At 62.0% G+C, this 230686-nt stretch carries 201 protein-coding genes, 1 tRNA gene, 1 pseudogene and 1 riboswitch (2 of these 204 only partly in view); of the genes and pseudogenes, 101 read left to right on the forward strand and 102 right to left on the reverse strand.

All coding sequences use genetic code 11. From position 1 onward, the window contains the following. The 5 genes from BUB62_RS01195 to polA form a co-directional block, all read left to right on the forward strand. Positions 1-1523 carry the 3' portion of a TonB-dependent receptor gene (locus BUB62_RS01195; RefSeq protein WP_073105149.1) on the forward strand. Its footprint begins 1249 nt before the window's first position, so only the last 1523 of its 2772 coding nucleotides appear in the window; its start codon lies off the left edge, out of view; it ends in the stop codon at positions 1521-1523. Beyond that, positions 1524-2666 (forward strand): DUF4249 domain-containing protein, encoded by a 1143-nt coding sequence (locus BUB62_RS01200; RefSeq protein WP_073105150.1) that lies wholly within the window; start codon positions 1524-1526, stop codon positions 2664-2666. Positions 2667-2747: 81 nt separating this feature from the next. Beyond that, on the forward strand, positions 2748-3911 hold the full coding sequence (locus BUB62_RS01205) for a DUF4249 domain-containing protein (protein ID WP_084538728.1): 1164 nt from the start codon (positions 2748-2750) through the stop codon (positions 3909-3911). A gap of 36 nt (positions 3912-3947) precedes the next feature. Then, on the forward strand, positions 3948-6371 hold the full coding sequence (locus BUB62_RS01210; RefSeq protein WP_073105942.1) for a hypothetical protein: 2424 nt from the start codon (positions 3948-3950) through the stop codon (positions 6369-6371). Between the two features lie 103 nt (positions 6372-6474). Next, positions 6475-9348: a DNA polymerase I gene (gene polA / locus BUB62_RS01215; protein ID WP_073105153.1), complete on the forward strand. Its 2874-nt coding sequence runs from the start codon at positions 6475-6477 to the stop codon at positions 9346-9348. Between the two features lie 158 nt (positions 9349-9506). Here the strand turns inward: polA and BUB62_RS01220 are convergent, their stop codons facing one another. Beyond that, entirely contained in the window at positions 9507-9983 is a 477-nt protein-coding gene (locus BUB62_RS01220) for a lipocalin-like domain-containing protein (RefSeq protein ID WP_073105155.1), read from the reverse strand. Positions 9984-10151: 168 nt separating this feature from the next. Between BUB62_RS01220 and BUB62_RS01225 the strand changes: the two genes are divergently transcribed. Beyond that, on the forward strand, positions 10152-11174 hold the full coding sequence (locus BUB62_RS01225; protein WP_200799888.1) for a YpdA family putative bacillithiol disulfide reductase: 1023 nt from the start codon (positions 10152-10154) through the stop codon (positions 11172-11174). Positions 11175-11229: 55 nt separating this feature from the next. On the opposite strand, the gene BUB62_RS01230 is transcribed toward BUB62_RS01225, so the two are convergent. The 3 genes from BUB62_RS01230 to BUB62_RS01240 form a co-directional block, all read right to left on the reverse strand. Then, complete coding sequence (locus tag BUB62_RS01230) at positions 11230-12663, reverse strand: SGNH/GDSL hydrolase family protein (protein ID WP_073105157.1); 1434 nt, start codon at positions 12661-12663, stop codon at positions 11230-11232. Between the two features lie 21 nt (positions 12664-12684). Continuing rightward, complete coding sequence (locus BUB62_RS01235) at positions 12685-13962, reverse strand: OmpP1/FadL family transporter (protein ID WP_073105160.1); 1278 nt, start codon at positions 13960-13962, stop codon at positions 12685-12687. Positions 13963-14097: 135 nt separating this feature from the next. Beyond that, positions 14098-14919: a cyanophycinase gene (locus BUB62_RS01240; protein ID WP_073105162.1), complete on the reverse strand. Its 822-nt coding sequence runs from the start codon at positions 14917-14919 to the stop codon at positions 14098-14100. A 163-nt stretch (positions 14920-15082) separates the two neighbouring features. Here BUB62_RS01240 and mgtE point away from each other — a divergent pair, with 163 nt between their 5' ends. Next, the gene (gene mgtE, locus BUB62_RS01245; RefSeq protein ID WP_073105164.1) at positions 15083-16468 is read left to right on the forward strand and encodes a magnesium transporter; all 1386 of its coding nucleotides are present in this window, start codon (positions 15083-15085) and stop codon (positions 16466-16468) included. A gap of 61 nt (positions 16469-16529) precedes the next feature. Here the strand turns inward: mgtE and arfB are convergent, their stop codons facing one another. The 3 genes from arfB to BUB62_RS01260 form a co-directional block, all read right to left on the reverse strand. After that, complete coding sequence (gene arfB / locus BUB62_RS01250) at positions 16530-16937, reverse strand: alternative ribosome rescue aminoacyl-tRNA hydrolase ArfB (protein ID WP_073105166.1); 408 nt, start codon at positions 16935-16937, stop codon at positions 16530-16532. Positions 16938-17076: 139 nt separating this feature from the next. Further along, on the reverse strand, positions 17077-17553 hold the full coding sequence (locus tag BUB62_RS01255; RefSeq protein WP_073105169.1) for a nuclear transport factor 2 family protein: 477 nt from the start codon (positions 17551-17553) through the stop codon (positions 17077-17079). Between the two features lie 112 nt (positions 17554-17665). Then, complete coding sequence (locus tag BUB62_RS01260; RefSeq protein ID WP_073105171.1) at positions 17666-18583, reverse strand: NmrA family NAD(P)-binding protein; 918 nt, start codon at positions 18581-18583, stop codon at positions 17666-17668. Between the two features lie 179 nt (positions 18584-18762). Between BUB62_RS01260 and BUB62_RS01265 the strand changes: the two genes are divergently transcribed. Both BUB62_RS01265 and BUB62_RS01270 read left to right on the forward strand, forming a co-directional pair. Next, entirely contained in the window at positions 18763-19179 is a 417-nt protein-coding gene (locus tag BUB62_RS01265; protein ID WP_084538730.1) for a winged helix-turn-helix transcriptional regulator, read from the forward strand. A gap of 297 nt (positions 19180-19476) precedes the next feature. Further along, positions 19477-20199: a head GIN domain-containing protein gene (locus tag BUB62_RS01270; RefSeq protein WP_073105174.1), complete on the forward strand. Its 723-nt coding sequence runs from the start codon at positions 19477-19479 to the stop codon at positions 20197-20199. Positions 20200-20393: 194 nt separating this feature from the next. Here the strand turns inward: BUB62_RS01270 and BUB62_RS01275 are convergent, their stop codons facing one another. After that, on the reverse strand, positions 20394-20981 hold the full coding sequence (locus tag BUB62_RS01275; protein ID WP_073105176.1) for a hypothetical protein: 588 nt from the start codon (positions 20979-20981) through the stop codon (positions 20394-20396). 162 nt (positions 20982-21143) lie between these two features. On the opposite strand from BUB62_RS01275, the gene BUB62_RS01280 reads away from it, so the two are divergent. Continuing rightward, positions 21144-22091: a 3-oxoacyl-ACP synthase III family protein gene (locus BUB62_RS01280; protein ID WP_073105178.1), complete on the forward strand. Its 948-nt coding sequence runs from the start codon at positions 21144-21146 to the stop codon at positions 22089-22091. A gap of 151 nt (positions 22092-22242) precedes the next feature. Here the strand turns inward: BUB62_RS01280 and BUB62_RS01285 are convergent, their stop codons facing one another. Next, positions 22243-22671, reverse strand: a complete 429-nt coding sequence (locus tag BUB62_RS01285; RefSeq protein ID WP_073105179.1) for a thioesterase family protein — start codon at positions 22669-22671, stop codon at positions 22243-22245. A gap of 90 nt (positions 22672-22761) precedes the next feature. On the opposite strand from BUB62_RS01285, the gene mnmD reads away from it, so the two are divergent. From mnmD to BUB62_RS01305, 4 genes are read left to right on the forward strand one after another with little or no spacing between them, the layout of a single operon-like run. Continuing rightward, entirely contained in the window at positions 22762-23436 is a 675-nt protein-coding gene (mnmD, locus tag BUB62_RS01290; RefSeq protein ID WP_073105182.1) for a tRNA (5-methylaminomethyl-2-thiouridine)(34)-methyltransferase MnmC2, read from the forward strand. A 30-nt stretch (positions 23437-23466) separates the two neighbouring features. Next, positions 23467-24009, forward strand: a complete 543-nt coding sequence (locus BUB62_RS01295) for a hypothetical protein (RefSeq protein WP_073105184.1) — start codon at positions 23467-23469, stop codon at positions 24007-24009. Between the two features lie 46 nt (positions 24010-24055). After that, positions 24056-25270, forward strand: coding sequence for a DUF2157 domain-containing protein (locus tag BUB62_RS01300; protein WP_073105187.1), 1215 nt, complete (start codon positions 24056-24058; stop codon positions 25268-25270). A gap of 6 nt (positions 25271-25276) precedes the next feature. Further along, complete coding sequence (locus BUB62_RS01305; RefSeq protein ID WP_073105188.1) at positions 25277-25807, forward strand: GDYXXLXY domain-containing protein; 531 nt, start codon at positions 25277-25279, stop codon at positions 25805-25807. A 3-nt stretch (positions 25808-25810) separates the two neighbouring features. Here BUB62_RS01305 and BUB62_RS01310 read toward each other — a convergent pair whose 3' ends face one another. From BUB62_RS01310 to BUB62_RS01345, 8 genes are all read right to left on the reverse strand, one after another. Then, positions 25811-26392: a 5-formyltetrahydrofolate cyclo-ligase gene (locus tag BUB62_RS01310; protein WP_073105189.1), complete on the reverse strand. Its 582-nt coding sequence runs from the start codon at positions 26390-26392 to the stop codon at positions 25811-25813. 327 nt (positions 26393-26719) lie between these two features. Continuing rightward, positions 26720-28309, reverse strand: a complete 1590-nt coding sequence (bshC, locus tag BUB62_RS01315) for a bacillithiol biosynthesis cysteine-adding enzyme BshC (RefSeq protein WP_073105191.1) — start codon at positions 28307-28309, stop codon at positions 26720-26722. Between the two features lie 179 nt (positions 28310-28488). Then, complete coding sequence (rimO, locus tag BUB62_RS01320; RefSeq protein ID WP_073105193.1) at positions 28489-29805, reverse strand: 30S ribosomal protein S12 methylthiotransferase RimO; 1317 nt, start codon at positions 29803-29805, stop codon at positions 28489-28491. A 221-nt stretch (positions 29806-30026) separates the two neighbouring features. After that, positions 30027-31004 carry a signal recognition particle-docking protein FtsY gene (gene ftsY, locus BUB62_RS01325; RefSeq protein ID WP_073105195.1) on the reverse strand — a complete coding sequence of 326 codons (978 nt, stop codon included), beginning with the start codon at positions 31002-31004 and terminating at the stop codon, positions 30027-30029. A gap of 241 nt (positions 31005-31245) precedes the next feature. Then, positions 31246-31407 (reverse strand): DUF4295 domain-containing protein, encoded by a 162-nt coding sequence (locus BUB62_RS01330; RefSeq protein WP_073105196.1) that lies wholly within the window; start codon positions 31405-31407, stop codon positions 31246-31248. A 7-nt stretch (positions 31408-31414) separates the two neighbouring features. Further along, positions 31415-31597: a 50S ribosomal protein L33 gene (gene rpmG / locus BUB62_RS01335; RefSeq protein ID WP_073105198.1), complete on the reverse strand. Its 183-nt coding sequence runs from the start codon at positions 31595-31597 to the stop codon at positions 31415-31417. 324 nt (positions 31598-31921) lie between these two features. Further along, on the reverse strand, positions 31922-32161 hold the full coding sequence (gene rpmB / locus BUB62_RS01340) for a 50S ribosomal protein L28 (RefSeq protein WP_073105200.1): 240 nt from the start codon (positions 32159-32161) through the stop codon (positions 31922-31924). 94 nt (positions 32162-32255) lie between these two features. Then, on the reverse strand, positions 32256-32438 hold the full coding sequence (locus tag BUB62_RS01345) for a C1orf53 family protein (RefSeq protein WP_073105202.1): 183 nt from the start codon (positions 32436-32438) through the stop codon (positions 32256-32258). 150 nt (positions 32439-32588) lie between these two features. Between BUB62_RS01345 and BUB62_RS01350 the strand changes: the two genes are divergently transcribed. The 6 genes from BUB62_RS01350 to BUB62_RS01375 all read left to right on the forward strand — a co-directional run bounded on the left by BUB62_RS01350 (position 32589) and on the right by BUB62_RS01375 (position 37481). After that, entirely contained in the window at positions 32589-33092 is a 504-nt protein-coding gene (locus BUB62_RS01350; RefSeq protein ID WP_084538731.1) for a DUF2314 domain-containing protein, read from the forward strand. 117 nt (positions 33093-33209) lie between these two features. Next, positions 33210-34466, forward strand: coding sequence for an ornithine--oxo-acid transaminase (gene rocD / locus BUB62_RS01355; protein ID WP_073105206.1), 1257 nt, complete (start codon positions 33210-33212; stop codon positions 34464-34466). A gap of 242 nt (positions 34467-34708) precedes the next feature. Continuing rightward, positions 34709-34924: a hypothetical protein gene (locus tag BUB62_RS01360; protein ID WP_073105208.1), complete on the forward strand. Its 216-nt coding sequence runs from the start codon at positions 34709-34711 to the stop codon at positions 34922-34924. A 60-nt stretch (positions 34925-34984) separates the two neighbouring features. Further along, complete coding sequence (locus tag BUB62_RS01365; protein WP_073105210.1) at positions 34985-35590, forward strand: hypothetical protein; 606 nt, start codon at positions 34985-34987, stop codon at positions 35588-35590. 314 nt (positions 35591-35904) lie between these two features. Then, complete coding sequence (gene hemB, locus BUB62_RS01370; RefSeq protein ID WP_073105212.1) at positions 35905-36897, forward strand: porphobilinogen synthase; 993 nt, start codon at positions 35905-35907, stop codon at positions 36895-36897. Positions 36898-36974: 77 nt separating this feature from the next. After that, positions 36975-37481 carry a GNAT family N-acetyltransferase gene (locus tag BUB62_RS01375; protein ID WP_073105214.1) on the forward strand — a complete coding sequence of 169 codons (507 nt, stop codon included), beginning with the start codon at positions 36975-36977 and terminating at the stop codon, positions 37479-37481. On the opposite strand, the gene BUB62_RS01380 is transcribed toward BUB62_RS01375, so the two are convergent. Next, the gene (locus tag BUB62_RS01380) at positions 37478-38053 is read right to left on the reverse strand and encodes a hypothetical protein (RefSeq protein WP_073105216.1); all 576 of its coding nucleotides are present in this window, start codon (positions 38051-38053) and stop codon (positions 37478-37480) included. The two genes, BUB62_RS01375 and BUB62_RS01380, sit on opposite strands and share 4 nt — an antisense overlap. A gap of 41 nt (positions 38054-38094) precedes the next feature. Further along, on the reverse strand, positions 38095-39459 hold the full coding sequence (locus tag BUB62_RS01385; RefSeq protein ID WP_073105219.1) for an APC family permease: 1365 nt from the start codon (positions 39457-39459) through the stop codon (positions 38095-38097). 93 nt (positions 39460-39552) lie between these two features. Here BUB62_RS01385 and BUB62_RS01390 point away from each other — a divergent pair, with 93 nt between their 5' ends. From BUB62_RS01390 to BUB62_RS01400, 3 genes are all read left to right on the forward strand, one after another. Next, a complete protein-coding gene (locus BUB62_RS01390; protein ID WP_073105221.1) occupies positions 39553-40518 on the forward strand; it encodes a cation diffusion facilitator family transporter in 966 nt (321 codons plus the stop codon). Between the two features lie 113 nt (positions 40519-40631). After that, positions 40632-41834, forward strand: coding sequence for an amine oxidase (locus BUB62_RS01395; protein ID WP_073105224.1), 1203 nt, complete (start codon positions 40632-40634; stop codon positions 41832-41834). 4 nt (positions 41835-41838) lie between these two features. Then, positions 41839-42570: a phospholipase D-like domain-containing protein gene (locus tag BUB62_RS01400; RefSeq protein WP_084538732.1), complete on the forward strand. Its 732-nt coding sequence runs from the start codon at positions 41839-41841 to the stop codon at positions 42568-42570. Between the two features lie 291 nt (positions 42571-42861). On the opposite strand, the gene BUB62_RS01405 is transcribed toward BUB62_RS01400, so the two are convergent. After that, a complete protein-coding gene (locus BUB62_RS01405; protein WP_143163975.1) occupies positions 42862-44403 on the reverse strand; it encodes a PA14 domain-containing protein in 1542 nt (513 codons plus the stop codon). A 258-nt stretch (positions 44404-44661) separates the two neighbouring features. Here BUB62_RS01405 and BUB62_RS01415 point away from each other — a divergent pair, with 258 nt between their 5' ends. Then, positions 44662-45156 carry a methylated-DNA--[protein]-cysteine S-methyltransferase gene (locus BUB62_RS01415; protein WP_073105231.1) on the forward strand — a complete coding sequence of 165 codons (495 nt, stop codon included), beginning with the start codon at positions 44662-44664 and terminating at the stop codon, positions 45154-45156. Positions 45157-45170: 14 nt separating this feature from the next. On the opposite strand, the gene BUB62_RS01420 is transcribed toward BUB62_RS01415, so the two are convergent. Next, positions 45171-46046: an alpha/beta hydrolase gene (locus BUB62_RS01420; RefSeq protein WP_073105234.1), complete on the reverse strand. Its 876-nt coding sequence runs from the start codon at positions 46044-46046 to the stop codon at positions 45171-45173. 229 nt (positions 46047-46275) lie between these two features. Here BUB62_RS01420 and BUB62_RS01425 point away from each other — a divergent pair, with 229 nt between their 5' ends. Both BUB62_RS01425 and BUB62_RS01430 read left to right on the forward strand, forming a co-directional pair. Further along, positions 46276-46998: a tetratricopeptide repeat protein gene (locus BUB62_RS01425; RefSeq protein WP_073105236.1), complete on the forward strand. Its 723-nt coding sequence runs from the start codon at positions 46276-46278 to the stop codon at positions 46996-46998. An 84-nt stretch (positions 46999-47082) separates the two neighbouring features. After that, the gene (locus BUB62_RS01430) at positions 47083-47829 is read left to right on the forward strand and encodes an outer membrane beta-barrel protein (RefSeq protein WP_073105239.1); all 747 of its coding nucleotides are present in this window, start codon (positions 47083-47085) and stop codon (positions 47827-47829) included. A gap of 103 nt (positions 47830-47932) precedes the next feature. On the opposite strand, the gene BUB62_RS01435 is transcribed toward BUB62_RS01430, so the two are convergent. Next, complete coding sequence (locus BUB62_RS01435; protein WP_073105241.1) at positions 47933-50428, reverse strand: M4 family metallopeptidase; 2496 nt, start codon at positions 50426-50428, stop codon at positions 47933-47935. 407 nt (positions 50429-50835) lie between these two features. Here BUB62_RS01435 and BUB62_RS01440 point away from each other — a divergent pair, with 407 nt between their 5' ends. Further along, positions 50836-51603, forward strand: coding sequence for an SDR family oxidoreductase (locus BUB62_RS01440; protein ID WP_073105243.1), 768 nt, complete (start codon positions 50836-50838; stop codon positions 51601-51603). 175 nt (positions 51604-51778) lie between these two features. Here BUB62_RS01440 and BUB62_RS01445 read toward each other — a convergent pair whose 3' ends face one another. Both BUB62_RS01445 and BUB62_RS01450 read right to left on the reverse strand, forming a co-directional pair. After that, positions 51779-52648, reverse strand: a complete 870-nt coding sequence (locus BUB62_RS01445; protein WP_073105246.1) for an ATP-grasp domain-containing protein — start codon at positions 52646-52648, stop codon at positions 51779-51781. Positions 52649-52798: 150 nt separating this feature from the next. Continuing rightward, positions 52799-54103, reverse strand: a complete 1305-nt coding sequence (locus BUB62_RS01450) for an amidohydrolase (RefSeq protein ID WP_073105948.1) — start codon at positions 54101-54103, stop codon at positions 52799-52801. Between the two features lie 133 nt (positions 54104-54236). Here BUB62_RS01450 and BUB62_RS01455 point away from each other — a divergent pair, with 133 nt between their 5' ends. Beyond that, positions 54237-54878: a phosphatase PAP2-related protein gene (locus BUB62_RS01455; RefSeq protein WP_143163976.1), complete on the forward strand. Its 642-nt coding sequence runs from the start codon at positions 54237-54239 to the stop codon at positions 54876-54878. Positions 54879-55065: 187 nt separating this feature from the next. Here the strand turns inward: BUB62_RS01455 and BUB62_RS01460 are convergent, their stop codons facing one another. After that, entirely contained in the window at positions 55066-55851 is a 786-nt protein-coding gene (locus tag BUB62_RS01460; protein ID WP_073105253.1) for an SDR family NAD(P)-dependent oxidoreductase, read from the reverse strand. 110 nt (positions 55852-55961) lie between these two features. Beyond that, entirely contained in the window at positions 55962-56777 is an 816-nt protein-coding gene (locus tag BUB62_RS01465) for a phytanoyl-CoA dioxygenase family protein (RefSeq protein ID WP_073105256.1), read from the reverse strand. 203 nt (positions 56778-56980) lie between these two features. Between BUB62_RS01465 and BUB62_RS01470 the strand changes: the two genes are divergently transcribed. The 4 genes from BUB62_RS01470 to BUB62_RS01485 all read left to right on the forward strand — a co-directional run bounded on the left by BUB62_RS01470 (position 56981) and on the right by BUB62_RS01485 (position 62113). Next, the gene (locus BUB62_RS01470) at positions 56981-57790 is read left to right on the forward strand and encodes a WG repeat-containing protein (RefSeq protein WP_073105259.1); all 810 of its coding nucleotides are present in this window, start codon (positions 56981-56983) and stop codon (positions 57788-57790) included. Between the two features lie 174 nt (positions 57791-57964). Beyond that, the gene (locus BUB62_RS01475; RefSeq protein WP_073105261.1) at positions 57965-59521 is read left to right on the forward strand and encodes a hydroxymethylglutaryl-CoA reductase; all 1557 of its coding nucleotides are present in this window, start codon (positions 57965-57967) and stop codon (positions 59519-59521) included. 255 nt (positions 59522-59776) lie between these two features. Further along, on the forward strand, positions 59777-60526 hold the full coding sequence (locus tag BUB62_RS01480; protein WP_073105264.1) for a hypothetical protein: 750 nt from the start codon (positions 59777-59779) through the stop codon (positions 60524-60526). Beyond that, the gene (locus BUB62_RS01485) at positions 60527-62113 is read left to right on the forward strand and encodes a T9SS type A sorting domain-containing protein (RefSeq protein WP_073105267.1); all 1587 of its coding nucleotides are present in this window, start codon (positions 60527-60529) and stop codon (positions 62111-62113) included. Between the two features lie 73 nt (positions 62114-62186). Here the strand turns inward: BUB62_RS01485 and BUB62_RS01490 are convergent, their stop codons facing one another. Beyond that, positions 62187-62720, reverse strand: a complete 534-nt coding sequence (locus BUB62_RS01490) for a hypothetical protein (protein ID WP_073105269.1) — start codon at positions 62718-62720, stop codon at positions 62187-62189. Between the two features lie 92 nt (positions 62721-62812). Beyond that, positions 62813-64021, reverse strand: a complete 1209-nt coding sequence (locus BUB62_RS01495) for a homogentisate 1,2-dioxygenase (RefSeq protein ID WP_073105272.1) — start codon at positions 64019-64021, stop codon at positions 62813-62815. Positions 64022-64286: 265 nt separating this feature from the next. Here BUB62_RS01495 and BUB62_RS01500 point away from each other — a divergent pair, with 265 nt between their 5' ends. Next, complete coding sequence (locus tag BUB62_RS01500; protein WP_234988506.1) at positions 64287-65309, forward strand: transglutaminase-like domain-containing protein; 1023 nt, start codon at positions 64287-64289, stop codon at positions 65307-65309. Positions 65310-65706: 397 nt separating this feature from the next. Here BUB62_RS01500 and BUB62_RS01505 read toward each other — a convergent pair whose 3' ends face one another. After that, a complete protein-coding gene (locus BUB62_RS01505) occupies positions 65707-67404 on the reverse strand; it encodes a S41 family peptidase (RefSeq protein ID WP_073105275.1) in 1698 nt (565 codons plus the stop codon). A gap of 421 nt (positions 67405-67825) precedes the next feature. Between BUB62_RS01505 and ruvX the strand changes: the two genes are divergently transcribed. The 3 genes from ruvX (at position 67826) to BUB62_RS01520 (ending at position 70102) form a co-directional block, all read left to right on the forward strand. Next, a complete protein-coding gene (gene ruvX / locus BUB62_RS01510) occupies positions 67826-68236 on the forward strand; it encodes a Holliday junction resolvase RuvX (protein ID WP_073105278.1) in 411 nt (136 codons plus the stop codon). Next, complete coding sequence (def, locus tag BUB62_RS01515) at positions 68233-68850, forward strand: peptide deformylase (protein ID WP_073105280.1); 618 nt, start codon at positions 68233-68235, stop codon at positions 68848-68850. Before ruvX ends, def begins: the two co-directional genes overlap by 4 nt. A gap of 274 nt (positions 68851-69124) precedes the next feature. After that, on the forward strand, positions 69125-70102 hold the full coding sequence (locus tag BUB62_RS01520; RefSeq protein WP_073105283.1) for a zinc dependent phospholipase C family protein: 978 nt from the start codon (positions 69125-69127) through the stop codon (positions 70100-70102). A 195-nt stretch (positions 70103-70297) separates the two neighbouring features. Here BUB62_RS01520 and BUB62_RS01525 read toward each other — a convergent pair whose 3' ends face one another. Next, positions 70298-71239, reverse strand: a complete 942-nt coding sequence (locus tag BUB62_RS01525; RefSeq protein ID WP_073105286.1) for an ion channel — start codon at positions 71237-71239, stop codon at positions 70298-70300. 138 nt (positions 71240-71377) lie between these two features. Between BUB62_RS01525 and BUB62_RS01530 the strand changes: the two genes are divergently transcribed. Beyond that, positions 71378-71749 carry a DMT family protein gene (locus tag BUB62_RS01530; RefSeq protein ID WP_073105289.1) on the forward strand — a complete coding sequence of 124 codons (372 nt, stop codon included), beginning with the start codon at positions 71378-71380 and terminating at the stop codon, positions 71747-71749. Positions 71750-71964: 215 nt separating this feature from the next. Next, a complete protein-coding gene (locus BUB62_RS01535; protein WP_073105292.1) occupies positions 71965-74349 on the forward strand; it encodes a patatin-like phospholipase family protein in 2385 nt (794 codons plus the stop codon). Between the two features lie 100 nt (positions 74350-74449). Here the strand turns inward: BUB62_RS01535 and pulA are convergent, their stop codons facing one another. The 9 genes from pulA to BUB62_RS01580 form a co-directional block, all read right to left on the reverse strand. After that, complete coding sequence (gene pulA, locus BUB62_RS01540; protein ID WP_084538734.1) at positions 74450-76456, reverse strand: type I pullulanase; 2007 nt, start codon at positions 76454-76456, stop codon at positions 74450-74452. Positions 76457-76589: 133 nt separating this feature from the next. Next, positions 76590-77330 carry an alpha/beta fold hydrolase gene (locus BUB62_RS01545; RefSeq protein WP_073105295.1) on the reverse strand — a complete coding sequence of 247 codons (741 nt, stop codon included), beginning with the start codon at positions 77328-77330 and terminating at the stop codon, positions 76590-76592. A gap of 180 nt (positions 77331-77510) precedes the next feature. Then, entirely contained in the window at positions 77511-78968 is a 1458-nt protein-coding gene (locus tag BUB62_RS01550) for a M16 family metallopeptidase (RefSeq protein ID WP_073105298.1), read from the reverse strand. 12 nt (positions 78969-78980) lie between these two features. Then, positions 78981-80420, reverse strand: a complete 1440-nt coding sequence (locus BUB62_RS01555; RefSeq protein WP_234988508.1) for a M16 family metallopeptidase — start codon at positions 80418-80420, stop codon at positions 78981-78983. Between the two features lie 175 nt (positions 80421-80595). Beyond that, entirely contained in the window at positions 80596-81930 is a 1335-nt protein-coding gene (locus tag BUB62_RS01560) for a family 1 glycosylhydrolase (RefSeq protein WP_073105300.1), read from the reverse strand. Beyond that, positions 81927-83612, reverse strand: a complete 1686-nt coding sequence (locus BUB62_RS01565) for a GMC family oxidoreductase (RefSeq protein WP_084538735.1) — start codon at positions 83610-83612, stop codon at positions 81927-81929. Before BUB62_RS01565 ends, BUB62_RS01560 begins: the two co-directional genes overlap by 4 nt. Positions 83613-83816: 204 nt before the next feature. Further along, positions 83817-84404, reverse strand: coding sequence for a gluconate 2-dehydrogenase subunit 3 family protein (locus BUB62_RS01570; RefSeq protein WP_073105303.1), 588 nt, complete (start codon positions 84402-84404; stop codon positions 83817-83819). 279 nt (positions 84405-84683) lie between these two features. After that, a complete protein-coding gene (locus tag BUB62_RS01575; RefSeq protein ID WP_073105957.1) occupies positions 84684-85529 on the reverse strand; it encodes an SDR family oxidoreductase in 846 nt (281 codons plus the stop codon). Between the two features lie 439 nt (positions 85530-85968). Continuing rightward, the gene (locus BUB62_RS01580; RefSeq protein WP_073105306.1) at positions 85969-87075 is read right to left on the reverse strand and encodes an alkene reductase; all 1107 of its coding nucleotides are present in this window, start codon (positions 87073-87075) and stop codon (positions 85969-85971) included. Positions 87076-87280: 205 nt separating this feature from the next. On the opposite strand from BUB62_RS01580, the gene BUB62_RS01585 reads away from it, so the two are divergent. Beyond that, on the forward strand, positions 87281-88969 hold the full coding sequence (locus BUB62_RS01585; protein ID WP_073105309.1) for a hypothetical protein: 1689 nt from the start codon (positions 87281-87283) through the stop codon (positions 88967-88969). A 5-nt stretch (positions 88970-88974) separates the two neighbouring features. Here BUB62_RS01585 and BUB62_RS01590 read toward each other — a convergent pair whose 3' ends face one another. After that, positions 88975-90126: a PA14 domain-containing protein gene (locus tag BUB62_RS01590; protein WP_159437381.1), complete on the reverse strand. Its 1152-nt coding sequence runs from the start codon at positions 90124-90126 to the stop codon at positions 88975-88977. Positions 90127-90248: 122 nt separating this feature from the next. Then, positions 90249-90355, forward strand: a riboswitch (SAM riboswitch). 72 nt (positions 90356-90427) lie between these two features. On the opposite strand from BUB62_RS01590, the gene metH reads away from it, so the two are divergent. The 3 genes from metH (at position 90428) to metF (ending at position 95874) form a co-directional block, all read left to right on the forward strand. Next, entirely contained in the window at positions 90428-94270 is a 3843-nt protein-coding gene (gene metH, locus BUB62_RS01595) for a methionine synthase (protein ID WP_073105311.1), read from the forward strand. A 249-nt stretch (positions 94271-94519) separates the two neighbouring features. After that, positions 94520-94837 carry an endonuclease domain-containing protein gene (locus BUB62_RS19470; protein WP_234988514.1) on the forward strand — a complete coding sequence of 106 codons (318 nt, stop codon included), beginning with the start codon at positions 94520-94522 and terminating at the stop codon, positions 94835-94837. A gap of 80 nt (positions 94838-94917) precedes the next feature. After that, the gene (gene metF / locus BUB62_RS01605) at positions 94918-95874 is read left to right on the forward strand and encodes a methylenetetrahydrofolate reductase [NAD(P)H] (protein ID WP_073105314.1); all 957 of its coding nucleotides are present in this window, start codon (positions 94918-94920) and stop codon (positions 95872-95874) included. Positions 95875-95885: 11 nt separating this feature from the next. Here metF and BUB62_RS01610 read toward each other — a convergent pair whose 3' ends face one another. Further along, a complete protein-coding gene (locus BUB62_RS01610) occupies positions 95886-97373 on the reverse strand; it encodes a sensor histidine kinase (RefSeq protein WP_073105316.1) in 1488 nt (495 codons plus the stop codon). A gap of 313 nt (positions 97374-97686) precedes the next feature. Between BUB62_RS01610 and BUB62_RS19475 the strand changes: the two genes are divergently transcribed. From BUB62_RS19475 to BUB62_RS01645, 7 genes are all read left to right on the forward strand, one after another. Then, entirely contained in the window at positions 97687-99921 is a 2235-nt protein-coding gene (locus BUB62_RS19475) for a sensor histidine kinase (protein ID WP_234988522.1), read from the forward strand. After that, entirely contained in the window at positions 99918-100307 is a 390-nt protein-coding gene (locus tag BUB62_RS01620; RefSeq protein ID WP_073105319.1) for a response regulator, read from the forward strand. Before BUB62_RS19475 ends, BUB62_RS01620 begins: the two co-directional genes overlap by 4 nt. A gap of 105 nt (positions 100308-100412) precedes the next feature. Continuing rightward, positions 100413-100892, forward strand: a complete 480-nt coding sequence (locus BUB62_RS01625; RefSeq protein ID WP_073105322.1) for a tetratricopeptide repeat protein — start codon at positions 100413-100415, stop codon at positions 100890-100892. A gap of 269 nt (positions 100893-101161) precedes the next feature. Further along, complete coding sequence (locus BUB62_RS01630) at positions 101162-101752, forward strand: energy transducer TonB (protein ID WP_073105324.1); 591 nt, start codon at positions 101162-101164, stop codon at positions 101750-101752. 53 nt (positions 101753-101805) lie between these two features. Beyond that, a complete protein-coding gene (locus tag BUB62_RS01635) occupies positions 101806-102342 on the forward strand; it encodes a hypothetical protein (RefSeq protein ID WP_073105327.1) in 537 nt (178 codons plus the stop codon). A gap of 2 nt (positions 102343-102344) precedes the next feature. Beyond that, positions 102345-103886, forward strand: a complete 1542-nt coding sequence (locus BUB62_RS01640; RefSeq protein WP_143163977.1) for an N-acetylmuramoyl-L-alanine amidase — start codon at positions 102345-102347, stop codon at positions 103884-103886. Positions 103887-104118: 232 nt separating this feature from the next. Beyond that, positions 104119-104574 carry a putative signal transducing protein gene (locus BUB62_RS01645; RefSeq protein ID WP_073105329.1) on the forward strand — a complete coding sequence of 152 codons (456 nt, stop codon included), beginning with the start codon at positions 104119-104121 and terminating at the stop codon, positions 104572-104574. Between the two features lie 111 nt (positions 104575-104685). Here BUB62_RS01645 and BUB62_RS01650 read toward each other — a convergent pair whose 3' ends face one another. Then, positions 104686-105903 (reverse strand): molybdopterin molybdotransferase MoeA, encoded by a 1218-nt coding sequence (locus tag BUB62_RS01650; RefSeq protein ID WP_073105332.1) that lies wholly within the window; start codon positions 105901-105903, stop codon positions 104686-104688. A 251-nt stretch (positions 105904-106154) separates the two neighbouring features. Between BUB62_RS01650 and moaC the strand changes: the two genes are divergently transcribed. Beyond that, positions 106155-106646 carry a cyclic pyranopterin monophosphate synthase MoaC gene (moaC, locus tag BUB62_RS01655; protein WP_073105335.1) on the forward strand — a complete coding sequence of 164 codons (492 nt, stop codon included), beginning with the start codon at positions 106155-106157 and terminating at the stop codon, positions 106644-106646. Then, entirely contained in the window at positions 106636-107823 is a 1188-nt protein-coding gene (locus tag BUB62_RS18685; RefSeq protein WP_084538740.1) for an NTP transferase domain-containing protein, read from the forward strand. The genes moaC and BUB62_RS18685 overlap by 11 nt, the downstream gene beginning before the upstream one ends. A gap of 198 nt (positions 107824-108021) precedes the next feature. Here the strand turns inward: BUB62_RS18685 and BUB62_RS01665 are convergent, their stop codons facing one another. Both BUB62_RS01665 and BUB62_RS01670 read right to left on the reverse strand, forming a co-directional pair. Beyond that, on the reverse strand, positions 108022-108438 hold the full coding sequence (locus BUB62_RS01665) for a molybdenum cofactor biosynthesis protein MoaE (protein WP_073105337.1): 417 nt from the start codon (positions 108436-108438) through the stop codon (positions 108022-108024). A 134-nt stretch (positions 108439-108572) separates the two neighbouring features. Continuing rightward, positions 108573-108815, reverse strand: a complete 243-nt coding sequence (locus BUB62_RS01670; RefSeq protein WP_073105339.1) for a MoaD/ThiS family protein — start codon at positions 108813-108815, stop codon at positions 108573-108575. Between the two features lie 148 nt (positions 108816-108963). On the opposite strand from BUB62_RS01670, the gene moaA reads away from it, so the two are divergent. The 4 genes from moaA (at position 108964) to BUB62_RS01690 (ending at position 111702) form a co-directional block, all read left to right on the forward strand. After that, positions 108964-109953, forward strand: coding sequence for a GTP 3',8-cyclase MoaA (gene moaA / locus BUB62_RS01675; protein ID WP_073105972.1), 990 nt, complete (start codon positions 108964-108966; stop codon positions 109951-109953). Between the two features lie 98 nt (positions 109954-110051). Continuing rightward, a complete protein-coding gene (locus BUB62_RS01680; protein ID WP_073105342.1) occupies positions 110052-110612 on the forward strand; it encodes an RNA polymerase sigma factor in 561 nt (186 codons plus the stop codon). Further along, complete coding sequence (locus BUB62_RS01685) at positions 110599-110916, forward strand: hypothetical protein (RefSeq protein ID WP_143163978.1); 318 nt, start codon at positions 110599-110601, stop codon at positions 110914-110916. Before BUB62_RS01680 ends, BUB62_RS01685 begins: the two co-directional genes overlap by 14 nt. An 87-nt stretch (positions 110917-111003) precedes the next feature. Further along, positions 111004-111702, forward strand: a complete 699-nt coding sequence (locus BUB62_RS01690; protein ID WP_084538741.1) for a ClpP family protease — start codon at positions 111004-111006, stop codon at positions 111700-111702. 2 nt (positions 111703-111704) lie between these two features. On the opposite strand, the gene BUB62_RS01695 is transcribed toward BUB62_RS01690, so the two are convergent. After that, positions 111705-112877 carry a putative sulfate/molybdate transporter gene (locus tag BUB62_RS01695; protein WP_073105351.1) on the reverse strand — a complete coding sequence of 391 codons (1173 nt, stop codon included), beginning with the start codon at positions 112875-112877 and terminating at the stop codon, positions 111705-111707. A 157-nt stretch (positions 112878-113034) separates the two neighbouring features. Between BUB62_RS01695 and BUB62_RS01700 the strand changes: the two genes are divergently transcribed. Then, a complete protein-coding gene (locus BUB62_RS01700; RefSeq protein WP_234988536.1) occupies positions 113035-113847 on the forward strand; it encodes a carbonic anhydrase in 813 nt (270 codons plus the stop codon). Beyond that, positions 113847-114671 carry a DUF2490 domain-containing protein gene (locus BUB62_RS01705; RefSeq protein ID WP_234988537.1) on the forward strand — a complete coding sequence of 275 codons (825 nt, stop codon included), beginning with the start codon at positions 113847-113849 and terminating at the stop codon, positions 114669-114671. Before BUB62_RS01700 ends, BUB62_RS01705 begins: the two co-directional genes overlap by 1 nt. A 25-nt stretch (positions 114672-114696) precedes the next feature. On the opposite strand, the gene moeB is transcribed toward BUB62_RS01705, so the two are convergent. Next, positions 114697-115815, reverse strand: coding sequence for a HesA/MoeB/ThiF family protein (moeB, locus tag BUB62_RS01710; RefSeq protein WP_073105353.1), 1119 nt, complete (start codon positions 115813-115815; stop codon positions 114697-114699). Between the two features lie 230 nt (positions 115816-116045). On the opposite strand from moeB, the gene fdhD reads away from it, so the two are divergent. The 4 genes from fdhD (at position 116046) to BUB62_RS01730 (ending at position 120789) form a co-directional block, all read left to right on the forward strand. After that, positions 116046-116918, forward strand: a complete 873-nt coding sequence (gene fdhD / locus BUB62_RS01715) for a formate dehydrogenase accessory sulfurtransferase FdhD (RefSeq protein ID WP_073105356.1) — start codon at positions 116046-116048, stop codon at positions 116916-116918. A 105-nt stretch (positions 116919-117023) separates the two neighbouring features. Then, a complete protein-coding gene (locus tag BUB62_RS01720) occupies positions 117024-117347 on the forward strand; it encodes a DUF7009 family protein (RefSeq protein ID WP_073105359.1) in 324 nt (107 codons plus the stop codon). Between the two features lie 67 nt (positions 117348-117414). Continuing rightward, positions 117415-120006, forward strand: a complete 2592-nt coding sequence (locus BUB62_RS01725) for an FdhF/YdeP family oxidoreductase (RefSeq protein ID WP_073105361.1) — start codon at positions 117415-117417, stop codon at positions 120004-120006. Positions 120007-120225: 219 nt separating this feature from the next. Then, positions 120226-120789 (forward strand): hypothetical protein, encoded by a 564-nt coding sequence (locus tag BUB62_RS01730; protein ID WP_073105362.1) that lies wholly within the window; start codon positions 120226-120228, stop codon positions 120787-120789. 156 nt (positions 120790-120945) lie between these two features. On the opposite strand, the gene tamL is transcribed toward BUB62_RS01730, so the two are convergent. Next, positions 120946-123441: a translocation and assembly module lipoprotein TamL gene (tamL, locus tag BUB62_RS01735; RefSeq protein ID WP_084538742.1), complete on the reverse strand. Its 2496-nt coding sequence runs from the start codon at positions 123439-123441 to the stop codon at positions 120946-120948. Positions 123442-123469: 28 nt separating this feature from the next. Next, on the reverse strand, positions 123470-128602 hold the full coding sequence (locus tag BUB62_RS01740; protein WP_143163979.1) for a translocation/assembly module TamB domain-containing protein: 5133 nt from the start codon (positions 128600-128602) through the stop codon (positions 123470-123472). Between the two features lie 419 nt (positions 128603-129021). On the opposite strand from BUB62_RS01740, the gene BUB62_RS01745 reads away from it, so the two are divergent. The 5 genes from BUB62_RS01745 to aspA all read left to right on the forward strand — a co-directional run bounded on the left by BUB62_RS01745 (position 129022) and on the right by aspA (position 141349). Further along, positions 129022-131754, forward strand: coding sequence for a 4-alpha-glucanotransferase (locus BUB62_RS01745; RefSeq protein WP_073105369.1), 2733 nt, complete (start codon positions 129022-129024; stop codon positions 131752-131754). A 626-nt stretch (positions 131755-132380) separates the two neighbouring features. Then, the gene (locus BUB62_RS01750; RefSeq protein ID WP_073105371.1) at positions 132381-135632 is read left to right on the forward strand and encodes a T9SS type A sorting domain-containing protein; all 3252 of its coding nucleotides are present in this window, start codon (positions 132381-132383) and stop codon (positions 135630-135632) included. Positions 135633-135787: 155 nt separating this feature from the next. Next, a complete protein-coding gene (locus tag BUB62_RS01755; RefSeq protein WP_073105373.1) occupies positions 135788-136753 on the forward strand; it encodes an NAD(P)/FAD-dependent oxidoreductase in 966 nt (321 codons plus the stop codon). A 390-nt stretch (positions 136754-137143) separates the two neighbouring features. Further along, a complete protein-coding gene (locus BUB62_RS01760) occupies positions 137144-139624 on the forward strand; it encodes a DUF5686 and carboxypeptidase-like regulatory domain-containing protein (protein ID WP_159437382.1) in 2481 nt (826 codons plus the stop codon). 318 nt (positions 139625-139942) lie between these two features. Then, the gene (aspA, locus tag BUB62_RS01765) at positions 139943-141349 is read left to right on the forward strand and encodes an aspartate ammonia-lyase (RefSeq protein ID WP_073105377.1); all 1407 of its coding nucleotides are present in this window, start codon (positions 139943-139945) and stop codon (positions 141347-141349) included. Between the two features lie 216 nt (positions 141350-141565). Here aspA and BUB62_RS01770 read toward each other — a convergent pair whose 3' ends face one another. The 5 genes from BUB62_RS01770 to BUB62_RS01790 form a co-directional block, all read right to left on the reverse strand. Then, the gene (locus BUB62_RS01770; RefSeq protein WP_073105379.1) at positions 141566-142126 is read right to left on the reverse strand and encodes a GNAT family N-acetyltransferase; all 561 of its coding nucleotides are present in this window, start codon (positions 142124-142126) and stop codon (positions 141566-141568) included. A gap of 120 nt (positions 142127-142246) precedes the next feature. Continuing rightward, entirely contained in the window at positions 142247-143542 is a 1296-nt protein-coding gene (locus BUB62_RS01775) for a TPM domain-containing protein (protein WP_073105381.1), read from the reverse strand. Between the two features lie 80 nt (positions 143543-143622). Then, entirely contained in the window at positions 143623-144291 is a 669-nt protein-coding gene (locus BUB62_RS01780; protein ID WP_073105383.1) for a DUF1345 domain-containing protein, read from the reverse strand. Between the two features lie 126 nt (positions 144292-144417). Further along, the gene (locus BUB62_RS01785) at positions 144418-145008 is read right to left on the reverse strand and encodes a hypothetical protein (protein ID WP_143163980.1); all 591 of its coding nucleotides are present in this window, start codon (positions 145006-145008) and stop codon (positions 144418-144420) included. After that, complete coding sequence (locus BUB62_RS01790) at positions 144992-145825, reverse strand: metallophosphoesterase family protein (protein WP_073105389.1); 834 nt, start codon at positions 145823-145825, stop codon at positions 144992-144994. Before BUB62_RS01790 ends, BUB62_RS01785 begins: the two co-directional genes overlap by 17 nt. 224 nt (positions 145826-146049) lie before the next feature. On the opposite strand from BUB62_RS01790, the gene BUB62_RS01795 reads away from it, so the two are divergent. Then, positions 146050-146304 (forward strand): hypothetical protein, encoded by a 255-nt coding sequence (locus BUB62_RS01795; protein ID WP_073105392.1) that lies wholly within the window; start codon positions 146050-146052, stop codon positions 146302-146304. Between the two features lie 360 nt (positions 146305-146664). Continuing rightward, on the forward strand, positions 146665-147087 hold the full coding sequence (locus BUB62_RS01800; RefSeq protein ID WP_073105394.1) for a hypothetical protein: 423 nt from the start codon (positions 146665-146667) through the stop codon (positions 147085-147087). Positions 147088-147333: 246 nt separating this feature from the next. Here the strand turns inward: BUB62_RS01800 and BUB62_RS18875 are convergent, their stop codons facing one another. The 3 genes from BUB62_RS18875 to BUB62_RS01820 form a co-directional block, all read right to left on the reverse strand. Continuing rightward, complete coding sequence (locus BUB62_RS18875) at positions 147334-148152, reverse strand: hypothetical protein (RefSeq protein ID WP_143163981.1); 819 nt, start codon at positions 148150-148152, stop codon at positions 147334-147336. Positions 148153-148311: 159 nt separating this feature from the next. Continuing rightward, positions 148312-148566 carry a hypothetical protein gene (locus BUB62_RS01810; RefSeq protein WP_073105398.1) on the reverse strand — a complete coding sequence of 85 codons (255 nt, stop codon included), beginning with the start codon at positions 148564-148566 and terminating at the stop codon, positions 148312-148314. 490 nt (positions 148567-149056) lie between these two features. Next, positions 149057-151435 carry a ribonucleoside-diphosphate reductase subunit alpha gene (locus BUB62_RS01820; protein WP_073105402.1) on the reverse strand — a complete coding sequence of 793 codons (2379 nt, stop codon included), beginning with the start codon at positions 151433-151435 and terminating at the stop codon, positions 149057-149059. A gap of 387 nt (positions 151436-151822) precedes the next feature. On the opposite strand from BUB62_RS01820, the gene BUB62_RS01825 reads away from it, so the two are divergent. Next, entirely contained in the window at positions 151823-152251 is a 429-nt protein-coding gene (locus tag BUB62_RS01825) for an endonuclease domain-containing protein (RefSeq protein WP_073105405.1), read from the forward strand. Between the two features lie 79 nt (positions 152252-152330). Here the strand turns inward: BUB62_RS01825 and BUB62_RS01830 are convergent, their stop codons facing one another. After that, entirely contained in the window at positions 152331-153290 is a 960-nt protein-coding gene (locus BUB62_RS01830; RefSeq protein ID WP_073105406.1) for a ribonucleoside-diphosphate reductase small subunit, read from the reverse strand. 495 nt (positions 153291-153785) lie between these two features. On the opposite strand from BUB62_RS01830, the gene rplU reads away from it, so the two are divergent. Both rplU and rpmA read left to right on the forward strand, forming a co-directional pair. Next, on the forward strand, positions 153786-154091 hold the full coding sequence (gene rplU / locus BUB62_RS01835) for a 50S ribosomal protein L21 (protein WP_073105408.1): 306 nt from the start codon (positions 153786-153788) through the stop codon (positions 154089-154091). 99 nt (positions 154092-154190) lie between these two features. Next, positions 154191-154463 (forward strand): 50S ribosomal protein L27, encoded by a 273-nt coding sequence (gene rpmA, locus BUB62_RS01840; protein ID WP_073105409.1) that lies wholly within the window; start codon positions 154191-154193, stop codon positions 154461-154463. 172 nt (positions 154464-154635) lie between these two features. Here the strand turns inward: rpmA and BUB62_RS01845 are convergent, their stop codons facing one another. The 3 genes from BUB62_RS01845 to hemW all read right to left on the reverse strand — a co-directional run bounded on the left by BUB62_RS01845 (position 154636) and on the right by hemW (position 157283). Then, entirely contained in the window at positions 154636-155394 is a 759-nt protein-coding gene (locus BUB62_RS01845; protein WP_073105411.1) for a cyclase family protein, read from the reverse strand. Positions 155395-155606: 212 nt separating this feature from the next. Continuing rightward, the gene (locus tag BUB62_RS01850; RefSeq protein WP_073105412.1) at positions 155607-156095 is read right to left on the reverse strand and encodes a hypothetical protein; all 489 of its coding nucleotides are present in this window, start codon (positions 156093-156095) and stop codon (positions 155607-155609) included. A gap of 51 nt (positions 156096-156146) precedes the next feature. After that, complete coding sequence (hemW, locus tag BUB62_RS01855; protein WP_073105414.1) at positions 156147-157283, reverse strand: radical SAM family heme chaperone HemW; 1137 nt, start codon at positions 157281-157283, stop codon at positions 156147-156149. 127 nt (positions 157284-157410) lie between these two features. On the opposite strand from hemW, the gene BUB62_RS01860 reads away from it, so the two are divergent. Next, the gene (locus BUB62_RS01860) at positions 157411-159267 is read left to right on the forward strand and encodes a POTRA domain-containing protein (protein WP_073105416.1); all 1857 of its coding nucleotides are present in this window, start codon (positions 157411-157413) and stop codon (positions 159265-159267) included. Positions 159268-159537: 270 nt separating this feature from the next. Here the strand turns inward: BUB62_RS01860 and BUB62_RS01865 are convergent, their stop codons facing one another. Then, the gene (locus BUB62_RS01865) at positions 159538-160710 is read right to left on the reverse strand and encodes an alpha/beta hydrolase (RefSeq protein WP_084538746.1); all 1173 of its coding nucleotides are present in this window, start codon (positions 160708-160710) and stop codon (positions 159538-159540) included. Positions 160711-160949: 239 nt separating this feature from the next. Between BUB62_RS01865 and BUB62_RS01870 the strand changes: the two genes are divergently transcribed. Both BUB62_RS01870 and BUB62_RS01875 read left to right on the forward strand, forming a co-directional pair. After that, positions 160950-161022 (forward strand) — tRNA-Met (locus BUB62_RS01870). Between the two features lie 216 nt (positions 161023-161238). Continuing rightward, complete coding sequence (locus BUB62_RS01875) at positions 161239-162033, forward strand: creatininase family protein (protein ID WP_073105418.1); 795 nt, start codon at positions 161239-161241, stop codon at positions 162031-162033. 116 nt (positions 162034-162149) lie between these two features. Here the strand turns inward: BUB62_RS01875 and BUB62_RS01880 are convergent, their stop codons facing one another. Then, positions 162150-162464: a hypothetical protein gene (locus BUB62_RS01880; protein ID WP_073105420.1), complete on the reverse strand. Its 315-nt coding sequence runs from the start codon at positions 162462-162464 to the stop codon at positions 162150-162152. 289 nt (positions 162465-162753) lie between these two features. After that, entirely contained in the window at positions 162754-163161 is a 408-nt protein-coding gene (locus BUB62_RS19240; RefSeq protein ID WP_073105423.1) for a nuclear transport factor 2 family protein, read from the reverse strand. Here BUB62_RS19240 and BUB62_RS19245 point away from each other — a divergent pair. Further along, positions 163160-163486, forward strand: a complete 327-nt coding sequence (locus BUB62_RS19245) for a hypothetical protein (protein WP_159437383.1) — start codon at positions 163160-163162, stop codon at positions 163484-163486. The genes BUB62_RS19240 and BUB62_RS19245 overlap by 2 nt on opposite strands. A gap of 244 nt (positions 163487-163730) precedes the next feature. Here BUB62_RS19245 and BUB62_RS01895 read toward each other — a convergent pair whose 3' ends face one another. Then, complete coding sequence (locus BUB62_RS01895; RefSeq protein WP_143163982.1) at positions 163731-164000, reverse strand: hypothetical protein; 270 nt, start codon at positions 163998-164000, stop codon at positions 163731-163733. 426 nt (positions 164001-164426) lie between these two features. On the opposite strand from BUB62_RS01895, the gene BUB62_RS01900 reads away from it, so the two are divergent. Further along, positions 164427-165281 carry a pirin family protein gene (locus BUB62_RS01900; RefSeq protein ID WP_073105432.1) on the forward strand — a complete coding sequence of 285 codons (855 nt, stop codon included), beginning with the start codon at positions 164427-164429 and terminating at the stop codon, positions 165279-165281. A 12-nt stretch (positions 165282-165293) separates the two neighbouring features. On the opposite strand, the gene BUB62_RS01905 is transcribed toward BUB62_RS01900, so the two are convergent. The 5 genes from BUB62_RS01905 to BUB62_RS01925 form a co-directional block, all read right to left on the reverse strand. Then, positions 165294-165902 carry a pentapeptide repeat-containing protein gene (locus BUB62_RS01905; RefSeq protein ID WP_159437384.1) on the reverse strand — a complete coding sequence of 203 codons (609 nt, stop codon included), beginning with the start codon at positions 165900-165902 and terminating at the stop codon, positions 165294-165296. A 171-nt stretch (positions 165903-166073) separates the two neighbouring features. Further along, positions 166074-167471 (reverse strand): M56 family metallopeptidase, encoded by a 1398-nt coding sequence (locus tag BUB62_RS01910; RefSeq protein WP_073105435.1) that lies wholly within the window; start codon positions 167469-167471, stop codon positions 166074-166076. Between the two features lie 2 nt (positions 167472-167473). Further along, positions 167474-167839: a BlaI/MecI/CopY family transcriptional regulator gene (locus BUB62_RS01915; protein ID WP_073105983.1), complete on the reverse strand. Its 366-nt coding sequence runs from the start codon at positions 167837-167839 to the stop codon at positions 167474-167476. 343 nt (positions 167840-168182) lie between these two features. Continuing rightward, a complete protein-coding gene (locus BUB62_RS01920) occupies positions 168183-170297 on the reverse strand; it encodes a M13 family metallopeptidase (protein ID WP_073105438.1) in 2115 nt (704 codons plus the stop codon). Positions 170298-170433: 136 nt separating this feature from the next. Next, the gene (locus tag BUB62_RS01925; protein WP_073105985.1) at positions 170434-171501 is read right to left on the reverse strand and encodes an NADH:flavin oxidoreductase/NADH oxidase; all 1068 of its coding nucleotides are present in this window, start codon (positions 171499-171501) and stop codon (positions 170434-170436) included. Between the two features lie 40 nt (positions 171502-171541). Between BUB62_RS01925 and BUB62_RS01930 the strand changes: the two genes are divergently transcribed. From BUB62_RS01930 to BUB62_RS01940, 3 genes are read left to right on the forward strand one after another with little or no spacing between them, the layout of a single operon-like run. Then, positions 171542-172054, forward strand: coding sequence for an NUDIX hydrolase (locus BUB62_RS01930; protein ID WP_234988540.1), 513 nt, complete (start codon positions 171542-171544; stop codon positions 172052-172054). 55 nt (positions 172055-172109) lie between these two features. Next, the gene (locus BUB62_RS01935; protein ID WP_073105443.1) at positions 172110-172700 is read left to right on the forward strand and encodes a porin family protein; all 591 of its coding nucleotides are present in this window, start codon (positions 172110-172112) and stop codon (positions 172698-172700) included. 41 nt (positions 172701-172741) lie between these two features. Then, a complete protein-coding gene (locus BUB62_RS01940) occupies positions 172742-173773 on the forward strand; it encodes a Gfo/Idh/MocA family oxidoreductase (RefSeq protein WP_073105446.1) in 1032 nt (343 codons plus the stop codon). A 27-nt stretch (positions 173774-173800) separates the two neighbouring features. Here the strand turns inward: BUB62_RS01940 and BUB62_RS01945 are convergent, their stop codons facing one another. Then, positions 173801-174238 (reverse strand): hypothetical protein, encoded by a 438-nt coding sequence (locus BUB62_RS01945; protein WP_143163983.1) that lies wholly within the window; start codon positions 174236-174238, stop codon positions 173801-173803. A 314-nt stretch (positions 174239-174552) separates the two neighbouring features. Between BUB62_RS01945 and BUB62_RS01950 the strand changes: the two genes are divergently transcribed. Further along, entirely contained in the window at positions 174553-174936 is a 384-nt protein-coding gene (locus BUB62_RS01950) for an Hsp20/alpha crystallin family protein (RefSeq protein ID WP_159437385.1), read from the forward strand. Positions 174937-175020: 84 nt separating this feature from the next. Here the strand turns inward: BUB62_RS01950 and BUB62_RS18880 are convergent, their stop codons facing one another. Both BUB62_RS18880 and BUB62_RS01960 read right to left on the reverse strand, forming a co-directional pair. Further along, entirely contained in the window at positions 175021-175344 is a 324-nt protein-coding gene (locus BUB62_RS18880; RefSeq protein ID WP_143163984.1) for a hypothetical protein, read from the reverse strand. Between the two features lie 113 nt (positions 175345-175457). Next, positions 175458-175718: a VF530 family protein gene (locus BUB62_RS01960; RefSeq protein ID WP_073105457.1), complete on the reverse strand. Its 261-nt coding sequence runs from the start codon at positions 175716-175718 to the stop codon at positions 175458-175460. 146 nt (positions 175719-175864) lie between these two features. Between BUB62_RS01960 and BUB62_RS01965 the strand changes: the two genes are divergently transcribed. From BUB62_RS01965 to BUB62_RS01975, 3 genes are read left to right on the forward strand one after another with little or no spacing between them, the layout of a single operon-like run. After that, complete coding sequence (locus BUB62_RS01965; RefSeq protein ID WP_159437386.1) at positions 175865-176701, forward strand: glycoside hydrolase family 25 protein; 837 nt, start codon at positions 175865-175867, stop codon at positions 176699-176701. Between the two features lie 27 nt (positions 176702-176728). Beyond that, a complete protein-coding gene (locus tag BUB62_RS01970; protein ID WP_073105459.1) occupies positions 176729-177118 on the forward strand; it encodes a septal ring lytic transglycosylase RlpA family protein in 390 nt (129 codons plus the stop codon). Positions 177119-177169: 51 nt separating this feature from the next. Next, positions 177170-177364 (forward strand): hypothetical protein, encoded by a 195-nt coding sequence (locus BUB62_RS01975; RefSeq protein WP_073105989.1) that lies wholly within the window; start codon positions 177170-177172, stop codon positions 177362-177364. Positions 177365-177427: 63 nt separating this feature from the next. On the opposite strand, the gene BUB62_RS01980 is transcribed toward BUB62_RS01975, so the two are convergent. Beyond that, entirely contained in the window at positions 177428-177844 is a 417-nt protein-coding gene (locus BUB62_RS01980; protein ID WP_073105461.1) for a DUF6799 domain-containing protein, read from the reverse strand. Positions 177845-178063: 219 nt separating this feature from the next. On the opposite strand from BUB62_RS01980, the gene BUB62_RS01985 reads away from it, so the two are divergent. Beyond that, positions 178064-178990: a DnaJ C-terminal domain-containing protein gene (locus BUB62_RS01985; protein ID WP_073105463.1), complete on the forward strand. Its 927-nt coding sequence runs from the start codon at positions 178064-178066 to the stop codon at positions 178988-178990. Positions 178991-179035: 45 nt separating this feature from the next. Here BUB62_RS01985 and BUB62_RS01990 read toward each other — a convergent pair whose 3' ends face one another. From BUB62_RS01990 to BUB62_RS02015, 6 genes are all read right to left on the reverse strand, one after another. Further along, on the reverse strand, positions 179036-179773 hold the full coding sequence (locus BUB62_RS01990) for a ZIP family metal transporter (protein ID WP_073105466.1): 738 nt from the start codon (positions 179771-179773) through the stop codon (positions 179036-179038). Between the two features lie 173 nt (positions 179774-179946). After that, positions 179947-180684 (reverse strand): SAM-dependent methyltransferase, encoded by a 738-nt coding sequence (locus tag BUB62_RS01995; protein ID WP_073105469.1) that lies wholly within the window; start codon positions 180682-180684, stop codon positions 179947-179949. Positions 180685-180794: 110 nt separating this feature from the next. Then, on the reverse strand, positions 180795-181184 hold the full coding sequence (locus BUB62_RS02000; RefSeq protein WP_143163985.1) for a hypothetical protein: 390 nt from the start codon (positions 181182-181184) through the stop codon (positions 180795-180797). 147 nt (positions 181185-181331) lie between these two features. Beyond that, a complete protein-coding gene (locus BUB62_RS02005) occupies positions 181332-181967 on the reverse strand; it encodes a hypothetical protein (protein WP_084538752.1) in 636 nt (211 codons plus the stop codon). Between the two features lie 180 nt (positions 181968-182147). Further along, entirely contained in the window at positions 182148-183008 is an 861-nt protein-coding gene (nadC, locus tag BUB62_RS02010) for a carboxylating nicotinate-nucleotide diphosphorylase (RefSeq protein ID WP_073105475.1), read from the reverse strand. Between the two features lie 144 nt (positions 183009-183152). Continuing rightward, on the reverse strand, positions 183153-183551 hold the full coding sequence (locus BUB62_RS02015; RefSeq protein ID WP_073105478.1) for a DUF4783 domain-containing protein: 399 nt from the start codon (positions 183549-183551) through the stop codon (positions 183153-183155). 161 nt (positions 183552-183712) lie between these two features. Between BUB62_RS02015 and gpmI the strand changes: the two genes are divergently transcribed. Both gpmI and BUB62_RS02025 read left to right on the forward strand, forming a co-directional pair. Next, positions 183713-185275 carry a 2,3-bisphosphoglycerate-independent phosphoglycerate mutase gene (gene gpmI, locus BUB62_RS02020; protein ID WP_073105481.1) on the forward strand — a complete coding sequence of 521 codons (1563 nt, stop codon included), beginning with the start codon at positions 183713-183715 and terminating at the stop codon, positions 185273-185275. Continuing rightward, entirely contained in the window at positions 185268-185840 is a 573-nt protein-coding gene (locus BUB62_RS02025; protein WP_073105484.1) for a hypothetical protein, read from the forward strand. Before gpmI ends, BUB62_RS02025 begins: the two co-directional genes overlap by 8 nt. A 90-nt stretch (positions 185841-185930) precedes the next feature. On the opposite strand, the gene BUB62_RS02030 is transcribed toward BUB62_RS02025, so the two are convergent. The 3 genes from BUB62_RS02030 to prfA all read right to left on the reverse strand — a co-directional run bounded on the left by BUB62_RS02030 (position 185931) and on the right by prfA (position 189058). Then, positions 185931-186353, reverse strand: a complete 423-nt coding sequence (locus tag BUB62_RS02030) for a secondary thiamine-phosphate synthase enzyme YjbQ (protein ID WP_073105486.1) — start codon at positions 186351-186353, stop codon at positions 185931-185933. A 2-nt stretch (positions 186354-186355) separates the two neighbouring features. Further along, positions 186356-187843 (reverse strand): hypothetical protein, encoded by a 1488-nt coding sequence (locus BUB62_RS02035; protein WP_073105489.1) that lies wholly within the window; start codon positions 187841-187843, stop codon positions 186356-186358. 144 nt (positions 187844-187987) lie between these two features. Next, positions 187988-189058 (reverse strand): peptide chain release factor 1, encoded by a 1071-nt coding sequence (gene prfA / locus BUB62_RS02040; RefSeq protein WP_073105492.1) that lies wholly within the window; start codon positions 189056-189058, stop codon positions 187988-187990. A gap of 367 nt (positions 189059-189425) precedes the next feature. On the opposite strand from prfA, the pseudogene thrA reads away from it, so the two are divergent. The 5 genes and pseudogenes from thrA (at position 189426) to BUB62_RS02065 (ending at position 196688) form a co-directional block, all read left to right on the forward strand. Then, a pseudogene (gene thrA / locus BUB62_RS02045) lies at positions 189426-191870 on the forward strand (bifunctional aspartate kinase/homoserine dehydrogenase I). A 166-nt stretch (positions 191871-192036) separates the two neighbouring features. Continuing rightward, a complete protein-coding gene (locus BUB62_RS02050; RefSeq protein ID WP_073105494.1) occupies positions 192037-193005 on the forward strand; it encodes a homoserine kinase in 969 nt (322 codons plus the stop codon). A gap of 108 nt (positions 193006-193113) precedes the next feature. Continuing rightward, positions 193114-194409: a threonine synthase gene (gene thrC / locus BUB62_RS02055; RefSeq protein ID WP_073105497.1), complete on the forward strand. Its 1296-nt coding sequence runs from the start codon at positions 193114-193116 to the stop codon at positions 194407-194409. 78 nt (positions 194410-194487) lie between these two features. Next, complete coding sequence (locus BUB62_RS02060; protein ID WP_143163986.1) at positions 194488-195180, forward strand: c-type heme family protein; 693 nt, start codon at positions 194488-194490, stop codon at positions 195178-195180. 224 nt (positions 195181-195404) lie between these two features. Continuing rightward, positions 195405-196688 carry a protoporphyrinogen/coproporphyrinogen oxidase gene (locus BUB62_RS02065; RefSeq protein WP_073105503.1) on the forward strand — a complete coding sequence of 428 codons (1284 nt, stop codon included), beginning with the start codon at positions 195405-195407 and terminating at the stop codon, positions 196686-196688. A 114-nt stretch (positions 196689-196802) separates the two neighbouring features. On the opposite strand, the gene BUB62_RS02070 is transcribed toward BUB62_RS02065, so the two are convergent. From BUB62_RS02070 to BUB62_RS02080, 3 genes are all read right to left on the reverse strand, one after another. After that, entirely contained in the window at positions 196803-197570 is a 768-nt protein-coding gene (locus BUB62_RS02070; RefSeq protein ID WP_073105506.1) for an exodeoxyribonuclease III, read from the reverse strand. Positions 197571-197654: 84 nt separating this feature from the next. Continuing rightward, a complete protein-coding gene (locus BUB62_RS02075) occupies positions 197655-198023 on the reverse strand; it encodes a hypothetical protein (protein WP_073105508.1) in 369 nt (122 codons plus the stop codon). Then, a complete protein-coding gene (locus BUB62_RS02080; protein WP_073105511.1) occupies positions 198020-198397 on the reverse strand; it encodes a carboxymuconolactone decarboxylase family protein in 378 nt (125 codons plus the stop codon). The genes BUB62_RS02075 and BUB62_RS02080 overlap by 4 nt, the downstream gene beginning before the upstream one ends. A 222-nt stretch (positions 198398-198619) precedes the next feature. On the opposite strand from BUB62_RS02080, the gene BUB62_RS02085 reads away from it, so the two are divergent. Then, a complete protein-coding gene (locus tag BUB62_RS02085; protein ID WP_073105513.1) occupies positions 198620-199321 on the forward strand; it encodes a ComF family protein in 702 nt (233 codons plus the stop codon). Positions 199322-199511: 190 nt separating this feature from the next. Here the strand turns inward: BUB62_RS02085 and BUB62_RS02090 are convergent, their stop codons facing one another. From BUB62_RS02090 to BUB62_RS02100, 3 genes are all read right to left on the reverse strand, one after another. Continuing rightward, complete coding sequence (locus BUB62_RS02090) at positions 199512-200771, reverse strand: SUMF1/EgtB/PvdO family nonheme iron enzyme (protein WP_073105516.1); 1260 nt, start codon at positions 200769-200771, stop codon at positions 199512-199514. A gap of 68 nt (positions 200772-200839) precedes the next feature. Continuing rightward, on the reverse strand, positions 200840-201913 hold the full coding sequence (locus tag BUB62_RS02095) for a PorP/SprF family type IX secretion system membrane protein (protein ID WP_073105518.1): 1074 nt from the start codon (positions 201911-201913) through the stop codon (positions 200840-200842). A 500-nt stretch (positions 201914-202413) separates the two neighbouring features. Then, positions 202414-205890 carry an Ig-like domain-containing protein gene (locus tag BUB62_RS02100; RefSeq protein ID WP_073105520.1) on the reverse strand — a complete coding sequence of 1159 codons (3477 nt, stop codon included), beginning with the start codon at positions 205888-205890 and terminating at the stop codon, positions 202414-202416. Between the two features lie 600 nt (positions 205891-206490). Here BUB62_RS02100 and BUB62_RS02105 point away from each other — a divergent pair. Continuing rightward, positions 206491-209574, forward strand: a complete 3084-nt coding sequence (locus tag BUB62_RS02105; RefSeq protein WP_073105523.1) for an AsmA-like C-terminal region-containing protein — start codon at positions 206491-206493, stop codon at positions 209572-209574. Positions 209575-209685: 111 nt separating this feature from the next. After that, positions 209686-210522, forward strand: coding sequence for a DUF4382 domain-containing protein (locus tag BUB62_RS02110; protein WP_073105525.1), 837 nt, complete (start codon positions 209686-209688; stop codon positions 210520-210522). Positions 210523-210714: 192 nt separating this feature from the next. Here the strand turns inward: BUB62_RS02110 and BUB62_RS02115 are convergent, their stop codons facing one another. From BUB62_RS02115 to fumC, 8 genes are all read right to left on the reverse strand, one after another. Next, a complete protein-coding gene (locus BUB62_RS02115) occupies positions 210715-211335 on the reverse strand; it encodes a thioredoxin family protein (RefSeq protein ID WP_073105528.1) in 621 nt (206 codons plus the stop codon). A 106-nt stretch (positions 211336-211441) separates the two neighbouring features. Then, positions 211442-211939 carry a DinB family protein gene (locus tag BUB62_RS02120; RefSeq protein WP_073105531.1) on the reverse strand — a complete coding sequence of 166 codons (498 nt, stop codon included), beginning with the start codon at positions 211937-211939 and terminating at the stop codon, positions 211442-211444. 110 nt (positions 211940-212049) lie between these two features. Beyond that, on the reverse strand, positions 212050-212517 hold the full coding sequence (locus BUB62_RS18695; RefSeq protein WP_143163987.1) for a DUF6970 domain-containing protein: 468 nt from the start codon (positions 212515-212517) through the stop codon (positions 212050-212052). Positions 212518-212665: 148 nt separating this feature from the next. Further along, positions 212666-213067: a diacylglycerol kinase family protein gene (locus BUB62_RS02130; RefSeq protein WP_073105533.1), complete on the reverse strand. Its 402-nt coding sequence runs from the start codon at positions 213065-213067 to the stop codon at positions 212666-212668. Further along, entirely contained in the window at positions 213054-213650 is a 597-nt protein-coding gene (locus BUB62_RS02135; protein WP_073105536.1) for a GNAT family N-acetyltransferase, read from the reverse strand. The genes BUB62_RS02130 and BUB62_RS02135 overlap by 14 nt, the downstream gene beginning before the upstream one ends. A 90-nt stretch (positions 213651-213740) precedes the next feature. Continuing rightward, positions 213741-213929, reverse strand: a complete 189-nt coding sequence (locus BUB62_RS18885) for a hypothetical protein (protein WP_143163988.1) — start codon at positions 213927-213929, stop codon at positions 213741-213743. Further along, on the reverse strand, positions 213901-214428 hold the full coding sequence (locus BUB62_RS02140; protein ID WP_073105538.1) for a hypothetical protein: 528 nt from the start codon (positions 214426-214428) through the stop codon (positions 213901-213903). Before BUB62_RS02140 ends, BUB62_RS18885 begins: the two co-directional genes overlap by 29 nt. Positions 214429-214601: 173 nt before the next feature. After that, on the reverse strand, positions 214602-216008 hold the full coding sequence (gene fumC / locus BUB62_RS02145) for a class II fumarate hydratase (RefSeq protein WP_073105541.1): 1407 nt from the start codon (positions 216006-216008) through the stop codon (positions 214602-214604). 168 nt (positions 216009-216176) lie between these two features. Between fumC and BUB62_RS02150 the strand changes: the two genes are divergently transcribed. After that, positions 216177-216416 carry a hypothetical protein gene (locus BUB62_RS02150; protein WP_073105544.1) on the forward strand — a complete coding sequence of 80 codons (240 nt, stop codon included), beginning with the start codon at positions 216177-216179 and terminating at the stop codon, positions 216414-216416. A gap of 194 nt (positions 216417-216610) precedes the next feature. Here BUB62_RS02150 and BUB62_RS02155 read toward each other — a convergent pair whose 3' ends face one another. After that, positions 216611-217750 (reverse strand): energy transducer TonB, encoded by a 1140-nt coding sequence (locus BUB62_RS02155; protein WP_159437387.1) that lies wholly within the window; start codon positions 217748-217750, stop codon positions 216611-216613. A gap of 10 nt (positions 217751-217760) precedes the next feature. Further along, positions 217761-218396 (reverse strand): RNA polymerase sigma factor, encoded by a 636-nt coding sequence (locus tag BUB62_RS02160; RefSeq protein WP_073105549.1) that lies wholly within the window; start codon positions 218394-218396, stop codon positions 217761-217763. Between the two features lie 366 nt (positions 218397-218762). On the opposite strand from BUB62_RS02160, the gene BUB62_RS02165 reads away from it, so the two are divergent. From BUB62_RS02165 to BUB62_RS02185, 5 genes are all read left to right on the forward strand, one after another. Beyond that, positions 218763-219569 carry a carboxypeptidase-like regulatory domain-containing protein gene (locus tag BUB62_RS02165; RefSeq protein ID WP_073105552.1) on the forward strand — a complete coding sequence of 269 codons (807 nt, stop codon included), beginning with the start codon at positions 218763-218765 and terminating at the stop codon, positions 219567-219569. Between the two features lie 452 nt (positions 219570-220021). After that, complete coding sequence (locus tag BUB62_RS02170) at positions 220022-221200, forward strand: pyridoxal phosphate-dependent aminotransferase (RefSeq protein WP_073105555.1); 1179 nt, start codon at positions 220022-220024, stop codon at positions 221198-221200. Between the two features lie 71 nt (positions 221201-221271). Then, positions 221272-222114 (forward strand): prephenate dehydrogenase, encoded by an 843-nt coding sequence (locus tag BUB62_RS02175; protein WP_073105558.1) that lies wholly within the window; start codon positions 221272-221274, stop codon positions 222112-222114. Positions 222115-222359: 245 nt separating this feature from the next. Then, positions 222360-223430, forward strand: coding sequence for a chorismate mutase (locus BUB62_RS02180; protein ID WP_073105560.1), 1071 nt, complete (start codon positions 222360-222362; stop codon positions 223428-223430). Positions 223431-223680: 250 nt separating this feature from the next. Next, on the forward strand, positions 223681-225057 hold the full coding sequence (locus BUB62_RS02185; RefSeq protein ID WP_073105562.1) for a 1-acyl-sn-glycerol-3-phosphate acyltransferase: 1377 nt from the start codon (positions 223681-223683) through the stop codon (positions 225055-225057). Positions 225058-225293: 236 nt separating this feature from the next. Here BUB62_RS02185 and BUB62_RS02190 read toward each other — a convergent pair whose 3' ends face one another. From BUB62_RS02190 to BUB62_RS19645, 4 genes are all read right to left on the reverse strand, one after another. Further along, complete coding sequence (locus BUB62_RS02190) at positions 225294-225926, reverse strand: hypothetical protein (protein WP_159437388.1); 633 nt, start codon at positions 225924-225926, stop codon at positions 225294-225296. Between the two features lie 2 nt (positions 225927-225928). Further along, positions 225929-226759, reverse strand: coding sequence for a metallophosphoesterase family protein (locus tag BUB62_RS02195; RefSeq protein ID WP_073105566.1), 831 nt, complete (start codon positions 226757-226759; stop codon positions 225929-225931). Positions 226760-226859: 100 nt separating this feature from the next. Continuing rightward, on the reverse strand, positions 226860-228512 hold the full coding sequence (locus BUB62_RS02200) for an NAD(P)/FAD-dependent oxidoreductase (protein ID WP_073105567.1): 1653 nt from the start codon (positions 228510-228512) through the stop codon (positions 226860-226862). A gap of 356 nt (positions 228513-228868) precedes the next feature. Continuing rightward, positions 228869-230260, reverse strand: coding sequence for a sensor histidine kinase (locus tag BUB62_RS19645; RefSeq protein ID WP_073105568.1), 1392 nt, complete (start codon positions 230258-230260; stop codon positions 228869-228871). A gap of 192 nt (positions 230261-230452) precedes the next feature. Here BUB62_RS19645 and radA point away from each other — a divergent pair, with 192 nt between their 5' ends. Continuing rightward, positions 230453-230686 carry the start of a DNA repair protein RadA gene (gene radA, locus BUB62_RS02210; protein WP_073105570.1) on the forward strand. The gene runs 1152 nt beyond the window's last position, so 234 of the gene's 1386 nt are visible here — the first part of the coding sequence; its start codon is at positions 230453-230455; its stop codon lies beyond the right edge, outside the window.

Here is a 230686-nt window from a genome sequence, read left to right on the forward strand (position 1 = left end):
CGAACAGCAGCTTCCGCCAAAGCTCGGCCTCTTTCTACGACCTGAGCGGCCACGTGAGCAGCGAAATCAACGAGAAAAACTCGCTCTATGCCACGGGCTACCTCAGCACCGACCGGTTCCGACTGGCCAGCGACACCACGTATCAGTACCTGAACCAGAATGCCAGCCTGAAGTGGCAGTATAATTTCACCAATCAGCTCTACGGCGTATTTACGGGCGCTTACAGCCACTATGCCTACGACATTGTGAGTGAGAAAAACCCGGTGAATTCTTCCCGCCTGCAGTATGGCATCAAACAATCCAATCTGCAGGCCGATTTCAGCTACTTTCCCAATTCCCGCCACACCATAGACTTTGGCTTTAGCTCGCTGCTCTACAACATCTCGCCGGGCAGCCTGACCCCAAACGGAGAAAAATCCCTGATTCGGCCCGACGTGCTGGGCCAGGAAAAAGCGCTGGAAAGTGCCGTGTATGCCTCCGACCGGATTGACCTGACCCCGCGCCTGTCGGTTTCAGTAGGGCTGCGCTATTCTTTGTTCAACGCCTTGGGCCCGCGCGATGTGTATCGGTATGCGTCGGACGTGGCTAAAACCGAAAACTCGATTCTGGATACCGTGCGCTACGCCAGCGGCAAAGTACTGGCTACCTATCACGGCCCGGAATACCGGCTTTCGGCCCGCTATTCCCTCACGGAAAACACTTCGGTGAAAGCCAGCTACAACCGCACCCGCCAGTATATTCATCAACTCACAAACACGGCTTCCGTGTCGCCGGCCGATACGTGGAAGCTCAGCGATGCCAACATCCGCCCCCAGGTGGGCGACCAGGTGTCGGTAGGCTACTACCGCAACTTCAAATCGAATACCGTTGAGGCTTCGGTGGAAACGTACTACAAGTCGCTGCGCGATTTTGTGGACTACAAGAGCGGCGCTACACTGCTGCTGAACCACCACATTGAAACCGACATTGTGAATGCACTAGGCAAGGCTTATGGCGTGGAGCTGATGGTGAAAAAGCTGACCGGCAAAATAAATGGCTGGGTGAGCTACACGTATTCCCGCTCGCTGGTGCAGGTGAATGCTGGCACTACCGCTGAGATGGTGAACGGTGGCCGCTTCTATCCTAGCAACTTCGACAAGCCGCACGATGTCACGCTGATTGGCAACTACCGTTTCAGCCGGCGCATCAGCACCTCCCTGAATTTCACGTACAGCACGGGGCGGCCCATTACGCTGCCGCTGGCCAAATACTACGTAGCCAACTCCCTGCGCGTGTACTACTCCGACCGCAACGCCTACCGCGTGCCAGACTACTACCGGGCCGATGTGGCCATCAACCTGGAGGGCAGCCACAAGATCAAGAAGCTGGCGCACAGCTCCTGGACGCTGGGCGTGTACAACCTGACAGGGCGCAGAAACCCGTACTCTATTTATTTCAAGTCGGAAAATGGGCTGATTAAAGGCTACAAGCTTTCTATTTTCGGGCAGCCGATTCCGACGATTACCTATAATTTCAAATTCTAGATGCGTCGCTCCTTGGTTATTGCTCGCAGTATCTTCTGCTGGTGCATCGCCACGCTGCTGCTGCCCGGCTGCATCGATGCTTATATGCCCGATGTACTGAGCGACCCCAAAGGCCATCTGGTCGTCGACGGCTTCATCAACAGCCGCGGCGTGACTACCATCACCCTGACGCGTACCTACAACATCCAGGCTGCTGCGCCGCCGCCCGCTGAAACTCAGGCTACCGTCCGCATTATCGACGATACGGGCCGCTTGTATCCCTTGGTGGAAAGCTCTAAAGGTATCTACCGTTCGGGCTTGCTCACGCTAAATCTGGCCCGCTCCTATCGGTTGCGCATTACCACGGCCGCCGGTCAAGAATATGAGTCGGCTTCGGTGTTGGCCAAAACCACCCCGGTTATCGACAACGTGCGCGGGCACACCAACAGCGACGGACTCACCATTGTCGTCAATGCCCACGACGACAGCAATGGCACGCGCTACTACCGTTGGGACTATGAGGAAACCTGGGAGATTATCCCCGCTTTCCGCCCTCAAGTGGAATACGTCAAACAGGAGCGGCGCTTCCAGCCGATTGCAGTGCCTTACCCCATCATCTGCTGGGGCAATCAGAAAGCCCCGGACATTCACTTAAGTAAGACGACAACTCTGGCGCAGGATGTCGTGGCGGACTACGTGCTACGCTCCTACCCGACTACCTCCGACCGGCTGCGCTACAAGTATAGTATCTTGGTCAAGCAGTACGCCCTGACGAAGGAGGAATACGACTATTGGACCGAACTAAGGAAGAATACCGAAGATATCGGGACGCTGTTTGACCCGCTGCCCTCCCAACTCACCGGCAACGTGCGCTGCCTCAGTGATGCATCGGAGCTGGTTTTTGGCTACGTCGGGGCGCATACGGAGGAAGCGAAGCGCATCTTCATCAGTCGGGCCGACCTGCCCAATGAGTGGCGGACTGCCACCGGCTACGAGGCCTGCTTCCCGCCCGTGTTAATTGGACGCGACTACGCCTCCTTTTTCAGCGGCTTTCTGAGCTACGTGCCAATTTATGAAACACCCGAAGGCTATATCTCATCAAGCAAAGAATGCGTGGACTGCCGCCTGCGGGGCTCCGCGGTGAAGCCATCCTTCTGGCCCTGAAGTTTTTTCTAGTTCCGCCACTGCCCGGTGATTTCCTTTGCTTGGTCGGCTTGCTCAGCCATTTACCGCTTTTCTTCCCCAATGAAATTTACACTATATGCTTCCGGCCGCCAAATGACGTTATGGGGCCTGCTGCTGGTCATGCTTTCGGGCTGTATCGACGAATACATGCCGGATGCCATCAGCACAGCCAAAAGCCATTTGGTGGTAGATGGCTTCATTAACCCTACCGGCATTACTACCATCACCTTGTCGCGCACTTATCCGGTGGGCCTCAATAGCCCGCCGCCGCCCGAAACCAAGGCCACCGTGTACATCGAGCAGGAAGGCGGCAACCGATACGCAATGCCGGAAACGGCTACCAAGGGCACGTACCAATCGGCCAGCCTGAAGCTGGATATGAGTAAGCCCTACCACTTACGCCTGACCACCGCGGCGGGCAAGCAGTATGCTTCCGAATACGTGGCGGCCAAACTCACGCCGCCCATCGACAATGTGCGCTGGCAGGCCGCGGCCGACGGCCTGAACATTTATGTGAACAGCCACGACGCGAAAAACACCACGCAGTACTACCGTTGGGAGTATGAGGAAACCTGGGAAATTATGCCGCCCTTCCGGCCGCTGTACGAATACAACCGCTTCACGCGGCAGATGGTCCCGAATACGGCCGGATACCCGAGTATCTGCTGGGGCACCGCTAAATCCAGCGCCGTTGCTCTGACCAAAACCACTTCCTTGAGCCAGGATATTGTAGCGGATTTTCCGCTGCGCTCCCTGGCCAGTACCGAAAGCCCATTGCGCTACAGATACAGCATTCTGGTGAAGCAGTACGCGCACACGCCGGAGGAATACGCCTACTGGAGCCAGTTGAAAAAAACCACTGAGGATATCGGGACGCTATTTGACCCGTTGCCTTCGCAGATTACCGGCAATGTGCGCTGCCTGAACGATACCGAAGAGCTTGCCTTCGGCTACGTAGGGGCACACTCAGCCGCCGAGAAACGGATTTTCATTAGCCGAAGCCAGCTGCCCGGCACGTGGTTTATTAATACGGGCTACGAGAAATGCGTGCCGCCCGACACCATTGAGATGAAGTACGTCGATGCCACTTTCAAGAGCGGCCTCGTGGTGCCCATCGCGGATGTGTATTCCAAATCGGGGGGGCTGCGGGGCTACACGGCCGCGGGCCTAGACTGCATCGACTGCCGCAAGCGGGGCTCCGCCGTGCGGCCGGTTTTCTGGTAGTAGCTTTTTATTCGATCCTGGTCTTTGTTCTATACCATGCGCCCTTATTCTAAGCTTTACGCTGGTGGTACTCGCCTTTTAGTACTGGTCCTTCCGCTCTGGCTGACGCTGGCCGGCACCGCCGCCGGCCAGACCGCGGACTCGCTAAGCAGCCTCCGCCGCCGGCTGGACCGCTATCAGCAGACTGCCCCCACGGAAAAGCTGTTTCTGCACCTCGACCGGCCGCTTTACCTGAGCGGCGAAACAATGTGGTTCAAGGTGTACGCCGTTGATGGAACCCACGCGCGGCCCCTGCCCCTGAGCACGGTGGCTTACGTGGAAGTGCTGGACAAAGAGCAGCGCCCCGTGCTGCAGGGCAAAATTCCGCTCCGGCAGGCCACGGGCCAGGGCTCCTTCGTGCTGCCGACGGCACTACCCTCCGGGGCCTACACAGTGCGGGCCTACACTAGCTGGATGAAAAACTTTGCTCCCGATTACTATTTTCATAGTACGGTGACGGTGGTCAACACCTTCACCGCCTCGGGCACCGCGACTTCCAAAGATTCGGCGGCTTACGCAGTGGAGTTTTTTCCGGAAGGTGGCCACCTGGTGCAGGGGCTTAGCAGCCAAGTGGCCTTCAAAGTGACGGACCGAGCGGGAGTGGGCATGGCCGCAGAAGGCCGGGTGCTCGACCAGCAGGGCAACGTGGCCGGCACCTTTCAGACGCTTCGCTTCGGCATGGGCAGCTTCCGCTTCACCCCGAAGGCGGGCAATACTTATACGGCCGTGGTTGCGCTGGGCCGCAAGCCAGTGCTGCGCCATAAGCTACCGGCGGCCCAGCCCCAGGGCTACGTGCTGCATCTGGATGACCAAGCGACTCAGGTGCTGCTCACGGTGACCAGCACCAGCCTGCAGCCGGAAACCGTTTTTCTGCTGGCGCACGCCCGCCAACACGCCGCCACGGCGCTGCAGGCCCAGCTTATCAACGGCCACGCTGTCTTCAGCCTGAGCAAATCTCAGCTGGCCGAAGGCATTTCGCATTTCACCCTATTCAATGCGGCCCGGCAGCCCCTGTGCGAGCGGCTTTACTTTCAACGCCCCCAGGCGGCGCTCAGCATCGTAGCCGCACTGGACAAAAAGCAATACGTCAGCCGCGACCGGGTGAGCGTGCAGCTTGCTACCACTTCCATAGCCGGCACTCCTGCCCCTGAGCCGCTTGCAGCCAGCCTCTCGATGGCGGTATACCGGCTCGATTCGCTGACTACGGCGCCTACGCCGGACATACTCAGCTACCTCTGGCTGCAGGCCGACCTGAAAGGCCATGTGGAAAACCCGGCTTACTATCTTACGCCGGACCCAGCTGCCGCCGCTGCCGCCGACAATCTGATGCTGACGCAGGGCTGGAGCCGGTTTCGGTGGGAGCAGGTTTTTGCCCCCACCCCCTTCGAGTACTTGCCGGAACTGAATGGCCCGCTGCTCCGCGCCCGGCTCACGCAGCCGGGCACAGGTAGGCCGCTACCCGGCATCACCACCTATCTGACCAGTCCCAGCCGCATTATCCGGCTGAATCCCGCTACTAGCACCGCAAATGGGCTGCTTTATTTTGAATTGGGCGACGTGAGCGGCTCCCATGACCTTGTGGTGCAGACCGACCCGAAGCAGGATACGACGGGTCGCGTTGAGCTGTTGTCAGCTTTCTCCACCCGATTTGCCCCAACGGCCGGAACGTATACTGCGCCTGCCATCCGTTTCCGGTCCGATATCACCCGTCGCCACTTTCAGGCCCAGGTGCAGAAGCTGTACTCGGGCAAATTTACTAACCACTACCGCGTGCCCGCCGCCGATAGCACTGCCTTCTACGGTAAGCCCGATGAGGTATATCTGCTCGACAAGTACACGCGCTTCAAGGTGCTGGAAGAAGTGATGCGCGAATACGTGCCCGGTGTGGTGGTGCGCATTCACAAGGATGGATTTCACTTTCTGGTGCTTGATAAGGTAAACAAGACGGTGCTTTCCGAAAACCCGATGGTTTTGCTAGATGGCGTACCGATCTTCAACCTCAACAAGATGATGGCCATGGATCCGCTCAAGATTCAGAAGCTGGAAGTAGTAGACAGCCGCTACTTTCATGGGCCTTCTATCTACGATGGTATTGTGAGCTACACCACCTACAAAGGCGACCTGGAAGGCTTTCCGCTTGATCCGCGGGTGCTGGTGCAGCAATATGAGGGCCTCCAGCATCAGCGCGAATTTTACGCGCCGCGCTATGACACGCCGGCGCAACAACAAAGCCGGTTGCCCGACCTGCGCAATCTGCTCTACTGGAATCCAAACCTCGCCACTACCGGGGCCGGGGCCGCCAAGCTGGACTTCTACACCGGCGACCAAGCCGGGCGTTACCTTGTGCTGGTGCAGGGCCTAGCGGCCAACGGGCTGGCGGGCAGCACCAGTGTTATACTGGAAGTGAAGCCGACGTTGTAGCGGTAGAGCAGCAATCAACCTTCTGGGCAGTATTCCTAAAAAAGGCTCTCCTGCGAGGGCCTTTTTTGTTACCTCCCCCGCCCGCCTTCCGTACCTTCGCCTTATGACCACCGACACTGCCGCCGCCCCTCGCAAGCTGTTCCTGCTCGACGCTTTCGCCCTGATTTACCGCTCGCACTTTGCGTTCAGCAAAAACCCGCGCATCAACTCCAAGGGCATGAACACCGGGGCCATTCTGGGCTTTACCAACACGCTGGTGGAGGTGCTGCAGAAGGAAAAGCCCACCCACATCGGCGTGGCCTTCGATGGGCCCAAGAAAACCTTCCGCCACGAGCAGTTTGCTGCCTACAAGGCCCAGCGCCAAGCCATGCCCGAAGACATCGGCACGGCCATTCCCTACATCAAGCAGATCATCGAGGCCTTCGACATTCCCATTCTCATTCTGGAAGGCTACGAGGCCGACGACGTGATTGGTACGCTGGCCCAGCGGGCTGAAGCCCATGGCTTCGAGGAAATCTACATGATGACGCCCGACAAGGACTACTGCCAGCTCGTCACGGACCGCATCAAAATCTACCGGCCGGCCTTTATGGGCAATGCGGCCGAAATTCTGGATCTGGACCACGTGCTGAAGCGCTTCGAGGTGGAGCGGGCTGAACAGGTGATTGACATCTTGGGCCTGCAGGGCGATGCTTCCGACAACATACCCGGCATTCCGGGCATCGGCGAGAAGACGGCCAAAACGCTGATTCAGAAGTATGGCTCAGTCGAAAACCTGATTGCGCATGTGGACGAGCTGAAGGGCAAGCAGCAGGAAAACGTGCGCAACTTCGCCGAGCAGGGCCTGATGAGCAAGGAGCTGGCCACTATTCATGTAAACGTGCCTCTGCCCTTCGAGCCCGAACAGCTGTGCTGCTCGGCTCCTAACGAGGAAAAGCTCACGGCCTTGTTCGACGAGTTGGAGTTTCGCCAGCTGGCCGCGCGGGTGCTCAAAACCGGCCCCGTGCGCACTTCCGCCACGCCCATTGGGCCAGTAAAGGGCACCAAGAGCTTGGTGCCCACCGGGGCCGGCCACCAGGCTTCGCTGTTTGCGCCCGCGCCCGGCCTCACCGAGTTTATCGAGGAAGACGAGCACAGCGCCGCTCCCACCGGCCCGCGCCGCACGCTGGCCGAGGTGCCCCACCAGTACCACCTCATCGACACGCCCGAGCTGCGCCGGGAGCTGCTGAAGTTTCTGCTGCTCCAGACCGAAGTCAGCTTCGATACGGAGACGACTGGACTTGATACCATGACCTCGCGGCTGGTGGGCCTCTCGTTCTGCTGGTTGCCCGGCGAGGCCTACTATGTGCCCGTGCCGCAGAACGACGACGCGGCGGCCCAGGCGCTGGTAGATGAGTTTCGGCCGTTTCTGGAGCACGTCGGCATCACCAAAGTAGGCCAAAACATAAAGTACGACCTCACCATCCTGAAGCACTACGGTATCCGCATCGGCGGGCCGCTGTTTGATACCATGCTGGCCCACTACCTGCTGGAGCCCGACATGCGCCACAACATGGACGTGCTGGCCGAAACCTACCTGCACTACACGCCCGTTTCCATCACCGAGTTGATTGGCCCGAAAGGCAAGAACCAAAAAACGATGGCCGACCTGCCGCCAGCGGAAGTTTCGGACTACGCCTGTGAGGATGCCGACGTGACGCTGCAGCTCAAGCACGTCTTCGAGCCTAAGCTGCGGGAGTTGAACCTGCTGAAGCTGCTGAATGAGGTGGAAAACCCGCTGGTGCCGGTGCTGGCCGACGTGGAATACGAGGGGGTGCGCATCGACTCGGGGGCGATGGGCGAGTATTCGGCCGAGCTGCAGGGCTACATCACGGAGCTGGAGCAGCAGATTTACGCCGCCGCGGGCCAAGAGTTCAACATCGGCTCGCCCAAACAGCTGGGTGAAGTGCTGTTTGACAAAATGGGCCTGGGCGGGGGCAAAATCAAGAAAACCAAGACCGGGCAATACGCCACCGGCGAGGAAATCTTGAGTGTGCTGGCCCTCGACAACCCTATTGCCGGCCTCATCCTCGAATACCGCCAGCTCACCAAGCTGCGCAGCACCTACGTGGAGGCCCTGCCCCAACTGGTGTGCCAGCTCGATGGCCGCGTGCATACCAGCTTCAACCAGGCCGTAACGGCCACCGGCCGCCTCAGCAGCACCAATCCCAACCTGCAGAACATCCCCATCCGGACCGAAAAAGGCCGCGAAATCCGCAAGGCCTTCGTGCCCCGCGACGCCGACCACGTGCTCATCGCCGCCGACTATTCCCAGATCGAGCTGCGCATCATGGCTGATTTTTCGCAGGATGCCACCATGATCGAGGCCTTCCGCAACCACATCGACATTCATAGCAGCACGGCCAGCAAGGTATTCAAAGTGCCGCTGAGCGAGGTAGATGGCGAAATGCGCCGCAAGGCCAAAACCGTCAACTTCGGCATCATCTACGGCATCTCGGCCTTCGGGCTCGCCCAGCGCCTCGGCATCGGCCGCAAGGAGGCCGTGGATATTATCGAGGCCTATTTCCAGGAGTTTCCGGCCGTGAAAACCTTCATGGACGCCAGCATCAACAAGGCCCGGGAGCTGGAATACGCCGAAACCCTGCTCGGCCGCCGCCGCTACCTGCGCGACATCAACTCGCGCAACGCCACGCTGCGCGGCTTCACCGAGCGCAACGCCATCAACGCCCCCATCCAGGGCACCGCAGCCGACATCATCAAAATCGCCATGATCCGCATCCATGAGTGGCTGGACAAGGAAAACCTGGGCACCAAAATGATTCTGCAGGTCCACGATGAACTTGTGTTCGACGCCCCCAAATCGGAAGTGGACTACGTGATTCCACGCATCCAGGAACTGATGATCGGGGCGCTGCCGCTGAGCGTGCCGATGGAGGTGGAAGTAGGCACGGGCCAGAACTGGCTGCAGGCGCACTAGATGGAGGCCCGAAAAATGGCGCTGCGCATCATCTGTGCGGTCAGCTGGATAGCTGCTATGCGGCTGTTTCTTCGTCTCGATTTCCACTTATAAACAAGCCGGCCGGCCGCTTACGAATAAGCAGCCGGCCGGCTTGTTTATAAGAACTACAGGCAAGCTTAGAGCGCCTTGAACGTCAGGTTGTAAGTGGCCGTGGCACCGTCCTCCACCACCACGCTTTTCAGCACCAGCTTCGAGTCCGACAGCTCTACGATGTCCATTTGCGCGGCCAGGCTGCCGCCCATGCTGGCGTTGTTTAGGTACAGCTTGGTCTGGTCGGCGTTGATGTCCCAGGAGCCGGACTGCACCTGCGGGTCGCTGGTCTGGCACTTGGTTTTGCCCTCGTTGAGTTCGAGCACTTTGTTCGAGTTGAACTTCATAAAGTTATCCTTCTCGCAATCATCCAGTGCTTTGTAGGCATCTTCCGTGGTCGTGGGGCTGCCCGGCTCTACAATAGTGATGGTCGAAGCCGTCAGCTGCCAGCTTTTGGCCGTCAGCGTGTCGGCTTTGGATGGCGCCTTGTCGTCGTCTTTTTTGCACGCCGTGAACGGGACTGCCAGCAGGAGCGCACCTAGCAGGAGGGAGGAATTCTTCATTAGGAACGAAGTAAAAATGAATTGAGGGAAAGTATGTAACCGGCTAACGATATCCGGCGGCCAAAATTACATCAATCGACTGGAGTAGAAAAGTATAGTTCTCCCGCAGCCGGGCCGGGCCGGCCGCGGCCGAAACCCCAGCGCCCTGCCCGGAGTTTAGCAGCTACTATGCCCGCTACCTTCGCTGAATCTGCTTTTCCGGCTGCGCCCGCCGCGCTGTTCGATGTTGTCGTTATCGGGGCCGGGCCGGTGGGGCTGGCCTGCGCCCTGGAAGCGCAGCGCCGGGGCCTCCGGGTGTGCGTGGTCGAGAAGGGCGCGCTGGTAAACTCGCTGGTGGGCTACCCCACCAACATGGAGTTCTTCTCTACCCCCGAGCTGCTCGAAATCGGCAATTACCCCTTCCCTACCGCGCACTATAAGCCCCTGCGCGAAGATGCCTTGGACTACTACCGGCGCGTAGCCGCGGGCGAAAACCTTACCCTGCGCCTCTACGAGCGGGTGCTGGCTCTCGAAGGCGAGCCGGGCGCCTACGAAGTCGTGACCGAAAAAGGCCGCCTCGGTACGCGCTACGTCATTGTGGCCACCGGCTTTTTCGACGTGCCCAACCGCCTGGGCGTGCCCGGCGAAGACCTGCCTCACCTGAGCTACTACTACAAGGAGCCCTACGCCCACGCAGGGCAAAGCGTGGTAGTGATTGGGGCCAAAAACTCGGCCGCCAAAGCCGCCTTGCAGCTGGCCAGGGCCGGGGCGCAGGTCACGCTGCTGGTGCGCGGCGCAGAAATATCGGAGTCGGTGAAATATTGGATCCGGCCCGACCTCGTGAACCGCATTGCCGAAGGCCGCATCACGGCGCATTTCAACACCACCATTCAGGCCATTGAGGCCGACGGCGTGCGGGCGCTGACTCCGGCCGGCCCGCAGCACATTCCGGCCCACTTCATCTACGCCCTCACCGGCTACCACCCCGACTACGGCCTGCTCACGGCCCTGGGCATTCACACCCGCCCCGACGCGGCCTGCACGCCCTGGCACCAGGAGGAAACCTTCGAAACCAACCGCCCCGGCGTGTATCTGGCCGGCACCGTGTGCGGCGGGCTGAACACCAGCCGCTGGTTTATCGAGAATGGCCGGCACCACGCCCAGGTCATTGCCGGGCAGCTGGCTGACCGGGGACAACAGGCTCTTATGTAAACAATAAGCCCTTTCCTGAAACCAGGAAAGGGCTTTTTGCTACCAACTGCCACCACTAAGGCAGAAGAATTCCGCGATACGTGTTCGGATCTACCTGCTGCAGGGTTGAGCCGTATTTCGCATTGATGACTTTGATCATCTCATTGGCAATAACCGCATTGCCACGCGGGGTTAGGTGAACACCGTCGAGTGAGAATATATTGCCCCGGATGTAGCTCGTGTTATTGTTGACCCCGTTGGTGGCATAGCCGTTAAGTGCTACTCCCGCAAAAAAGACGTTTACATCGAACAGCACCAGGTTTTTGGCAGCGGCTTGCGTGCGGAGCGTAGAGTTGATGTAGTTTGTGGCGGTGGCTACAGTGGCCTGCTCGACATCATCCAGCACGTAGGCGCTCGGGAAGGGGTTTTGAGCCGTTACACCAAAAAGGGCCGTTGTATCGACACCGTAGGTAGTGAGGAAGGCGCCAAAACCGGCCGGTGGATTGCCACTGGCTTTGTATACGTCGCGCCACGGTTTGCCCGTAGCCGTACCAATCAGGCCAGCGGCCGCGGAGCCGCCTAGCGTGAACAACTGGCGTCCTCCGCTGGCATCCCGAATGTCGGTCGTAGCAATGGGCTTGCGGTTGGCGGTGGTAGGGCCGCCGGGGTTGAAACCGGTTTGCAGCACCATGCCCGGTACGTTCTTGGCTATCAGGTTGGCCTTCAGGCGTGGTCCTACCGTTGTGAAGAACGGTATTCCCGTTACGTCCGGCACCGTCGAAACTACCCCTTTGGCCCCGTTAGCCGTCAGCACATTCAGAATGCGGGCCGACTTGCGGATAAATGAAGTGTCAGTAGTAGACGAGGGCACCGTCGCCGTTGGAGATGCTCCCCCGGCCGTGGCGTAGCCCAAAACATCGTTGCTGCCGAGCCAGGTGGTGAAGAAGGTAGCCGTAGCCGCCTCACGCTTCACGCGCTGAAAATATGTTTCCAACGGGTTGGCAACTGGCGTAATGCGCTCAAAATACGCGTTACCGGCAAGGCTACCATAGCCTGCGGTCTGCACGTCAACCATCCGGATTCCGGGTATGCCCAGGTTGTTGATAGGCTGGTCGAAGCGTACATACGGCGCCTTGTCGGCGGCACCTGGGTTGCGCCCAGCGTTGCCCGGCACGGTGGTCGTGACGGGTGAACCGCTCGCGTCGATGCTGAGCAGTTTTACAAAACCTGACCCATTCGCCTTATCAGCTGGAAAAAGCGGTTGTACAAACTCCCCGCCACCAGCTGCGCTAAACTGTTGAGCCAGTATGCTGGGATACGAGCTTTGCTGGCCCTCCAGATACAGGCCATTGTCTGCGAAGCCCGCCGTGAGCGAGTTGCCGATGGAAATGTAACGGGAGAAATCGGCGGAGCCTTTATCAACGGTGGGAGCATCCAGCTCGGGCTGGCACGCGGCCAGACCCAGAAGTGCCAGCGCCGGCAGGGAATTTTTAAGGAAAGACGTATTCATGGCAAAAGAAGAAAGTCAGGATTAGAAAGTGTAGTTCAGGCCGATGCCGGGCACCACTACCTGGGTCTTATAAGTGCCGGCCACGCGGTCCGTGGTGCCGTTGTTGAGCAGGTCCTGCTGCGTGATGGTGCGCTTCTTCAGGTTCACAAACTGCGTGCTCAGATCTACGCTGAACTTCTCCCCGAACTTGTAGGAAGCCCCCAGCGTACCCGTGATGCGGTCGGCATCGGGGGTTTCGGGGGTCAGGAAGCCGTCTTTCACCGGCGAGTTGTCATAAGTACCGCCGGCGCGCACGGTCAGGCCGCTGGTTACTTGGTACTGGCCACCGATACGGAAGGTCAGCGCATCGTCGTAGTTGCGCTTCGATTCGCTGAAAGTAGTCGGCAAGCCGGTTTTTGAATCCGATATTGGCTTATCAAAGTCGAAGCGCAGAGTGCGGTAGGCGCTCCACTCCACGAAGTTCACATCAAGGCCAATGGTGAGCTTCTCATTGGGCATGATGCCGATACCGATGCTGGTGGTAGCGGGCAGCGGCAGCGTAGCATTGAACTTGGTGGCTTGGAAAGACGCCGCCGCCGTATTCGACAGGCCCGTGAATGTCACGTCGCCGTCTTCTACCTGCGCGTCAATCTTGGAGCGGTAGCTGATGCCCAGGCTCAGCTTTTCGCTGGGCTTGAAGAATACGCCGGCATTGAAGCCCAGCTTGTTTTTAGCCTTGCCGTCCAGCTCAATGCTCCCAAACTTACCCTCGCTGTCCTGCGAAGGCACGTCGCGCTGCAGGTTCACCGAGCCCAGCGCCAGCACCATCAGGCCGGCTCCTACGCTCAGGTTTTCCGTCACGGCATAGCTGAATGTGGGCTGCACGTAGATGGCCTTCAGGTCAATCTGCGTCAGGGCGAAGCGGCCTTCCCAGCCGTCGGCGTACTGCAGCTTGTTGCCAAACGGCGTGTACACGGCAATACCGGCGCGGAATTTACCCTCGGTCGGGCCGAAGCCGGCGTACAGGTTGAAGGGCGTAGTGGTGGTGTTCTGCAGCTCGCGCTGCGTGCTGCCGTTTTCGGCCCGGAACGCCTGGCGGGCAATGGTGCCATTTACGCCCAGCTGCACGCCGCGCTCCTTCACCATGGCCAGGGCGCCGGGGTTGTAGAACATGGCGGCCTGATCGAGCGAGAGGCCAACGCCGACGCCACCCATGCCGTTGTTTTTCTGTCCGGCCAGCGTTACTTGGTAGCCGCCCGCCGAAGCGGCCGTGCCTGTGAGCAGCGCGCCACCCACGAGGAGTAGAGATTTGAACTTCATATGAAAGAGAGAAAAGTGGGACTTTGGGGTTGTTGGCACTAAATGTAGGGAGAAAATCGGTTGAGTAGTCGGCTTGCCGACTAATTTCCGTAGCGCCGCAAGATAGAATATTTATGAGTTTGCCTTGCAGCTAAATCAGCTGTTTTCGCCGTTTTCGAGCACCTGGCGGGGGCGCAGCAGAAAGCGCTGACCGGCCACCAGCAAGTGCACCCGAAAATCTTGTCCGGCCACGGGCTCGCCGCGCCCCACGCGGCCCAGGTTGCTGCCGCGCAGGTGGCGGCCATCTACCACCATCACCACGCCGTCGCCGAACACCTCGGCCTCATTGCCGCCCCGAATGATGATGCCGGTTTCCTCGGCCAGCCCGATGCCCAGGCACATAGGGTGCACCAGCACCGCGTGGGCCAGCCGCCCGAACCGGCCGCGCTCCACAAAGTGCTGATCGAGCAGCAATTGTGGCACCAGACCCAGGCCGTGCACGGTATGAATGCCGCCCTTGCGCAAGGCCCGCCAGCCGTGGCCGCCCACCAGCATCTGGTCGCCGAGCACGGAGGCGCCGGCGCTGGTACCGGCCACGAAGAACCCGGCATCGGTGTGGTAGCGGTGCAGCAGCTGGCGCAAAAACTCGGTGCCGTGCAGGCTCTCGGTAATCAGCTCCTGGTCGCCGCCGGTGAAGAACAGCAGGCTGGCCTCCTGCAGGCGGCGCAGGGTGGCGGGCTTGTCGGCGGAGTGGCGCTCGTCGATGGTGAGGTGGCGCACGTGGGAGCAGCCCAGCTCGCGCAGGGCCCGGATATAGCGCGTGCCGGTGGCGGTGGCATCGGAGGCGGCCATGGCCAGTATTTCGATGCGGGCATCGGGCGCGGGCAGCAGGTCGCTGAGCAGGGCCAGCATGGCATCGTCGTCGCCGCCGCCGAGGGCAACGAGCGTTCCGAGGGGCGGGGCAGATGGCTGGGGCATGGCGGGGCAAAGGGAAAGGCGCGGCTCAAATGTACGAGGGCCGGCCCAACGCAGGCGGTGGTGGCGCAGCGGTAAGTGGCCGGGGGCGTTTTTTTCGGCTATTTTTGCGCACCCGTTTTCGGACCAAACCTTCCTGCCTAGCGAGAAACTGCCCCGTTTTTTAATGAATCAGCACCCGACCACCGACCAGATAACGTCCCTGATTCAGGAGGGCGAGTTTTTTAAGCTCAAGGAGATTCTCAAGGGCTTCGAGCCCTCGGAGCTGGTAGCGCTGATAGAGGCCGAGGAGGAGCGCGAGCAGCTCATCATTTTCCGGCTGCTGCCGCTGCGGCTGGCCACGCAGGTGTTCGAATACCTGGAGCTGGACGTGCAGAAGCACTTTCTGGCCAACCTGACGCAGGAAAAGATATCGGACATTCTGAACGAGATGTCGCCGGATGACCGCACGGCGCTGCTGGAATTTTTGCCCGACGACTTCGTAAAGGAGCTGATTCAGACTCTCTCGGAGCCCGAGCGCAAGGTGACGCTGCAGCTGCTGGGCTACCCCGAATACTCGGTGGGCCGCCTGATGACACCCGACTACATCGCCATTCGCGAAAACTGGACCGTGCAGCAGGTACTCGACTACATTCGCCGCCACGGCGGGCAGTCGGAAACGCTGAGCGTGCTCTACGTGACTGATATGCGCGGCGTGCTGATTGACGATATCCGCATCCGCGAGTTTCTGCTTTCGCCCCCCGAGCGCCGCGTGAGCGAGTTGATGGACCGCCGCTACGTGAAGCTGAACGCCATGCAGGACCAGGAGGCGGCCATCGACGTGTTTCGCAAGAACGACCGGGTAGCGCTGCCCGTGGTGAACGACGAGGGCGTGCTGTTCGGCATCGTGACCATCGATGACATTCTCGACATCCGGGAAGAGGAAGACACGGAGGATATTCAGAAGCTGGGCGGCTCGGAGGCGCTGGATGAGCCGTACTTGGCCACGTCCATTTGGGGCATGATTAAGAAGCGGGCCGGCTGGCTGGTTATTCTGCTGCTGGGCGAGATGCTGACCACCTCGGCCATGCACCATTTTGAAGACGACTTACAGCGGGCGGCGGTGCTGGGGCTGTTTATTCCGCTGATAATTTCGGCCGGCGGCAATGCCGGCTCGCAGGCCACCTCGCTCATCATCCGAGCCATGAGCCTGGGCGAGTTTACAGTGGGCGGCTGGGCGCTGGTGCTGCGCCGCGAGCTGCTGTCGGGGCTGGCGCTGGGCGGCATTCTGGGCGTGGTGGGCGCTATGCGCATCGTGCTGTGGGCCAAGTACATCGACCCCGGCTACTTTGGCCCCTACTGGCAGCTGATTGCCGTCACGGTGGGCTTTTCGCTGCTGGGTATCGTGCTGTGGGGGGCACTGTCGGGGGCTATGCTGCCCATTTTGCTGAAGCGCCTGGGCCTCGATCCGGCCACCTCGTCGGCCCCGTTTGTGGCCACGCTGGTCGATGTGACGGGGCTGATTATATACTTCTCGGTGGCTACGCTGGTGCTACGCGGCACGCTGCTTTGAGGTAGTGAGCAATAAGGAAGTGCTCCATTCCCGCTAAGCGATGTTGCTCATACTTCATTGTTCATTCCTCCTTGTTTCTCCGGTTGGCCTTTTTTTCGCCGTGCTTTTTCTTCGATTCGAGGCGCTGGCGCACGGCGCCTTTGCTGGGCTTGGTGGCCTTGCGGGCTTTGGGCTTGTGCAACGCTTTGAGCAGCAGCTGATGAAACTTGAGCAGCGCCGTTTCCTTGTTGCGCAGCTGGCTGCGGTCTTCCTGGGCCACCACCAGCAATTCGCCCTCGGCCGTGAGGCGCGAGGCCAGCTTCTGCAGCAGCATCTGCTTCTGCTCGTCGCTCAGTAGCGCCGACTCGGCCAGCCGCCAGCGCAGCTCTACCCGCGACTCCACCTTGTTCACGTTTTGCCCGCCCGGCCCGCTGCTGCGGCTGGTCTGAAACTGAACTTCGGGCAAAAAAGCGTCGGCGGGCGGCAGCATGGGGGTTGATGTGCTAATGTGAAAATGTGCTGATTTGCTGATTTGGGAATGTGCTGAAGGGCTGAAGATAGGCGAGCTCTGCGTTCCTCGGCGAAACCTCTGCGTACCTCTGCGGGAAACGACGTTGGGTGGCCAAGCCCTACCCGCTTATGCCGCGCTGGGCCATGAATTGCGCCAGCCCCTGCCGGGCGCTGGCCTGCACTTTCTGCCGCAAAAACCCCGACCAGCCCAGCACCCAGCCCACCGGCCCCAGCGCCTGCCGCGACCAGCGCCAGAAATTGAACTGGTCGTGATGCCGCAGGATTTTGCCGTCTTTAAACGTGAAGTGAGCCGCTACGTGGTTGTGCACGTGCCGGCGGGTTTGCGAAAACGTGTAGCGGGCATCCCACACGGCCTGCCCCTGCGCGTCGTCGGCACGGATGTGGTCGTAGGTGAGGGCCAGGTCTTTGCCCCGCTCGCAGAGCATCCGCCACATAGCCCCTATCTCAGGGCCGCGCAGCTGAAAGGCGGCATCCTCGAAAGTGGCCTCCGGGTGGTAGCAGGCCGCCATGGCCGCATAGTCGCGGCGCTGGAAAGCCTGGTAGAAGCGGTGCAGCAGTTCTTCGTGCGGATGCATGATACAGGAAATGAGCCCGGAGCAAACCAGTGGGCAGAACGCCAAAACTGCACAAAAAAACAACGCCCCCCCGGAATTCCGGGAGGCGCTGTCTGGAGCAAATGCCAACCGCCTAGGCCGGCTGCGCGGCCGTAGCCCCGCGGAAGGCGGGCGCGAATACGTGCTGCGCAAACTCGCTGAGCGTGGTAGGCGTGGTGCTTTCGGCCGTGCGCGGCTCCCGCACCATCACCTTTTCCTCGTTCATGTTGCGCGTCATCTCGTCGTAGAGGCCGGCCATGCTCTCGGAGAGGCCCGCCCCGATCATGCCTTTCTTGGCATCCTCGTAGGGAAACTGCACGTAGGGCAGCTCCGGCCGGCCAATGGCCTGACCGATGGCGCGGGCCGCGTCCTGCTGGCTGTAATTTTGCGGACCCAGCACGTAGTGCACCGCGCCGGCCGCAAAATCGGCTTTCTCCAGCAGCTCGGCCGCTTTGGCGGCAATATCTTTGGTAGCTACCATCGGAAAGGCCAGCTCCGGCCGCATCCCCGAGCCCATGATGCCCATGTGCTGAATCAGACCCACGTTGGCCAGCAGGTTTTCCATGAAATACGCTGGGCGCAGGTGCGCCACACGCAGGTCTTCTATCTGGTTGAGACGGGCTTCCTGCCGGTGCAGGCCCACCACCGGGCCGGTGCCGCCGGACAGGTCGGCGCCGATGCTGCTCAGGTGCACGGCCTGCTTCAGTCCGGCGGCCCGCACGGCCTGGGCCACACTTTCGCCCACCTGGCGCATGTGCTCCAGCACGTCGGGGGCCGTCACGTTAGGCGGAATCATCAGGAAGGCAGCATCGGCGCCGCGCAGAGCTTCGGTGAGGAAGGCCGTGTCGTGCAGGTCGCCGGCTTGGGTTTCGGCTCCGGCGGCGCGCAGGGCATCCAGGCGGGCGCTGGGACGGGCCACGGCCGTCACGCGGTAGCCCTTGCGCAGCAGCTCATGAACGAGGGCGGTGCCGATGTGGCCGGTAGCGCCCGTGATAACAAAGTGCTTGGTCATACTTGGGAAGGCTTAGGGTGATAAAGTACAAGAAAAAGCCGCACTGCCAGGCTCGGGCACTGCTACGTTGCGGCTGCTGCAAAGGAAATAGCTTAACTTCGCCTTTCGCAAGTACCTACTAAAAAGTACGGCACCTACTTTTTTGGTAGTAATGCTGACAATCAGCTTATTTCATTTCGATGCAAAAGCAAACAAAGCAGCAAGTGGCGGAAGCAGCCTGGCAAACCGCCGTGGAACCCGGCCCCTTCAACTTCTGCCCGGTACGCACCACGCTGAATGTGCTGGGCGGGAAGTGGAAGCTGCTGATCCTCTCTTACCTGCTTCAGAACACCCGCCGCTACGGCGAGCTGCGCCGGCTGCTGCCCGAAATCACGGAGAAGATGCTGATTCAGGAGCTGCGGGAGCTAGAGCTGGACGGCATCGTGCAGCGCACAGTATATCAGCAGGTGCCACCCAAGGTCGAGTACACGCTCACCGAGCACGGCCGCCGCGTCAGCCCGCTGCTGGATGCCCTGCTGGTGTGGGGCCACGAGTATCTGCGGCGCGACGGCAGCACTTGCGCCGCGCCCAAAGGCCCGGAAACGTCGGGTAGCTAACTCCGGCAAGCCAAGAGTTGATCGGACCACCGCAGCACAGCCGCAGCGCGGCGACAGGTTTGTAGAATCAAAACGGGTAAAGGAACCAAGCCGCGTAGCGGTGACAGAGTCGTTCGGGCGGTTCTGTCACCGCTACGCGGCTTTTCATCCGTTGTGTCGACTTACTACAAACCTGTCGCCGCTCTGCGGCTGGTGGGTTGCTGTTTGATATTCTACCAATCTCCTCCGCGGCAGGCAACGGGTTGGGCCGTTGCGGCATCTTTCTGGCATCGTCTCACCTCAACCATCTTCCCCATCATGAAAACGCTGCCCTCCTGCCTGCTGGTTTGTCTCCTCGGATTTTTCACCCTCATCAGCTCCCGGAGCGTCGCGGCCTCCGCGAGCCGCGAAGTGCGGCCGGTGGGCACTTTCACGGAAGTAAGTCTGGCCAACTCAGTGCTGGTGGTGCTGGTGCAGGGCAGCCCGCAGAAGGTGGAAGTGGAAGGCGACGCCGACGATCTGGCTCACCTGGAAACCACCGTGCGGGCCAGCCGCCTGCGCATCAATACCGTGCGCGAAGCCAGCCAGCTGATGAGCTACCGCTTCAAAAGCAGCGTCACGGTCTACGTCACCGCCCCCATCCTCAACGCGCTGAGCGTGAGCGGCTCGGGCAGCATGAAGGCCGCCGCGGGCGTGAAAGCTGCCACGCTGAGTCTGTCGCTGAGCGGCTCGGGCCGGCTGGAGCTGGGCCAGGTGCGGGCCGATAAGCTGGAATCGTCCATTTCGGGTTCGGGGTCCATCGGATTGGGCAAAGGCAGCGTGGCGCAGCACGAGATAAGCATCAGCGGCTCGGGCATTATCAAAGCCCCGAATGTGACCTCCGAAGTCTGCCGCGTCAGCATCAGCGGCTCCGGTGACTGTTACCTGAACGCCACCCGCAGCCTGGAGGCCAGCATTGTGGGCTCCGGCGACGTGTACGTGACCGGCAACCCCAAAGTAAGCAGCTCCACCGTAGGCAGCGGCCGGGTGCACAAAAGCTAGGCGGCAGAATAAAGTCGTCTGTCATCCTGAGCTTGCGAAGGACCTTCCTCCACTGCCCTGAAAACGCTTTTCAACGCACAAAGCCCTTTACCGCTGCAACGGTAAAGGGCTTTGCTCACTTAAAGAGGCTTCGCATGGGCGAAGAGGAAGGTCCTTCGCAAGCTCAGGATGACAGACGATTTTGCGGGTCCGCTCTAAAAGTCAAACAGCCCGCGGCGGGGCTTTTCTTCCGATTTACGCTCTTTGCGGGGCTTCTCCTTGTCCTTCTCCCGGTCTTTGCCGCTGCCGAACAAGCCGTTGAACAGGCCGGTTTTCTTCTCCTTAATCAGCACGTAGCGCACCGAAAAGGCAGCGGGAAAACGCGCCCAGTCGGCGGAGTTTATTTCCACGGTCGGCTTTATATCAAATGACAGCACGAAGGGAAAAAACGCGGTTTTGTACTCCACGCCGGCCAGCGCGTCGAAACCGCCGAATGCGCCGTCGTCCTTGTGGTTGCCCACGTGCGCCCCGGCTCCGAGGTAGTAGTTGAGGCTGGGGCCGAGAATGCCGAAATGGCGCTCGGCCAGCACAGTGCCGCTCACCTCGCGCGGCGACACCAGCGCCAAGCCCTCTAGCGTGGTTTTCTCGAATATCTTCTGCTGCACGGTGAGGCCGTAGTTGTCTTTGCCCAGCCGCAGGCCCACGGCGGTGCGGTATTTCTGGGCTTGGGCAGCCGGCGCGGACACCAGAGCAGCGAGCAAAAGCAGTACAGGGCCGGCAAGGCGGGCGGAGCGGAACGTCATAATATTGTGCGGAATACGGAAAACCTGGACGACAGTGCGCCGTTTGAACGCGCGGCGGCCCCTGCAAAGTACGGGCCGGGCTGCCATACGTCCCGCTGGTATTCGGCAACCCCGTACCTTGCGTCCGCATTTTTTCTGCCCCTCTCAGCCCTGTTTCCACCCGTGTATATCCATCAGGTAGCGGCCTATCTGCCCGCCCAAATTGTTACCAACGAGCACTTCACCCGGCTCAACGGCCTCTCGCACAAATGGATAATGGAACGCACCGGCATTCATGAGCGGCGCAAGGCCGGGCCGGGCGAAAACACCAACACCATGGCGCTGGAGGCCACCCGCCGGGCGCTGGCGCAGGCTCCGCTATTCGCCAAAGAAAGCATCGACCTGATTGTGGGGGCCACCTACACGCCCCACGACACAATTTATACCGTGGCCCACGCCGTGCAGCGCGACCTGGACGTGGCCGATATTCCGGTGGTCAGCGTGTCGTCGGCGTGCTCGTCGCTGCTGAATGCCATTGAGATTGTGGAGGGCTATTTTGCCATGGGCAAGGCCAGCCGGGCGCTGGTGGTGGTGAGTGAGCACAACACGGCCTACTACAACGAAGACGACACCGTGGCGGGCCACCTCTGGGGCGACGGCGCGGCGGCCTTGCTCATCAGCAAGGAGCGCCTCGCCCCCACCGATCTGCGCATGGTAGACCTGATAACGGCCGGCGCGGCCAGCGTGGGCAAAGCCGATACGGCCGTGACGCTGAAGCCCGTGGAGCGCGGCATCATCATGCCCCACGGCAAGGACGTGTTCATTCACGCCTGCCAGTACATGGCCCGTGTAACGCGCGACATCCTGGACCGCAACCAGCTAGCGGTAAACGATTTGAACTGGCTGATTCCACACCAGGCCAACCTGCGCATCACCCGCAACGTGCTCGAAAATCTGGGCCTGCCCGACGAACGCGCCGTCTCCAACATCGAGTACCTCGGCAACACGGGCTGCGCCGGCGCCGCCATTGCCCTCGCCGACCACCGCCCCCAGATCAAACCCGGTGAGCGGATAATTATCACGGTTTTCGGCGGCGGGTATTCTTATGGAGCTATGCTGCTGAAAGCGTAGTTTGTTTATAGTCAGTTATTTATAATGGCCTGTCATCCTGAGCTTGCGAAGGACCTTATGAGAGGGGAACGACAAGCTGTGTAGTGATTCGTTCTACCGTCATAAGGTCCTTCGCTTCGCTCAGGATGACAGACGATTTTTGTTCAAATCACTATATACCAACAAGTTGCTGCCGCATTTCTTCGCTCATAGTCCGCAGCTTGCGGGTGTTGTAGTCGAAGAGCAGCAGGCCGGTTTTGGCCCTGGCTATTTCCTTGCCGGCCTGGTTTTTCACCCAATACACCACGTCGAAGCCGTATCTGTGCGCGTCGGTGGCGGCCAGCTGAATGTGCAGCACGTCGCCGTGGAAGGCCTCGCCTTTGTACTCGATGCCGACATCGGCCATAATAATACCCAGGCGCGTTTCGGGGTCAACTTCCCGCTGGCCGAGGTGCTGCAAAAACTGCACGCGGGCCTCGTGCAGCAGACTGAGCAGGGCATCGTTGCCGAGGTGGCCGCCGTAATTCAGATCGGTGATGCGGACGGGCAGCGCTACCGTGTGCGGGAAGTAGCTGGGTAACAGAATTTTTAGGCGGGCCATGCGGCAGATATGTTTACTTGTTCGTTACGCCTCGTATCTTAACGATTCGCTTCGGAAGGACCTCCCACCTACAACCGAAAACCAGCCGCTATGATTGAAGTAGAAGTTCGCACGACCGGCGACGGTTCGAGCACGCTGTATGTGCCGGCCCTCGATGAGCACTACCACTCCATGCACGGCGCGGTGCAGGAAGCGCAGCACGTCTATCTGCAGGCCGGGCTGGAGCCTCAGCTCAGCGTGAGCAACAGTCCACTGTGGGTGCTGGAAGTCGGCTTTGGTACCGGCCTGAACGCCCTGCTCACCCTGCAGCGCAGCCTCAGCGCCGCGCAGCCCATTTTCTACGACACCATCGAGAAAAACCCGCTTTCGGCCGCCGTTATCGGCCAGCTGGGGGCCGAGCGCTACATCCTGAACCCCGAGCTGCTCGACTACCAGCAGCAGCTGCACGCGGCGGCGTGGTCGGTGCCGGTGGCGCTTACCACGCGGTTCGCCCTCCATAAGATACCCGGCGCGCTACAGGAAACCTCGCTCTGCGAACAAACCTACGACGTTATCTATTTCGACGCCTTCGCCCCCGAAAAGCAGCCGGATATGTGGACGGATGCGGTGTTTGCCCAGCTCTACGAGGCCGCGGCTCCCGGCGGCGTGCTGGTTAGCTACTGTGCCAAGGGCAGCTTCCGCCGCAGCCTAAAAGCTGCCGGCTGGCAGGTAGAAAAGCTGGCCGGGCCGGCGGGCAAGCGCGAGATGACGCGGGCGCGGAAGTAATAAAGCTTCTCATTATAAAATCAGGCTTGTTTGCAGCAGTTCTCATCCCAAGGCACTTCAGCAGAATTACAGATCCTGTCCGGGCATCTGCTATTCATTGACCCGCTGTATCTGGATACCATCAAAGATGAATACGGCCAGCTACAATTTGATTCGCTGAAAGAGTCCGTCGATTTCGTTCAGATGCTCGAGGAAAGATTCTTTCCCTATGGCGGGGCGAACCTGCTGGGATATAAGTACACCGACCAAAGGCCAATGTTTGCGTTGGCTGTACAAAGAATCCAGTTCTTCGACCACGACGATGAAGAGCAGGAACGTCTTTCTATTGATAAAACCATTACCACTTTCGGGACTGATTCGGGCTCATTGCTCATTCTTGACATAAGAAATTTTGAAGCTTTATTGGATACCGTTACAGGAGAGGATTTAAGCGATGCCGAAGATGACTTCCAGCCTTACGCTGACAGAATAAATCAGCTTATCGGCAACAAAGGCTGGGCCTACATCAGATGCCCGGGCGTTGACAGCGGGTTCGACTTTATAGGTAGCGGATCATACCATATTGCCGACTAAGGCATTGCTCAGCTTCTCCCCTTTCTGCGTAAGTTGGGCCTGAACTATGAGCAGGAAGCTACTGGAAACTGAAGGCCCGAAATGGGTGGCGCAGGGCATCATCACGGCGGAGCAGCAGCAGCGGCTGACGGCGCTGTACCCCGAGGAAGGGCGCGTGGTGGGGCTGTTGCCGCTGCTGGGCAGCCTGCTGGTGGGCCTTAGTGCGCTGAGCCTGATTGCCGCCAACTGGCAGGGCCTGCCGGAGCTGGTGCGCCTGCTGCTGCTGCTCGGCTCGATGGGCGGAGCCTACGCCGCCGGCGAATACTTCCTGCGCCGCGGCGCCAATGACTCCCTCGGCATTGGCCTGGTGGGGCTGGGGCTGATTCTGTTCGGGGCCGGCATCGTGCTGACCAGCCAGATGTACCAACTCATCGGCTACGACGTGACCGGGCTGCTGGCCTGGGCGGCGGCGGGTGCGGCCCTCACATTTCTGTATCAGAGCCGCTTTCTGTTTGCCCTTACGGTCTGCATCGGCGGCATCGTGCAGGGCTACAGCACCGGGCAACTCAGCGGCTTCAGCTACTTCACGGCGGCCCTCACGGTGGGCGGGCTGGGCTGGTACTGGTGGCGGCGGCCCGATGCTGTGCTGGGCGGCGTACTGGCCAGCGGCATTCTGTGGCAGGCGGGCCTGCTGATCAGCTTTCTGCACGCCAAAATCACCTGGTTTTTCATCCCGGCCATGCTGGTGTATGCCGCCGGCGACTGGCAGCCCGACCGGCCCGCCGGCCGCGCTTTGCAGGCCCCGCCGCTCGTGGCAGCTTTCCTGTTCACCTTCGGCCTGGCCCTGTATGGCGAAACCGATACCTACGCCGGTCTGCTGCGCCCCCCGCTGCTGGCCTACCTGAGCGCCCTGCTGGCCGTGCTGGCCCTCTCAGCCGCCGGCAAACGGGCACGGGGCCGCCTGGGCAGCCTCACCGACTGGCTGCTGCTGCTGCCGGGCTTCTACCTGCCCAGCGGCCTGGCACTGGCCGTGGCTACGCTGGTGGTGCTGTATGCCTACTCGGGCGCTGTGCTGTGGCGGGCGCAGCAGGAGCACAACCCCGACCGTATCACGCTGGGCATCACACTGTTTATCCTCACCACGATGGCCGCCTATTTCAAGCTGACGTGGGCCTTTATGGATAAGTCGCTGTTTTTCCTGTGCGGCGGGGCCTTGCTGCTGGGACTGAGCTGGTACTTAAGGCGGGCGGCGGCTAGGGCTTTGCCCCCCAAATCGGAATAAGCGGCTATGGCTACTCCTCTGCCCCTCGCCCGCCGCCATCGGCTCGTGCTGCTCGCCGTGGCGGTGCAGGCCCTCTTTATTATCGGCGTAGCAGCAGCTGGCTACGCCACTACGGCGTGGGGCCGCACCATCACGCTGCGCACCGCCCCCGTCGATCCGCGCGACCTGCTCTACGGTGACTACGTGCGCCTGCACTACACCATTAGTCAGCTGCCCCGCCGGCTGTGGCGCGAAACCAACCGCGAAGCCCGCCCCAATGAGCCGGTGTATGTGGTGCTGCAGCCCGCCCACGGTGCCTACGAAGCCCTCGGCGTGTATGCCAGCAAGCCAGCCATCGAGCCCCGCCAAGCCGTGCTGCGCGGCTGGATTACGAATAGCTGGCGGCACGGCCTGCGCATCCGCTACGGACTGGAGCGCTACTACGTCCCCGAAGGCGAGGGCCGGAAGCTGGAAAAGCGGCCGGTGCTGCTGGTGAAAGTCAGCATCGCGCCGTGGGGTCAGGCCCGGATTACGGCGGTAAATGCGCTGGCGAAGTAAGGCCTACACGTCGTCAAATCGCCACACCCGCTCCGGCGTGAGGCAGGCGTGCAGGCACACATCGCCCGCCCAGGCATCCGTTATTCGGAAAACCGGCGGCTCTAGGCTCACGCCGATGCGCAGGGCATCGGGACGACATTCGGACAGAAAACGGTCGTAGAAGCCTTTGCCGTAGCCCACGCGGTGTCCCTGCTCATCGAAGGCCAGCAGCGGAACCAGCACAGCATCGAAGGCGGCGGGAGCTATTTCTGGCGCGTCTATGGGCTCCGAAATTCCCCAACGGTTCGTGACCAGCTTCGTGTCGGGCGTGAGGCGGAAGTGGCGAAGCGTGCGGCCATCGGGCTGCACCACGGGCACGGCCAACTGCACTGGCAGCAGCTGCCGCCATATTTCCCGAACCATCTCCCAGGTATCAGGCTCGTGCTGCTGCGCAATGGGCAGAAACACATGCAGCCACCGCCACTGTGCCACCGGAAAATCCCCCATTAGCTGCTCGCGGAGCGCCACGCTGCGCCGGGCTACCTCATCAGCCAGCAGGGCACGGCGGCGCGCCAGCATCTGAGGGCGCAATTCGGCTTTGGTCAAGGATTGCTGCGCTGCTGGCTTCTGACTATCAGGCATTTTATTCCAACACAATAAGATAGAGCCCACACGATGCGCCCCGTAGTCGAGGTTGCAAAAAAGCCGCGTAGCGGCGACAGGTTTGTAGTATCAATGTCCCAATGAACGAAAAAGCCGCATAGCGGTGACAGAATCGTTCGGGCATTTCTGTCACCGCTACGCGGCTTTGTATTGCTTCATTCGTAATTCTCTACAAACCTACCGCCGCGCTGCGGCTATCGTATGACTTGTAACAGGAATAGAAGTTCGAAATCATCACATCAAAAAATCAGCACATCAGCACATTAAAACCTACTCTTCCAGCACCGTAAACTCCAGCGCCAGCGGCTCGAAGGCATCTACCAATTGCCGCAGAAAATCCGGGTTGTTAATCAGAATGCTGAGCACGCTGTCGGAGCGCTCCTGTAGCTCGCCGCTGGGGAAGAGTTTGTCTTTGAGGGCCGTGAGCTGGGAATAGACGGTTTCGTGCTTGGCTTCGGCGGCTTTGCTGAGGCGCTTTTCCAGCCCGGCCACGCCGCCGGCCACCTTCTGCTGCTCGGCCGCCACGGTCTTCACCAGCGTCGGGTCGAGGCGCTGGGCGAGATCCGCAATTTCCTTAAAGGCCGCCGCCAGCGCCTGTTGCTGGGCCGCCAGGCTGATTTCCTCCTGACCCAGCGTGGCACCCACCTGCTTTTTCAGCTCGGCCAGCGGCTTGAAAATATCGGTTGGCGTGAGACCTAGCTTGCGCAGCTTGCCCGCGTTGGCCTTGCCCAGATACAGCGCCGAATTGCGCAGCAGCACCATCGGAAATGGCACGCCATACGTGTCGAATACCGCCTTCAGCTGAAACCAGTACGCCACCTCCGCCCCGCCGCCGATATAGCACAGGTTGGGCAGCAGCAACTCCTGATACACGGGCCGCAGCACCACATTGGGGCTAAACTGCTCGGGGTGCTGCCGGGCCAGCGCCAGCAATTCGTCTTGGGTGTGGCAATGATTGGTGTTACGGATGGTCACCTGCACGCAGTCGGCTTCCGCGTCCAGCTCCAGCCGCTCACGCTTGCCGGCATCAGTCAAGAAAAACAGATTCAGCGGCCGCGAATACACCTGCGGCTTATAGCCGATGGCTTCGAGGCGGGCGTTGGTGGCCTGCACGGCTTGGTTGGAAGCATGCTCGGTTATTTCGCGCTCCAGCACCGGCACCAGCGCCTGCTTCAGCACCGGATGGTCGGCATCAAGGCTCACCAGACCGAACTCGCCAAACAGGCTGTGCGTGAGGCGCTGCGTGGCCTCAGCCAGCGTAGCCGAAGCGCGGTACGCCTCCTGAAAAGCGGCCGGCACCTCGGCCGGCAAGTGGTCGAGCACCTGCGCGGCCAGCCCATCCAGCTTCAGCCGGCCCACCGGCCCGCCGGTTTCAGCGGCCTCCCAGGCGTAGCGCTTATTGAAGAGGTTGAAGTGGTTGATTTCGGCGAAGTCGTGGTCTTCCGTGGCCATCCAGTACACGGGCACGAAGTCGTATTGTGGATACTTTGCTTTCAACTGCCGACAAAGCTTCACCGCCGAGGCAATCTTATACACGAAATACAGGGGCCCGGTAAACAGGTTGAGCTGGTGCCCGGTCACGACGGTAAACGTGGTGTCCTGCGCCAGCAGGTCGATATTGGCTTGCACCAGCGGGTTCACGTCGCTGAGCCGGGCGTACTGCTCGCGCAACGCCGCTACCAGCCGCTGCCGCGCCTCGGGCGTGTAAGCGGCTTTCTTCTCTTCTATCTGGGCCTCAAACTCTGCCAACGCCGGGAAGCGGTGATAAAACGGGCTCAGCTCGGGACGACGCGCTACGTAGTCGGACAGGAAAGGCGAAAAAGCGCCAGTAGCGGCGTAGCTCAGGTGGTGCAGGGGCATAGAAGAGGGAAAAATCGGGCGGGCTTGGGCACAAATAACAGCATACGGCCCAAATGACTGCCTGAACAGGTAGCGCAGTTGAAAGTTAGCCGCCGCCCAAAAAAACGCGGCCAGCCTCCTAAAGAAAGCCGGGCGCGCTGTTTACAAAATCCGAAAAATCCGCGAATCCGTGGTTCAGATTACTTCACCAATACGCCATACAGATCAAAGTCCGAAGCATCGGTAATCTGCACGGTGGCGAAGCCGCCGAGGCGGACGTGCGTATCGGGGGTGGCGGGCACCAGCACCTCGTTGTCCACCTCCGGCGAGTCGTATTCGGTGCGGCCCACGAAGTAGCCGCTTTCCTTGCGGTCGAAGAGCACTTTGTAGGTCTGGCCCACTTTCTCTTCGTTCAGCTCCATCGAAATGCCCTGCTGCAGCTCCATAATGCGGTCGGCCCGCTCCTGCTTCAGCTCGGCCGGCACGTCGTCGGGCAGCGAGTAGGAATGCGTGCTTTCCTCGTGCGAATACGTGAAAATACCCAGTCGCTCGAAGCGGGTTTTCTCCACGAAGTCGTACAGTTCGTCGAAATCCTGTTCCGTCTCGCCGGGGTGGCCGGCAATGAGCGTGGTTCGCAGGGCAATATCCGGCACGCGCTGCCGGATGGTATCCACCAGCTCGATGGTGCGGCGCTTCGAGATGCCGCGGCGCATGGTTTTCAGCATGTTATCCGAAATATGCTGCAGTGGCATATCCAGGTAGTGGCAAATGTTGGGGCGCTCCACCATCACGTCCAGCGCATCCATCGGGAACTGCGAAGGATAGGCATATTGCATTCGGATCCAGTCGATGCCGTTCACGTCGGATAGGTTGCGGAGCAGGTCGGCCAGCTTCCGCTCGCCGTAATGCTGCAGGCCGTAGTAGGTCAGGTCCTGGGCAATGAGAATCAACTCCTTTGTGCCCATGGCCGCCAGGCGCTTGGCTTCCTTTACCAAGTCCTCAATGGGCCGGTCCACGTGCTTGCCGCGCATCAGCGGGATGGCGCAGAACGAGCAGGGCCGGTTGCAGCCCTCGGCAATCTTGAAGTAGGCGAAATGCTTGGGCGTGGTCAGAATCCGCTCACCTACCAGCTCATGCATGTAGTTCGCCTCCAGCGTCTTGAGCAGCTGCGGCATCTCCAGCGTGCCGAAAAACGCGTCTACCTGCGGAATCTCCGTTTCCAGATCGTCCTTGTAGCGCTGCGAGAGGCACCCGGTCACATAGAGCTTCTCCAAACGGCCCGCATCCTTCTCCTCCGCGTAGCGCAGAATGGTGTCGATGCTTTCCTGCTTGGCGTTGTCAATAAAGCCGCAGGTATTGATAATCACGATGTTGGCATCCGACTTATCGGCCTCATGGGTCACATCGAAACTGTTGGCCTTGAGCTGGCCCATCAGCACCTCCGAATCAACCAGATTTTTGGAGCACCCTAGGGTGATGACGTTTACTTTGTTGGCCTGCTGGCTTCTTACTTTCAAAACGTACTGCGTTTTATGATTTGATTTAGAGCAACTTAAAAGCCAAAAGACTATAACTAAGTTCCCCTCCTTTTTTCAAGGAGGGGTACCCGAAGGGCGGGGTGGTTGCTAGAGCTAGAATATCGTTGAACTGTAACTAGAGCTAGTCACCGTTCAACGATTGAACCACCCCCAACCCCTCCTTAAAAAAGGAGGGGAGCTAGTTTTCTAGCTTAGACTCTTTATTTCTTGAACAGCGAGTTAACAAACGTGTGCCGGTCAAACAGCTGCAGATCCGTCATCTTCTCCCCCACCCCAATATAGCGCACCGGAATGCTGAACTGATCGGAAATACCAATGACCACGCCGCCCTTGGCCGTGCCGTCGAGCTTGGTGACGGCCAGCGCCGTAACCTCGGTGGCTTTGGTAAATTCCTTAGCCTGCAGAAAAGCATTCTGCCCGGTGCTGCCATCCAGCACCAGCAATACCTCGTGCGGCGCATCGGGAATCACCTTCTGCATCACGCGCTTGATTTTGCTTAGCTCGTTCATCAGGTTCACCTTGTTGTGCAGGCGGCCGGCCGTGTCGATGATGACCACATCGGCCCCCATTTCTACGCCTTTTTGCACAGCATCGTAGGCCACGGAAGCCGGGTCGGTGTTCATGCCGTGCGAAATGACCGGCACCCCCACGCGCTGCCCCCAGATGATAAGCTGATCGACGGCAGCGGCCCGGAACGTATCGGCGGCACCGAGTACGACCTTCTTGCCGGCCGAGTGGAAGCGGTGCGCCAGCTTGCCGATAGTGGTGGTTTTGCCCACGCCATTCACACCCACCACCATTATCACGAAGGGCTGGCCGGGGCTGTCGGCGCGGTCCAGGATGGCGCGGGAGCCGGTGGCGCCGCTGTTGGCGTCGAGCAGCTCGGCAATTTCCTCGCGCAGAATGCGGTCCAGATCCGAGGTGCTCACGTACTTGTCGCGGGCCACGCGCTTCTCAATCCGGTCAATGACTTTTACGGTCGTGTCGATGCCCACGTCGGCGTGCACCAGCAGCGTTTCCAGGTCGTCGAGCACGGCTTCGTCCACGGTGGACTTGCCCACCACGGCCTTGCTGAGCTGGTCGAAAAAGCTGGTTTTGGACTTCTCCAGCCCCTTATCCAGCGATTCCTGCTGTTCCTTGCTCTCTTTATCCTTCTTGAAAAAGTCGAAAAGTCCCATCTGGGGTCTTGGGGTCTTAGGGTCTTGGGAACTTGGTTGAACAGGCTGCTCAGCCCCAATCCGGCATAAGCCGGGTAATCAGTTGGCAAGTTAGGGTTCTGCCAGGCAAAGTCGCCACCGACAAAAAATCCAAGACCCCAAGACCCTAAGACCCTAAGACCCCAAAAACCCTAACACGCAAAAAAGTCCCACGCTGGCGGGACTTCTTCACTTGATTCGGTACGCCACCAGGGGCGCGGAACTACTTCGTGCCCGAAGCAATGAATTCCTGCACTTTATCAACGGGTACCATTTCCTCGCGGAACGTGTAGGCACCGGTTTTAGGCGACTTTACAGCACGGATGACCTTTGCCCAGTCTTTGCCGCCTGCTACTTTCAGGGTTGCTACTACTTTCTTAGCCATCGTTCAGTTACTTAATTTCCTTGTGAACGGTCATTTTGCGCAACACCGCGTTGAATTTCTTCAACTCAATACGCTCAGGCGTGTTTTTGCGGTTCTTGGTGGTAATGTAGCGCGAGGTGCCCGGCTGACCCGAGTTTTTGTGCTCGGTGCACTCGAGGATTACCTGCACCCGGTTTCCTTTCTTAGCCATCTCGACTTGGGGGTTTTTGGATTAAGGACTGCAAAGGTACAAGGGTTTTCGGAATCGCCAAACGGTCAGCACAATGAAGCGGGAAGTTTTCTATTTCCTCGCTCTTTTCACGCCCGCCAAACGGCAGCATTTGCGCTACGCTCAAATGAGCACGCGCCGAAAACACCTGCGTCGCTCAGCCCAGTGGCCCACCGACTGCTATGAGCCGGCCGCCAGAACCGCAGCGACAAAATAACAACGGAGCCAGCTCGCGGCCTTGCAGCCACTGCTCGCTCCGTTGCCGGAAAATTTCTGCAGACTGCCGGAGGGCGGCCCGCCGGAAAGCTAGTAAACGATGAAGCCCTGCTCCTTGGCCTTCTTCAAGACGGCCATGATGCCGTTCTTGTTGATGGTGCGGATGGTGCTGGTGGCTACTTTCAGGGTAACCCAGGCATCTTCCTCAGGAATGTAGAAGCGCTTCTTCTGCAGGTTCGGGTAGAACTTACGCTTCGTCTTGTTGTTGGCGTGCGAAACGTTGTTGCCTACGCGGGTACGCTTGCCGGTCAGATCACAAACTCGGGCCATGATATCGGGGGACTTAGAGGTTTCAATGCAAAAAGGGACGCAAATATCGGCATAACTCCGGTAAAACCAAACCGGGGGGCTGAAAAATAAGCGGTTAGCCCTGCTTGGGCCGGGCCGGCTTCGGGGAGCCGGCTTTGCCAAAACCCCACGGGCAGTGCCGGCAGCCGCTTTTACAGCAGCTGCCCCGCCGCAGATGATACTGCTCCGTGAATACCATAAAGCCTTCGGGCGTGAGGTAAAAGTCGCCCGGCTGAAGTGTTTGCGGTTTGGCAGCCATACGGCCGCAAGGTACGCAGAGTGCCCGATTTGGCGGCCGGAAGCCGGCCAGCACGCCTGATTCGGGCTGTTTTGGCTACTAAAAACCGAATTCCCTTTTATTGGTAACTTAGCTGCCCCGGCGCGGCTTTGCGCCCGTCGGGGCCCCGGTATGCTCCTTCGTCCGTTGTTGTGCGCTTTTTCCTTGCTGAGCCTTGCCACTACGGTCCTGGCCCAGCAGCCCGACCGGCCGGTGGCCGTGGTAGTGCCCGCCGCTGGCCGCCCGGCTAGCCCGGCCCAGTCCATGCAGGAGTTTGACCAATTGATAGCGGAGCCGGTGCGGGAGGCCCGACGCACGCTGGCCGAAGCCCAGCGGCGCTATCAGGCAGGCCTGCGACCCGGCGAAACCTTCTACCTGACCACCCGCGTGCAGGACCCCGACGGCACCTTTGAGCAGGTGTTTGTGCTGGTGCGGCAGTGGGAAGGCCCCTACGTGCAGGGCACCATTGCCAATGCGCTGGAAGCCGTGAAAACCTACGCGGCCGGCCAGGAAATTGAGTTTACGACCAGCGCCGTGCTCGACTGGACGCTGGTGAGGGCCAACGGCGCCGAGGAGGGCAACTACGTGGGCAAGTTCCTGGATATTCAGCGCCGCCTCGACGCGCTGGACCGCTGAGTGGTGGGCCACCGCTCCGCGCAACGGCGAAACGCCGACGGCTGGTCTGGGCCGGCCATTTTTGCGTATTTTTGAAGGAATTAAACCTATTTTCTGGTCTAAACCTGCTCCTTCCCCATGCACGCCACTCCCACCCATCCTGCCGAAACCGCCAGCCGCAGCCAGGAGCTGATGGCCCTCGAAGACCGCTACGGTGCCCACAACTACCACCCGCTGCCCGTGGTGCTGAGCCGGGGCGAAGGCGTGCATCTGTGGGATGTGGAAGGCCGACGCTACTACGATTTCCTCTCAGCCTACTCGGCTGTGAACCAGGGCCATTGTCACCCACGCATCATTGGGGCTATGGTGGAGCAGGCGCAGAAGCTTACCCTTACCAGCCGCGCGTTTTTCAACGACCAGCTCGGAGCCGCGGAGAAGCAGCTGTGCGAGCTGTTCAACTACGACAAGGCCCTGCTGATGAACTCGGGGGCCGAAGCGGTGGAAACGGCCCTGAAGCTGGCCCGCAAGTGGGGCTACCAGGAGAAAGGCATTGCCCCTAATCAGGCCCGGATATTGGTGGCCGAGCACAACTTCCACGGCCGCACCACGGGCATTATCTCCTTCAGCACCGACGGCGACAGCACCGGCGGTTTCGGCCCCTACATGCCGGGTTATCAAGTGGTTCCTTATGACGACCTGGAAGCGCTGGCCGAGGCGCTGCAGGACCCGCACGTCTGCGCTTTCCTGGTGGAGCCCATTCAGGGCGAAGCCGGCGTGATGGTGCCCTCCGAGGGCTATCTGGCCAAGGCCTTTGCACTGTGCAGAGAGCATAAGGTGCTGTTTATTGCCGATGAGATTCAGACCGGGCTGGGCCGCACCGGTGAGCTGCTGGCCACCTGCTACGAGGGCGTGCACGCCGACATTCTGGTGCTGGGCAAGGCCCTAAGCGGCGGCGTGCTGCCGGTATCGGCGGTGCTGGCGCGCGATGAGGTGATGCTGACCATTCAGCCCGGCCAGCACGGCTCTACTTTCGGCGGCAACCCGCTGGCCTGCGCCGTGCTGCGGGCCGCGCTGGACGTACTGCACGACGAGCACCTGATCAGCAATGCGCGCATTTTGGGCGAGGTATTCCGGGAGCGGATGCGCCGGGTGATGGCAAAACGCCCCGAAGTAGTGGAGCTGGTGCGCGGCAAAGGTCTGCTGAATGCCGTAGTGATACGGCCCGCCGAAGATGGCCGCACGGCCTGGGACGTGTGCGTGACGCTGATGGAGCGCGGCCTGCTGGCCAAGCCCACGCACGGCGACATCATCCGCTTTGCCCCGCCGCTGGTGATTACGGAGGAGCAGATGCACGAGGCCTGCGACATCATTGAGCAGGTAATACTAGAGTTTTAAGCGCCGCTGCCGACGCACAAAAAAGCGGACCTTCTGCCAAGCAGAGGGTCCGCTTTTTTGTGGAAGCCAAATAGCCGACAAAGGTCGAGGCGGAGGCGCTAGTAGCTTCCGGCTCCCAAAACCAGTGCTGACCGGGGAAATATTCCCGTTGGTGGGGTGAAGCGGAAACTTAATCGAACATAGGAAAGGTTAGAGGGCCAGACAATGTAATTTTACAGCATCACATCCTCGATCCTACCGCCATGCGCGCCCTCATTGCTTTATTTTTTGGCATTATTCTGATAACCACCGGCTGTCAGACGGGGCGCTCGGCTTTACATGGCCAGGGCTTGCGGCCGATGGCCGGCACCCGGGTTTCGGCAGATACCACGGTGGTATTGCTGCACGATTCGCAGGGCCCACAAGCCACCCGCGTGACGATGACGACCACCGAAGCGGCTTCGTTCAGCCAAGAATAGCGGCTGGCATTGCCTACGCCGGAACAAGAACGCTGGTGCTTTTCCGTTTTTTCTGGCCGCGTGCTGCCTCTTGCCGGGCGGGCGCGGCTTTCTTATGCGGATGAAAAGCTGATTTCCCTGCCCGGCAAAGGCGACTTACTTTTGGGCATGAATCCATTGCTGCGCTGCCTACTGCCGGCCGCTTTCCTGCTCACTACCGGCTGCCGGAGCGGAAAAGTGGCCTTTGAGTTTGCCCCACCCCCGCCCGCGCCCACCGAAATAGCGGGCCACCCCAAGCCGACGGCCGCTCCACCAGCCCTGGCTGCGCCAGCCACTGTGCCGGCAGCGGTAGCCGTTGCGTCGGCTCCCGCACCGCGCCCCAGCGCCGCCCCCACCCCATACTTCGGCTACCGCCACTCGGCCCTACTGCATCGGCGTGAGGCGGCGGCACGCGCACCTTCCCGCCGCACCCCGCCCCCTGACGACAGCACGGAGCACAAAACCCGGCATCTGGTGCTGGGTGGTCTGCTGGTAGTCGGCGGCGTAGTGGGCGGCATTCTGCTGGGCGGCTGGCTGGGACTGGGCGTAGGCGCGGCCGTGGTACTGGCCGGCTACTACTTTCTGGGGCTGGCCTTTGGCGGCAAGCACGGCTGGCGGGAGGTGTTTCAGGAGTTCTTCAACCTGTAGGCAGCGCGGAAGTGCTTTCCCACGATTGTTTTCGGCCGCTTTCCCAGCGGAAGTGCCTTGATGTAATTGTTTTCAGGCACTTCCGCTGGGAAAGGGGGCAAAAACAATTACATCGAGGCACTTCCGTTGGGAAAGAGGGCTGCCGTAATTGTTTTTGCATTCTTTCCCAACGGAAGTGCCTGGCCACACTTGCGGGGACGCCCTTCCGCAAGTGTGGCGGCCTAACTTGCCCCAGGCCCGGATTGAGTCTCGTCCTTCGCAACCTTACCTTTGCCCGCGCTGTTCTTCCTCATCTTCTCATCTGAAAACGCCCTATGCCCCAGCTCCCCACGCACCGCCCGCGCCGCAACCGTAAGTCCCAGGTTATCCGCGACATGGTGCAGGAAACCCGCCTCACCACCCACGATTTTATCTTCCCGCTTTTCCTTATCGAAGGCCAGAACCAGCAGGTAGAAGTGAAGTCTATGCCGGGCATTTTTCGGTTTTCGGCCGACCGGATCATTGATGAAATCGGGCAGTGCGTGGAGCTGGGCATTCATACGTTCGCGCCGTTTCCGAGCATCAATGACAACCTGAAGGATCGTTTGGCGCGCGAGTCGGCCAACGCGGAGGGGCTGTACCTGAAGACGGTGGCTGATATCAAGCGGCAGTTTCCGGACGTAGTGCTGATGACTGACGTGGCCATGGACCCTTACTCCAGCGACGGCCACGATGGGGTGGTGGATGCCGAATCGGGCGAAATCCTCAACGATGCCACGCTGGAAGTGCTGGGCCAGATGGCCCTGGCCCAGGCCCGCGCCGGTGCCGACATCATCGGCCCTTCGGATATGATGGATGGCCGCGTGGCCTGGATCCGGGACGTGCTCGACAGCAACGCCTTTGGCCACGTGAGCATCATGAGCTACACGGCCAAGTATGCCTCCGCCTTCTACGGCCCCTTCCGCGACGCGCTGGATTCGGCCCCCAAGAAGGGCGATAAGAAAAGCTACCAGATGAACCCCGCCAACCGCCGCGAAGCCCTGCGCGAGCTGGCCCTCGACGAGGCCGAAGGGGCCGATATGGTGATGGTGAAACCCGCCCTGAGCTACCTCGACGTGATTCTGGATGTGAAAAACCACACCAACCTACCCGTAACGGCCTACAACGTATCGGGCGAGTACGCTATGGTGAAGGCCGCCGCCCAGCAGGGCTGGCTCGATGGCGAAAAAACCATGATGGAAGTCCTGACCAGCATCAAGCGGGCTGGGGCCGATGCTATTCTGACCTATTTCGCCAAGGAAGCCGCCGCGGTGCTGCGCCGGGGCTAAAATCGTTTCCTAGCCGTAACTTCAGGAACGCGCTCCGGCGCGTTCTTTTTTTGCCCGCATCATTACAGTTTTGCGCTATGCTAATCCGCCTTGCCACCGCCGCCGACCTGCCCGCCATTATGGCCCTCATTCGAAAAGTAGTGCCGCTGATGCAGGCCGGCGGCAATTTTCAGTGGGAAGGTGACTACCCGAACGAGGAAGTATTTCGGCAGGACATTGCCCGCAACCACCTCTGGGTGGCCGAGCTGGCGGGGCAGGTGGCCGCCGTAGCCGCCCTCACCTACAACGACCAGGACCCTGAATATGTCCAGGCCGACTGGGATGCCACCGAGCCGGCCCTCGTCACGCACCGCCTGGCCGTAGACCCGGCAGCCCAGGGTCACGGGCTGGCGGCGGCACTACTCCGGCACGCCGAAACCCTAGCCGCCCGGCACAGCCTGCAGGTGCTGCGCGTGGATACCAATTCCGAGAACACGGCTACGCAACTGCTTTTTCCGAAGCTGGGCTACCGCTTCGCGGGCGAAATCACGCTAGGGTTTCGGCCGGGGCTGCGGTTTTTCTGCTATGAGAAGCGGCTTGGTTAGTCGGTAAGCTGGAAGGCTTGCAACTCCTGCAGCTCCTTTAGAATCTGGCGTTCCCAGGCTTCCTGGGCCTGTTCGATGGTGCCATAGGCCGTTTCCTCGGTGTACTTAACCTGCCGCTGCTGGTCTTCTTTGAGGAGTTGCGCGCTTAGCTCCTGCAGATCGGGCTTGCCTACCATAATAATTTTCCAGGCATTGGCCCGCCCCTGCTGGCGAAGTCGGCGCGCGTATATTTCCTGGATATCGAAGAGCGTTTGCTGGTAGCGGAGGCTGCGCGACACTTCGCTTACTTCCGTGGTGTCGAGCCAGGAGGCGGAACGAAACATATTGTTGTGCACCACAGCATTCCCGCGCTTACCCAGCAAATCGTACGCATTGCCTTCCATACCAAACTGAAAAACGGCGCTACTGCCGCGCATATTGGTATTGGCTCGCAGCGCTAAGCGAAAATCAGCAGCAGTAAGGCGTCGGGTGGCGCTCCAGGGCAGGTAGTCGGCGGTAGCAGCGGCCGTGAGCTGCGCCTGAGCGGGAAGAGTGACCAGGGCGAGCAGAAGGAACAATAGAAGGCGCAGCATAGGGGCTGATTGAGGCTAATCGAGTGGTATAAAAATACACTTCAGCCCCCGAACGGCCACCGCCCCAGCCGGCGGCTCCAGAGCAAAAACACGATGACGCCCGTGCTAATCACCGTGAGGCCCGAGAGCATGAAGGCGGGGCCAGTGCTCCAGAAAATGAGCAGCCACACCGCCACGGCCACCACCACGGGCAGCGGATACAGCGGCATCCGGAAGGGCAAGTGGGCCTTGCCCTCACGGCGGCGCAGCAGCACCAGCCCCACGGCCTGCCCCACAAACTGCACCAGAATGCGCATGGCCAGAATGGCCGTGATGACCTCGCCGATCCGGAACAGCAGGCTGAACACGAAGCCCAGGCCGCCCAGAATCAGCAGCGAAACGTGGGGGAAGTGCTTGGTGGGGTGGGTTTTGGCGAAGAGCGGCAGAAACTCGCCGTCGGCGGCGGCGGCGTAGGGGATGCGCGAGTAGCCCAGCAGCACCGCAAACAACGAGGCAAACGCCACCCACAGCACCAGCGCCGTGGCCCACTGCGCCGCCACCGCCCCGTACAGCCGTTCCACGAAGGTGCTGACGATGAACTCGGAATGCTGGGCCTCCTGCCACGGAATGACTGTGCCCACGCTCCAGTTCAGCAGCAGATACAGACCCGCAATGCCCAGAATGCTCAGGAAAATGCTGCGCGGAATCACGCGCTGCGGGTTTTTTATCTCGCCGCCCAGGTGGCACACGTTGTAGTAGCCCAGGTAGCTATACACCGTTTTCACGGCGGCCTGCCCCATGGCCGCCGACAGCAGCAGGCCCGGCAGCGCCCCGAAGCCACCCGTCGGCAGCCACGCCACGGTGTGCGTACTATGCGTGAGCCCGCCGAAAATCAGCCAGGCCATGAGACCCAGCACGCCCACCCACAGCAGCACACCCAGCCGGCCAATGTCTTCGATGCGGCGGTAGAGCAGCCCGATGAGCGCCAGCACCACCACCCCCGATACCAGCTTGGGCTGCCACCACGCCGTGAAAGGCACGAGGTAGCCGAAATACTGCGCGAAGCCGATGGCCCCCGAGGCCACCACCAGCGGCGCCTGCACCAGCGTCTGCCACACGTACAGGAACGACATCAGCCGGCCCCACTTCTGCTCGCCGTAGGCCAGCTTCAGGAAGCGGTAGCTACCGCCGGCCTCGGGGTGAGCCGCGCCCAGCTCGCTCCAGATCATGCCATCGACCACGGCCAGGCCTGCGCCTACCAGCCAGGCCAGCAGAAAGTACGGCCCCATCATGCCCATCACCAGCGGCAGCGTTACGAACGGGCCGATGCCGACCATGTCAATCATGTTCAGGGCGGTGGCCTGCAGCAGGCCCAGGCGGCGACGGAGCGGGGCGGCGGCAGTGGTAGCGGTAGAGGTGTCGGTCATAGGGGCGTAAAAGTCGGATAAAAGCGGATTGTTCACACCCAGTATTTAACCCCGGCCAACTACCCTGCGTAGGGTAGCCACCAACTTCTTCCTATGGCCAACCCCAACGCTTCCCAATCCGCGCTTTATGGCGGCATTGCTGCCAACGTAGGCATTGCCGTCAGCAAATTCGTGGCGGCCTACTTCACCGGCTCCTCGGCCATGCTTTCCGAGGGTATTCACTCGCTGGTAGACAGCGGCAATGGCGTGCTGCTGCTGTTCGGCATCCGCCAGAGCCAGAAGCCCGCCGACCGCCGCCACCCCTTCGGGCGCAGCAAGGAGCAGTATTTCTGGGGACTGATTGTGGCCGTGCTGATTTTCGCCATCGGCGGCGGCATGTCGTTCTACGAGGGCATCAAGCATATTTCCGACCCCGAGCCCCTCACCGATCCGCTCTGGAACTATGTGGTGCTGGGCGTGGCCATCCTGTTTGAGGGCTGGGCCTGCTGGCTGGCCGTGAAGGCCCTGACGCAGAGCGCGGCCAGCGGCCAGAGCTTTGTGCAGCAACTGCGCACCAGCAAAGACCCGGCGGTATTTGCCTCGGTGCTCGAAAACCTGGCCGCTTTGTTTGGACTGGTTATCGCGCTGCTGGGCGTGTACCTGGGCCACGCCCTGAACAATCCGTACTTCGACGGCGGCGCTTCCGTGGCTATCGGGCTGCTGCTGATGCTGGTAGCCGTGTTTCTGGTGGGCCGCACCCGCAGCCTGCTGGTGGGCACCGGGGTTGATGATGCTACCATCGACAGCGTGATGACCCTGGTGGCGCGGCAGCCCGGCGTGGAGCAAACCCGCCCGCCCCTGACCATGTACCTGGGCCCTGCCGACGTAGTGCTGGCTCTCGACGTAGATTTTCATGACCACCTTTCGGCCGTGGAGCTGGAAATGGCCGTGTCGGCTATCCAGGAGGCGCTGCGCATCGCCCACCCCGAGTTTAAGCGCATCTTCATTGAGGCCAAAAGCCTGACCGGGAAAGAGCAGGATCCGATGCGGCCCACGGCGCAGATAACGCCGCAGATTTAGCCGCCCGGCCAGCCGGACTCAACCTCCGGGCCGGTTTGATGGTACACAGGGGGGTAGCCAAGCTTCGGATGGGGCGGGCTGCCGCCCTTTTTTGTTCGCCAATCACCGCTTTTATGTCTTTTTTGCCGGATGCCACCAATCCGTTCCGCTCCTTCTGGATGGGCGGCTACGAATGCACCGACCAGCTCAACGCCTTCGGCCACCGCGTCGATTTTCTGCCCCTCACCGGCCATTTGCAGCGGCTTGACGAAGATTACCAGGCTCTGGCACCGTTCCAAATTCGTACCGTGCGCGAGGGAATCCGCTGGAGCCAGGTGGAAAAAGTGCCGTACCAATACGACTGGAGCACCGTGCAGACGCTGCTCGACGCGGGCCGCCGCCACGGCATTCAGCAGGTCTGGGACCTGTGCCACTTTGGCTACCCCGACGACCTGACGCCGCTGCATCCCATGTTTGCCCGGCGCTTTGCCCACTTGTGCCGGGCCTTCGTCAGTTTTTACCGGCAGCAGCGCCCCGATGAGGTGCTTATCGTGACGCCCATCAACGAAGTGAGCTTTATGAGCTGGCTGGGCGGCGATGTGCGCGGCACCTCGCCCTATTGCGTGGGGCAGGGCTGGGAGGTGAAGCGCGGGCTGATGCGGGCCTACATTGAAGGCGTGGCCGCCCTGCGCGAGGCCGACCCCGGCATCCGCATTCTTACCACTGAGCCGCTGATCCATATCGTGCCCAACCACGGAGCCACCCGCACCCAGCGCGAGCGGGCCCGCGAATTTGACCGCAACCAGTTTCAGGCCGTGGATATGCTGGCCGGCCGCCTCTGTCCCGAGCTGGGCGGCCGCGAAGAATACCTGGATCTGCTGGGCTTCAACTACTACTACGACAACCAGTGGCAGCAGGAGCCGCGCGAAACGCTGCGCTGGGCCAATGAGGACCATGACCCGCGCTTTCGCCCGCTCAGCTTCCTGCTCGCCCGCGCCTGGCAGCGCTACCAGCGCCCCGTGGTGCTCACCGAAACCAGCCACCCCGGCATCGACCGGCCACTCTGGATGCAAATGATCGGGCGGGAGTGCGCTGCCGCATTGCGGGCAGGGGTGCCGCTGCTCGGGGCCTGCCTCTACCCCATCATCGACCGGCCCGACTGGGACCACCTCGACCAGTGGCACCGCGCCGGCCTCTGGGATGCTGATTTTCAGGATGATGCCCCGCCGGGCCGGGTGCTGTATCAGCCGTATGCCGAGGCGCTGCGCGAAGCCCAGGACGTAGTGCGGGCGGCAGTGCCGGATTCGGCAGGCTTACCAGCGCATTCCCTACTTTAGCCCCATGCCCCAACCCACCGCCACCGATACCCTTGCGCTGCTGCGCCACTTTGAGCGCTCCTTCGCCGATGCTACCCTGAGCGTGGCCGAAGCTCAGGATCTGCGCCGCCGGCTGGCGGCCCACGGCCTGCGGGGCACGGCGCTCGAACAGCTGCGCCACCAGCTGTTTGCTCTGGCGCGGGAGCGGTTCAACTCATTTCAGGATAAGGCCGCCATTGAGTGGCTGGAAGCGGCCAGCACGCTGCTGCTCCCCACCGACTTGCCAGCGGCCGCAAGCCCCGTGGCAGTACGCAGCGAAGTGTTTTTCAGCCCCGGCACGGCGTGTGTAGATGCCATCCGAAACCTCATCGGGCAGGCGGCGCACCGACTTGAGGTGTGCGTATTCACCATTTCGGACGACCGGATTACGGCCGCGCTGCTGGCTGCTCATCGCCGGGGCGTAGCCGTGCGCCTGCTCACCGACAATGATAAGCTACTCGACAAAGGCTCCGATATTCGGGAGCTGCAAGCCGGCGGCCTACCGGTGCGCATCGACCGCACGGCCAACCACATGCACCACAAATTTGCCGTGGCCGATAATCGCCGCGTGCTTACCGGCAGCTACAACTGGACCCGCTCGGCTGCGCTCTACAACCTGGAAAACCTGCTAATAACCGACGACCGGGCCGTGGTGCGCCGCTACACGGAAGAGTTTGAGCGGCTGTGGGCTGAGATGGCCCAGTTCGACCCCGCTTGATACTGCGCGAGTCGTGGAAAGTATCTTCTGCGGCAGCAAATCCTAACCAACCCAAGTTGCAACGTATCGAATAAAAGCCCCAGCGGGGCGACATGAATCGTTGAACGAAGTGTCGCCCCGCTGGGGCTTTGGTGCTATTTGCGACTAGTTTCGCTACCGATATTTCGCCCCGCTGGGGCTACTGGGGCATGCTTCGCAACTTGGATAAACGACTTCCGCCCCGGCAAGGCGACAACGGATAAACCGTTGGTCGCGCGGCCGGGGCGGAAGCTGTTTGGGGCGAAAGCAGGGCTACTTGGCGGGTTCCTGCACGGCAGGTATCTCCGCCGTGGGCCGCCGAATGCTCAAGGACTGCTTGGTAGTGGTGGCCCCCACGGTCAGGTTCAGGTTGTAGTCGCCGGCGGGCAGGCCGGTAAAGTCGAGCGTCTGGTGGTGCGCCCCGGAGGTCTGCCGCCGGTAGTCCGATACTTTCACGGCAATGCCGCGCTGATCGTACAGCACCCAGCCCAGCGGCATATCTTCCTTCAACTGATACGCCATCTGCAGCACGCCGGTGCTCGGGTTTGGGTACACGCTCATCTTGTTGGCTCCAATGGCGGGCACGTTGCCCATATCGGCCATCAGCGGCGGCAGCTTTTCCACTACGGGCGTGAGCTTCCAGAGCTGGTTGTCCTTGCCCGAATAGCGCCACTGCTGCAGGCCGCCATCGGTAGAGTCCTTGTAGGTGAGGCCTTTGCGGCTGTGCTTGGCTATCACTTTCACGTAGCCGTCGCCCGCATCCTCAATCTGCCAGATCTGGTTGTTGCCACTGTAATAGGGCCACAGATCGAGCGGGGCCCCGTTGGAAGTGGAGCTGCCCAGCACTTCGAGCACTTTATTGCCGCCGGGCACCATCAGGCGGAAGTTGCCGCTGCCGGCATTCTCCAGCCGCCACTGGGCCGCCACTTTCGGGCCGGTCTGCTGCTGGCCGGGAATGCGGCCGGTGCGGCTTTCGTCCATCACTTCCAGCGCTTTGCCGCTGGAGCGCACCGTGAGCGTATAAACGCCCGGTGTAACTACCACGGGCTCAGCGGGTGCGGGCTTGGGCGCGGGCGCGGGTTTGGCAACCGGCTCAGGCTTCACGCGGGCTGCCTTTTTGGCTGCCGGGGCCGCTACCGCTACAGCCGGAGCCGGGGCTGCCGGGGCCGCTTTGGGTGCTGGTGCCGGTGCGGGCTTAGGCGTGGCAGCCGCTTTGGCTACCGGCGTGCTGGTCACTACCGGGTCGGGGGTCATGGGCGAGCCGACGGGGTAGAGGTGCTCGGAAGGGATAATCTGGGCGCTCTGGCCCGGCGGAATCCATTGCAGCTCCACGCGGGCATCGCCTTCCTCGTCGTAGTATTCCAGCTTGATGGTGGTTTTTTCGCCGGCGGCCAGGTTCACGCTGCCGCCTACGTTGTTGCCGCCGCCGTTGCCGTTCCAGGTGTCAATCACCTTTTTGCCGTTCACCCACAGGCGCAGGCCGTCATTCGACAGAATGGAGAAGCTGTAGCGCCCCGTGGTAGGGGCCGAAAGCAGGCCTTCCCAGCGGGCCGAAAAGTTGTCGGTGGGCAGGCCGGGAGCCGGCGAGCCCAGTCCCCACTGGAAGTCCACGGTCGAGTCGAGGCGCTTGAGCGTGGGGGCACCGGCCAGGCTGCCATTGCTGAAGTAGACGGCCGTGAGGCCCGTGCCCGCGCCCTGCGCTACGGCCGCCGTCCGGCGACCAGCGGGGCCGGAAGCGGCCGAAACGGAAGGTCCCGCCAGCATTCCGCCGGCCAGGCTTAGCCCAAGTACAGAGCTGAGTAGAAGGTGTCGCACGGTATAAAAAAGAGTTGAATGAACGAATCAAGCGAAAGTTACGACAGTCCGGCACAGCTTGCCAGATAATTCCCACTGGGCTCGGGCATTTGACTGCACCGATACCAGGACAATATAAATCATTCCGCCCGTATAGTTCGCACCGGGCCGGTTGTTTAGCTTGCCTGCCACCGGCAAAATGTTGAGCTTACCAGCCCTCATTTGGCCATATTTGGCCTTTTTAAGCGGCATTATGCCCGTATTTTATTATCTTTTGCAATGACAAAATCTGATACTGCCACTTACCTGTCTTCGCCTCTGGGCACGGTTGAGCTACGCGGCTCCGAGGCGGGCCTGTCAGCCGTCAGCTTTCTGAACGAGCCGGTGGCAGCCACCGCGCCGGCTGCCGTGCCCGACTGCCTGCGGGAAGCTCACCGCCAAGTGCGGGCCTACTTTGGCCGCGAGCTGCACACGTTCGATCTGCGCTACGACGTAGCGCGGGGCACCGATTTTCAGCGGCAGGTGTGGGCGGCGCTGCTGGGCGTAGGCTACGGGCGCACGGCTTCCTACCTGGATTTGGCGCGGCAGCTGGGCAATCCCGGCGCGGTGCGGGCCGTGGGCGCGGCCAACAGGCAAAACCCGCTGGGGCTGGTGTGGCCCTGCCACCGCATCATTGGGGCCAACGGCACGCTTACAGGCTACGCCGGCGGGCTGTGGCGCAAAAAGTGGCTGCTGGCCTTCGAGCAGCCGGTGGCGCAGGCGGAGCTGTTTTAGCCCGGCCCGCGCTGCTACGCGCCCACCATTTTCAGCAGCTCCCGATAGATGATATTGTGCTGCCAATACAGCTGCAGCACCATCGGAACGTGCTTTTTGCCGGGCAATACCGTGAAATGGGGCGCGTGGCCCAGCTCCCGCAGGCGCTGCCGGAACCGCTCGCTACTGTAGCTGATGGAAGGGTAAGTTTGGCCGCCCACGAAGATGACAAACGGCGGGCTGGCTGCCGTTACGTGGTATTGCGGAGCCATGGCTTTCCACACGGCGGGGTCTTTGCCGAAGGGAATGAGGTACTGCTCGTCGCCGGGGTACTGCATCTTTTTCAGGTAGTCGTACATGTCGAGGCCGGCGGGGTCGTCGAGCAGGGTGCCGCGCACGGGGTTCTGGGCCAGGCCGTGGCGGGCGAACAGGGCATCATCGGTGGCCAGCAGGGCGGCCAGGCCGCCGCCGGCCGAGTGGCCCATCAGGTAGAGGCGCTGGGGGTCGCCGCCGTAGTCGGCAATGTGCTGCACCACCCAAGCGGTGGCGCGGGCGCAGTCATCGGCCATGGCGGGCACCAGCACGTCGGGGGCCAGGCGGTAGTTGATGATAACGGCCACCACGCCCTGCTTTGCCAGCCGGCGGCCAATGAAGGAATAAAAATCTTTGCTGCCGCTGGTCCAGCTGCCGCCATGAATGAAGAGGACCACCGGTCGGGGTGCGGCGGCCTGGGCGCGGGGCGCATACACGTCGAGGCGGTGGCGCTCGGTGTCGAAAGCGGGGTCGGAGGCGGGCACGTAGGCCAGGTCGGCGGTGCGGCGGCTGGGGCGGGCCACGGCCAGCTCATTGGCCCCAAACAGCAGCAGAAGCAGCAGGAGCCCGGCGGGCAATAGCAGAAAGCGGAAGATCATACGGAAAGAAGAAAAGCGGGCTGCGCGGCCGGCTCTGGGCTGCCGCACCCCGGCATATACCGCCCAACGGCCCGGCGCGGATTGGGCGCGCCCCAAAAAAAGGCGTCGGTTAGCCCAACGCGCCGGCCCATACTAGGTTGCCGCGGGCGGCGTTATATTTGCCATAAGCCCCAGCCCCCGGATGGTCGGGTCGTTTTTTCAACTCCGCTTTTTACCTGTTTCCTGTTTCATGAAATATTACGTGTTGCTGCTGGCCCTGCTGCTGGGCTTGGGTGGCGGGCCGGCCCAGGCTCAGCGCAAAAGCAAAATAAAAGTGAAGAGCGGGGCCGCGCCGGCCAGCGCCGCCAACCGCCTGCTGCCGTTGTTCGGCGGCCTTTCCGTGGCCGAAGCCGAGGCCCTGATGGGCTCCGCCTTTTTGGCCGGCATCGACCGCAGCTTTGCCTCGCGCCCCGAGGCCAGCGCGTTTTTCTCCACCAAAGGCTACGAGTATCTGGCCGAAGGCAAAGCCGATACGGCCCTCTACCGCTTCAACCTGGCCTGGCTGCTCGATCAGAAAAACCCTGAGGCCTACCACGGTCTGGGCGTCATCAGCAGCAGCCAGCCCACGCCCGACGAGGCCATCAGTCTGCTGACCCAGGGCCTGACCGTGGCTCCTGCCAACGCTGCCCTGCTGAGTGACTTAGGAACCAGTTACCTGATTCGCTACCGGCAAACCCAGAAGAAGAAAGACCTTGCCCAGGGCATGCTGTATCTGGAGCAGGCCACCACCACCGACCCCACCAACGCCGCCGCGTGGCAGCAGCTGGCGCAAGGCTATTTTTTGCGGGCGGAATATCCTAAAGCGTGGGAAGCCGTACACAAAGGGCAGGCGCTGAGCATGACCAGCATCGACTTCGAGTTCATCGGCGAGCTGCAGGCCAAGCTGCCTGATCCGCAGGGAATGTTCAAATAAACGGCTGGGCTGGCCCGTTACAGGAGTGCCGCCGGCCGCGCCAAGCGCCGTGCCGACCTGCTCCTCACCCATTGCCAGCCGCCCATGCACTACCGTCCTTTGCTCCTCAGCGCCAGCGCTTTGCTACTGGCATGCCTTTCGACCCACACCGCTACTGCGCAGGAAACAGCGGAGCGCCGCAAGCGCCACTACACCGCCCAGGCCCGCCCCTACTACCGCGGCCCCGTGCGCTTCACGCTGGGCGGGGGCGTAGCCCTCTACAACGGCGACCTGGCCGAAAACCTAGCCAACAACCTTCCCGGCCCCAGCGGCAGCCTGGGCCTGCTGTACATGGTGCGTCCCCACCTGGTGGTCGGCGGCGAGTTCACTTATTTTCAGCTGGGGGCCAAAGACCAGCTGCCCGAGCGCGGCCTGGCTTTTCAGGGCCGCAACGAGTCGTTGGTGGGGTTTGTGCGCTACGAGCTGCTGCGCGATGAAGGCGAATATGCCGGGGCCCGCAGCCCGGCGGCCCTCATCAAACCTTATGTGAAAGCCGGGCTGGGTTTCCTGCTTTACAACCCCAAAGCCTACCGCGGCAACCTGCGCCCCACGCCCAGCACCGAGTATCTGCCGCCCGAGGTGAACGACTATCCGGCTACCGCCATCGTAGCGCCCGTGGGGCTGGGGCTGGTTTTCCGGCTCACGCCCAAGCTGAACGCCACGGCCGAAGGAGCCTACTACTTCACCACCACCGACCGCCTCGACGACGTGAGCCAGCGCGGCAACGCCAGCCTGAAAGACGGCTACGGCCTGGTAGAGTTGAAGCTGGAATACGCACCCTGGGGCCGCTGAACATCCTGCTTTCAGTTTGAATGCAACACAAAAAAAGGCCCGTCGGATGACGGGCCTTTTTGGTTAAGTACTGTCGGCAAATTAGTTACCGGCAGGATACACTTTACTGCTTGATAAAGCGCTGGTGGAACACTTTCTGGCCGTCGCTCACCGTGAGCGTGTACATGCCTTTGGCCAAACCAGCAATGTTAAGCTGGCCGTTGCCTTCGTAGCGGGCACCCGCCATGGCGGCACCGCGCACATCCAGCACCTGCACGGCTACTGCTTCAGCGTTGCCGGGCAGGCTCAGGCGCAGCACGTCGGTGGCGGGGTTAGGATATACCTCCAGCACCTTGGCCTGCTCGTTGCCGATGGGCGTACCATTGGTCAGGGAAGCATTGCCAGCCAGAGCACCGCCGGTGAGGGCCGCGCCGCCGGTGATGTTGACGGTGTAGTCTTCGGTTTCGCCGTAGCTGTAGGCGTTGCAGCTAGTGGTAGCCGAGGCGTCGCTCATTACGACGCGCATGCGGGTGTTGCCGCTCTTGGCCGTGGTGGGCACCGTGAACGTGCCGCTCAGGGTAGTGGTGCTGGCGCTGCTGCCGCTCACCACCAGCTCGCCGGCGTCGGTGAACAGGCCGTTCTGGTTGTAGTCGATGTAGACCTTCCAGTATTCGGTGTAAGCCGTTCCGGCATAGCCGGCCGAGAAGCTCACGGTCTGGGAAGTACCGGCACCGATGCTTGGAGCGGCCAGGGCCGTGCCGTTGTAGTAGCCGCCATCAGCACCCGAGGTGCGGGCCAGCGTGCCGAGCTTCACGTAGTCGATGAACTCGTAAGCCACGCTGGTGCCTTTGCTGGTGCAATAGGTAACGGTGGTTGGGGGCGGCGTGGTGCCGCCGTAAGCTGCGCCAACACCCACTGCGAACCAGGCGTTGGTTACGGCAATTACCTGGGCCGAGCCGGCTCCGTAGAGGTCGGTAGCGGCCTGAATCGAGTAGGAGCGGGCCTGTGCGTAGGTCGAGGAAGCCACCATGTACACGCTTTCCATGCGGTAGGTGATTTTGGCCGCCGCATCGATGCCCACGCCGGTTACGCTATACACGCCCCCGCCTTCGTTGGTACCCGCCTTGCCGACGGTCAGGATGTAGAACCAGTGGTTGAGCACGCCCGAGTTGGTGTGCACGCCGCCCTGGTCATTGGCGTTCGAAGGAGCCGTAGTAGTGGGCACCCAGTACTGGCCTTTATAATAAGCTGGCTGGCCCAAGGACTTGGGGTCGCTCATGGAGCGCAATGCGGCCTGCTGCTTGTCGATTTCTTCGCCGATCAGCCAGGTGCTCTTGGCCTTAACGCCGCCCGAGGTAAAGCCCAGCGTATTGACGGCGTACGCCTCAATAGCCGCCCCCCAGATGTCGGACAGGCCTTCGTTCATGGCCCCCGATTCGTTGGCGTACGTCAGGTTAGCCGTCTTTTCGCACACGGCGTGGCCGATTTCGTGGCCGCACACGTCCAGCGAGGTGAGGGGGCGGAAGCGCGTGGCGCCGTCGCCGTAGGTCATCACCGAGCCGTTCCAGTAGGCATTTTCGTAGCCAACGGCCGTGGTGGGCGTGTCGTCGAAATGAACGTAGCTTTTGATTTTAGCCCCGGCGTTGTCGTAGCTGTTGCGGCCGTGGATGTTCTTCCAGTAATCGTAGGTAGCCTGGGCGCCAATGTGGGCGTCGCCGGCCACGTTGTCGAAGTTGGCGTTGTTGTATTCGGTCCAGCTGTTGTCGGCGTCGATGAAATCGGTGGCAGCGGTGTAGCTGTTGCCCTTTTTGCAGTTGTAGGTTTCAATGCCCAGGCCGCGGGTGGCGCCTTCGCGCAGGAAGTAGCCGCCGGTAGTAGTGCCGTCGGTGAAGGAGCGCGAGCCGCTATACGCCGTGGCGAAAGTGCCCGTGGCACCCACGTGCTTGATGATGGCATCCTGCGCCACTACTTGGCCCGTGTGCGCATCTACGTAGATGTAGGCGCGGCTGATGGGCAGCTGGGCATACACGTTGAACTTCCAGGCCAGCGCCGACTTGCCCGACGTCTGGTTCTCAACAATAACTAGTTCACCTTTAGGTAGATACGTAGCCCCCGGGTCCTTCTCCTGCTGCTTCAGGCCGGCCTCTTCGCGGGCATCCTGCCACATATACTTGCTGGCTCCCACGAAGCGCAGGGCGCTCTGCAGGGCGCTGGCGGCATTCACGGTCGGCGTCACGCTCAGGCCGCGGATATGCTCAATCTTGCCCGTCATGGTCTCCACTTTGCCGGCCCGGGCGTGCAGCGAGTAGGTGGCGTGCTCTACCTTAATCCCCTTGAAATACTGCTGGTACTTCTCGTGCACGAAGCCGAGCTGATCGGTTTCGGTTTTGGCGCGCAGCATCTGGTCGTCGTTGGTCAGCTGAAGCTGCTCCACAAAGGCCTTACGGGCATCGTTGAGGGTATAGGGCGCACTCTCGGCGCGGAAGGCTACCAGCTCGGGGGTGCCATCGGCCGCCATCACTTTCTCCTGCACTTTGGCCGCCATATCCTGGGCGTGGGCAGCAGAGCAAATGAGACTACCGGTTAGCAGCAGCGCAACGGAAGGGTACTTTTTGATCATGTAAGTGTAGTTGGGTAGTGAAAAGAGTGTGGTAAGCGGCCCGGCAACTGCTAAGCGACGGCAAGGTAGTAATTTTGTAATTTTTAATCCCATTTATTGATATTTCTCACAATCAAACCAACTTATAATTAACAATTCAGCAAAAATATAGCCCAGATTAAATATGGATTAAAATGCTGAACTGCTGAGCTAAACGCTATATTCCGGCCATACTCCTATTTTTGTGCTGCCGGCCGCAGCACAAAATCTTACACATTCTCTCTGGCCGCCCCGCACTGGTTGCACGTATCGGTGGTGGTGCGGGCACTGCCAACAGCAGCCGGTAAGTTCTGTCGGCGCAACCCGCTATTTTCCTCTGCCATCGCGGCTCTTGCCGCTGCAATTTTCTTCGCCCTATAATTAAGTATATGGATAACCGCTGGAATCTGACTGGCCGCATTGCCCTGGTTACGGGCGCTTCCAAGGGCATTGGGGCCGCGGCAGCCGAGGAGCTGCTGCGCTTCGGGGCCACTGTAGTGGCCGTGGCCCGCACCGCCGCCGACCTAGAAGCCCAGGTGGCGCAGTGGCGGGCGCAGGGTCTCGATGCCCACGCCCGCCCCGCCGACGTGAGCCGCCCCGACGAGCGCCAGGCCCTACTGCACGAGGTGAGCCGCCAGTGGCCCCAGCTCGATATTCTGGTCAATAATGTGGGCACCAACATTCGCAAGGCCACGGCCGTGTACAGCCGCGAAGAATATCAGCACGTGATGGCTACCAACCTCGAATCGGTGTTTGGCATGTGCCAGGCGGCGTATCCGCTGCTGCAGCGGGCCGGGGGCAGCATCGTGAACGTGGCCTCGGTGGCGGGCCTCACGCACGTGCGTACCGGCGCGGCCTACGGCATGAGTAAAGCGGCCATCGTGCAGCTCACCCGCAACCTGGCGGTAGAATGGGCCCCCGACCAGATTCGGGTAAACGCCATTGCCCCGTGGTACATCCGCACGCCGCTGGTGGCCGGCGTGCTCAGCAACGAGGATTTTCTGCACGACGTGCTGGCCCGCACGCCGATGAAGCGCATTGGCGAGCCGGAAGAAGTAGGCGCCGCTATTGCTTTTCTATGCCTGCCGGCCGCCGCTTACATCACCGGCCAGTGCCTGAGCATAGATGGCGGCTTCATGGCGAATGGGTTTGGGTGAAGTTGTGAAATTGTCATTGCGAGCAAAGCGAAGCAATCCGTCCTCTGAAAGGTAAAAAGCTCTTTTTCACAAGAAAGCCCTGACGTAGCGCGTACGTCAGGGCTTTTCTGTTTACGAAGCTTGGCTCATTATCCAGGACGGATTGCTTCGCGTTGCTCGCAATGACTGGCCGTTTTTACATGCACCGCAAGGCTTCCTCGTAGCGGGCGAAGGCTCCCTCGGCGGAGGCCAGATACAGAAAGGGCTCGATTAATTCCAGCTCCATCAGCAGCAGCTCGCCGTTAACCTCCACGCCATCGACGCGGGCGTAGAGGCAGTCGGAGGCGAAGCGGGCTATCAGCTGGTCGGCGGTGGCCAGCAGGTGCGGCGGCGCAACGCGGGGCTCGATGTGGCCGCCCAGATAGTGCTGCACCCGAAAATCGCCAGATTTGGGCGTTTTGAGCACGCAGTGGCTGAACCGGCCGCCCAGGTAAATGAACGACCACTCGCCCTCGGTCTGAATCTGGGGCAGGAAGGGCTGGGCCAGAAAATCCTCCTCATACAGCAGCGGCTCCAGGCGCTCGACGGCCGCCCGGGCCTCGGTGCGGGTGAGAGCAAAGGTATTTTTGGCCCCGCCGCTCACGGCCGGTTTCACGATGAGGTGGTCGGTGCCGAGGTCGGCGAACAGCTCCTCCGGCTCTACCCGCGCCCCGCGCGTGAGCCAGCGCGTGGGCACAATGCGGGCCCCGGCCTGCTCCATTTCGGCCAGGTATTTCTTGTCGGCATTCCAGCGCACCCGCGCTACGGGGTTCAGTAGGCGCACGCCCAGCGTCTCCAGCCGGTCGAGCCAGGCGTAAAACTCCTCTATCCGATCAAAGTAGTCCCACGGCGACTTGAGCACCACCACCTCATAAGCCCGCCAGTCCACGGCCGCGTCGGTCCAGATTTCGGCCGTAACGTGGTGGCCTTGCCCGCGCAGGTAGCGCGTGAGCAGGGCATCCTCATCTTCTACGGTAGGGGCCGCGTACTGGGCCAGCGACTGGCAGGTAACCAGGGCAATATTCATCAAACGAGTGGTTAGCAATGATTAATGAGTGATAACAAAACGGGCGTCATCCTCAACAGCGCGAATCTCTTCGCCTGCTTCTTTGAAGTAACATTGCACCGAAACGGGTAAGGGCCCTTGTGAGTTCAGGATAACAGGCCCGGGCGCCACCTAATGTTTCAACACTAAGTAATCGGCTGCTAAAGTAGCCAGGGTTTTCACGCCCAGCGTGAGGCCGCTTTCGTCGAGCATAAAGCCGGCGGTGTGGTGGTCGGCGGCGGTGGCGGGGTCCTGGCCTTTGCGCATGCCGCCCACGAACAGGAACAGGCCGGGCACTTTCTCCTGGTAGAAAGAGAAGTCTTCGGCCCCGGTCACCGCTTTCTGCTCGCTCACGTTGGCCGCGCCGGCCACGGCCCGTAGCGTGGGCAGCATCTGGGCCGTCAGCGGCTCGTTGTTATACGTCACGGGCACGTAGGGCTCAATGCTGACTTCGGCCGTGGCCCCGGCGCTTTCGGCAATGCCCTTGGCCGTGCGCTGAATAGCGGCCCAGATCTGCTTCTGCACCGCCGGGTTCAGCGCCCGGATGGTGCCGCTCATTTCCACATCGGGCGGAATGACGTTGTAGCGCACCCCGGCGTGAATGGTGCCCACCGTTACCACCGCCGCATCGTCGATCAGCTTCACCTGCCGGCTCACAATGGTTTGCAGCCCCATGATGATCTGGGCGGCCGTCACCACCGGGTCCACGCTATTCCAGGGGTAAGCACCGTGCGCGCCTTTGCCGTGCACTTTGATGGTGAAGCGGTCGGAGCTGGCCATTTCGCCGCCGGGCCGGTAGCGTAGCATCCCCACTTCGGTTTGGGCATTGACGTGGACCCCAAACACGGCATCCACCTTCGGATTGGTGAGCACGCCCTCTTTCACCATCAGCTTGGCGCCGCCTTCCTCGCCGGGCAAAGATCCTTCCTCGGCGGGCTGAAAAATAAACTTCACGGTGCCGGGCAGATCTTTTTTCACTTGGCTGAGCACTTCGGCCGCGCCCATCAGCATGGCCACGTGCGTGTCGTGGCCGCAGGCGTGCATCACGCCCACGGGCTGGCCCAGGTAGGTGGTTTTCACTTTCGAAGCGAAGGGCAGGCTGTTGGTTTCGGTGATGGGCAGCGCGTCCATATCGGCCCGCAGCGCCACCACGGGGCCGGGCTTGCCACCGCGCAGCACGCCCACCACGCCGGTGCGGGCCACGCCGGTCTGCACCTCCAGGCCCAGGCTGCGCAGGTGCGCCGCAATGATACCGGCCGTGCGGGTTTCCTGATTACCCAGCTCGGGGTGCTCGTGCAAATCGCGCCGCCAGGCCAGCACTTTGGGTTCTTCCTGGGCGGCCAGGGTGGCAATGCGGACGTTGAGGGCGGTATTCTGGGCCAGCGCGGCCGGCGCGGCGGCCAGCAGCAGCGCCGTGGCGGAGTAGAGGATTTTCATCAGGAGTGGCTTGAAAGCGAAGCCAAAAGATACGATGCCGGCCGCCATTCGCCGCATCCGGCGGCGGCCCGCTATTTTTGCGGCTCCTTCTTTTCCCTATTGCCCAATGCCGCTTTCCCGTCGGGTCCCTGTTTTGCCGACTGATTCTCTGCTTTGGCCCGCAGCCTGGGCCTGGCCGGCATTTCGGCGGGCGCTGCTGCTGGGGCTGGCGCTGCTGCTGGTGCTGGCGGCTTTCGTACCGCACTACTTCGCCTACATTCAGGCCCGCCCCGGCTTCGTGCTGCCCGACCCGCTACTGGCCGCGCTACCCGCCCACGATGTATCGGGGCCCACGTTTGGGCTTATCTACCTCAGCATCGGGGCCACGCTGGGCTATTTGCTGCGCCGCCCGGCTTTGCTGCTGCACAGCCTGTGGGCTTATCTGCTGCTGCACGCGTTTCGCACGCTCACGCTCTACCTCGTGCCGCTGGAGCCGCCCGCCGGCCTGCTCCTGCTCCACGACCCGTTCGTGGACCGCTTCCTCTACGGTGGCCCCACGCCCATCACCAAAGACCTGTTCTTTTCCGGCCACACGGCCACGCTGTTTCTGCTGTCGTTGTCGGTGCGGCCGCGCCTATGGCGGCAGGTGCTGCTGGCCGCCACGGTAGCCGTGGGGATGCTGGTGCTGGTGCAGCACACGCACTATACCTATGATGTGCTGGCGGCGCCGTTTTTCGCGGCCGCCAGCTACTGGCTGGCCGGACGGCTGGTGCGCGGCGTAGTGCAAGCGCAGTAGTGTGGCAAGGCAGTTAAACTGGCGCGGGGCTCCGCCCCGTGTCCCCTTCTCGCCGGCCTCCGGCCGGGATCGAGGGCGCCGTTAGGTTCAGTTTCGTTCCAGTATCGTGCAACGATTCCGGCCGGAGGCCGGCGAGAAGGGGACACGGGGCGGAGCCCCGCGCCAGCTTCAGGCTGTACGGTTCTCTCTATTTCAGATACTTCTCATAAATCCCGGCCGCAATCTTCTCCGTCATGGCCTTCGGCACGAAGCTGGTGAGCTTGGCGGAAATGCGGTTCAGGGCGCCGGGAATCACTTCGGCCTCGCCGGCCAGCAGGCCTTCGATGCCGATGCGGGCTACGTCGGCGGGGGTCATAGAGAGCTTGGCGGCTTTTTCCTGCAGGCCGGCGCTCATGCCGGCGCGGTCGGCAAAGTCGGTGGTGGTAGCGCCGGGGCTCAGGCACGTCACGGATACCGGCGAGTCGCGCAGCTCGTAGCGCAGGCCACGGCTGAAGGTGAGCAGAAACGCCTTGCTGGCCGCGTAGAGCGTGAGCGTGGGCACGGCCTGGTAGGCAGCGGTGCTGGCAATGTTCAGAATGTAGGCCTTGGGCTGGCGCCGCAGCTGGGGCAGCAGGTAGTGCGTCAGCTCGGTGGGCAGCAGCATATTAAGCTGAAGCATGTTCTGCTGCTGGGCCAGCGGCAGCTCCTCAAACCGGCCCCACAGGCCGTAGCCCGCGTTGTTTACCAGCACAGCCAGCTCGGTGGTTTGGGCCCCTACCCACTCGGCGAGGCGGGCGGCGGCACCGGGCGCGGCCAGGTCGGCGGCGAATACGTGCGCTTCTACCTTATAGCGCTGCCGGACCTCGGCGGCCAGTTGCTCCAACTGGTCTTCGGAGCGGGCCGTGAGCAGCAGGCCGTAGCCCCGCCCCGCCAGCTCCAGGGCCAGCGCCCGACCAATTCCGCGCGAAGCGCCGGTGATGAGAGCAGTTTTCATTGGTGAAATGGTGATTTAGTGATTTAGCGAGTTAGTGACTTAATGAGTTTGATTGTTTGGCAGCGCAATCCGCGAAAACGGAACATCAAACTCACTGAGTCGCTAAGTCACTACTTCACTAAGTGGAGAAAGCGCAGGTAGAACGGGGTGGCGCTCTTGGCGTGTTTGGGGTCGTATTTGCCGCTGATGATGGGCACGTACATCACGCGGCGGCGCGAGGCTTCGCCCACTAGTGGGGAGCGGGCCACGCGGTGCCACATGCGGCCGTCGTGCACGGTCAGGTCGCCGGGCTCGGTCTCGACGGCAATTTCGTTGTCGTCGGGGCCCACGTCTTTGTAATATTTTTTGCGGAAGAGCATGTCGCGCAGCGGCTGCTGGTGGGTGCCGGCTAGCAGCCGCAGGCCGCCGTTGGTGGCGGGGGTGCCATCCAGGTGCACGCCCACGTTGAGCATGGGGCCGATGCGCTTGCCGTAGAATACGTCGCGCAGCGAGTCGGTGTGCCAGCCCATCTGACTGAACTCCGAGCCCGTCACGTTCACGTAATGGTTGATAACCAAGCCGTCCTTCTCGTTTTCGCCCACGCGGCCGCCGGGGGCTTCGAGCAGGGGAAACAGCGACGTGAAGCGCGGATCCTGCAAAAACTCGCGCAGCACGGGGCTGTGGTGCGAGGCGAAGGCAAAGCGCTGCACGATGGGCGAGCCATCCACGTCCTTGCCGTATTTGATGGGCACGCCGTTCACCTTCTCCACGCCCTCGGCCAGCCATTTGGCCTGCACCTCTTCGGAGGCGCGCAGCAAAGCCTGCACCTGCTCGGGCGAGAGGAAGGGGCGGAAATGTAGAAAACCGTGGACGCGAAAAAACTCCCGTTGCTCGTCCGTCAGGCGGCTGCCGAGGGTGAAGCGAGGATAGTCTGAGTGTGATGACATAGGGCAAAGGCGGTCGTTGAAACGCCTATCGGGGACAAAGATACAATTGCCTTGCCCGCTCGTTGCAAAAACGAGCAAACCGGCCGGTTATAAAACGACTTCACCCGCTGAAACCGCCAAGCTGCGGCCCCCGGGATGAGGATTGTGTGAATCAACCGCCGGGGGCGGTGCCGGGTTTACGGCAGTTGCGTATCTTAGGCCCAATGCCGCCCTTTTTTCCGCTCCGCCTTCTTTTCTTCCGTCGGCCGCGCCGGCTGCTACTGGCCGGTGGGCTGCTGCTGCTGCTGGGCGCGGCCCAAATCACAACGGCCCGCCTCGTGCCGTTTCGCCGCGGCGCTAAGTGGGGCTACGCCGACCCCAGCCGCCGCCTGGTGCTGCCCCTGCTCTACGACGAGGCCGGCCCCTTCGTGGGCGAAGTGGCCTGGATCCGGCAGGGGACGCTCTACGGCTACATCGACGGGGCCGGCAACCCCATCACGCCGGTGCAGTTCACCAAGGCCGGCAACTTTCACCGGGGCCGCGCCACCGTTGAGCTGAACGGCGAAACCTACGACCTCGATACCAGCGGCAACCGCCTGACCACTCCCGCCGACCCCGAGCCGGAATCCGACTTTCTCACCCACGGCGACGTGACCCACAAAGACGGCAAAGTCGGGTTCCGCTTCACGGTGGGCCAAACGGTGGTGCCGCCCATCTACGACGAAATCCGGGAGAACTACAACGGGCTGCTCTTTGTGCGCCAGGGGCCGAAATGGGGCGTGCTCAACGACAAGGGCAAGCCCGTGCTGCCGCTGGCTTTCGATGCCATTCGGGCCACCGAGGCCAACGGCTTTGCCCTGCCCGTGGTGGAGCAGCAGGGTCGCTTCGGCTACCTCGCCGACGACGGCCGCCTGCTGGTGCCGCCCAAATACCAGGCCGCCGAGCCTTTCGTGGAAGGCGTAGCCCGCGTGACGACCCCGGACGGCCTCAGCGGGTACGTGGATACGCGGGGGCGGGAGTTTTTTGAGCCGTAGAACTTCGTCAAGTATTGATGCGGGGCCCGGCGCTCTGCTTATTACTGCCAGGCAAAACAGCCCGCCCGCCAGTGCGCGCCGCCCTGTTTCGGTTGGGTTGCAGAGACCATAGTCTATTCCCGAAAAATTCGCACTTTACCTTCCGTATCTCCCTACCCTAACCCCTCCCGCTTTATGATCTTCACGCCCAGCCCCATGCTGCTCAAGCTGCTCTACACGCGCGGCAGCCTGCACAACACGCCCGAGGGCGTGGCTTTCAGCATCAAAAACCGCCTTGACACGGTGCACCTCTCCCGCATCGACTACGTGCAGCTCGACGATGTGCGCATCGGGCCCGAGCAGATTGCGCTGGATCTGGGCGAGGGCGACGTGCGGCCGGCCGCGGCCTTCAATGCCGATGGCGCGGGTTTCGCGCTGCCCGTGGGCCAGTCGGCTACGTTCCATCTGGCCACCGAGCCGCTGCCGGAAGGTCTGCACACGGTGCTGGTGCAGTTTACCGCCGACCCGTTCGGAGACCTGAGCGTGGAGGTGGAAGACTCTATCGTGAACATCCCCGATAACCGCACCCGCATTCCGCGCCAGGACCAGGACGACTATTCCGAAGCTGCCATTCAGGCCCGGCAGCGCTTCGCGGAGGAGTTTTCGGGGCAGCAGTTCAAGCACCTCAAGCACTACTCTTTCGATGCCCACGACCTGCAGGGCAACTGCGAGCATTTCACCGGCGTGGCCCAGATTCCGGTGGGGCTGGCCGGGCCGCTGCACGTGAACGGCGAGCATGCTCAGGGCGACTTTCTCATTCCGATGGCGACCACCGAAGGCACGCTGGTGGCCAGCTACAACCGTGGCATTCAGCTGCTGAACCTCTGCGGCGGGGTGAAATGCACCATCATCGGCGACGCCATGCAGCGGGCCCCGGTGTTCGTGTTCGATGATGCCCGCGGGGCCCGCGACTTTGGCAAGTGGGTAGAGGAGAACCTCGATAAGATCCGGCCCGAGGCCGAAAGTACCTCGCGCGTGGCCAAGCTGCAGTATATTGATACGTATCTGAGCAACAAGTTTGCCTTCCTGCGCTTCAACTACAGCACCGGCGACGCGGCGGGGCAGAACATGGTAGGCCGCGCCACCTTCGCCGCCTGCTCCTGGATTCTGGCCAACTACCCCGGCAGCCCCATCCGCCACTTCTACCTCGAATCGAACTTCGCCACCGACAAAAAAGCCTCCCAGATCAACGTGATGCGCACCCGCGGCAAGCGCGTGGTGGCCGAGTGCGTGGTGAAGCGCGACATTCTGCAGCAGCGCATGCGCGTGACGCCCGAGCAGCTGGCCTATCATGGGCAGGTGAGCAACGTGGGCGCGTTCATGTCGGGGGCCAACAACAACGGGGCGCACTCCGCGAACGGCATCACGGCCATGTTCATTGCCACGGGTCAGGATGTGGCCAACGTGTCGGAATCATCGGCGGGCATTCTGTATTCGGAGGTCACGCCCGAGGGCGACTTGTACATCAGCATCACTATTCCCTCGCTCATTGTGGCCACGCACGGCGGCGGCACGGGCCTGGCCACCCAAAATGAGTGCCTGCGGATGCTGGGCTGCGTGGGCCGCGGCACCGTGAATAAGTTTGCCGAAATAGTGGCCGGCGTGGTGCTGGCCGGCGAGCTGAGCCTGGGCGCCGCCATCAGCAGCTCCGACTGGGTGAGCAGCCACGAGCAGTACGGCCGCAACCGGTGAGTGGTAGTAAAGGGAAAAAGTCAGAAAGGCCGTCATGCTTGATCTGGCGTCCGCAAGTCGAAGCATCTCTGCCGCTTCGTTGCAACCTCACCCCCAACCCCTCTCCATAAGAGAGGGGAGCCGGACGACGAGGGCGAGATGCTTCGACAAGCAGACGCCAGATCAAGCATGACACCTTCTTTATCTTCCTTCATCAATGCAGCGCGCCTGTTAACTCCTTAATTTGCTGCATTATTTCTAACGCTTTTATTTTCCATGTCCTTCCCTATTCCCAAATTTCTCCTTGCGGGTTTGCTTGCGGCCGGGCCGTTTCTCACCTGCCGGGCGCAGGCCAATATGATGTCGGCGAACGACGTGCGCAACTTGTCGGCGGGCTACTACTCGGCGTATGAGTATGACCGGGTGGTGGCTAAAGCCGCCCTCACGCCCGAGCAGGCCTACTTCACCCCCGAGTGGCAGCCCGGCACCCTCTGGACGGCCGGCGGCGAAAAGGGCGGCGTGGCGGCCCTGCGCTACAACATGGCCCTGCGCCTGGTGGAAGTGCGCGACCCGGCCACACCAGCCGGGGTGCGCATTGTGCCGGTGGGTGGGCTGCGGGGCTTCACGCTGGGGCCCGAGGGCAAACCCGGCAGCCGCACCTTCGAAGCCCGGCTGGTGACCCGCGCCGCCAACAGCCGCAACTTCTTCGAGGTGCTCACTGAAGGCCCGCTTCAGCTGCTGCTACAGCACGGCATCGATGAGAAAGAGGCTACCTGGATTGCGGCCTACAACCTCGAAACCCGGCCCGCCTCGGTCAGCCGCGTCACGAGGCTTTTTGTGGCGAAGCCCGGCCTGAGCACCGTGGAGGAGCTGCCGCTGAAGCGTAAGGCCGTGGAAAAGCTATTCGTCCCGTATGCGTCGGAGGTAGCCAGCTACGCCACCGGGAAAAAACTCAGCTACGAGCAGGTGCCCGACCTGGTGTGGCTCGTGAATTATTATAATACGCTGTCGAAAGCGCCGCAATAGATGAAAAAACGACTATTCCTCGCCTCTATTCTGGCCGGTGCCATGCTGCTGCCAACTGCCGTGCGGGCCCAGTCGGGGCACCCGAACGTGCTGGTGAGCACCCGCAGCAGCCCGGAGGAAACCGCCATTGCCATCAACCCCAAAAACACCCAGGAGCTGGTGGCCGGGGCCAACATCAGCAACCAGTACTTCAGCACCGACGGCGGCCAGACCTGGACCTGGCGGCCCCTGACCTCGCCCCACGGCGTGTGGGGCGACCCTTGCGTGGTGGCTGACACCACCGGCGCGTTCTACTTCTTTCACCTCTCCAACCCCGGCAACTCGGGCCTGAGCTTTCCCTTCATCGACCGGATGCAGGTGCAGCGGGCGGCCACAGCGGCCGCGCCGTTCAGCTTTCGGGGATATTTTGGGCTGAACCCGCCCAAGCAGCAGGACAAGGAATGGGTGGCCGTGAACCGCAAGACGAACGCCTTTTACGCCACCTGGACCGAGTTTGACACCTACGGCAGCGTGGCCCCCACCGACAGTTCGCGCATCGTATTCAGCAAGTCGCTGAACCAGGGCCTGACCTGGACCACGCCGCGCCGCATCAGCAAAGTGAGCGGCGATGCAGCCGACGAGGACAACACGGTGGAGGGCGCAGTGCCGGCCGTGGGGCCAAATGGGGAAATTTACACGGCCTGGGCCGGGCCGCTGGGCCTCACCTTCAACCGCTCCCTCGATGAGGGCCAGACCTGGCTGCCCCGCGAAAAAGTAATCAGCACGGTGCCCGGCGGTTGGGATTTCGGCATCGCCGGCATCAGCCGCGCCAATGGCCTGCCCATCACGGCCTGCGACGTGAGCCGGGGGCCGCACCGGGGCACTATCTACGTGAACTGGAGCGACCAGCGCAACGGCCCCTCCGACACCGACGTGTGGCTGATCAGCAGCACCGACGGCGGCCAGAGCTGGAGCGCGCCGCGCCGCGTGAACAACGACCCGGCCGGCCACCAGCAGTTTTTCACCTGGATGACCATCGACCAGGCCACCGGCTACCTGTGGTTTGTGTTCTATGACCGGCGCAGCTACCCCGCTTCGGCCAACGAAACCCGCACCGACGTGTACGGGGCCCGCAGCACCGACGGCGGCCGCACGTTCCAGAACTTCCGCCTCAGCCAAGCCCCGTTTACGCCCAACCCGAACGTGTTTTTTGGCGACTACACCAACATCACGGCCCACAATAACGTGGTACGCCCCATCTGGACGCGCCTCGACAACACCCAGCTCAGCGTCTGGACGGCCCTGATCGACGTGACGGTGCTGGCCAGCAAGAAGTCCGCTTTGCCCGGCCTGAGTTTGCAGGTATACCCCAACCCCGCCCGCGAGGCCGTGCAGGCCGCCCTGCAGCTGCCGGTGGCCGCCCCCGTCACGGTGCGCCTGCGTAGCGCCGATGGCCGCCTCGTCCGCACCCTGCTCGACCACGCGCCGCTGCCTACCGGCCAGCGCCAGCTGGTGATTCCGGTGGCGGAGCTGGCCGCCGGGGTGTATGTGCTGGAGGCCGAGGTGGGCGACTACAGCCTGCACCGCAAGGTGATGGTGGTGCATTAGGCTGTGCTATTGAAAGTAAAAAAGGGCCGCTGACGAATCAGCGGCCCTTTTCTATTGGCTTTCCAACCGGCCTCTACAGCGGGTCGGCGGTTACTTTGAAGCGGGTTTCTTCCTTCACCGTAATTTCCTTAGTGGTGGCGGCCCGCACGGCTACTTCGGTGTAGAGCGTGTAGTTGGGGGCCTTGATGTACTTATCGAGCGGCGTATTGGTCGAAGTCAATTCAATAGACTGCGCCCCGCGCGGCACGTCGTCCAGAAAGGCCATCACCACCTTGTCGTTCTGGTCGGTGCCGATGGAGATTTTGATGCTTTTCAGGAAATCGAAGTTCTCCGTGGTCGGGTCGGTAATGGTGAGCGTGAGCTTGCTCAGCTTCACGTCCTTCACCAGGTCGGCGCGGGTATTGTTGTTGCTGAAAGTTTCGGAGGCGCGGTTGGTCACGGGCACCGGCAGCACCACCGGAATGGAGCTGATAAGCGGCGTGGCCGGAATCTTGAAGCTCTGGGTATCCGAAATCTCGAAGGTGAGCAACTCGTTTATCTTCTTGCAGCTAAAGGTACCGATGAGCAGCAGCAGCAGCACGACGGCCAGCAATTGGGTTTTTTTCATGAGGAATACAGGTTCGGAGAAGTAGCGAAAATACGCCTTGGCTTAACGAGCGGCAGGCCGGAATTAGTGCCGCCATCGGTGCGGGGCGCGGGTTAGTCCATCATATCGGCGGCGCGGGGCGGCTCGTGCTTAAAGTCGGGGTTCCAGCTCATCGGGTACTTCTCATCGAGGTAGGGCAGCGCGGCTTCGGTGAGGTAGAGCGGCCGAAACGTATCCACCATCACGGCCAGTTCGTGGGTTTCCTTTTTGCCCAGGCTGGCCTCCACGGTGCCGGGGTGCGGCCCGTGCGGAATGCCGCTCGGATGCACCGTGAATGAAGCCAGATCAATGCCCTTGCGCGACATAAAATTGCCGGCCACATAATACAGCACCTCGTCCGAATCGACGTTGGAATGGTTGTAAGGGGCCGGAATGCTCAGCGGATGGTAGTCGAACAGGCGCGGCACGAAGGAGCAGATGACGAAGTTGTGGGCCTCGAAGTGCTGGTGCACGGGCGGCGGCTGGTGCAGGCGGCCGGTTATCGGCTCAAAGTCGTGAATGCTGGTGGCGTAGGGGTAAAAGTAGCCGTCCCAGCCCACCACGTCGAAGGGCGAGTGGGCGTAGGTGAGCTGGTGCAGGAAGCCTTCCTTCTTGATTTTGACCAGGTACTCGCCCGATTCCTGCACGTCGTCAGTAATCAATTCGGCCGGCGGCCGGATGTCCCGCTCGCAGTAGGGCGAGTGCTCCAGCAGCTGCCCGAAATGGTTGCGGTAGCGCCGGCACGTCTCCACCGGGCTGAACGACTCGATGATGAGCAGCCGCACCGGGCCTTCATCGAAGTGCAGCTGATGAATGATGGTGCGCGGAATCACGACGTAGTCGCCGGGCTCGAAGCGCACGATGCCCAGCTGGCTCCACAGCTCGCCGCTGCCTTCGTGCACAAAAATCACCTCGTCGGCCAGCGCGTTTTTGTAGTAATACTGCATCCGCCGCTCGGTGGGGTTGCAGATGCTCATGGTCACGTCGGCGTTGCCGAGCATGGTTTGGCGGGCGGCCAGGTAGTCGCCGCCGGTGGTGGTTTGGGCCAGTGTGCGCAGGTGGCTGGGAGCCAGCGGCCGGTCTTTCAGCAGCTTGGGGCCGTACGGTAGCGGCTCACCCACGCTTTTTATCTGGGTAGGCGGGTGAATGTGGTAGAGCAAGGACGACACGCCATGAAAGCCCAGCGTGCCCACCAGCTGCTCGGCGTAGAGCGTGCCGTCGGGTTGGCGGAACTGGGTGTGGCGCTTGCGCGGAATCTGGCCGAGGCGGTGGTAGTAAGCCATGCGAAACGAGCTTTTGCGGGTGGAAAGCGGGTGGGAGTCCGTAGCGTGAAGGTACGCAGCCGCCCGCAGAAACGGATACCGGGCCGGGCAGGCATCTTTTGCCTTTGGCGAACCAATAAGAGGAGCTGAGCATTCTGCCTGGCGGACTATTCAGGCCCGCGCTTTGCCACCAAGCAGCAGCTGGCCGCCCGCCCCAAAAACAGGCGGTAACTTGCGCCCCCCCCCGGATTAGCTGCCCGCGGCGGCTTCACTTTTTTCCTCTTTCGTGCTCTTTCCTGCTCTCCTCTGGCCCCTGCTGCTGGCCTTCGCCGCCGGCCCCCCGGCCCCGGCCGACAAGCCGGCGGCTCCGGCTCCGCTGCGTAGCCGCACGTTTTCGTTCGACTACACCGCTCGCCTACACGACCTGCCCGCGGGCACCAAACAGCTCGACCTCTGGCTGCCCGTGCCCCACTCCGACAAGTCGCAGCACATAGCGGCGGTGCAGGTTACGGCACCCTATCCGTATGAAATCCTGACCGGCCAGTATGGAAACAAGGTGCTGCACCTGCGGGTGCAAAACCCGCCGGCGGCCGGCTTTGCGGTGCATATGGCGGTGCAGGCCGTGCGCCGCGAGCACCGCAACCCGATGCTGGGTGCCGCACCCGCCAAAAAAGCCCCCAAAGAAGCCCCCGACCCCAACCTGCAGCGGTGGCTCCAACCCGACAACCTCGGCCCGCTCGACCCCAAAATCCGGCTGTGGGCGCAGGAAGTGGCAGCCAACGCCAACGCCCAAACCGAGCTCGAAAAAGCCCAGGCTATATACAACCACGTCGTGAGCACCGTGAAATACGACAAGAGCGGCCAGGGCTGGGGCCGCGGCGACATCTACTACGCCTGCGATGCCCGCCAGGGCAACTGTACCGATTTTCACGCCGTGTTCATTGGCTACTGCCGCGCCCTGGGGATTCCGGCCCGCTTCAGCATCGGCTTCCCGCTGCCGCCCGAGCGGGGCAGCGGCGAGGTGAAAGGCTACCACTGCTGGGCCGAGTTTTTCACGAAGCAAACCGGCTGGGTGCCCGTCGATGCCTCCGAAGCGGCCAAAGCCCCTGCCCGGCGCGCCTACTTCTTCGGAGCCCACGACGAAAACCGCCTCGAATTTTCCCGCGGCCGCGACCTGACCCTGACCCCGCAGCAGCAGGGCGCCGCGCTCAACTATTTCATCTACCCCTACGCCGAGGCCGACGGCCAGCCTTTCACTGGCATCGACAAGCAGTTCACTTACAAAGACCTGCCGGCTACGGGAAAGTAGAATAATGTGCTACAATTAGCCCCAGCGGGGCGGCATGTCGGTAGATATTCTGCCCTCCTTAAATCTCAAAAGCCCCAGCGGGGCGACACCAATCGTCCCGGCGAAGGTGCCGCCCCGCTGGGGCTGGTTTGTGGCAAAACTTAGCCAGTAGCCCCTGGTAGCAGACCAGCCGCAGAGCGGCGACAGGTTTGTAGCAGTGAGTTAGCAGAAAGAGCAAACAAGCCGCGTAGCGGTGACAGAACCGTTCGGGCATTTCTGTCATCGCTACGCGGCTTTTTTCTTTTACTCGTTTTTATTCTACAAACCTGTCGCCGCTCTGCGGCTGTTCTGCTCCTTTGCGTGCTGCCCGGTATTACAAAACTGGTGCGGCTGTTCTGCTGTTCGCGGGTGCAAACCGTTACTGCTTCAGCGTGATGCCCTGCATCAACGAACCATTACCATCCGTCACGGCGTGGAAGGCTTGCTGCAGCTCGTGGTCCTGCTCGCGCAGCACCTGGTAGTAGGCGGTTTTGCCGTAGGCGCTACGAGCAATGTGAGCCTTGAGCTGGTTGCGCAACAGGGCCGTGCAGCGGCGCAGGCCGGCTACATCGTTCGGAATGCCGTCGTGGTTGGCCTTCACGGTGAGGGCCTGCAGCTGAGTGTCGGAGATGCGGAAGCTGGTGTTGAACTGCTCGAAGCGCATGGCTTCCAGCTCGTCGCGGTGGTCCTGGAAGAAGTTCAAGGCAAACTCGCGGATCAGGTTGTGGCTCTGCAGGCGGGTGTAGTAGGCTGAGTACGCCGACGTATCGCGGGGCACAAACAGATCGGGCATGATGCCGCCGCCGCCGTACACGGTGCGGCCCCGGTCGGTGCGGTAGCGCAGCGAGTCGGCGAAGTGGATGCTGTCGGCGTGGAAATACTCGCCGTGCTGCATGCGGCGCGTCAGCTCCTTCTCATACGCCTCGGCCCCGCTCCGGTACGACTTCTGAATGCTGCGGCCCGAAGGCGTGTAGTAGCGGGCAATGGTGAGGCGCAGCTCCGAGCCATCATTGAGAGCAATAGGCTGCTGCACCAAGCCTTTGCCAAAGGTGCGGCGGCCCACTACCAGGGCGCGGTCGTGGTCTTGCAAAGCGCCGGCCACCACTTCCGAGGCCGAGGCGCTGCCTTCATCCACCAGCACCACCAGCGGGCCATCTTCAAACTCGCCCAGCGTGCGTGAGTAGGTTTGCGTGTCGTACTGGTCGCCTTTGCCTTCCGTGTACACCAGCTTCTTGGTGCCGCTGATAAACTCATCGGCCAGCTTGGTGGCGCGGTCGAGGTAGCCGCCGGGGTTGCCGCGCAAATCGAGTACGAGGCGGGTGAGGCCCTGCCGACGCAGGTCGCCGAGGGCCTGCTTGAACTCGTCGTAGGTGCCGCTGGCAAAGCGACTCACCTTGATGTAGCCGGTTTCGTTGTCGAGCATGTAGGCCACGTCTACCGAGCTGTTCGGAATGCGGTTGCGGTTCACCGCTACCGTCATCGGCTTCGACTGGTGGCGGCGCTGCACCAGCAGCTGCACGCTGCTGCCGCGCGGGCCGCGCAGCTTGCCAAACATCTGCTCGGTGCTGATGCGCACGCCCGACACGGCCACGCCATCTACGGCCAGGATCCGGTCGCCGGGCTGCAGGCCGGCCAGTTCGGCGGGGCCGCCGCTCAGGGGCGAAACCACCGTCACGGTATCATGAAACAGGTTGAACTCCACGCCTACCCCATCGAAGTCGCTCTGCAGGAAGGCCGAAGCCTGCTGCTGCTGCCGGGCCGGAATGAACACGGAGTGCGGATCGAGGCGCTCCAGCATCCGGGTAATGGCGTAGTCCGACAGCGCCTCAGCATCCACCGAGTCCACGTAGTCGCGGTCCACGTAGCTCAGGATTTCCTTGAACTTGAGGTAGCCCCGGGCCGTGCCGTCGGGGTTTTGCTCGGAGGCGCGAAACGGGTTGGCTCCCACCAGAATGCCGCAGGCCAGCACCAGCGCCAGCAACAACGGCTGGCGAATCTGGGCCCGCGTGTTGCGCGGGGCCGCAGCGGGCTCCGCCGCAGGGCGGGGCACCGGAGCAACAGTCGACTCGTCGGTCATAAGCAGTTGAGAGTGTACAAGTTTGGTCGATAATTCGAATGCTTGCCGGGGGTTATCCTTCAAAAATATTGAAACTTTTCTAAGAAACCCAGGTGCTACATGGCAGCATAGCAATTTTCCAATAACAGTGCAATTCATTATTTATTAAGCGCAATAAAACCCTTATTCATCCGAAAAAACAGCTTCCCGACGGGTGATTCAACCAACTATAAACCAAAGGTAGTTTTATGACTTTACGAAGGACCAGTTGATTCGCTCAATGCCGGTACCCAGCCGTTTGGCCAAGGCTTTCACCCGTTGAACCATGACCGAGTCTGGTAGCCGGAAACTTACCTTTGTCTGACAGTCGTATCTTTGCGAACCCGGCTGCTAACTTCAGCGCGGACTGTGCGGTTGTCCTTATCTCCCTTTCTCTTCACCGATGGGCCGAATTCTTGCCATCGATTACGGCACCAAGCGCGTGGGGCTGGCCGTGACGGACCCGCTGCAGCTCATTGCCACACCTCTGGAAACCATTCATAGCCAGGAGCTTCTGGCCTACGTGAAGGCGTATCACCAGCGCGAGCCGCTGGCGGCGCTGGTGGTGGGCATGCCGCGCACGCTGCTCAACGAAGACACGAACGTGACCAGCGCCGTAGTGGGCCTGATCCGGACGCTGCGCCGGGAGCTGCCCGAGCTGCCGCTGCACGAGATTGACGAGCGCTACACTTCGCGCATGGCCCAGGCCGCGATGCTGAGCGGCGGCCTCTCCAAAAAAGACCGCCGCGACAAGGCCACCATCGACCGGGTGAGCGCCACCCTTATTCTACAATCCTTTCTCGAATCCCGATGATTTACCCCATTGTTGCCTTTGGCGACCCGGTGCTGAAAACCCGCGCCAAAGACATTCCGGCCACCATGCCCGCCGCCGAGCTGAAACAGCTAATAGGCGACATGTACGACACCATGTACCATGCCCACGGCGTCGGGCTGGCCGCGCCCCAGATTGGGAAAAGCGTCCGCCTGTTCGTGATTGACTCCACGCCCATGCTTGATGAGAACGACGAGGACGAAGCAGCCGAGAACGTGGAGGCAGGCGAGGCCGACCCCACGGAAGCACCCGTGAAGCGAGCCTTCATCAACCCGGTGATGGTGAGCGAAACCGGCGAGGAATGGGGCTTTGAAGAAGGCTGCCTGAGCATTCCGGGCGTGCGCGAAATGGTGTACCGCCACGAAACCATCGTGATTCGCTACGAAGACGAAAACCGCGTGGCCCGCGAGGAAACCTTTTCCGGCATGACGGCCCGCGTGATTCAGCACGAGTACGACCACCTGGAGGGCGTGCTGTTCACGGACCTGATTTCGGGCTTTAAGAAGCAGCTCATCAAAGGCAAGCTCACCCGCATCAGCAAGGGCGACGTGAATGCCGACTACCGGATGCGCTTCGCCGGCCAGGGTCGGCGGTAATTCAGAACGTAGCAGAACGCAACCCGTCTGTCATCCTGAGCAAAGCGAAGGACCTTCCTCTTCGTTAGCACAAAGCCTTTTTAAATGAGCAAAGCCCTTCACCGTTCGCGTGGTAAAGGGCTTTGTGCGTTGAAAGGCATATTGTAGTAGCCGAAGAGGAAGGTCCTTCGCTCTACTCAGGATGACAGATGAAGGATGACAGGCGACTTGCTTATAGCCCTTGCCCAACCCAAACTCTTTTTCTTTACATTCGGCAGCTATAAACTACCTGTCTGTGAAGAAATCTGTACTACTGAGCCTGCTTTGCGCTTTGCTGCTGCTGCCCAGCCAGCCCCAGGCCTGGGGGTTTTTCGGGCACCGCCTCATCAACCGCCTCGGGGTGCTTACGCTGCCGCCCGCGATGATCGGGTTTTACAAGGCCAACATTGACTATCTGACCGAAAACGCCACCCGGCCCGACTCGCGCCGCTCGGTGGTGCCCGATGAGGCCCCGCGCCACTTCCTGGACGTGGATGCCTACGGCGACTCGGCCCTGGCCCGCCTGCCCCACAGCTGGACCGATGCCGTGGCCCGCTACGGCGAAGACTCGCTGAAGCGCCACGGCATCGTGCCCTGGCACGTAGCGCGCATGAAATACCAGCTCACCGAGGCCTTCAAAACGCGCGATGCCGACAACATTCTGCGCCTCTCGGCAGATATGGGCCACTACATTGCCGATGCCTGCGTGCCGCTGCACACCACGCGCAACTACAACGGGCAGCTTTCGGGGCAGCGCGGCATTCATGGCTTCTGGGAAAGCCGCCTGCCCGAGGTGCTCAGCGCCAACTACGACTTCTTCGTGGGACAGGCTACGTACCTCGACCAGCCCACCGAAACCATCTGGCAGGTGGTGGGTCGCTCCCACGCCGCCGTCGATTCGGTGCTGCGCTTCGAGAAGGAGTTGACCGGCAAGTTCTCTGAGGACCGCAAATACGGCTTCGAGGAGCGCGGCAACGCCACCGTGCGCGTGTACTCCCGCGACTTCACCAACGAGTATCACCAGCGCCTGAACGGGCAGGTGGAGCGCCAGCTGCGCCTCGCCGTGCACCTGGTAGCCTCCTACTGGTACACCTGCTGGGTAGATGCTGGCCAGCCCGACCTGGATAAGCTGCCCAAAACAGCTTCGGAAAGCGAGAAAAAGCGCCTGGCCCGCGAAGCCGTGGAGCTGCGCAACGCGCCGCCGCAGGCGGCGGTGCCGGGGCATGAGGACTGAGTTTTTGTAGGGCGAAAGCAGTGTCATTGCGAGGAACGAAGCAATCCGTCCTCTGAAATGTTGAAAGCTCCTTTTCACCAGAAAGCCCTGACGTGTGGTTGCGTCAGGGCTTTTTTGTTTATAAAGCTTAGCTCATTGTCCAGGACGGATTGCTTCGCGTTGCTCGCAATGACAGCACATCAGCACATCAAAAAATCAAATTCCCTCCGTTTCGTGCAGCTTGTCCAGGTCCAGCACCACCATGCCGTCCGGCTGAATGTCGTAGGCGCGGATGTAGCGGCGGTTCCATTCCAGCTCTTCGTGGCGGTAGGAGTTGCGGGCGTGCACGTCCTGGGCGAAGGTGTCGTCGTAGCCTTTGAGCAGGATCAGGATTTCGGCGTCGCGGGCGGCTAAGTCTTCGGCGGTGAGGTTGTGGAGCGGGCTTTCTTCGGTGATGTCGTGGACGACGGTCCAGTTCAGGGGGAAGAAATAGACCGAGTCGCGCTCCAGCTTGAGGTCGTGGTAGGTGCGGTTGCCGTGGGCATCGGTGAACTGCAGCAGCACGCGGGCCCGCAGCTCCACCAGGGTGCTGCGGTGGCGGTTGGCAATGCGAAACTGCAGGTTGGGCGTGCCATTGGCCCGGCGCGACATGAGGGCGGTGCGGCTAAACAGGATGCCCGCCCTGGGTCGTGAAAAGCGCCCGTAGAGCAGGCCGGTGGCCAGCGCGGCCATCAGCAGGCCCGTCATAGCCTCCAGGCTGGCCAGCAGGCCGGTGCCGATGCTGTTGGGTGAGATACCGCCGTAGCCGACGGTGGTGAACGTCTGGACGCTGAAGAAAAACGCCTGCAGAAACGGCGGAATGTGCGTTTGGGCGGCCGTGCCGTTCAGGTGCTCCAGGCCTAGCAGCAGGTAGCCGCCGGCAAAGAGCATATTGACCAGCGTGAGCGTGCCCAGCAGCAGCAGCATAAACCGCCGCCAGCCCATCGTAATCAGCTCCTGGTACAGGTCATGCACGTGGCTCTGGCTACTGCGGCGGCGCACGTTAAAGGAGCCGTCGTGGTTGATGGCGCGGCGCGTGGGCCGGCCAAAGTTGACGCCAATGCCCGGATCGGCGGTGCTGGGCGGGGCGACGGGAGCGGAGCGGGAAAAAGCAGCCATAACTTGCCGAAGGTACTGACTTTCGGCCCGGCCCAAAGCGGGCCGCCTAAGCCACCCGAACGACTCGGGCCGCCGCCGACCGGGACAAGCTGCCGGACCCGAGCCAGTGCCGGCGGCGTTGTACTTTGCGCTCCATTTATGAAAAGCCTGACGACCATTCTACTGCTCACTATCTCCAACCTCTTTATGACGTTTGCCTGGTACGGGCACCTGCAGTTCCGCCGCATTTCGTGGCTGCACGGGCTGGGGCTGGTGGGCGTCATTCTGCTCAGCTGGGGGCTGGCCTTTTTCGAGTATGTGTTTCAGGTGCCCGCCAACCGCATCGGCTTCGCGGAAAACGGCGGCCCGTTCAGCCTGTTTCAGCTCAAAGTCATCCAGGAAGTCATTTCGCTCACGGTCTTCACGCTGTGCGCCGTGTATGTGTTCAAAACCGACACGCTGCGCTGGAACCATCTGGTCGGGTTCGGGCTGCTGGTGGCGGCCGTGTACGTCATTTTCAGGAAGTGGTGAGGGGCCCAAAAAGCCGCGTGGCGGCGACAGGTTTGGAGCCTTGACGTGGAAAGAAGCGGAGAGCGGCGCAGTGGTGATAGAGCCGTTCTGGCGTTTCTGCCACCGCTACGCGGCTTTTTCGTGCAATCCCTCAGATGGGCTACAAACCTGCCGCCGCTACGCGGCTCTTGCCCGCTATCAGGCTGAAAAAGTGCCGGGCAACTCGCTTCAACTGAATGCGTAGGAAAGCCGCTGCCTCATCCGGGGCCTTCACCGTTCAACTCATGCGCAAAACGTACTACCGGCTTTTTCTTGTCCTGATTTCAACTTTTATCATTTCCCCGGTTTCGGCCCAGAAAGTGGGTCTGGTGCTCAGCGGCGGCGGGGCCAAAGGGCTGGCCCACGTGGGCGTGCTCAAGCAGCTGGAAAAAAACCGAATTCCTATCGACTACATCGTGGGCACCAGCATGGGGGCCATTGTGGGAGCCCTATATGCGGCCGGATACTCGCCCCGCGAGATTGAGGAAATCGTGCTCAAGCCCGAGTTTCAGAACTGGGTTTCGGGCCGCCCGCCCGAAGACAAGGTGTATAACTATTACGAGGCCGAGCCCACGCCGGCGGCCCTGCACCTGCGCCTGGCCATCGACTCGACGCTGAAAACCCGCGTGTCGGCCCCGCTGGTGAACGACGTGACGCTGAACTACGTGCTTTCCACGATGCTGGCCCCAGCCGGTGCCATCTCGGGCTACGACTTCAACAAGCTGATGGTGCCCTATCGCAGCGTGGCTTCCGAGGTGTTTACGCGCGAAAAAGTGGTGCAGCGCGGCGGCTCCCTCTCCGATGCGGTGCGCAACTCCATGTCGTTTCCGCTGGCCTTCCGGCCCATTCGCGGGCAGGATGGCCGCTACCTCTTCGACGGGGCCGTGGTCGATAACTTCCCTACCGGTGTGATGCGCCAGGAGTTCAAGCCCGACATCATCATCGGTGTGAACGTGGGCGACGTGGCCTTTAGCAAATACCCCAAGGAGAAAGACGACGCGCTGCTGACCAGCACGCTGCTGTTTCTGGGCTCGAATGTCGCCGACACGGCCTCGGTAGGCCGAAACGGCATCTTCATTCAGCCCGACCTGGACGGCATCACGGCCGCCGACTTCAACAAGGTGAAGCAGCTGGTGCAGCTGGGCGAGCAGGCCGCCGAGCGCAAGATGGAACTGACGCTGAGCCGCATTCAGCGCCGCGAAGACACGCTGGCGCTGCAGCAGCGCCGCCGGGCGTTTCAGGAGCTGGCCCCCAAGCCCGAGTTCAAGCAGATAACGGTGCAGGGCCTGCCGCGCGAGCAGCAGGAATTCGTGCGGCGCTTCTTCCGCAAAACCGGCACCAGCTACTCGCCCGGCGACATTGAGGAAGGCTACTACCGCCTGGTAAACAACGACTTCTTCAACAACGTGTACCCGCGCATCCGCTACGACCAGCAGCAGAAAGGCTACGTGCTGGGCATTGATGCCCGCCAAAACAGCAACCTGACCACCGACCTGGGCGTGCTGCTGTCCACGCGCTCCATGAGCAACTTCTACCTGGGCCTGGCCTACCGCTACCTCAACCGCTACCTCTACACCATCCGCGGCGACGTGACCGTGGGGCGCTTCTACAATGGCACGCGCGGCTCGTTTCGGGTGAGCGTGCCGGGCCGCATTCCGCTGTATTTCGAGCCCACGGTCACCTTCAACAACTTCAACTACCAGGATACGGGCGGGCTGCTGGGCACGGCGGCCCAGAACACGCAGCTGCAGCAGCGCGACGTGAAGGCGGAGCTGAAAATCGGCTTCAGCCCCAACTTCCGCAGCCGCTACACGCTCAGCGGCGGCGTGTTCACCAACCGCGACCGGTACGCCAACACCGACGAAATAAGCTCCAACGCCCTGCTCGACCAGGACCGCCTGGATGGCCTCACGGCCGCGTTCCACTTCGAGCGCAACTCCCTGAACCTGCGCCAGTATGCCGTGAGCGGGCGGCGGGCCGATATGAGCCTGCGCGGCGTGGCGGCCCGCGAAGCCTACGAGCCCGGCTCGACGGCCGGCGAGCTGCCGGGCCGCAACCGCAACCACCAGTTTCTGAAGCTGCACCTTTTTAACGAGCAGTACTTCACCTTCAACAAGTCCGATTCGGTGGGCAGCCGGGTGCACGCCTGGGGCTACATGGCCGAAATAGTGGCCACCACGCAGGGCCGCTTTGCCACCTACCGCGCCTCGCTCACCATGGCCCCCGCCTTCTTGCCCCTCCCCGACTCGCGCACCCTGTTTCTGGACCGCTACCGGGGCACGGCCTACGCCGCCACCGGCCTGCGCTACGTGAAGGCCATTGCCGGCTCGCTGGAATGGCGTACCGAGGCCTACGTGCACGCGCTGGTGCGGCCCTTCGAGCGGGAGCCGGGCAATGCGCTACTGGCCCGGCGCGGGACCGTCGTCAGCCGCCCCTACCTCACGGCCATGACGGGCTTCGTGTACCAGACCCCCGTCGGCCCCGCCGCCCTGCAGTTCATCCGCTACGACGACCCCAACTACCAGTTCGGCGTATTCGCCCACATCGGCTACGTGCTGTTCCGCGACCGGTCTCTGGAGTAGTGAGATGGTGAGATGGTGAGATAGTGAGTTTGATGTTCGGCTTGCGCCAAATGCGCGGATTGCGCAAATCGAACATCAAACTCACTATCTCACCATCTCACTATTTCACTAATATGAGGGCGGTGGAGGCGGGCAGGGTTAGGGGTTGGTTGGCGGTGATGGTTAGCTTTTCCAGGCCTTTTTGGTTTAGCTCAGCTCCGCGCAGGACTACGGTGTAGGTGCCGGCGGGCACGGCTACTTGGGTGGGCGTGCGGTTGCCGTTGAAGAGAACCGTGATGGTGCCCCAAGGGTCGCCGCCGGCGTGGTTCTGTAGCTCGTAGCCAATGGTGTTGGGCGGCATAGCGGGCAGAAATACCAGATGCTGCTGCACCAGCTCGCGGGTGGGCAGGCGGAAGGCCGGATGCGTCCGCCGCAACGCAATGAGCCGGCGGTAGAACTCGAAGATGGGGCGGTAGCGCGCTTTGCGGGCCCAGTCGAGCTGGTTCACGCTGTCGGGCAGGTTGTAGGAGTTGTGCGAGCCGCCTTTGGTGCGCAGAAATTCGTCGCCGACGGGCAGGAACGGCACGCCCTGGGAAGTGAAAACGATGGTGTTGCTGAGCAGATCCATCCGGATAAGCTCGGCTTCGGTCGCGCCGGGGTTGGCCACCGTGAGCTTGTCCCACAGCACCCGGTCGTCGTGGCAGGCCACGTAGTTGATGGCCTGGCCGGGCTCGTTGGCCCAGGGCGCTTTCGAGTAGTTCACCTTGCCATAGTCGAGCTGCGGATGCTGGGTGGCGGCCACGATGCCAAACTTCACGCTTTCTTCCAGGCCGGGCCGGCCGCTGGCAAAGCCGGGCTCGTTCTGGCGGGCATAGTGGCCCTTCACGCCGTCGCGCAGTTCGTCGCCGAAGGCCGCCACACGGTTCAGCTTCAGCACGTTGACCTTCACGGCCCGCTCGGCCTCGGGCAGCGGGCTGGGGCCGGCCGTCCAGCCTTCGCCATACACGAAGATGCTATGATCCACCTCGTCCAGGGCCACGCGCACGGCCCGCATGGTGCGGATGTCGAGCACGCCCATCAGGTCGAAGCGGAAGCCATCGACGTGGTACTCCCGCGCCCAGTACGCCACCGATTCCACGATGAGCTTGCGCACCATGGGCCGCTCGGAGGCTATTTCGTTGCCGCAGGCGGTGGCATCGGAATACCGGCCGTCGGCATTCTGGCGGTAGTAGTAGCCGGGCACCAGCTGGTCGAAGGAGCTGCGGGCGGCGTTGGCGGTGTGGTTGTACACCACATCGAGCACCAGGCGCAGGTCGTGGCGGTGCAGGGTTTGCACCAGCTGCTTCAGCTCGCGGATGCGGCTGGCGGGGTCGGCGGCATCAGTGGCGTAGGAGCCCTCGGGCACGGAGTAGTGCAGCGGGTCGTAGCCCCAGTTGTAGCGGTTGGCGGCGGGCTGGCTTTCATCTATCGAGGCGAAGTCGTTGGTGGGCAGCAGGTGCAGGTGCGTGATGCCCAGCTCCAGCAAGTGCTGCAGGCCCGTACTTACACCTTCCGGCCCTTTGGTGCCGGTTTCGGCCACGCCCAAAAACCGCCCCTTACGCCGCACGCCCGACTGCGGGTGCTGGGTCAGGTCGCGCACGTGCGCCTCGCCGATTACGATATCGGTAGCGTGTTTCAAGCGGGGGCGCTGGTCGTCGGGCCAGCCGGCGGGGATGGCCGTGGCGGGGTCGAGCAGGGCCCCGCGCAGGCCGTTGAGGCCCACCGCCCGCACATACGGGTCGGGCACCTCTGCCATCGGCTGGCCCCCAATGGTGGCCTGCACCACGTAGAAGCGGCACGGCAGCGGCACGGGCATCTTATACACCCATGTGCCGCCCGTCGATTTCTGCATGGCATACGACGCCACCGGCTCGCCGCCCGTGCCGCTGGCATAGAGCTTCAGCCGCAGAGCTTCGGCCGTAGGAGCCCACACCCGCAGCCGCGCCTGCCCCCGCACAAACGTCAGCCCCAGATCGGAGCCGGCGTAGGTAGGATACGCGGTAAAATCCGGCAGCTTCGCAGCCCGCTCCGGCCGGGCCGCCCCCAGCACAATCAAACTCAGCAAGCCCAGCAAAGAAGGAATCCTCATACCAGCAAAGGTGAGAGGAAAGTGGTGATTTAGTGACTTAGTGATTTAGTGAGTTTGATGTTCGATTTGCGCAAGTGGCGCAGTTGGCGCAAATCGAACATCAAACTCGCTAAATCGCTAAGTCACTAAATCACTATCTCACCATCTCACCAAAAGCCCGCAGCAGCTCGGCTACTTCGGTGGGGGCTTCGTAGGGGAGCAGGTGGCCCGCGCCAGGAATTATTTCCAGCGGCGTGCCTTCGGGGAGGTGAGGCAGCGTTTCGAGGCCATGCACGGAGGGCGACATGATGGGGTCGGAGCCGCCGGCGATGATGAGGCAGGGTATCGGCAGGCTGCCCAGGCGGGCGGTGATGTCTTCGCGGCTGCCGTGCAGCATCCAGGCTTCCCAGGCGGCTTTGGTGGCGCGCAGGTTGTCGGCTACCACCTGGGCGTGGGCGGCGGCGGGCACCGGGCGCGTCAGTATCCGGCGGAAAGTTTTCTCGGCCTCGGCGGGCTTGCCCCAGGCCCGCAGGCTGGCGTGGCGGTCGGCATCGGTCATGGGCTCGGGGCTGGGCGGCGAGGGGTTCAGCAGCACCAGGCCAAGCAGGCCGGCGGGGCGGCGGGCGGCCACTGCCAGCGCTATTTTGCCGCCCATGCTATGGCCCACCAGCACGTAGCGCGTCAGCTTGTGCTCCTGCACTAAACCGATAATCTGGTCGGCGTAGGCAGCCACGCTGTAGTCGGCGGTCGGCGGCGGGGCCGCGCCGAAGCCGCTGAGGTCGGGGGCCAGCACTTGGTACTCAGGGGCCAGCAGGTCGGCAATGGCCTGCCATTCGCGACCGGAGCCGGCCCAGTAGTGCAGACAAACAAAGGTGAGCGGCGCGGGGGCGGGCATGGCGGAAGAAAAGTAGGGCGGGCGTGGGGCAACGCAGGCAGAACCACGCCCGAGGGAAAAAGTCTGCCGGCCGCGCCAAATCTTCCGGCCCACGACTGGCCGCAGCCCCCGCCAGACTCAAACGGCCGGCTTTCCCAGGAAAGCCGGCCGTTTGAGTCTGACGTACACGCACTAAAAACCCTATAGGACCTTTTTGCGGGCGGCCTGAAATTTCTTCAGCTGCGGATCGACGATTTTCTTGTCGCCAACCACCACGATGGTCATGGCCTCGGGGCGCACATACCGGCGGGCGGTTTCGCTCACCTGCTGCGGGGTCACGGCGTTAAGGTTTTTCACCTGCTCGGTGAGGTAGCTGTCGGGCAGGCCGTGCAGGCTCAGGGTATTGAGCTGGTTGATGATGCCGCCCGGCGTGGAGTTGCGCAGCACAAACAGCCCCGACTCGTAGTTCTGAATTCCCTTCAATTCCTCAGCCGAGGGCGGCGTTTTGTGCAGCCGCTCAATCTCATACATGATTTCCCGGAGCGAGTTGCCGGTATCCTGGGTGGTCACGTCGGCGTTCTGGCTCCAGTTGCCGGTGCGGTAGTGCGTTTCGATATAGCTGTAGGGCGAGTAAGTGTAGCCCTTGTCTTCGCGCAGGTTCAGAGTGATGCGCGAGCCGAACGAGCCGCCCAGCAGCGAGTTCATCACCCGCAGTCGCAGGTAGTCGGGGTGCGAGGGGTCTACCACGGGCAGGCCCAGAATGATGGTGGACTGGGGCGCGCCGGGGCGGTCCAGGGTCAGCACCTCGGGCCGGGTCCGGGATTTGGCCACTTCAATGCGCGGGGCCGGCCCCTGGGGCATACCGGCCCAGGCCTGGCTGATGGCCTCGCGCAGGGCGGCCTTGTCGAACTTGCCGGCCACGAACACGCTGGTGCGCTGCGCTCCGTACTGGCTTTGGTAGAAGGCCTGCACCTGCGCCATCGTCAGGGCCTCAATCTCGGCATCGGTGGGCAGGGGGCGGCCGTAGGGATGCGCGCCGTAGAGCGCGGCCGTGAACTTCTGGCGGGCCTGGGTGCCGGGCTGGGCGCGGGCCAGATTCATTTGCCGCTTAAAGTCGGTTTTGATGCGGGCCAGCTCACTTTCGGGCAGCTTCGGATGCTGCACCACGTCGGCCAGCAGGGTGGCCAGCTCGGGGGCAAACTCACTCAGGCAGGAGGCCCACACAGTGGTCTGGTCGCCACCCACCGACACGTTCAGCGAGCCGCCCATGCGGGCCACCCGGTCGGCCAGCTGCGCCGCCGACAGCGTGGTGGTGCCTTCGCTGAGCAGGGTGCCCAGCAGGTCGGCCACACCCACCTGGCCGGCGGCCTCGTGCACGTTGCCGGCCTGAATGGCCACCATCATCGTCACCTTGGGCACTTCGCCGTAGGGCACCAGGCGGGCTTTCAGGCCGTTGGCGAGCGTGAAGTCTTCGCGGGCGGGCAGGGCAAAGTCGCGGGGAGTGCCGCCGGGGGGCGGGGTTTCCAGCGGCCGGGCCGCGGCTTTGGCGGGCCGGGCCGCAGCAGGTTTGGCGGGCTTCGTGGTTTTGGTTTGGGCCTGCACCGCCGGGGCGGCCAGGGCCAGGGCGGCGCAGAGCAGCCCGGTTCGTAGCGTGTTCATGGCAGAGTCGGGTTAGCTTTTGGCCAGGGGATTCACAATGAGAATGGTGCGGTTGGTGGGCCGCAGATACTCCTGAATAGTGCGCTGCATCAGGGCCGGCGTCACCTTCCGGAACTCGGCTTCGAGGGTGTTGATGCGGCCGGGGTCGTTGTCGAACATCGCAAACGCGGCCAGCATATCGGCGCGGCCGAAGTTGTCGGAGCCGGAGAGCTGGTCGTAGAGGCTGGAGCGCAGCTTCACCACCGCCAGGTCCAGCGTGGCCTGATCGATGCTGCCGCGGCCCAGGCGGCTTATTTCGTCATCGAGCACGCGCACCACCGAGTCGGCTTTCACGTTGCTGTCATACACCAGGTCGCCCATCCAGAGCATGGGGCCGGCGTAGTTGAAGGCATTGCCGAGGTAGTTGATACCGCCGCTCACCGTGTTGGTGTAGCCGCGCTTCTGCACCAGCGCCTGGTAGAGGCGGCTGTCTTTGCCCTGCAGCAGAATCTGGTCGAGCAGGATCAGGGCGTAGTATTCCGGCGTATTGCGCTCGGGCATGTGGTAGGCAAAGGCCAGGGCCGGCTTGGTGGCCAGCTTATCGTCTTTGGTGAAGCGCTGCTCCTGCTCCTGGCGCGGCTCCGTGATGTCGGGCTTGGCCGGGGGCGGCGAGCTGGCAATGCCGGCAAAATACTTCGTGACCCAGGCCTTGGCCTCGGCCGGCTCAAAGTCGCCTACCACGGCCAGCACGGCGTTGCTGGGGGCGTAGTAGGTTTTGAAAAACGCCAGGGCATCGGGCTGGGTGGCCGCGTCGAGGTCTTTCAGGTCGCCGTAGAAATTGTGGGCGTTGTTCCAGTTCTTGTTGGCGTACTGGGGCATATCCAGCCACGGAAAGCCGCCGTAGGGCTGGTTGAGCACGTTCACGCGCACCTCGCTTTTTACCACTTCCTGCTGGTTTTTCAGGCTGGCCGGCGTGAGGGCTACGCCGCGCATCCGGTCGCCTTCCACCCACAGAATGGTTTCGAGCTTGTGCGCCGGCACCACCTCGTAGTAGTTGGTGAAGTCGAAGCGGGTAGAGCCGTTGTTGATGCCCCCGCTGCTCTGCACGATCTTGTCGAACTCGCCTTTGGGCAGGTTGCCGGAGCCCTGAAACATGAGGTGCTCAAACAGGTGGGCGTAGCCGGTCCGGTCGCGGGGCTCGTTGCGGAAGCCTACGTTGTAGTACACCGCCACCGTGGCCGTGGGGGCCGTATGGTCGGGCGAGAGCACCACTTTCAGCCCATTCGGCAGCGTGTAGTACTCCACCGGAATCTGGAAGGCGGGGGCCGCTTTGGGAGCGGCCACCGCCACGGCCGCTGGGGCGGGCTCCGGGGCCGTGAGCACCGCCGTGGCTTTGGGCGCACACGCATCAAGCGCCAGCAGGGCCGCCAGCAGGCTCCAGCCGGCCGGTTGGCTCATCAACAGTTTTTTCATAGGAAGCGGAAAGGAAAAGGCTGTAAAACGCCTTCAACCTACACAATCCTACTCAGAAATAACTTGAAATTATCCTGTTAAAAACCTCAGGCTCCCTGTGCGCGCCAGTCGGGTGCCCACAGGGAGCCTGAGGTTTTTAAAAGCCCCGCCGCTACCGGCGGCAGCGCCTCCCCGCTTACACCTCCACTTTCAGCACGGCGGGCTTGCGCGTCACCTCAAATAGCTCGCCGTGGGGCACTATGGTAATCTGACCGTATTCCTGCAGCAGCATTTTGTAGGCTTCGGCTACGGGGCGGGGCTTGCGGTCGAGGTCATAGAGGCCGCAGGCATTCACGCGGCCCAGCTTCTGGCTCAGGCCAATGTCCCAGTCTACCTGGTCGATGAGCGAGTACCAGGTGAAGCCCAGCACAGGCACGCCCTCCTTGCGCATCCGGAGAATGTTCACCCACTGCTTCCAGAGCCAGGCCGGGGCCTCATTGGGGTCGAAGACGTTGGTTTCGGTGTGCATCACGGGCTTGAGGTAGCGCTGGTAGTAGTCGTGCGTGATGTTGTACCAGCCCAGCACGTCCATGCTGGTTTGCACGGTGCCGTCGGGCAGCACTATTTTCTCGTTGCGGCCGTAGTAGTCGTTGCCCATAATCTGGTAGCCCGGTGGCTCGCCGGCCATAAACCAGTCGTACTCGCGGCGCGTCATGCCATTGTCGAGCAGGTAGCTGAACACCTCGGCATCGGGGTGGTAGGCGTAAAGCAGATCGAGCGCCAGGAAACGCAGCTTGTTCTCAATCTGAATGGCCGGGGTGCGCGTGGCCCGCAGCTCGTGCGTAAACTCAGCCGACTCGCTCTGCACGATGATGCAGTCGGGCCGGTGGCGGGCAATCTGCTGGGTGCCCATGATGCTGGCCGCCACCGTGTGCTTCAAGGCCGTTACGAAGGCTTTGTCGGAGCGCAGCTGCTCGTTCCAGATACCGTCTTTGGCGCTGAGCTTGGCCGTGACGTAAATCTCATTCACGGGCGTGTAGTAGCGCACCCACGGGTAACGCTTGGCCACTGCCCCGGCATACTCGGCAAAATGCACCGGCAGCTCGGGGTTCTGCAGGTTGCCGATGAAGTCGGGTACGCCGAAGTGCATCAGATCCAGAATCGGGGTGATGCCCAGGCGCTGCATCTCGGCCATCGCCAGGTCGGCAAATTCCCAGTCGTACTTGCCGGGGGCCTGCTGAATGCGGTAATACGGCAGGCCGTAGCGCAGCACTTTCAGGCCCATTTCCTTCACCAGGCCCAAATCCTCTTTATAGCGGTTGTAGTGGTCGCACTCGGCCAGCAGGTCGCGGCGGGTTTTGCCGTGGTCGATGGTGGGGTAGCTGCACTCGATGCCGGTGGCAAACATGAAGCTGCCGGCACCGCCGGTAGGCAGGCCGCTGCCATCCTGGCCGCCCGCGCCGCCGTATTCGTCGCCGGCATAGTCACCATCGCCGAAGTGGTCTTTTATCTGGGTCAGGAAGCTTTTCATGGGTGCGTGGTAGTGGCGTGTTGTCCGAGAAACTTATCGGCGGTGCGCAGCGAAAGCGCCATGATGGTGAGCGCCGGGTTTACGCTCAAAGCACTGGGGAATACCGAGTTGTCGCAGATGTACAAGTTGGGCACGTCGAAGGCGCGGCCGTTGGCATCCACCACCGCGTCGTCGCCGCTCAGGCCCATGCGGGCGGTGCCAATGATGTGGGCGTTGCGCGGAAACGACCAGATATCGGTAGCGCCGGCGGCCTCCCAGATGCGGCGCATCAGCGCTTCGGCGTGGGCGCTCATGCGCAGCTCGTTTGGCTGGCTGGTGAAGTGAATGCGGGGCTTGGGCAGGCCGCGGGCATCTTTCTCCTCGGCCAGCTCCAGAAAATTCGCCTCGTGCGGCAGGCAGTCACCCAGAATATTGATGCCGGCTACGTGGTTGTACTGGCGCATGTAGTCGCGCAGCGGCTGGCCCCACAGGCCCCGCCCCCGGGCCACTTCCCCAGCAAAGGTCACGGGCATCACACCGATGCTTTGCAGCAGGTAGCCGCCGGCAAAATCAGCGTCTTTGGGCCGGTGCGTGTCTTCCGAAATCAGCGCGCCGGGAATGCCTTTGTAGGGCCGCACGGCTTCCTCGAACGTGCCAAATACCTGCACGCCGGGGTGAGCCATGAAGTTGCGCCCGACGTGCCCGCTGTTCAGCGCCAACTCATTGAGCAAGAGCAGGCGTGGCGTTTCGATGGCCCCGGCGCACAGAAACAGATGGCGGCAGCGCTGGCGCACCTGCTGGCCATTCTGGGTGTACACCACGCCCGTGATGCGGCCGGTTTGGTCCCGCTCAATCTCCGTGACGTAGCTGCCGGGCCGGATGTCGGCCCCGTGCTTCGCGGCCAGCGGCAAAAACGTAACGTCCATGCTGGCCTTGGCCCCGGTGCTGCACCCGGCCTGACAAAAGCCGCGGTTGGTGCACGCCTCGCGCCACCCCACTCCCTCCTGATAGTACCGCGCCGACAGGGCCGCATTGGCCGCCGGCGAAGTGCGGATGCCGAGCTTCTCACAGCCGCGCTGCATCAGCTGAGCCGCGCCATTGAGCGGCAACGGGGCCAGCGGGTAACCCTTCTTGCGGGCCGGCCCCCAGGGGTAGGGCGTGGGCCCCGAGATACCCAGAAACTGCTCCAGCTCCTCAAAATACGGTTCCAGCTCCTCATAGCCGAACGGCCAGTCCTGGCCCACGCCGAAGTCGCGGCGCAGGTGCAGGTCGGCGGGCTGGGGGCGCGGGGTGTAGGCTGTGTAGTGCAGCGTGGAGCCGCCCACGCCGGTGCCGGAGTTATTTTTGCCGAAGGCAATGGGGTCGTGGCCGGCGGAGAGGCGCTCATCGTTCCAGAACAGGAATTCCTGGGCTTTCTCGTCGGTGGCGAAGTCTTTTTTCGGGTCGTGCCAGGGGCCGGCTTCCAGCGCCACTACCTTCAGTCCGGCCATCGCCAGGCGTGCCAGCAACGGGGCGCCGCCGGCCCCGGTACCAATCACCACGCAGTCTACCTCGTCAGCAGGCGCGGGAATCTCCAGCGGTTTTTCCAGCTCCGTTGGGGCCTGGGCGGCATTATCGGCCAGAATGCTTTTGAGCAGCGGATCCTGCACTTCCGTTTCCACGGGGCTCAAAACGCCTTCTTCTAATGCTTCTTCGTCGGGCATTTATTTAATGTGCTAATGTGGACTGAATGTGCTGATGTGCTAATGAATTGGATGGACGGACGCTGTAGTGAAAACGGACTTTTTGGGCCTGTAAAGAACTGTAACTGCTCTGCGGCGGAAATGCACTATAGGAACAATGCCCGCCGCCAGATCATCAGTGCATCAACAAAATCAGCACATTGCCCTCATTAGCACATCAGCACATTAGATTTCCCGGTCTTCCTTTTCGTTGAGGCCGATTTTGGTCCAGCCGGGCACGTCGGCCATGCCGGCGTAGCCGATTTCCTCCTGGGCCAGCGGGTGGGCGTAGTACGTTTCGGTCAGCTCGGCCAATAGCTCCTCGAAGAAGCGGGCGGCGGGCACGGTTTGCCAGATTTCGCCGGGGGCGGTGCCCTGCTGCACGGCCTGCAGCACGGCATCCTGCTGCTCGGGGCTTAGCTGCTCAAACTCCCGCTGAAACAAGGCCTGGGCACTTTGGCGGATGCCGCCCAGGCCGAGGCGAAAGGCTTCGCGGTCGGGCGGCAGGGCATCGTAGCGCCAGCCATCGGAGGTGCCGGCCAACAGACGCTGGTCGAGGGCCGGGGCCAACTCGATGGGCGCGGGGCGCTCGGGCTGCGGGAGCAGGCGGGCGGCCACGGCGCGGAGCAGCTCGTATGTGTCCTGCTCAAAGAATTGTGGCGTGTAGGGCGGCGCGTGCAGGCGGGCTTCCAGGGCGGCGCGGGTGGCCGACGTCACCAGGTCGGTGGCCAGCAAAGCCCGCACGGAGCCGGATGGATAAGGGGATTCGGACATGCGGGCGAGGGATTGGGTAGCAAGCGGGACAGTAGCAATACCGCCGAGATACGCCGAAGGTTTGCCGGTGGAGGCCACACTTCAAGCAATTCAGGCCAAGCAATAGCCGCAGCGCGGCGGCAGGTTTGTAGAATCGTACCCGGAAAAGAAGAACAAGCCGCGTAGCGGTGACAGAACCGTCTAACCGACTCTGTCACCGCTACGCGGCTTTGGTCTTCTTTCATTTTGAATGCTACAAACCTGCCGCCGCGCTACGGCTACTTTGCGCCTCGGGCTTACTTACTGGTCCGAACTCATCTTGCCTCCGGTCACGTGTACGAGGCTGCCGGTCATGAAGGAGCCGTCCTGGGAGGCGAGCAGCACGTAGGCGGGGGCCAGCTCCTCGGGCTGTCCGGGGCGCTGCAGGGCCACTTCGTAGCCGAACTTCTCGATTTCCTCGCGGGGCATGGTGGCCGGAATGTTGGGCGTCCAGACCGGGCCGGGCACCACGCAATTCACCCGGATTCCCCGCTCGCCCAGGTGCGTGGCCAGGCTTTTGGTGAAGGCGTGAATGGCCGATTTGGTGGCGGTGTAGTCAATCAGCAGCGGGTTGCCGGTGAGGCCCACGATGCTGCCGGTGTTGATGATGCAGTCGTCCTTCTGCAGGTGCGGAACCGCGGCCTGCGCCATCCAGATGTAGCCCAGAATGTTAGTATCGAAGGTGCGGCGAATCTGCTCCTCGGGTATGTCCTCAAACTTTTCCTGCGCCATCTGGAAGGCCGCGTTGTTCACCAGAATATTGAGCCCGCCCAACTCGGCGCGGGTGCGGCGCACGGCCTGGCGGCACTGCTCCGGGTCGCGCACATCGAGCTTGAGCAGCAGGCATTTGCGCTTGCGCTTTTCTACCTGGCGCTGGGTTTCCTGCGCGTCCACGTCGTTTTCGTTGTAGAGCACGGCCACATCGGCCCCCTCCAGGGCAAAGGCAATAGCCACGGCCCGCCCGATGCCGGAATCAGCCCCGGTGATGAGGGCAATTTTGCCTTCGAGCTTGCCGGCGGCTTTGTAGTTGGCGAAGTCGGTGTCGGGCTGGAGCTTCATATCGGCCTGTTTGGCCGGATAAGGCAGCTTTTGCGCGGCGGCCTTCATGTCTTTGGCCGTAGGGCGCTTCTCGGGTTTGGCAGCGGGAGTGGCTATTTTGGCGGGGACTTTGGCCGGCGCGGCGGCTTTTTTGGCGGGCATGGCGGAGCGGTAAGGTTGGGAGGATTTGCTTACGCAAAAAGCTGATTGGAAGCTACGGCTTGCGGCACAAACCCCTCCCCCAGCCCCTCCCCAAAAGGGAGGGGAGCGTTCTGAAATATCACTCGGCTGGCGACTCTACGTCACCAAACAGCCGCATAGCGGCGACAGGTTTGTAGAATCCAAGCCGTGTAAAAGCACAAAGCCACGTAGCGGTGACAGAACCGTCAGAACGACTCTGTCACCGCTACGCGGCTTTAAATTGCTTCAGACGCAATTCTCTCTACAAACCTGCCGCCGCTATGCGGCTAGCGGCTGGTTCGTGCCTTGGCTGGATAATGCTTTCCGCCTACACCGCGGCTCCCTGCTCAGCCAGCACCGGATAATCGGTGTAGCCCTCGGCGCCGGGGGTGTAGAAGAGGTCGGGGTTGGGCTGAGCCAGCGCGGCATCCTGCTCCATGCGCTCCACCAGGTCGGGGTTTGAGATAAAGGGGCGGCCGAAGGTGATGAGGTCGGCGCGGCCACTTTGCAGGTCGGCTTCGGCGCGCTGCTTGTCGTAGCCGCCGCTGAGGATGAGCGTGTTGGTGAAACGCTCGCGGATGCCTGCCACCATCGCGGCCGGCACTTTGGGGGCCCCCATGCTGGAGTGGTCCACGAGGTGCAGATACACCAGATTCAGCTTCTGCAGCTGCTCGGCCAGGTACAGATACTGCGCGTCCAGCTCGTCGAAAGGCTTCAGGTCGCCGGCCTGGCTGTGGGGCGAAAGGCGGATGCCCACCCGCCCGGCCCCGATGGCGGCGATGGTGGCCTGGGCCACTTCCAGCGCGAAGCGGCTGCGGTTTTCGATGCTGCCGCCGTACTCGTCGGTGCGCTGGTTGGCGGCCGGGTTCAGAAACTGCTCAATCAGGTAGCCGTTGGCCCCGTGCAATTCTACGCCGTCGAAACCGGCTTCGATGGCCAGCTTGGCACTTTCGGCGTGCTGCTGCACCAGGGCTTTCACCTCCTCAGTGCTCAGGGCGCGGGGCGTGGGCTGGGGCTGCATCTGCTGCTGGTCGGTCCACATTTCGCCGGCGGCGGCAATGGCTGATGGGGCCACAATTTCGGCCCCGGCGGGCAGGTTGAGCGGGTGCGCAATGCGGCCCGTGTGCATAAACTGCACGAAAATCCGGCCGCCCTTGGCGTGTACGGCCTCGGTCACCAGCTTCCAGCCGGCCACCTGCTCCGGGCTATACAGGCCCGGAATCCGGGAATAGCCCAGCCCGTCGGCCGTTGGCGAAGTGCCTTCAGTGATGATGAGGCCCGCGCCGGCCCGCTGGCCGTAGTAGGTGGCCATCAGGGCGTTGGGCACGTTGCCGAGGGCGCGGCTGCGCGTAAGCGGGGCCATCACGACGTGGTTTTTGAGCGTGATAGTGCCCAGCTTGGCGGGCGAAAACAGAATAGCTTGATCCTGAGACATGGAATGGAAATTAAACGACGAAGCCCGCCCCGACTGAGGCGGGCCGCCTGCCCGGCGGGCAAGCGCGGGTATTAACCGGAGCGGGGTCGAAAGGTTGGCGCGGCCCCGGTATTGCTTCCCAAACCGATTTTTTGGCCCGCTACCCGCCCGGCTGCTACCTTCGGCCCGGCCCGGCCGGCGGGCTGCCTGCGAATCACTTCCCTCTATGCCCTACAAGCTGCCCTGGCCCCTGCTCAATCGGCTGGCGTTTGGCCTGGCCGTACTGCTGCGCTGGGCCCACGAGCTGGCCATGCCCGCCCTCACCCGCGACATGCAGACCCAGACCGAAAGCGCCGTGAACCTGCTGCGCGGCCACGGCGTGAGCCTGGCCCGCGCCAACTGGCAGGATCTGTCGGTGCCCATTTTCGAGCCGCTCAACCTGTGGCCGCCCGGCTACGCCTGGCTGATGGCGGCGCTGCTGCGCTGGGTGTCGCCGGAGTTTCTGGTGGCTACGCAGGCCACGCACTGGGCTGGCTTGCTGGGGTTGCTACTGGCGTGGTGGTATTTGCTGAAGCCGTTGCGGCGCGACCTAGTGCCGTACGCGCCGGCCCTTATTTTCCTGTTCTGGGGTCTGAGCAACGCGCCGTTTCACCTGCTGTTCGGCACCGACCTGCTGGCGCTGGCCTGCTATACCGGCGGGCTGGCCGTGCTGTTCGGGCTGCTGACGCGGCCGGCCGGTAGGCGGCGCAAGTGGCCCGGTTTTGGGGGCGCACTACTAATGAGCGGGCTGGGGTTTGGGGCCTGCCTGCTGCGGTTTGCCTACTATCCGCTGGCGCTGGCGTTGCCGCTGGCGCTGCTGCTGTTCGGTTGGCGGTGGCGGCCCCGGCTGGTGCGGCCGGCGCTGGCGGCGTTGCTGCTTCTGGCGGGGCTCATTGGCGGGTTATTGCTGTACCAAGCTCGCGTGGCGGGCGATGCGTACTACCTCACCAAGTTCTACACCCAGCTGCGCACCGAGCCGGCCAGCGCCGCCGTGCTGGGTCTGTACTGGCATCATCTGCTCCAATTCGACCCCATTCTATACCACAGCTTTTTCTCAAATGAGCTGGATTTCAGCCGGCTGACTCACGGCGCCTGGCTGCGGGCCGGGGCGGTGCTGACTGTTTCGGCGCTGGTGGCGTTGTTGCTCGGGTTGGGGCTGCGCCGGGAGTGGCGGGCGGCGCACCGCCGGGGGCGCTGGTGGCCCACGCGCCGCGTGGTGTTTCACCTGCTGGCGGGTGGCGCGGCCCTGCTTTGCGCGGGGTTGCTCGCGGCCATGTCGGTGCGCTATCCGGCGGCGCTGGTGGGCTGGTTTGCGGGTGGCCGCTGGACCTACGTGGCCGATACGCGCTACTTTCTGCCGGTCTTTCTGAGCATCTCGGCCATGCTGCTGGTGCTCACGCTGGCCCGGCCGCCGCGCCTGCCGCGGCCCTTGGTGCGAGGGGCGGCGCTTGGGCTGCTGGGCGCTTCCCTGCTGCTCTCGCTGCTCACCCGCGACCGGCGCACCGCCCAACAGTTGGGGCAGCGCCCGGCCTTCTTCATCGACCAGGCTCCCGGCGTGGCCGCCGACGTGCGCCGCCTCGACCACTTCCTGCGTACCGTGCGGCCCGGCCAGCCGCTGCTGCTGGGCCGCAACTACTACAACAAGCGCGTGGAAATAGCCGCCCGCCTGGCCGGCCACATCATTCTGGACGCCGATTCGCTGCTGGCCCAGCAGCCCCTACGCACTTCCCGCCCGGTTTTGATGCTGTTTGACCTGAACCCCGACACGCCGCCCACGCCGGCCGTGGCCGCGTTTCTGCAGCAGCACCAGGCCCGCCAGCGCCTGTGGCTCCCGGCGCTGCGGGCCGATATTCTGAGTCTCGAAATCCGACCCTGACACCCCTACTGCACCACCACTTCCACGCGCCGGTTGCGGGGGCGCTGCTGCGGGTCGCGGTTGTCGGCCACGGGGCGGGTGCCGCCGTAGCCCACGGCCGTGAGGCGCACCGAGTCGATGCCCTGCTGCACCAGATACCGGCGCACCGTGCGGGCGCGCTGCTCGGAGAGGCGCAGGTTCAGGGCGGGCTCGCCCACGTTGTCGGTGTGGCCGGCTATTTCGAGGCGCAGGGCGGGCTGGGCGCGGAGCATTCGGGCCAGCTGGTTTAGCAGCGGCCGCGAGGTGGGCAGCAGCGTGGCGGTGCTTTGGGTGAAGTAGAGGTTGGAAAGCGTAACGGCCGCGCCTTTGCGCAGCGTGGCTAAGTCCGGCAGCGTGTCGGGAGCCGTGGCTGGGCCGGGCAGCGCGGCGGCCGGCGGGGCTACTGGCGGGGTCGGGGCGGGCCGGCGCGGTACGGGCGCGGTCCGCCGGGCGGGCGCCGGGGCGGCTCTGGCAATTGGCGCAGCCGGGGCGACAGAAGGCACAACAGGGGCCGGGGCCGCCACGCGGCGGGGGCGCACCGCGGCGTTCGGTATCGGTTTGGCCGAAGGCGGCAGCGCGGCATACAGATTGTCGGCCGGAATGGGCTGGGGCTCGGCCGCGGAGCCTGGCAGCTGCCAGGTGAGCCGGGCGCGGGTATCCCATTGCACTTGGTAGTACTCGGCGCGAAGCGGGTAGTAGCGCCCGCCCACCAGCTCGATTTCGGTGGCGGTTTCCGTGGCCACCTGGTCGCGCCAGGCGTCCAGAATTTTTTTGCCACCCAGCCACACCCGCATGCCGTCGTCGTTGAGAATGCGGAACGTGTAGCGGCCACTGACGGGGATGTACAGATGGCCCATCCAGCGCACCGAGAAGCCCTCGGCCGGTACGCCCGGTGCCGGCGAGAGAAACCGCTGGGTCGATTTATCGGGGCTGGTGGGGCCGTAGGTCCAGTCGAAGTCGATGGTTGGGTCGAGGCGGGTGACGATAAGGGTTTCGAAGTTCTGACCTTCGAAGTACTGCCCACGCAAGCCGCGGCCGGCGGTTTTGGGCACTTGCTGCGCTTGCAAAGGCGCCGCCAGGCCCAGCAGCAGCGCCAGGGCAGCGAATACGCGGGGAACGACGGCGGGTAGTGACAGCATACCGAAAATGAGGCGGGAAGGAAGCCCAACGGTTGTTTGAGCCCCGGGATTCAGGCGCTGAATAACGCACAAACCGGCCATAAAATTGGATTAAGCAGCCTATTGCGGTATCTTCGCTTTGTTACTTATCCAGAAAGACCGAGGGACTGGGCCCGATGACGTCTTGGCAACCTGCTACACAAGGTGCCAACTCCCATTCCAAAGCTCCGGCGCTGGAAGAAGATAAGTACAGGACTCGCTTCTGCGCGGCTCTTTCTGGATAGGCTTGTTGTTGAATGCCTTACCCCGAAGAAAAGCCGCCATGCACCCGACTCCGCGCCCCGATTCTCCGCTCTACGCTATTCTGCAGCAGCGCATCCTCGTGCTCGATGGCGCCATGGGCACCATGATTCAGCGCCATACGCTGACTGAAGCCGACTTCCGCGGCTCCCGCTTTGCCGACCACCCCCGGCCCCTGCGTGGCAACAACGACCTGCTCAGCCTCACCCGCCCCGACATCATCCGTGGCATCCACGCCGACTACTTCGCCGCCGGAGCCGACATGGTGGAAACCAACACTTTCTCGGGCACCACCATCGCCCAGGCCGACTACGGGCTGGAGCAGGTGGTGTACGAGCTGAACTACGAATCTGCGAGAATTGCCAAAGAAGTAGCCGACGAATTCACGGCCCGCAACCCGGCCCGGCCGCGCTTCGTGGCCGGGGCCATTGGGCCCACCAACCGCACTGCTAGCCTTTCGCCCGACGTAAACCGCCCCGGCTTCCGCGCCGTGACCTTCGACGAGCTGGCTACGGCCTATCTGGAGCAGGTGCGCGGGCTGGTGGCAGGCGGCTCCGACGTGCTGCTGATCGAAACCATCTTCGACACGCTCAACGCCAAAGCCGCCCTGTACGCGGTGCAGCAGTTCTTCGACGAGGGCGGCCGGGTGGTGCCGGTCATGATTTCAGGCACCATCACCGACGCCTCCGGCCGCACGCTGAGCGGACAGACCGTAGAAGCCTTCTGGAACAGCATCAGCCACCTGCCCCTGCTGAGCGTGGGTCTGAACTGCGCCCTCGGAGCCGACCAGCTCCATGTTTATGTGAAGGAGCTGAGCCGCCTAGCCGACGTGCATATTTCGGCCTACCCCAACGCCGGCCTGCCAAATGCTTTTGGCGGCTACGATGAGTCGGCCCGGGAATTCGCGGCCGTGGTGGAGGAGTATTTGAAGGAAGGCATCGTGACGGTGGTAGGCGGCTGCTGCGGCACCACGCCCCAGCACATTGCCGAGTTGGCCAAGCTGGCGGAGAAGTATGCTCCGCGGCCGTTGACCCCTCCCCCGGCCCCTCCCCAAAACGGAGGGGAGCCAAGCGCGGGTTCTGAACCAGACTCGTCAGCGGATAACTCGTCAGAGGCTAATCTAAGCCCCTCCCTTTGGGGGAGGGGTTGGGGAGGGGTCACCCGCCTCGCCGGCCTCGAACCGTTCAACATCACCCCCGACTCCCTCTTTGTGAACGTGGGGGAGCGGTGCAACGTGACGGGCTCCCGCGCTTTTGCCCGCCTCATCCGGACCGGGGCCTACGAGGCGGCCCTGCAGGTGGCCCGCGACCAGGTGGAGGGCGGGGCTCAGGTGCTCGACGTGAACATGGACGAGGGCATGCTCGACTCGGAGCAGGCCATGACCACGTTTCTGCACCTGATTGCCTCCGAGCCCGACATTTCGCGGGTGCCGCTGATGATCGACTCCTCGAAATGGAGCGTGCTGGAGGCCGGCCTAAAGTGCGTGCAGGGCAAGAGCATCGTCAACTCGATTTCGCTGAAAGAAGGCGAGGATGCCTTCCGCCGCCACGCCCGCACCGTGCGCCAGTACGGCGCCGCCGTGGTGGTCATGGCCTTCGACGAAACCGGCCAGGCCGACACCTACGAGAAGAAAATTGCCGTCTGTAAGCGCAGCTACGATATCCTGGTGAACGAGGTCGGCTTCCCGGCCCAGGACATCATTTTCGACCCCAACATCCTCACCGTGGGCACCGGCCTGGAGGAGCACCGCACCTACGCCGTGGACTTCATCGAGGCGGTGCGCTGGATCAAGGCCAACCTGCCCGGCGCGCTGACTAGCGGGGGCATTTCCAATATCAGCTTCTCTTTCCGCGGCAACGACACCGTGCGCGAGGCCATCCACTCGGCGTTTCTCTACCACGCCATCCGCGCCGGGCTGGATATGGGCATCGTCAACCCCGGCCAGCTGGCCGTGTACGACGAGGTGCCGAAGGACCTGCTGGAGCTGGTGGAAGACGTACTGCTCAACCGCCGCCCCGATGCCACCGAGCGCCTCGTGGACTTCGCCGAAACCGTAAAAGACCAAAAATCCAACAACCAGCAGCTCACAACTAACAACCAGGAATGGCGCAGCCTGCCGGTAGCTGAGCGGCTCCAGCACGCGCTGGTGCGCGGCATCACCGAGTTTATTGATGAGGACACCGAGGAAGTGCGCCGGCAGGTGGGCCGGCCGCTGGAAGTGATTGAAGGGCCGCTGATGGCGGGCATGAACGTGGTCGGCGACCTGTTCGGGGCGGGCAAGATGTTTTTGCCCCAGGTAGTGAAGTCGGCGCGGGTGATGAAGAAGGCCGTGGCTTACCTGGAGCCCTTCCTGCTGGCCGACAAGCAGAGCAGCGACCGGCAGACGGCCGGCAAAATCCTGCTGGCCACCGTGAAAGGCGACGTACACGACATCGGCAAGAATATCGTGGGCGTGGTGCTGGCCTGCAACAACTTCGACATCGTGGACCTGGGCGTGATGGTGCCCCTGGAGCGGATTCTCGACGAGGCCCGGAAGCAACAGGTGGATGTTATCGGCCTCAGCGGCCTGATTACGCCCTCTTTGGACGAGATGGTGTACGTGGCCCAGGAAATGGAAAAGCGCGGTCTGCGCACCCCGCTGCTCGTCGGCGGCGCTACTACGTCGCGCCTGCACGCGGCCGTCAAAATCGCGCCCCACTATGCCGGCCCCGTGGTGCACGTGCACGATGCCTCCCGCTCGGTGGGCGTGGCCGCCAGCCTGCTCGGTTCCAGCGCTGCTACCTACGCCCACGCCGTGCGAGACGAGTACGCCACCCTCCGCCACGACTACGCCAGCCGCCAGCGCGACAAAAACTATCTGCCCATTGCAGCCGCCCGCGCCAACGGGTTTAAAGCCGACTGGACCGCCGCGCCCATTACCAAACCCACCTTCCTGGGCACTAAGGTCCTCGACAACTACCCGCTGGCCGAGTTGGCCGAGTACATCGACTGGACGCCCTTCTTCCACACCTGGGAGCTGAAGGGCCGCTACCCCCGCATCCTGGACGACGCAACCCTGGGCGAGGCCGCCACCAGGCTCTTCGCCGATGCGCAGGCGATGCTGCAAAAGGTCATTCGTGAAAACCTGCTCACCGCCCGCGCCGTGGTCGGCTTCTGGCCCGCCAACACCGTGGCCTACGACACCATCGAAGTGTACGCTGACGAGGAGCGTGACGAGCTGCTGGCCGAGTTCTTCACCCTGCGCCAGCAGGGCGAAAAGGGGCCCAGCGTGCATAACCTGGCTTTTTCTGACTTTCTGGCCCCGAAAGAATCCGGCCGCCCCGACTACATCGGTGGCTTCGCCGTGACGGCCGGGCTGGGCATCGAAAAGCTGATCGGGCAGTTTGAGGCCGACCACGACGACTACTCCAGCATCATGATCAAGGCCCTGGCCGACCGCTTGGCCGAGGCCTTTGCCGAGCGCCTGCACCAGCGCGTACGCGAGGAGTTCTGGGGCTACTCGGCCGGCGAAAAGCTGACCAAAGAGGAGCTGATCGAGGAGAAATACCGCGGCGTGCGGCCCGCCCCCGGCTACCCCGGCTGCCCCGACCACACCGAGAAAATTACCCTGTTTCAGCTTCTCGACGCCGATAACCAGACCGGCATTCGGCTCACCGAGAACCTGGCCATGTACCCCGCCTCCTCGGTCAGCGGCCTCTACTACGCCCACCCGGACGCGCGGTATTTCGGCCTGGGCAAGATTGGCAAGGACCAGGTGACAGATATTGCGGCGCGCAAGCAGATGCCGGTGGCGGAGCTGGAGCGGTGGCTGTCACCGAATCTGAATTATGAGGTGCCTCAGCCCGCGCCGGTGCCTCACCCCTAGCCCCTCTCCGGGGGAGAGGGGAACTATCCTTAGCACGAGCTAAATTCTAAAAATCATAATCTTATGACTCAGAAGCCAACTCCTAAAACGAAGCTAAAGCTAGAAAAACAGCTAGAAGCTAGTCCCCCCTCTCCCCCGGAGAGGGGACTAGGGGGTGAGGCACCGGAACCGCACCGTGAGCCCATAACCGCCCGCCTCACGGCCGACAAATCACTCTGGCACCGCCACCTAAAAGGCTTCAGCGCCGAAATGCGCCGCCAGCCTACCCCAGCCGAAAACCTGCTTTGGCAAGCCCTGCGCAACCGCCAGCTGGCCAACGTCAAATTCCGCCGCCAACACGCCATCAGCCACTTCATCGTCGATTTCATCAGTACCGACCATCACCTGATTATTGAGGTAGATGGCAGTGTGCATTTGGAAGCGAGCCAAACGGAATACGACGCCGGCCGCACGCATGAGCTGCAGGCTCTGGGCTACCGGGTGCTGCGCTTTACCAATGAGCAGGTTCTCCAGCATCTCCCCGCAGTCCTGCGCCAGATTCAGCAAGAATTTTCCCAAAGCATCTAACCGTTCACCCAAAACCGCCGGAAAAAGTCGTCAGGCTCCCCCTCTCCCCCGGAGAGGGGGCCGGGGGGTGAGGCAACAATATGAAAGTAACCGACCACCTAACCCGCGCCGCAGGCCGCACGCTCTTTTCCTTCGAGGTGCTGCCCCCCAAAAAGGGCGAAAACATCCACACGCTCTTTTCCCATATCGAGCCGCTGCTGGAATTCAAGCCGCCATTTATCGACGTGACCTACCACCGCGAGGAGTACGTGTACCGCCAGCACCCCAACGGCCTGCTCGAAAAAAAAACCGTGCGCCGCCGGCCCGGCACGGTGGGCATCTGCGCGGCCATCAAAAACCGCTTCGACGTGGATACCGTGCCCCACCTCATCTGCGGGGGCTTCTCGAAGGAGGAAACCGAAAACGCCCTCATCGACCTCAACTTCCTGGGTATCGACAACGTGCTGGCCCTGCGCGGCGACCCCATCAAATCCGAAGGCTACTTCAAGCCCGAGCCCGACGGCCATAGCTACGCCTGCGACCTGATCGGGCAGGTGGCCAACCTCAACAAGGGCGAGTATCTGGATGAGGGCCAGGACGACACCTGGGCCACCGACTTCTGCATCGGCACGGCCGGCTACCCCGAAAAGCACTTTGAGTCGCCGAACTACGCCGCCGACCTGCGCCACCTCAAGCACAAGGTAGACCGCGGGGCCGACTACATCGTGACCCAGATGTTCTTCGACAACGAGCAGTATTTCAGCTTTGAGCGGCGCTGTCGCGAAGCCGGCATCCTGGTGCCCATCATCCCTGGCTTGAAGCCCCTGACGACCAAAAGCCAGCTCACGATGCTGCCCCGTTCTTTCTATCTCAACCTGCCCGAAGAGCTGGCCGAAGCCGTGCGCCTGTGCCCCGATAACGAGGCTGCCCGCCAGATCGGCATCGAATGGTGCATCAATCAGAGCCGGGAGCTGATGGCCCACGGCGTGCCCTGCCTGCACTACTACAGCATGGGCAAGTCCGAGTCGATTCGGCGGGTGGCGGCGGCGCTGTTTTAGGCGGCGCGGTGCTACACCAGCGACTCCGGCAGCCAGACCGTGAACTCGCTGTATTGCCCTGGCACGGAGTTCACCGTGAGGGTGCCGCCGTGGCCCTTGGTCACGATGTCGTAGCTCAAAGACAAGCCCAGGCCGGTGCCTTCGCCGGGCGGCTTGGTGGTGAAAAAGGGGTGCATGATCTTGTCCAGAATCTCGGGGGCGATGCCCGTGCCGTTGTCGCGCACGCGCAGCAGCACGCCCTGGCCCGCCCGCTGCGTGCTCACGGCCACCACCGGCTTGTAGGTGCCGGCGGGCAGGCGCGCGGCCTGCTGGCGCACGGCATAAAAGGCGTTGTTGAACAGGTTCAGCAGCACCCGCCCAATGTCTTCGGGCACTACCAGCACCGGCCCCAGGTGCTGGTTGAAATCGGTGGTGAGGGCCACGTTGAAGCTCTTGTCTTTGGCGCGCAGGCCGTGGTAGCTCAGGCGTAAGTACTCGTCGGCCAGCGCGTTTAGGTTGGTGGGCTGGCGCTTGCCGGTGCTGGGCCGCGAGTGCTGCAGCATATCTTTCACGATGTTGCTGGCCCGGCTGGCGTGCTCGTTCACCTTGGTCTGGCTCTGGGTCAGATCATCGAGCAGCCGCGCTACCGCTTCCTTCTTTTTCTCCGGCAGCTGCTCCGGCCGTAGCTCGTCGCGCAGCTCCTGCACCAGCTCCACGCCCACCTCCGAGAAGTTGTCCACGAAGTTGAGCGGATTCTGAATCTCGTGGGCAATGCCAGCCGTGAGGGCCCCCAGCGAGGCCAGCTTTTCCTGCTGCACCAGCTGCACCTGCGTGGTCTGCAGGTGCTCCAGCGACTGCGCCAGCGACTCATTCTGCCGCGTCAGCAGCTCTTCCTGATGAAAATTCTCGGCCCGGAAATAATACACCACAAGAAACAGCGTCATGAAAAACAGCGACACGTTCACGTTGTAGAAATACACGCTGTCGGGCATGTATAAAAACGGCTCGACCACCGTCATGGCGTAGCGCACGGCGAAGTAGGCCCCCACATTCACCCCAAACAGCAGCGCTATTTTCCAGAAGCTGCGGAAGAACAGCATGGCCACAATGCTGTTGGAAATAAGGTAGTACTCCACGCCATCGTAGCGCCTAGCAACGGCAATGAACGAGCACAGCAGCGTGACGCTCAGGATGATGTAGTACGCCGCCGCGTCGTAGCGGCGGTAATGGTTGAGCAGCAGCGGGGGCAGGTTGAAGGCCACGCCAAAGAGGCAGATGCGGAACGTGAGCCAGTCGGGCGAATTCCAAAAGACCGCCACGTAGCCGGTGTAGATGGCAATGGTGATGCAGCAGATTCCGTTGAGCAGATGCACCCGCTTCGACTGCCAGACCGTGAGCGAGGGCTGCATCCCGATATTGATCAGGCGGTGCCAGACGCTCCGCACCGGCCGCCCCAGCGCCGCCCACCAGCCGGCCGAAGTACGTGCGTCGTGGGCAGGAGCGCGGGGCGATGTGAGCATAGCAAACGAAACGGACGAGCAGCCGCACCGGCCGCGGCCACACTTGAGTTTGGGAGCTGCCGGGCCGGGCCGAGGCCGGTGCGGCAGCCCGGATAAGTAAGTATAAGGAATTTTATTAGAAATAAATCTATACAGAATAACACTATATTTATAATACTTAGCCGGCCGTTAGGGGGTAGCCGCTTCCTCCGGCTGCCTGGCCGCCCGCCTCCGGCCGCTGGTCGCTGGCGGCACGCTGGCGCAATCTATCTGTACCACAAAGCTGGGTCGGCTGCTTGGGCCGGGCCGTTCCTGCCCCCGTGTCAGAAGCATTATGACTTGCTCCCGGTCACTGAAAGCGCTACTGTATCTGCTGCTGGCCTGTTTGGCCCCGTCGGCGGCGGCCGCCCGCCCCACCCCGGTGCCAACGCTCAGGCACATGCCCGCCACCGGCCTCGTGCTCGACCAGGGCTGGACTTACCGCCCCGGCGACGACCCGCGCTGGGCCCTCCCCGCCACTGCCACCGCCGCCGACGCCCGGCAGTGGCAGCCCATCAACCCTGGGCTGAGCCCGCGCCGGCTGCCGCAGGTGCCGCGGGCCGGCATTGGCTGGCTGCGCCTGCGCTTCCGAGTAGCGCCGGCCCTGCGCGGGCAGGCCCTCACGCTGGGCATTTTTCAGTACGCGGCTTCCGAAGTGTACTTCAATGGCCGCCTGCTGCGCCGCTACGGCACCCTCGGCCCCAACCCGCGCCAAGTGTTGCCCTACTGGCCCGACGGGCAGCCTATCGAGCTGCGTCTCGGCGAGGGGGCCGAGCAGGTGCTGGCCATCCGTTTGGCCCAATGGCCGCCCTTTTTCGTCTTCAGCGACTTTTTCGTGCCTTTCCTGCTGCAGGCCCGCCTTGATGGTGTGCCGCAGCTCATGCAGAACTTTCAGCACGAGGCCACCTACAAAACCGCCGATATGCTGCTGTTCGGGGCGTTTCTGCTCCTGAGTATGCTGCACTTGGCCTTCTACTTATACAATACCGCTCAGCGGGCCAACCTCTACTTTGCCTTCTACACGCTGGCCCAGGCCTGCAGCTTCTGCTGCACGGGCTTTCTGGATGAGGTGCGCCGCATGGATGTGCGCCTGGCCGTGGATATTTTGTCGTATGTGGCGCTGCAGACCGGCGGCATTCTTGCGGTGCGGGCGCTATATAGCCTGTTTGGCGTGCGCCGGGGCCTTATCTACTACGGGCTGTGGGCCGCCAATGGCATCAGCCTGCTGCTGCTCACGTTCAGCAACCGGCTGAGCTGGTATCCGACGGTGGGGTTTATGGTGCTCGTCACGGCCGAGCAGCTGCGCCTCACGCTGGGGGCCCTGCGTCAGACCAAGCGGGCCGCCGGCATCATAGCCGCCGGCTTCGGGCTGGCCCTGCTGCTGCTGCTCACGTTTGGCTACCTGGCTCGGTTTCAGCCGCAGGTGCTGGGCCGCGAGCTGCTTTCCATTCCGGTGCATACGCTGCTCACGTTTCCGGCTTTTCTGAGCCCGGTGCTGGCCATTTCGCTGTTTCTGGCCCGTCGCTTCGCCATCGATAGCCGGCTGCTGACCATCAAGCTGGCCCAGGTGCGGCGGCTTTCGGCCCAGACCAGCGCCCAGCAGCAGGAAAAGCAGGAGCTGCTGGCCCGGCAAAACGAAACGCTGGAGCAGCTGGTGCAGCAGCGCACGGCCGCCCTGCAGCTCTCGCTCACCAACCTCCAAAACGCCCAGCACCAGCTCATCCAGGCCGAGAAGATGGCCTCGCTGGGCGAGCTAACGGCCGGCATTGCCCACGAGATTCAGAACCCGCTCAACTTTGTCACCAACTTCGCCGACGTAGCCATGGAGCTGCTCAAGGAGCTGAAGGAAGGGCCGCTGCTGGCGCTGGCCGGCCAGGAAAAGCAGGGTGCCACCGCTCTGGTGGAGGAGCTGACCGAGGATCTGGACCGCATCACGTACCACGGCCGGCGCGCCGATGGCATCGTGAAGGGAATGTTGCAGCACTCGCGGGCTGGTCGGGGCGAGCGGCAGCCCACCGACCTGAACGCGCTGGCCGACGAATTTCTGCGCCTGGCCTACCACGGCCTGCGCGCCAAGCACCCCGATTTCAACGCCACCCTCACCACCCGATTCGACCAAGGCCTGGGCCGCATAACCGTGAGCGCCCAAGAGCTGGGCCGGGTGCTGCTGAATCTGTTCAACAATGCCTTTTATGCCGTGCAGCAGCGGCAGAAGCTGGCCCAGCCCGGCTACCGCCCCGAAGTGTGCGTGACCACCCAGCGCCAGCCCGATGGCCGGGTAGCCATTCGGGTGCGCGACAATGGCCTGGGCATTCCGGCCGCCGTGCGCCAGAAAATCTTTCAACCGTTCTTCACCACCAAGCCGCCCGGCGAAGGCACCGGCCTGGGCCTGTCCCTGAGCTACGACATCGTGACCAAGGGCCACGGTGGCACCCTCACAGTGGCCACGCAGGAGGGCGACTACACGGAGTTTACGGTGAGCCTGCCCACCGAAAACGAACAGTTTCAGGCCCTAACCTTTTCGGTATGAGCGCTGTAAAAATTCTGGTTGTTGATGACGAGGCCGATGTGCGCCTGCTGTTTGAGCAGCGCTTCCGGCGCGAAATCCGGGAGGGGCAGCTGGTGTTCAGCTACGCTTTTTCGGGCGAGGAGGCCCTGCGCTACCTCGGGCAGGAGCCGCACTACTCCCAAGTCGTGCTCATTCTCTCCGACATCAATATGCCGGGCATGAGCGGGCTGGAGCTGCTGCGCCAAATTAGGCAGGACCGCCCCAACCCGCCACCGCTAGTGATGATGATAACGGCCTACGGCGACCCACAAAGCCATGCCGCGGCCCGGCAGTTGGGGGCCAATGAGCTGTTGTCGAAGCCGCTGGATTTTGCGCTGCTGCGCCAAAAGCTGCTGCTAGCCCTGTAAGCCGCGGCCGGGCTGGGCCCCTAGTGCCGTTCCGGCGCTTGGGCGGCATCGCGCCGCCGGGGTTCTTCGTTGAGCCGAGTATCTGACTTTGGACTATCTGCCGCTATGCCCTCGCTCAACGACCTGTTTGCGCAGCTACGCGTTGCCACCATCCCGGCCGAGGTGGAGGCGCTGCAGCACGCCATCTGGCAGCACTGGCTGGAAACCGGCGACGCGGCCCTCGACAAGCAGCTGGAAACCGGCATGCGCACCCTGGCCGCCGGCGACTACACCCACGCCATTCACGAATTCACCCAACTCATCAGGGCCCGGCCCGACTTTGCCGAGGGCTGGAACAAGCGGGCCACGGCCCACTACCTGCGCGGCGAGTACCGCGCCTCCCTGCTCGATATAGCCGAAACCCTGCGCCGGGAGCCGCGCCATTTCGGGGCCCTGGCCGGCTGGGCCACTATCCTGCAGATGCTCGGCGACGAGCGCCGCGCCCTGCGCGTGCTGCAGCGCCTGGCCCGGCTGTGCCCGCACCTGCCGGGCCTGCAAACCCAGCTGCGCGACCTGAACGACCGCCTCGACGACCTTGGGCTGTGAGCCGGCGCAGGCGCTTGCGCCAATTGTGAAATAGTTGTAAATTTTCCGGACCGTTGGTTTAGTTACGACTAGCTAGTATCTTCGCATATACTTGTCTATCACGGCTTACCAGAGGAAATGGCATTTTGAATGTGTTTTGTCGGTATTTCCAATTAATTGTATTTAATCAATTTTTTATTTACCAGAAGCTGACACAATTAACGCAAGTAATTTCGCTGGCTTGAGTTTTTCCCTTTCTGATTTTCCCACTCCGCAAAATTCCCCGCACTATGAACAAACTCCTACCCCTTAGCCTGTTGGCCACCCTGCTGCCGCTCTGCTCCCTGGCCCAGCGCACCCGCACCACCGAGTATGAAAGCGGCATGGTGGAGAAAGGCGCCAAAATCGGCGTTTGGGAATACTACGCCCACACCCGCGACGGCCGCCAGGTCACCATTCAGAAATACGACCACACGGCCCGCAAGCTGCTCTTTTACCGGCCCATCGAAGACATTCCGTATGAGGTGGAGGTGCAGCCCGGCCAATGGACGCGCAGCCGCGTCGATCAGCCGCCGCTGTTCATTGGCGGCGACCCGGCCCTGGCGGCTTTCACCACCAAGCTGGTATACCCCAAAGCTGCCCAGGACCGCAACCTGCAGGGCCGCGTGGTAGTGGCTCTCACCATCGATACGCTGGGCCAGGCCTCGGGCCACAAGGTGCTGACGAGCGTGGGCGGCGGCTGCGACGAAGAAGCCCTGCGCGTGGCCCGCAAAATCCCGAACCAGTGGATTCCGGCCCGCAAGGGCGGCCGCGCGGTGCCCATCGTGTATGAGCTGCCCTTCACCTTTAAGCTGCAGGCTCCGGCCCTGGTTTCGCAGTAGGCAGGTGGGCGGCCGGCCACATCCTCGGGGGCTGAATTACGTACACGCGGGCTATGAAACGACCCAGCCTGTTTTTTGTACCGTCGGCGGCGCTGCTGGCCGCCTTCGCCCTGGTCAGCTGCGACACTACGCCCCGCGAGCGGCAGGAAATTGTGCGCCAGGAAGCCCGCAACCTCGATAGTCTGGTAGACCGGACCGCGTCCAAGCTAAAAACCGCCGGCCACCGCGCCGCCCGCTTCGACTCCGTTTCGCGAATGCGCAACCGTCAGCCGCTCGACAATGCCAGCCTGGCCACTTTCTCGGCCGAGCTGCTGGGTCCGTACGCGGCCATCGACCAGCTCACGCCCGACACCATTGAGCCGGCCTACAAGCAGTTTTTGCAGCAGGTGCGCCAGCGCCGCCGCACCTGGACCCAGCGCGACTGGGACTACGCCACGGCCATCTATAAGAGCCTGAATGAGCGCCTGCGCGTTATCCGGCTCGATGTGAAAGGCCGCGCCGAGCTGCACATCCGGGCGCTGCAAACCGAGTTTACGGCCCTGGAAACCAGCCGCGACGTGAAAGACCTCGGCGCGGCCGTAAAAGAATAGCCGTGCGCTTCGCTCCTCTCCAAGCCCCGTTTCACCCACGGGGCTTTTTGCGTCTGGTCGGGCTTTGCTGGCTGCTCCTGGCCGGCCCGGCCCACGCCCAGAGCCGCATCGAAAGTGCCGAAACCGTGCCGGCCACCAACCAGTGGCTGCAGCCCGGCGACCGGCTGCAGGTGCGGCTACAAGGCACGCCGGGCGGGCAGGCCACTTTCTTGGGCACGCACCCGCTCACGGAGCTGCCGCCGGCCCAGGCCGGCGGGCGGCGCGGCATCTACCAGGGCACCTACGTGGTGCGGCCCGGCGATACACTGCGCAACCGTGCCATCAGCTTCGCGCTGCTGCTACCCACCGACAGCACCCGCGCCACCGCCCGCAGCCGCTCGCGGGTGCGGTTTCTGAGCCCCGATGAGCCGCAGCTGGCCGTCACGAAGGGCCCGCTGGCCTACCTGAACTACGGGCTGGGCGAAGACCGGCTCGGCGGGGCCAAGCTGGGCTACCTCGATTCGCTTGTCACGCTGCACGTCACGGGTATGGTGGGCAGCCAGTACCGCGTGCGCCTAGCCGAAAACCAGACGGCCTGGGTGCCGCAGGAGGTGGTGCGCCTGCTGCCGCCCGGCGGCTTCGTGCCCACGTCCCTCACCGGCTCCTGGAGCGTGGCCGGCGACTCGCTCTACGACACTGTGCAGGTGCCGCTCACGGCCCGCCTACCCTACCGCTCCGAGCTGCTGACTGACCCCACTACGCTCGTTGTGGACATATTCGGGGCCACTTCCAACACCAACTGGATAACCCAGCGCGACGGCATCCGGGAGCTGGGCGACGTGCATTATCAGCAAGTGCAGCCTGATGTGTTCCGGCTCATTTTGCCGCTGCGCCACGCTCAGGCCTGGGGCTACAGCATTGGCTACCGGGGCAATACGTTGGTGATAAAAGTGAAGCGCCCGCCGGCCAACCTACGCCTGCGCGGCCTCACGGTGGCCCTCGATGCCGGGCACGGCGGCGAAAACGTGGGCGCCACCAGCGCCGCCGGCACTCAGGAAAAAGACCTCACGCTGGCCATTGCCCAGAAGCTGCGCCGCGAGCTGGAAAAAGCCGGGGCCCGCGTGCTGATGACCCGCGAAACCGACGCGACGGTAGACAACGGCTACCGCGTGCTGCTGCTGCGCCAGCTGCGCCCCGATCTGCTCATCAGCCTGCACGCCAACTCCTCGGCCAACCCGGCGGTGCAGGGCACCAGCACCTTCTACCGCTACGTGGCGTTTCGGCCGCTGGCGTGGGCGCTGTATGAGCAAATGCGCTCAACTGGCCTCAAGGGCTTCGGCAACGTGGGCAGCTTCAACTTCGGCCTGAACGGCCCCACCGAATACCCCAACGCGCTGGTAGAAACGGCATTTGTGTCGAATGCCGAGGACGAAAAGCGGCTGACGGACCCGCAGTTTCAACAGCAGCTGGCCGAGCGGCTGCGGGCCGGGCTGGAAGATTTTCTGAAGGCGACACGGGCTAAGGGGCCGCGCGGCTGGCTGCTGCACGAGCCCGCCCGCAACTAAAGCAGGCAGAGGAGATGACTGCTGCATGAGAAGAATTTTAAGTAACCGATCTATACCCCGTAAGCTTGCCGCTTGGAACTTGCCGGCTGGGACTCACCACCTAAACAGCCAACTACCTGCTTCCTGACAGGCACTTTTTTCAGCCCGACAAAAGCGCATTTCGTTCGTCGTCAAACGCACCGCAACTTATTATCTATCACCTGATTTATCACCTGCTTGCCAATATACCGACATGACCACCCAGCCGCCCGAAGACCGTATTGTGCTGCTCGAATCGTATGCCGACCCCATTGCGGCGCACCTAGCCAAAGGCCGCCTGGAGGCCGAGCAGATTCCGTGCTTTCTGACCAACGAAAACCTGGTCTCGCTCAATCGGCTCTACGGGCCGGCTTCGGGCGGCGTGCGCCTGCACGTGCGCCAGCAGGATGCCGCCGCCGCCGCCGAAATCCTACGCTACGAAACCGTGCCCATGCACGCCTCTCACGCCGACGACGCCCCGGCCGCCGATGTGCCGCACTGCCCCAACTGCGACTCCACCGACGTGGCGTTCGGGCCGGCCACGCGCAATACCTACAGCTGGCCTATGCTGCTGCTTTCTATGCTATTAGCCTATCCCCTGCGCGGCCACCGCTACCACTGCTTCCACTGCCGCCACGAGTTCAAGCGTGCGGAGGTGGTGAAGTGGTGAGATAGTGAAATGGTGAAATGGTGAGTTTGATGTTCTGGCGGCGCATCTGGCGCAAGCGGCGCATTTAGCGCAGATCGAACATCAAACTCACCATTTCACCATCTCACTATCTCACCATTCCCGAAAGCGGATGAGTGGGAAGGCGTCGCCGGCTTTGAATAGCTCCTGCTCGGGGGGCAGGCGCAGGAAACCGTCGCACTGAAGCAGAGAGGCTAGGTCGCCGGAGCCGCCGGCGGGCTGGGGGTGCGCTAGCAGATGGCCGTGGGGCGAAGCCTCCAGCCGCACGGGCAAAAAATGCGTCATGGGCGGCTTGAATGCGAAACTGGCGGCCAGCACCGCCATCAGCTGGGGCAGCACGGCCTGGGGCTGCTGGCACTGCCGCAGCCAGGGGCGCACGTATTGGTAGAAATTGACGAAAGTAGAAACCGGGTTGCCGGGTAGGGCAAACACCACCGCGCCGCCGGCCTGCTGCCCAAACCAGAAGGGCTTGCCCGGCCGCTGCTGCACCTCATGAAAAATCTGCGTTACGCCCACTTCCCGCAGAATTTCGGGCAGAAAATCGGCCTGCCCCTTGGATACGCCCCCGCTCAACACCAGCGCATCGAACCCGGCCAGCAGCGGCGGCAGGCCCTGGCGCAGGGTTTGCTGGTCGTCGTTGAAGTGAAAAATCTCGCCTTCGGCCCCGGCTTCCAGCAGCGCGGCCCGCAACATGTAGGCATTGGAGCGCCGAATCTGGTGGGGCAGCGGCGTCTGGGTCAGCTCCACCAGCTCGTCGCCGGTGCTCACCACGGCCACGCGCAGCGGGCGGGCTACCGGCACCACGGCCGCGCCCACGGTGGCGGCCACGGCTATTTCGGCGGGGCCCAGGCGCGTGCCGGCGGGCAGCAGCAGGTCGCCCTGCTGGCGGTCGGCGGCCTGGTGATGGATGTTGTGGCCGGCGGCCGGCGGCGGCACCTGCACGCGGGCAATGCGCTGGCCATTGGCTTCGTGAAACTCTAAGTCTTCGTAGCGCACCACCACATCGGTGCCGGGCGGCAGCATGGCACCGGTCATTATCTCAATGGCAGCCAGCGCATTGCGCAGCGGCTGGGGCGCAGTGCCGGCCAGCTGGGTGGCCTCGATGGGGAAATCGGTCTGGCCGGCGGCTATGGCCGCGAAACTCAGAGCAATGCCGTCCATTGCCACCCGGTTGAAGGGCGGAAAGTCGCGGTCGGCGTAGAGGGGCTGCTGCAGCACGCGGCCGGTAGCGGCCGTCAGCGCAATGGTTTCGGACGGCAGCGGGCGGGCGGTGGCCCGCACGAGGCGCGAGGCTTCTTCGACAGAAATCATGAGCAGCGGGGTTGGAAGCGCGGGAGAAGGACGGCGCAAAGTAAGTCCGAACGGTTGTAGAGACGCGATACTTCGCGTCTTGGCGTTGAACGACTGGAGCCGCGCCAGTAGGTATTTATAACAACATCAGCAACGATTGAGACGCGAAGGGTCGCGTCTCTACAACCGTTCAAAGCCCTTTGCAGGCGAAATCCCGGGGCTTTCTGCAACTTTTGCCCCGGCCCTGCGCTTTTCCGCTATACCCTTTCCCTATGTCCGACCTCGCTTCTACCTTCACCCACCTCAACGCCGCCGGCCAGCCCGCCATGGTCGATGTGGGCGCCAAAACCCCGACCCGCCGCATGGCCCGCGCCCGCAGCCGCGTGGTGCTGGGGGCCGAAATTCTGAAGCTGGTGCAGGCCGGCGACCTGCCCACGCGCAAAGGCCCGGTGTTTCAGACCGCCATTCTGGCCGGCATCATGGCCGCCAAAAAAACTGCCGACCTGATTCCGCTCTGCCACCCGCTGGGCCTCGACGACTGTCAGATTCAGATTGAGGTGCAGGAGCCCGACGCCATCCACATCATCTGCACCGCCACCGTAACCGGCAAAACCGGCGTGGAGATGGAGGCCCTCACCGGGGCCAGCGTGGCCGCCCTCACGGTATATGATATGTGCAAGGCGCTGTCGCACGATATCGTGATTCAGGAAACCCGCCTGCTGGACAAAACCGGCGGCAAAAACGACTTTCACCATGCCGACTAACGACGCCAGCCAACCCAGGCGCACCAAGCACGCCGCCCTCGTGCGCCCCGCCGTGGGCGAGTTCGGCCGCCACGAGCTGGCCATTCTGGGGGCTCCCTGCGGCAAAATCAAGGACTTGGTGACGCGCCTGTTGCCTCTGCTGACGCCCGCCCTGAGCATTGGCTACGTCGATGCCGACCACGCCGCCGGCGACGACGCCGCCGAAGGCGGCGCGGGCGGGGCCAGCTCCATCATGCTGGCCGGAGCCAGCGCTGAGCTAACCGATAAAATCACATTTCGCCGCCTCGACGAGCGCCGGGAGCTGGATGGCTTCGCCCAAAAAGAGCTGCTGGCCCACCAGAGCCTAGTGCTGGTGAATGGCAACCACTTTCGCGCCCAACAGCAGATCATCATTCTGGACCCGGCCAAGCCGCTGGACCGCAAGCTCGACCGTCTCACCGATGTGCAGCTGATTCTGCTACCCGAAGGCGTGCGGGAGATGCCCGCGTATCTGCTGGCGCATTTCGCCCAGAAAGGCCAGATTCCGGCCCTGCTCCTGTATGATACGGCGGCCATTGCGGCCTTCATTCGGCAGTGGTGGCAGCTGCACCAGCCGCCGTTGCGCGGCCTGGTGCTGGCCGGCGGCCAGAGCCAGCGCATGCAAACCGACAAGGGCCGCCTGCGCTACCACGGCCAGGAGCAGCGCGAATACGCCGCCAGCTTGCTGGCCAACGTCTGCACCGACGTGCACGTTTCCTGCCGCCCCGACCAGGTGGCCGACCTGCCCGCCGGCCTGCTCCCATTGCCCGACCGATTTCTGCACCTAGGCCCGCTGGGCGGCATCCTCAGCGCCCTGCAGACTGACCCCAACGCCGCCTGGCTGGTAGTGGCCTGCGACCTGCCCTTTCTCTCCGAAGCCACGCTACGCCACTTGGTGCAGCACCGCAACAGCGCGAAAGTCGCCACCGCCTTCCAAAGCCCTGAAAACGAGTTTCCCGAGCCGCTGATTACGATCTGGGAGCCGCGCAGCTACGGCGTGCTGCTGCGGTTTCTGGGCCTGGGCTACTCCTGCCCGCGCAAGGCGCTGATTAACTCTGATGTTGAACTGCTCGCTGCTCCTGACCCCAACGAGCTGCGCAATGTGAATACGCCAGAGGAGGCGGAAGTGGCGTGGCAGGAATTGGGTACTAAGGATTAGGGTTAGAGTTAGAGTTAGAATTAGCTCCCCTCCTTTTTTCAAGGAGGGGTTGGGGGTGGTTGCTAGAGCTAGAAAGTCGTTGAACGATTAGTTAGCTCTAAAAAGCTGTTCAACAATTTTATACCTCTAGTTGAACCACCCCCAACCCCTCCTTGAAAAAAGGAGGGGAGCTTAGCTGTAGCTCTAGCTTTTAGCTCGCTACGGGTGCGCGGCTACCCACACAGAACCGTCCTCATACTCCTCCTTTTTCCAGATAGGCACCACTTGCTTAATCGTATCAATAATGTACTGGCAGGCGGCGAAAGAGTCGGCGCGATGGGGCGTAGATACGGCTACTACCACGGCTACATCGCCGATTTCGAGGCGGCCTTTGCGGTGGATAATGGCCACCTGGCAGAGCATAGGCCACTTTTCGCGGGCCTGCTCGGCCACGCGGCGCATCTGGTGCACGGCCATAGCGTCGTAGGCTTCGTAGTCGAGGCGCACCACGCGGCGGCCGGTGCTCTGGTTGCGCACGGTGCCGATAAAGGTATTGACGGCGCCCGCGCCCTCATCCTGCACGGAAGCCAGCACGGCCGCCACATCGATGGGCTGGTCGGTAAGATGTATATTCATGAAAAGCAGTTTTTAACTCCTTGTCATCCTGAGCTTGCGAAAGACCTTATCACGCAAGAACGACACTTATAACAACGACTCGTTCTTGCGTGACAAGGTCCCTCGCAAGCTCAGGATGACAGGGGGCGCGTACGCTATCCGCCGCTGACGGGCGGAATGAGGGCTATTTCGTCGTTTTCCCGCAGGCAGTAGTCTTCGGGGGCGTACTCGCTGTTTACGGCCACGGCGAAGCTGGTCAGCGCATTCAGCGCCGGGTATTGGGCGCGTAGCTGGGCTATTAGGTCGGCCACCGACTGGCGCTCGGGCGCTTCCAGTTCCAGCTGGGAGCTACCCACGATTTCTTTGGCGATGCCAAAAAGAGCAATTTTCAGTTTCATTTGTTTATTCAGCCTCCGGAGGCGGTTATACGGGCTCCGGCCGGAACAGAAAGGCGAAGGTGCCGTTTTTTGTTCTGAACCCCTGGGGCCGCTGTTTCCGTTGAGGCACTAATCTATCTTTTACCACCCTATGTCTGCTGCTCCCTCCGTGCTGTTCGATAACCACGGCCGCCCGCTCGAATACGTGCGCCTGGCCGTGACGGACCGCTGCAATCTGCGCTGCTTCTACTGCATGCCCGAAGAAGGCATTCAGTACCTGCCCAAGCGCGAGCTGCTGACCTATGAGGAGATGGAGCGGGTGGTGGCACTACTGGCCGGGCTGGGCGTACGCAAGGTTCGCCTCACCGGCGGCGAGCCGTTCGTGCGCCGCGACCTGGTGCCCTTCATCGGCCGCCTCAGCCAGATTCCGGGCATCCAGGATATCAGTCTGACGACCAACGGCGTACTCACTGCGCCCCACATTCCGGAGCTGGTGCACCTGGGCGTGCGCACCGTCAATCTGAGCCTCGACACGCTGGATCGGGCCCGGTTCGCCGCCATCACGCGCCGCGACGAACTGCCGCGGGTGCTGGATACGTTTTATGCCCTGCTGGCCGCCGGTATTCGGGTCAAAATCAACGCCGTGGTGATGGACGGGCAGAATACCCAGGACCTGGTGCCCCTGGCCGAGCTGACCCGCGAGTTGCCGGTAGATGTGCGCTTCATCGAGGAAATGCCCTTCAACGGCGGCAGCCACGGCGCCATCCAGATTCCGTGGAGCCATGTGCGCATCCGCGAGCATCTGGAGCAGCATCTGGGGGCGCTCATGCCCATCGCGCAGCCTTACGGGGCCACGGCTTCCGAATACAGCATTGCGGGCCACCTGGGCACGGTGGGCATTATTGCGGCGTATTCGCGCACCTTCTGCGGCACCTGCAACCGCCTGCGCCTCACGGCCGAAGGCGGCCTCAAAACCTGCCTCTACGACCAGGGTGTGCTCGACGTGCGGGCCCTGCTGCGCGGCGGCTCCACGGACGCCGAGGTAACGGCCGCCCTGACCCACGCCTTCCGCAACCGGGCTGCCAACGGCTTCGAGGCCGAGCGCCAGCGGCCGGTGCACCAGCTCAGCTTCGAGTCGATGAGCACGATTGGGGGGTAAGGCAGCTTTTTTTTCGGCGGGGTTGGGTGATAGTTGCGCAGAATTCGGATTAACTTCCAGAAGCCTGCTTGTCCCAACATCCCTCCTGCTTTTGCTCTATGGAAATTACTGCCTCACTCCGGCACGCGCTACTCACTGACCGCGAGCAGACCCTGACGCGGATTTATCAGCGGGCGTTTCCGCTGGTGCGCCACTATGTTGTGCAGCACGGCGGCACGGCCCACGAGGCGAAGGATGTATTTCAGGATGCGGTGGTTGTCTTTTATGAAAAGGCCGTGCAGGAGAGCTTTGTGCTGTCGGCCTCGGTCAGCACCTATTTGCTGGGTGTATGCCGCAACCTGTGGCACCGCGAATTGACCCGCCGGGCCCGGCTGCCCCTCACCGACCTCACCGACGAGCATACCCAGCAGGTAGCTGATGCGGAACCCACCGCCGACACTCCGGACTCGCTGGCCGTGCTGACGTACGTGGAGCAGCTTGGGGAGCGGTGCAAAAGCGTACTGCTGGCCTTCTACTACTTCCAGCAGCCGCTGGAGCAGATTGCCAGCACCCACCACTACGCGAGTGTGCGCTCGGCCACGGTGCAGAAGTTTAAGTGCCTGGAGCGCCTGCGCAAATCGGTGCGGGCGGCGCTGTCGGAAGCCTTTGCCCACGCCTAGCCCCACCGCCATGCGCCCCGACCTGCACCGCCTGCACTGGATTGAGCACCACCTGCTGGGCCACCCAACGCCCGCCGAAGCCGCCGACTGGCGCACGCAGCAGCTAGTTGATGCGGAGCTGGCCGCCGACACCGAAATCCAGCGCCAACTCTACCAGGGCTTATACCAGGCCGGCCGCCAGCAGCTTCGCTGGGAGCTGGACCAGATTCACGCCCGGCTGCAGCACTCCGCCCGGCGGCGCGGCTGGCTGCAGGCCGCCACCGACGTGCTGCGCCGCACGCTCCGGCTGCTGCCGGGCAGGTAGCCGCTTTCCAACCTGCTTTTCTCATTGCTTCCCTGCTCTATTAGTGAGCAGGCTGAAATCCTCATGCCTTTTTTCAACTCTCTCCCTATGCTTACCTCCCGAGAATTCCGCAAGTTCGCCGTGCAGGGCCAGGGCCTGAACGGGCTGGCCGTCGATCAATACCTGCACCACGTAGAAGGCCGCGCCCGGCCCGATGTGACGGGCATGACCCGCTCCGTAATAGAGGAGCGCCCCACGCGCTTCGCCGAAATCGACGTATTCTCCCGCCTCATTATGGACCGCATCGTATTCCTAGGCATGGCCGTCGATGATCAGATCGGCAACATCATCACGGCCCAGCTGCTGTTTCTGGAGTCGGCCGATGCCAAGAAGGATATTCTGCTCTACATCAACTCGCCCGGTGGCTCAGTGTATGCCGGGCTCGGCATTTATGACACCATGCAGCACGTAGGGCCCGATGTGGCCACCATCTGCACGGGGCTGGCCGCTTCGATGGGCGCTTTTCTGCTCTGCGGTGGGGCCATCGGCAAACGCTCAGCCCTACCTCACGCCCGCGTCATGATTCATCAGCCGTCCGGCGGCGTGCAGGGCCCTTCAGCGGACATTGAAATAACGGCCCGCGAAGTGGTGAAGCTGCGCCAGGAGCTGTACCAGATCTACGCCGACCGCACCGGCAAAACCTACCAGCAGATCCACGACGACTCTGACCGGGACCACTGGATGCGGGCGGATGAAGCCAAAGAGTATGGGCTGATTGATGAGGTATTGGAGCAGAAACCAGTGTAACCCTACTTGCCCAGTCCCACCCAGCCGCGCCGCATGGCATAATACACTGCCGTGCCCACCACCAGCCCCACCAGATAGCCATACGGCAGCCCCGCGCACAGCAGGCCCACCAGCAGCGCCACCGTCAGGTCGGCTCGGGAAGAAGTAATATCGCGCAGCAGGGCGGCCAGCGTGAGAGCCTCAAACAGCAGCAGCACGCCCAGAATTGGGAGCGGGAAAATCTGGACTACTTCGGCGAAGCCCTGGCTGAAAAACAGCCCCAGCACCAGAAACAGCATTCCATACAGCACCACCGAGCCCCCGGTGCGGGCTCCGAAGGCATAGTGCCCCACCAGGCCGCCCGAGCCGTGGCACACCGGAAAGCCGCCGAAAAATGGGGCCACCAGATTCATGCAGGCGTAGGTGAGGCTGATCTGGCGCACGGTGATGTTGCGCTCCGGAAAGTGGTCGGCCAGTACTTGCTTGGTGGCCAGAATGGAGTTGCCGAGCGACAGCGGAATCTGGGGCAGCGCCAGCAGCACGGCCCCGGTCAGGATATCGGCCCGCTGCGGAATGTGGAAGCCGGGCAGGTGCAGGCCCACGGCTTTCTGGGCCGTGGCGAGGTCGAGCTTGAAGAGCAAGGCATACGCCACGCCCAGGGCAATGACGACGAGGGCGGCGGGCCAGCGGCGGTTGCCGAGCAGCACCACCGTAATCAGGAAGGCGGCGGCGGCCAGCGCGAAGCCGGGCAGGCCGTCGGCGGGCACGTATTCTTTCAGGGCCAGCGTGGCCAGCTGCAGCGCCAGCCCAAACTGAATGCCCCGAATGACGGGCTTCGGAATCAGGCGGGCCAGCGCATCAATGAGGCCGGTGGCGGCCAGCACCAGCATACTCAGCCCGATGGCCAGCCCGCCGCCGAAAATGACGCGCCCCGGAATCTTCTGGGCAATGACTAGGGCGGCAAACGCCTTGAGCGGCTGCACCGGCATGGGCATGCCATACCACACGCCCGAAAACACCTGCATAAGCCCAAACACCACCAGCACCCCGGCACTATCGAGGCCCGAGGCGGCGATGATGCCGATGAGCAGCGGCAGGTCGGTACCCAAGTCGCCGAATGCGCCGGCCAGCTCGTTGCGGTCGAAGCGGATGCGGGGGCGGGGGCGCAGGGAAACTGGGGGGGTGGCTACGGGCATGAGCAGATTAAAAAGCGAAAATAAGTGGAAGCTCGAAAGCGGTAGATATCATCTAAACTATTATTTGCAATAGTTATACTTTTAATGAACATAGCAATATTCAATTTTTTTGCTTTTATTCGTAATCAGAGACTGCAACCCACTTCTTCCTCTTCTCATGATACGCAATAAAGTGCTTCTGCTGCTGGCTCTGGTGGGCTGGCTCAGTACGACGGCCCAGGCCCAAACCCGCCGCCCGGCCGGCAGACCTGCCAAGGCCGCCAAAGCGGCTTCTCTGGATTCGCCGCAGTGGCGCACCGAACACTACATCGTAGACCGCGACTCAGCTTACGCCAACCCCCACGTGGCCTTGCGCAACCTAGTGGGCGGCAACCGCCGCTTCGTGGAGAACAAGAGTATTAGGCCGCGCCAGGACCAGGCCACCCTCACCAAGACCGAGAAAGGCCAGAAGCCGTTTGCCACCATCGTAGGCTGCTCTGACAGCCGGGTGCCCAATGAAATCATCTTCGATCAGGGCGTGGGCGACCTGTTCATCGTTCGTACGGCCGGACAGGTGATGGCAGCGGCATCATACGGCAGCATCGAGTTTGCCTCGTGGGCGCTGGGCGCGAAGCTGATTGTGGTGCTGGGCCACCAGAGCTGCGGGGCCGTAAGTGCCGCCATCAACCGCCCCGACGTGCCGGGTCACATCATCACGCTGGTGAACAGCATAAAGCCGGCGGCTGAAAAAACCAAAACCATGCCCGGCGACCGACTGGACAACACCATCCGCCAGAATGTTCTCGACCAGGTGAACGAGCTGCGCGACCTGGAGCCGGTGCTGGCCAAAAAGTACCGTGACGGCGAAATCCTGATTGTGGGTGCCGTGTATAACCTGGGCACGGGCAAAGTGGAGTTTTTGCCGGAAACGATGCAAAACCTGCCCGTGTCTCGCGCCTCGGCGGCTCCCACCAAACCAGCCACCAAGTAATGCGGCGTAGGTTTATGCCGGCGCGGCTGGCCCATTGGGCTGGCCGCGCGCTGATGGCGGCTGGGCTGCTGGCGGCGCTGCCGGCCGCGGCCCAAAACACGCGGCTGATTGACCGCAACACCATCGGTTGGCTCACCAATACCACTACGCTGCGCTTCGCCGAGCGCTGGAGCGGGCACCTGGAGTACCAGTTCCGCCGCGACGAGGGGCTGGCGCGCTGGCAGCAAAGTCTGCTGCGCACCGGCCTCAACTACCAGGTCAATGACAAGCTCACGGTGCGCCTCGGCTACGCCTGGATTGAGACGTTTCCGTACGGCGACTACCCTATTCAGGGCGCGGGTCGGCAGTTTGCCGAGCACCGGCTCTACCAGATGGCCACCCTCAACAACCCCATCGGCCGCGTGGAAGTCAGCCACCGCTTCATGCTGGAGCAGCGCTATTTCGGGCGCTACCTGAGCGCCGCCAGCACCCGCCCCGACGAGTGGGTGTACGTGAATCGGGCGCGCTACATGGCCCGCGTGCAGGTGCCGCTTTACGCGCCCAACCCGACGAACCGGGGGCCGTATGCCGCTGCCTACAACGAAATCTTCCTGGGTTTCGGGCGCAACGTGAACGAGAATGTGTTCGACCAGAACCGGCTGGCCTTGCTGCTGGGCTACCGGTTCGGGCCCAAGGTGCGGCTGGAGGGCGGCTTCTTTCAGCAGCGTCTGCAACTGCCCCGCGAGATAGAAGGGCGCAACGTGTTTCAGCGCAACAACGGTTTCATTGTCAATACCGTCGTGAACCTGGACCTGCGCAAGCCCGTCCCGGTGCCGGGGAGTTAGCCGCCCCAGGATGAAGCCGCCGCGCCTAGCCCGCCGAAAGCGGGTCGGGGGCGGCGGCTTCACTGTGTAGCCAGGCCAGCAGACCACCCTCCAGATTCAGCAGGTTGGTGAAGCCATACGTGGTTTGCAGCTGCTCTACGGCACGGGCGCTGCGGGCTCCCGAGCGGCAATACACCACCACCGGATGATGGCGCGGAATAGCCGCCGCGCCCTGCGTCAGGCTGCCCAGCGGCAGCAGCGTAGCGCCCGGCAAGTGGTGCTCGGCGTACTCGTCGGGCTCGCGCACATCCAGCAGAAACGGGGCCTGTTCCGAATCCAAGGCCTGCCGCAGAGCCGCCACCGAAATAGTGAGGCCATCGGGCTGGCACAGCTCGGCATAGTCGGCGGCAGGAGCGGTGTCGAGGTCGAGGCGGGCCCGCGCGGCATGGCGCGGAAACCGCAGAATGCGCGTCTGAAAAGACAGCGCATCGAACACCCAGAGCCGGCCGCTGAGCACCTCGCCCAGGCCCAGAATTACTTTGAGCACCTCAGTGGCCTGGGCGCAGCCGATGAGGCCGGGCAGCACGCCCAGCACGCCGGTAGCGTCGCAGCTGGGAGCCTCGGTGGCGGATGGCGGCGTGGGGAACAGGCAGCGGTAGCTGGGGCCACCCGCGTAGTTGAACACCGAAACCTGGCCCTCAAACTTATAGATGGCCCCCGAAACCAGCGGCCGGCCGGTGCTCACGCAGGCATCGTTGAGCAGGTAGCGGGTCGGGAAATTGTCGGAGCCATCTACCACCACATCGTAGCGCGAAACCAGCTCGCGCACGGCGGCGTGGCCGATGCGGTGCGGGTGCAGCTGGCAGTGCACCAGCGGGTTGAGACGCTGCACGGCGCGGCCGGCGGCTTCCGCTTTGTTGTGGCCCAGGTCGGCGGGACCGTACAGAATCTGGCGCTGCAGGTTGCTGATTTCCACCTGGTCGCCATCGGCAATGCCCAGCGTGCCCACGCCGGCGGCGGCCAGGTACTGCAGCACCGGGCAGCCCAGCCCGCCCGCGCCCACCACCAGCACGCGGGCCGCTTTCAGCTTTTCCTGGCCGGCTTCGCCAATTTCGGGCAACTGCAAATGGCGGCGGTAGCGCTGGCGTTCTTCGGTGGTAAGCATTTTTTCAATTAAAAATTGAGAATTAAAAATTAAGAATTGGCTAGGAGTGGCTGCCGACTCAGGGTTAAACTTACTGCTAGGATTGAAAGTTAAAACAAGGCGCGGTTCCGGACCGACAGCTTGCCCCGCGGAGCTTCGGCCGCGCGTATGGCCGCGCCGTATGCCCACCATGCCAGCAACCCACATCCTGGCTACTGCTGAATTTGTAATTCTTAATTATCAATTCTTAATTGAATCCCTTCCTGCCTCCTACCAGCTACGAATATGCCGCCGTGCAGAAGGTGGCGGGCGCGGAAATGCGCGAGGCCGCCGATGTGCTGGCGGTGGAGGAGCCGCTGGAAATCCGGCTGGGCTACGGGCCGGCCGGGCAGCGGGAGCAGCGGCCGCTGTCCGTCACTATGCGCACGCCTGGCCACGACTTCGAGCTGACGGCCGGCTTTCTGCTCACCGAAGGCCTCATCCGCAGCCGCGCCGACCTGACCGGCATTCTGTACTGCCCCGACGTGCAGAAGGAAGAGGAGCGCGAAAACGTGGTGCGGGCCGAGCTGGCCGCGGGCCTGCCCCTGGATTTGCCGCGCCTGGAGCGCAATTTCTATACCAGCAGCAGCTGCGGGGTGTGCGGCAAAACCAGCATCGATGCGGTGCACGCCGCCGCCTGCCCGGTGCTGCCCACCGACGGACCACATGTGCCGGCCGCCCTGATTCATGAGTTGCCGGAGCGGCAGCGGGCGGCGCAGGCGCTGTTTGAGCAAACCGGCGGCCTGCACGCGGCGGCCCTGTTTTCGCCCACCGGCGAGCTGCTGCTGCTGCGCGAAGACGTGGGCCGCCACAATGCCCTGGACAAGGTAATCGGGGCGGCGCTGCTGGCCGGGGAGCTGCCGCTGCACCGGCATATTTTGCTGGTGAGCGGGCGGGCTTCTTTCGAGCTGGTGCAGAAAGCGGCCGTGGCGGGCATCCCGATTATGGCCGCCGTGGGGGCCCCCAGCAGTCTGGCCGTGCAGGCCGCCACCAATTTCGGCATGACGCTGCTGGGCTTCGTGCGCCAGCAGCGCTACAACATCTACTGCGGCGGGTGGCGGATTTTGGGAAATGTTGAATTGTGAAGGTTGAATTTTTAATGGCGAAGGCTGAGCCACTTCTTGCTGTCGTTATGCGTAATCTTCAATTCATAATTCAACCTTCACCAATCAACATCTATAATTCCCCCGATGAAGCTGCGCTTTGAAGTCAACTCGCTGCGGCTGCGGCTTTCCGAGGCGGAGGTGCGGCAGTTTGCCGAAACCGGCCGGGTGGCGGTGGTGGTTTCGCTGGGGCCGACGGCCGCCGAAAGCCTCACCTACGCGCTGGAGCGGGTTGAAGCGGGCGAGCTGCGGGTGAGCGGCGGGGCGGGCACCATTACCGTAAAAGTACCCGCCGCGCTGGCCAACCACTGGACCACTACCGACGAAAACGGCCTGACCGCCACGCTTATGGTAGCCGAAAACCAGCCGCTGCGTATTCTGGTTGAAAAGGACCTCGACTGTCGGCACTGAGCCCGCCCGCGCCGGCTGCGTCTGCTGTTTCGAATTCTCTTTACCCACGCTCTTACCGATCAATATTATGGAAGATTCCCCCGTCACCGATCCGAGCAAAGCCGGTAAGCAGCACGAGCAGGCCGCCAGCCAGGCCCCCCAAAGCGGCGAGCGGCCCGACCAGGGCACCGCCCCCGTGGCCGACTACGAGATTCCCAACGCCGACAAGTCCACCAAATCCAGTCACGAAGCCAGCGCCGACGTGCCCAAACACCACATTCCCGCCCCCGAAACGGCCAACGCCAAGTTCCTGCACCCCATCCTGGCTCAGCCCCCGGAGGCCCTGACCGGTTTGCGGCTGGAAGAGCGGGCCAAAGTGGCCGCCGGGGTCACGGCGGTGCTCAAATCGATGCAGTTCAGCTGGGGCGAGGGCGGCGTGGGGCGCGGCTCGAAGGCGCTGCTGAGCATGAACCAGACCGACGGCTTCGACTGCTCCAGCTGCGCCTGGCCCGACCCCGACCATCACCGCTCGGTGGCCGAGTTCTGCGAAAACGGCGCGAAAGCCGCTGCCTCCGATGCCGATGACCGCGCCGCCGGCCCCGAGTTCTTTGCCCGCCACAGTCTGGCCGAGCTTTCGCGCATGACCGACCGCGACCAGAACAACGCCGGCCGCCTCACGCACCCCATGGTGAAGCGCCCCGGCGACAACCACTACTCCCCCATCGCGTGGCCCGAGGCCTTCGACATCATTGCCCGGGAGCTGAACGCCCTCAAGTCGCCCGATGAGGCGGCGTTTTATACCTCGGGCAAGGTGCCCAACGAGCCGGCGTTTCTGTTCCAGCTGTTTGTGCGCCAGTTTGGCACCAACAACCTGCCCGACTGCTCCAATATGTGCCACGAGAGCAGCGGCTCGGCCCTCAGCCCCACGCTGGGCCTGGGCAAAGGCTCGGTCACGCTCAACGACATCCACGAGGCCGAAGTCATCCTCATTATCGGTCAGAACCCCGGCACCAACCACCCGCGCATGCTCACGGCGCTGCAGAAGGCCAAGCGCAACGGGGCTAAGATCATCAGCATCAACCCGCTGATTGAAGCCGGGCTGGTGGCCTTCAAAAACCCCCAGGATTTCATGAACCCGCTGCGGGCTTTGGGCGCGCTGATGGGCGACGGCACGCCGATAACGGACCTTTACCTGCAGGTGCGCGTAGATGGCGACATGGCCCTGCTGCGCGGCATTATGAAGCATTTGTTTGAGGCCGAGGACCGCAACCCCGGCCAGGTAGTAGACCGCGCTTTCGTGGACAAGTTCACCACGGGCTTCGCCGAGTTTGAGCAGAACATTCGGGCTACCAGCTGGAAAGATATTGAGGAAGCCAGCGGCATTTCGCGGGCGCAGCTGCTGGAAGCGGCCAACATTATGGCCAACAAGCAGAAGATCATCACCTGCTGGGCGATGGGCGTTACGCAGCAGCGCAACGGTGTGCAGACCATCCAGGAAATCGTGAACCTGCAGTTGATGAAGGGGGCCATTGGTAAGCCGGGGGCCGGCACCTGCCCCGTGCGCGGCCACTCCAACGTGCAGGGCGACCGGACGATGGGCATCTGGGAGCGGGTGCATTCGGGCTTTCTGGATGCGCTGGAAAAGGAATTCAGCTTCAAAGCCCCCCGCGAAGACGGCCTCGACGTGGTGGAAACCATCAAGGGCATGCACGATGGCCGCATCAAGGTGTACTTTGGCCTGGGTGGCAACCTGCTGGCCGCTGGCCCCGATACGGAGCTGATTGCCGAAGGCATGCGCCGGCAGAACCTGACGGTATATGTGGGCACTAAGCTCAACCGCGGCCACCTCACCACGGGCAAAACCAGCCTGCTGCTCCCCTGCTTCACCCACGCCGACATCGACATGCAGCGCTCAGGCCAGCAGCTGACTTCGTGCGAAAACTCGATGGGCGTGGTGAGCCAGAACAAGGGCGTGCTGGTGCCACTGGCGGGCGAGATGATGAGCGAAGTAGCCATCATCAGCGGTATGGCCATTGCCACGCTCGGCGCGAAAACTAACATCGCCGACTGGGTAGCCATGACGGAGGATTACGACGTGATTCGGGACCATATCAGCCGCGTGATTCCGGGCTTCGAGGACTTCAACCAGAAGCTGCGCCGGCCCGGCGGCTTCTACCTGCCCAACGGCCCACGCGAACGGAAATTCACTACCCAAAACGGCAAGGCCAACTTCACTACCACCCAGCTGCACAAGCACACGCTGCTGCCCGACCAGCTGGTGCTGATGACCGTGCGCAGCCACGACCAGTTCAACACCACCATCTACGAGTACAACGACCGCTACCGCGGCATTCACGGCGAGCGGCGCGTGCTGTTTATGAACGTGCAGGACATGGCCACCCGCGGCATCAAGCCCCAGGGCCTGATTGACATCACCAGCCACTTCGAGGGCGAAGAGCGCACGGTGGAGAAGTTCGTGGCCGTGCCCTACGATATTCCCAAAGGCAACGTGGCCGCGTATTTCCCGGAGGCCAACCCGCTGGTGCCCATTGCCAGCGTGGCCAAAGTGAGCAACACGCCCACTTCCAAATACGTGGTGGTGACGGTGGTACCCACCAAAACCGCCAACGCCACCCAGGAAGAGCTGGAGGCGCGGGTGAAAGCCCGGGAATTGGCGTAAGCCAAGCCTTGTCATTGCGAGGGCAAAGGACGAAGCAATCCGTCCTGGACAATGAACCAAGCCTTGATTATTACAGAAAGCCCTAACGTAATGCATACGTTAGGGCTTTCTGCTGGAAAGGAGTTGGGCACATTTCAGAGGACGGATTGCTTCGTCGTACCTCCTCGCAAGGACAGGTGTTTTTCTCTTCGTAATCTTACGCCCCGCAACTTCCCCATCATGTCCACCGAGCCCGAAATATCCATCTTCACCCACCACTTCGGCCGCCCCGCGCCTGCCGTACCGCCCGGCGACTTCTTCGCCGACAAGTTTGATAAGAGCCTGTGGCGGATGATGTATGATGAGGTGGGTGCGGGCTGGTATCGCAACGGGTTTCTGTATCTGTTCGGGGCCGACTTACCGTTGCTGAACCCGGCCCTGGCCGCCTGGGCGGGCCTGCTGGAGCCCGAAGTAGAGCGCACCGTTATTGGCCGCAATGCCTACGGGATGCTGCTGGTAGCCGAGCAAACCACCGACGAAGGCACCGACGCGCCCATCGGCCTGCTCGACCCCGCCACGGGCGTATATGCCAAGCAGGAAGGCCTCGACTTCGCCAGCCTGCTCAGCGACTGGCTGCCCGAAGACCGCCTGCCCGGCTTCCTGGACCAAGCGGCGTATGATGCCTTTGTGAGCGGCGGCGGGCAGCTGGCGGCCCATGAAGTGCTGACCGCGCAGGCGGCCGGGCCAGGCCCCGAAGACGTGCTGGCCTACCACATGCGCATGGCCCAGGCACATCAGAAATAAGTAGTCACCACGTCCGTCAGATAGCCCCAGCGGGGTGACACCAGTCGTTCAACGATGGGGTCGCCCCGCTGGGGCTTTGTTTGTTTCATCAAAGAGCAGGTTTCCACCGATATGCCGCCCCGCTGGGGCTGGTTGAAAAGGCCACTACTTTGCTCGCTAGAACGGATAGCCGATGGCAATATTAAACACCGGCGTACGGCTGCGGGCGCTGCCGTCGGCGTTGGTGGTGCGGCCGTCGGGGAAGCGCATGGGCACGGCGGCGTCGAAGCGGATGACGAAGAACTGCACATCGATGCGGATGCCGGCGCCGGCCCCCACGGCCATTTGGTTGAGGAAGGTGCCGGGGTTGAACTTGCCGCCGAGGCGCTTGGGGTCTTCGTTCACGAGCCAGATATTGCCCGCATCCACGAACAAAGCCCCTTTCACGTACGGGAACAGGTCCTGGCGGTATTCGGCGTTGGCTTCCAGACGCAGGTCGCCCACCTGGTCGTAGAAATTGGTGGCTTCCTGGCGGGCGGTGGTGGGCGTGTAGGTGCCGGGGCCGATGCCGCGGGCCCGGAACGCCCGCACGCTGTTGGGGCCGCCAATGCCGTACTGCTTCAGGTAGGGCAGCACGTTGGAGTTCAGATACGGCAAGCCGGCCCCGATGAGCAGGCGCGTGGCCAGCTTGTTGCCGCTGCTGGGGTTGGCACTGGTGCGGAAGTAGTTGCGCAGCTCCAGATCGACTTTAGTGTACTGCGAAAACTGCTGATTAAGTACTGTGTAGGCCTGGGTCTTGTCCTCGTTGGTCACCTTGGGCTGGCCGGTGAGGCTGTTGAGCAGGTAGGCTACATTGCCCGAAACCTCCACGCCCCCACTGAAATAGAGCTGGTTGCGGCGCTGCTCCAGGGCCTGCTGGTTGTAGGTGTAGCGGTAGCTGCTGCCCAGAATAAACTGCTGGCGGAAGCTGTTGGCCAGGAAGGCATTGCTGTCGAGCAGGGCCTGAAACCGGTCGGAAACGGTGCCCAGGCGGATGTACTGCAGATCGACGGGGCGCAGCTCCTGCTCGTTGGTCACCTTGGTTTTCCAGGTGTAGCCGTAGCTCAGGTTGAATACATCTTCCTGAAAAGCCTCCAGCCGCTGCACGTATTTATAGCCCACCCCGAAGGTGGTGCGGGGCTGGAAGTCGGAGTTGCGCAGCCGGATATCGAGGGGCGGCGTGATGAGGCGGGGCACCACCAGTTGGGCATCGGCCCCCAGCTCATACGAGGTCAGGCCAATGGTATTGGCGTTGGCTTTGGTCTGATTCTCAAACGAGCCCGTCACGTTCACCAGCAGCTGCTCGGCCCCGCGCAGGGCCGAGCGGTTGCGGAACTGCACCCGGAAGCCCGGCCCCACAAAGCCGTTGGACTTGCTAACCAGCAGCACTTCGGCCCGCAGGCTCTTCTTGGGCACCTGCGTCATGCGCACGGTGCTGGCCAGGTGGCCGAAGCCGGCCGAGTCGGGCTGGGTGCGGTCGGGGCGGAAGCGGATATCCACGAACTTGAACGTGCCCAGACTCATCAGACGGCTCAGGGTCTGGTCGGAGCGGCGGCGGCGGTACACGCTGTCGGGGTAGAGAAAGGTGGCGTTGGTGATGGCCCGGGCCCGGAACACCTTCTCATCGGGATAGTAGCGGTAGCCGCGGTACATAATAGGCCGCTCGTTCAGCGTCGTATCCGACAAAGAATAGCCCGTGTTTAGGGTGATGCGACTGAGCACGTAGGGCTTGGCCGCCCGGCGCGGAATCGAGCTTTTCACCCGCAAATACACATTGGCCTGGTTGTCGAGAGTGCTATCGACCTCGAAGAGCAGGTAGTCGGGCGAGAAGTAGTAGTAGCCCTGGTTCTTCAGCTCCCCATCGATGCGGGTGCGCTCATTCACGAAGGTTTGCAGGTTGTAGGGCTCGCCCACTTTGAGCAGCGAGCCTGGCAGCGTGGCCCGGATGGCCTGCGTCAGCAGCGTGTCGCCCTCGGGGAAATGGATTTCCTTGATCAGGTAGGGCTTGCCTACTTTCGCGGTGTAGTCGATAGTGGCGGCGCGGCCCTTCACCTGCACGCGGCTGCCTACACTGGGCCCGAAGTAGCCGCGGTTGTTGAGGCGGTTCACCATCAGCTTCTTCACCTTCTGGGTATCGACCTGGCTGAGCAGCACGGGTTTTTCGCCGTACTTATCGGCCAGCCAGTGGCCTAGCCCGCGGGTTTTGCCTTTACCCAGATTCCAGAAATACAGCTTGGGCCGCTGCCCCAGAAACGACGTGTTGGGCTTGGGCGTGATTACGCTTTCCAGCTCCGTAGTCAGGGCCGCCTCGTCCGGCACCGGATGCGCCGACTGCACTTTCACCGTGCTGCCGGTATAGAGCTTCGCGCCTTCGGGAATGAATTTCGTGCCCGAGCAGCCTGCCACCAGCAGCCCGACCAGGATGGTCAGCGCCCGCGTAACCCCTCCCCCGGCCCCTCCCCAAAAGGGAGGGGTGCCAGACGTAACCCCTGCCCCAACCCCTCCCCAAAAGGGAGGGGAGCCGGACGTGGGCTTTGAAATGGATAAGCCTGACGCAAGCTCCGTCAGGCTCCCCTCCCTTTTGGGGAGGGGCCGGGGGAGGGGTTGCGCGGCAGCGAAGAAGGGCAAGAGCATAATGCTGACTGGATAACGAAGGAAAAATCTAGCGGCTGGTGGCGGGCCGGGGGGCGCGGGCCGAGTCGCGGCGGGCTACGGGCGGGGCGGCTACCTGGGTCGAGTCGCGCTCGGCTTTGCGTTCCTGGCGGCGGCGGCGCTGTTCCAGCTTCACCTCCTGCTTCACCTCTTTGTCGATGCCTTTGAACAGCTCAGCCAGGGTGCGGTAGTCGCGCTGGAAGATGAGCGAGGCCCCGGTGCGCACAAACTGGCCGTCGATGTCGCCGTAGGCATTGTTGCGGAAGGCCCGCAGGCGAATACGGCCGTTGGCCAGCACGTTGTACTCAATGCTCACGTCGCCGGCGAAGGCACTCAGGCCGCCCTCGTTCTGGCCCTGCGAGGTCTGGTTGCCGCCGCCCAGCGGCACGTCGGTGCCCAGACGCACGGTCAGGCGGTTGTTGAACAGCTGGCGGCGCACGGCCACGTTCAGGTCGGTGCGGGTCTGCTCGCCGCCGGAGGAGTAGTCGGCGTAGGAGTTCACGCCCAGCTCCACGCCCAGGTTAGAAAGGTAGGAGCCGGTGAGGTTGTTGAGCTGCTGGGTGAGCACCTGGCTGGCCGAGCCGCGCAATTGGTTGGCCACGAAGTTGCCGCTGCTGCTCTGGAAGGGGTCCTGGGCCAGGAAGCGGTTCAGCACGATCAGCGAGAACACCTGCTTGTTCAGCTCCGTCACCTCGCCGGGCTGGCGCAGCTGGGCCAGCCGCGCCTCAATGGGGCCGCGCAACTCGCTGCGGGCCTCCTCGGGCAGCTTGATATCGAAGCCAATAACGGGCTTGAGCAGCTCGCCAGTCACGTTCAGAAATACCTGAAACGGCAGCTGGTTGCGGCCCACCGCCTTCAGCGTTTCCTCTTCCAGGCCCTGGGCCGCCAGCAGCTCGGCCGGCGGCGCCTTCACGTTATAAATGGCCGCTACGTTGAGCTGGGCATTGTACGGGTCGCCGCTCCACAGAATGTAGCTGCCCGGGGCAATATCGAATTCACGCGAGGCCAGCCCGTAGAGCGACATGGCATACTTGCCCTGCGTCACCTCCAGACGGCCGTTGAGCGTGATGTTGCCGGTGGGGTCGATAACGGTGTTGAGCGTGCCCGAGGCCCGCACCTTGAGGTTGTCGCCCGAAACCGGGTCGATGATGAGGGTGAAGGGCGCGTTGTCGTTCACCGTCACCACGGCCCGGATGTCGTAGCCTGGCGCAGCCTCGGCCGAGTCGATTTTCACGGTGCGGGCCAGCATACTGTCCAGCGGCGCACTCTTGTCCACGAACTTCACGATGCCTTCGCGCTCTACCAGGCCGGCCTCGTCGTTGGGCACGGCCACTTTCAGGTCCGAGCCCTCGGCCACTTCAGCGGTGGTGCGCACCACGGGCAGCGTGAGCGTGCCGGTAATGCGCGAGTCGGAATCGACAACCAGCTTGCCCCAGAACAGCGGGTTATCCTGCTGGTTGCTCTGCACGGCCAGGAACTTGTCGGTGGTGGCTTCCAGGTCGAAGCGGAAATCATCGACGTAATTTTTGGTGCGAATCAGCCCGTTCACCACGGCCTTGTTGCCCACCGAGTCCAGCACCGTGAAATCATCGAACGCCAGGCCCTGCTCATTGAAGGTAATGGGCTGACTAACCAGCCGGTATGGCGCGCCGAGCTGGGTGAGCGTGAAGCCGGCATCGGGCGTGGTCGTGACCACACCGCGCACCTGGGGCCGGGCCACGGTGCCCGTCACGGCCAGGTTGCCGCTGATGCCGCCGAGCATTTCGCGCAGCTGCCCGGCCGAGAAAGGCTCGATGGTTTTCAGGTCGAACTTGTTCACCGTCACGGCAAACTGGATGGGGCTGGGCGGCGTGGCCAGGTAGTAGCCCACGGCCCGCACGTCGGTGCCGGTGGCGTTGGTCAGGCGGGCATCCACGTTGTAGCGGTTCGGCACCGGGTTGGTGGCTTTCAGGCTGATGTCGCCGATGGCCGACTTATTATAAGCAAAGCTGGTCAGCGTCAGGTCGGCCGTGAAAGCCTGCTTCGGCTTGCCGATGCTGTAAGCCACGGCCTGCCCGTTGAGCGTGCCCGCCACCAGCGAGTCAGCCATGCCCGCCGACTTGGCCAGGGCGTTGATATCGAAGTTGGAGATGGTAGCCTGCAACGGATACTGCGCCCCCGGCAGCGTCTGGAGCGCCAGCGCCTGGCTGCCCTGGCTCAGCCGCACATTCTGAGCAAATATGGCCCCGGTAGCCGTGGTGTAGCGCAGCTCGTTGCCGGGCGCCACGGTCCACTTTTGGTTGTCCAGCACCAGATCCGGCCCGAAGCTGAAGGCATACGACTTGCCTTGGTTCAGCACCTGCAGCACCCCGGCCAGATTCAGCTTCTGCACGCTGTCCGACTCGGCAATGCGCAGGTTCGTCCCGATCTTATTGTTGGCAATGCTGCCCGTCAGGCTCGGGTTCGGCAGGCGCAGGGTAGTGTCCTGCCGGGCTTGGCGCAGGCGCAGCGCGTAGTCTAGCTTCTGCGGGTCCGATTTCACGCTCAGCCGCAGCGAGTCCAGCGTGTAGGCCTCGTACTTTATCAGCGGAATGCGGCTGTCTACGGTCAGGTTGGCGGCGCGGCTGTCGTAGCTGCCCGTCAGCTTGAAAGGCGAAATCTGCTTGAGGCCCGGCACCAGCTGGGTAGCAATTTTCGGGTTTTTCAGGTTCGTTTCGAACGTAAACTGCCGATACGCGGCCGAGGGCTGGTACCGCACGCCGGGCAGGTCGAAATACCGGTCGATGTGGCGCTGCAGTTCCAGGGCAATATCGCCCAGGCGGGTGTTGCCGCGCAGCTTGGCATCCAGCACGTTGGAGGCAAAATCCACCTCCGTGCGACCCGGCCGTTGCACGATGCGTCCGGTCACCGAGTCCAGCGCAAACGGCTGATTGTTCTTCACAATCACGATGCGGCGACCGGCAAACGTGCCGTTCAGCGAGTTCAGGTCCGAGCCGCTGATGTTGGCCCGCAAGTCGCCCTGAATGCGCAGGTCGCCGCCGGTGTAGAAGCCCAGCGCCGTGAGATTGGCCCCGCGCAGGTTCAGGCGGTCCACGGTGTAGGTCGGGTTCTTGGCGTCGCGCAGGTTCACCGTTGCCAGCAGGTCTAGGTTCAGGTTTGGATCCGATTTGCTCCGGGCATCCACCTTATACAGCTGCCGGTCGATGCCCACGTTGGCCACAATGCCGCGGTAGTTGTACCCGTTGTAGCGGGCGCTCTGTACGTTGGCCACCAATCGGCCGCGCATGGCTTCCGGGGCCAGCCCGCGGGCCTGCAGCCGGCCGGTAGCCGTGATTTTGCCGATGGTCGGGTCGCGCAGGAACTTGCCCACGTCGAGGCCCCGGGTGCTGAAGGTGGCCGTAATCGGCTCCTGCCCCTTCGGCCCCGCGCCCATGTTCACCTTGGCCGTGGCGTTGCCGAAGGAAGTGGTGGCCCGCAGGTTGGCATCGAATACCTGGGCCGTCGGCCGGCCCCGGAACGTCCCCGCCACGCTCATCCGCTCGGGCAGGCGGTACGCTTTCGGAATCGTGCCCTTCGGCAGCACGCTGTTCAGGTCGGCAGCGGTGGTCGTAAACTGCCGGATGTTCAGATCGGCAAACAGTCGGCGGTCGGTTTCGGGCAGGCCCTGAATCCGGCCATCAGCCCGCAGAATGGTGTTGCGGAAGCCCACGAATTCCAGATTCTTCACCCGGAAGTCACCCACGCGCCCGCTCACCAGCCCGCTAATCAGCACCGACTGATTAGGCCCGGTGTTGAACGGCGGCGTGCCAGCCAGATCGGGGGCCAGGTACAGAATGTCGCGGAAGCCCAGGCGCACGTCGCGCAGGTCGCCCTCAATACCCAGGTTGGGCAGCTGCTTCACGTCGGCCAGCGCGTCGAGGCTCTTGTAGCGCATGGCCAGCGTGCGGCGGATGCGGGTGTGGGGCGTAATCAGGTCGAGGCCGTCGAGGCGGGTCTGCACCGAGTCGAACACCACGTCGGCCTTCGCGCTTTCCACCTGGAAGCCGCTTTTTTCCTTGCCCGCCAGGTTCAGAATGCGGCCCGTAGTGCGGTTTTCGGAGTAAAACAGATTCTCCGTATTCAGCACCAGATCCGTGAATTTCAGGTGGTTGTAGTCCATGGCAGGCAGGCGGGTGCGCTGCTTCGGCTCGTCGAAGTTGTCGAAGGCCACGTCCACGCCGCTGATGTCGGACTTTTTGAGCGTGACCACCCAGCTGGTGGCCTGGCCGGTAGCTTTTTCCACCGATTCGTTCAGGTCGCGCACGGCCTCGGCGGGGTTCAGCACGCGCTGCTCCACGGGCACATTCTCGTTCTGGGCGTAGGCGAAGGACGTGTTGCGCAGCTTGAGCTGGTCGAGGTCGATGCGGGAATGAATCAGGTCGATGTTGTCGGCCGTAGCCTCAGCCTCACCAATGCGGGTGCTCACGAACTGGGCCGCCACCTGGTTACGGTAGGTCAGGCTCACGTTGTTCAGCGTCGCCTTGTTCAACCCGAAAGTGGTCGTGAGCGGCTCGGAAGGCGTGTCCGGCGGCACCTTGGTTTGCACGATGCCGATGCTGGTGTTCTGCAGCGCGGCGCTGTTGACGCGGTAGATGGACTTGTCCACGTCCACCTCGTCCATTGTCACGGCCAGGTCGCCCACTTTGGTCCGTATATCGTTGCCGTCCACCTGGTCCTGGTAGGTCAGGAAGATGTTGGACAGGTGCAGGTCGCCGATGTTGTATTTGAAGCCGCCGGTAGTATCTACGGGCGCGGCCGGGTCGGTGGGCGTGGTGAAGGCCTCGGTGATGAAGTCGTAGTTCGACACGCTGTCGGGCAGAGTGCGCGTGATGGCCAGCCGGCCGTCGTTCAGCTCCAGGCTTTTCAGGTTGATTTCTGACTTAGCCAGCGCCCACAAGTCCAGATTCACGCCCAAGTGGCCCACCGAGAGCAGCGTATCGCGCTGCTGGTCTTCCACATACACATTATCCAGGGAAATGGCATTGCGAAAATCCGTGCGAAATTTCCCGATGCGCACTTCGGTGCCGAGCTTGCCGCGCAGGTACTTTTCGGCTTGGCGGGCAGCAAAATCCTGGGTGGCGGGAAACTGCAGGGCCACGACCACCGCTACTACGAGCAGCAGCACAAAGGCCAGCAAGCCCAGAATGACGTAGAGGGCGCGGCGAAGGAAGGGAGATAGGGAGTTGATAACGGGAAGAGTAGGGTCCGTTTGCCCAAACGCAGGAACGCCCTGGCGGGTTGGCCCGCCGGCCTCCTCAAAGCGCGCCTGAACCCTGGCGCGGGGCTCCGCCCCGTGCCAGCCTCTCACCGGCCCCCGGCCGGAATCGTTGAATGACGCTTGTACGAAACGGCCCTATCGGCGCGGCAGATTCCAGCCGGCGGCCGGCGAAGCCGGGACGCACAGCAGCGTCCCGCGCCAGCGGTTCAGCTCCCTTTCGGCCCCGGATTAGTTGCGTTAAATATTTCCATCTTCACCCCGCCGCGCCCACCCGGATTCCCCCGATACTCTAGTATCTTTCGCCTCCAATTCGATTTTCATTCCCTATGATTCTTCGCTTTACCCTGCCCTTCCGCACTGCCTGGGGCCAGCGCTTAGTAGTGTGCGGCTCCGAGCCGTCGCTGGGCTCCTGGAACCTCGACCACGCCCTGAGCCTGAACTACCAGCCCGCCGCCGGCACCTGGAGCCAGGAAATCAGCCTGCCGGATGAGCAGCCGGGCACAGTGGAGTATAAATACGTGCTGCTGGATGAGCGCGACGGCGGCAAGCATTGGGAATGGGGACCGAATCGCAGTATCCACTACGACGGCCGCCAGTTCAGCCGCGTGGTGCTGGCCGACTACTGGCGGCCCGCCGCCCAGCCCGAAAACGAGCTGCACACCGCCGCCTTCACCAAAGCGCTGATGCGCCGCCCGGCCCCGGCCGCCAAAGCCGATAAGCCCGCCGCCCGCCTCGCCGAGAGCGTCGTGCGCTTCCAGCTGGCCGCCCCGCGCGTCGACTCCGACCACCAGCTCTGCGTGCTCGGCTCCGACCCCGCCCTGGGCGCCTGGGATGCTCGCAAGGCCGTCATCCTCTCCGATAAAGCCTACCCCACTTGGACCGCCGACGTGGCCCTGGAACACCCCGACCGGACCACCCAGTACAAATACGGTATCTGGGACCCGCAGGAGAAGAAAATCGTGCACCTCGAAACCGGCGACGACCGCCTGATTGCGCCTTCCGCGGAGCGCAAAACCCTGCGCGTGCTGGCCGATGAAACCTTCCGTTACCCCAACGGCCCCTGGCGCGGCGCGGGCGTGGCGTTGCCGGTGTTTGCCCTGCGCAGCCGCCGCGGCCTGGGCGTGGGCGAGTTCCCCGACCTGAAGCTGTTGGTAGACTGGGCCGTGAGCACGGGCCTCAAAATGGTGCAGATTCTGCCCATCAACGATACCACCGCCACGCATACCTGGGTCGATTCGTATCCCTACGCCGCCATTTCGGTGTTTGCCCTGCACCCGCAGTACCTGAATCTGGATGCCATTGCGCCGCTGGCCGCTGCCGCCGACCAGCAGGAGCTGGACCGCCAGCGCGAGGCGCTGAACGCCCGCGACTTCGTGGACTACGAGCCGGTGATGGCCGCCAAGTGGGCGCTGCTCAAGAAGCTGTACCAACAGGAGAAAAAGCGGTTTCTGGCTGACCCTGCCTTCCATGCCTTCCGCGCGCAGCAGCAAAGCTGGCTGCTGCCCTACGCGGCTTTCTGCGCCCTGCGCGAGCGGTTCGGCACCGCCGACTTCTCGCAGTGGCCACAGGAGTTCCGGCAGCCCCACAACCTGGAGCAGTTTGTCGACGAAAACCAGCCCCACTTCGATGAGGTGGGCCTGCACTTCTTCACCCAGTTTCACCTCGATAAGCAGCTGCTGGAAGCGGTGGAATACGCCCGCCAACACGGCGTGGTGCTGAAAGGCGACCTGCCCATCGGCATCTACCGCCACTCCGTGGACGCCTGGACCCAGCCCGAGCTTTACCACATGGACCAGCAGGCCGGCGCCCCACCAGACGACTTCTCCACCACCGGCCAGAACTGGCGCTTCCCGACCTACAACTGGGAGCGGATGGCCCAGGACGGCTACGCCTGGTGGAAGCAGCGCATGAGCCACCTGGCCCGCTACTTCGATGCCCTGCGCATCGACCACATTCTGGGCTTCTTCCGCATCTGGGAGATGCCGGCGCACTCGGTGGAGGGCCTGCTGGGGCACTTCTCGCCCGCCCTGCCGCTGTCGCGCCAGGAGGTGGAGCAGCGCCTGGGCTGGTTCGATTTCGGCCGCCTCTGCGAGCCGTATATCCGCTGGCACATGCTCCGGGATATCTTCAAGGAGCAGGCCGAAGGCGTGAAAAACGAGTTTTTGCAGGATGTGGGCTACGGCGCTTTCCTGCTGAAGGAAGGCTACCGCACCCAGCGCGAGATTGAGGCCGCCTTCGAGCAGAAAATAGCCGCCGAGCCCGGTGCTACGGAGCATTTTGTGTGGCTGCGCACGGGCTTGTATAAGCTCTGCAATGAGGTGCTGTTCGTGCAGACCGGCCCCGACGAGTTCCACCCGCGCATCACCGTCGATAAAAGCTATTCCTTCCGCGAGCTGCACGAGCCCGACCGCCACCGCATGGCGGATATCTACCACGACTTCTTCTACCGCCGCCACGAAGATTTCTGGCGCGCGCAGGGCCTGGTGAAACTGCCGCCCGTGCGCTACGCCACCGATATGCTTATCTGCGGCGAAGACCTGGGCATGGTGCCCGCCTCGGTGCCCGGCGTGATGAAGGCGCTGGGAATGCTGGGCCTCAACATCCAGCGCATGCCCGCCGACCCCAACGTAGAATTCGGTCACCCCGATGCGGCGCCCTACCTTTCGGTCGTCAGCCCCGGCTCGCACGATATGAGCACCGTGCGCGGCTGGTGGGAAGAAGACCCGGCCCGCACCCAGCGCTTTTTCGAGCACCTGCTGGGCCATTGGGGCGAAACCGCCCCCTACCACTGCGAGCCCTGGGTGGCCCGCGAAATAACGGTGCAACACCTGCACTCGCCCGCTATGTGGGCCATATTCCCGCTCCAGGACCTGCTGGCGATGGATGCCGATCTGCGCCGCGCCAACCCGCAGGACGAGCAGATCAACGTGCCCAGCAACCCGCAGCACTTCTGGAAGTATCGGCTGCATCTGCCGCTGGAAGAACTGGCTGGTGAGATGGACTTTAACGGCCAAGTGCGGCAATTGATAGCAGAAAGTGGACGTGACAGAAACCAATAAATTAATTTAATACAATTAATAATTAAAAAAGCCCCAATTTAAATCGGGGCTTTTTTAATTTTATGAAATCCGACTGGCGGGTCAAAAAGGTATATACCGCATTATAGGTAGCTCACAGCCCCTTAAATGACGATTGCACTTATCTTGGACTGCGACCAGAATACTCAGTTTATCGAGAAAACACTGGTGCTCAGCGAAAACATGCCAAATAGAATTTAACTGTTTCGTAAATTTGTAGTTAGGTAAGCCACTGAGAAGTTTGGCTTACCGTTTTAATTCACTCTGATTGTTCAATTATTTCTCACAATATGAACACATGTCTGCACATACCTGTAGCGTCGCACGTTGGTAAGTAACACTTCTCGAGTTTGCTAATATCTTAAGAGTTACCGTTACCTGTGTAAGTAGATTGAGCAGCCTGATTTCTAAGAATTTGCATCGCCAGCCTCCGTTGCGTTTCGCTTACTAACGCAATAGATTAATAGGTCGAGTGATGTACTGCTTCAATAGAACAAAAAAAGAGTGTGGACGCAACCCATCTGTAGAAAGACATACTACTCAAAAGTCACCTAATGAAAAAAACATTACACTTCTGGACATCTCTGTTGGGACTCCTCTTGGTGCAAATGAGCAATAGCTCATCCGTACAGGCTGAAGGCTCTCAAAACCTGACCCCCGGCACCAACACTAATGCCTTTACTGCCGCTACGAATGACCGGTGCGGCTACCTGGTGCACAACTCCGACGCCACTTCCGGCGGGGTAGATATCTCCTACGGCTTTCTAAAGCCATACAACTGGGTAAGTCCGGCCGGGGCGCGCTTCAGCCCCGATTACCGTCTTTTCATCCGCCTAAAGGCGGGCGAAAAGCTGTCGTATGGTGTGCAAAGAGCCAATGACCCAAACTTCACCACCAGCAACTACAAGGATCTGATTCTGACGCTGCGCTACGGAAACGGCACGCCGGAAGGCACGATTGTCAAGCAGAACACGCTTGCGCGCAATACCACCACTACCTACCTGCTGAACACCAACCAGCCCGGCGTTATCGATGACTACGCCCAGGCCGCCGCCGGGCCCCTGCCGGCTACCGGCGGGTACGATCCTTTGGTGTACACCAACAACACCGGCGCTGATCAGGACTTCTTCATTGAGTTTACCCAGCTCGGCGAGTACACAGACACCGGCACCCAGCCGGGCTTCAACGACCTGCGCACGGCCGCTGCAAACTTTGCTAACTCGCAGAGCAACACTGGCAACCGGATTTTCAGCACCTACAACCTGTGGGACTTTACGGTAACTGGTACCGACAACCAGATTAAAACCGGCCGCCTGTTCAGCCGGGCCTGGGCCTTTTCCTCATTGGCAGCGGCCAACCTGCTATCCAGCAAATTCACGCTCTACCCGCTGGTAGATAGCCGGGTTACTACCAACAGCTATTACGTAAAAGCCATTGAGCTGGCGGGCCTGCGCCCCTACGCTTTTTTCTTCGTTACCAACGAGTTTGGCTCTACGGCCTCCGCTGGCACCACCGTGGCAGCCCGGCGCAAAAGCCAGATCGGTCTCAATGCCTACGCACAATACCCCAGCTTCGTCAACGACCCGGACCCGAGTATCTGGCCCAGCGCTACCGTCCCCACGGTTTCTATTACGCCGCAGCCCTACTGCCGTAGCGGCAACACGGAAGTGGCCTTTACCACTTCGTCTTCCGAAACCGGCCGCTTCGATATCACCATCACTTATGGCGGCAATACTCGTACGCTGAACACCGACGTAACCGGTGGCTCATCGGCAACTATTATCTGGGACGGACTGGTCAATGGAGTACGGGTGCCCGCCGGGCAGCCAATCAGCTACAGCTTTACCAACCGCGGCGCGCCCGTCAACTTCCCGCTGTACGATGCGGAAAACAACGAGAGCGGTTTTGTAGTCCGTAACATCCGGCCTTCGGCCGCTGGTGCCGACGCGCTGTACTGGGACGACACCAACATTGCCGCTCTAAATACCAGCAGCCTGAACGGCACTATTAGCCCTGCCCACACATGGACTGGCAACGGTGGCGACGCCGCAACGGTAAACACGTGGACTTACGGCTTTGTGAGCGCCGCCAACAACCTCACTTACACCACTATTTACGTCTGCGACAACGATGGTGACGGGGTAACCGACGACATCGACATCGACGATGACAACGACGGTATTACGGACGCCGTAGAGTCGCTGTCGGGTACGACCAGCGTAGACCCCAGCGCCTTTGCCGACGCCTCTTCGCCCGTTCGTTACCTTGACGTGGACTACGTACACCCGGTTTTTGGGGCTTTCAGAGACCTGAACAACAACGGCGTCAACGACATCTTCGACGCCGATGGCGACGGCATACCAAACCAGTTCGACCTGGATTCGGATAACGATGGCCTGACCGACTCCTTTGAAGCCGGCCTGACTGCGCTTACTTGGGTTGGCACAGGTGGTGCCGCCGCCACTACCAACGGGTATTCGGCCGCGCTGGGGCGTTTTACCAATACGACTGGCACTATAGCCAACGCAGTAGGGGCTAACGGACTGCCGAATGCTGTTGAAAATCGGGGCACTATCGTGGGCAATGGCAGCACGGGCGGCAACGATACGAATACCGTACGCTACACGCTGATCGACAGCGACGCCGATTCGTTCACGGCTAGTGGCCAGACGGTATCAAACTACAACTTCCTGGATATCGATTCGGATAACGATGGCATCACCGATGAGATAGAGGCGCTGACCACTGCCATCTATACTACCCGTAAAGCTCAAAGCAACTTCAACACGGATACCGACAGAGACGGTATCCGGGACGCTTACGACGGCAACGTGACCGGTGGCAACTCCGTTACCACGCGCGCCGATACAGACGGAGATGGTACGCCAGATATGTTCGATACCGACTCCGATAACGACAACGCCGGGAAGTCGGGTTTGGCAGTCTATCTGCAGACGTCCGACTGGACCGAAGGCTTTGACACAGGGGGCGACGGCAAAGCTGGTGACGAGATTTTGGCTTTGGCCCGCGCCTTTAGCACCAATAACCCTGGCAAAACCAATTACTACGTCATCACGACCATCGGTAACGGATACGGTGGAACGACGCTGTCGGCCTTCCTGAAGGATGACAACAACAACGGTATTCCTAACTTCCTGGAGCCGACCAGTATCTACTACCACGACGATAACTTTAATGGCCTAGTTGACATATATGACCCAGTCTATGGCGGCTCTTCGTCGGCGGCTCCCCGGGCATCTGGCGGCCCTGATGCCAGCTTCCGCACCAATACTTCCCAAGTGCCCCTGCCCGTTGAGCTAACGGCCTTCGAGGCCAAAGCAGCCGGCAACGACGCGCAACTGACCTGGACCACCGCTTCGGAGAAAAACAACGACCACTTCACCGTGGAGCGCTCCATTGCCAAGGGTGAGTTTGAGGCCATTGGCACGGTGCGCGGCCACGGCAGCACCACGCAGGCGCACAGCTACCGCTTCACCGATGCCGGCATCGGCAAGCGCCACGCGGGTCTAGTATACTATCGCCTGCAGCAGGTAGACACCGACGGCACCACCAGCGGCAGCCCCGTACGCGTGCTCAGCTTTGCCGCCGCTCAGCCAGCGGCCGCGCTGGAGCTGTACCCAAACCCGGCTACGGAAACTACGACCCTTGATCTGCAGGCACTGGCCGCTGGTACGTATCAGGTGACAGTAGCGGATATGACCGGCCGCACGCTCAGCTCAGCCAGCTATGCCGGCGGCACGAAGCACGCGCTGGACATGCGCCAGCTGCGGGCTGGCACGTATCTCCTCATCGTGCGGGGTCAGAACGTGAAGCTCACCAAGACACTGGTGAAAAAGTAAGCCTTTGCTCTTTCTCTCAAAAAGCCTCGCCGGAGTACGGCGAGGCTTTTTTTGTTTTAACCCTCGCGCATCAAAAGCAACTTCCGGCGGCGCTGCAGCCAACCACCGAGCCACATTGGCGTTACTGAAACATCATTTTCTCCCCATATTCTATCATGCCCAGAAAAACCCTGCCCCGCCACCGCCCGCCCGCCCAGCCCCCCACCGACTACGACGTGATAATAGTGGGGGCGGGCAGCGCGGGACTGAGCGCGGCGCTGCTGCTGGGGCGCTGCCTGCGCCGGGTGCTGGTGTGCGGCAGCGGCGCCCCGCGCAACGTTACGTCGCCGGCTGTGCACGCCTTCTTCACCCGCGACGGCGTGAAGCCGGCCGACCTGCTCCGGCTGGGCCGCGAGCAGCTACTGCCCTACACCACCGTGGAGTTCCGGACGGCCTGCGTCAGCGCTATTCTGCCCATTGCCAATGGTTTCGAGCTGACGGCCGAAGGCGAAACCGGCCGCACATTCACCGCCACCACCCGCAAAGTCATTTTGGCTACGGGCGTGGAAGATGAGCTGGCGCCGCTGCCCGGCATGCGTGAAATGTGGGGTCGGGGCGTGCTGCATTGCCCCTACTGCCACGGCTGGGAGGTGCGCGATGCGCCGCTGGCCGTGTACGGCAAGGGCCGCATCGTGACGGGGCTGGCCCTGCTCATCAGCCGCTGGTCGCGGGATGTGGTGGTGTGTACTGATGGGCCGGGCAACCTGACGGCCAACGCCCGGCGGCGGCTGCGGCACCAGAAAATCCGGGTGTATGAGGAGCCCATCAGCCACCTGCAGGGCACCAGCGGCGGCGAGCTGCGCCACATTGTGTTTGCCAACGGCGAAAAGCTGGCCAGGCAGGCCGTGTTCATTCATCCGGCGCAACACCAGCGCAGCGGGCTGGCGCAGCAAATTGGTTGCCGCTTCAACAGCAAAGGAGCCGTGTGGGTCGATAAAAGCGGACAGACCAGCATAGCGGGCCTCTACGCCGCCGGCGATGCTACGCCCGGTGCCCAGAAAGCCCTGATTGCCGCCGCCGAAGGCACGCTGGCCGCCATGGCCATCAACGAAACCCTGACCCGCGAGGAGTGCCCGCGGTAGAGAGAGAAGAAGGAAGGTTGAGTGTTGAGTGGTAAATGTTGAATTGAGAATCGGAGGCTGTTTAAAAATCCAGAATTCAACATTCACCACTCAACATTCACAATTTCAGTACTTCTGCACTTTCTGTTCGGCTTCCGCGTTGGGCCATGCAACGCCCGGCGGGGGCTCCGGCATCTGGTAGGAGCTAGAGTGTCAGGACGCTAATCAATTTTGCCAAATCTGTATTGAACGGGCAGTCTTTTGGTTAGCTTGCTTGCCGGTCATTGCCTTTCGTAGTATTATGGGATGATTTCAGCTTGCCACCGGCTGCCTGATTCCTGGTTCTTCAAATCATTACCCCCGTATCGGATTAACGCCTGCATGAGAACTGTTTGCCCGCCGCTTCTGCTTTTGCTCCTGCTGCTGGTTGGCGTTTCGCCGGGGCAGGCGCAGCGCCTCACCTTTGTGGGCCGCGTGACGGAGGCCGCCAATGGCAAGCCCGTTCCGTTTGCCTCGCTGTTCGTGCCGGGCTCGTCCATTGGCATCACCGCCGATGCCGAGGGCCGCTACGAGCTGAGCGTGCCGCAGCCCATCGATACGCTGGTGGCCTCGGCGCTGGGCTTCGGAGTGCAGAAAAAAGCGGTGGGCCGGCAGCCGCGCCAAACGGTGAACTTCGCGCTGGGAACCGGGGCCGTGTCATTGGGCGAAGTGGTGGTGCGCCCCCGCGAAAACCCGGCCTACGTGATTTTGCGGCGGGTGCAGGCCCACAAGCCCCAAAACGATAAGCGCAGCCTGGACGGCTTCGAGTTCGACAGCTACAACCGCGTTCAGACCAGCCTCACCAACCTGCCCGACCGCCTGGCCCAGCGCCGCGTGATAAAGGACATGCTGGCCCTGGCCGATACGCTCGGGCAGCCCCACGATGCCGCCAACCCGGCCAGCCTGCCCGTTTTTGCCTCCGAAATCCTGTCGCGCTTCTATATGCACAACCGGCCCTTGCGCAAGCGCGAGGAAATCCGCAAAACGCAGATGCGGGGGCTGGGGCCGCGCGAGGGCTCGGTACTGTCGCAGATTCTGGGCTCCTCGTTTCAGGACTACGACTTTTACCTTAACTGGCAGAATATTCTGGGCAAAGACTTCATTTCGCCCATCGCCGATGGCTGGCGGCTGGCCTATGAGTATGAGCTGCAGGACTCGGTCCGCATTGGTCAGGACTGGTGCTACCAGCTGGGCGTGGTGCCGCGCCGCGCCCAGGACCTGGCCTTCGTGGGCACCATCTGGATTACGGCCGAAACCTACGCCCTGCGCCGCGTTGATCTGAAGATAAGCCCGCAGGCCAACCTCAACTTTGTCAGCCAGCTCACTGTGTTTCAGGAGCTGACCCCGCCCGCCGACGGCCCCGGCCTGCCGGTGCGCACCAAGGTGGCCATCGGCGTGAAGCCAGCCGACAAGCAGGCCGGCATCCTGGTCCGCTTCACTACCCTGAACTCCGGCTTCGAGCGCCGCCCCCGGGATCTGGCCTTCTATGACCGGCCGATGGAGACGGCTGCCAACGCCTACGAGGTGCCCAAAGGCTTTTTTGAGCAGCACCGCCCCGACTCGCTCAGCACGGCCGAGCAGCACAGCTTCGTGATGCTCGACTCGGTGAAGGAGCTGCCCAGCGTGCGCTCCTTGCTGGATGTGGCCGACATCTTGGTTAATGGCTACAAGCGCGTGGGTAAGCTGGATGTGGGGCCGCTGCTGGCCATCTACGGCTTCAACAACGTGGAGGGCCACCGCCTGCGCATGGGCTTCCGCACCACGCCGGAGATGAGCCGCAACTGGTTTACAAGGGCCTACTTAGCCTACGGCTTCCGCGACGAGCAATTCAAATACGGGCTGCGCATCAACCGCATCGTGGAGCGCCGGCACTGGACGGTGGCCAGCGTGGAATACCGCCACGACCTGGACCAGGTGGCGCTGCTCGACAACGAGTTTGGGCAGGAAAACCCGCTGTTTGATGCCGCCGCCCGCCTGGGCAACGTGCGCCAGGGCCGCCCGCTGATGCGCGACCTGTCCCTGGCCTCGCTGCAGACCGATGTGTTCCGGGGCTTCACCCAGAAGATTACGGTGCGCCGCCAGAGCTTCAGCCCGCTCTACCGCTTTGCCTACTACAACACCGAGCGGCGCGAGCCCGGCGCGCCTACCGCCGCCGACTTCACCCTGGCCGAGGTGATTCTGGAGTCGCGCTACGCCCGCGATGAGGTGCTGGTAGAAAACGGAAATCGCCGCATGGCCATGGGGCTGATGCGGTGGCCGGTCTTCACGTTCCGCTACATCATGGGGGTCAACCAGGTGCTGGGCAGCGACTTCAAGTATCAGAAATTCAACTTTGTAGTTACGCAAAGCGTGCAGCTGGGCCAGCTGGGCCGCGCCGACTACCGCATCGACGCGGGCTACATTCCGAGCACAGTGCCCTACCCGATTCTCAAAACCCACCTCGGCAACCAGTCTCCGTTCTACAACGGGGCCGCGTTCAACCTGATGCGCTTCTTCGAGTTTGTGAGCGACCGGTACGTGGCCGTGCGGGTAGAAGACCATTTTGAGGGCCTGTTTCTGAACTCGGTGCCGCTGCTCAAAAAGCTGAACTGGCGGCTGCTGGCCACCGGCAACGTGCTCTACGGCGGAGTAAGTGCCGCCAACCGCCACCTCACCCCGCCCCTCGACCCGCACGACGGCCGGCCGCTGCCCACGTTCCAGTCGCTGGGCCGCCTGCCCTACGCGGAGGTGGGATACGGAGTGGAAAACATATTCAAGGTGGCCCGCGTGGATTTTCTGCACCGCCTCACCTACCGCGACGCGCCCGACGCCCGCAACTTCGGCGTGAAGCTCAGCCTGCAGTTCAAGCTGTAGCCAAGAAGCCGCGTTGCGGCGGCAGGTTTATAGCCACACCTTCGTGGAAGAAAGAAAGCCGCGTAGCGGCGGCAGGTTTGTAGCATTGAGGTAGCAGAAAGAACTAAGCCGCGTAGCGGTGACAGAACCGCTCGAACGACTCTGTCACCGCTACGCGGCTTGGTTCCACTTGCTTATGCTGATTCTACAAACCTGTCGCCGCTACGCGGCTTCTTGGCTATAAAAGCCCCATGCCAACGCCTGCTCAGCGCTGCCGCAATGCCCCCGCCGGGTAGTTTTCCGTACAACTCCCACCACCCTATTCCCGACCGCACTTCTATGACTGCATCCCGACTGGAACACGATTTTTTGGGCGAGCGCGCCATTCCTGAGCAGGCCTATTACGGCATCCAGACGCTGCGGGCGCTCGAAAACTTCAACATCACGGGCATTCCCATCAAGGCGGAGCCGCTGTTTGTGCAGGCGCTGGCCTACGTGAAAAAGGCCGCCGCTATGGCCAACCGCGACCTAGGCGTGCTCGACCCTACGCTGGCCGAGTTCATCATGCAGGCTTGCGACCGGGTGATTTCCGGCGAGTTGGACGGCGAGTTCCTAACCGACATGATTCAGGGCGGCGCGGGCACTTCCGTGAACATGAACGCCAACGAGGTGATTGCCAACGTGGCCCTGGAGCTGATGGGCAAGCCGAAGGGCCAGTACGAGTTTTGCCACCCCAACAACCATATCAACTGCTCGCAGAGCACCAACGACGCCTACCCCACGGCCTTCCGCATCGCCCTCATCAACAAGCTGGTAGGCTACAGCCAAACCCTGGGCGAGCTGGCCGACGCCTTCGCCGCCAAGGGCGACGAGTTCCGCGACGTGCTCAAGATGGGCCGTACCCAGCTGCAGGATGCCGTGCCCATGAGCATGGGCGACGAGTTCCGGGCTTTTGCTACCAACCTGCGCGAGGAGCTGCTGCGCATTGCCGACAGTCGCGGCCTGATCAGCGAAATCAACATGGGCGCAACCGCCATCGGCACCAGGGTGAATGCTCCGGCCGGCTACGCCGAACTGGTGACGGAGCACCTGCGCACCGTTACGGGCCTCGATCTGAGCCTGGCCGGCGACCTGATTGAGGCCACCTACGACACGGGGGCCTACGTGCAGCTGTCCGGGGTGCTGAAGCGCACAGCCGTGAAGCTCTCCAAGATCTGCAATGATCTGCGCCTGCTTTCGTCGGGGCCGCGCTGCGGTATCAACGAAATCAACCTGCCGGCCCTGCAGCCGGGCTCCAGCATTATGCCCGGCAAGGTGAACCCCGTGGTGCCGGAGGTAGTGAACCAGACCGCCTTCTACGTCATTGGGGCCGATCTGACGGTGACGATGGCCGCCGAGGCCGGCCAGCTGCAGCTGAACGTGATGGAGCCCGTGATTTCCTTCGCCCTGTTCACCTCCATTTCCTACATGACCAACGCTTGCCGCACCTTGCGCGAGAAGTGCGTGCTGGGCATCACGGCCAACAAGGAGCACGCCGAAAACCTGGTGCGCAACAGCATCGGCATCGTTACCCAGCTCAACCCAGTGCTGGGCTACGAAACCAGCGCCGAAATAGCGAAGGAAGCCCTGCGCACCGGCAAATCGGTCCACGACATTGCCGTGACCGAGCGCCAGCTACTCACGCAAGCTAAGTGGGACGAGATTTTCACCTTTGAAAACCTGATCCGGCCGGGCTTCATTCAGTAAGTGGAAAGCCCCACCATTCGCACGCCGTTTTGCCCCAAAAGCGAATAAGCCGCAGCGCGGCGACAGGTTTGTAGCACCGCGTAAGCAAGAAAAATAAAGCCGCGTAGCGGTGACAGAGTCGTTCGAGCGGTTCTGTCACGGCTACGCGGCTTGGTTCTTTTACTGGTTCGGTTTCTACAAACCTGTCGCCGCTATGCGGCTGTTCCTTCTGCGGGGTTAGCTGGCGCTTTCTTCCGGCACCACCGGCTCTACGGTCCGCGCGAAACCGGGGCGGCCGTCGGGGGCAGTGGGGGCGGGTTCGAAGCCGTTGCGTAGCAGCACCTGCTGCGAGGCAATATTATCGGGCTGAGTGTAAGCCATGAGCCGGCGCACCATGCCGGTTTGGGCGGCGTGAGTTATCAGTCCGGCCACCAGCTCGGTGCCCAAGCCTTGACCGCGCCAGTCAGTAGAGATGGAATAGCCGATTTCGGCGGTGCCGCTAGCATCGGGTGGGCCCAGGAAACCGCCCGCGCCGATGAGCGTGGCGGGATTGTTAGGGGTGACTTTGCGGATGGCGTACCAGCCGTACCAGCCCGCCGCTACGCGCCCGCCGGCCGTTAGCTGCTCCAGAAAATACTCGGCCGCTGAGCGGTCATATTCGCCGGGGGGCCAGTCGGCGGGCATTTCCGCGCCCAGCAGCACGGGGAAGTAGCGGGGTTTTTGCAGCTCGGCAATGAGCAGCGCCCGGCTGGCAGCAATGAGCGTGAGGCGAGGCGTGTGGGCAATAAGCGGAATCATATCAGCAGGCAAATAGAGTGGAGGGCAGACAACGGCAAGCGCGCCCGTTCTGGCAGCGGCAAAAATAGCCGGATTCGCCGCGAGGATGCTGCCGCTTGGCCGAATCCCGCGCCCCGCGGCTTACCAGGAGCCGCTGTTGTTGCTGTCGTCGTCGAAGCCCCCGCCGCCGGTGTCATCCGACGCGGAATCGTCGTAGGAGCCGCTGTCGTCGGAAGAGAAGTAATCGGGGTCGGAGTCGTTCGGGGCGGCCTCCTCGGAAAAATAGTCGGGCTCAGTCTCCTGAGTCGCGTCAGGCTCAGTATTTAAAGCCGAAAAACCACCCCCACCGGCGGCTCCGGCCGCGCCGGCAGCGCCTGTGCCCAGGTTGGCAGCCGGGTTATCGGGGTGAGGTAGCGGGGTAGTATCGGGGGCATCCTGGCCGTGGGCCATGCGGTTGCCCAAATACGCGCCGGCTGCGGCGGCCGCGCCCGTCATCAGAATGCCGCCCATACCGCTGCCCATGCCCGCGCCACCGACGCGGTTGGGCAGAAAATCAGGGCCGGCTGGCCCGGCCGAACCGCGGCCGTAGCTGCCGGCGGGGCCAGTAGGCTGGCCGGGGGCGCTGGCCGGGCCAGACCGAAAATCGGGAGCCGGTGCCACCGGAGCCGCTGCCCGCCGCCGAAACAGACGCACCAGCAGCCACACCACCCCGCCCACCAGCAGCGCCCCCAGCGCCATTGCCCCCAGGCCCAGGCCCGGCGAGGCCGGCTCCGACGCCGGCGGCACGGCCGCCGAGGGTGAAAACGGCTCTGAGGCCGGCTCCGGCGCGGCAGCCACCGCCGGCGGCTCCGGACTCTGCTCGGCGGCCGACGCGGCGGCTTCCGGACCAGCGGCGGGCAGAGGCGCGGCGGCGGTGGCGGCAGTTTTTCGCAGCGGTTTTGAGTCCGGATTGGCGGCCAGCAGCAGCGTATTAAGCCCCGCCCGCAGGCCCGCAAAGTAGCGGCCCTGCCGGAAGCCGGGGGTCATTTTTTCATTGATAACGCGGCTGGTCAGCTCCGGCGTGATAGCCTCGCGCAGCCCACGCCCGGTCTGAATGGCTACCTCATGCTCTTGGGCGGCTACCAGAATTACCAGGCCGTTGTCTTTGCCGCGCTGCCCCACGCCCCAGCTCTGGCCGAGGGCGCGGGCGTAGTCAGCCACGGGGCGGCCGCCCAGCGTGGGCACCGTCAGCACCACCACCTGGGTGCCGGTACTGGAGGCATAGCGGCGCAGGCCCTTTTCCAGGCTCCCGGCTTCTTCTGCGCTCAGCAGCTTAGCCTGGTCATTGATGAACTGGAAAGGAACGGGGCGCGGCGGCAGGCTCCCGGTCTGGGCATTGGCCGGGCAGCTCAGGCCCACCAGCAACGAAAACAGCGCGAAAAACAGAAAGCGGGGCATGGTACAGGCAATGTGGTGAGGAAGGCAAGCAGCCTGCTTCTACGGGCCCAGCGCCCAAATGGCTGCTATGCCCGCGCCCCCTACAGCACGCCCGACAGGATATTAATGCTCAGGGCCAGAATAGCGGTATTAAAGCCGAAGGCCAGCATGCTATGAAACAGCACCAGTCGCCGCATCCGCAGCGAGGTAAGCATCACATCGGAGGTTTGGGCCGTCATGCCAATTACGAAGGCGAAGTAGGCAAAATCCCAGTAGGAAGTGGGCTCATCGCCGGAAAATACCAGCCCCGCCGACTGGTGGCCGGCCCCCAAGCCTTGCTGCTGCTGATGAAAGTAGGTGTGCGCATAGTGCAGCGCAAACAGCGTGTGCAGCAGGCACCACGTAGTCATCACGGCCGCCACCGATACCAGAATGTGCTCGATGCGCTCCTCCTGCACCATTTCGTGCAGGCCGCGCAGCATCAGCATCACCGCCAGCAAGCTGATGGTGGTGCCGATAAACGTGAGCGTCAGCAGCAGAATCCAGGTGCGGTCGGGGTGCATCAGCAGCGCCCGACGACGCATATCGGCCGTGCTGCTCCGGAAGATGGTGAGCCAGCTCAGCAGCAGCACGCTGAGCACGAAGCCGTCCCAGCCCATAATCAGACGTGTAAGGAGCCTGAAATCCAGCGGGGCCAGCTGGTAGCAGAGGCTCCCGACCCCAGCCGCCAGCACCAGCTGGAGCATACGGGCCAGCAGTCCTGGGCGCATTAAGCTGGGAACGGGGGCAGGCGAGGCAGTAGAAATAGCCATGGCGCAAGCGGTCAGATGAAGGACTGAAGTTAAGAAAATATCATGTTAACACTATGTACCTGAACCCATTCCACGCTCCACCCGCTAAAGCCCTGCTTTGGCTCCCGCGCCCCACACTACTATTTCGGTGAGCCGCAGCCGGCAGTTGGAGGCCCGGCTGATGGCGTACAGGTCGTTGGTGCTCCACTCCGAATAAAGCACCTGCCGGAAGCCCTGCCCCGGCTCCCGCACCCGCACCACCCGCAGGCTGGCACACGCCCCCAGCCGCACCGCCGACGACCACCAGTAGTAGCCCTGTGGGTAGCGGCCGGTGCGGACGCTGCGCACAAAAAACGCCCGCCCCGCGGTATAATTCACGAAGCCGCCCACGGCCAGCGGCTGCACCCACGCCCGCTCGCCCAGCTCCAGGCGCGGGCGCGGGGCCACGTAGGTGGCTTTGGCCGTGAAAATAAATAGTGGCCGGCTGCCGAGCGCGCGGGGCACGTAGCCCACCAGCAGCTCGGGCTCCAGCCGCTGCCGCCCGCCCCACCAGCCGCCCCCCACGGCCACCAGCCCCAGGCCGCCCCCCACCTGCACGGTCAGAAACGGGCCCTGGCCGGATGGCTGGGCTATTGCGGGCCCGGCGGCAAGGCAGGCGCACAGACCCCACAAACCAGGCTTAGCGCACGTCCGCATAGGTCACGGTTTCGAGGTGAAACTGCCGCTGCCGGCCCCAAAGGGAGACAATCTGGTAGCGGCGCTTGCCGAAGCTGTAGCCGGTGAGGTAGGAAAGGCCATCCTGAAAAGGCTGCTGGGCCGAGAAGCGGTGCACGTGCCCGGCCAGGTGCAGCACCACCCGCGGACTAGCCCGCAGCGCCGCCGCATACGGCAATACCAGCCGGGGGTCAAAATCGGAATCGGTGGGGGGCACGTGGCACACGACTACCTGCCGCCGGGTGCCGGCCGTGTCGGCGAGCCGGGCGCGGAGCCAGGCCACGTTGGGCACGGTGCCGGGGAAGCCGTATTCGCGGCTGTTGGTATCGAGCAGCACAAACCGGGTGCCGCCATACTCGAAGCTGTAGTTCAGAGGACCGTAGATGCGCTGGTAGTTCAGGCGGCCGTTGGCTACCTGGTCGTGGTTGCCTATCACGGTCAGGTAGGGCACGCGCAGGTGGCGTAGGCGGTGGTGCAGCCAGCGCATCTCGCGCGGCAGGCCGAAGTCGGTGAGGTCGCCGGCAAGGAGCACGAAGTGGATGCCGCGCTGCTGGTTCACGCTGCGCACGAAGGCCTCGGCCTCGTCGTAGAAGCGCTGCGAATCGCCGATAAACACGAAGCGCAGGGTATCGGCGGGGGCCGGCGGGGGCGTTTGGTATAGGCGCGTCAGGTTTTGGGCGGTCAGGTTTCGCTCGGCCGGGGGCACCCAGGTTTGGTTGGGGCTGAACTCCAGCGCGGCGCACCCGCCCAGCAGCAAAGGCAACAACACATAGCGCAAGCCGCCGACCCCAGGTATCATAGCGCTGCCGGACCAGACCGTGGTAAACCCCGTGGAAAATACCAGAAGTTGAATATACGCAGGAGCCTGCTCATTTTCCAGCCGGGCTTGGGCTTACTCTGGCCTGCTGGCCAATCGAACGGCGAAGATCATCCTGGCGTACTATTTGCCCGGAAAAGTACCTGGCCTACTGGCTTCTTTCCGCCTTTTCCTTTTCCCTTCTTCCCTTTTTCGCCTCCGTAGTTATGCTAAAAGCCTTTCCCGCTGCCGTGCTGCTCACCGTGGCCGCCCTGGGCCTGAGTGCCGCCCCGGCCCACGCTCAGATCAACATCAATATCGGTCGCCCGGCCCCGCAATACGTGGTGGTGCGCGAGACCCGGCCGGTGAAGAAGTACAAAGCGCCCAAGTACAAGAAGGGCGCGGTGCTGTTGGTGCCGGCCGGCCCCGTCTACTACGAGCCCCGTGGCCACGGGCACGGCCGGGGCAGAGGCCGCCACTAGTTGCTCAGTTCTTCCAATGCCTTTGAAAGCTTCCACCCCGGTGGAAGCTTTTTTTATGCGCGCCACGGCGGACCGTCAGCTCGGCGGCCGCCTGCTTGAGCTGCTTCGGCGGCGACTCCGCGGCGACTCAAAATACCTTTGGGAACCGCAGGGCAGCAAAACCGGACGCTCTGCCCGCGACCGGACACTATTTCGGCGGCATCATTAGCCCTGCTTTACGCTAAATACCTGACTTACATTGCCCTTACCTCGCTGGCACGGCGCTTGGCAGATTAGCTACTAAACCGGGGCCCCGTGTCCGTTTGTGCACAATGGCCGGCTCCGGCGGTACGCATCTGCCACCTTCTTCTTTTTACCGCCATGAACTACCCATTTGCTCCCGCCCTCCGCTTCGTTGTTCGTCCGCTGGCCCTGGCCGGCCTGCTGCTTGGGCTGGCGGCCCGTCCGGCCCAGGCCCAGCAGACCACGCCCGTAACCGTGACCAGCGCCGATGCCACCAGCATCCGGCTCCGCATCGATAATGCCGCCCACCGCCCCGGCCGGGTGCAGGTGCTGAGCCGGCGCAGCGGGCAGGTGCTGTTCGACGAAACCTTTGCCGCGCCCGCCTACGGGCACCGCTTCAACTTCCGCGACCTAGCCGCCGGGCGCTACGTGCTGCTGGTGCAAACCGGCGGCCGCCACTACCGCTACACCTTCCAGACGGAGCAAAACCCGGCCGGGGCAGGCATCACGCTCCGGATGCTGCGCACCCAGGGCCCCGAGCTGCTGGCCGCCGCGCGCTAAGGATGGGCATTGCCGGGCTGGGCCTTCGCCTCTTCTGGCTCCATCTGGCGCGAGTTTAGCGCCGCGTAACTCGTGCCGGTTTATGCCGGGAGGCTGCGCCTCCCCCGCCCGAACGAACCGCGCCGCTCAGATTTCTTCGGGCGGCGCGGTTTCGGTTTGCCGCTGACGCGGCAGTGGAGGTACAAACTCCACGTTATGGCTGGTCACGAGTTACACTGCGCTAAACTCGTCGTGGTAGTTGGGACCTCATTCTTTCTGCAATCTTGGTAGGCCCATCTCCTTAAACGATTTTAGCCTTAAGCTCAATACTGGTATTTCGTCCTTCGCAATCAACAATTTCATTTTGTTATCTGGCGATAGAAAGGCGTAATTATCCCCAAGTATCCCAAGAAATTTCAGCCTTTTATAATGCACTTTTTGAACTTGCTCATTAGTCAATTCAATATATGAACTTGACTTGCCTTTAATTATTGACAATGCGTTTTCTCTACCACTTAAAAGAGCAGACCAGCTGTAAGTTAAAAAGAAAAATACAAGATACCCTCGAGTAAATTTGCCACCTATAAAACCAAAAAGCTCGTTTACGCTTATATGCATTGCAAGACATATTATAAAAATCAGGATGAGCCAAACATTGTAATCCTCTATATTATTATAGCTTGTATGGGATGCAAAGAATAAGCCAATTATCAAAAAGCCAAATAAGCTAATATTCTCTATCTTGAGCAGGTTTATACGAAATCTGCGTTTCATTTCAGCCCAAGAAATAGGCTTTTCTTCACTCTCACTCATTGTGTATGGCGTAAGTATACTATTCATCGAATCAGCATTTTTGTTTTCATAAAATTTTCTGATGACAAATGGCGCAAGATTAATTATTTGCAGTAAAAATCCAGGTGTAAATTTAGGAAATACAATGTATGCCAAGTTTTTAACAAGCCCTTCAATTGATAAATATGCCAGTCCATTCAGTTCAAATGTAGACCAATATGCATATTCATAAAGCGCAGATATAAAAACTGATATTGACAAAGTAATCCATGGCCATTTTTCCTTTAATCCCATATTTTTATTAATTAATCACTTTAAAAACAATGCCTGTATTTTGAATTATTCTTACGAATCGCAAGCCTCGCAAGCATCCGGATTATCCAGCGAGCAGACCATATCCAAGGCGTTCTGGGCCGATACGGCCAGCCGCTCTAGGGTTTCGGCGGCTTATTGCTACGAAGCCTGTTTGAAGTTATCCTCAGAAGGCAACTGCCCCGTTTTACGCAGGAATGCCTGCAATTCGTGCTTCGTAATTGGGCCACTGAGGCGGCGGCTGTTCCACTCAGCATCGGTCAGGCCATTCATGGAATGGTTAGCGCGCTTCAATAATTCGGCGGATGACGGCTTGTTGGATGGTTTCATAGTCAGCGAGAGCTTTAAGTCTTCAACCACTAATTGGTCAGATGGACCGAAGATAAACTGCTTCATGAATAAAGAGAAAGCCCCAAACTTCTACGCTTGGGGCTCTCTGCTATTTAGTTCTGGATGGACTACGAAGCCAGTTTCCAAGTGGCATTAGGCGGTAGTTGGCCAGTTTTGCGCAAATGAGCTAAGAACTCCTGCTTTGTCAACGGGCCCTTAACACGGCTGCGCTCATATTCTTCTGCCGTTTTACCAGCCATCGAAAGGTTAGAGGCCGGCTGCGAGTTGGCGAAGGATGACGTCTTGGATGGTTTCATAGCTCGGCAAAATTACGTCTTCAACGACAAGTTGGTCATCATGTAACGTAAATGTAACCGAAAGAAATTTCCGCTGCTTCGTATATCCTACAACTTCGTAGGCACCAGCGCCTTTGGGGTAAAGACCACTCCGAGGAGGAAGTAGAAGAAGCTCCTCCATTTCTTCCTGCAGAATGCTGTAACTGTGACACCAGTTCCAGTTGACTTTACCAAAGTCGAGACTATAGCCGTCCAACACCCTACGACCCGCAAGCCTCGCAAGCGTCCGGATTATCCAGCGAGCAGGCCATGTCCGAGGCGTTCTGGGCCGAGACGTTCAGCGGCTCCAGGGTTTCGGCGGCCTGCTTCTGCACCGTGAACTTGATGGCGTCGGCGGCGGCTTTGGTGCGCAGGTAGTACATGCCGGTTTTCAGGCCCTTCTTCCACGAGTGGAAGTGCATGCTGGTGAGCTTGCCGAAGTTCACGTTCAGCACGTGCAGGTTCAGGCTCTGGCTCTGGCAGATGTACGCGCCCCGGTCGGCCGACATGTCGATGATGCGGCGCTGGGAAATCTCCCACACCGTCTTGTACAGGTCCTTGATGCTCTGCGGGATGCTCGGAATGTCCTGCACCGAGCCGTTGGCGGCGATGATATCGTTCTTCATCTGCTCGTTCCAGATGCCGAGCTTCACCAGGTCCTTGAGTAGGTGCTTGTTCACCACCATAAACTCCCCGCTCAGCACGCGCCGCACATAGATGTTGGAGGTGTAAGGCTCAAACGACTCGTTGTTGCCCAGGATCTGGGCCGTGGAGGCCGTGGGCATGGGGGCTACCAGCAGCGAGTTGCGCACGCCGTGCTCCACCACCTGGGCGCGCAGCGTTTCCCAGTCCCAGCGGCCGCTCTCGGGCTTCACGCCCCAGAGGTCGAACTGGAACTTGCCCTGGCTGAGTGGGGAGCCGGGGAAGGTTTCGTAAGCGCCGTCCTTTTTGGCCAGGTCCATTGAGGCCGTCATGGCCGCGAAGTAGATGGTTTCGAAAATGTCCTTGTTCAGGCCCGAGGCTTCGTCGCTCTCGAAGGGCATGCGCAGGGCAATGAAGGTATCGGCCAGGCCCTGCACGCCGAGGCCGATGGGGCGGTGGCGCAGGTTGCTGCGCTCGGCTTCCACTACGGGGTAGAAGTTGATGTCGATGACCTTGTTGAGGTTCTTCGTGGCGTGATAGGTCACGTCGTAGAGCTTCTGGTGGTCGAAGGTCAGGCTGCCGTTTTCGCCCTTCAGGAAGCGCGGCAGGGCCAGCGACGCCAGGTTGCACACCGCAATTTCGTTCTCGTCGGTGTACTCCATTATCTCGGTGCACAGGTTCGACGATTTGATGGTGCCCAGGTTCTGCTGGTTGCTCTTGCTGTTGGCAGCGTCCTTGAAGAGCATATAGGGCGTGCCCGTCTCGGTCTGGCTTTCCAGGATGGCGAACCACAGGTCCTGGGCCTTCACGGTGCGGCGGCCGCGGCCCTCCTTCTCATACTTCATGTAGAGCTTCTCGAACTCGGGGCCCCAGGTGTCGCCGAGGCCGGGGCACTCGTTGGGGCACATCAGGGTCCAGTCGCCGTTGGCTTCCACGCGCTTCATGAACAGGTCGGGGGTCCAGAGGGCGTAGAACAGGTCGCGGGCGCGGTTTTCCTCCTTGCCGTGGTTCTTTTTCAGATCCAGGAAGTCGAAGATATCGGCGTGCCAGGGCTCGATGTAGATGGCGAAGGCACCCTTGCGCTTCCCGCCGCCCTGGTCCACGTAGCGGGCCGTGTCGTTGAACACCTTCAGCATTGGGATGATGCCGTTGGAGGTGCCGTTGGTGCCCTTGATGTAGGAGCCCGTGGCCCGCACGTTGTGGATGCTCAGCCCAATGCCGCCGGCGCTCTGCGAAATCTGGGCGCAGTTTTTCAGCGTGTCATAAATGCCCGTGATGGAGTCGTCCTTCATCGTGAGCAGGAAGCAGGACGAAAGCTGGGGCTTGGGCGAGCCGGCGTTGAACAGCGTGGGCGTGGCATGGGTAAACCACCGCTCACTCATCAGTTCGTAGGTTTCGATGGCCGACTCGATATCATGCTTGTGAATGCCGATGGCCACGCGCATAATCATGTGCTGGGGCCGCTCAATCACCTTGCCGTCCACGCGTAGCAGGTAGCTGCGCTCCAGGGTTTTAAAGCCGAAATAGTCGTAACTGTAGTCCCGGTCGTAGATGATAGCCGAGTCCAGCGTAGCCGCGTGCTTGTGGATGATTTCCCACACGTCCTTGGCAATGAGCGAAGCATTCTCGCCGGTCTTGGGGTCCTCGTAGGTGTACAGCCGCTTCATAGTGCTGCTGAACGACTTCGAGGTCACCTTGTGCAGGTTGCTGACGGCAATGCGGGCGGCCAGGATGGCGTAGTCGGGGTGCTTGGTGGTGAGCGAGGCGGCAGTTTCGGCGGCTAGGTTGTCCAGCTCCACCGTCGTCACGCCGTCATAAATACCGTCGATGACCTTTTTGGCCACCTCAATCGGCGACACGAAGTTCTGATTCAGCCCGTAGCAGAGCTTTTCGATGCGCGCCGTGACTTTATCGAATTTCACGGATTCGCGGCGGCCGTCGCGTTTGAGTACCAGCATGAGCGTGGGAGGTTGGGATGGTTGGAGTATAGAAACGCCACGTCGAAAAACGGCGGGCACTACGTTCAGGAATCAGAGCAACCGGTAGCTATTCCGGCCTTCTTGATGCGGAAGATATTCCCTTCCGGCGGGTAGGACAAACCTTCTGTTTAGAAGTTTTCCACAATAGGCTAATGCGGTGCTATTCAGGCTATTTTTCGGAATTAAAGCGTGACTATATAGCCCCAGGAAGTCCCGAAATTTCAGGTTGCGCGGGAGGTGGAAATTTGGTAGAACGAACTAAAGCTATGAGCTAAAAAACTAGCCCCCCTCCTCAGATGAGGAGGGGTTGGGGGTGGTTGACCGGAGCGTTGTTTATCTTGAAGAATCTAGAAGCTAAGCTACAAGATGCCCGCAACCAAACACGTCCATAACCTCCCCCACCAGAAAGCCAGCCGCCGCCAGCTCCGCAGCAATCTGACCCAGGCAGAGGCGCTGCTGTGGCGGGCTTTACAACGCAGCCAGCTGGCCGGCCGCAAATTCCGCCGTCAGCATGGCATCGGCCCCTACATCGTGGATTTCTACTGCGCCGCCGAAAAGCTGGTTATCGAGTTGGATGGTGCGGGGCACTTCACAGTAAGCGGGGAAGCTTATGACGTTGAAAGAACAGCTTATCTGACAGGTTTGGGCCTGCGGGTGCTGCGCTTTGAGAACCGGCTGGTGCTAGAGCAGACAGATGGTGTGCTGGCGGGAATTGAGGCGGCGTTTGGCGCGGGGGATTGTCGTTCTGGCGTTTCAACCACCCCTAGCCCCTCCTCATCTGAGGAGGGGAACTAGCTTTTTAGCCTTAGCATAAAATGTAAAAAAGCCTGCGATACGGACCGCAGGCTTTTCAGCAGTTGATTTATTGAATAGCTTAAAAATCCTCGTCCAGCGAGAAGGCATTCTCTGTCCGCTCGCTCATCACGCCGGCTTTCTGGTACTCGGCCACGCGCTTCTCGAAAAAGTTGGTTTTGCCCTGCAGCGAAATCATCTCCATGAAATCGAAGGGGTTCGAAGAGTTGTAGATCTTGCTGTATCCCAGGCTCTGCAAGAGGCGGTCGGCCACAAACTCGATGTACTGCGACATGGTTACCGAGTTCATCCCAATTAGGTTCACGGGCAGCGCGTCGGTCACGAACTCCTGCTCGATGCTCACCGCGTCGCGGATGATTTCGTGCACGCGCTCCTCGGAGAGCTTGTTTTGCAGGTAGCTGTAGAGCAGGCAGGCGAAGTCGCAGTGCAGGCCCTCGTCTCTGGAAATCAACTCGTTAGAGAATGTTAGACCGGGCATCAGGCCGCGCTTCTTCAGCCAGAAGATGGAGCAGAACGAGCCGGAGAAGAAGATACCCTCCACGGCCGCAAAGGCGATGATGCGTTCAGCGAAATCCTCGGAGTTGATCCACTTCAGGGCCCACTCCCCCTTTTTCTTCACGCAGGGCACCGTTTCCAGGGCGTTGAAGAGGCGGTCCTTTTCCTTCGGGTCTTTGATGTAGGTGTCGATCAGCAGGGAATACGTTTCCGAGTGGATGTTTTCCATCATGATCTGGAAGCCGTAGAAGCAGCGCGCCTCGGGCATCTGCACTTCCTGCATGAAGTTAACGGCCAGATTCTCGTTCACAATGCCGTCGGAGGCGGCGAAGAAGGCCAGCACGTGGCTGATGAAGTGCCGCTCGCCGTCGTTAAGGGCGTCCCAGTCCTTCTGGTCCTGGCTCAGGTCGATTTCCTCGGCGGTCCAGAACGAGGCTTCGGCTTTTTTATAAAACTGCCAGACATCGTTGTTCTGAATGGGAAACAGGACGAAGCGGTTGGGATTTTCAGTGAGCAGCGGTTCCATAAGCGGATGGGAAAAATAAGCTGAAAAGTAGCCGGCACCTGGGCAGAAGCGGTGGCTCCTGAACCTGATGCGTCAGAAAATGTTTGGCTTTCCGACCGACTTCACAACGCCCGTCGAAGCATCAAATATAACCCCACCCCAGGGGAACATCGCCCCGGCTCTGCGTTTTTTCTGTGTTAATTTTTCCGTATGATGACTGGCTGCAGTCTTTTCTCGGAGTCATGGTGCCAAGCGTGAAAACTGTGCAAAAGGCCCCAAAAACAACGGTTTCAGAAAAGTTATCCACATTTCACCTGTGGACAATCCATCTTATCCACAAAAACGCTATTCGCGTGCCCGTCCGGGTGCTTTTAAAAGACGCGGCCGAACAGGTACTTCCCACGGCCTCAGCCGCTTTTCCGCGTCGAGTAGATGATGATTAGTGAGTTAGGTTTGGTTTTGTGAAAGGATACTTCTACTTTTGCCTTCCAATTTTCAGAAAACGCGAAGACGCCGATGTACGCAATTGTCAACATAGCCGGGAAGCAGACCAAGGTCGAAGCCAATAAATTTGTATACGCTCACCGCCTGGCTGGCAACGTCGGCGATACGGTAGAGCTGGGTAAAGCCATGCTGACCGACAGCGAAGGCACCATCACCATTGGCTCGCCCCTGCTGGACGTAGCCGTTATGGGCACCATCCTGGAGCACGTAAAGGGTGACAAGGTGCTGGTATTCAAGAAGAAGCGCCGCAAAGGCTACAAGAAGCTGAACGGCCACCGTCAGCAGTTCACCAAAGTAATGATCAACAGCATTGGCTAAGGCCAATTATGAATTCTGAATTATAAATTCTGAATCAGGCATTTGCGCCACCGATTCCAATTCATAATTCAACATTCATAATTCATAATTCCAACTACAATGGCACACAAGAAAGGCGTAGGTAGCTCCAACAACGGCCGCGAATCTCATTCTAAGCGCTTGGGCGTGAAGATCTTCGGCGGTCAAGGCATCATTGCCGGCAACATCATCGTGCGTCAGCGCGGCACCAAGCATCACCCCGGCCAGAACGTGGGTATCGGCAAGGACCACACGCTGTTCGCCATGGTCGATGGCACGGTGCAGTTCCGCAAGGGCCGCAAAGACCGCTCGTTCGTGACGGTTGTTCCGGTTTCGGAAGTAGCCGCCGCTTAGTACCACGGATTTTTCGGATTGGTCGGATTTCACGGATTTCGTGAACGATTGATCTGAGCCAGAAAAAGCCACCTCAGTCGGGGTGGCTTTTTCTGTTTGAGGTAGCTTGGGCAAAACTGCTGCGCCGGACCCGAAAGCTGTGAAATCTGCCTAAGTCGCGCGAATCCGTGGTTCAGACTAAGGCGTAAAGGACCGGCTTGCTGGGGCTGGCATCCAGCTCCAGACTCGTGACCTGCAGATTGAGCAAGTACAGGCCGTCCAGGACGGCATCGGGCACGAAGATCAGCTCGGTGATGGTGGCGGCCGTGCGCGTAGCGTGGGGGTACTGCCAGAAGGCGTGGTGGGCCAGCAGCTCGCCATCGTCCTCTTCCCGATCTACGCTGGGCAGGTCGAGCAGCAGATGCTGGATACTGCGGGCCACTAGGTAGTGGGCTAGCGCCGGCTCCAGGTACGTGGGGTTGGTGCCCGAATACTGGCGGTGACGCTTGGCGGCGTCGTTGGGCAGGGTGCGCAGGATCAGGGCTTCGGGAGCATCAGCGGCAGCTTCCAGCAGCGGCTGCACATCGGCCAGCAGCACTACCAGGTCGCCGTTGGGCTGCGGGCGGGGCAATACGGAAACCAGCCGGGCCACGAACAGGAAGCGGCGCAGACAGCGGTTGAGCGTAGCCGCCGGGTCGGGGCTGATGTGGCCGTAGCACTCGGTATGGGTGCCGTTGCCGTGGGGCGTGAGGTGGACGCGCTGGTAGTTGGTACTGCCGCCCAGCGCCACGCTGCCCACAAAGCTGCCCACCCGAATCGTGTCGAACTGCACTGGCTCGGCCCAGAAGCAATTCACCTGCTCCGGGCCGGGAGCCAGCGGCAGCGAGATATCCAGCGGCGCGGCGGGGTCGAAGGAGTAGGTGCGGCCGTGGTGGGAGTAGGTGGCAGGCATGTGCAGGGGTTTGCGGGAAGTGGCTCCGGCTGGTGGGCTGGGTTACGAAGCTGTTTAGAAAGTCGAGCAGAATATCCCAGGACGTTATGCTTCACCTGGCGTCCGCGAAGTCGAAGCATCGTGCTATCGTTGGATTACTACTCAGACGTCAGCACGCGAGATTCCTCGGCTTTGCTCGGAATGACACGTTCTTCCGCCTTGCTAAACAGCGTCTACGGCTCGATGCGCAGGAACACGCCTTCCAGGTAAAAAATATTGTGCGGGGTGCTGCCCTCGTAATCCTCCTCGTCCTCTTCCTCATCGCCGCCAAAGTCCAGCTCCGGCTCGTCTTCCGAGGCTTCGCCTTCCTCTTCAAAATCGTCGGCCGGATAGGTGCAGGACAGTTTCATGGCCACGCCGGGCAGCGGGACGGGCGGCTTTTCCTCGGTGGTGTATTCCAGCAGGCACGGCCACTCCGTGACGGTGGCCAGGGCTTCGGCTACGTCTTCCTGCAGCGCCTCGGCCCGGGGGCCGGCCAGGCGCAGCAGCAGATCGAGGGACGGAAACTGCAGGCCCAGGTGAAAGAAATGCAGGCTCTCGTCGAAAAACGTGGTGGCCCACACGGTCACGTCGTCCGTGTTGTCGAAGACAATGGCCGTAATCTGAATCTGCTCGACGAAAAAGTCGGCGTCATCGGCGAGAGCGTCAATCAGGCGTTTCATTGCCTGAACATACGCAAAACTGCCGCTTCTACCCAGCGCCGAAAGCCGCACTTACGCCGCCAGGAAAAGCTCCAGCGTGATTTGGTCGGCCAGCAGCTTGCCGCGGTCAGTGAGACGCAGCGTGCCGTTCAGCAGCGTGGCCCAGCCGTTTTGGCGCAGCTCATTCAGATAATCAGCACGTTGCACCGGCAGATCCACGCCCAACACGTCGCGCAGGTAGGTTAAGTCGCAGCCGCGGGCGGTGCGCAGGCTGGTCATCAGGTATTCGTTGGCGCGGTCGGTGGGCGAGAGAATTTCGTGGGTCAGCGGCACTTCGCCCTGCTCCAGCACGGCGGCTATGTACTGCGCGTTGTTGGCCACGGCGTAGGTGCGGCTCGTGCCATCGAAGGAGTGGGCGCTGGGGCCCAGGCCCAGGTAGGGCACACCGCGCCAGTAGTTCGAGTTGTGGCGCGACTCGCGGCCGGGCCGGCAGAAGTTCGATATTTCGTACTGCTCGTAGCCGTGGCGCGGCAATTCGGCCAGCAGCATTTCAAACTGCCGGGCCACAAACTCGTCGGGCGGGGCTACGAAGGTGCCTTTGCGCAGCCGCCGGCCAAACACCGTATCGGGCTCGATGGTCAGGGCGTAGCACGACAGATGCGGCACCTGCAGCGCAAACGCCTGGGCCATATCCTGCTCCCAGATGCCGTGGTCGGCGGCGGGCACGCCGTAAATCAGATCCACGGAAATATTCTCGAAGCCCACATCCTGCGCCAGCTGCACGCACTGCCGCGACTCCTGCGCCGAGTGGGCGCGGTTCATCAGGCGCAAATGCGGCTCGTGGAAGCTCTGCAAACCAATACTCAGGCGGTTGATGGGCGAGGCGGCCAGCTCGCGCAGCTTGGCCGGCGTGAGGTCGTCGGGGTTGGCTTCCAGCGTGATTTCTGCCTGCGCCGACACCTGAAAATGACGGTGCAGGTCGTTGAAAATCGTATCCAGTTCGGCGGCCGTGAGCAGTGAGGGCGTGCCACCGCCGAAGTAGATGGTTTCCAGCACGGGCGCCGGCCCCAGATAACTGGCTCGCAGCATCATTTCCCGCCCGATAGCCTCCACCAAGCGGCCCTTCAGCGTCATAGAGGTGCTGAAATGAAAGTCGCAGTAGTGGCAGGCCTGCTTGCAGAAGGGAATGTGGAGGTAGAGGCCGGGCATTTGAACAGAAGAATTGCGGACAGAACTCGCGGTTGGGAAAAAGCCGGGGAGCCACGACACCGCAGTACAAAACCGCCGATTGTACTTTCGGGAAATTAAAAGCGCGGTTCTGCGTTTGTGTTCCCAAATGTACGCCCGTACCCTCGTTTTCTTCCTGCTGAGTATGCTGCCGCTGGTGTGGCCGGGAGCGGCGTGGGCCCAAACGCTGCCCGCGCCCAGTCAGGTTCCGGTGGCTACGCCCGCATTTCCGCCCGCCACGGCCCGGCCCGATACGGCCAGCCGTCGCAAAGCGCCGGAGTCGCGCAAGGCTATCAGGATTGGCACAGAAGCCGCCGACGAGGCTAGGTTGCGCCGGTATCGGCCGCCCACGGCGGCTCCCGACTCGCTGGCGGCCCGGCGGGCGGTGCGGGCGCTGGTGCTGGCCCTGCAGGCCGATTCGTACCTGACGGCCTCCGCTGATGCCATGCGCTGGTACCACGATACGCTCCGGGTGCAGCTCTACGTGGGCGAGAAATTCCGGTGGGCGCGACTGCGCAACGGCAACCTGGGCGACGCACTGCTTACCCGCGCCGGCTTTCGCGAAAAGCTCTACGCCAACCAGCCTTTTGAGCCCAGCCAGTGGGCCCGACTGCAGCAGAATATTCTCGCCGAAGCTGAGAACCAGGGCTACCCCTTCGCCACCGTGCGCCTGGATTCGGTGCAGCTGCGCGGCACCGACATCGAAGGCCGCGTGGTGCTCGACCGGGGCCGCGTGGTGCTGTTCGACTCGATTCAGCTGGTGGGCAAAACCAAGACGAAGAAGCGCTTCCTGACCAAATACCTGCAGCTTTTTCCCAACCAGCCCTACAGCCAGCAGCGCGTGGATGCGGCGGCCCGGCTGCTGCGGCAGCTGCCTTACCTACAGATGCGGGCCGAGCCGGAAGTGCGCTTCGCCAAAGGCAAAGCCCGTGTGTACCTGTTTCTCGACGACCGGGCTTCTAACCAGTTCGATGCCATTGTGGGCGTGCTGCCGAACCCCAATCCTGGCGTGGGCCAGAAGAAGCTGCAGATTACCGGCGACGTGACCATCAACCTGCGCAACCTGAGCGGCGGCGGCAAGCAGATCGGGCTGCAGTGGCGCAAGCTGGACGTGGCCTCGCAACTTTTTGACGCTCAATATCTTCACCCCAACTTTTTCGGCACGCCGCTGGAGCTGGGCGGCAGCTTCAATCTGTATAAGCAGTCGAATGCGTTTCTCACGCTGCGGCCGCGGCTGCAGGTCACCTACCCTACCGTGCGGGCCGGGCGCGTCACGTTTTTCACCGAGCGCCGCAGCTCCCGCCTGCTCTCCGACTCCACCTTCCGCGAGCGAACCGTACTGCCCGACACCATCGATTCCGAGTTCAATTCCTACGGGCTCGAATACGGCTGGAATCGCCTCGACGACCTGTTTTTCCCCCGGCACGGCCTGCTGGCCAGCGTGCAGGCGGCGGTGGGCACCAAGCGCATCAGCAAAAACGCCGACCTCAACGACACGCTCTACCAGCGCCTGCCGTTGCGCTCGACGCAGGTGATGCTGGCCCTGCGGCTAGAGCAGTATTTCGCGGTGGGCAAAAACGGCGTGTTTCTGGCCCGCCTGCGGGGCGAGTCGCTGCTGAACAAGCGGCTGTTTCTGAACGATATGTTCCGGCTGGGCGGCCTGGCCACGCTACGCGGCTTCAACGAATTCGCCTTCTACGCCAGCTCCTACGGCGTAGGCACCGTTGAATTCCGGCAGTTCACCGGCGGCGACACCTACGTATTCGTCTTCGCCGACCAGGCCTACCTGCGCCGCGACCTGGCCAACGACAAAACCAGCGACACGCCCGCCGGTCTGGGCGCGGGCCTGAGCTTCCGCACCGGCGCGGGCCTGTTTCAGTTCGTGTACTCCGTGGGCCGGGCGCAGGGCCAGCCGTTCTCCCTCAACGCCTCCAAAATCCATTTCGGTATCACTAGCCGGTTTTAAAGGAATGTGAGAAATGTGGTGAATGTGGTGAATGTGCTAAAAAGTCGCCTGTCATCCTGAGCCTGCGAAGGATCTACCTCTTTCCGCAATACAGCACTCTTTTCAACGCACAAAGCCCTTCACCACGCGACGGTGAAGGGCTTTGCTCATTTCAACAGGCTTCTCACTTAACGGAGGAAGGTCCTTCGCAAGCGTACGCCAGATGAGGGATGACAGACAGCTTTTTAGCCCATCAGCACTACCGCATCAGCACATCAAAAAACCAGCACGTTATTGCAATGCTTTCTTCAGCTCGCTGGCAGCCAGGGCCTGGGCTTCTTTGGCCTGGGGCACTACCGCGCCCATGCCGAAGAACTCGTGCGCCACGTTATCATACAGCTTGTAGGTTACGGGTACGCCGGCGGCTTTCAGCTTATCGGCGTAGGTTTTGCCCTCGCTCATTAGCGGGTCGATGCCGGCCCCGATGACCGTGGCGGGCGCCAGGCCTTTCAGGTTAGGCGCAGTTACCAATGAAATCATTGGGTTTTTGCCGTCGGCGGGCGTGCGCAGGTACTTGTCGAAGAACCAGGCCATGAAGGGCTTGCTCAGCGGCTTGGCGGCGGCGTTTTTCTGGTACGAGGGCGTATTCAGGTCGTAGCCGGCAATGGGGTACACCAGCAACTGGTGCTTCGGCTGCATCAGACCTTTGTCGCGGGCCATCATGCACACGGCGGCGGCCAGGTTGCCCCCGGCGCTTTCCCCAGCCACGGCCACGCGCTTGGGGTCGCCTTTGATGGAAGCCGCATTTTTCAGCACCCACTGATAAGCGGCAAATGAGTCGTTGTGTGCCGTCGGAAACTTCATTTCCGGGGCCTGCCGGTAGGCCACCGACACGAACACGGCCCCGGTCTGCTCAGCCAGTGCCCGCACGGAGGGGTCGTAGGTATCCAGGTTGGCAATGACCCAGCCGCCGCCATGATAATACACCACCACGGGCAGCGGGCCAGTAGCGCCTTTGGGCATATAAATACGGGCTTTTACGCCCGGTGCCACTTCCCTGCTCATCGTATCGAGCGGCGAAGGCGGCGTTTGAATGCCGAAATCCTTCATCACGGCCATTGTGGCATCGGTGGCTGATGGACCTTTGCGCACTTCCGCCACGGGCAGCTTTTCGGGCGGCGTAGGGCCGCTCAGGCTGGCCAGCTTTTCCAATACCGTTAGCATTTCGGGGGCGATGTTCGGGGCCCAGGCCGGGGCGGGCCCGGCGGGCTTCACGGCGCGGGGCGCAGCGGCCATGGCGCTGGTGTCGCTCATCATAGCCGCTGAGTCAGTAGCTGCGGCGGTGGTGCCGGCCTGTTCGCTGGTCGTGTTGCTGTTGCAGCCAGCCAGCCCCAGCAGCGAGGCAAAGCAGGGGGTTAATAATCGGAGGCGGGTAGCGGGGGTGAAAGCAGGGAATAGCTTCATGTGTTTTAGGAAGAAAAAGTAGTAGAGAAAAACAGTTCGCCGGTTTACGTAGCAAGCAGATGAAATCGTTGGGCCACAAGGGTATTTATTCGGGTCCCACCGGCCTGCGACAGGGCATTTTCTAGGTTCCACTAAAATAATTCAGCTGATTATCAGCCCGAAAGCAGGCTACAGCCAGTAATACCTACTCCCGATGCTGCTTTTAAAAAAAACCCTCCTACATTTGCAGAACCAAACAGTGCGGGGTGGAGCAGTTGGTAGCTCGTTGGGCTCATAACCCAAAGGTCACAGGTTCGAGTCCTGTCCCCGCTACCTAGATAACCCGGAAGTTACTCATCATGAGCAGCTTCCGGGTTTTTCGTTTTTAGCAGTTTCCGCTAATTGATTAGCGAAACGCAGCAGGCAGACGAGAAACAAACTGAACAAAGGCCGTGAGCAGCGTATGAAAGGCAGTAACCCCGGCCGCCGGCCAGACTGCTATATTCCCGGCTTCTATTGCTTCCTGCTTCCCCAATAGCTCCATCTGGTATGTCTGCTCAATCTGCTTCCCCATCCGCAGTTCCGCGGCCCTACATTCTCGCCGAAACCACTTGGAAAACCGTGCGGGAAACCAAGTACGAGGTAGTGGTACTACCCTGGGGCGCTACCGAGGCGCACAATTACCACCTGCCCTACGCCACCGACAACTTTCAGTGCGACTACGTGGCGGCCGAAGCGGCCCGCAAAGCTTGGGAGCAGGGCGCGAAAGTGGTGGTGCTGCCTACCATTCCGTTCGGCGTGAATACCGGCCAGCTCGATATTACGCTCGACATGAACCTGAATCCCAGCACCCAGCTCCTCATTCTGCGCGATATAGTGCAGGTGCTGGCCCGACAGGGCCTGCCGAAGCTGGTAGTGCTGAACGGCCACGGCGGCAACGATTTTCGGCAGATACTGCGCGAGCTGCAGGCCGAATTCCCTACCGTGTTTCTCAGCACCCTCAACTGGTTTCGGGCCGCCGACCGCAGCCAGTTTTTCCAGGCCCCCGGCGACCATGCCGATGCGCTGGAAACCAGCGCCATGCTGCACATTGCGCCCCAGCTGGTGCGCCCGCTGGTCGAGGCCGGCGATGGCGCGGCGCGGCAGTTTCGCATCCGGGCGCTGCGCCAGGGCTGGGCCTGGGCGCAGCGCGAGTGGAGCCAGGTATCGGCCGATACGGGCGTGGGCAACCCGGCCGAGGCCACGGCCGAGCAAGGCCGGGCATTTCTGGAGGCGGCAACCACCAACATCGGGCAGTTTCTGGTAGAGCTGGCCGCCGCCGATCCGCACGATTTATATGAATAGGTGGCGGGGCCAGCCCGATAACATCAGGTAGAGGCTAAGGCCCTAAAACAGTTCAGCCGCATCTTCCCGAGGGAAAATGCGGCTGAACTGTTTTAGGGCCTTGCGAGGGCCGGCAGTTATTGCTGCGGCTTCGGCATGGTGCCCGTTGGGGCATCTACCTTGATTACGCCCTGGCGTTTGCGCGGAGCAGTGTTCATCGACTGCTTGCGGCGGGCCTGGCGGCGCAGCTTCATGCGGCGGAAGAAGCCGGGCTTGCGATGCTTGTTGCGGCTGTTGCCGCGGTAGCGTTTGTACACGGGGCGCGGCACCCGTGGGTAAGCCAGCGTTTCGGTTAGCGCCTCAGGGGCGGCTGCCGCGGGTTCGGCCAGCGCGGCGGTGGGGTCTGCCAGCACCAGTAAGGCGCACAGCAGCAATAGGATGAACTTGGTCATAGGAAAGAAATTGAAACGCTTTTACCGTGCGACAGCTAATCTCAAAGATTAAGCCAACGACTATATAGTGCGTTTCCCTGAGGCAGAATTTTGTGGAACAGCACCCGCCCGGTCCGGCAGTAGCCCCGACACCTGGGGCGGCAGCCGCGTGGCCCGGTACGTACACAAACCCCGCGCGGGTGCCTGCAGAGCCACATTGCTGCTGCCCGATTGGCCTGCTACAACACCCGCACTGGCCGGCTAAGCATGCTGCTGCGGGTGCCAAAGATTTGGGCAGAATGATTATTCGTTATTCAGCTATAGGGTCGTAGCAGCGGTAAGTGCGGTGGCGCAGGATCAGGCCATCCTTGAACTCGAAAATCATGCAGAACTGCGCCGAAACCTGCCCACCACGCACCAGCAGGCCGAAGTCGTTCATAATGGTAGCATGCCAACGCGTTTCCAGCACTACGCAGTCGTCGGTGCCGGCGTGCATCTTCGTCTGCTCAAACTGCGGGTTGTGCAGAATTTCGCGCCCCGCCCGGATGTTGCTCAGAATATCCTCGAACCCCCGGTGCTGAGTGGTGCGGGTGAGCAAATTAGGATATTCAATCTGCTCTATATCAGGGTGAAACACTGTTGCGTAAGCCGCTGGGTTGATTTCCAGCGCCGCACTCAGCGCCAGATACGAGTTGATGACAGCGAAATGATCATTCATGAAAACGCAGCAGATAGGTGAAAGAGGAGAACAAGGTAAGCAGGACCTGGGGTTTGTGGCGCGAAAAACAGGCTTTGCGGAGGCTAAACGACCGGTTAACGCTTTTCTTATGGGCCACAAAATACAATGGCCCTGCCAGCTGAAGCAAATACATGATTTTCCCAATATTTTCCTCCATCCATGTACGCTTTCTGCTGCGCTGAACCGCAGATTCTGCACCCACCCGCTATACGAAAGCGGCCCGACAACCAGATTTGCTTGCATCGGGCCAAGCTTAACGCAGCTATTCTTGCTGCATGAAAGCCATTGCAGCTGGCCGGAATAAGCGCGAAGGCAGAGCTGCCTGTACCGGCTAATTGCAACTATACAAAACACACTACTCCGCTTCAATACCGCAGGTACGCCTCAGGCTCCGTTTGCATAAATTATAACTATAAGGCATAATAATGAGATTCAATTCAGCCTCATTCAAATTCATCATCTATCAAAAAACACAAAATTTCCCTGCCCTGCCCTTGTCTTATAAACAAGGGCTGAGCAGGGAAATTCACCGCACTACAGCAGAAGCGCTATAGGGTGGTGCGACCGATGCGAGGCTGCGCTTTCAGGCGGGCTTTGTGCTTGGCTTTGCAGCGCAAGCGCCACCGCTTGTAGGCACCAAGCTTGCGGGCCTTGTGGCGACTGTTGCCGCGATACTTCTTATAGTTGTGAGTGTGAGACGATTCGGCGATTCTGCCTTTTGAGCGAAAAAGGAAGCTGCCGGGAGGAGTGGCCATACCTGGCTGCGCGTCGGCTAGGAACATCAATGCGCAAAACAGCACGAGTAGTATTTTAGGCATACAAAGGGTGTTAAAAGGTTTGCACTCTTTCCGCAGTGAGCAAAGGATGTGGCACCATCCGATCCGAACACTACACAAAGCGAATATAAAGAGTCTTTATCAAAAATGTTCAAGTTTGATAAGATAATTTTTGACGTAACATCGTAGGAATAAAATTGATTTATTTAAACAACACCCCTATTGCCTCTGAACCGTTGTAGGTTTAAAACAAAAACTCTTGATCAAAGTTAATATTTGAATAATTACAATTTAAAGAGTTGCTTTACACGCCCAGCTCGCCACGGTTAAGCTGAGGCTATGAGTGACGGATTGTTTTACATCTAACTGAGCCCTAAACCGGCCGGAAAACAATCGGTGAGACCATATGGTATGCTGCGTAGCCCGACACCCCGGCCTCAGATCTACTGCTACCACTTGCTTTTACCCATGCGCACTATCAAAGCCCAGCACCAAGCCGTAAGCGCCCCCATTGCCGACCTGATAACCTACCGGGCGCTGCCCACGCCGGCCGTGGAGCACCTCGACCCGTTTCTGTTTCTGAATCATCATGGGCCGCAGCAGTATGCGCCCAACAACGCGGGGCTGCCCTTCGGTCCGCACCCACACCGGGGCTTTGAAACGGTGACCTTCATTGTGGCCGGCGACATTATGCACCAGGACAGCGGCGGTCATCAAAGCATTATTGGTGCGGGCGGCATTCAGTGGATGACGGCCGGCCGCGGGCTCATTCACAGCGAAGTATCCTCGCCGGCGTTCAAAAAGACCGGCGGCGACCTGGAAATACTGCAGCTCTGGGTGAATCTGCCGGCCAGGGATAAAATGGTGGCCCCTCACTACCGCGGGCTGCAAAAAGACGAGATTCCGGCCGTGCCGCACGATGAGGGCCGCGTGGTGCTGCACGCGGTGGCAGGCGAGTGGCTGGGCACCGCCGGGGCAGTGCAGCCGCTTACGGCTATCAGTCTGGCTACTATTGATTTCCGGGCTGACGGTCAGCTGCGCCTGTCCATTCCCGCCGACCACACGATTTTCTGCTATACCATCAGGGGCAAGCTGCGGGTGAACGGGCAGGAAACCGAAGCCCGCCGCCTCACCGAGTTCAACTACGACGGCGACGAGCTGCACCTGGAGGCCCTGACCGAGGCCACGCTGCTACTGGGGCACGCGGCTCCTTTTCGGGAGCCCATTGTGGCCTACGGCCCCTTCGTGATGAACTCGGAAGCCGAAATCCGGCAGGCGTACCAGGATTATCAGGCCGGCAAGTTTGGCCAGTGGCCAGGCTGATAGCCGCCGCCACTACGGCTCAATCAGCAGCTCGTACTTGCCCAGCAGGCCCGGCAGGCCGGCCAGGGCAAAGCGGGCGTTGCGCAATGGATTCAGCTCGGGGTCGATGAAAAAGCCGGTGGCGGTGGTGAAGTCGGCGCCGCTAAGCTGGGTGCGCTCGAACCGGGCGCCGGCCAGGCTGCACTCCCGAAACACGGCTTCGGTGAGGTCGGCGCTTTCGAAGTCGGCCTCAGTAAGCACGCAGTCGTGGAAGCGGGTGTGGGGCATTTTGCGGCCGTAGAACGAGGTGTAGGGCATTGGGCACTGGTCGAAATGCACGCCGAACAGCATATCACGACAGGCCCCGAACTGCACGCCCGAGAGCTTGCAGGCCTCGAAAGCCACGTTTTGCAGGCTGGTGCCGTTCAGCGACGCCGAGGCCAGATTGCACCGCTCGAAGAGGCAATCGACGAACAGCAGATTGCCCAGATTGGCCCCCGAAAAGTCGCCGCCGATGAAGTGGCACTGCTCAAACTCGCGGCCGTGCCGCAGCAGCTGGGTGGCATCCCAGCGCTCAAACACGTTTTCGGCGGGAAAATACGCGGGCTTGCTTGGGATGCTGGGTTTGCGGCGAGCTTTCACGGAATGCGGGACGAAGTGGGCTATAGAACCTGAAACACGAAGGTAAGGCGCAAGGCGCGGCAATTTTCACAGTCGGGTTGGCAAAGCCCCCAAACGCAAAAGCAGCCCGCGTGGTGCGGGCTGCTTTTGCGTTTGGGGGCTTTGCTGACCGGCCTCAGCTTCGAGAATAGTTCAGCAGGCTCCAAAAGGCAGGGTTTTCATAAACTGCGGCGGCACCAGGCCGGTAGGTCCGCCTTTTTGCGGCTTCGTTTTCACCTCGATAACGCCTTTGCGGCCTTTCTCCCCGAATTTCCGCACAGCATCCTCATCCTTGTAGACCGACATTGCCTGAATCTGGTCCGGGGGCAGATTCTGCAGCTGCTCGGCCGTTATTTCCTGCCCATCCAGGATAATCAGCTTGCCGGCCAGCTGCCGGGCCATAGCCTTCGGGTCGGCGGGGGCGTAGGTGATGTGGTGCTTGGCGTTGAAGGCTTTTACCGCGGCCGAGTCCTTGTTCTTTTTGGTAGTGATGATGACGACTCCGGCCGCCGCGCTGCTCCCAAAGGCCTCCGTAGCAGCCGGCCCCGAGAGGACGTTCATCGACTCTAGCGTATTCGGATCTAGCTTATCGACCACGGCTTTGCTGACCGGCTGGCCGTCTACGAAGTACAGCTTCTCTCCGGTGGCAGCTACGGCTTTGGGCGGCGCGGCAGCAGCCGGGGCAGCGGGCCGAGCCGTGGTAAAGGCCATTACTACGGCGGCCAGCGGGAGCACCAGGGCGTATTTGGCCAGGTGCAGATGCGAGGATTGGGGCTTGTTCATCATCATAATGCGGTTTTTGAGAATAAGAAAGGTGAAATGATTCGCCAGCGCCGACCCCGGTGCCAGCGTACTGAGGCGCACCAGGCTGTACTGGTAGGCTTTGCTATCGAGCAGGCCGGCACGGAGCACGGCGCGGTCGGTGATGAATTCGAGGTTTTCCAGCACGGCCCGCCGCAGCAGCCACGCCCCCGGATTGAACCAGTAGAAAGCCTGCTGCACCTGCGCCAGCAGCACATCCAGGGTGTGCCACTGCCGCACATGTACCTGCTCATGCTCCAGAATGGCCGGCAACTCGGCGGCCGAGTGCTGGTTGGGGTTCAGATAGATGCTCTGCCAGAACGAAAACGGATTGACGGCTTCGGCCACCCGCCGGAACGGCTGCCGCCCCAGCCACGCCGCCCGCGAGGAGCGATGCAGCCGGTAGAGGGCTCCAAACTGCGCCGCCAGCCGCAGCAGCAGCGCCACCACCCCGGCCCAATAGGCCAGTTCCAGCCAGTAGCCCCAGTCGAAAGCGGCGGCCGGGGCCGGGCGGGCCAGCGCCTGCCAGTCGGGCACGAGGTGGTAGACGGCCGCGCCAAGTGGGGCTTCCGGCCGGTTGAGCCAGCCCAGCGGCACCAGCGGATACAGCGCCGCAAAGCCGATGGCCAGCAGCAGAAACCAGCGGTTCAGGGTATAAAACGTGAGCCGGCGAAGGCCCAGCCAATACACGGCCCAGAACAGCGTGAGGGCCACATTGGCCTTCAGCAGATACAGTAGCAGCGCCGACATAGCTAACGGGTTTTGCCGTCCTCAATCATGCGGATGATTTCCTGCAGCTCGGCGGCGCTGATTTTTTCTTCCTTGGCGAAGAACGAAACCAGCTCTTTGTAGGAGTTGCGGAAATAGTCGCTCACGAAGGTGCTCATGAACTTGTGGCGGTAGTCTTCGGCCTGCACCAGCGGCGCGAAGCGGTAAGAGTTGCCGAGCTTTTCGGCCCGCACGTAGCCCTTGCGCTCCAAGTTGCGAATAGTGGAAGCCAATGTGGTATAGGGCGGCGGTGGCGCGGGCAGCCGCTCCAGCACTTCCTTAATGAAGCCGCCATTTTGCTGCCACAGCACCTGCATGGCCTCTTCTTCCTGTTGCGTGAGTCGTTCCATAGTCATTACGATTATTTCGTAATACTACGAACATTTCGTAATAACGGATATACATCCGCAGAAATATTTTTTCTAGCCCACCTTGAAACTAAAGAAAGCGGCGCAGCCGCATAGCGGCGACAGGTTTGTAGCATTGGTACAAATAGAACGCAAAAGCCGCGTAGCGGTGGCAGAACCGCCCGAACGACTCTGTCACCGCTACGCGGCTTTGTTCTACTTGCTTATGCTGATGCTACAAACCTGTCGCCGCTATGCGGCTGCGCCGTCGGCTGGGATATAAAGCGTATTCCGGAAGTCATTCAGCATACTGAATAACTTCCGGAATACGCTTTATATCCCATTTTTACCAAATCTTGGCCCGCTCATTCTTGGCGCGCACCATCTTAGCATCCTCGTTACAACCGAAGGCCTCGAAGAACTCGGGCATGTTCATCAGCGGGCCGTTGGTGCGGAACTGGGCCGGGGAATGCGAGTCGGTGAGCACCTGCTGGCGCAGGAATTCGGGGCGGGCGTTGGTGCGCCACACCTGCGCCCAGCTCAGGAAGAAGCGCTGCTCGGGCGTGAGGCCGTCGTAGAGCGGCCGTGGGTTGGAGCCGAATTGCTGCTGCAGCTGCTTTTGCAGGGCCGTGTAGGCTATGTTGAGGCCGCCGAGGTCGGCTAGGTTTTCGCCCATCGTGAGCTTGCCGTTCACAAATACCGAATCCAAAGGGGCGAAGGCGGAGTACTGGGCTCCCACCATATCGGCGCGCTGCGTGAACTTGTCGTTGTCTTCCTTGGTCCACCAGTCGCGCAGGTTGCCTTCGGCATCCGATTGCCGGCCTTTGTCGTCGAAGCCGTGGGTGATTTCGTGGCCGATGACCGCGCCCATGCCGCCGTAATTGACGGCATCATCGGCTTTGGGGTCGAAGAAGGGCGGCTGCATAATACCGGCCGGGAACACAATTTCGTTCAGCGACGAGTTGTAGTAGGCATTCACCGTGGGCGGGGTCATGCTCCAGTCGCCGCGGCGGATGGGGCCGCCGTAGCGCTTCACATAGTCAGCGGTTTCCCACTGGCGGGCGGCCAGCACGTTTTTCAGGTACGACTCGCGCGAGATGGTCAGGGCTGAGTAGTCCTTCCACTGATCCGGGTAGCCGATTTTCACCACGAAGGCGTTCAGCTTTTTCAGGGCTTCCTGCTTGGTGGCGGCGCTCATCCAGTCGCTCTGCTGAATGTGCTCCCCCATCGACTCGCGGATGTTATTGACCATTTCCAGCGCCTTCTGCTTGGTTTCAGGCGTGAAGGCTTTATCCACGTAGAGCTGGCCGAAGGCTTCGCCCAGCGTGCCATCGGTGGCGCGCAGCATCCGCTTCCATCGGGGCTGCTGCTGCTTGGCCCCGGTCAGCACCTGATTGAACCGGAAGCTTTCCTCCACATACGCCTTGGGCAAGGCGCTGGCCACCGAAGACACCAGGTGCCAGCGCAGGTAGGTTTTCCAGTCGCTGAGCGGCTCGCTTTTCAGGGCCGCGCTGGCTTCCTTCATAAACTCCGGCTGCCCCACTATTATCTCCTTAGCCGAGGCCAAGCCGGCCTGCTGAAGCAAGGTAGGCACGGCCAGGTTCGGAAACTGCCGGCTGGCCTCGGCCACGGTCATCTTGTTGTAATTGGCGTAGGGGTCGCGCAGGGCCACGCGGTCCTTGGAGGCCTTAGCCAGCCGGGTTTCGAGGCGCAGTACGGCGGCAGCGTTTTTCTGGGCCGTAGCCGCGTTGTCGCCGAGCTGGCGGAAGGTGTTGGTGAGGTAGGTGACGTAGGCGGCCCGCACGGTTTTGGAGCGGGCATCGTCCTTGAGGTAGTAGTCGCGGTCGGGCATCGAGAGGCCACCCTGCGTCAGATTCACGGCGTACTCGGTGCTTTTCTTGCGGTCCTGATTCACGCCCAGGCTGAACACGGAGCCCGTGCGCAGCTCCCGCTGGCGATTCAGACTCATCTGCAGGCCTTTCAGATCTTTGATAGCGGCAATGCGGGCCAGCTCGGGCTGCAGGTATTTCAGGCCGGCGGCCTCAATGGCAGCCGAGTCCATAGCAGAGGCGTAGAAGTCGCCCACCTTCTGCAGGTTGCTGCCTTTGGCGGCCGTGCCGTTGGCGGCGGCATCGTCCAGAATCTGCCGCATTATGGCTTCGTTCTGGTTGATAAGCAGATTCCAGGAACTCCAGCGCGTCTCGGCAGCCGGCACCGGATTGTTTTTCAGCCAGGTGCCCGAGGCATACTGGAAGAAGTTGTCGCACGGCGACACCGACTTGTCGGCGTTGGCCATGTCCAGGCCCACGCCTTTCAGCACGGGGCCGGCTGCCGCCGGGTTAGTGGTTTCCGGCGCGGCGATGCTAGTGGCCGGGGCGGTAGTTTTGCTACTGGCGCACCCACCCAGCACGAGGCCGGAGGCGGTGCCGAGAATAAGGAGGAAGTTGTTTTTTCTGGTCATCGATAAAGAATGAAGGCCGAAAATGGAAGGAGAAGACAGCGCGGAAGTTTAAAATCTGAATGGCAATCAGCATTGGCGTGCGGAGCCAGCCAGCGCACCCCGGCCGGTAAAGACGATAGGCTCCGGCAAAAGCTGCTTAGCGGGGTTTGGCGCGGGCATACTGGTCGGGCCAGGCCACGTCTGCCTGCAGCGCCTGCGCCGCCCGGAGCGGAAAATACGGGTCGCGCAGCTCCTCGCGGGCCAGCAGTACCACATCGGCCTGGCCGCGGCTGATGATGGCTTCGGCCTCGGCGGCGGTGGTAATAAGGCCCACGGCACCGGTCAGAATCTGCGCCTCCTGCTTTACCTTTTCGGCCAATGGCACCTGGTAGAGCGGGCCAACGGGAATGGCGGCAGTGGGCACGTTGCCGCCGCTGGAGCAATCTATCAGGTCTACCCCATTGCTTTTCAACAGCCGGGCCAAGGCCACCGAGTCGTCGTCGGTCCAGCCGCCTTCCGTCCAGTCGGTGGCCGAAATGCGGACCAGCAGGGGCAGCTCGGCGGGCCACACGGCGCGGGTGGCCGCCACTACTTCGAGCAGCAGGCGGCTGCGGTTTTCAAACGAGCCGCCGTAGGCATCGATGCGCTGATTGCTCAGGGGCGATAGGAATTCGTGGAGCAGGTAGCCATGGGCCGCGTGGATTTCGACCACCTGAAAGCCCGCCGCCAGCGCCCGAACGGCGGCGGCCCGGAAGTCGGCCACTACCTTTTGCAGTCCGGCAGCATCCAGGGCCAGCGGCGTGGTGTAGTTGGCAGCAAAGGGCACAGCGCTGGGCGCTACGGTTTGCCAGCCGCCCGCGGTTTCGGGCACCACGCCCTCGCCTTTCCAGCTGGTGTAGGTGCTGGCCTTGCGGCCAGCGTGGGCCAGCTGAATGCCCGCCACGGCCCCCTGCGCCCGCAGAAAAGTAGTGATGCGCTGCAGGCCCTCGATGTGCGCATCCTGCCAGAGGCCCAAATCATCGGGGGTGATGCGGCCCTCGGGCGACACGGCGGCGGCTTCGGTGATGATGAGGCCGGCCCCGCCCACGGCCCGGCTGCCCAGGTGCACCAGGTGCCAGTCGTTGGCAAAGCCATTGTGGCTGCTATACATGCACATCGGCGACACGACGATGCGGTTTTTGAGCGTGATGCCGCGCAGCGCGAGCGGCGTAAACAGGTTGGACATAATCGGAAACCGGGTGGTGAAGGCGGCCGGAGCCGGCCGCATGGAGTGCTGTAAACTGCTGCCCGGCCCGCAGGGTTTGGCGGCGGCCAGCCAGACTTCGGCCCGGCCGCGCTACTTTGCCCCGGCATCCGCCTCCCCCACCCTCCCCATAATGACCAGCATCGACAAAATAGCCTGGCTGCACCTGCACGACGGCCGCCTGCTGAGCACCCGCAGCTACGGCAAAGACCGCTACTACATTCCGGGCGGCAAGCGCGAAGCCGGCGAAACTGATGCCCAAACCCTGCTGCGGGAAATTCGGGAGGAGCTAAGCGTGACGCTTGACGCGGCCACACTGCGCTACGCGGGCACTTTCGAGGCCCAGGCCCACGGCCACCCCACCGGCCTGCTCGTGCGCATGACGTGCTACTACGCCCCCTACCGCGGCACGCTGCAGCCCGCCGCCGAAATCGAGCAGCTGGTGTGGCTCACCTACCGCCACCGCCCCGAAGTGTCGCCCGTCGATCAGCTGATTTTCGATTGGCTGCGGGCGCAGGGGCTGCTGACGGAATGAGGCGGAAAACCGAAAAGTGCGTTCTTGCGGCACACTTTATCTCCCAATCTTTCTCGTGAAAAAAATCATTCTTGCCGTTGCGCTCCTGCTGGGCGCGGCCAGCACCAGCCAGGCTCAGACGGACACCGCACCCCGCCTCGGGCTGAAAGCCGGCGCTTCCGTTGCCATTCTGAGCGGCACTATCAATGCCGACCCGGCCTTCCGCACCGATTTTGTGGCGGGGCCAATGTTGCGGCTGAAACCCAGCCGGCAGGGGTTTACGGTGCAGCTGGAGGCGCTGATCAGCGGGCAGGGAGCCAACCTGGAAACTTCGACCGGCACCAAAGCCGTGAAGCTGTACTATCTGAACGTGCCGCTGCTGCTGCGTCAGTACATCGGCGGCCGGTTCTACGTGAATGTGGGGCCGCAGCTGGGCGTGTTCCTGGGTTCGAGCACCGGGGCATACAAGTCCGTAGACGGGGCGCTGGTGGGCGGCTTTGGCTTGGAAACGCCCGGCGGCTTGGTAGTAGATCTGCGGGCTAACTATGGCCTGTCGGATATCAACAACGACCCGGCGGAGCGGGCATTTCGCGAATACTTCAACTTGGGCGGCTTGCAGAACCGCGTAATTCAGGCATCGGTCGGCTATCTTTTCGGAAAGAAATAACGCGGCCCGGCCCGCAGCCCCCCATCCTCAACAGCTGATCTATGCACAATCGGATTCCGACGGGCTTGCTGGCGTATGGTATGTCGGGCCGGGTTTTTCACGCGCCTTTCCTGGCTACGCACCCCGGTTTTGCGCTGCGGGCCGTGGTGGAGCGCAGCCGCCAGGAAGCCCGCCAAACGTACCCCGACCTCATCAGCTACAACTCGGTGGCGGCGCTGCTGGCCGACCCTGCCATTGAGCTGGTGGTGGTGAATACACCCAACGACACGCACGCCGAGCTGACGCGCATGGCGCTACGGGCCGGCAAGCACGTGCTGCTGGAAAAGCCCGTGGCCACCTCGGTAGCCGAGTTTGAGGAGCTGTGGGCGCTGGCCCGCCAGATGGGTCGGCACCTGCTGGCATACCAAAACCGCCGCTGGGACTCCGACTTTCTGGCCGTGCGCCAGGTGGTGGAAAGCGGGCAGCTGGGCCGGCTCATCGAAGTGAATTTCCGCTTCGACCGCTACAAGCCGGCCCTGAACGTAAAGGCGTTCAAGGAAACGCCGGTGCCCGGCAGCGGCCTTCTCTACGATTTGGGCCCCCACCTGCTCGATCAGGTCATCAGCCTGTTTGGCCGGCCTTTGCGCAGCTACAAAACCACCGGCCGCTACCGCCCCGGCTCCCAGGTCGACGATTATTTTTCCTACCACCTCCAGTATCCTGAGGGGCTAAATGTGTTCGTTACCAGCGGCTTGCTGATTGCGCAGCCGTTGCCGGCCTTTGTGCTGCACGGCACGCGGGGCAGCTTTGTGAAAGCTCGGGCCGACGTGCAGGAGGCGCAGCTGCTGGCGGGCATATCGCCGCTGGCCCCGGACTATGGCCGTGAGGCCAGAGAGCTGGCCGGCTCGCTCACGCTGGCCGGGGCCGATGGGCCGACCACCACTGCTTACCCAGCCTCCAAAGGCGACTATGGCGGGCTGTTTGAGGCAGTGTACCAGACTATTCGCCACGGGGCTGCCTATCCGATTCGGGAAGCAGAGCTACGCTGGCAGAATGAGCTGCTGGCGCAGGCCCCGGGTTTACGGGTTTTCTGAGCAAGCTGGTTGGGCCATAAAATAGGCTTACCGAACGGCCGCCGGGGCGGTATTCTGACAATGCAGGAGCCATTCTACCGCCTGGCGCTCATCTGTGAAGCGGGCGGCTTCGTAGGGCTTGTTGGCAAAGAACTGAGGGGGCGGAAAAGCACTGTCGGCAGTAGTATCGCGCAGTTGGGCGGGCGGCAGCAGATAAGCCATGTACACCCGCCCCCCAAGGCGGGCAGCGGCCGTATCCATGAAGCCCTCCGTAAGCCACCGCTGGGCCGCCGGGTCGGTGTTTAGTCGGCGGCGGGTATCCAGCAGCCAGCCCCGGCAGGCGGGCTCGAAAGCCACCTCCAACAGCCGCTGATAGCCTTGCTTCAACTCTTCCAGAGTAGCCTGCCGCATCCAGCGCCCGACCACCACCCGCAGGTCAGCTCGATAGGCAACGTCTAGAAAATCTGAGTGGTATCGGTTATCCATAAGACGCGGGCAAACTGGGAACGGGCGGGAGGGGGCGCAATTTACAGCCACTACTCATACTAACCGAAAAAGCTCCGACTTGTCCGACTGATTTGCGGGTAGGTTTTGGAAGCCACATCACTGGCCTAACAGATAGTGTGCAGCGCACAGCCTACTGGCTGGAAGCCGAGTTCAGCCAAAATGACACTCGCCAGCGCGTACTAGCAGCTTGAAACAGGACACAATGACCTGTATATCACCTTATTTCTGCTGCTTCTATGTTGGTACAGCGTTTGATTTATCCGGCTGAAACCAAGAGAGGAAAATCAGAAACCATGAATCTAATCAGCAAAGAATTCATCCGGAACATTGCCCCCCAGCTCGACCTGCTCAATACGCTGGGTGGAGGCATAGCTCAGGCCGTGTCGCGCGTGGAAAAAGGCGAGCAGGGCGTGGTAGTCCGGGTAGCGGCCCCATCGGTGCGGCCCGATAATTTCCACGTTGTACTCAACGAAAATAACCTGACCGTGTACTGCGAATACCGGCATCAGCCCGAGGATAAGCTCGCGGCCCCGCTGTTCAGCCAGACGCTGGCGCTGCCCCCAAACCTCGACCTGAATCGGATAGACGCCACCTACCAAGGCCAGGAGCTGCGCGTACGGATTCCCTATAAAGATCCGGCCGCCCAGCGGCGCGAAATTGACATCCGCCAGCGCTAAAGCCGCACGTTCGTAACCCACTGAAGCCACCGCCGCCGCGGTGGCTTTTTTTGCCCTGGTCCGGCAGGTAGCTTGGCGCCAGCTTTAGCCGAACAGCGGAATCAGCAGCACAAAGCCGGCAAGCACGGCTAGGTAGAACCAGCCCATCACCTGCCCGCGGTAGTGCCGCGGGAGGCGGTTGCTGAGCACCAGCACCGCTACTACCACCAGCGTGAGGTGCAGCAGCAGAAACACCACCGTTTTCACCCAGTTGCTCACAATGGTATTATCGGGCTGAAACTGATCCGGCATTCCCAAGCCTGCCGTCGCAAATTTTAGCAGCTGATACGCCACCACCTCAAACACGACAAAGCCAACAAGGCCAGCCAATAAGGCCAATGGCCCCGATTTTTGTGAAACGTCAGCCACGCGGTGAGATGGTGAAATAGTGAGAGGACGAGTTTGATGTTCTGGCCACGCAAGCTGCGCTTTTGGTGCCACTTGCGCAAACAGCACGTCAAACTCACTATCTCACCATCTCACTACTTCCCCAGCACTTCAGCCGTACGGGTTTTGATGTAAAGCTCTTCCACTTTAGCCCGCGCCCAGGGCGTGCGGCGCAGAAAGGTAAGGCTGGATTTGATGCTCGGATCGACGGAGAAGCAGTTCACGCGGATCCGCTCATCAAGACCGGGCCAGCCGTAGCGAGCCACCAGATATTCCAGAATTTGGGCCAGCGTGATGCCGTGCAGTTCCCGGATCAGGTGGCCGGATTCGTCGCGGGCTTCGGTAGGATTGGTCATAAAGAGGAGAAGGACTGGCGGTGGCGCAAAGGTCGGCAAAAGCCGGCGAAGGGCGGTTTGGCGGGCAGTTTTTTCTGGCCGCGGTCAGGTTTTGCCGCCGCCAAGGCACGCTACGCTGCGCATTGTGCGTTACCTTTGAGATGGCCATGCTGAAGAACCCGATCAAACGCCCTGCTTCGCGCCGCGCTGCCGCTAAGCCCCGCTGGCTGCTCTGGCTGGTGGCAGCGCTGCTGGCGCTGGGGCTGCTGGGCTACGGCCACTACCGCCGCCAGATCAACCGCTACGCCCGCCGCGCCTACGCCACCTTCACCAGCGGCCGCCTCACGGGCCGCGAAAAAACCCCGATGCTAACCGGCTACTCCGTGCACGGCATCGACGTTTCGGCCTACCAGGGCCGCATCGACTGGCCCGTGGTAGCGAGTCATCGGGTGCGTTTTGCTTTCATAAAAGCCACCGAGGGCGTTACGCTGCGCGATGCCCGCTTCGGAGCCAACTGGCGGGCCGCCCGCAAAGCCGGCGTGCATTGCGGAGCCTACCACTACTTTCAGCCCAACTACGACGGAGCCCGGCAGGCCGACCTGTTTGTGCGCACCGTGCCGCTGGCCGCCGGCGACTTGCCGCCCGTGCTCGACGTAGAAGCACCCCAGTTTCATGATGTGGCTGTGATGCGCCGCCACGTAGCTACCTGGCTGCGCCTGGTGGAGCGGCACTACGGCGTGCGGCCCATTCTGTATTCCAACTACAGCTTTTATAAGCGCTACCTGGCCGGGCATTTCGACCAATATCCGCTGTGGCTGGCTCATTATGAGATAGATACCCCGCAGCTACCGCGCGAGCGGTGGATTATCTGGCAGCACAGCGACGAAGCCTACGTGCCCGGCATTCGCGGCCCCGTCGATTTCAACGTATTTCAGGGCAGCTTCGAGAAGCTGCTGGCGCTACGCATTCCGGCCTCGCCCAAAGCCGCAGCCAAGCCCGACTAAAGCCCGTTTTCCTTCTGCCCATTATCTATGACCTTCCCGCTGCTTCGTTTCCTGGGTTTGCTGCTGCTGGCCGGTGGGCTGCACGGCTGCGGCAGCAGCCGGGGCGCATTCACCCAAACCGGCCAGGCCTCCTTCTACGCCGATAAGTTTGATGGCCGCGCCACCACCAGCGGGGCCATCTATCGCCCCGGCAAGCTCACGGCTGCCCACAACACGCTGCCTTTCGGCACGGTAGTGCGCGTGACCAATCCGCGCAATCATAAGTCGGTGAAGGTGACCGTGAATGACCGGGGGCCGCACGCCAAAGGCCGCATCATCGACCTCTCCAAAAAGGCCGCCCGCAAGATTGACATCATTGACGCGGGCGTGGCCCCGGTGCAGCTGAAGGTGATGAAAGCCGCCGGAGCCCGCCGCTAAACACACCGGTTCATTTCACTGATTACCAGTTATTTGCCCAAGTTCCACGCCATGAGAATCCGCAAGAAAGTACAATGGACTCCCCCCGCCCACGCCGACCGGTTTGCCGCCCTCAGCAGCTTCGTGCAGGCCGCCGAAGACGAAGGCTGGAGCGAGGCCGAGGTGCAGTTTGTGATTGATGAGATAGTGGAAGCCCGCGACGAAGCCGAGGTGCAGGCCATCTGGCAGGATTACGCCAAAAACTAAAAAAGGGCCGCCCGAAACCGAAGTTCCGGGCGGCCCTTTTTTTACAGGAGGCCGATGCTGGGCCTACTTGTTCTTGATCTTCATTTTGGCCTTTTTGCCGCTTTTGGCCATCATCATCAGGCTATCCTGCTCGGCTTTCATAGCCTTGGTAGTGAGGCGGCCGCTGAGCGAAAGCATGTCGCCTTCCTTCAGCATGGCGGTCGAGCCGTCGGCCATAGTTACGGAGCCGTCGGCCATTATTTTGGTGCCGTTGATGAGCGAAACGGGCTCCGTGACGGGGTTTGTGTGGCCCTGCTGAGTGAAGAGAACTTTACCGTCTTTCATCACGGCGCCGTCCTTCATCGTTTCGGCCCCCTCCTTGACAACTATTTTCTGCTTAGGCGAAACCGCCCGGCGGGGAGCCACTTTGGTCTGAGCCTGGGCCGTGAAGCCGACCGTAACAAGGGCCAGCACGGCGGCGAGGTAAATGCTTGATTTCATGGCAAGTGGGAATTGGTGAGAAGGATTAGGAAGCGGAAAGAACTGTAAAATACAGAAAGCTGAATAAAAGTTCGCCGCCGGGTCCGGCAACTTCAGCCGGGGCCGCCGCGTTGAAAAAATGGCCTTCTTGCTCCGCAGTACGCGGCTTTGTCCAGGCGTGTTTCCCGTGCCCCACCGGGCGGGTCCCGGTGGCTATTTCACCTCCAACCCACCATTTCCGTGGATTACAAAGACTATTACAAGATTCTGGGCGTGGAAAAAACCGCCACGACTGACCAGATCAAGAAAGCCTACCGCAAGCTGGCCCGCCAGCACCACCCCGATGTGAACCCCAACGACCCCAAGGCCGAGCAGCGGTTCAAGGAGGTGAACGAGGCCAACGAGGTGCTCAGCGACGAGGAAAAGCGCCGCAAATACGACCAGCTCGGGGCCGACTACCAGCGCTACCAGCAAAGCGGCGGCGCCGGCCGCGGCCCGGCCGGCGGCTTCGACTGGTCGCGGTATGCCCAGGGCCAGGGCGGCCGACGGGCCACGGAAGACCCATTCGGCGGGGCCGATTTCTCCGATTTTTTCAGTTCCATCTTTGGGGGCATGGGCGGCGGGCAGCGGGCCAGCGGCCCTCGCCCCGGTGCCGGCCAAGACTACCAGGCCGAGCTGACGCTGACGCTGGAAGATGCCTACCGAGGCGGGCCGCGCACGCTCACCGTGAATGGCAAAAGCCTGCGCATCAACATAAAGCCGGGCGTGGAAGACGGCCAAACCATCCGGCTGCGCGACCAGGGCGGCCCCGGCCGCCACGGCGGCCCGGCCGGCTCGCTCTACATCACGCTACGCCTGCAGCCCGACCCGCGCTACACCCGCACCGCCGACGACCTGACGATGGAAGTGCCCGTGAGCATCTACAAAGCCCTGCTGGGTGGCGAGCAGGTGGTGGAAACCCTGTCGGGCCCGGTCAAAATCAAGATCAAGCCCGAAACGGCCAACGGCACCCGCCTGCGCCTACGCGGCAAAGGCTTCCCCAACTATCAGCACCCCGACAAAGCCGGCGACCTGTATCTGCACCTGACGCTGGCCCTGCCCCAGCACCTGACTGAGCAGGAAAAAGAGCTGTTCGGGCAGTTGGCGGCACTACGGCCCGAGGCGTAAGTTGCTCGTTGCCAGCTGGCAATAACTGAGAATTGAGCCGCCGCGCTATACCGCGCCTACGGCCAGGGCCAGGGCGCAGCCCGCCACCGTGGCGGCTAGCTTGGGCCAGTTGAGGTGGTGCTCGGGGCTGGTTTCGAAGAGAATGGTGGTGGAAACGTGGATGAAATTGCCGGCCACCAGGCCTAGCAAAGCCGCGTACAGCCCGCCGGTGAGCAGCTGCTCCAGCACCACGTAGTTGCTCACGATGATACCGGCCGGTCCGGCCAGCGCAAACAGCACCAGATACGGCAGCGCCCGCCGAAAGCTGCCCAGACGCAGCAGCAGGGCCGCCATCAGGGCAAAGGCGGCGGGAATGTGGTGCAGGGCCACGCCCGCCAGAATAGCGTAGAAATCCTGGCTCACGGCTCCCACCTGCGGGGCTTTTACCAAGATGCTGCCTTCCAGAAATGAGTGCAGCACCAGCGCAAAGAGCAGCATAAACGGCACCCGCCCCGCGTGGGCCGTATTATGATGCACGTGCCCGTGCTCTACGCCCTGCGAAAACACCTCCAGCAGCAGCTGCCCAAAAAAGCCCGCCAGCACATAGTAGCCCACGCGGTGCGGAGCCGTAGGGGCCAGCGCCAGCGCCTCGGGCAGCAAGTGCGTGATGGTGAGCGTGAACAGATACGCCCCGCTGAACGCCAGCAGCGGCTTCATCCAGGTGGTGCGGGCCGTTGGCACCCAGCGCGTAAGCCACCCGGCTCCCAGCACGGTCAGAAACAACAGCAAAACAGCAAGCCACATAGTAATCAGGAGGTTATTTTTTTAATGTGCTGATGTGGAAATGTGCTAATGTGCTGATGTGGGAAAATGATTATGTATTTTCCTAATTGCTGAATTAGCACATCAACACATTGAAGAATTATCACTTTGAAAATCAGCACATCAGCACATCAAAAAATCAACACATCCGCAACTCATTTCTTCAGCACGAAGATCATGCGGGGACTGGTCTGCTCGTCGTAGGGGTGCAGGTGGTAGTCGCCCAGGACTTCGGCCAGGCGCAGGCCGGCCATCTGGAAGTATTCTTCAAACTGCTCCCGGCGCAGGGCCCGCACCCGCTCTTCAAAGCGCTGCTCCTGGCCAGCGGCATCCCGGAAACATATTTCCTTCACGATGAAGCCTTTGTCCAGGTGCCGGTGCAGGTGGAAGGTGGTGCCGTCCACGGTTTTTTCCTCGTGGCTCACCAGTTCCCGCACCGTGCGCTCGGTGTTCATAAAGTCGATGACCATCTTGCCACCGGGCCGCAGCGCCGCCGCCGCCGACATGAGCGCCACCACATTTTCGGTTTCGTCGGCGAAGTAGCCGAAGCTGGTGAAGAGATTGAAAATCAGATCGAACGGTCCCCAGGCCAGCGGGTCGCGCATGTCGTGCACCTCAAAGTGCAGGCGCTCGTGCCCAAACTGCCGGGCGTAGGCAATGCTCTCCGGCGAAAGATCAACGCCGGTCACATCGTAGCCTTTTTCGCTCAGATGTATGGCGTGCCGGCCTTTGCCGCAGGCCAGATCCAGCAGCCGCGCGGTGGGCTTGGGGTGCAGATGCACCAGCAGCGCATCAATGAAGCGCTGAGCCTCCTGATGGTCCCGGTCGCGGTAGAGCAGGTGGTAATAGGGCGAGTCGAACCAGGCACTAAACCATTCGGTTTCAGTAGGCATTGGCATGAGGAAAGAAGGCGGCCGGCCCGGCCGGCCGCAAAGAACAACTGCCGCCAACCCAAGGTCGGCGGCAGTTACTTAAAAGCTAAATAGCTTACGCTAAAGCCTTTCTATTCTTCTTCCAGCTGGCCGCCGGTGGTGCCGGTGGGCATTTTGTGCGGCTCGGCTTTCATTTTGGCCGCGTCGGAGCCCTTCTTGGTGCGCTCCACCTGCTCGGCGTTTTCGCTCATAGCCCCGGCAGCGGCCGGCTTGTTGTGCACGTCCACATCGGCCTCATCTACGGCCGAGTTGGTGCTGATGGGGTGAGAAATGGCCGCGCCCTTGGATTGGTGCGGCGCTTCTGCCGAAGCCGGGTCGAAATTATCAGAAGAGCGAGTACCAGGCGCTACCATATCCAACGACACTTTTTTGTCGGGCCGGTAGTCGGAAGGCTCGCTGCTGCACGCGTTCAGGGCGAGGGTGGCCAGAGCAAGGCCGGAGAGCAGAAGATTTTTGGTCATAATCGGGGCGGTAGAAAAGCGGCCGGGCGGCCAAAACGGGAGCACCACGGGCAAGTGAGGCTCAAAAGTAACTACGAAAGTACAAATGGCGCGGGCCGGGCCAGCCAAAGTCGGCTGAAAACAGATACCAGCCGCGGCAGCCAAATGTTACGCGGCCGGCGTAGCGCCCACCACGGGAGCTTCCAGCGCGGGCAGCAGGTTTTTGCGCCGCAGCATAGAGTCAAACAGCTTGATATCGTTGGGCGAGTTGAAGATGCGCAGCGGAATGTGCAGAAAAACGGGCACCGTGAACGTGCGCCCCAGCCAGCCTTTGAAGCCCTTCAGGTCTTCGGCCCCGGTGGGCGGCTGCAGCCAGAGCAGGTAGGCATCCGCGTCGCGGCGGGCCTTCCCGATCATGTCCCAGGTAAGGCCCATGCCCTTGGTTTCGTTCAGGCGCAGCAAAATCTGGCGGTTGTCGATTTCGTAGTTCATGCGCTCAAACAGCGCTTTGCTCTGCTCCATCTGGGCCACGCCCGTAATCTGAGCCGAGCGCAGCACTACATACAGCAGCGTGAGCAGCAGAGCCAGCGCCAGCCACCACCACGAGGGCCAGATGACGGCCGGCAGCAGCCCTACGGCAAAGGGAATGAGGGCATACCACCACTCTTTTTTCCACACCTGGGCCATGGCCATGCGCGTGTAGGTATCGGTGCTAAGCTGGTATTTCTTGGTTCGGATGGCCATCGGGGTTGGCCCCTGGCCCTGCGCCTGGCGGTAGCCCCCGCGCTGATTGGGTTGTTGCATTGGTTGATGTGCTGATGCGGTAATGTGTTGATTTGCTGATTCCTGGATGTGCTAATGTACTGATATGCTAAGCTGATTGTTGGGCTGAGACTGGAGCCTGTTTTGGTAGTGAAGCGGATGCCCATCCCAAACCTGCCTCCACAACTCATCAGCATATCAGCATATCAACCCATCAGCAAATCAATATGCTTTCAGGCTCAGGTCCAGGCTTTTGACCGAGTGCGTGAGGGCCCCAACGGAAATAAAGTCGACGCCGGTGCCGGCTACTTCGGCAATGGTTTGCTCGGTGATGCCGCCGGAAGCCTCCGTCGGGAAGCGGCCGGCGATGAGGGCCACGGCTTCGCGCAGTTGGGCCGGGGCCATGTTGTCGAGCATAATGCGGGTGATGCCGCCGGTGTACAGCACCTGCTGCACCTCGGCCAGCGTGCGGGTTTCTACCACAATGGGCAGCTGCCGGCCGGTAGCGGCCAGGTAGGCGTGTGTGGCCTCTATGGCCGCCCGGATGCCCCCGGCATAATCGACGTGGTTGTCCTTGAGAATAATGCCATCGAAGAGGCCGTAGCGGTGATTTACGCCGCCACCGATGAGCACGGCCCATTTCTCGCAGATGCGGAAGTTGGGCGTGGTTTTGCGCGTGTCGAGCAGCTTGGCTTTGGTGCCGGCCAGCAGGCCCGTGAGGTGAGCCGTGTAGGTGGCAATGGCACTCATGCGCTGCATGCAGTTAAGTACCAAACGCTCAGCGGTCAGAATGCTGCGCGAGCGGCCTTCCACGGTGAAAGCAATGTCGCCGTGCTGCACGCGGGCTCCGTCGGCCAGGCGCTGCTCCACGCGCAGGTTGGCATCCACTTCGCGGAAAATCAGGTGGGCCAGCGCCACGCCGGCCAGCACGCCTTCGCCTTTCACCAGCAGATGGGCGCGGTTGCGGGCTTCAGCCGGAATGGAGGCCAGCGTAGAATGGTCGCCGTCACCGATATCTTCGGCCAGGGCCGTGCGAATAAAGGTGGTAAGGGCTTCCGAGGTGAGGTAAGGAGCGTTTTGCACGGTGCAAAAATAGAAAAAGGCCCCGACTTGCGTCGGGGCCTTGCAGAAGTTAGTTGAAAGTAAGAAGCCGCCAGCGGGCTAAAACCGGAAGAAGTAAGTGGTTTTTTCTCAACCGGTTATCGTAGCGCGTTAGCAGGCAGCGGGTTATTCCTTGGTGAATTCGATGATATCAATCACCAAGTTGCCCTGGGCTGATTTCATCTTGACGAACATCCGGTAAGCCCCGCCTTTGCTCACGTATTTGCCCACGGCGTAGGGCGTGCCTTCGTTGCTGCCGCCATAATGCACGAAATCGAAGCTGGCGGGAGCATTTTTGCCGAAGAAGTCTTTCATCACAAATTCGGCCTGCGTAGCGCTGTAGCTCTGCTTGTCGCCATCGAAGCTAAGCTCGACGGTGGAACCGAAACGCTGCGCCAGCTCTTTAGAAGAACCACTCCGGATGGCATTGCGCACGGGCGCGAAAGCCTCGCCCTGAGCCTGCACCGTGACGGAGAGAAGCATGAGCCAGACGATGGCCACTGCCTGAAGAAGAGTACGTTTCATACGGAGTAAGGAATGCGCTATATCGGTTGCTAAAACTATGCCAAAGGAGCCCTACGAATAAAACATTCCGGCCGTTGGGCGGCCAACGGCTCAAGATAACGTAAAGCAACAGAAACTAACTAAATGCGGACGTTCCGGGCCCTGCCCTTATCTTTGCGACTATGAACAAACAGGTATTGTTGGTGATTCTGGACGGCTGGGGCTTGGCGCAGAACAAAGAGGTGTCGGCCGTAGATCGGGCCAATACGCCTTTTGTCGATTCGCTGTTTCAGCGCTTTCCGCACAGCAAGCTGCAGGCTTCGGGCGAAGCCGTGGGCCTGCCCGACGGGCAGATGGGCAACTCCGAAGTGGGCCACATGAACATCGGGGCCGGCCGCGTGGTGTATCAGGATCTGGTGCGCATCAACAAGGCCATTCGGGAGCGGAAGCTGGGCACTATTCCGGCGCTGGAAAAGGCGTTTGAGTATGCCCGCACTAGCGGCAAAAACCTGCACTTCATCGGTCTGCTCTCCGACGGCGGCGTGCACTCGCATATCGACCACCTCAAAGCCCTCTGCACGCTGGCGCACGATGCCGACGTGCATAAAGTATTCATTCACGCCTTCACCGATGGCCGCGACACCGACCCCAAAGGCGGCGTGAACTACGTGAACGACCTGGAGCAACACCTGGAGCGCAACGGCGCCAAGATTGCCTCCATTGTGGGCCGCTACTACGCCATGGACCGCGACAACCGCTGGGAACGGGTGAAAGTGGCCTACGACCTGCTGGTGAACGGCACCGGCACGCCCTCGCAAAACCTGATTCAGAGCATGCTCGATTCCTATAAGGAAGGCGTGACGGATGAGTTTCTGAAGCCGATTGTGAAGGTAGGGGCCGATGGGCAGCCGCTGGCTACCATTCAGGAGGGCGACGTGGTGATTTGCTTCAACTTCCGCACCGACCGCGGCCGGGAAATCACGCAGGCGCTAACGCAGCAGGATTTCAACGCCTTCCAGATGCAGCGCCTGAACCTGCACTACCTTACCATGACGAACTACGACGCGACGTTCGTGGGCGTCACGCCGATTTTCGATAAGGACAACCTGGAGAATACGCTGGGTGAAGTGCTGGCCGCGCATGGCAAAACCCAGATCCGCATTGCTGAAACCGAGAAATACCCGCACGTCACGTTCTTCTTCAGCGGCGGGCAGGAAACCGAGTTTGCGGGCGAAAGCCGTATCATGCGTCCCTCGCCCAAAGTGGCCACCTACGACCTGCAGCCCGAAATGAGTGCCTTCGACCTGCGCGACGCGCTGGTGCCGGAGCTGCTGAAAAACTCGGCCGATTTCGTGGTACTCAACTTCGCTAACCCCGACATGGTGGGCCATACCGGCGTGTTTGAGGCCGTGGTGAAGGCCGTGGAAGCCACCGACACCTGCGCCCGCGACGTGGTGGAGGCCGCGCTGGCCGCTGGCTATGCCGCCATCATCATTGCCGACCACGGCAATGCCGAAATGATGCTGAACCCCGACGGCACGCCCAACACGGCCCATACCACCAACCTGGTGCCTTGCATTCTGGCCGATAACGACTACCACGGCACGCTGGCCGATGGCAAGCTCGGCGACCTGGCCCCCACCATTCTGGAGCTGATGGGCGTGCCGCAGCCGGCCGACATGACTGGGCAGTCGTTGCTGCAACCCGCCGGCACGGCCGCCGTGACGAACCCAACGAATGCATAGCTGCTGGCTGGCGGCTCCGCTGCTGTTGCTGACGGCTGCCTGCGGCTGGAATGACGCGCCGCGGCCGGAGCAACCCGCCCGCAAGCCGCTGTATTTCGACGTGAAAGGCCTGCTCGACGCGCAGGTAACCGCTTTGACCAAGCAGAACCCGGCGGTAGAAAAGAAGGTGCAGCTACGCGGCGGCCCGCCGGAAACCACCCGCGTGCCGCACGCCAACTGGAGCAAAGAGCTGCAGATCTTCTATCAGGCCGACATTAACAAGGCGGCGCTGCGGGGGGCCTACACAACCATGCCCCCCACCCGCACGCCTGCCGGCGTGCGCCAGGTATATGTGCGCAAGCCCGGCATTGCCAGTGCAGTAGAACAGCTGGCGGTACTATCCGACGGCCCAGACGTGCGTGAAGTAGCCGCCACGCTGACCCAGGATAATCCGCTGTTTTTCTCCCGCAAAAAATTGGTACTCAGCTACCAAAGCGGCACACTCAGCAGCTACCGCGTCGAGGGAATTCAGAAGTTGGTGCTGTTCGATACGCTGCGCTACGCGGCGGCAGTGCGGGTCCTGTAGCGCGGAAATCCGTTCCGCGACGAGCAAAGCGAGTTCTGTCGTCAGCGGACGCTGATACTCGCTTCGCTCGTCGCGGAACGGATTTCCGCGCTACTCGCCCATCAACGTGACCACTACCCAGCGGCGGCCGCCGTGGTTGCGGTGTTCGCCAAGGTAGATGCCCTGCCAGGTGCCCAGGGCCAACTCCCCGTTCGTTATCGGAATGGTGACGGATGTGCCCAGCAGTGCTGCTTTCAGGTGCGCGGGCATATCGTCGGGGCCTTCCTGAGTATGGTGAAAGTAAGGGGCGTTTTCGGGGGCCGTGCGGTTGAAGAACTCCTCGAAATCGTGGCGCACGGTGGGGTCGGCGTTTTCGTTGATGCTGAGGCTGGCGGAGGTGTGCTGAATGAAAAAATGCGCCGTGCCCACGCGCAGCTGCTCCAACTCAGGCAACTCGGCTACCAGCAGATCGGTGATAAGGTGAAAGCCCCGGCGCACCGCCGGCAGCCGCAGCCGCTTCTGAATCCAGCGCATGACTACGGATTTTTGCGCTCGTACGCGCCCAGATCGGGAGCGGGGGCGCGGGGCGTGTTGCGCAGGTCGAAGTCGAGGCGGGAGCCGCGGGCGGGACGGTTGCTGGCGGGCGAGAGGGTGTCGAGGCTGTAGTCGAACTTGTTGGCAAAGCCATTGTCGGGAGCCCGCTTGAACTTGGGGTTGACGTTGATCAGGTTGTCGTTGACGGCCTGCGTAGCGCGGTAGGCTTTGGTGCGCAGAATACTGTTCTGCACAAAAATCGGGTAAGCCGTGCCGCTGTTTTCGAAGACCAGTTCATCTTCCAGCGAGCCCCAGACGATAGAATTCTGAATGCTGATGTTGGTTTGCACCGGGTTGGCCAGCCGGGGCCGCACGGCTTTGCTGGTGAAGGCCAGGGAGCTGGTTTCGCGCCGGAACTGGGGCGTGTAGTTGGCAATGGTGCAGAAATTCAGGTCGTAGCGGCCCCCGCCGATGGCGCGGATGGCGTATTCGCCGCAATTGGTGAGCAGGCAGTTGGTAAGGGCGAAGTCGCCGGAGAAGCTGAAGATGCCGGCCCCTTCAAACGCCTGCCCACCATTGGCAAAAGACAGCGTGGCGCCCGAAATATTCTTGATAACCGTATTCTCCAGCCGCACGCTCGGCCTGGGCTGCTGATTACCCGGATTATAGACCAATAGTCCAAACGAGGCGTTCTTGATTTCGGCGAAGCGCACCACGTTGTTGCGGCTGGTTGAGTCGAACTGAATACCAGCCCACTGGCCCGGCACCTCGTCGTAGAACGGCTCCAGGCGGTCGGCGGCGAAGCGCACGATGTTGCGGTCATCGGCCTTCAGCTCGCCGGTGGGCTGAAAGTCGGGGTTCACGCGCAGCGTGCCTTTGATGATGATGGCCCCGCCGGCGTGGGCATACACGCGCGTACCGGCCTGCATGGTGAGCGTGCAGCCCGGCCGCACCAGCACCGCCCCGAAAATGACGTGGGGCTTGTCGTTTTTCCATACTTCCAGGCAGGGCAGCACCTCGTTGCGGTGAAAGTAGGCGTTGCGGCCGTACGATATCAGCTTCACGTCCTGGTCGTTGCCGTTGGTGCGAAACTTCAGCCGGTCTTCCACCAGAAACGGCTTGTCGGCGGTTTGCTGGCCGGGGCCGAGCTGGGCGCGCACCAGCACCTGCAGACTATCCTGCCCCTTGATTTCCACGTTGTTGGCTGCCGGGCCTTCGTCGCCGTTGATGATGAGCGAGTAAGGCGTAGCGCCAGGATTAGCCAGCGTGATCTGCTCCACTTTCACAGCGCGGCGGTTGCGGTTATACACCCACAGCCGCTTCGTGACGGTGCCGACCTGCGCAAAAACAGTATCGAACAGCACCGTATCATTCGAGAATTCGAGCTTGGCGCTGGCATCCGTAGTCAGCAGATTTTCCTTCGGCTCGCAGCTTGGCAGCAGCGTGACGAGGCAGGAGCAAACCAGCAACAGGGGGAACAGAAGGCGCATCGGGGGCGGGCAAGAGTTACTTTAAACATGTCATCCTGAGCCTGCGAAGGACCTTATGCCAGTTGAACGAGTCGTTCCAGGGTAATAAGGTCCTTCGCAGGCTCAGGATGACAAACGGCTGGAGCTGCGGCTTAGTGCAACAGACTACGAAACGCCTTCCTTCAGGCGCTCGGCGCTTTCGGCCAGGCGCAGCTGCTCCACAAAGTCGTCGATGTTGCCTTCCATCACGCTGGCCAAGTTATACACGGTGTAGCCGATGCGATGGTCCGTGACGCGGCCCTGGGGGTAGTTGTAGGTGCGGATCTTGTCCGAACGGTCGCCGCCGCCGATCATGCTCTTGCGCTGGGCACCTTCGGCCTCGTTCTTCTTGGCCAACTCGATTTCATAAATGCGCGAGCGAAGTACCTGTAGGGCTTTGTCGAAGTTCTTGAGCTGCGACTTCTGATCCTGGCACTGCGCTACCAGACCGGTGGGCAAGTGCGTGAGGCGCACGGCCGAGTAGGTGGTATTAACCGACTGGCCACCAGGCCCCGACGACATGAACAGATCCTTGCGCACGTCGTTCATATCGATCTGCACGTCCAACTCCTCGGCTTCTGGCATCACCACGATGGAGGCCACGGAGGTATGAATGCGGCCCTGGGTTTCGGTGGCCGGCACGCGCTGCACACGGTGCACGCCGCTCTCAAACTTGAGCTTGCCGTACACGTCTTCGCCCTTCACGGCCAGAATAATTTCCTTGTAGCCGCCCGAAGTGCCCTCGGTGGCATCAATGAGGTCCATCTTGAGGCCGTTCTTTTCGGCGTAGCGCATGTACATGCGCTGCAGGTCGCCGGCAAAGATGGCGGCCTCGTCGCCGCCGGCCCCGGCCCGGATTTCCATGATGACGTCCTTGCTGTCGTTGGGGTCGCGGGGCAGCAGCAGATCCTTGATTACTTCCTCCAGGCGCTCCTGCTCGGGCAGCAGCTGCTCCAGCTCGTCCTTGGCCATCTGCCGAAAGTCCTCGTCTTTCTCGGTGGCAATGACTTCGCGGGCACCTTCAATATTAGACAGCACCTGCTGGTAGGCGCGGTACTCCGTCACGATTTTGCCGAGGTCTTTATATTCCTTATTCAAGGACTTGTAGCGCTTCATGTCGCTCATGGCCTCGGGCTGCATCAGCTGTTCGTTGACGTCTTCGTAGCGCTGGCGAATGGCTTCCAGTTTATCTAGCATCTTGCCTTCAGAGTGTTGTATTAAGTTGTAAAGATACGGAATCTAAAAGCACGAAACCGGGCCTGAGTTGCCCACTGGCCCGAGGCAGAACCCCGCGCCGGTAGGCAGCTACTGGTTCGCCAAAGAAATTTTATTACTTTGGAGCGCTTACCCCGCCGCCAATGCGCCAGCTCGCTGCCATTCTCTTTTCCTGCCCCCCGGCTGCCTCCCGCGCAGTCACGCCCACACGCATGGTCACTACCCGCTAGCGGGCTGCCCATCCCTCCTACTCTTTCTTCCGAGTTCAGCAGCCCGCCGCCCCCCGTATTCCTCGGAATCCGGACGGACGAAGCGGGCTTTTTTTATGTGCCTTCCAACCCCAATGCGTATGCAGGTTCTGAAATTCGGCGGTACTTCCGTGGCTACCGCCGCCAATATTCTCAAGGTAATCGACATCGTGACCGGGGCCGCGCAGGCCGATGCGGTGGTTGTGGTGGTGTCGGCGCTGGGCGGCATCACCGATGCCCTGATTGAGGCCGGACAGCGGGCCGCCGCCGGGCAGGACACCTACCAGGAGCGCCTGCGCCGCATTGAGCAGCGCCACCTCGAGGTGGTGAAGGAGCTGATTCCGGTGGCCAGCCAGAGCGCTGCGCTCAGCCAGATAAAGCGCGGCTGTAACGAGCTGGAAGCCCTCTGCGACAGTGTGTTCACCCTCGGCGAGCTATCAGCCCGCACCCTAGACCGGCTCATGAGCTTCGGCGAGCTGATGGCCTCGCAGCTGGTGGCCGCCCGGCTGCAGGCCACCGGCACGGCCCACTGCTGGAAAGACAGCCGGGAGCTGATTCGTACCAACGCCCGCTTTGGAACGGCAGAAGTTGATTTTGAGGTTACCAATCAGCAAATCAGAGACTTCGTGGCGGAAACTCCCGCACCCATCTACGTGGTGCCGGGCTTCATTGGAGCGGCCGCCGATGGCAGCACCACCACGCTGGGCCGCGGCGGCTCCGACTACAGCGGGGCTATCTTTGCGGTGGCGCTGCACGCCTCGCGGTTGGAAATCTGGACCGATGTGAGCGGCATGATGACGGCCGATCCGCGCCTGGTGCGCCACGCGCAGCCCATTGCCCACATTTCCTATCAGGAGGCTATGGAGCTGTCGCACTTCGGGGCCAAAGTACTGTATCCGCCTACTATTCAGCCAGTGATGCACGCGGGCATTCCGCTCTGGATCAAAAACACCTTCGCCCCCGCCGATGCCGGCACGCTGGTGGAAGTAGCCCCGCCACCGCACCACGATGTGGTGCGCGGCATTTCCAGCATCGGCGGCCTGACCATGCTCAACCTGGAAGGCAGTGGCATGGTGGGTATTCCGGGCTTCAGCAAGCGGCTGTTTGGGGCGCTGGCGGGCGAGAAAATCAATGTTATTCTCATTACCCAAAGCTCCTCGGAGCACTCCATCTCGGTGGCCGTGGGCGCGGCCGATGCCGAGCGGGCCAAAACGGCGGTGGACGAGGAGTTTGCGCCCGAAATTGATGCCCGGCGGCTGGAGCCACTACGGCTGGAAACCGGGCTGGCCATTGTGGCGCTGGTGGGCGAGAGCATGAAAAACCACCCCGGCATCAGCGGCCGCCTGTTTGGGGCGCTGGGGCACAATGGGGTGAATATCCGCGCTATTGCCCAGGGCTCGTCGGAGAAGAATATCTCGACCGTGATTCAGGCCGCCGATGTCAAAAAGGCCATCAACGTGCTGCACGAAGCTTTTTTCGAGGTTGAATACAAGCAGGTGAACGTGTTTATCGTGGGGGCGGGCAACGTGGGCCGCAAGCTGCTGGCGCAGCTGCGGCAGCAGCAGCCCTACCTGCTCGATAAGCTGCGGCTGCAGCTGCGGGTGGTGGCGCTGGCCAGCAGCCGACACTACGTTCTCAACCCCGAAGGACTGGACCTGGCGAGCTGGCCGCAGCAGCTGGAGCAGGGCCAGGAGCTGCACCTCGACGAACTGGTGGCGCAGATTCAGGCCCTGAACCTGCGCAACTCGGTGTTCGTGGACGTGACGGCCTCGGCAGAAGTGGCCGACTGCTACGCGGCGCTGCTGGCCAGAAGCGTGGCCGTGGTGGCCTGCAACAAGGTGGCGTGCTCGTCGGCTTATCCGAATTATGCCCGCCTGAAAAGCCTGGCGCGGGAGTTCAATGCGGGCTTTCTGTTTGAAACCAACGTGGGCGCGGCCCTGCCCGTCATCGGCACGCTGAACGACTTGCTGCGCAGCGGCGACGTGGTGCAGCGCATGGAGGCGGTGCTCTCGGGCACGCTCAACTTCGTGTTCAACCACTACGATGGCACGCGGCCCTTTGCCGAGGTGGTGCGCTAGGCCCAGGCCGAGGGCTACACCGAGCCCGACCCGCGCCTCGACCTGAGCGGCACCGACGTGGCCCGCAAAATCCTGATTCTGGCCCGCGAAGCCGGCGAAACGATGGAAATGGCCGACATCGAAAACACGGCCTTCCTACCCGCCGCCTGTCTGGCCGGCGACGTGCCAGCCTTCTACGAGCAGTTGGCCGCGCACGAAAGCCATTTCCGCCAGCTCTACGACGCGGCTACCGCCGCCGGCCGGAAGCTGCGCTTCGTGGCCTCGTACGCGCCGGGCAAGGCCGCCGTGGGCCTGCAAGCCGTCGGCCCCGGCCACGACCTGTACACGCTGAAAGGAAAGGACAACGTGGTACTCTTTTATACCAACCGCTACGTTGAGCAGCCGCTGGTGGTGAAAGGCGCCGGGGCCGGGGCCGAGGTAACCGCCGCCGGCGTATTCGCCGATATGATGCGGGCCGCCAGGATCTAGCCGAACCCCTCCCCAACCCCTTCCCCCAAAGGGAGGGGCTTAAGTTAGCACTCCAACTACCCATTGCATGAGTATGGGTGATACCGCCAAAGTAACTTAAGCCCCTCCCTTTGGGGGAAGGGGTTGGGGAGGGGTTCAACTCTGCCAGTTTTACTTACCTCAACTTATGAATTCCCTCTCCCCCGAAACCATCACCCTGCATGCGCCCGGCACCGTTGCCAACGTGGTCTGCGGCTTCGATGTGCTGGGGTTTGCTCTCAGCCAACCCTACGACACGATGACGATGCGCCTGACCACGCCGCGCGGCGTGACAATCCGCAACCACGACGACTACAACCTGCCCACCGAACCCACCCGCAACGTGGCCGGGGCGGCGCTGCTGGCCCTGCTGAAAGCGGTGCCGGAGCAGGTGGGCTTTGCGGTCGAAATCACCAAAGGCATCAAGCCGGGCAGCGGCATCGGGAGTAGCGCGGCCAGCGCGGCGGGGGCGGTGGTGGGAGCCAACTACCTGCTGGGCAACCGCTTCACGGCCGCCGAGCTGGTTGAGTTTGCCACCTACGGCGAGGAAGTAGCCTCCGGAGTGCGCCACGCCGACAACATTGCGCCCGCCATCTACGGCGGCATCACGCTCATCCGCTCCACCACCCCGCTCGACATTATCCCGGTTCCGGCCCCGCCGCTGTTCGTAACGGTGGTGCATCCCCAGATCGAAATCAGAACTGCCGACGCCCGTGCCATTCTCAAAAAACAGGTGCCGCTCCAGGATGCCATCCGGCAGTGGGGCAACGTGGGCGGCCTCATCGCGGGGCTGATGAAGGGCGACTATGACCTCATTGGCCGCAGCCTGGAAGACGTTATCATCGAGCCCGTGCGCAGCATCCTGATTCCATGCTTTGCCGCCGTGAAGGCGCAAAGTACGGCCGCCGGGGCACTGGGCGGGGGCATTTCCGGCTCGGGGCCTTCCATCTTTATGCTGAGCAAAGATGAGAAAACGGCCCGGCGCGTGGAGGCCGCCATGCGCGAAATCTACATTGCCGCCGGCATCGACTTTCACACTTATGTAAGCCCTATCAACCCCACCGGAGTGCGAATTTTGCCGGCTGAAGCGGCAGCTACTATCAGAACGTCATGCTGAGCGAAGTCGAAGCATCTCGCGTGCTGACGCGGGATTAGTAATCCGACGACAGCACGCGAGATGCTTCGACTTCGCTCAGCATGACGTTCTAAAAAAGCCTCTTTTCATATGCGCTACTACAGTCTCCGCCACCAGGCCCCATCCGTCGATTTTCGACAGGCCACCATTGCCGGCCAGGCCCCCGATGGCGGCCTGTATTTCCCCGAGCACATCCCGCAATTCGCCGCCGCCTTTCTGCGCGAGCTGAAAACGAAACCAAAGGCCGATGTGGCTTTCGAGGTGCTGCAGCCCTACGTGGGCGACACGATTCCGGCAGACGTGCTGCGCCGCATCTGCGCCGAGGCCGTCGATTTTGAGTTTCCGCTGGTGCCCGTGGCGGAGCGGAGCAGCGCCCTGGAACTGTTTCATGGCCCCACGCTGGCGTTTAAGGATGTGGGGGCGCGGTTTATGAGCCGCTGCCTGGGCTACTTTTCCCGGCAGGGCCAGGCCCACGTTACGGTGCTGGTGGCCACCTCCGGCGACACGGGTGGGGCCGTGGCTAGCGGCTTTCTGGGCGTGGAGGGCGTGGAGGTTATTATTCTCTACCCAAAGGGCAAAGTCAGCTCGGTGCAGGAATTGCAGCTTACCACGCTGGGCCAGAACATCACGGCCCTGGAAGTGGCAGGCACCTTCGACGACTGCCAGCAGCTAGTGAAACAGGCTTTCCAGGATGCGGAGCTGGCCCGTCGCTACTTCCTCACCTCCGCTAACTCCATCAACGTGGCCCGCTGGCTGCCGCAGCAAGTATACTATTGCTTCGCGCTGCAGCAATGGCCGCACGCCGAGCCGCCAGTTATAGCTGTGCCCAGCGGCAACTTCGGCAACCTCTGCGCCGGGCTACTGGCCCACGCCTCGGGGCTGCCGGTGCACCACTTCCTGGCCGCCTGCAACGCCAACGACAGCGTGCCCGAGTATCTGCGGAGCGGAAATTTCGCCGCCAAAGCCGCCGTAGCCACGCTTTCCAACGCTATGGACGTGGGCAACCCCAGCAACTTCGTGCGGATTCTAGAACTGTTCGGGCAGGAGTTTGAACAGCTCACAAACCACCTCAGCGGCTATACTGTGACCGATGCCGAAACCGCCGCCACCATTCGGGCCGTGTATGCGCAGCACAACTACCTGCTCGATCCGCACGGCGCGGTGGCGTATGTTGCCTTGCAGCAGTATCTGCAGGCGCATCCGGCGGCGCGGGGCATTTTCCTTGAAACAGCCCACCCGGTGAAGTTTTACGATGTGGTGGAGCCTGTTGTCGGGGCGAAAGTACCGGTGCCGGCGGCGCTCGGCGGGCTCCTGGCGCGGCAAAAGCAGAGCGTGGAGTTGCCCGCGGAGTTTGCGGCGTTGAAAGCGTATCTGCTGGGCCGATAACCGGCGGGTGCGGCGGTGGGTTTATCTTTGGCTTCTGGTTTCACCGCGCCCCGCCGGGGCGGCTTTTTTCTGCTGCTTATGCGCTTTGTCGTTCGTACCATTGGTTCTGTTGCGTTGCTGGGGTTGCTGCTGCCGGCCTGCCGCCCCGATCAGATTGAGCACATCCGCAACGGCAAGCAGATTGCTACCGACCTGGAAAACATGACGGTAAAGCGCATTCTGCCCGCCGATCTGCTCCGCGCCGCCCGCTGGGCCGGCGACTCGCTCACCCGCTCCGCCGACCAGGAGCTGCGCCGCCTGCTACAGGCCGAGCTAAAAGCCGGCGGTGTAGAAGCCGCTCTGCCCTACTGCCGCCCCGAAGCCTACGCCTCCACCGATTCGCTGGCCCATACCTTCAAAGCCAACCCGCGCCGCCTGAGCCGCCGCCCCCGCAACCCCCAAAACCTGGCCCCGCTCAGCGCCACCGACCTGCGGCCCGACACCGCCACCGCCCACCTCGTGCGCCGCTCTAGTGCCGAAATCTTCATCTATCAGCGCCCTATCCTGCTCAGTGAGGCCCAATGCCTGCGCTGCCACGGCGAAGTGGGCAAGGATATTTCCGTTGCTGACTTCGCCCTCATCCGGCAAAAATACCCCACCGACCAGGCCACCGGCTACCGCCTCGGCGACGCTATGGGCATGTGGCAGGTGCGCCTGCACCGAGACGGCGTGGCCGAGCTGTACACGATGAAAACTCGCAAAGTGATGAAGAAGCGCAAGCCGCTTTTTTAGGCTGAACAGCAGGCAAATATGTCATTGCGAGCAAAGCGAAGCAATCCGTCCTCTGAAATGTAAAAAGCGCTGTTTATCCTCAGAGCCCTGACGTATGCCTTGCGTCAGGGCTTTCTGCTGAATCAAGGTTAGGCTCAATGTCCAGAAAGGATTGCTTCGCTTTGCTCGCAATGACACTGCCCCCGCGCCGTAACCCTGCGCCCTACTTCGCGGTTTGCCAAAGCATGACTGCTACCAACGCTACTTCCCCAAAACCCATCATCATTATCGGGGCCGGCATGGCGGGCCTCACCTGCGCCAACTACCTGCACCGGGCCGGCCGCGCCGTGCTGGTGCTCGAAGCCGATGAGGCCGTGGGCGGCCGGGTACGTACCGACCTCACCCCCGACGGCTTCCGCCTCGACCGCGGCTTTCAGGTGCTCCTGACCAAGTACCCCGAAGTGCAGCGCCTGCTCGACTACGGGGCGCTGCAGCTGCGGGCCTTCCGCTCCGGGGCCGTTATCCGGCTGGAAAATAGCCGCGAAACCACGCTTCAAAATCCGCTACAGCAGCCGATGGCGGCTTTTTCCGCCCTCACCGCCCCCATCGGCACGCTACCCGATAAGCTGCGCATTCTGAGCTTCGTGCAGAAAATACAGGGCCAGACCAGCGAGCAGCTCCTCAGCCAGCCGTCCGTCGATACGCTCACCTACCTGCGCCGGTATGGCTGGAGCGAGCAGATCATCAACCGCTTTTTCCGGCCATTTTTCGGCGGTGTTTTTCTGGATCGGGAGCTGACTACGGCCAGCAATTTCTTCGAATTTGTGTTCCAGCAGTTTGTGCGGGGCGAGGCCGCTGTGCCGGCCCTGGGTATGCAGCAGATTCCGGAGCAGCTGGCCGCCCGCCTGCCCGCCGGCACAGTGCGGCTCAATACCAAAGTGGAAGCTATTGACGGCCAGATAATCCGGCTGCAAAACGGCGAAACGCTGGAAGCCGCCGCCGTGGTAGTGGCCGTCGATGGGGAGGCCGCCGCCCGCCTGCTGCCCACCTCGCGCCAGCCTGTAGCCACTGCTTGGCGGCGCACCACCTGCACCTACTTCGCCGCCGACCACTCCCCTGCCCGCGCTGATAAGCTACTGCGTCTCAACGCCTCCCCCGCCAGCCTGGCCCACAACGTGGCTTTCCCCAGCGATGTGGCCCCCGACTACGCCCCCGCCGGCCGCACGCTCATCTCCGTCAGCACCCACGGCTCCCAAACCCTGACCGACGACGAGCTAACCGCCCGCCTCCGCCCCGAACTCACCGCCTGGTTCGGCCCCGAAGCCGCGGCCTGGCAGCACCTGAGCACCTACCACATTCCGCACGCGCTGCCCCAATACGTGGCCGGCCAGCCCGCCCACCAGCCCCTCCGGCTCGCCGAAAACCTGTTCCGCTGCGGCGACTATACTGCCTATCCGTCCTTGAACGCCGCTATGGCCTCGGGTCGGGAGGTAGCGGAGCTGCTGTTATCAGCCCATCTGTCATCTTGAGCAAAGCGAAGGACCTTATATGAGCAGAACACGTCGTTGTTACGATAGTCGTTCTACGCCCATAAGGTCCTTCGCTTTGCTCAGGATGACAGACGGTTTAACAGTTGCTTTACCCTAACCCGCCAGCTCCACAAACACCGGGCAATGATCCGAGTGCACGGCATCGGGCAGGTGGCCGGCACCGATGATGCGGGGCTGCAGGCCGGCATCCACCAGCAGATGATCGAGCCGCCAGCCTACGTTGCGGGCACGGGCGCCGGCGCGAAACGTCCACCAGGAATAGTGGCCGGGCGCGTCGCCGTGGTAGTGGCGGAAGGCATCGGTGTAGCCATCAGCCAGGAAAGCAGCAAACCAGGCGCGTTCGGCGGGCGTGAAGCCGGGGCTGTTCTGGTTGGTTTTCGGGTTGTGCAAATCAATGTCGCGCTGGCAGCAGTTGAAGTCGCCCCCGATGACCAGGCCCGGTAGCGTGGCCCGTAGCTCGCGCACGTATTCGCGAAAAAAGCGCAGCCATTCCAGCTTAAAGGCCTGCCGCTCGTCGCCGCTCGTGCCCGAGGGCATATAGGTATTCAGCACCGAAAATTCCTCAAAATCAAGGCGCAGCACCCGGCCTTCCAGGTCGTAGCAGTCGGTGCCACAGCCCACTACCACGGCTTTCGGCGTTTGCTTCGTAAAAATGGCCACGCCGCTGTAGCCCGGCTTCTGGGCCGGATGCAGATACGCCTGATACCCCAGGGCCGCAAATCCCGATACATCCAGCGGCTCCCGTCCGGCCTTGATTTCCTGCAGGCACAGCACATCCGGGTCGGCCTCCCGAACCCAGTCGAGCAGCCCCTTGCTCAAAGCCGAGCGCAGGCCATTGACGTTGTAGGTGATGATTTTCAAGGGTGTATTTTACGTTTTAGGACGGTCATGCTGAGCTTGTCGAAGCATGACCGTCGGCTTTGACCATACCGCCCGGCTTGTTCTTTATTCCTCCTTCATAAAGGCATCGAAATACTCCAGGATGTGCCATTTCAGCATCCGCTCCTGCTCTTTCAGGTTGGCGAAGGGCACCGGACGCACCAGCTTGTAATGCGGCCACCCATCGGTATCCACCTGATCCAAAGCATAATAGCCCGACAGACTAAACAGCCGACAGGTGGCAATGTGCATCAAATCCTGCTTCTGCTCCTTCGTGAAAGGCCCCGCGCCCTGCCCCAACTCCTGCACCCCAATGAGCAACAGCAGCGCGTTCAAGTCGGGCTTCTTGCCAAAGCGCTCCTTCATCTGGTTCATTAGCTCCCACCAGCGGGCCTCAAACTGGGCCTCGCTTTCGTCTACGTGGAGCTGGCTCATACCGCGTGGTGGTGCTCCGGCGCGGGCGTGGTAGCTTCTTCCTTCAGAATTTCCCAATACTCCACCGCCCGGCGAAAGTGCGGAATCACAATGCTGCCGCCGATGAGGTTGGCAATGGCAAACACTTCGTAAATCTCCTCGTCGGTGAGCTTTTCCTCGAAGCACTTACCCAAGTGATACTTGATGCAGTCGTCGCAGCGCAGCACCATGGAGCAGGCCAGGCCCAGCATTTCCTTGGTTTTCACGTCCACGGCCCCGGCCTGGTAGGTGTTGGTATCGAGGTTGAAAAAGCGCTTGATGACCTTGTTATCGGCCGCCATGATCTTCTCGTTCATGCGCTGGCGGTACTCATTGAATTCAGTGACCTGAGACATGGGCAATAGTGAATTTTAAATGTTGAAGGCTGAACGAAGCAGCCGGCCGGATACTGGCGGAAATTGAATAGGTTGAACAAGGAAAGCTCGTTTACTCCCCGCCGCCGGCATCAGCGCCCCAAAAATACGCACAAGATTCTCCGCGCCGCTCACCGTCGGGTCGCCTATCTGAGCCAGCTCAATCCTTATTCAACATTCAACACCTATCATTCAACCCTCCTTATGCTTCCCGCGCTATTCGCCGATTTCGTATCCCTGATTTTTCCGCGCACTTGCCTAGCCTGCATCGAGCCGCTGGGCCGGGGCGAAGACCATATCTGCACCGCCTGCCGCGCCCAGCTACCCTACACCGACTACCACAAGCTGCCCGAAAAAGACAACCCGCTGGCCCGCCGCTTCTGGGGCAAAGTACCCGTGCGCCATGCCCTGAGCTACTTGCGCTTTCTGCGCCACGGCCGCGTGCAGCACCTGCTGCACGAGCTCAAGTATCAGGGCCAGCAGGACGTGGGCCGGGTGCTGGGCCGCTGGTACGGCACCGAACTGGCCACGGCGGGCCTCGCCCCCGATTTCGACCTCATCGTGCCCGTACCGCTGCACCGCCGCAAGCTGGCCAAGCGCGGCTTCAACCAATCAGACAGCTTCGCTGAAGGCCTCTCCTTGGGCCTGGAGGTGCCTTGGAGCGCCCACGCCCTGCGCCGCACCGAGCACACCGATTCCCAAACCCGAAAGAACCGCACCGAGCGCTGGCTGAACGTAGCCACGGTATTCGAAGTAGCCAAGCCCGCCGCCATCATCGGTCAGCGCGTGCTGCTGGTAGATGACGTGCTGACCACCGGCGCCACCCTCGAAGCCTGTGCCGCCGTCCTACTAGCCGCCGGCTGCCGCGAAGTCAGCATCGCCACCATCGCCTGCGCCGACCGCTAAGCCTGACCACTGATTAAACCACGGATTGATGCGGATTTTTCGGATTTCGTAGTCGATGCAAACGGCTGGCTCTATTTATTGGGCCTGTGTTCAGCAAAGCGCAAAAACAAGAAAGGCTACCCGCAGGGGTAGCCTTTCTTGTCTGGAATAATCGTCCACGAAATCCGTGGAATCCGAAAAATCCGCGGTTCTATTTGTTCGAGCCGGCGTTAATCATCGCGCAGCGGAAACCGATGGCAGCGGTAGCCGAGTCTTCAGCCATGAAGCGGCGCGTGCCGGGCGACAGCCAGTAGGCTACGTCGCGCCAGGAGCCGCCTTTGTACACGCGTACGTGGTCGTCAATGAGCGACTGATAGCCTTTTTTGTCGTATTTCTCGGCGGGGTCGAGGTAGCCGTTGCGGCGGAAGGGGTTCAGATCTTCCACGTCATCAAACGACAGCGGGCGGTAGATATCCTGCACCCATTCGTTCACGTTGCCGGCCATGTTGTAGAGGCCGTAATCGTTCGGTGGATACGCATAGATGTACTCCGTAATCATGGCGCCGTCATTCAGGCTACCGGCGATACCAGCGTAGTCACCACGGCCGCGCTTGAAGTTGGCCAGGAACGTGCCCATGCCTTTGCCGTACGGATTCCGTACCTGGCGGCCATCCCATGGGTAAATACGCTTATTCTCCTGGTTTTCGTTGCCAGCCTCCTGCGTACCGATGAGCGACTGCGCGGCGTACTCCCACTCTGCCTCCGTGGGCAGGCGATAGTTGGGCAGCGTGTTGCCGTTTTCAATGGAGATTTTCACCTTACCATCGCCGGTGTCAGCATCAGCGGTGCCCTCAGCGGCGTCTCCTTTTTTCTTGCGGCCAAACAGACCACCTTTTTTCTTGGTGCTGCCGCCTTCGTCACCCTCGCCGGCCAAACGCTCGTTCACTTTGGCCGTACGCCAAGTGCAGTAGTCGTTGGCCTGCAGCCAGCTCACACCCACCACGGGGAAGTAGCGGAAGCCGGGGTATCGCAGATAGTAGTCCACATAGGGGTCGTTGAACGACAGCTCGCGGGCCCACACGGTGGTGTCGGGCAGCGCCGACTGGTAGAATTCCTCCGACGAGTCCTTGCGGGCGTAGTGCAGGTATTCGAGCCAGTGGATGTTGGCCACTTCGGCCTCGTCCATGTAGAAGGAGGCGATGGTAACGGTACGCTCAATGTTGTCGTGCGTCATCGTTACGTCCTCTTCCTGCGAGCCCAGCACCGTCCGGCCGCCTTCAATGAAGATCAGACCGGGACCTTCCGGAATGCCTTTGTAGTCAGCCACTCGCATGCCTTCCTCGGTGTTGTACTCCAGACCCGTGGTCGAGCTGTACTTACCGGGTTTGGTAGCCGTGGGTGGCCCTCCTTTACACGAAGCCAGCGCACAGGCTCCTACGACCGCGAAACGCAGGTACTTGGAAAAATTCATGATCAAGTTGAAACTACCTGAGAGGAAATGATTTAGGAAAGGCAATTCGGATGCAAGTATACGCAAATTTAGAAGGCTGGGCAAGGTATTGACGGGTAATTCCGTCGTTTTAACCGGCGCCAGGCCGCTTCCAACGAATCAAACTGCCGCACGCTGAGCGTGACCTCGTGGGCCCCACCCAAATCGGCACTCAGCTGACTCAGGCTGAGGTCGTAGCTATAGCCGAGGCGCAACGCACCAATATTCGCGCCAACTACCGCAGTCAGAATCTGTTGGGGCTGGCTGGCACCCGGTAGCGGCACGCCCCGGTACACGGCCCCGAGCATGATGGGCGTGATGGTGCCATACAGCCCCACCTCGGCCCGCGGCGAGCCGCCCTGCCGGGTGTAGCTGGCCGTGGGCGAGAGGCTGATTTCGCGGTAGACTTGCTTTTCAGTCTTTTTCAGGAAGAAATGCTTGATGCCACCACTCAGATTGAGCCGCAACGGCAGCCGGGTTTGGGTAGCAAAGCCCAGGTCGGGCTGGTTGACGTGGTGGGCGGCCGTGCTCACCCAGAAGTTGTCATTATACAAAATAAGCCCCGTGCCCAGCGTGAGGTAGCTCACGGGCTGCAGGTCGAGCGGCTCGGCGCTGGGGCCGGTCAGGCGGCCGTCTTCGGCGAGCTGGTCGCCGAAGACGAGGTTGGCGTAGCTGATGCGCTGGTGGCCGTAGGCGGCATGCAGGCCGCCGCTGAGGCTGAACTGCCCGGTGAGGCGGGTGTGGTAGGCGTAGATGCCGCCCACTTCCAGCCGCGTGTAGCCGATCTGGCCGCTGCGGTCAGTGTTTAGAAGCAGGCCTGCGGCGCTGTGCTGATCGGCAAAACGGTAGTCGGCGGCGAGCTGGCCGGTCTGGAAGGTGCCGGCCAGCGTAGGAAACTGGTTGCGGTAGCTGAGCGTGATGCTGTAGTCGTCGAGCAGGCCGGCGAAGGCGGGGTTAGTGTGCAGGCGCGTGGCGTAAGGCTGGGCAAAGTACAAATCCTGGGCCTGCGCGGCGGGGCAGCTAGCTAGCCCGAGCCCAGCGGCCAGCGCGGCCACGGCCAGCCGCCGGCCCGAAGCGGACCGCTGAAGGCAAAGCGTAAGGGGTTCAGGCAGGTACGGGTGCATAAGCTGACCAGGTAACGCAATGCGCCGCCGTTTTGGTACATGCCAAGGTCTTGGCGAGGCCCTAAACTGCTGATTTTACTCCTAATTCAACCAAGTTTATGATTTGTACATGAGCCAGATTCAGCCAGCGGCCGGGAAAGACTGAAAGCACGACTCGGAGGTTAGCGCTTTGGGCGCTGACAATGTGCATGGAACTGGATTAGCTGCGGCGCATACTATCGGCCGCAAACGAAGATGCGGAGGGCTTTTTCAGCAATATGGCCGCTGCCGTGGTTTATGTCCCACAGCAAATGGGCAGATAGCTCTTCAGCCACCTGCCCATTTGCGTTACTCAGAATATACCGCAGCGCTTAGACTGGGGCTTGGTGCGGCCATCGGGACCTCACCCCCAACCCCTCTCCTTGGGGAGAGGGGAGCCTGACGACTTGTATATCAGCCAACCGGAGAACTGCAGTAAGCAGGTGCCAGCCGACTCCGGGCTGGCATCTGACCAGGGACTGCTAGCGGCTTATTACCAGTCGCTTGATAAGCACGGCCGTGTCCGTGGTTACTTTCACCAGGTAAATGCCGTTGGCCAGAGTGCCGGCCGCGATGCTTAGCGCTACGGGCTGACCAGTGGTGGCGCGGCCGGTGCCCAGGGTAGCAATTCGGGTGCCTTTCAGATCGTAGAGCGCAACGGTGTAAGCACTGGGCTCCAGCACATTAAAGGTCACCACGGCGCGGCCCTGGCCCAGTGGGTTGGGGTGCAGGGTACTCGTGGCCTGAGCGGCGGCGGCGGTAGTGGCCGTGGTAGTGCTGCCGCAGCTCGTGCCTACGGTGTAGGTGTGCGGGGTGGCAGCCGTGTTTTTCTCGGGACCACCGGGGCCAGCCTGGTAGGTGAAATACACGCTCGTGACTGTGCCGCTAGCAATGGCGCGGCTGAAGGTGAAATCACCGGCGGCATTTTTCACCATTGGGTAGCCGGGGTAAGCGCCGGCCGCGCCCTCGCGGATGTAGATGATGGCCAAATTACCGCCCGCAATGGCCCCGAGCGGGTGCAGCGTGTAGGTCACGTTCGGGCCGGTGGTCACGGCCCGGAAGCTGTAGTCGGTGGTGGTGGCGCACGAGCCATCGGTGCTGCGCACCATGATGGTGACGGGGACCGAGGTGGTGCTGGTGCCGCTGTTGTCGGTGGCCACGGCCGTCAGCACGTAGGAGCCGGTTGGCACGGCCGTCCAGGCGTAGGTGTAGGGCGCGGCGGTGGCTTCGCCCAGCTTGGTGGCACCTTCGTAGAATTCTACTTTGGCCACGGTGCCATCGGTATCGGCGGCGGTGGCGGCCAGGTTTACGGTGGCTGGCGAGGTGAAGGTAGTGGAGGCCGTGGGCGAAGTCAGGATTATTGTGGGGGGCACGTTATTGGCTCCGCCGCCGGTGCAGATGGTTCCCACGGTATAGCTGTGCGGGGCGTTGGAAGTGTTGTGCTCAGGGCCGCCCGCACCAGCCTGGTAGGTGAAGTAGAAGCTGGTGGCCGTGCCGTTGGCAATGGGCCGGGTGAAGGTGAAGTTGCCGGCGGCATTTTTCACCATCGGGTAGCCGGGATAGGCCCCAATGCTGCCTTCCCGAATAAAGATGAGCGCCAGGTTGCCACTCGCCGTAGCGCCCAGCGGGATGAAGGTAAACGTGACGCTGCCGCCGCTGGTGAACACCTCGTAGCGGTACTCGCCGTTGGCGGCTACGTTGGTGCAGGGCACGGCCGTCACGGTCAGCGCTACGGGGGTCGAGGTGGTGACGGAGCCATCGGCCGCGGTGGCTTTGGCCATGAGCGAGTAGGCACCGGCCGCTACACCCGCCCAGCTGTAGGCATAGGGCGCGGTGGTGTCTTCGCCCAACTTGGTGGTGCCCTGGTAAAACTCGACTTTCACAATGGTATTCGTGGCGTGAGTAGCCGTGGCGGTGATGTTGACCGTGGCCGGGGCCAGTACGCTGGTGCCGCTAACGGGGGCCGTGATGCTCACAACGGGCACAACGGGGTCGGCCACGCTGATGCTGATGGCAGCCGAAGTTATCGTCAGGCCGCCGGTGTCGGTGGCGCGGGCCGTGAGCGAGTAGCTGCCGGGCGCGGCACCAGTCCAGGCGTAGCTGTAGGGGCTGGTGTAGTCGGTGCCCAGCAGGGTGCTGCCTTGGTAAAACTCCACTTTATAGATGCCACTACCGCTGCCAGTATCGGTGGCGTCGGCGCTGAGCGTGATGCTGGCCGGCGTGAGGAACGAGGCGTTGGCGGTGGGCGCGGTCAGGCTCACGGCGGGGGCTGTGTTGCCGGCGGCGGCCACGAATACCGTCACGGGGCTGGAGGTGGTGGTGGCCCCTTCGTCGTCGGTGGCCTTGGCCGTGAGGGTGTATACGCCGGCCGGCGCGCTGGTCCAGGTGGCGCTGTAGGGGCTGGTGTAGTCGGTATCCAGCAGGGTGCTGCCCTGATAAAACTCCACTTTGGCTACCGTGCCGTTGGCATCGGCGGCCGTGGCGGCGAGGCTGATGCTGGCGGGCAGCGTCAGAATGGCGTTGGGAGCCGGCGCGGTGAGGGCCACCGTGGGTGCCGGATTGGCTGCCACGCCGCCGGAGTAGCGCACGTCGTCGAAATAGAAATCGGCCGGGCCGGTGGCCGGGTCGCCGGCAAACATAAGCAGGCCGTTCATCGACACGAGGTCGATGTGCATACCCATATTGGGCTGGTTGAAGGAGCTGAGCGGAATCGTGACTTCGTGCCAGCTGCCGTCGCGCACCAAGCCATATTGCGCCGCGCCGCCCGCCGGAAAGTTGATCCAGCTCTCGCCGTGGCCGCTTTTCACGCCCACCTTAAACTGGCCGGCGTAGGTGGTCTTGAATTGAAATTTCAGCGAGCCATTGGCGAAGTTGCCCAGGTTTTTAACCACGTTTTCGATGCCCATGCCAAACCAGTCGTTGGCGTTGGCGTGCATCGCCAGCACCTGCTGGCCCTCGAAAGGTACCGGCGCGGGCGCGGTGATGTTGGTCAGGTTGTTCCAGTAATACAGGTTGGCATCCAGCCCATCGAATGCCAGCTTGTTGGTGATGCTCGCGCGCTCCGAAAGCACGCCATATTCGCCGGCAAACGACTGATTTCTACCCACATACAGCTCATCACCGGGGTTCTGATACAGGCGCACGTAGTCGACCAGCATGGCGGCCGGCAGCGGGGCCGTGATGCTGGCCGGACTCATCTTGCCGGTATAAATACCGCCCACGGCCAAGTTCAGCAGCACGAATTGGGGCTTGTGGAACTCCTCCATGTCGCTGGCCGGGTTCGAGATATCCGCGCTGAAATACTGCACGTTATCAATGAAAACCTTGATGGCGCTGGCATCCCACTGCAGCTTATAGACGTGGTAGCCGGCGGTGAGCGGTGTGGTCCCCCGGTAAAGCTGGTCCACCGATTTGTGCGCGCCTTTTTCGTCCCAGTGCAGGGCCGCGCCGGCCCAGTTGTTCACGTTGGCGGGGTAGGAAGCCGCGCTGCCCATCTCCATCACGTCGATTTCGCCGCTAGCGGGCCACTTGCCGGTGGCACCCAGCAGCCAGAAAGCCGGCCACAAGCCGTTTTGCAGGTCGGGCACTTTGATGCGGGCCTCCAGCGTGCCGTATTTAAAGTGCATCCGGCCCAGCGTTTTCAGGCGGGCCGAGGTGAAGGACTTACCCTGAAAAGCTTCGCGGCGCGCCTCAATGAGCAGGTTGCCGTTGTCGATGCGGGCGTTTTCGGGGCGGCTGGTGTAGTATTCCAGCTCCTGATTGCCCCAGCCGCAGAGGGCCCGCTCGCAGCCGTCGCCAAAGTCGAAGGTCCAGTTATCGGGATTGATGGCCGGACCGTCGAAATTCTCCTGCCAGACCAGCGTTTGGGCCGAAGCGGCCAGCGGGCTCGCGCACCAGATTGTCAGCAGTAGCAGCCACCGGCCGAGCGTGCGCATGAGGGAGTAATCGTTTGATTTCATAGGTAAGAACGGGTGGGAAAGAGGGTGAAGAAATTGAAAGAAGAAGCGAAGAGCAGGGAGTTATGACCCAGAAAAAAAGTTGGTCATCTACCAAAAAAGCTACTGAAGCTGCTGGTGCCAGCGGTTCACTATCGGCTGATTGAAACCCAAGGGCATTTTATAATTATTTCAATTCATTGTGCTTATAGTGCATATCGTTGTGATGCAACTAACGCTGATTTTTCCATTATAAACATCGAACAAGATGACTTAAAGCGAATTTTTGAAAACCAAAGCACGTGTGCACTAAGTGCATGGCTCTTCACCAAATTAGATTATAACAGGTCGAAGCGCCACTATTAATGTAACACAATTCAGCAATAAGCTGCTTATCTCTCCTCCTTCAATCTTTCGCTCCCTGCCTCAGCCGCGGGCTCCCAAGACCCGCTTGGCGGCTACCTTACAAGGTCGCCGCGCCCGAGGCACTACGGTCGGTCGGGCCGCGTTATGCTTCGGGGCAGATTGTGGTTGGCTCAATATCTATCCTACTTTTGCCTGACCACGCTATGCCCGCAGCGCTTGCTTGCAAGACCAGCTTTTTCCTCGCTTTATTCTCTCCCAATGCGCAAACTCCTCTTAGGCCTGCTGATTTTTCTGGTGGTGCTGGTGGCGGCCGTAGCTCTCACGCCGGTACTGTTCAAAGACAAGCTCCGGCAGCAACTCGACAAGCAGCTGGCCCAGCGCGTGGCCGCCAAGGTGGAATATGAGCCCTCAAATGTGAGCCTGAGCCTGCTGCGCACCTTCCCCGACCTGGCGCTGAGCATTGACGGGCTGCGCGTGATTGGCGTTGATTCCTTCGCGCGCGATACGCTGGCCTACTTGCCCTCCTTTCGGGTGGGCCTGGATCTGATGAGCGTGATTCGGGGCGAGGAAATCCGGATTAAATCCATTCAGCTCGACCGGCCCGACATGAACATCAGGATGCTGAAAAGCGGGCGGGCCAACTGGGATATTCTGCTCTCCGACTCGGCGGCGGCGGCCAAGGGGCAGGATACGAGCCAGGTGCGCATTGCCATCAAGAGCTGGGAAATCACGGATGGGCGGCTGCGCTACGAAGACCTGAGCCTGCCGTTTGCCATGCAGGCGCGGGGCGTGAACCACACCGGCGCCGGCGACTTCGGCCAGAATATCTTCGACATGGTGAGCCAGACCACCGCCGACCGCTTTTCGATGCGCTACGATGGCGTGGACTACATCAGCGACAAGAAGCTGGAGGCCGACGTGACCATGGCCATGAACCTGGAAAAGATGCTCTTCACGTTCCGCGACAACAAGGTGAAGCTGAACGACTTCCCAGCCACTTTTCAGGGCACCATCGGTTTGCCCAACGACACCGACATCACCTACGACCTGACCTTCAAAGCCCTCGAAACCGACTTCAAAACCATTCTGAGTCTGGTGCCCGGCGTGTACACGGAGAAGTTCAAGGAGGTGAAAGCCGACGGCCGGGTGGCCTTCGATGGCTACTACAAAGGCGTGCAGAATGAAGTAAAAATGCCCGGCTACGGTGTGAATCTGAAGGTGACCAACGGCATGTTTCAGTATCCGCAGCTGCCGCAGGCGGCCCGCAACATCAACGTGGACCTGAACGTGGACAACCCCTCCGGCTTTACTAACAACGTGAAGGTGAACGTGAAGCAGTTTCACCTGGACCTGGGCAAAAACCCGATTGACGGCAACGTCATCATCGACGGGCTGGCGCCGATGAAGCTGGACGGCCGCGTGAAGGCCAACGTGGATCTGGCCGAGGTGATGAAGGTGTACCCGGTGCAGGACTTGCTGCTGCGCGGGCAGCTGTTTGTGGATGCCACGGGCAAAGGCACGTACTCGAAAACCCAGATGCCGGTGGTGAATGCCCGCCTCAACCTGACCAACGGCTACGTGAAGAGCAAGAAATTCCCGGCCCCCATTGAGAATCTGACCCTGAACGGGACGGTAATCAACACGACCGGGCAGGTGAACGACACGCGCATCGACATCCCCAACTTCCGGATGCTGCTCGACGGCGAGCCGCTGGAAGGCCGCGTGGCCGTGCAGAACATCGACAAGCCCGTGTTTGACGCCGATGTGAAAGGCGTGGTGGACCTGACCAAAATCACCAAAATATTCCCGCTGGAAGGCATGACCGTGACGGGCCGCCTGAACGGCAACGTGGCCGCCAAAGGCCGCATGGCCGATATTGAGGCCGGCCGCTACCAAAGCGTGGTGGCCTCGGGCACGGTGAATGCGCAGAACGTGACCTATAAAAGTCCGGAGCTGCCGCAGGGTGTGAAAGTGACGCGGGCCACGGCCACGTTCAACAACGACCGGATTATTCTGCAGAACATGACCGGCTTCGTGGGCTCGTCGGACATTGCGGCTTCGGGCACAATCAGCAACTACATGGGCTACCTGTTCACGCCCGGCCAGCCGCTGCGGGGCAACCTGACGGTGAACTCGCGGCGCTTCAACGTGAACGAGTGGATGGTGGACGAGGTGTCGGCCAAGCCCACGAAGGGTGCGACGGCAGCCACCAAAGCCCCGGCCGCCGCCACCCGAGCCGACGGCGTGCTGCAGATTCCGAAGTTCTTCGACCTGACCCTGAACAGCACCGTGAACCAGGTGGTGTACGACAACCTGAAGCTGGACAACGTGAAGGGCGTGGTGACGGTGCGCGACGAAACCGCCCGCCTCAACAACCTCACGTTCAATACCCTGGGTGGCGCCTTTGCCACCAACGGCTCGTACAGCAGCAAGAATCTGGCGCACCCCACGTTCGACTTCGGGCTGAACGTGAAGAACCTGAACTTCCAGACGGCCTTCGCGGCCTTCAACTCCATCAAGACGCTGGTGCCGCTGGCCAGCAACCTGGAAGGCGTGTTTTCGACCAACTTCAACGTGAGCGGCGAAATGGGGCCCGACATGATGCCGAACTACAGCACACTCACCGGCAAGGGCCTGTTTGAGGTGGTGCGGGCGGCCGTGGGCAACTCGCAGGTGCTCGACAAAATCAGTACGCTCACCCAGTTTCAGGAGCTGAGAAGCTTCGTGGTAAACAACAAAGACGTGGCGGCCGAAATCATCAACGGCAACTTCATCGTGAAGCCCTTCGACCTGACCGTGGGCCAGATCAAGATGACCGTGGGCGGCTCGAACAACATCAGCAGCGGCGGGCTGGAGTACGTGACGGCCCTCGACGTGCCGACCGGCAAAGTGGGCAACTCTCTGAACAGCAAGCTCACCCAGCTCACCGGCGTGCAAAACATAAAGGGCACGGAGCGCGTGATGCTGGGCCTGAAGATAGGCGGCACCGTGACCAACCCCCAAGTGAAGCTGACCACCGGCGGCGTGAAAACCCAGGCCAAAGACCTAGCCAAGAGCCTGGTGCAAAGCGTAGTGCAGAGCAAAGTAGACGATGCCAAGCTGAAGCTGGCCGCCAAAACCCAGGTGGCCCAGGACAGCCTCCAGCACGAGCTGCAGCGCAAGCAGCAGGAGCTGGCCGGCAAGGCCCAGCTGGAGCTGGAAAAGCGCCGCCTCGAAGCCCAGGCCAAGCTCAAAGACAAGGCCACCCAAGGTCTGAATACGTTGTTTGGCGGCAAGAAAAAGCCCGCCCCCGTGAAGGAGCCGGAGCCGGTACCAACGGATAGTGCAAAATCCGGCGAATAGCACAGAAGAAAGCCAGGCGGCAAAAAAACGGCCGAATAATTGCTTAAAACGAAGAGCAGCCGCTTAGCTTGGAGCAGCTGCTCTTCGTTTTTTCACTTTTCCTTGTTTCGTATGAAGCTTAACCGTCTCCTCTCGTTTGCCGCGCTGGCGGCTCTGGCTCTCACGGGCTGCAGCAAAGACTCTGATTCTGATAAGTCGGCCAAGCTGGAAGTGCGGCTGACCGATGCGCCCGGCGACTTTCGCGCCGTGTCGCTGGACGTGCGCCAGATTGAAGTGCACCTGAAAGACGAAAAGGAGCCTGACGGCTGGCAGTTCCTGACTTTCACGCCCCAGATGGTGAACATCATGGACTACGTGAACGGCAAGTCGGCCTTGCTGGTGAGCACCGATTTCGCCCCTGGCGACATCAAGGAAATCCGCCTGATTCTGGGCCCCAACAGCACCGTGACGGGCAACGACGGCTTCGTATACGATCTGAAAACGCCCAGCGGCCAAAGCTCCGGCGTGAAGCTGAAGCTGGACAAAGTGAGTCTGCGCCAGTCGGAAACCTTCCAGCTGCTGCTCGATTTCGACGTGGCCAAGTCCATCAAGGAGCGCGGCAACTGGGATAAGAACAAGAAAAAGGAGGAGCGCTACATCCTAAAGCCGGTCATCCGGCTGGTGGCCCAGGCGCTGTCCGGCAGCCTGCGCGGCAGCGTGACGCCCGCCGCCGCCCTGCCCCAGATTCTGGCCATCCGCACCTCCCTCACCCCCGCCGACACGTTCAGCACCGCCACCGACGGCACCGGCAGCTACCAGCTGAACGGCCTGCCCTCCGGCACCTACCGCGTGCAGGCTTTCCCCACCGTCACGGCCCCCAGCAACCAAAGCCCCTACAAAGTTCAGGAGGCTTCGGGCGTAACGGTGACGACCAACACCACGACCACACAGAACTTCACGCTGCAGTAAGCTTCGCAGTTTTGAATAGCAAAAAGCCTGTTTCCAGCATTGGAAACAGGCTTTTTGATTTACCGTCTGTCATCCTGAGCTTGCGAAGGACCTTATCACGGTAGAGTAATCATTGTTCTTACAACTCGTTCAGCCGTGATAAGGTCCTTCGCAAGCTCAGGATGACAGACGTATGGTATTTGCCGAAAAGGCTCAAGCCAGCCTCTGCAGCAGCGCCAGCAGCTCTCCCTGAGTCGTCTGGGTTTTGTCGTGGGCGTACCAAGCGTGCACCTGCTCGGCGTACTGCTCGTGGGTGGCGCCCTGGGCTTTCAGGTCAAGCAGCAGTTTCTGGGCCGGGGCGGGGCGTGGGCCCCACTGCGCTACTTCGGTCAGCGTATCGGGATGCAGCACCACCAGCTTCGGAATAGCGCGGGCCCCGTTGGTGAGGTAGCGGTCCATGAGGGCGGGATGCTCGTCGCGCAGCACGTAGTGGGTGCTGATTTTGCCGCCCGAGGCCTGCGCTATGGCTTCCAGCACGGGCACAATCTGGGAAGCGTCGCCGCACCAGCCTTCGGTGATGATAAGCCAGACGTAGCGCTGCCGCAGGCCGGCCAGCGCCGTTTGCACGGCCGGCAGCAGGTGCGTGGTTTTGTCGAGGCGACGCATGCGCTGCAAGTTCAGGCGCGTGTAATCGGTCAGGGCTTCCGACTGCTCGGGGCCGGTGGTTTTGCCGTCGGCCAGCAACTCATCAATCAGCTTCCGGTAGGCCGGATAGGAATACGCCGCGGCTAATTGCTCGGCAGAGACGATGGGGGAAACAACAGCGGTAGGCATAGGGCGAGGCGAAAACGGTGGGAAGGCAGATGCTCCTTAAACCCCAAAACCCCGGCCGGGTTGCGCCGGTCGGGGTTTAGAAGTGTGAATAGAGCAAGCGAAAAAGTTACAGGCTCACCGTCTCCTTGCCCGCCGCCGACAGCTCGCGGCAGTAGGTAATGAAGTCGGTGTTGATGGGCTCCAGCCCCTGCTCGCGCAGCTTAATGGCCACCTGGCCGCGGTGATAATTGCCGTGAATGGGTAGGTGCGTGTAGATATCCGATACCTGGCTGGTAAACGACTCGCCGGCCGAGTTGGTGTAGCTAATCAGGCGGTGCAGCTCGGTTTCATCGGCTTCGGCGGCCATGCGGTATACGCGGGCCGTCGATTGCTCGTGCCAGTAGTGCAGGCCGGCCAGATCGTGCTCCTGCCACACTTTCACGGGGCTGGGCGTGGCGGTGAGGCGGCCAATCCAGATAGACTGGGCATTGAGTACGTGGCTGAACAGGCGCAGCACATTGGCCGGAATAGTGGCCCCGCCGGCTACCAGGCGGTCGAGGTGGCTGAGCAGGGTTTCGTTGGCCCACACGTTGTAAGCCCCCAGTTTTTCAATGGTATTAATCATGTTCAAGGTGGTATGCGGTACTATACTCAGGGGCAAAGGTAGCCCTCGAAACTGAGCGGCGGCCTCGGACGAAACCGTTTTCCGCCTCTGCAGCTACCCCTCGCCGGCCCTTACCGGGGGTCTTGCCAGACCAGCATTTCGGCGGTTCGTTTTTTGGTGAAGTCGGCGCAGTTGCCGTCGCCGCGGCCGGTGATGCCGCCGTCGGGGTGGCAAAGCACCTTGCCTTTGGCATCGTATACGGTGCTAAACTGGTCGCAGCAGGGTGCGGTTTCGAAGTACACCGCCTCGCCATTGTAGCGGTAGCGGTAGATGTGGATGGGCGGGTTCAGCTTGGGTTCGGCCAGGTGACTCTGAATACGGGCTTCCAGCCACCGGGGCCGGGCCGTGGTATCGAATGCGGCGGGGCGGTTGCGGGTCAGGTTGGTGGTGTTGGCGCTGGTGGGGTTGGGCGTATCGGGGCCGCTCACGCTGCCCGATACCGGCGCATCGGTGGGGGTAGTAACGGCCACGCCCCGCTGGCAGGCCCCGGTGAGAAGCAGTGCGGCAGAGCTAACGGCAAAAAACAGGGTCGGACGCATGGGCATCAATGAGCAATGAACGATGAGGAATGAGCAGTTGGCTGATCAGGAAACGACCGTACTTGCTTACGCCGGCCTGACCCAATTGTTCCTGCCGGCCCTTACCTGCTCCTTTCATATTCCTTGCTCATTCTTCCTTGCTGATTGGTCATTGCTCCTTGATCATTGCCAGAAGCGGCGGGCCAAACACCAGCAGCCCCACCACCAGCGCCGCCACCGCTACCACCAGCACCGCGCCGGCCGCCACGTCTTTGGCCCGGCCCGCCAGCGCGTGGTACTCCGGCGACACCAGATCGGTGAGGGCCTCCACGGCCGTGTTCAGCAGCTCCGCGCTCCACACCACCCCGATGGCCAGCGCCACCAAGGCCCACTCCAGCCGCGTGATGCCGAGACAAAACCCCAGCCCCACCGCCGCCGCCGTGGCCGCCGCGTGGAAGCGCAGATGCACCTCCGTGCGCAACGCCGCCGCCACCCCGCGAAACGCGTGGCCGAAGCTGGCTATGCGGCGGCGCAGCCGGCCAGCGTGGGCATCGGGCTTAGCCCCGGGCATCGAATTCCTGAAAAACTGTTTTGCGCAGCACGTCCCATTCCGGCTTCAGAATGCTGAAATATACGGAGTCGCGGCGGCGGCCGCCCTGCGTGGGCATGTGGCTGCGCAGGGTGCCCTCCTCGGTAGCACCCATGCGGCGCATCGCCTCGCGCGACTGCCAGTTCAGGGCATCGGTTTTCAGCTCCACCCGCTCGCAGCCCAGCTCGCCAAAGGCATATTTGAGCAGCAGGTGCTTCACGGCGCGGTTCAGGCCGGTGCGCTGAAAATCGCGCCCCAGCCACGTCCAGCCGATTTCCAGGCGCTTGTCTTCCAGCGCAAAGCTGCCGTAGCTGGTGCTGCCCACCACGCGGCCCGAAGTGCGGTCGATGATGGCGAATGGGTAGCGGCGGTGCTGCGCCCGGTCGTGGGCTGCCTGGGTCAGGTAGGCCGCCAGCCCCACCGCATCGCCGGGATTGGGCGTGGTGGTGAAGCGCCAGATTTCGGGGTCGAAAATAACGGCCTTGAGGTCGTCAAAGTCCGAAGCTTCCAACGGCCGCAGCCGGACGCGGGCGTTTTCGAGGGTGATGCAGCGGGAGCAGTCCATATGGGGGAGTTGGAGCCGCAAAGATGCCAAAAAAGCAAAAGCCGCTGTTCCGGCGGAATCAGCGGCTTTCGCGGTGACAGATGTTAACGCCTAAAAAGCGTAGGTATAGCCGGGAATTTGCGGCTGAGGCAGCAATTCCCACACTTCATGGCCGGCTTCCGTCACGAAAGCCAAGCGTGCCTTGCCAGGTTCGAACACCGGCCTGGCTCGCTTGCGGGCCTCCCGCTCCGCCTGACGCGGGTCGTTGCGCTTAGAAGTTTTCTTGAAAGATGATTTCATATGCATCAATGATTGCCTGACAAACAGCGGGTTGACGCGCTTTGTTCAGCGGTAAAACAAATATACTGCTCTGCTCCGGGATGGTGTCAACAGTGTACCGTTGAGGATCAATCTTTTGTTCGAGCATAGCCTTGTATAGTCTGAACCGTTTGGTATTCTCATCCGATGTCTCGTCCAGCATAGCCGCCGCCACAAATCCGAAGCACGCCTCCGGATCGTGGCGGATGGTGCGGGCAATGATGTCGAGTACCGTAGCGCCCAGCTTGCCGGCCGCGTGCTGGTGCGTGCGCAGCCGGTAGCGGTTCACGTTCTGTACTTTGGCGTAGAAATCAACAGTATAGAGGTGGCCGTCGTAGGCACGCACTTCCACCAGATACTTGCGCCGCGAACTGGGCGAGTGCAGAAAGAACTTGTAAATCCACTCGAAGCGCCAGCTGCCCAACCCCGTCCGGTTGCGGTTGCGCTGCACCAGGCGGTATGGTTGGATGGCGTTGAACACGTGCTTTGGGATGAAGCTGTTTAGGAAGTTGTCTAAACCAGATCCAGCACGTCATTCCGAGCGAAGCCGAGGAATCTCGCGTGCTGATGTTGGATTACTAATCCCGTGTCAGCACGCGAGATTCCTCGGCTTCGCTCGGAATGACGCTCTTTTACAGAAGCTGCTTGGCAGCCCTATTTCTTCAGCTCGCCCACCATATCCTCCGGCTTCAGCCACTCATCAAACTCGGCCTCCGTCAGATAGCCGAGCTGCAGGGCCGTTTCCTTCAGCGTTGAGCCGTTTTTGTGGGCCGTTTGGGCAATTTCGGCAGCTTTGTAGTAGCCGATGTGCGGGTTCAGGGCCGTTACGAGCATCAAGGACGAATCGACGTGCTTCTTGATGTTGGCCTCGATGGGCTGAATGCCCTCGGCGCACCGGTCGTTGAACGACACGCACACGTCGCCGATGAGGCGGGCCGAGTGCAGGAAGTTGTAGATCATCACGGGCTTGAACACGTTCAGCTCGAAGTGCCCGCTCATGCCACCAATGTTGATGGCCACGTCGTTGCCCATCACCTGGGCCGCTACCATCGTCATGGCTTCGCACTGGGTAGGGTTCACCTTGCCGGGCATGATGCTGGAGCCGGGCTCATTGTCGGGAATGTGCAGCTCGCCGATGCCGGCGCGGGGGCCCGAGGCCAGCAAACGAATATCGTTGCCGATTTTCATCAGCGAAGCGGCCACCGTTTTCAACGCCCCGTGGGCTTCCACAATGGCGTCGTGGGCGGCCAGGGCCTCAAACTTGTTTTCGGCCGTGATGAAGGGCAGGCCGGTGAGGTCGGCAATGTGCTTGGCTACGTTCTCCGAATAGCCGGCGGGCGTGTTGATGCCGGTGCCCACGGCCGTGCCGCCCAGGGCCAGCTCGCTCAGGTGAGCCAGCGTGTTTTTGATGGCCCGCAGGCCGTGGTCGAGCTGCGACACGTAGCCCGAAAACTCCTGCCCCACCGTCAGCGGGGTGGCATCCATGAGGTGCGTGCGGCCGATTTTGACGATGTGCATAAACTGCTGGCTCTTGGCTTTGAGCGTGTCGCGCAGCTTTTCGATACCGGGAATGGTGACCTCAACCAGAATTTTGTAGGCGGCAATGTGCATGGCCGTCGGGAACGTGTCGTTGGAGCTTTGGCTCTTGTTCACATCGTCGTTGGGGGCCAATACCTTCTTTTCGTCCTGGAGGCTGCCGCCCTGCAGCACGTGGCCGCGGTAGGCAATTACCTCGTTCACGTTCATGTTGCTCTGCGTGCCCGAGCCGGTTTGCCACACCACCAGCGGGAATTCCTTATCGAGCTTGCCATCCAGAATCTCGTCGCAGACGCGGCCAATGAGGTCGGCTTTTTCGGCGGGCAGAATGCCGGCGTCGCGGTTGGTAAGGGCGGCGGCTTTCTTTAGGTAGGCAAAAGCGCGGATGATTTCCTTGGGCATCCGGTTGATGTCCTGGGCAATCTGGAAGTTGTCGATGCTGCGCTGGGTCTGGGCGCCGAAGTAGGCGTCGGCCGGCACCTGCACGGTGCCCATGGTGTCTTTCTCGGTGCGGAACTGAGTCATGCTGCTGGCGGGGATGAAGAGGATAGGAAAACAAACCGGCGCGGGGCGGAGCCGGCGCGGCGCAAAAGTACGCAACTACGCGCCGGGCACTACGCCTACCCCAAAATTCTGCCCCTCCCCCGCCGCACCGGCTGCGTATAGCCTTGAAACAACCAACCGATACCCGCCATGAAAAAGACCTTTGAAGACGAATCCGATGCCCTTTCGGCGCAGCCCGATCAGCCTACCACGGCCCAGCCCGCCGCTACCACCACGCCCGGCACCGGCACCACTCCAATACCCCTGGCCGGCAACGGGGCTCCGGCCTACGGCCAGGTGCCGCTGAAAACGCAGCCCGACCAGCCCCAGGACATAACCCCCGGCGGCAGCGCCACCGCCCCCGAAAGTGGCGGCGGCTACAGCGGCTAGTCTGAGTTACTTCGGCCGCGCCGCCTGTCCTGGTGCCATTTGGCGTATGGAAAACGAAGGACCTTCCCGCGCCGCCTGTCATCCTGAGCTTGCGAAGGACCTTGTCAAGGAATAACGAGTCGTTGTTACGATAGTCGTTCAACTGGCATAAGGTCTTTCGCTGGGCTCAGGATGACAGGCGGCGCGTCATTACTTCAAAAACTCACGGAAATCTCCACCGCCAAGTCGGCGCGGCGGCCGTTGGCGACGCCGGACTGCCAGGCGGGACCTTCGCAGATGAGGCGAATGGCTTCCGCATCGTAGTCGGGCCGCAGACTGCGCAGCACCCGGAAGTTTTCCAGCTTGCCGGCCGCCGTCACCGTGAATTGCAGGCGCACCGAGCCATCCAGGCCCTTAGCCGGCGGCTCGGGCCGGAAGTCAATTTCGCGCCGCAGATACTCGCGCAGCTTCCCATAGCCCCCCACGGGCTGCGGGCTAACGGTGACGGCCATCGGCAGCTTGGCCGGGCGGGCCGCGCCTTCCTCGCGGCTTGTTTTGGCAGTGGTCAAATCGGCTTTGGCGGCAATGCTGCCAACTGTTACAGTATCGGGCTGCGGGGCATCGGCAGCTGTTGGCGGCGCTTGCGCAGCCGCAACCCCGGCGGCAGGAGTCGGCGCGGCCTGCGCACTGGCCTCATTCAGCGCTACTGGCGCCGCAGCCTTACCAGCCGCCACCGGCCCAGCCGCCCCAGTAGCGGCCGGGCGGGCCGGGCGCTTAGCCGCCAGCGCCCGCCGCCGCGCCGGCCGCCGGTCGGCCACCGGGGCCGGGGCGCGGGCCGGGGCGACAGCCGAAGCCGTTTCAGACCCGGCCATTTCAGGCCCGGCCGCAGCCGGCGGGCTGGCCGCCGCATCCATTGCCCCGGAGGCTAATGTTTCGGGCGCGGCGACGGGCGGCGCGGGCCGGGCCGGCGTAGCCACGGCTACCTCTTGCTCTTCCGCCGACTTGCCGTTGGGCCGCAGCCCAAACCAGGCCATGGTGCTCACGGCCAGCACTAGCAGCACCGCCGCCACGGCCCGCCAGCTAGCCGTGCCGCGCCGAGGCTCCGCTTCCTGCGCCACGCGCTGGTGCAGGCGGGTGCGCAGCGTAGCCAGGGCAGCCTCGGTAGTCGCGGCATCCGACAGGGCCAATCCTTCCAACACATCATGGCAGCGCGCACAGGCTAGTGTGTGGGCCTCAATACGGTGCTGCTCGGCGGCGGGCAGCGTGCCGGCCACGTACTGCCGCAGCAGGGACAGCGGCAGGTGCCCGGCCGCTGCCTTGTCGTGGGAGGGGGCAGCGGGGGGCGGCGGGGGCACGGGAGGCTGGTTAGCGGGCCGCATTGGCACTGGACGTATGGTTGGGAGGTGAGGTGAGGGCGTGGCGGAGGTTACGCTTGCCGTTTTGCAGGTGGCTTTTCACCAGGCTCAGGTCGAAGCCGGTTTCGTGGGCAATGTCGCGGTAGCACTTTTTTTCGAGGTAAAACAGCTCCAGGCAGCGGCGTTGGGCGGCGGGCAAGCCGGCCAGCGCGTGCTCCAGGGCCTGCAGGCGCGCTTCGGTCAGCTCCTGCTCCTCGGCGTCATCGGTCAGATGCGCCGCGCCCACCGATTCCACACCGGCGGCATCGGGAAACTGCACCAGCACCGGCCCGCTCTCGGGTCCGGCCCGCTGGCGGCTGCGCAACATCATGAGGCAATGGTTGCGGGCGGTGGCGTGCAGCCAGGCCGGAAAGTGCGCCACCTCGTGGCGGCGCAGCGTGTCAATTAGCTTCTCGAATAGCTGCATCACGGCATCCTGCGCGTCTTCGTCGGGGCGCAGATACTTGCGGCAAATGGCAAATACCACCGGCATGTGCCGCTCATAGAGCACACCCAGGTCGGCCACCGCGCCGTGCTGGCGGTAGCGGGCGAGCAGCTCCGCATCGGAAAGCTCGGTGGGCGACGGGGGACGGCGGGAGAAAAACATGACGAACGAGCCAGAGACGAAATGTACGCATTTGGCCGCGCTGAAACGCCGCCTTCTATCCCCATTCACCGACCACGAAAACCCGCTCGGGCTTTGACCCTGGCGCAGAATATTTTTGGCTGGATGTGTGGAATAAGCGGCCCCAGCGCATCTGGTCTTTGCAACGCTCCACTCCTGCTTCAGCATCTTCTGGCAGAGGGGGCCAGGTATCGGCGGGGAGGTGGCGGAACTTAAGAAACCGGCGGGCGCGGGCTGTTGCAGCAGCCGCGGCGGCCGGCTCCGCGCCTCCCCGCTCTGCGCTGGGTTCTGGGGTGGCCGCGTTAGCGCGCTTTTCTAGTGTTTCACAATAATTTACCTCACCATTCAATGCATATTTCTTCCCTCCAGATTCCAAGTCCCTGCGCTGAAAGCTGGGAAGCCATGACCCCGCAGGGTGCGGGCCGGCACTGCGCCAGCTGCCAGCAGGTCGTGATAGATTTCACCCAGAAAACCGATGCGGAAATACTGGCCATTCTCGGCGCGACGGCGGCGGCGGGCCACGTCTGCGGGCGGCTGCGGAGCACCCAGTTGAACCGCCCTTTGCGCGGCCTGGCAACCGGCAGCCGGGCCAGCGGCTGGCGCACGATGCTGGCGGCCACGGCAGCGCTGTTGGGTCTGCGCGAGCTGGTGGCCCCGGCCGCGGCCCGCGCCCAGAGCTACAAAGTACACCAGCCCAACTTCGGCCGCCACTCCTTCCAGCACCCGCTGTCCGCGCCGCGGCCCGCAGCGGCGACGGCAGCAACAGTAGAAGCCGCCCCGGCCGACACGGCTTTTCATAGTCAGCTCAGCGGGCAGGTGACGGATGAAAAAGGCCAGCCGCTGCCGGGCGTCACGGTGCTGCTGCAAGGCACCCAAAACGGCATTTCGAGCGATGCTGACGGCCGTTTTACGCTGACGGTAGCACGGGCCGAGCGGGCTATTCCCATTGGGTTTCATTCCATCGGCTACGTCACCAGCTTTATTCCTCAGCCGGCTGATGGGCAGCCGCTGCGGGTGGTGCTGAGGGAGGATATGCGGGATTTGGGCGGCGTGATTGTCGTAGGTGGCCCTGCCTACGGCCCCATTTATACCCCACGCGGCATCTGGAGCCGGTTGCGCAGCATTCCGTACCGCATCGGCGGCCTGTTTCGGTAGCACGCAGCACTGGCCCGGCCGAAACTTATTTTGCCGACTAACGCTTGTTATCAGCCAATCCTTTTTCACCTTTGGTCCGTTCAACCCTCGAACACAACTCCGATTTTCTGATGCGTACCGGCTTGGCTCAGTATTATTTCAACTACTACTTTTTCTACGCCACCGCGTAGAAACGAGGCCGTATGTGGTAGCATCCCCAGCATACTTCAAAAGAGCCTCTCGCATCCCGGGAGGCTCTTTTTTTGGTTTTAACTCCCACGTTCCCATGTTCCATCAGCACCGCGCTTATTACGGGTATTGCTCCTGCTACCGCAAGCAGCGGCTGCCCTATTGCTGTATCTGAGCGTTTCAGAACCACTTTTCAGCAAAAGACCAGGGCCCCGCACACCGGAGGCCCTTTTTTATTGCCTTTTCTCTACCGACTTCACCCAATCTTCCCTCCTCACGCTTCCATGAATATCTCCGTAGCCAGCCGCCTGCAGCATACCAGCGAATACTACTTCTCCCAGAAGCTGCGCGAAATTGAAGCGCTGAACCAGACCGGGGCGCAAGTCATCAACCTCGGCATTGGCAGCCCGGATAGGCCGCCCCACCCCCGCGTGGTGGCGGCCCTGACCGAGGCCGCCCGCCAGCCACATACCCACGCCTACCAGAGCTACAAAGGCGCGCCGGCCCTGCGCCAGGCTATGGCGGCCTGGTACGGGCACCACTACGGCGTGGCGCTGGATGCCGACTCGGAAATTCTGCCTTTGCTGGGCTCCAAAGAAGGTATTATGCACCTGAGCATGACGTTTCTGGAGGCCGGCGACGAGGTGCTGATTCCGAACCCCGGCTACCCGGCCTACCGCGCCGCCGCCCAGCTCAGCGGGGCCACGCCCGTCGAATACGACCTCACGGCCGCCGATAGCTGGCTGCCCGACCTCGACGCGCTGGCCCGCCGCGACTTGCGCCGCGTGAAGCTGATGTGGGTGAACTACCCGCACATGCCCACCGGCACGCCCGCCGAGCCGGGGTTTTTCGCGCGGCTGGTGGCCTTCGCCACGGCCCACGATATTCTGCTGGTGCACGACAATCCGTACGGCTTCATCCTGAACAACGACCCGCCGCAAAGCCTGTTGGCGGTGCCGGGGGCGCGGGAAGTGGCGCTGGAGCTGAACTCGCTGAGCAAGTCGCACAACATGGCGGGCTGGCGCGTGGGCATGCTGGCCGGCCGCGCCGACCTGTTGCAGCAGGTGCTGCGCTTCAAGAGCAACCTCGACTCAGGCATGTTTCTGCCGGTGCAGCTGGCGGCCGTGGCGGCCCTGGAGCTAGGTGAGGAGTGGTACGCCGAATTGAACGCCCACTACCGCGCCCGCCGGGAGCTGGTATTCGCGTTGCTCGATGCCATTGGCTGCCCCTACGCGCCAAACCAGGTGAGCCTGTTCGTGTGGGCCGCCATTCCGGCCGGCTACGCCGATGGCTACGCGCTGAGCGACCGGCTGCTGCACGCGGCCCGCGTGTTCATCACGCCCGGCGGCATCTTCGGTTCCAATGGCAACGGCTTCATCCGCGTGAGTCTGTGCCAGCCAACGCAAGTGCTGCAAGAGGCGCTGGCCCGGATTACGAATGCCCGCCTGAACGAAGCCAACTGAACGACCTCCCTTTCCCTCTGCGCAACCCTCCGCGAACCTCTGCGGGAAAACTCCTCCAAACGATCTTCCCCATGATTGTCACTATAATTGGCCTGGGCCTGATCGGCGGCTCCCTCGCCATCAGCCTCAAAGAAAAAGGCCTCGTCACCCACCGCATCGGCGTCGATCTGAGCCCCGAGAACTGCCGGAAAGCCCTGGCACTGGGCTTCATCGACGAAATAAGCCCCGACCTGGCCGCCGCCGTGCAACGCGCCGATCTGGTGGTGGTGGCCGTGCCGATGGATGCCATGCTCACGGTGCTGCCCCAGGTGCTGGATGCCGTGGAAAACCAGGTGGTTATCGATGTAGGCTCCACTAAATCGATGCTGCTGGCGGCCGTGGCCGGGCACCTGCGGCGGGGCCGGTTTGTGGCCGTGCACCCCATGGCGGGCACCGAATACTCGGGGCCGGAGGCGGCCGTAGCGGGCCTGTTCGAGGATAAAACGCTGGTAATCTGCGATGCCGACCAGAGCGACGCGGATGCGGTGGCGCAGGTCAAGCAGCTTTTCACGCAGCTGGCTATGCGCATTGAATACCTCGATGCCGCGGCCCACGATCTGCACACGGCCTACGTGTCGCACATCTCGCACATCACTTCCTTTGCCCTGGCCCTCACGGTGTTGGAGAAAGAAAAAGAAGTGGACCAGATTTTCGCGCTGGCCAGCGGGGGCTTTGCCTCCACGGTGCGCCTGGCCAAAAGCTCGCCCGCCATGTGGGTGCCCATCTTCCGCCAAAACCGCGTGAACGTGCTTGATGTGCTCGATGAGCACATCAAGCAGCTGCAGCATTTGCGGCAATTGATTGACCATGAAGATTTTGCCGCGGTTTATCAGCAGATAGAGCAGGCGAATCTGATTAAGAAGATTTTGAAGTAAACAACAAGCCCGAGCTAAGAAGCTACAAGCTAGAAAAGCTAGTTCCCCTCCTTTTTTCAAATTCCGCGCATCAAGCGGCGTGGGTGCCCGAAGGGCGGGGTGGTTAGCTAGAGCTAGAGAACTAGAGTTAGCCTTCGTTCAACGATTGCCCCCCCCCCAACCCCTCCTTGAAAAAAGGAGGGGAGCTTAACCTTAGCCTTAGCTCTAACATCCTCTCCCCCAAAACTCAAACCCCAACATACATCATGCAATCCGCTCTTTTCAACCGCCAGCCCGACGACAAACCTTACCTGATTGCCGGGCCGTGCTCGGCCGAAACCGAGGAGCAGGTGCTCGATACCTGCCAGCGCTTGGCCGCCACTGGCAAAGTGCAGGCCCTGCGCGCGGGCATCTGGAAACCCCGCACCAAGCCCGGCGGCTTCGAGGGCGTGGGCACCAAGGGCCTGCCGTGGCTCAAGAAAGCCAGCGAGCTGACCGGCCTGCCCATTGCCGTGGAAGTGGCCACCGCCAAGCACGTGGAGGACTGTCTGGCCTTCGGCGTCGATATTTTGTGGGTGGGCGCGCGCACTACCGGGAACCCGTTTTCGGTGCAGGAAATTGCCAACGTGCTGCGCGGCGTGCAGGTGCCGGTGTTGGTCAAAAATCCCATTCACCCGGAGCTGGAGCTGTGGACGGGGGCCGTGGAGCGCCTGCAAAAGGCCGGGCTGGCGCAGGTCGGGCTCATTCACCGCGGCTTCAGCAGCTACGGCAACACCGATTTCCGCAACGCGCCGATGTGGCATCTGCCCATCGAAATGAAGCGCCGCCACCCCGAAATGCCGCTGCTCTGCGACCCCAGCCACATCTGCGGCCGCCGCGATACGCTGTTCGGGGTGGCCCAGCAGGCGCTCAATTTGGGCTTCGAGGGCAACATGATTGAAAGCCACCAGAACCCCGACGCGGCCTGGAGCGACGCCAAGCAGCAGATAACGCCTGAGGTGCTCCGCGACCTGATCGAAGCGCTGGTGTGGCGGCACGAAACCACCGACCAGCGCGAGTTTCTCACGGCCCTGGCCGGCCTGCGCGAGCAGATCAATCAGATTGATGCCGAAATCATTCAGCTGCTGGGCCGCCGCATGGGCGTGGCCGAGAAGATTGGGGAATACAAAAAGGAAAACGACATCACCATTCTGCAGACCAGCCGCTGGAACGAGGTGCTGGAGCGTGCCCAGCGCCAGGGCTCGGCCGTGGGCCTCACGCCCGGGTTTGTGGAGCAATACCTGGCGGCGGTGCATCTGGAGTCGATTAACCGGCAGAATGGGGTGATGGAGCGGTAAGGGCCTTATCGACTGTTCCTTCTCGGCTGTCATCCTGGGCAGAGCGAAGGACCTTCCTCGTAGTTTCCTACAACCGTCTTTCAATGAGCAAAGCCCTTTACTACGCGCAGTAAAGAGCTTTGCTCATTTCACAAGGCTGGTTTCTTAACGGAGGAAGGTCCTTCGCAAGCTCAGGATGACAGATGTGGGCAGGTATAAACACAACGGCCGCCCATTTGCCCATCCGGGCCAATTGGCCGTACTTACGCCCATGCTCTTCTATACCGTGATGAAGCCCGTGGTGCAGGTGGCGCTGCGCGTGTTCTTTCGCCGCCTCGAAATCCGCCGCCGCGAGCGGCTGGAGCTGCCGGGCCCGATGCTGATTGTGTCGAACCACCCCAACACGCTGATGGACCCGCTGGTGGTGGCCGCCAATCGCCGCCAGCCCATTGCATTTCTGGCCAAGAGCACATTTTTCAAAAACCCTGTTTCCAGGGCCATTTTTACCTCCGGCAACTGCATCCCGATTTACCGGCGGCAGGATGCGGAGAGCGGCGATGCGGGTATCTCGCCCGAGGAGCTGGCCCGCCGCAACGAGGCCGCCTTCGGGCAGTGCTACGACTACTTCGACAAGGGCGGCGTCATCCAGATTTTCCCCGAGGGCACCAGCGTGAGCGAGCGGCGCCTGCGCCCGCTCAAAACCGGCGCGGCCCGCATCTCGCTCGGGGCCGAGGCCCGCCACGATTTTCGGCTGGGCCTGCGCATCCTGCCCATCGGCATCAACTACTTCGACCCCAGCCGCTTCCGCTCCGATGTATTCGTGAACGTGGGCCAGCCCATTGTGGTGGCCGACTACGCCGCCGCCTACCGCGCCGACCCCGAAGCCGCCGCCGCCGCCCTCACCGAAGAAATCCGGCGGCGGCTGGAGCGGCGCCTCATTATCACGCGCGACGCGGCCGAAGACGAGCTGGTGCAGCAGGTAGAGCGCACCTTCGGCGAGCACCTGGTGCCGGACGACGAAGAAACGCTGTATGATAATTTCCTGCTCAGCCGCACACTGCTGGAAGCGGTGCTGTATTTTGAGCAGCACGCCCCCGGCCGCCTCACCGAGCTGCGCGAGCTGCTCCGGCAGTATCTGCACACGCTCGGCCGCCTGCGCCTCACCGACGAAGCCCTGGAAGCCAGCAAGGGCCACGGCCAGCGCTGGACGCGGGCCACGGTTTCGGCCCTCAAGCTGGTGCTGGGCCTGCCGCTGTACCTATATGGGCTGCTGAACAACTACCTGCCTTATATTCTGCCCTCGCTCATTGCCAAAAGAGCCACCAAAGACTTGGAGTTCGTGGCCCCCATTATGATGGTGACGGGCATTCTCACGTTCGGCCTCTGCTACGCGGCTCAGATTGGGCTGGTGCATCACTTCACCCAAAGCTGGCTCTGGACCACGCTCTACGGCCTGAGTCTGCCCCCCGCCGGCTTCTACGCCCTCAGCTACTGGAACAGCCTCGCCGCCCGTCTGCGCCGGCTGCGGGCGCTGCGCCTGTTTCGCACGCAGCCGGCAGTTATGGAGAAGCTGCTGCTGCAGCGCGCCGCTATTCTGGGCCTGCTCAGCGAGCTGCGGGAAGCTTATTTGACGGCAACGGCGAGGTGAGCCGCCGCTATCCTGTCGCTGTACTTGTCACTGTTACTGTCACTGTCATCCTGAGCGGCGCGAAGCAAAGCGAAGGGCCTTCCTCCGTTAAGTGACCAGCCTTTTGAAATGAGCAAAGCCCTTTACCAACGTGCGGTAAAGGGCTTTGTGCGTTGAAAGGCGGTTGCAGAGAACTACGAGGAAGGTCCTTCGCAAGCTCAGGATGACAGACGACGTGGAGAAGAAAGTCTTTCGCCTCAAAAATCTGCCTTCAGCCCCAGCGCCAGCGTGAGCACTTGCCCGAACTTGAGGCCGTTGCGGTTCTGCGCGTAGCTGATCAGGTACAAGTCATTGCTGCCCAACTCGTAGTAGAACGACACATGGCGCGGCTCTTCGCGGGTGCTGCCGGGGCGCACGTACGATAAGCGCCCACCGGCCAGCGGCCCGTAGCGCGTATCGGTCGAAAACCAGTAGTAGCCTTTCGTGTACTGCCCGCGCTCCTCGTCGTTGAGGGTGCCGTGGGTGTAGCTGAAATACGCGCCCACTGTGAGGGGCTTGAGCTGCCATTGCTCGGCCAGCTGCACGGTGAAGGGCGAGTAGAGCATTTTGGCCGAGGCCAGCGTGAGCGTGGAGCCGGCAAAGCGCTTGGGCACGTAGCCCAGCAGAATATCGGTTTCCACCTTGTTGTTGGCGTAAGCATAGCCCGCCCCGGCCGCCACCATGCCCAGGCCGCCGCCCGTTTGCAGCACCAGGTGGCGCGGCCGATACCAAGGGTGCGCGGCCGTTGGGGCTTTCGTTTTTTTCGGAGCCTGCTCGGGTTCCGAGGCGGCCTGCGCGGCGGGGGCCAGCAGCACCGCCGCCGTGGCCAGAAGAAGAGAAAAGGGCCGCACCATTAGAATTTTACTTGTTTGAGGCGGAACTGCTTATCGCCCCACACAGTCAGGACGATGTACATGCGCTCCGAAAAGGCCGAGGAATTAATGTAGGTCACGCCGTCGTTGAAGGGCTGGCCGATGCTGAAGCTGTGGCGGTGGCCGTTCAGCTCGAAGGCCAGCTTGGGGGCTTCCTTCAGGGTACGGGCGTAGCTCTGGCGCAGGCTGGGGTCAAAGTCATCGTCCTGCGGGGGCACGTGCGAAACCACAATCTGGCGGCGGGCGCCGCCCAGGCTGCTCAGCTGCTGCTGCACCCACGGAATGTTGGGCGTGCTGCCATCGAAGTTGGCTTCGCGGCTGTTGGTATCCACCATAATGAACTTCGTGTCGCCGTATACAAAGGAGTAGTTCAGCGGCCCGAAAATGTGCTGATACGCCTCGCGGCCGTTGCCGATGGCGTCGTGGTTGCCGATAACAGTGAGGTAGGGCACTTTTAGCTTGCTCAGGTGGTCATCTACCCAGCGCATTTCGCGGCCCATACCGAAGTCGGAGATGTCGCCGGCCACTACCAGAAACTGGATACCGGGCTGCTGGTTCACGCTGGCTACCAGGTCTTCGGCCTCGTCGTAGAAGCGCTGGGAGTCGCCGGTAAATACGAAGCGGAGTGTGTCGCCGGCGGGCACTGGCTGCTGGCGCAGGCGTTCCAGGTGCTTGGCGGTCAGGTCAGTCTGGCTCTTGGGCGAGCGGTAATCGTTGGGGCTGAATTCCAGCATCTCGCAGCCGCCCAAAGCCAGGGCAGCGGCGGCGGAAAGCAGCGAAAGTCGGGGTTGGAAGCGTAGGCGGTTCAACATCACAGGCAATGGCAGGTAGTCAGCAGGTGGCCCTGGAAAGCCAGGACGGCCCCTTATACTGCGTTAGCCGGGCAAGTGTTTTGGCGGGCATCCACGGCCCCTATTCGTCCAGGTACTGGTGCACGAACTTGATGGCCATGCTGCCCTCGCCCACGGCCGAGGCCACGCGGGCCATGGCTCCGGCGCGGCTGTCGCCGGCGGCGAAGATGCCGGGCACGCAGGTTTCGAGCAGGTAGGGCTCCCGGTTGTGCTTCCAGGCGGTGGGGTAGCGCGGGTCCGTCACCAGGTCGCGGCCGGTGAGCAGGTAGCCTTTGCCGTCGCAGAGCACGGTGTGGCAGAGCCACTCGGTGCTGGGCCGGGCCCCGATGAACACGAACAGGGCCCGGGCGGGCCGCACCTCGGCCTGGCCGTGGTTGTCGAGTACCACTTCTTCCAGGTGGTCCTGCCCGCGCACTGCGGTTACCTGGGAGCCGGGCAGAATTTCCACGTTGGCGGTCTGGGCCAGCTGCTCGATCAGGTAGGCCGACATGGAAGCCGCCAGCGACGCGCCCCGAATGACGATGAACACCCGGCGGGCGTAGCTGGCTAGGTACATGGCGGCCTGCCCGGCCGAGTTGCCCCCGCCCACGATGTACACGTCCTGCTGGTCGCAGGAGCGGGCCTCGGTGCGGGCGGCCCCGTAGTACACGCCGGCCCCGCTGAGCTGGTCGATGCCGGGCACGTCGAGCTTGCGGTAGCTCACGCCGGTGGTGAGCACCACGGCGCGGGTGCGCACCTCGGTGCCGCTGCTCAGGGTGAGCACCTTGTAGCCGTCCTGCACGCAGATACCCGTTACTTCCTCGGGCAGAAACTCGGCCCCCAGGCGCACGGCCTGGGCCCAGGCGCGGTGGGCCAGCTCGGCCCCGCTCAGCCCGGTGGGGAAGCCCAGGTAGTTTTCGATGCGGGAGCTGGTGCCGGCCTGCCCGCCGGGGGTCTGCCGCTCGATAATCAGGGTTTTGAGCCCCTCTGAAGCCCCGTACACCGCCGAGGCCAGCCCCGACGGCCCGGCCCCGACCACCACCACGTCGTACAGGGCTTCGGCGGGCTGGGCGGTGAGGCCCAGCTGTTCCAGCAGGGCCGTGCGGTCGGGGTGGGCCAGAGCCTGGCCCTCGGCATTGACTACTACCGGCAGGTCGGCGGCGGTGAAGCCGGTGGTAGCCAGCAGGAGCTTGGCCTCGGGGTTGGTTTCGAAGTCGAGCCACTGGAAGGCCACCAGGTAGCCGGCCAGCAGATCCTTGAGGTCGTGGGAGAGCGGCGACCACTGAAACCCGATGAGGCGCACACCCTGGAAGCGGGGCCGGTGCTGGGCCTGCCAGGCGTTCAGCAGATCGTGCAGGGTGGGGTAGAGCAGCTGCTGGGGCGGATCCCAGGGCTTCATCAGGTAGTGGTCGAGGCGGGCGTTGTTGATGGCGCGGATGGCGGCCTCGGTGTCGGCGTAGGCGGTGAGCAGCACGCGCTTGGCGTCGGGGTAGATGGTCCGGGCCTGCTCGAGCAGCTCCACGCCCTCCATGCCGGGCATGCGCTGGTCGGCCAGAATCAGGGCCAGGGGCTCCTCGCGGCGCTTCAGCTCGCGCAGGGTGTCGAGGGCTTCGGCCCCGGAGCTGGCCCGCAGCACCCGGTAGTCGCGGCGGAACTCGGTGCGCAAATCCCGGTCGATGGCCCCCAGCACCTGCAGGTCGTCGTCAACGGTGAGAAGAACGGGTTTCTTTTCCATGGGGTCGGGAGTGGTGAGGCAATAAGGCCGGAGCCTGGTTTAGTACAATATCAGCGGTTTTGCAGGCGAGGTCCGGCGGGGTGGTTTCCGAGAAGGCACAGAATAGGCACTCCGAACTCACCCCCAAGGGCCCCCATCGGGAAACTACAATTTAGGTGGAGCAGGAACTGTCATTGCGAGGCGTAGGCCGAAGCAATCCGTCCTCTGAAATGTGGTGGGCACTGTTTACCCGCCAAACACCTACCTGGCTAGCGGTAAAGGGTTACTGCGTCAACAGGGCGTGGCGCATTGTTCAGGACGGATTGCTTCGCTTCGCTCGCAATGACAGCACGACAACTCACCACTTTACCATCTCACTACTCACCAACCGGCAGCCAGGCGCAGAACTCGGTGTGGCCGGGGGCCGACTTCACTTCCAGCCGGCCCCCGTGGTCACGAATGATGCGCTGGGCAATGTCGAGGCCGAGGCCGGTGCCCTCGCCGGCCTGCTTGGTGGTATAGAAGGGCTCGAAGATGCGCGGCAGCACCTCGGGGGCGATGCCGGGGCCGTTGTCGATGACGAACACGCGCACGAAGCCTCCCTCCAGGCGGGTACGCAGCGTGATTTCGCCTCCCGGGGGCAGCGCGTCGATGGCGTTGTCGAGCAGGTTGGTCCACACCTGGTTGAGGCTGCTGACCTGCCCGCGCACGGGCGGCAGGTCGGGGGCGTAGTCGCGGCGGAGGGTGAGTTTCTGCTCGCGCAGGGCAAAGCCGAGCATGTTCACGGTGCTGTCGAGGCCGCTGGGCACGTCGAGCAGGGTGAAGTCGCCACCGCGGTCCATGTGGGAGTAGGTTTTCACGTTGCTCACCAGCTGGCTGATGCGGCCCCCTGCCTCCTGCACGTCCCTAATCAGGTGCATGGTCACGAGCTGGCCTTCGAGCCAGGCGAAGGCCGGGGCCCGGGCCCCGGCGGGCAACAGGGCCGCCACCGGCTCCAGCGCCGGCAGCGTGAGGCTGGCCTCCAGCAGGCCCGCGGCCAGGCGGTAGCCGTCGGGCACGCCCTGGGCTTCGAGCCAGTCGGCCAACTCATCTTCGCGGTCGGCTTCTTCCAGCGCCGACAGGGTGCGGGCGGCGGGCTCGCCGGGCCGGGCCAGGGCCGTGAGGGCGTGCATGGCCGCGGGGGAGGGGCAGTGGCCCACCAGCTCCACAAACAGGGCGGGCTTGGCCAGGGCCCGCTCGGCCAGGGCTTCGGCGGCGCGGGCAATGGCGGCGGCGGGGTTGTTCAGCTCGTGGGCCAGGCCGGCGGCGAGCTTGCCCAGGGCCCGCAGCTTTTCGTCGCGCTCCTGCCCGCGGGCTTCCTCGCGGGCCCGGTCGCTCATCAGCCCCACCAGGCGCTGCACCAGCTCGGGGCTGGCGTGCTCCAGCTCCGGAAACCGGTCGCGGTGCAGCAGGTACAGCTCGGTGGGGCCGGTAGCCAGGGCCAGGCCGTTCAGCGTCCGCAGCCGCGAGTAGGGCAGCACCCCGCTCACCTGGCCCGCTTCGAGGCGGAAGCGGGGCTCCCGGCTGCCCTTGTCGAGGCTAAAAAACTGCACGCCGCCCCGCAGCACGGCCATCATAAACTCGGCCGGGGCCCCAGGCTGGGCCAGGGCCTCGCCGTCGGCGAGTACGCGCCGCTCGCCGTGGGTGAGCAGCCAGGTGATGGCCTGAGGCGGCAGCTCCTGGAAGGTGGGAATAGTGAGCAGTTCTTCCGAAGTGAGGGGAGCGGGCATAGGCGGAAGGGAAAAGAGAGCCGGAAGTATGCTAAACTCTGCGAAGGGGGCAGAGGTTTGGCGCAGCCGGGCTGGGGCGGCCGACGGTGCCCGGCCGCAGACCTTCGGGCCGATACCCCACCAAAAACCCGTTTCTTGCCAAACTTTTTAGCCGCCCGCCGCCTTCTTTAGTTTCTCCTCTATTTCTGTTCTATGGCCAAGCTCAAGACCCTTTACTTCTGCCAGAATTGCGGCGCGCAGTCCGCCAAGTGGATTGGCCGCTGCCCCAGCTGCGGCGAGTGGAACACCTACGTGGAAGAAGTCATTCAGAAGGACGACACCCAGGCGGCCGGCTCGTGGAAGCCGCCGACTAGCGGCCCCGGCACCAAGGCGGCCAGCAAGCCCCGTCCCATCGGCGAAATTCACTACGAGGAAGAGTCCCGCTTC

The organism is Hymenobacter daecheongensis DSM 21074 (assembly GCF_900141805.1).
GTDB lineage: Bacteria > Bacteroidota > Bacteroidia > Cytophagales > Hymenobacteraceae > Hymenobacter > Hymenobacter daecheongensis.

Coding starts and splice junctions, on each gene's coding strand:
- BUB62_RS01200 (WP_073105150.1), top strand. CDS start 1,524: ATGCGTCGCTCCTTGGTTATTGCTCGCAGTATCTTCTGCTGGTGCATC.
- BUB62_RS01205 (WP_084538728.1), top strand. CDS start 2,748: ATGAAATTTACACTATATGCTTCCGGCCGCCAAATGACGTTATGGGGC.
- BUB62_RS01210 (WP_073105942.1), top strand. CDS start 3,948: ATGCGCCCTTATTCTAAGCTTTACGCTGGTGGTACTCGCCTTTTAGTA.
- polA (WP_073105153.1), top strand. CDS start 6,475: ATGACCACCGACACTGCCGCCGCCCCTCGCAAGCTGTTCCTGCTCGAC.
- BUB62_RS01220 (WP_073105155.1), bottom strand. CDS start 9,983: ATGAAGAATTCCTCCCTCCTGCTAGGTGCGCTCCTGCTGGCAGTCCCG.
- BUB62_RS01225 (WP_200799888.1), top strand. CDS start 10,152: ATGCCCGCTACCTTCGCTGAATCTGCTTTTCCGGCTGCGCCCGCCGCG.
- BUB62_RS01230 (WP_073105157.1), bottom strand. CDS start 12,663: ATGAATACGTCTTTCCTTAAAAATTCCCTGCCGGCGCTGGCACTTCTG.
- BUB62_RS01235 (WP_073105160.1), bottom strand. CDS start 13,962: ATGAAGTTCAAATCTCTACTCCTCGTGGGTGGCGCGCTGCTCACAGGC.
- BUB62_RS01240 (WP_073105162.1), bottom strand. CDS start 14,919: ATGCCCCAGCCATCTGCCCCGCCCCTCGGAACGCTCGTTGCCCTCGGC.
- mgtE (WP_073105164.1), top strand. CDS start 15,083: ATGAATCAGCACCCGACCACCGACCAGATAACGTCCCTGATTCAGGAG.
- arfB (WP_073105166.1), bottom strand. CDS start 16,937: ATGCTGCCGCCCGCCGACGCTTTTTTGCCCGAAGTTCAGTTTCAGACC.
- BUB62_RS01255 (WP_073105169.1), bottom strand. CDS start 17,553: ATGCATCCGCACGAAGAACTGCTGCACCGCTTCTACCAGGCTTTCCAG.
- BUB62_RS01260 (WP_073105171.1), bottom strand. CDS start 18,583: ATGACCAAGCACTTTGTTATCACGGGCGCTACCGGCCACATCGGCACC.
- BUB62_RS01265 (WP_084538730.1), top strand. CDS start 18,763: ATGCAAAAGCAAACAAAGCAGCAAGTGGCGGAAGCAGCCTGGCAAACC.
- BUB62_RS01270 (WP_073105174.1), top strand. CDS start 19,477: ATGAAAACGCTGCCCTCCTGCCTGCTGGTTTGTCTCCTCGGATTTTTC.
- BUB62_RS01275 (WP_073105176.1), bottom strand. CDS start 20,981: ATGACGTTCCGCTCCGCCCGCCTTGCCGGCCCTGTACTGCTTTTGCTC.
- BUB62_RS01285 (WP_073105179.1), bottom strand. CDS start 22,671: ATGGCCCGCCTAAAAATTCTGTTACCCAGCTACTTCCCGCACACGGTA.
- mnmD (WP_073105182.1), top strand. CDS start 22,762: ATGATTGAAGTAGAAGTTCGCACGACCGGCGACGGTTCGAGCACGCTG.
- BUB62_RS01300 (WP_073105187.1), top strand. CDS start 24,056: ATGAGCAGGAAGCTACTGGAAACTGAAGGCCCGAAATGGGTGGCGCAG.
- BUB62_RS01305 (WP_073105188.1), top strand. CDS start 25,277: ATGGCTACTCCTCTGCCCCTCGCCCGCCGCCATCGGCTCGTGCTGCTC.
- bshC (WP_073105191.1), bottom strand. CDS start 28,309: ATGCCCCTGCACCACCTGAGCTACGCCGCTACTGGCGCTTTTTCGCCT.
- ftsY (WP_073105195.1), bottom strand. CDS start 31,004: ATGGGACTTTTCGACTTTTTCAAGAAGGATAAAGAGAGCAAGGAACAG.
- BUB62_RS01330 (WP_073105196.1), bottom strand. CDS start 31,407: ATGGCTAAGAAAGTAGTAGCAACCCTGAAAGTAGCAGGCGGCAAAGAC.
- rpmG (WP_073105198.1), bottom strand. CDS start 31,597: ATGGCTAAGAAAGGAAACCGGGTGCAGGTAATCCTCGAGTGCACCGAG.
- rpmB (WP_073105200.1), bottom strand. CDS start 32,161: ATGGCCCGAGTTTGTGATCTGACCGGCAAGCGTACCCGCGTAGGCAAC.
- BUB62_RS01345 (WP_073105202.1), bottom strand. CDS start 32,438: ATGGCTGCCAAACCGCAAACACTTCAGCCGGGCGACTTTTACCTCACG.
- BUB62_RS01350 (WP_084538731.1), top strand. CDS start 32,589: ATGCTCCTTCGTCCGTTGTTGTGCGCTTTTTCCTTGCTGAGCCTTGCC.
- rocD (WP_073105206.1), top strand. CDS start 33,210: ATGCACGCCACTCCCACCCATCCTGCCGAAACCGCCAGCCGCAGCCAG.
- BUB62_RS01360 (WP_073105208.1), top strand. CDS start 34,709: ATGCGCGCCCTCATTGCTTTATTTTTTGGCATTATTCTGATAACCACC.
- hemB (WP_073105212.1), top strand. CDS start 35,905: ATGCCCCAGCTCCCCACGCACCGCCCGCGCCGCAACCGTAAGTCCCAG.
- BUB62_RS01375 (WP_073105214.1), top strand. CDS start 36,975: ATGCTAATCCGCCTTGCCACCGCCGCCGACCTGCCCGCCATTATGGCC.
- BUB62_RS01380 (WP_073105216.1), bottom strand. CDS start 38,053: ATGCTGCGCCTTCTATTGTTCCTTCTGCTCGCCCTGGTCACTCTTCCC.
- BUB62_RS01385 (WP_073105219.1), bottom strand. CDS start 39,459: ATGACCGACACCTCTACCGCTACCACTGCCGCCGCCCCGCTCCGTCGC.
- BUB62_RS01390 (WP_073105221.1), top strand. CDS start 39,553: ATGGCCAACCCCAACGCTTCCCAATCCGCGCTTTATGGCGGCATTGCT.
- BUB62_RS01395 (WP_073105224.1), top strand. CDS start 40,632: ATGTCTTTTTTGCCGGATGCCACCAATCCGTTCCGCTCCTTCTGGATG.
- BUB62_RS01400 (WP_084538732.1), top strand. CDS start 41,839: ATGCCCCAACCCACCGCCACCGATACCCTTGCGCTGCTGCGCCACTTT.
- BUB62_RS01415 (WP_073105231.1), top strand. CDS start 44,662: ATGACAAAATCTGATACTGCCACTTACCTGTCTTCGCCTCTGGGCACG.
- BUB62_RS01420 (WP_073105234.1), bottom strand. CDS start 46,046: ATGATCTTCCGCTTTCTGCTATTGCCCGCCGGGCTCCTGCTGCTTCTG.
- BUB62_RS01425 (WP_073105236.1), top strand. CDS start 46,276: ATGAAATATTACGTGTTGCTGCTGGCCCTGCTGCTGGGCTTGGGTGGC.
- BUB62_RS01430 (WP_073105239.1), top strand. CDS start 47,083: ATGCACTACCGTCCTTTGCTCCTCAGCGCCAGCGCTTTGCTACTGGCA.
- BUB62_RS01435 (WP_073105241.1), bottom strand. CDS start 50,428: ATGATCAAAAAGTACCCTTCCGTTGCGCTGCTGCTAACCGGTAGTCTC.
- BUB62_RS01440 (WP_073105243.1), top strand. CDS start 50,836: ATGGATAACCGCTGGAATCTGACTGGCCGCATTGCCCTGGTTACGGGC.
- BUB62_RS01445 (WP_073105246.1), bottom strand. CDS start 52,648: ATGAATATTGCCCTGGTTACCTGCCAGTCGCTGGCCCAGTACGCGGCC.
- BUB62_RS01450 (WP_073105948.1), bottom strand. CDS start 54,103: ATGAAAATCCTCTACTCCGCCACGGCGCTGCTGCTGGCCGCCGCGCCG.
- BUB62_RS01460 (WP_073105253.1), bottom strand. CDS start 55,851: ATGAAAACTGCTCTCATCACCGGCGCTTCGCGCGGAATTGGTCGGGCG.
- BUB62_RS01465 (WP_073105256.1), bottom strand. CDS start 56,777: ATGTCATCACACTCAGACTATCCTCGCTTCACCCTCGGCAGCCGCCTG.
- BUB62_RS01470 (WP_073105259.1), top strand. CDS start 56,981: ATGCCGCCCTTTTTTCCGCTCCGCCTTCTTTTCTTCCGTCGGCCGCGC.
- BUB62_RS01475 (WP_073105261.1), top strand. CDS start 57,965: ATGATCTTCACGCCCAGCCCCATGCTGCTCAAGCTGCTCTACACGCGC.
- BUB62_RS01480 (WP_073105264.1), top strand. CDS start 59,777: ATGTCCTTCCCTATTCCCAAATTTCTCCTTGCGGGTTTGCTTGCGGCC.
- BUB62_RS01485 (WP_073105267.1), top strand. CDS start 60,527: ATGAAAAAACGACTATTCCTCGCCTCTATTCTGGCCGGTGCCATGCTG.
- BUB62_RS01490 (WP_073105269.1), bottom strand. CDS start 62,720: ATGAAAAAAACCCAATTGCTGGCCGTCGTGCTGCTGCTGCTGCTCATC.
- BUB62_RS01495 (WP_073105272.1), bottom strand. CDS start 64,021: ATGGCTTACTACCACCGCCTCGGCCAGATTCCGCGCAAGCGCCACACC.
- BUB62_RS01505 (WP_073105275.1), bottom strand. CDS start 67,404: ATGACCGACGAGTCGACTGTTGCTCCGGTGCCCCGCCCTGCGGCGGAG.
- ruvX (WP_073105278.1), top strand. CDS start 67,826: ATGGGCCGAATTCTTGCCATCGATTACGGCACCAAGCGCGTGGGGCTG.
- def (WP_073105280.1), top strand. CDS start 68,233: ATGATTTACCCCATTGTTGCCTTTGGCGACCCGGTGCTGAAAACCCGC.
- BUB62_RS01525 (WP_073105286.1), bottom strand. CDS start 71,239: ATGGCTGCTTTTTCCCGCTCCGCTCCCGTCGCCCCGCCCAGCACCGCC.
- BUB62_RS01530 (WP_073105289.1), top strand. CDS start 71,378: ATGAAAAGCCTGACGACCATTCTACTGCTCACTATCTCCAACCTCTTT.
- BUB62_RS01535 (WP_073105292.1), top strand. CDS start 71,965: ATGCGTAGGAAAGCCGCTGCCTCATCCGGGGCCTTCACCGTTCAACTC.
- pulA (WP_084538734.1), bottom strand. CDS start 76,456: ATGAGGATTCCTTCTTTGCTGGGCTTGCTGAGTTTGATTGTGCTGGGG.
- BUB62_RS01545 (WP_073105295.1), bottom strand. CDS start 77,330: ATGCCCGCCCCCGCGCCGCTCACCTTTGTTTGTCTGCACTACTGGGCC.
- BUB62_RS01550 (WP_073105298.1), bottom strand. CDS start 78,968: ATGAACACGCTACGAACCGGGCTGCTCTGCGCCGCCCTGGCCCTGGCC.
- BUB62_RS01555 (WP_234988508.1), bottom strand. CDS start 80,420: ATGAAAAAACTGTTGATGAGCCAACCGGCCGGCTGGAGCCTGCTGGCG.
- BUB62_RS01560 (WP_073105300.1), bottom strand. CDS start 81,930: ATGAAAAGCTTCCTGACCCAGATAAAAGACCACTTCGGCGATGGTGAC.
- BUB62_RS01565 (WP_084538735.1), bottom strand. CDS start 83,612: ATGCCCGACGAAGAAGCATTAGAAGAAGGCGTTTTGAGCCCCGTGGAA.
- BUB62_RS01570 (WP_073105303.1), bottom strand. CDS start 84,404: ATGTCCGAATCCCCTTATCCATCCGGCTCCGTGCGGGCTTTGCTGGCC.
- BUB62_RS01575 (WP_073105957.1), bottom strand. CDS start 85,529: ATGAAGGCCGCCGCGCAAAAGCTGCCTTATCCGGCCAAACAGGCCGAT.
- BUB62_RS01580 (WP_073105306.1), bottom strand. CDS start 87,075: ATGTCTCAGGATCAAGCTATTCTGTTTTCGCCCGCCAAGCTGGGCACT.
- BUB62_RS01585 (WP_073105309.1), top strand. CDS start 87,281: ATGCCCTACAAGCTGCCCTGGCCCCTGCTCAATCGGCTGGCGTTTGGC.
- BUB62_RS01590 (WP_159437381.1), bottom strand. CDS start 90,126: ATGCTGTCACTACCCGCCGTCGTTCCCCGCGTATTCGCTGCCCTGGCG.
- metH (WP_073105311.1), top strand. CDS start 90,428: ATGCACCCGACTCCGCGCCCCGATTCTCCGCTCTACGCTATTCTGCAG.
- BUB62_RS19470 (WP_234988514.1), top strand. CDS start 94,520: ATGCGCCGCCAGCCTACCCCAGCCGAAAACCTGCTTTGGCAAGCCCTG.
- metF (WP_073105314.1), top strand. CDS start 94,918: ATGAAAGTAACCGACCACCTAACCCGCGCCGCAGGCCGCACGCTCTTT.
- BUB62_RS01610 (WP_073105316.1), bottom strand. CDS start 97,373: ATGCTCACATCGCCCCGCGCTCCTGCCCACGACGCACGTACTTCGGCC.
- BUB62_RS19475 (WP_234988522.1), top strand. CDS start 97,687: ATGACTTGCTCCCGGTCACTGAAAGCGCTACTGTATCTGCTGCTGGCC.
- BUB62_RS01620 (WP_073105319.1), top strand. CDS start 99,918: ATGAGCGCTGTAAAAATTCTGGTTGTTGATGACGAGGCCGATGTGCGC.
- BUB62_RS01625 (WP_073105322.1), top strand. CDS start 100,413: ATGCCCTCGCTCAACGACCTGTTTGCGCAGCTACGCGTTGCCACCATC.
- BUB62_RS01630 (WP_073105324.1), top strand. CDS start 101,162: ATGAACAAACTCCTACCCCTTAGCCTGTTGGCCACCCTGCTGCCGCTC.
- BUB62_RS01635 (WP_073105327.1), top strand. CDS start 101,806: ATGAAACGACCCAGCCTGTTTTTTGTACCGTCGGCGGCGCTGCTGGCC.
- BUB62_RS01645 (WP_073105329.1), top strand. CDS start 104,119: ATGACCACCCAGCCGCCCGAAGACCGTATTGTGCTGCTCGAATCGTAT.
- BUB62_RS01650 (WP_073105332.1), bottom strand. CDS start 105,903: ATGATTTCTGTCGAAGAAGCCTCGCGCCTCGTGCGGGCCACCGCCCGC.
- moaC (WP_073105335.1), top strand. CDS start 106,155: ATGTCCGACCTCGCTTCTACCTTCACCCACCTCAACGCCGCCGGCCAG.
- BUB62_RS18685 (WP_084538740.1), top strand. CDS start 106,636: ATGCCGACTAACGACGCCAGCCAACCCAGGCGCACCAAGCACGCCGCC.
- BUB62_RS01665 (WP_073105337.1), bottom strand. CDS start 108,438: ATGAATATACATCTTACCGACCAGCCCATCGATGTGGCGGCCGTGCTG.
- BUB62_RS01670 (WP_073105339.1), bottom strand. CDS start 108,815: ATGAAACTGAAAATTGCTCTTTTTGGCATCGCCAAAGAAATCGTGGGT.
- BUB62_RS01680 (WP_073105342.1), top strand. CDS start 110,052: ATGGAAATTACTGCCTCACTCCGGCACGCGCTACTCACTGACCGCGAG.
- BUB62_RS01690 (WP_084538741.1), top strand. CDS start 111,004: ATGCTTACCTCCCGAGAATTCCGCAAGTTCGCCGTGCAGGGCCAGGGC.
- BUB62_RS01695 (WP_073105351.1), bottom strand. CDS start 112,877: ATGCCCGTAGCCACCCCCCCAGTTTCCCTGCGCCCCCGCCCCCGCATC.
- BUB62_RS01700 (WP_234988536.1), top strand. CDS start 113,035: ATGATACGCAATAAAGTGCTTCTGCTGCTGGCTCTGGTGGGCTGGCTC.
- BUB62_RS01705 (WP_234988537.1), top strand. CDS start 113,847: ATGCGGCGTAGGTTTATGCCGGCGCGGCTGGCCCATTGGGCTGGCCGC.
- moeB (WP_073105353.1), bottom strand. CDS start 115,815: ATGCTTACCACCGAAGAACGCCAGCGCTACCGCCGCCATTTGCAGTTG.
- BUB62_RS01720 (WP_073105359.1), top strand. CDS start 117,024: ATGAAGCTGCGCTTTGAAGTCAACTCGCTGCGGCTGCGGCTTTCCGAG.
- BUB62_RS01725 (WP_073105361.1), top strand. CDS start 117,415: ATGGAAGATTCCCCCGTCACCGATCCGAGCAAAGCCGGTAAGCAGCAC.
- BUB62_RS01730 (WP_073105362.1), top strand. CDS start 120,226: ATGTCCACCGAGCCCGAAATATCCATCTTCACCCACCACTTCGGCCGC.
- tamL (WP_084538742.1), bottom strand. CDS start 123,441: ATGCTCTTGCCCTTCTTCGCTGCCGCGCAACCCCTCCCCCGGCCCCTC.
- BUB62_RS01745 (WP_073105369.1), top strand. CDS start 129,022: ATGATTCTTCGCTTTACCCTGCCCTTCCGCACTGCCTGGGGCCAGCGC.
- BUB62_RS01750 (WP_073105371.1), top strand. CDS start 132,381: ATGAGCAATAGCTCATCCGTACAGGCTGAAGGCTCTCAAAACCTGACC.
- BUB62_RS01755 (WP_073105373.1), top strand. CDS start 135,788: ATGCCCAGAAAAACCCTGCCCCGCCACCGCCCGCCCGCCCAGCCCCCC.
- aspA (WP_073105377.1), top strand. CDS start 139,943: ATGACTGCATCCCGACTGGAACACGATTTTTTGGGCGAGCGCGCCATT.
- BUB62_RS01770 (WP_073105379.1), bottom strand. CDS start 142,126: ATGATTCCGCTTATTGCCCACACGCCTCGCCTCACGCTCATTGCTGCC.
- BUB62_RS01775 (WP_073105381.1), bottom strand. CDS start 143,542: ATGCCCCGCTTTCTGTTTTTCGCGCTGTTTTCGTTGCTGGTGGGCCTG.
- BUB62_RS01780 (WP_073105383.1), bottom strand. CDS start 144,291: ATGCGCCCAGGACTGCTGGCCCGTATGCTCCAGCTGGTGCTGGCGGCT.
- BUB62_RS01785 (WP_143163980.1), bottom strand. CDS start 145,008: ATGCGGACGTGCGCTAAGCCTGGTTTGTGGGGTCTGTGCGCCTGCCTT.
- BUB62_RS01790 (WP_073105389.1), bottom strand. CDS start 145,825: ATGATACCTGGGGTCGGCGGCTTGCGCTATGTGTTGTTGCCTTTGCTG.
- BUB62_RS01795 (WP_073105392.1), top strand. CDS start 146,050: ATGCTAAAAGCCTTTCCCGCTGCCGTGCTGCTCACCGTGGCCGCCCTG.
- BUB62_RS01800 (WP_073105394.1), top strand. CDS start 146,665: ATGAACTACCCATTTGCTCCCGCCCTCCGCTTCGTTGTTCGTCCGCTG.
- BUB62_RS18875 (WP_143163981.1), bottom strand. CDS start 148,152: ATGGGATTAAAGGAAAAATGGCCATGGATTACTTTGTCAATATCAGTT.
- BUB62_RS01810 (WP_073105398.1), bottom strand. CDS start 148,566: ATGAAGCAGTTTATCTTCGGTCCATCTGACCAATTAGTGGTTGAAGAC.
- BUB62_RS01820 (WP_073105402.1), bottom strand. CDS start 151,435: ATGCTGGTACTCAAACGCGACGGCCGCCGCGAATCCGTGAAATTCGAT.
- BUB62_RS01825 (WP_073105405.1), top strand. CDS start 151,823: ATGCCCGCAACCAAACACGTCCATAACCTCCCCCACCAGAAAGCCAGC.
- BUB62_RS01830 (WP_073105406.1), bottom strand. CDS start 153,290: ATGGAACCGCTGCTCACTGAAAATCCCAACCGCTTCGTCCTGTTTCCC.
- rplU (WP_073105408.1), top strand. CDS start 153,786: ATGTACGCAATTGTCAACATAGCCGGGAAGCAGACCAAGGTCGAAGCC.
- rpmA (WP_073105409.1), top strand. CDS start 154,191: ATGGCACACAAGAAAGGCGTAGGTAGCTCCAACAACGGCCGCGAATCT.
- BUB62_RS01845 (WP_073105411.1), bottom strand. CDS start 155,394: ATGCCTGCCACCTACTCCCACCACGGCCGCACCTACTCCTTCGACCCC.
- BUB62_RS01850 (WP_073105412.1), bottom strand. CDS start 156,095: ATGAAACGCCTGATTGACGCTCTCGCCGATGACGCCGACTTTTTCGTC.
- hemW (WP_073105414.1), bottom strand. CDS start 157,283: ATGCCCGGCCTCTACCTCCACATTCCCTTCTGCAAGCAGGCCTGCCAC.
- BUB62_RS01860 (WP_073105416.1), top strand. CDS start 157,411: ATGTACGCCCGTACCCTCGTTTTCTTCCTGCTGAGTATGCTGCCGCTG.
- BUB62_RS01865 (WP_084538746.1), bottom strand. CDS start 160,710: ATGAAGCTATTCCCTGCTTTCACCCCCGCTACCCGCCTCCGATTATTA.
- BUB62_RS01875 (WP_073105418.1), top strand. CDS start 161,239: ATGTCTGCTCAATCTGCTTCCCCATCCGCAGTTCCGCGGCCCTACATT.
- BUB62_RS01880 (WP_073105420.1), bottom strand. CDS start 162,464: ATGACCAAGTTCATCCTATTGCTGCTGTGCGCCTTACTGGTGCTGGCA.
- BUB62_RS19245 (WP_159437383.1), top strand. CDS start 163,160: ATGAAAACGCAGCAGATAGGTGAAAGAGGAGAACAAGGTAAGCAGGAC.
- BUB62_RS19240 (WP_073105423.1), bottom strand. CDS start 163,161: ATGAATGATCATTTCGCTGTCATCAACTCGTATCTGGCGCTGAGTGCG.
- BUB62_RS01895 (WP_143163982.1), bottom strand. CDS start 164,000: ATGCCTAAAATACTACTCGTGCTGTTTTGCGCATTGATGTTCCTAGCC.
- BUB62_RS01900 (WP_073105432.1), top strand. CDS start 164,427: ATGCGCACTATCAAAGCCCAGCACCAAGCCGTAAGCGCCCCCATTGCC.
- BUB62_RS01910 (WP_073105435.1), bottom strand. CDS start 167,471: ATGTCGGCGCTGCTACTGTATCTGCTGAAGGCCAATGTGGCCCTCACG.
- BUB62_RS01915 (WP_073105983.1), bottom strand. CDS start 167,839: ATGGAACGACTCACGCAACAGGAAGAAGAGGCCATGCAGGTGCTGTGG.
- BUB62_RS01920 (WP_073105438.1), bottom strand. CDS start 170,297: ATGACCAGAAAAAACAACTTCCTCCTTATTCTCGGCACCGCCTCCGGC.
- BUB62_RS01925 (WP_073105985.1), bottom strand. CDS start 171,501: ATGTCCAACCTGTTTACGCCGCTCGCGCTGCGCGGCATCACGCTCAAA.
- BUB62_RS01930 (WP_234988540.1), top strand. CDS start 171,542: ATGGAGTGCTGTAAACTGCTGCCCGGCCCGCAGGGTTTGGCGGCGGCC.
- BUB62_RS01940 (WP_073105446.1), top strand. CDS start 172,742: ATGCACAATCGGATTCCGACGGGCTTGCTGGCGTATGGTATGTCGGGC.
- BUB62_RS01945 (WP_143163983.1), bottom strand. CDS start 174,238: ATGGATAACCGATACCACTCAGATTTTCTAGACGTTGCCTATCGAGCT.
- BUB62_RS01950 (WP_159437385.1), top strand. CDS start 174,553: ATGAATCTAATCAGCAAAGAATTCATCCGGAACATTGCCCCCCAGCTC.
- BUB62_RS01960 (WP_073105457.1), bottom strand. CDS start 175,718: ATGACCAATCCTACCGAAGCCCGCGACGAATCCGGCCACCTGATCCGG.
- BUB62_RS01965 (WP_159437386.1), top strand. CDS start 175,865: ATGCTGAAGAACCCGATCAAACGCCCTGCTTCGCGCCGCGCTGCCGCT.
- BUB62_RS01970 (WP_073105459.1), top strand. CDS start 176,729: ATGACCTTCCCGCTGCTTCGTTTCCTGGGTTTGCTGCTGCTGGCCGGT.
- BUB62_RS01975 (WP_073105989.1), top strand. CDS start 177,170: ATGAGAATCCGCAAGAAAGTACAATGGACTCCCCCCGCCCACGCCGAC.
- BUB62_RS01980 (WP_073105461.1), bottom strand. CDS start 177,844: ATGAAATCAAGCATTTACCTCGCCGCCGTGCTGGCCCTTGTTACGGTC.
- BUB62_RS01990 (WP_073105466.1), bottom strand. CDS start 179,773: ATGTGGCTTGCTGTTTTGCTGTTGTTTCTGACCGTGCTGGGAGCCGGG.
- BUB62_RS01995 (WP_073105469.1), bottom strand. CDS start 180,684: ATGCCTACTGAAACCGAATGGTTTAGTGCCTGGTTCGACTCGCCCTAT.
- BUB62_RS02000 (WP_143163985.1), bottom strand. CDS start 181,184: ATGACCAAAAATCTTCTGCTCTCCGGCCTTGCTCTGGCCACCCTCGCC.
- BUB62_RS02005 (WP_084538752.1), bottom strand. CDS start 181,967: ATGCAACAACCCAATCAGCGCGGGGGCTACCGCCAGGCGCAGGGCCAG.
- BUB62_RS02015 (WP_073105478.1), bottom strand. CDS start 183,551: ATGAAACGTACTCTTCTTCAGGCAGTGGCCATCGTCTGGCTCATGCTT.
- gpmI (WP_073105481.1), top strand. CDS start 183,713: ATGAACAAACAGGTATTGTTGGTGATTCTGGACGGCTGGGGCTTGGCG.
- BUB62_RS02025 (WP_073105484.1), top strand. CDS start 185,268: ATGCATAGCTGCTGGCTGGCGGCTCCGCTGCTGTTGCTGACGGCTGCC.
- BUB62_RS02030 (WP_073105486.1), bottom strand. CDS start 186,353: ATGCGCTGGATTCAGAAGCGGCTGCGGCTGCCGGCGGTGCGCCGGGGC.
- BUB62_RS02035 (WP_073105489.1), bottom strand. CDS start 187,843: ATGCGCCTTCTGTTCCCCCTGTTGCTGGTTTGCTCCTGCCTCGTCACG.
- prfA (WP_073105492.1), bottom strand. CDS start 189,058: ATGCTAGATAAACTGGAAGCCATTCGCCAGCGCTACGAAGACGTCAAC.
- BUB62_RS02050 (WP_073105494.1), top strand. CDS start 192,037: ATGAATTCCCTCTCCCCCGAAACCATCACCCTGCATGCGCCCGGCACC.
- thrC (WP_073105497.1), top strand. CDS start 193,114: ATGCGCTACTACAGTCTCCGCCACCAGGCCCCATCCGTCGATTTTCGA.
- BUB62_RS02060 (WP_143163986.1), top strand. CDS start 194,488: ATGCGCTTTGTCGTTCGTACCATTGGTTCTGTTGCGTTGCTGGGGTTG.
- BUB62_RS02065 (WP_073105503.1), top strand. CDS start 195,405: ATGACTGCTACCAACGCTACTTCCCCAAAACCCATCATCATTATCGGG.
- BUB62_RS02075 (WP_073105508.1), bottom strand. CDS start 198,023: ATGAGCCAGCTCCACGTAGACGAAAGCGAGGCCCAGTTTGAGGCCCGC.
- BUB62_RS02080 (WP_073105511.1), bottom strand. CDS start 198,397: ATGTCTCAGGTCACTGAATTCAATGAGTACCGCCAGCGCATGAACGAG.
- BUB62_RS02085 (WP_073105513.1), top strand. CDS start 198,620: ATGCTTCCCGCGCTATTCGCCGATTTCGTATCCCTGATTTTTCCGCGC.
- BUB62_RS02090 (WP_073105516.1), bottom strand. CDS start 200,771: ATGAATTTTTCCAAGTACCTGCGTTTCGCGGTCGTAGGAGCCTGTGCG.
- BUB62_RS02095 (WP_073105518.1), bottom strand. CDS start 201,913: ATGCACCCGTACCTGCCTGAACCCCTTACGCTTTGCCTTCAGCGGTCC.
- BUB62_RS02100 (WP_073105520.1), bottom strand. CDS start 205,890: ATGAAATCAAACGATTACTCCCTCATGCGCACGCTCGGCCGGTGGCTG.
- BUB62_RS02105 (WP_073105523.1), top strand. CDS start 206,491: ATGCGCAAACTCCTCTTAGGCCTGCTGATTTTTCTGGTGGTGCTGGTG.
- BUB62_RS02110 (WP_073105525.1), top strand. CDS start 209,686: ATGAAGCTTAACCGTCTCCTCTCGTTTGCCGCGCTGGCGGCTCTGGCT.
- BUB62_RS02115 (WP_073105528.1), bottom strand. CDS start 211,335: ATGCCTACCGCTGTTGTTTCCCCCATCGTCTCTGCCGAGCAATTAGCC.
- BUB62_RS02120 (WP_073105531.1), bottom strand. CDS start 211,939: ATGATTAATACCATTGAAAAACTGGGGGCTTACAACGTGTGGGCCAAC.
- BUB62_RS18695 (WP_143163987.1), bottom strand. CDS start 212,517: ATGCGTCCGACCCTGTTTTTTGCCGTTAGCTCTGCCGCACTGCTTCTC.
- BUB62_RS02130 (WP_073105533.1), bottom strand. CDS start 213,067: ATGCCCGGGGCTAAGCCCGATGCCCACGCTGGCCGGCTGCGCCGCCGC.
- BUB62_RS02135 (WP_073105536.1), bottom strand. CDS start 213,650: ATGGACTGCTCCCGCTGCATCACCCTCGAAAACGCCCGCGTCCGGCTG.
- BUB62_RS18885 (WP_143163988.1), bottom strand. CDS start 213,929: ATGAAATCATCTTTCAAGAAAACTTCTAAGCGCAACGACCCGCGTCAG.
- fumC (WP_073105541.1), bottom strand. CDS start 216,008: ATGACTCAGTTCCGCACCGAGAAAGACACCATGGGCACCGTGCAGGTG.
- BUB62_RS02150 (WP_073105544.1), top strand. CDS start 216,177: ATGAAAAAGACCTTTGAAGACGAATCCGATGCCCTTTCGGCGCAGCCC.
- BUB62_RS02160 (WP_073105549.1), bottom strand. CDS start 218,396: ATGTTTTTCTCCCGCCGTCCCCCGTCGCCCACCGAGCTTTCCGATGCG.
- BUB62_RS02165 (WP_073105552.1), top strand. CDS start 218,763: ATGCATATTTCTTCCCTCCAGATTCCAAGTCCCTGCGCTGAAAGCTGG.
- BUB62_RS02170 (WP_073105555.1), top strand. CDS start 220,022: ATGAATATCTCCGTAGCCAGCCGCCTGCAGCATACCAGCGAATACTAC.
- BUB62_RS02175 (WP_073105558.1), top strand. CDS start 221,272: ATGATTGTCACTATAATTGGCCTGGGCCTGATCGGCGGCTCCCTCGCC.
- BUB62_RS02180 (WP_073105560.1), top strand. CDS start 222,360: ATGCAATCCGCTCTTTTCAACCGCCAGCCCGACGACAAACCTTACCTG.
- BUB62_RS02185 (WP_073105562.1), top strand. CDS start 223,681: ATGCTCTTCTATACCGTGATGAAGCCCGTGGTGCAGGTGGCGCTGCGC.
- BUB62_RS02195 (WP_073105566.1), bottom strand. CDS start 226,759: ATGTTGAACCGCCTACGCTTCCAACCCCGACTTTCGCTGCTTTCCGCC.
- BUB62_RS02200 (WP_073105567.1), bottom strand. CDS start 228,512: ATGGAAAAGAAACCCGTTCTTCTCACCGTTGACGACGACCTGCAGGTG.
- BUB62_RS19645 (WP_073105568.1), bottom strand. CDS start 230,260: ATGCCCGCTCCCCTCACTTCGGAAGAACTGCTCACTATTCCCACCTTC.